At 72.3% G+C, this 230,686-nt stretch carries 200 protein-coding genes, 5 tRNA genes, 1 pseudogene and 2 riboswitches (2 of these 208 running past the window's edge); of the genes and pseudogenes, 125 read left to right on the forward strand and 81 right to left on the reverse strand.

The features are described from left to right. The 3 genes from atpD to D1J60_RS24280 all read left to right on the forward strand — a co-directional run. Positions 1-345: the 3' end of a F0F1 ATP synthase subunit beta gene (gene atpD, locus D1J60_RS24270; RefSeq protein ID WP_031148271.1), read on the forward strand. It extends 1,098 nt beyond the left edge of the window; the window shows 345 of its 1,443 coding nt (coding positions 1,099-1,443); its start codon lies beyond the left edge, outside the window; its stop codon occupies positions 343-345. Positions 346-486: 141 nt separating this feature from the next. Next, the gene (locus D1J60_RS24275) at positions 487-861 is read left to right on the forward strand and encodes a F0F1 ATP synthase subunit epsilon (protein ID WP_007266595.1); all 375 of its coding nucleotides are present in this window, start codon (positions 487-489) and stop codon (positions 859-861) included. Between the two features lie 127 nt (positions 862-988). Continuing rightward, positions 989-1,435 (forward strand): DUF2550 domain-containing protein, encoded by a 447-nt coding sequence (locus tag D1J60_RS24280; protein ID WP_125600436.1) that lies wholly within the window; start codon positions 989-991, stop codon positions 1,433-1,435. 93 nt (positions 1,436-1,528) lie between these two features. Here D1J60_RS24280 and D1J60_RS24285 read toward each other — a convergent pair whose 3' ends face one another. The 3 genes from D1J60_RS24285 to D1J60_RS24295 all read right to left on the reverse strand — a co-directional run bounded on the left by D1J60_RS24285 (position 1,529) and on the right by D1J60_RS24295 (position 5,392). After that, positions 1,529-3,421 carry a glycoside hydrolase family 18 chitinase gene (locus D1J60_RS24285; protein WP_241253383.1) on the reverse strand — a complete coding sequence of 631 codons (1,893 nt, stop codon included), beginning with the start codon at positions 3,419-3,421 and terminating at the stop codon, positions 1,529-1,531. A gap of 136 nt (positions 3,422-3,557) precedes the next feature. Beyond that, a complete protein-coding gene (locus D1J60_RS24290; protein WP_125603345.1) occupies positions 3,558-4,211 on the reverse strand; it encodes a response regulator transcription factor in 654 nt (217 codons plus the stop codon). Next, on the reverse strand, positions 4,208-5,392 hold the full coding sequence (locus tag D1J60_RS24295; protein ID WP_241253384.1) for a histidine kinase: 1,185 nt from the start codon (positions 5,390-5,392) through the stop codon (positions 4,208-4,210). The genes D1J60_RS24290 and D1J60_RS24295 overlap by 4 nt, the downstream gene beginning before the upstream one ends. A gap of 169 nt (positions 5,393-5,561) precedes the next feature. Here D1J60_RS24295 and D1J60_RS24300 point away from each other — a divergent pair, with 169 nt between their 5' ends. After that, entirely contained in the window at positions 5,562-6,137 is a 576-nt protein-coding gene (locus D1J60_RS24300; protein ID WP_125822520.1) for a hypothetical protein, read from the forward strand. A 115-nt stretch (positions 6,138-6,252) separates the two neighbouring features. Here D1J60_RS24300 and D1J60_RS24305 read toward each other — a convergent pair whose 3' ends face one another. Continuing rightward, complete coding sequence (locus D1J60_RS24305; RefSeq protein WP_125822521.1) at positions 6,253-6,825, reverse strand: cob(I)yrinic acid a,c-diamide adenosyltransferase; 573 nt, start codon at positions 6,823-6,825, stop codon at positions 6,253-6,255. A gap of 240 nt (positions 6,826-7,065) precedes the next feature. On the opposite strand from D1J60_RS24305, the gene D1J60_RS24310 reads away from it, so the two are divergent. The 4 genes from D1J60_RS24310 to D1J60_RS37395 all read left to right on the forward strand — a co-directional run bounded on the left by D1J60_RS24310 (position 7,066) and on the right by D1J60_RS37395 (position 11,848). Then, a complete protein-coding gene (locus D1J60_RS24310) occupies positions 7,066-7,914 on the forward strand; it encodes a 3-hydroxyacyl-CoA dehydrogenase family protein (RefSeq protein ID WP_125603341.1) in 849 nt (282 codons plus the stop codon). Between the two features lie 159 nt (positions 7,915-8,073). Further along, positions 8,074-8,397, forward strand: a complete 324-nt coding sequence (locus tag D1J60_RS24315; RefSeq protein ID WP_125603340.1) for an STAS domain-containing protein — start codon at positions 8,074-8,076, stop codon at positions 8,395-8,397. Positions 8,398-8,449: 52 nt separating this feature from the next. Beyond that, entirely contained in the window at positions 8,450-9,091 is a 642-nt protein-coding gene (locus D1J60_RS24320) for a LysE family translocator (RefSeq protein WP_125822522.1), read from the forward strand. A gap of 207 nt (positions 9,092-9,298) precedes the next feature. After that, positions 9,299-11,848 carry an ATP-binding protein gene (locus D1J60_RS37395; protein WP_164720961.1) on the forward strand — a complete coding sequence of 850 codons (2,550 nt, stop codon included), beginning with the start codon at positions 9,299-9,301 and terminating at the stop codon, positions 11,846-11,848. A gap of 426 nt (positions 11,849-12,274) precedes the next feature. Here the strand turns inward: D1J60_RS37395 and nucS are convergent, their stop codons facing one another. Next, entirely contained in the window at positions 12,275-12,946 is a 672-nt protein-coding gene (gene nucS, locus D1J60_RS24330) for an endonuclease NucS (RefSeq protein WP_206436563.1), read from the reverse strand. A gap of 220 nt (positions 12,947-13,166) precedes the next feature. Here nucS and D1J60_RS24335 point away from each other — a divergent pair, with 220 nt between their 5' ends. After that, a complete protein-coding gene (locus D1J60_RS24335; protein ID WP_125594540.1) occupies positions 13,167-13,559 on the forward strand; it encodes an SCO5389 family protein in 393 nt (130 codons plus the stop codon). Positions 13,560-13,640: 81 nt separating this feature from the next. Here the strand turns inward: D1J60_RS24335 and D1J60_RS24340 are convergent, their stop codons facing one another. Then, positions 13,641-14,672 (reverse strand): LLM class flavin-dependent oxidoreductase, encoded by a 1,032-nt coding sequence (locus D1J60_RS24340; protein WP_125594556.1) that lies wholly within the window; start codon positions 14,670-14,672, stop codon positions 13,641-13,643. Between the two features lie 248 nt (positions 14,673-14,920). Between D1J60_RS24340 and D1J60_RS24345 the strand changes: the two genes are divergently transcribed. Beyond that, the gene (locus D1J60_RS24345; RefSeq protein ID WP_125822525.1) at positions 14,921-15,247 is read left to right on the forward strand and encodes an ATP/GTP-binding protein; all 327 of its coding nucleotides are present in this window, start codon (positions 14,921-14,923) and stop codon (positions 15,245-15,247) included. 10 nt (positions 15,248-15,257) lie between these two features. On the opposite strand, the gene D1J60_RS24350 is transcribed toward D1J60_RS24345, so the two are convergent. The 7 genes from D1J60_RS24350 to mce form a co-directional block, all read right to left on the reverse strand. Then, positions 15,258-16,112, reverse strand: coding sequence for an ABC transporter permease (locus D1J60_RS24350; RefSeq protein ID WP_125594542.1), 855 nt, complete (start codon positions 16,110-16,112; stop codon positions 15,258-15,260). Then, positions 16,109-17,233, reverse strand: coding sequence for an ABC transporter ATP-binding protein (locus D1J60_RS24355; RefSeq protein ID WP_125822526.1), 1,125 nt, complete (start codon positions 17,231-17,233; stop codon positions 16,109-16,111). Before D1J60_RS24355 ends, D1J60_RS24350 begins: the two co-directional genes overlap by 4 nt. A 181-nt stretch (positions 17,234-17,414) precedes the next feature. Beyond that, positions 17,415-18,194, reverse strand: a complete 780-nt coding sequence (locus tag D1J60_RS24360) for an ABC transporter permease subunit (RefSeq protein WP_185899211.1) — start codon at positions 18,192-18,194, stop codon at positions 17,415-17,417. Then, entirely contained in the window at positions 18,187-19,170 is a 984-nt protein-coding gene (locus tag D1J60_RS24365; protein ID WP_125822527.1) for an ABC transporter ATP-binding protein, read from the reverse strand. Before D1J60_RS24365 ends, D1J60_RS24360 begins: the two co-directional genes overlap by 8 nt. A gap of 113 nt (positions 19,171-19,283) precedes the next feature. Then, positions 19,284-20,222, reverse strand: coding sequence for a hypothetical protein (locus D1J60_RS24370; RefSeq protein ID WP_007266614.1), 939 nt, complete (start codon positions 20,220-20,222; stop codon positions 19,284-19,286). Positions 20,223-20,416: 194 nt separating this feature from the next. Then, entirely contained in the window at positions 20,417-25,006 is a 4,590-nt protein-coding gene (scy, locus tag D1J60_RS24375; RefSeq protein WP_206436564.1) for a polarized growth protein Scy, read from the reverse strand. 180 nt (positions 25,007-25,186) lie between these two features. Beyond that, positions 25,187-25,615: a methylmalonyl-CoA epimerase gene (gene mce / locus D1J60_RS24380; RefSeq protein WP_125594545.1), complete on the reverse strand. Its 429-nt coding sequence runs from the start codon at positions 25,613-25,615 to the stop codon at positions 25,187-25,189. A 137-nt stretch (positions 25,616-25,752) separates the two neighbouring features. Here mce and D1J60_RS24385 point away from each other — a divergent pair, with 137 nt between their 5' ends. Both D1J60_RS24385 and meaB read left to right on the forward strand, forming a co-directional pair. After that, positions 25,753-26,955, forward strand: a complete 1,203-nt coding sequence (locus D1J60_RS24385; protein ID WP_125594546.1) for an acetyl-CoA C-acetyltransferase — start codon at positions 25,753-25,755, stop codon at positions 26,953-26,955. Positions 26,956-26,965: 10 nt separating this feature from the next. Beyond that, on the forward strand, positions 26,966-27,928 hold the full coding sequence (meaB, locus tag D1J60_RS24390) for a methylmalonyl Co-A mutase-associated GTPase MeaB (RefSeq protein WP_125594547.1): 963 nt from the start codon (positions 26,966-26,968) through the stop codon (positions 27,926-27,928). A 69-nt stretch (positions 27,929-27,997) separates the two neighbouring features. On the opposite strand, the gene D1J60_RS24395 is transcribed toward meaB, so the two are convergent. The 4 genes from D1J60_RS24395 to D1J60_RS24410 all read right to left on the reverse strand — a co-directional run bounded on the left by D1J60_RS24395 (position 27,998) and on the right by D1J60_RS24410 (position 30,663). Then, entirely contained in the window at positions 27,998-28,474 is a 477-nt protein-coding gene (locus D1J60_RS24395) for a MarR family transcriptional regulator (RefSeq protein WP_125594559.1), read from the reverse strand. Between the two features lie 85 nt (positions 28,475-28,559). Next, a complete protein-coding gene (locus D1J60_RS24400) occupies positions 28,560-29,378 on the reverse strand; it encodes an AIM24 family protein (RefSeq protein ID WP_241253385.1) in 819 nt (272 codons plus the stop codon). Beyond that, the gene (locus D1J60_RS24405) at positions 29,375-30,025 is read right to left on the reverse strand and encodes an AIM24 family protein (protein WP_125594548.1); all 651 of its coding nucleotides are present in this window, start codon (positions 30,023-30,025) and stop codon (positions 29,375-29,377) included. The genes D1J60_RS24400 and D1J60_RS24405 overlap by 4 nt, the downstream gene beginning before the upstream one ends. Next, complete coding sequence (locus D1J60_RS24410) at positions 30,025-30,663, reverse strand: AIM24 family protein (RefSeq protein WP_125594549.1); 639 nt, start codon at positions 30,661-30,663, stop codon at positions 30,025-30,027. The genes D1J60_RS24405 and D1J60_RS24410 overlap by 1 nt, the downstream gene beginning before the upstream one ends. 161 nt (positions 30,664-30,824) lie before the next feature. Between D1J60_RS24410 and D1J60_RS24415 the strand changes: the two genes are divergently transcribed. From D1J60_RS24415 to D1J60_RS24435, 5 genes are all read left to right on the forward strand, one after another. After that, positions 30,825-31,169 (forward strand): DUF3817 domain-containing protein, encoded by a 345-nt coding sequence (locus D1J60_RS24415; RefSeq protein WP_125594550.1) that lies wholly within the window; start codon positions 30,825-30,827, stop codon positions 31,167-31,169. Further along, complete coding sequence (locus D1J60_RS24420; protein ID WP_125822528.1) at positions 31,166-31,462, forward strand: MTH1187 family thiamine-binding protein; 297 nt, start codon at positions 31,166-31,168, stop codon at positions 31,460-31,462. Before D1J60_RS24415 ends, D1J60_RS24420 begins: the two co-directional genes overlap by 4 nt. 200 nt (positions 31,463-31,662) lie before the next feature. Further along, positions 31,663-32,361 (forward strand): hypothetical protein, encoded by a 699-nt coding sequence (locus tag D1J60_RS24425; RefSeq protein WP_125822529.1) that lies wholly within the window; start codon positions 31,663-31,665, stop codon positions 32,359-32,361. A 20-nt stretch (positions 32,362-32,381) separates the two neighbouring features. Then, positions 32,382-33,038, forward strand: a complete 657-nt coding sequence (locus D1J60_RS24430) for a DUF4166 domain-containing protein (RefSeq protein ID WP_125824170.1) — start codon at positions 32,382-32,384, stop codon at positions 33,036-33,038. Beyond that, a complete protein-coding gene (locus D1J60_RS24435; RefSeq protein ID WP_125594553.1) occupies positions 33,035-33,676 on the forward strand; it encodes a TetR/AcrR family transcriptional regulator in 642 nt (213 codons plus the stop codon). Before D1J60_RS24430 ends, D1J60_RS24435 begins: the two co-directional genes overlap by 4 nt. A gap of 1,449 nt (positions 33,677-35,125) precedes the next feature. On the opposite strand, the gene D1J60_RS24445 is transcribed toward D1J60_RS24435, so the two are convergent. Beyond that, on the reverse strand, positions 35,126-36,124 hold the full coding sequence (locus D1J60_RS24445) for a DUF5937 family protein (protein ID WP_125822531.1): 999 nt from the start codon (positions 36,122-36,124) through the stop codon (positions 35,126-35,128). A 209-nt stretch (positions 36,125-36,333) separates the two neighbouring features. On the opposite strand from D1J60_RS24445, the gene D1J60_RS24450 reads away from it, so the two are divergent. The 4 genes from D1J60_RS24450 to D1J60_RS24465 all read left to right on the forward strand — a co-directional run bounded on the left by D1J60_RS24450 (position 36,334) and on the right by D1J60_RS24465 (position 40,496). Next, complete coding sequence (locus tag D1J60_RS24450) at positions 36,334-37,704, forward strand: MFS transporter (protein WP_125822532.1); 1,371 nt, start codon at positions 36,334-36,336, stop codon at positions 37,702-37,704. Between the two features lie 21 nt (positions 37,705-37,725). Next, positions 37,726-38,235, forward strand: a complete 510-nt coding sequence (locus tag D1J60_RS24455) for a MarR family transcriptional regulator (RefSeq protein WP_125605988.1) — start codon at positions 37,726-37,728, stop codon at positions 38,233-38,235. 133 nt (positions 38,236-38,368) lie between these two features. Then, positions 38,369-38,698 (forward strand): DUF3817 domain-containing protein, encoded by a 330-nt coding sequence (locus D1J60_RS24460; RefSeq protein ID WP_125596436.1) that lies wholly within the window; start codon positions 38,369-38,371, stop codon positions 38,696-38,698. A 97-nt stretch (positions 38,699-38,795) separates the two neighbouring features. Beyond that, complete coding sequence (locus D1J60_RS24465) at positions 38,796-40,496, forward strand: methylmalonyl-CoA mutase family protein (RefSeq protein ID WP_125596439.1); 1,701 nt, start codon at positions 38,796-38,798, stop codon at positions 40,494-40,496. A 102-nt stretch (positions 40,497-40,598) separates the two neighbouring features. Here the strand turns inward: D1J60_RS24465 and D1J60_RS24470 are convergent, their stop codons facing one another. Then, positions 40,599-41,237 (reverse strand): TetR/AcrR family transcriptional regulator, encoded by a 639-nt coding sequence (locus tag D1J60_RS24470; protein ID WP_125822533.1) that lies wholly within the window; start codon positions 41,235-41,237, stop codon positions 40,599-40,601. Positions 41,238-41,475: 238 nt separating this feature from the next. Here D1J60_RS24470 and D1J60_RS24475 point away from each other — a divergent pair, with 238 nt between their 5' ends. The 4 genes from D1J60_RS24475 to D1J60_RS24495 all read left to right on the forward strand — a co-directional run bounded on the left by D1J60_RS24475 (position 41,476) and on the right by D1J60_RS24495 (position 45,643). Beyond that, positions 41,476-42,468 (forward strand): tetratricopeptide repeat protein, encoded by a 993-nt coding sequence (locus tag D1J60_RS24475; RefSeq protein WP_125822534.1) that lies wholly within the window; start codon positions 41,476-41,478, stop codon positions 42,466-42,468. A 586-nt stretch (positions 42,469-43,054) separates the two neighbouring features. Then, on the forward strand, positions 43,055-43,699 hold the full coding sequence (locus D1J60_RS24485) for a DUF6230 family protein (RefSeq protein ID WP_125822535.1): 645 nt from the start codon (positions 43,055-43,057) through the stop codon (positions 43,697-43,699). A 113-nt stretch (positions 43,700-43,812) separates the two neighbouring features. Continuing rightward, positions 43,813-44,364, forward strand: a complete 552-nt coding sequence (locus D1J60_RS24490) for a DUF6114 domain-containing protein (protein WP_125822536.1) — start codon at positions 43,813-43,815, stop codon at positions 44,362-44,364. Then, the gene (locus D1J60_RS24495) at positions 44,354-45,643 is read left to right on the forward strand and encodes a hypothetical protein (protein WP_125822537.1); all 1,290 of its coding nucleotides are present in this window, start codon (positions 44,354-44,356) and stop codon (positions 45,641-45,643) included. The genes D1J60_RS24490 and D1J60_RS24495 overlap by 11 nt, the downstream gene beginning before the upstream one ends. Positions 45,644-45,713: 70 nt before the next feature. On the opposite strand, the gene D1J60_RS38190 is transcribed toward D1J60_RS24495, so the two are convergent. The 5 genes from D1J60_RS38190 to pta all read right to left on the reverse strand — a co-directional run bounded on the left by D1J60_RS38190 (position 45,714) and on the right by pta (position 55,101). Beyond that, entirely contained in the window at positions 45,714-46,061 is a 348-nt protein-coding gene (locus D1J60_RS38190) for a hypothetical protein (RefSeq protein ID WP_125822538.1), read from the reverse strand. 71 nt (positions 46,062-46,132) lie between these two features. Then, the gene (locus D1J60_RS24505) at positions 46,133-49,897 is read right to left on the reverse strand and encodes a hypothetical protein (RefSeq protein ID WP_125822539.1); all 3,765 of its coding nucleotides are present in this window, start codon (positions 49,895-49,897) and stop codon (positions 46,133-46,135) included. Positions 49,898-50,255: 358 nt separating this feature from the next. Beyond that, the gene (pyk, locus tag D1J60_RS24510) at positions 50,256-51,683 is read right to left on the reverse strand and encodes a pyruvate kinase (RefSeq protein WP_125822540.1); all 1,428 of its coding nucleotides are present in this window, start codon (positions 51,681-51,683) and stop codon (positions 50,256-50,258) included. Between the two features lie 62 nt (positions 51,684-51,745). Continuing rightward, entirely contained in the window at positions 51,746-52,960 is a 1,215-nt protein-coding gene (locus tag D1J60_RS24515) for an acetate kinase (RefSeq protein WP_125822541.1), read from the reverse strand. Between the two features lie 35 nt (positions 52,961-52,995). Continuing rightward, complete coding sequence (gene pta / locus D1J60_RS24520; protein ID WP_125596466.1) at positions 52,996-55,101, reverse strand: phosphate acetyltransferase; 2,106 nt, start codon at positions 55,099-55,101, stop codon at positions 52,996-52,998. 224 nt (positions 55,102-55,325) lie between these two features. Here pta and D1J60_RS24525 point away from each other — a divergent pair, with 224 nt between their 5' ends. After that, positions 55,326-56,351, forward strand: a complete 1,026-nt coding sequence (locus D1J60_RS24525) for an ATP-dependent 6-phosphofructokinase (RefSeq protein ID WP_125596469.1) — start codon at positions 55,326-55,328, stop codon at positions 56,349-56,351. A gap of 125 nt (positions 56,352-56,476) precedes the next feature. Here the strand turns inward: D1J60_RS24525 and D1J60_RS24530 are convergent, their stop codons facing one another. Continuing rightward, positions 56,477-57,166, reverse strand: coding sequence for a helix-turn-helix domain-containing protein (locus D1J60_RS24530; protein ID WP_125822542.1), 690 nt, complete (start codon positions 57,164-57,166; stop codon positions 56,477-56,479). A 331-nt stretch (positions 57,167-57,497) separates the two neighbouring features. Here D1J60_RS24530 and D1J60_RS24535 point away from each other — a divergent pair, with 331 nt between their 5' ends. Together D1J60_RS24535 and D1J60_RS24540 are read left to right on the forward strand one after the other, a co-directional pair. Further along, complete coding sequence (locus D1J60_RS24535; protein ID WP_125822543.1) at positions 57,498-57,887, forward strand: MerR family transcriptional regulator; 390 nt, start codon at positions 57,498-57,500, stop codon at positions 57,885-57,887. Between the two features lie 43 nt (positions 57,888-57,930). Beyond that, positions 57,931-58,281 carry a thioredoxin family protein gene (locus D1J60_RS24540; RefSeq protein WP_125596478.1) on the forward strand — a complete coding sequence of 117 codons (351 nt, stop codon included), beginning with the start codon at positions 57,931-57,933 and terminating at the stop codon, positions 58,279-58,281. Here the strand turns inward: D1J60_RS24540 and glgB are convergent. From glgB to D1J60_RS24560, 4 genes are all read right to left on the reverse strand, one after another. Next, the gene (gene glgB / locus D1J60_RS24545) at positions 58,271-60,556 is read right to left on the reverse strand and encodes a 1,4-alpha-glucan branching enzyme (RefSeq protein ID WP_125822544.1); all 2,286 of its coding nucleotides are present in this window, start codon (positions 60,554-60,556) and stop codon (positions 58,271-58,273) included. The genes D1J60_RS24540 and glgB overlap by 11 nt on opposite strands. Further along, a complete protein-coding gene (locus D1J60_RS24550) occupies positions 60,553-61,920 on the reverse strand; it encodes a phosphotransferase (protein ID WP_241253599.1) in 1,368 nt (455 codons plus the stop codon). Before D1J60_RS24550 ends, glgB begins: the two co-directional genes overlap by 4 nt. 262 nt (positions 61,921-62,182) lie before the next feature. Then, the gene (treS, locus tag D1J60_RS24555) at positions 62,183-63,889 is read right to left on the reverse strand and encodes a maltose alpha-D-glucosyltransferase (RefSeq protein ID WP_125603012.1); all 1,707 of its coding nucleotides are present in this window, start codon (positions 63,887-63,889) and stop codon (positions 62,183-62,185) included. Continuing rightward, a complete protein-coding gene (locus D1J60_RS24560; RefSeq protein WP_125822546.1) occupies positions 63,883-65,880 on the reverse strand; it encodes an alpha-1,4-glucan--maltose-1-phosphate maltosyltransferase in 1,998 nt (665 codons plus the stop codon). Before D1J60_RS24560 ends, treS begins: the two co-directional genes overlap by 7 nt. A gap of 341 nt (positions 65,881-66,221) precedes the next feature. Between D1J60_RS24560 and D1J60_RS24565 the strand changes: the two genes are divergently transcribed. Then, positions 66,222-66,821: a GNAT family N-acetyltransferase gene (locus D1J60_RS24565; RefSeq protein WP_125822547.1), complete on the forward strand. Its 600-nt coding sequence runs from the start codon at positions 66,222-66,224 to the stop codon at positions 66,819-66,821. Positions 66,822-67,050: 229 nt separating this feature from the next. Beyond that, positions 67,051-69,687 (forward strand): alpha-glucan family phosphorylase, encoded by a 2,637-nt coding sequence (glgP, locus tag D1J60_RS24570; protein WP_125822548.1) that lies wholly within the window; start codon positions 67,051-67,053, stop codon positions 69,685-69,687. Between the two features lie 28 nt (positions 69,688-69,715). Here the strand turns inward: glgP and D1J60_RS24575 are convergent, their stop codons facing one another. Continuing rightward, a complete protein-coding gene (locus tag D1J60_RS24575) occupies positions 69,716-70,717 on the reverse strand; it encodes an Lrp/AsnC family transcriptional regulator (protein ID WP_164720962.1) in 1,002 nt (333 codons plus the stop codon). A 142-nt stretch (positions 70,718-70,859) separates the two neighbouring features. On the opposite strand from D1J60_RS24575, the gene D1J60_RS24580 reads away from it, so the two are divergent. Continuing rightward, positions 70,860-72,389 (forward strand): MFS transporter, encoded by a 1,530-nt coding sequence (locus D1J60_RS24580; protein WP_125822549.1) that lies wholly within the window; start codon positions 70,860-70,862, stop codon positions 72,387-72,389. A gap of 202 nt (positions 72,390-72,591) precedes the next feature. Continuing rightward, on the forward strand, positions 72,592-73,077 hold the full coding sequence (locus tag D1J60_RS24585) for a hypothetical protein (protein ID WP_125822550.1): 486 nt from the start codon (positions 72,592-72,594) through the stop codon (positions 73,075-73,077). Between the two features lie 105 nt (positions 73,078-73,182). Here the strand turns inward: D1J60_RS24585 and D1J60_RS24590 are convergent, their stop codons facing one another. Further along, the gene (locus tag D1J60_RS24590) at positions 73,183-75,456 is read right to left on the reverse strand and encodes a M4 family metallopeptidase (protein WP_125602902.1); all 2,274 of its coding nucleotides are present in this window, start codon (positions 75,454-75,456) and stop codon (positions 73,183-73,185) included. A 382-nt stretch (positions 75,457-75,838) separates the two neighbouring features. Here D1J60_RS24590 and D1J60_RS24595 point away from each other — a divergent pair, with 382 nt between their 5' ends. Next, on the forward strand, positions 75,839-77,326 hold the full coding sequence (locus tag D1J60_RS24595) for a sugar transferase (protein WP_206436565.1): 1,488 nt from the start codon (positions 75,839-75,841) through the stop codon (positions 77,324-77,326). Between the two features lie 17 nt (positions 77,327-77,343). On the opposite strand, the gene D1J60_RS24600 is transcribed toward D1J60_RS24595, so the two are convergent. Continuing rightward, positions 77,344-78,288, reverse strand: a complete 945-nt coding sequence (locus D1J60_RS24600) for a GDP-L-fucose synthase (RefSeq protein ID WP_125822552.1) — start codon at positions 78,286-78,288, stop codon at positions 77,344-77,346. Positions 78,289-78,727: 439 nt separating this feature from the next. On the opposite strand from D1J60_RS24600, the gene gmd reads away from it, so the two are divergent. From gmd to D1J60_RS24625, 5 genes are all read left to right on the forward strand, one after another. After that, positions 78,728-79,741, forward strand: coding sequence for a GDP-mannose 4,6-dehydratase (gmd, locus tag D1J60_RS24605; RefSeq protein WP_125822553.1), 1,014 nt, complete (start codon positions 78,728-78,730; stop codon positions 79,739-79,741). Positions 79,742-80,030: 289 nt separating this feature from the next. Next, the gene (locus D1J60_RS24610) at positions 80,031-82,805 is read left to right on the forward strand and encodes a LamG-like jellyroll fold domain-containing protein (protein ID WP_241253386.1); all 2,775 of its coding nucleotides are present in this window, start codon (positions 80,031-80,033) and stop codon (positions 82,803-82,805) included. Positions 82,806-82,880: 75 nt separating this feature from the next. Beyond that, the gene (locus D1J60_RS24615) at positions 82,881-83,573 is read left to right on the forward strand and encodes a hypothetical protein (protein WP_241253387.1); all 693 of its coding nucleotides are present in this window, start codon (positions 82,881-82,883) and stop codon (positions 83,571-83,573) included. 70 nt (positions 83,574-83,643) lie between these two features. Beyond that, positions 83,644-83,862: a DUF6458 family protein gene (locus D1J60_RS24620; protein ID WP_125603385.1), complete on the forward strand. Its 219-nt coding sequence runs from the start codon at positions 83,644-83,646 to the stop codon at positions 83,860-83,862. 184 nt (positions 83,863-84,046) lie between these two features. Continuing rightward, on the forward strand, positions 84,047-84,781 hold the full coding sequence (locus D1J60_RS24625; protein WP_125822554.1) for a hypothetical protein: 735 nt from the start codon (positions 84,047-84,049) through the stop codon (positions 84,779-84,781). Between the two features lie 2 nt (positions 84,782-84,783). Here the strand turns inward: D1J60_RS24625 and D1J60_RS24630 are convergent, their stop codons facing one another. Then, on the reverse strand, positions 84,784-85,902 hold the full coding sequence (locus tag D1J60_RS24630; RefSeq protein ID WP_125822555.1) for a glycosyltransferase: 1,119 nt from the start codon (positions 85,900-85,902) through the stop codon (positions 84,784-84,786). Then, positions 85,899-86,438 carry a WcaF family extracellular polysaccharide biosynthesis acetyltransferase gene (locus tag D1J60_RS24635; protein WP_125822556.1) on the reverse strand — a complete coding sequence of 180 codons (540 nt, stop codon included), beginning with the start codon at positions 86,436-86,438 and terminating at the stop codon, positions 85,899-85,901. The genes D1J60_RS24630 and D1J60_RS24635 overlap by 4 nt, the downstream gene beginning before the upstream one ends. 132 nt (positions 86,439-86,570) lie before the next feature. On the opposite strand from D1J60_RS24635, the gene D1J60_RS24640 reads away from it, so the two are divergent. The 3 genes from D1J60_RS24640 (at position 86,571) to D1J60_RS24650 (ending at position 91,092) form a co-directional block, all read left to right on the forward strand. Continuing rightward, on the forward strand, positions 86,571-88,046 hold the full coding sequence (locus D1J60_RS24640) for a hypothetical protein (protein ID WP_125824173.1): 1,476 nt from the start codon (positions 86,571-86,573) through the stop codon (positions 88,044-88,046). A 236-nt stretch (positions 88,047-88,282) separates the two neighbouring features. Continuing rightward, positions 88,283-89,578, forward strand: a complete 1,296-nt coding sequence (locus tag D1J60_RS38700) for a transglycosylase family protein (protein WP_277607511.1) — start codon at positions 88,283-88,285, stop codon at positions 89,576-89,578. Between the two features lie 50 nt (positions 89,579-89,628). Beyond that, positions 89,629-91,092 (forward strand): M23 family metallopeptidase, encoded by a 1,464-nt coding sequence (locus tag D1J60_RS24650; RefSeq protein ID WP_125822557.1) that lies wholly within the window; start codon positions 89,629-89,631, stop codon positions 91,090-91,092. A 57-nt stretch (positions 91,093-91,149) separates the two neighbouring features. Here the strand turns inward: D1J60_RS24650 and D1J60_RS24655 are convergent, their stop codons facing one another. From D1J60_RS24655 to D1J60_RS24665, 3 genes are read right to left on the reverse strand one after another with little or no spacing between them, the layout of a single operon-like run. Beyond that, a complete protein-coding gene (locus D1J60_RS24655) occupies positions 91,150-92,361 on the reverse strand; it encodes a hypothetical protein (RefSeq protein ID WP_125822558.1) in 1,212 nt (403 codons plus the stop codon). After that, the gene (locus D1J60_RS24660; RefSeq protein WP_125822559.1) at positions 92,358-94,052 is read right to left on the reverse strand and encodes a lipopolysaccharide biosynthesis protein; all 1,695 of its coding nucleotides are present in this window, start codon (positions 94,050-94,052) and stop codon (positions 92,358-92,360) included. The genes D1J60_RS24655 and D1J60_RS24660 overlap by 4 nt, the downstream gene beginning before the upstream one ends. Next, positions 94,049-95,254, reverse strand: a complete 1,206-nt coding sequence (locus D1J60_RS24665) for a glycosyltransferase (protein ID WP_125595209.1) — start codon at positions 95,252-95,254, stop codon at positions 94,049-94,051. Before D1J60_RS24665 ends, D1J60_RS24660 begins: the two co-directional genes overlap by 4 nt. Positions 95,255-95,431: 177 nt before the next feature. Between D1J60_RS24665 and D1J60_RS24670 the strand changes: the two genes are divergently transcribed. Then, positions 95,432-95,926: an adenylyltransferase/cytidyltransferase family protein gene (locus D1J60_RS24670; protein WP_125822560.1), complete on the forward strand. Its 495-nt coding sequence runs from the start codon at positions 95,432-95,434 to the stop codon at positions 95,924-95,926. Here D1J60_RS24670 and D1J60_RS24675 read toward each other — a convergent pair. Both D1J60_RS24675 and glgX read right to left on the reverse strand, forming a co-directional pair. Further along, a complete protein-coding gene (locus D1J60_RS24675; RefSeq protein ID WP_125822561.1) occupies positions 95,907-96,629 on the reverse strand; it encodes a CDP-alcohol phosphatidyltransferase family protein in 723 nt (240 codons plus the stop codon). The two genes, D1J60_RS24670 and D1J60_RS24675, sit on opposite strands and share 20 nt — an antisense overlap. Before the next feature lie 142 nt (positions 96,630-96,771). Further along, the gene (gene glgX / locus D1J60_RS24680) at positions 96,772-98,976 is read right to left on the reverse strand and encodes a glycogen debranching protein GlgX (RefSeq protein WP_241253601.1); all 2,205 of its coding nucleotides are present in this window, start codon (positions 98,974-98,976) and stop codon (positions 96,772-96,774) included. Positions 98,977-99,243: 267 nt separating this feature from the next. On the opposite strand from glgX, the gene D1J60_RS24685 reads away from it, so the two are divergent. From D1J60_RS24685 to D1J60_RS24720, 8 genes are all read left to right on the forward strand, one after another. After that, positions 99,244-100,455, forward strand: coding sequence for an Ig-like domain-containing protein (locus D1J60_RS24685; protein WP_347147195.1), 1,212 nt, complete (start codon positions 99,244-99,246; stop codon positions 100,453-100,455). A gap of 165 nt (positions 100,456-100,620) precedes the next feature. Beyond that, positions 100,621-102,921: a choice-of-anchor A family protein gene (locus D1J60_RS37400; protein WP_164720963.1), complete on the forward strand. Its 2,301-nt coding sequence runs from the start codon at positions 100,621-100,623 to the stop codon at positions 102,919-102,921. 133 nt (positions 102,922-103,054) lie between these two features. Next, entirely contained in the window at positions 103,055-104,278 is a 1,224-nt protein-coding gene (locus tag D1J60_RS24695; protein WP_125824174.1) for an Ig-like domain-containing protein, read from the forward strand. An 86-nt stretch (positions 104,279-104,364) separates the two neighbouring features. Then, entirely contained in the window at positions 104,365-105,132 is a 768-nt protein-coding gene (locus tag D1J60_RS24700; RefSeq protein ID WP_125822563.1) for an enoyl-CoA hydratase-related protein, read from the forward strand. A gap of 147 nt (positions 105,133-105,279) precedes the next feature. Beyond that, the gene (locus tag D1J60_RS24705; protein ID WP_125822564.1) at positions 105,280-105,888 is read left to right on the forward strand and encodes an ATP-binding protein; all 609 of its coding nucleotides are present in this window, start codon (positions 105,280-105,282) and stop codon (positions 105,886-105,888) included. A gap of 358 nt (positions 105,889-106,246) precedes the next feature. Continuing rightward, on the forward strand, positions 106,247-107,059 hold the full coding sequence (locus tag D1J60_RS24710) for a polysaccharide deacetylase family protein (protein ID WP_125822565.1): 813 nt from the start codon (positions 106,247-106,249) through the stop codon (positions 107,057-107,059). Further along, positions 107,056-108,246: a YncE family protein gene (locus D1J60_RS24715; protein WP_125822566.1), complete on the forward strand. Its 1,191-nt coding sequence runs from the start codon at positions 107,056-107,058 to the stop codon at positions 108,244-108,246. The genes D1J60_RS24710 and D1J60_RS24715 overlap by 4 nt, the downstream gene beginning before the upstream one ends. A gap of 101 nt (positions 108,247-108,347) precedes the next feature. Beyond that, entirely contained in the window at positions 108,348-108,560 is a 213-nt protein-coding gene (locus tag D1J60_RS24720; RefSeq protein ID WP_125595196.1) for an EF-hand domain-containing protein, read from the forward strand. Positions 108,561-108,605: 45 nt separating this feature from the next. On the opposite strand, the gene D1J60_RS24725 is transcribed toward D1J60_RS24720, so the two are convergent. The 5 genes from D1J60_RS24725 to D1J60_RS24745 are packed head-to-tail and all read right to left on the reverse strand — an operon-like array spanning position 108,606 to position 111,846. Beyond that, positions 108,606-109,181, reverse strand: coding sequence for a PadR family transcriptional regulator (locus tag D1J60_RS24725; RefSeq protein WP_125595197.1), 576 nt, complete (start codon positions 109,179-109,181; stop codon positions 108,606-108,608). Positions 109,182-109,190: 9 nt separating this feature from the next. Then, positions 109,191-110,021 (reverse strand): ATP-binding cassette domain-containing protein, encoded by an 831-nt coding sequence (locus tag D1J60_RS24730; protein ID WP_125822567.1) that lies wholly within the window; start codon positions 110,019-110,021, stop codon positions 109,191-109,193. After that, a complete protein-coding gene (cbiQ, locus tag D1J60_RS24735) occupies positions 110,012-110,761 on the reverse strand; it encodes a cobalt ECF transporter T component CbiQ (protein WP_125595199.1) in 750 nt (249 codons plus the stop codon). Before cbiQ ends, D1J60_RS24730 begins: the two co-directional genes overlap by 10 nt. Positions 110,762-110,764: 3 nt before the next feature. Then, complete coding sequence (locus tag D1J60_RS24740; protein WP_125822568.1) at positions 110,765-111,148, reverse strand: energy-coupling factor ABC transporter substrate-binding protein; 384 nt, start codon at positions 111,146-111,148, stop codon at positions 110,765-110,767. Continuing rightward, on the reverse strand, positions 111,148-111,846 hold the full coding sequence (locus D1J60_RS24745; RefSeq protein ID WP_125595201.1) for an energy-coupling factor ABC transporter permease: 699 nt from the start codon (positions 111,844-111,846) through the stop codon (positions 111,148-111,150). The genes D1J60_RS24740 and D1J60_RS24745 overlap by 1 nt, the downstream gene beginning before the upstream one ends. A 28-nt stretch (positions 111,847-111,874) precedes the next feature. Further along, a riboswitch (cobalamin riboswitch) is annotated at positions 111,875-112,072 on the reverse strand. 118 nt (positions 112,073-112,190) lie between these two features. Between D1J60_RS24745 and D1J60_RS24750 the strand changes: the two genes are divergently transcribed. Next, positions 112,191-112,910, forward strand: a complete 720-nt coding sequence (locus D1J60_RS24750) for a flavodoxin family protein (protein WP_125595202.1) — start codon at positions 112,191-112,193, stop codon at positions 112,908-112,910. Positions 112,911-112,937: 27 nt separating this feature from the next. Here the strand turns inward: D1J60_RS24750 and D1J60_RS24755 are convergent, their stop codons facing one another. The 6 genes from D1J60_RS24755 to gcvT all read right to left on the reverse strand — a co-directional run bounded on the left by D1J60_RS24755 (position 112,938) and on the right by gcvT (position 118,631). Beyond that, on the reverse strand, positions 112,938-113,450 hold the full coding sequence (locus tag D1J60_RS24755; protein ID WP_125822569.1) for a hypothetical protein: 513 nt from the start codon (positions 113,448-113,450) through the stop codon (positions 112,938-112,940). Between the two features lie 95 nt (positions 113,451-113,545). Beyond that, on the reverse strand, positions 113,546-113,956 hold the full coding sequence (locus D1J60_RS24760) for an SsgA family sporulation/cell division regulator (protein ID WP_125822570.1): 411 nt from the start codon (positions 113,954-113,956) through the stop codon (positions 113,546-113,548). Positions 113,957-114,166: 210 nt separating this feature from the next. Further along, the gene (locus D1J60_RS24765; RefSeq protein WP_125595205.1) at positions 114,167-115,549 is read right to left on the reverse strand and encodes an L-serine ammonia-lyase; all 1,383 of its coding nucleotides are present in this window, start codon (positions 115,547-115,549) and stop codon (positions 114,167-114,169) included. 229 nt (positions 115,550-115,778) lie between these two features. Further along, a complete protein-coding gene (glyA, locus tag D1J60_RS24770; RefSeq protein ID WP_125822571.1) occupies positions 115,779-117,035 on the reverse strand; it encodes a serine hydroxymethyltransferase in 1,257 nt (418 codons plus the stop codon). Between the two features lie 17 nt (positions 117,036-117,052). Next, positions 117,053-117,436 carry a glycine cleavage system protein GcvH gene (gene gcvH / locus D1J60_RS24775; RefSeq protein ID WP_007266695.1) on the reverse strand — a complete coding sequence of 128 codons (384 nt, stop codon included), beginning with the start codon at positions 117,434-117,436 and terminating at the stop codon, positions 117,053-117,055. A gap of 79 nt (positions 117,437-117,515) precedes the next feature. Continuing rightward, a complete protein-coding gene (gene gcvT, locus D1J60_RS24780) occupies positions 117,516-118,631 on the reverse strand; it encodes a glycine cleavage system aminomethyltransferase GcvT (protein WP_125595208.1) in 1,116 nt (371 codons plus the stop codon). Between the two features lie 181 nt (positions 118,632-118,812). Beyond that, a riboswitch (glycine riboswitch) is annotated at positions 118,813-118,916 on the reverse strand. Positions 118,917-119,145: 229 nt separating this feature from the next. On the opposite strand from gcvT, the gene D1J60_RS24785 reads away from it, so the two are divergent. From D1J60_RS24785 to D1J60_RS24835, 11 genes are all read left to right on the forward strand, one after another. Continuing rightward, positions 119,146-119,787: an AAA family ATPase gene (locus tag D1J60_RS24785; RefSeq protein WP_206436566.1), complete on the forward strand. Its 642-nt coding sequence runs from the start codon at positions 119,146-119,148 to the stop codon at positions 119,785-119,787. Between the two features lie 127 nt (positions 119,788-119,914). Then, positions 119,915-120,655, forward strand: coding sequence for an enhanced serine sensitivity protein SseB (locus D1J60_RS24790; protein WP_125822573.1), 741 nt, complete (start codon positions 119,915-119,917; stop codon positions 120,653-120,655). A gap of 62 nt (positions 120,656-120,717) precedes the next feature. Further along, positions 120,718-121,458, forward strand: coding sequence for an enhanced serine sensitivity protein SseB C-terminal domain-containing protein (locus D1J60_RS24795; RefSeq protein ID WP_125822574.1), 741 nt, complete (start codon positions 120,718-120,720; stop codon positions 121,456-121,458). A gap of 613 nt (positions 121,459-122,071) precedes the next feature. Continuing rightward, positions 122,072-123,064, forward strand: a complete 993-nt coding sequence (locus D1J60_RS24800; RefSeq protein ID WP_125602144.1) for an ABC transporter permease — start codon at positions 122,072-122,074, stop codon at positions 123,062-123,064. A gap of 93 nt (positions 123,065-123,157) precedes the next feature. After that, a complete protein-coding gene (locus tag D1J60_RS24805; RefSeq protein ID WP_241253602.1) occupies positions 123,158-124,867 on the forward strand; it encodes an ABC transporter substrate-binding protein in 1,710 nt (569 codons plus the stop codon). Positions 124,868-125,031: 164 nt separating this feature from the next. Continuing rightward, positions 125,032-126,033, forward strand: coding sequence for an ABC transporter permease (locus D1J60_RS24810; protein ID WP_125602150.1), 1,002 nt, complete (start codon positions 125,032-125,034; stop codon positions 126,031-126,033). Positions 126,034-126,062: 29 nt separating this feature from the next. After that, the gene (locus D1J60_RS24815; RefSeq protein WP_050779917.1) at positions 126,063-127,124 is read left to right on the forward strand and encodes an ABC transporter ATP-binding protein; all 1,062 of its coding nucleotides are present in this window, start codon (positions 126,063-126,065) and stop codon (positions 127,122-127,124) included. Continuing rightward, a complete protein-coding gene (locus tag D1J60_RS24820; RefSeq protein ID WP_277607512.1) occupies positions 127,121-128,170 on the forward strand; it encodes a dipeptide ABC transporter ATP-binding protein in 1,050 nt (349 codons plus the stop codon). The genes D1J60_RS24815 and D1J60_RS24820 overlap by 4 nt, the downstream gene beginning before the upstream one ends. 249 nt (positions 128,171-128,419) lie before the next feature. Further along, positions 128,420-129,076, forward strand: coding sequence for a trimeric intracellular cation channel family protein (locus tag D1J60_RS24825; protein ID WP_125602156.1), 657 nt, complete (start codon positions 128,420-128,422; stop codon positions 129,074-129,076). A gap of 48 nt (positions 129,077-129,124) precedes the next feature. Continuing rightward, complete coding sequence (locus tag D1J60_RS24830) at positions 129,125-129,976, forward strand: thioesterase family protein (RefSeq protein ID WP_125822576.1); 852 nt, start codon at positions 129,125-129,127, stop codon at positions 129,974-129,976. A gap of 289 nt (positions 129,977-130,265) precedes the next feature. After that, positions 130,266-131,429: a cysteine desulfurase family protein gene (locus D1J60_RS24835; protein ID WP_125822577.1), complete on the forward strand. Its 1,164-nt coding sequence runs from the start codon at positions 130,266-130,268 to the stop codon at positions 131,427-131,429. Here D1J60_RS24835 and D1J60_RS24840 read toward each other — a convergent pair. Beyond that, positions 131,422-132,093 (reverse strand): N-acetylmuramoyl-L-alanine amidase, encoded by a 672-nt coding sequence (locus tag D1J60_RS24840; protein WP_164720965.1) that lies wholly within the window; start codon positions 132,091-132,093, stop codon positions 131,422-131,424. The genes D1J60_RS24835 and D1J60_RS24840 overlap by 8 nt on opposite strands. Positions 132,094-132,161: 68 nt before the next feature. On the opposite strand from D1J60_RS24840, the gene mnmA reads away from it, so the two are divergent. Further along, entirely contained in the window at positions 132,162-133,301 is a 1,140-nt protein-coding gene (mnmA, locus tag D1J60_RS24845; RefSeq protein WP_125822579.1) for a tRNA 2-thiouridine(34) synthase MnmA, read from the forward strand. Here mnmA and D1J60_RS24850 read toward each other — a convergent pair. Continuing rightward, on the reverse strand, positions 133,298-134,221 hold the full coding sequence (locus D1J60_RS24850) for an NADP-dependent oxidoreductase (RefSeq protein WP_125822580.1): 924 nt from the start codon (positions 134,219-134,221) through the stop codon (positions 133,298-133,300). The two genes, mnmA and D1J60_RS24850, sit on opposite strands and share 4 nt — an antisense overlap. Positions 134,222-134,346: 125 nt before the next feature. On the opposite strand from D1J60_RS24850, the gene D1J60_RS24855 reads away from it, so the two are divergent. The 13 genes from D1J60_RS24855 to D1J60_RS24915 all read left to right on the forward strand — a co-directional run bounded on the left by D1J60_RS24855 (position 134,347) and on the right by D1J60_RS24915 (position 148,821). Continuing rightward, on the forward strand, positions 134,347-135,351 hold the full coding sequence (locus tag D1J60_RS24855) for a helix-turn-helix domain-containing protein (RefSeq protein ID WP_125822581.1): 1,005 nt from the start codon (positions 134,347-134,349) through the stop codon (positions 135,349-135,351). Between the two features lie 88 nt (positions 135,352-135,439). Then, positions 135,440-135,784: a DUF1330 domain-containing protein gene (locus tag D1J60_RS24860; protein WP_125822582.1), complete on the forward strand. Its 345-nt coding sequence runs from the start codon at positions 135,440-135,442 to the stop codon at positions 135,782-135,784. A gap of 64 nt (positions 135,785-135,848) precedes the next feature. Then, positions 135,849-136,538, forward strand: a complete 690-nt coding sequence (locus D1J60_RS24865; RefSeq protein ID WP_125598435.1) for an SDR family oxidoreductase — start codon at positions 135,849-135,851, stop codon at positions 136,536-136,538. Continuing rightward, complete coding sequence (locus D1J60_RS24870) at positions 136,535-137,518, forward strand: methionine synthase (protein ID WP_125822583.1); 984 nt, start codon at positions 136,535-136,537, stop codon at positions 137,516-137,518. The genes D1J60_RS24865 and D1J60_RS24870 overlap by 4 nt, the downstream gene beginning before the upstream one ends. Positions 137,519-137,549: 31 nt before the next feature. Beyond that, positions 137,550-139,760: an NAD-dependent DNA ligase LigA gene (gene ligA, locus D1J60_RS24875; RefSeq protein ID WP_125822584.1), complete on the forward strand. Its 2,211-nt coding sequence runs from the start codon at positions 137,550-137,552 to the stop codon at positions 139,758-139,760. 381 nt (positions 139,761-140,141) lie between these two features. After that, positions 140,142-142,334, forward strand: coding sequence for a bifunctional diguanylate cyclase/phosphodiesterase (locus tag D1J60_RS24880; RefSeq protein ID WP_125598444.1), 2,193 nt, complete (start codon positions 140,142-140,144; stop codon positions 142,332-142,334). 160 nt (positions 142,335-142,494) lie between these two features. After that, positions 142,495-142,791 (forward strand): Asp-tRNA(Asn)/Glu-tRNA(Gln) amidotransferase subunit GatC, encoded by a 297-nt coding sequence (gatC, locus tag D1J60_RS24885; RefSeq protein ID WP_007266718.1) that lies wholly within the window; start codon positions 142,495-142,497, stop codon positions 142,789-142,791. Further along, positions 142,791-144,296, forward strand: coding sequence for an Asp-tRNA(Asn)/Glu-tRNA(Gln) amidotransferase subunit GatA (gatA, locus tag D1J60_RS24890; RefSeq protein WP_206436670.1), 1,506 nt, complete (start codon positions 142,791-142,793; stop codon positions 144,294-144,296). Before gatC ends, gatA begins: the two co-directional genes overlap by 1 nt. After that, positions 144,293-144,538: a hypothetical protein gene (locus D1J60_RS24895; protein ID WP_125598451.1), complete on the forward strand. Its 246-nt coding sequence runs from the start codon at positions 144,293-144,295 to the stop codon at positions 144,536-144,538. Before gatA ends, D1J60_RS24895 begins: the two co-directional genes overlap by 4 nt. A gap of 16 nt (positions 144,539-144,554) precedes the next feature. Continuing rightward, complete coding sequence (gatB, locus tag D1J60_RS24900) at positions 144,555-146,066, forward strand: Asp-tRNA(Asn)/Glu-tRNA(Gln) amidotransferase subunit GatB (RefSeq protein WP_125598454.1); 1,512 nt, start codon at positions 144,555-144,557, stop codon at positions 146,064-146,066. A gap of 142 nt (positions 146,067-146,208) precedes the next feature. Beyond that, positions 146,209-147,201: a DJ-1/PfpI family protein gene (locus tag D1J60_RS24905; RefSeq protein ID WP_125822586.1), complete on the forward strand. Its 993-nt coding sequence runs from the start codon at positions 146,209-146,211 to the stop codon at positions 147,199-147,201. 79 nt (positions 147,202-147,280) lie between these two features. Then, positions 147,281-147,943 (forward strand): isochorismatase family protein, encoded by a 663-nt coding sequence (locus D1J60_RS24910; protein ID WP_125822587.1) that lies wholly within the window; start codon positions 147,281-147,283, stop codon positions 147,941-147,943. Between the two features lie 68 nt (positions 147,944-148,011). After that, positions 148,012-148,821: an alpha/beta fold hydrolase gene (locus tag D1J60_RS24915; protein ID WP_125822588.1), complete on the forward strand. Its 810-nt coding sequence runs from the start codon at positions 148,012-148,014 to the stop codon at positions 148,819-148,821. Here the strand turns inward: D1J60_RS24915 and D1J60_RS24920 are convergent. Further along, positions 148,799-149,413 carry a GNAT family N-acetyltransferase gene (locus tag D1J60_RS24920; RefSeq protein ID WP_125822589.1) on the reverse strand — a complete coding sequence of 205 codons (615 nt, stop codon included), beginning with the start codon at positions 149,411-149,413 and terminating at the stop codon, positions 148,799-148,801. The genes D1J60_RS24915 and D1J60_RS24920 overlap by 23 nt on opposite strands. Continuing rightward, entirely contained in the window at positions 149,410-151,482 is a 2,073-nt protein-coding gene (locus D1J60_RS24925; RefSeq protein WP_125822590.1) for a penicillin acylase family protein, read from the reverse strand. The genes D1J60_RS24920 and D1J60_RS24925 overlap by 4 nt, the downstream gene beginning before the upstream one ends. A gap of 73 nt (positions 151,483-151,555) precedes the next feature. Between D1J60_RS24925 and D1J60_RS24930 the strand changes: the two genes are divergently transcribed. Next, positions 151,556-152,290 carry a siderophore-interacting protein gene (locus D1J60_RS24930; RefSeq protein WP_125822591.1) on the forward strand — a complete coding sequence of 245 codons (735 nt, stop codon included), beginning with the start codon at positions 151,556-151,558 and terminating at the stop codon, positions 152,288-152,290. A gap of 20 nt (positions 152,291-152,310) precedes the next feature. On the opposite strand, the gene D1J60_RS24935 is transcribed toward D1J60_RS24930, so the two are convergent. Further along, positions 152,311-152,820, reverse strand: coding sequence for a DinB family protein (locus D1J60_RS24935; RefSeq protein WP_125822592.1), 510 nt, complete (start codon positions 152,818-152,820; stop codon positions 152,311-152,313). Between the two features lie 17 nt (positions 152,821-152,837). Continuing rightward, complete coding sequence (locus D1J60_RS24940) at positions 152,838-153,650, reverse strand: GNAT family N-acetyltransferase (RefSeq protein ID WP_125824175.1); 813 nt, start codon at positions 153,648-153,650, stop codon at positions 152,838-152,840. Between the two features lie 61 nt (positions 153,651-153,711). On the opposite strand from D1J60_RS24940, the gene D1J60_RS24945 reads away from it, so the two are divergent. The 6 genes from D1J60_RS24945 (at position 153,712) to D1J60_RS24970 (ending at position 161,278) form a co-directional block, all read left to right on the forward strand. Further along, a complete protein-coding gene (locus D1J60_RS24945; RefSeq protein ID WP_125822593.1) occupies positions 153,712-154,104 on the forward strand; it encodes a signal peptidase I in 393 nt (130 codons plus the stop codon). A gap of 149 nt (positions 154,105-154,253) precedes the next feature. Further along, positions 154,254-156,488, forward strand: coding sequence for an MMPL family transporter (locus D1J60_RS24950; RefSeq protein WP_125822594.1), 2,235 nt, complete (start codon positions 154,254-154,256; stop codon positions 156,486-156,488). Between the two features lie 27 nt (positions 156,489-156,515). Then, complete coding sequence (locus D1J60_RS24955) at positions 156,516-157,070, forward strand: GNAT family protein (protein WP_125822595.1); 555 nt, start codon at positions 156,516-156,518, stop codon at positions 157,068-157,070. A 100-nt stretch (positions 157,071-157,170) separates the two neighbouring features. Beyond that, on the forward strand, positions 157,171-157,773 hold the full coding sequence (locus D1J60_RS24960) for a hypothetical protein (protein WP_125822596.1): 603 nt from the start codon (positions 157,171-157,173) through the stop codon (positions 157,771-157,773). A 158-nt stretch (positions 157,774-157,931) separates the two neighbouring features. Then, positions 157,932-158,126, forward strand: coding sequence for a hypothetical protein (locus D1J60_RS24965; RefSeq protein ID WP_125601272.1), 195 nt, complete (start codon positions 157,932-157,934; stop codon positions 158,124-158,126). 80 nt (positions 158,127-158,206) lie between these two features. After that, positions 158,207-161,278, forward strand: a complete 3,072-nt coding sequence (locus D1J60_RS24970; protein ID WP_125824176.1) for a helix-turn-helix transcriptional regulator — start codon at positions 158,207-158,209, stop codon at positions 161,276-161,278. Here the strand turns inward: D1J60_RS24970 and D1J60_RS24975 are convergent. The 3 genes from D1J60_RS24975 to D1J60_RS24985 all read right to left on the reverse strand — a co-directional run bounded on the left by D1J60_RS24975 (position 161,275) and on the right by D1J60_RS24985 (position 164,003). Further along, complete coding sequence (locus D1J60_RS24975; RefSeq protein ID WP_125822597.1) at positions 161,275-161,511, reverse strand: DUF6191 domain-containing protein; 237 nt, start codon at positions 161,509-161,511, stop codon at positions 161,275-161,277. The two genes, D1J60_RS24970 and D1J60_RS24975, sit on opposite strands and share 4 nt — an antisense overlap. A 41-nt stretch (positions 161,512-161,552) precedes the next feature. Beyond that, complete coding sequence (locus D1J60_RS24980; RefSeq protein WP_125822598.1) at positions 161,553-162,800, reverse strand: PQQ-dependent sugar dehydrogenase; 1,248 nt, start codon at positions 162,798-162,800, stop codon at positions 161,553-161,555. Positions 162,801-162,995: 195 nt separating this feature from the next. Next, the gene (locus D1J60_RS24985; RefSeq protein WP_125822599.1) at positions 162,996-164,003 is read right to left on the reverse strand and encodes an aldo/keto reductase; all 1,008 of its coding nucleotides are present in this window, start codon (positions 164,001-164,003) and stop codon (positions 162,996-162,998) included. 84 nt (positions 164,004-164,087) lie between these two features. Here D1J60_RS24985 and D1J60_RS24990 point away from each other — a divergent pair, with 84 nt between their 5' ends. From D1J60_RS24990 to serA, 6 genes are all read left to right on the forward strand, one after another. Then, positions 164,088-165,035 carry a 2-hydroxyacid dehydrogenase gene (locus D1J60_RS24990; RefSeq protein WP_125822600.1) on the forward strand — a complete coding sequence of 316 codons (948 nt, stop codon included), beginning with the start codon at positions 164,088-164,090 and terminating at the stop codon, positions 165,033-165,035. Positions 165,036-165,343: 308 nt separating this feature from the next. Continuing rightward, positions 165,344-168,220, forward strand: a complete 2,877-nt coding sequence (locus D1J60_RS24995) for an EAL domain-containing protein (protein ID WP_241253390.1) — start codon at positions 165,344-165,346, stop codon at positions 168,218-168,220. Between the two features lie 228 nt (positions 168,221-168,448). Continuing rightward, a complete protein-coding gene (locus D1J60_RS25000) occupies positions 168,449-170,338 on the forward strand; it encodes an acetolactate synthase large subunit (protein ID WP_125596690.1) in 1,890 nt (629 codons plus the stop codon). 32 nt (positions 170,339-170,370) lie between these two features. Then, positions 170,371-170,895 carry an acetolactate synthase small subunit gene (gene ilvN, locus D1J60_RS25005; RefSeq protein ID WP_007266740.1) on the forward strand — a complete coding sequence of 175 codons (525 nt, stop codon included), beginning with the start codon at positions 170,371-170,373 and terminating at the stop codon, positions 170,893-170,895. Positions 170,896-171,034: 139 nt separating this feature from the next. After that, entirely contained in the window at positions 171,035-172,036 is a 1,002-nt protein-coding gene (ilvC, locus tag D1J60_RS25010; RefSeq protein ID WP_125596693.1) for a ketol-acid reductoisomerase, read from the forward strand. A 294-nt stretch (positions 172,037-172,330) separates the two neighbouring features. Beyond that, the gene (gene serA / locus D1J60_RS25015) at positions 172,331-173,920 is read left to right on the forward strand and encodes a phosphoglycerate dehydrogenase (RefSeq protein ID WP_125596696.1); all 1,590 of its coding nucleotides are present in this window, start codon (positions 172,331-172,333) and stop codon (positions 173,918-173,920) included. A gap of 80 nt (positions 173,921-174,000) precedes the next feature. Here serA and D1J60_RS25020 read toward each other — a convergent pair whose 3' ends face one another. After that, a complete protein-coding gene (locus D1J60_RS25020; RefSeq protein ID WP_125822601.1) occupies positions 174,001-175,542 on the reverse strand; it encodes an MFS transporter in 1,542 nt (513 codons plus the stop codon). A gap of 102 nt (positions 175,543-175,644) precedes the next feature. Between D1J60_RS25020 and D1J60_RS25025 the strand changes: the two genes are divergently transcribed. Next, on the forward strand, positions 175,645-176,253 hold the full coding sequence (locus D1J60_RS25025) for a TetR/AcrR family transcriptional regulator (RefSeq protein ID WP_125822602.1): 609 nt from the start codon (positions 175,645-175,647) through the stop codon (positions 176,251-176,253). 45 nt (positions 176,254-176,298) lie between these two features. Here D1J60_RS25025 and D1J60_RS25030 read toward each other — a convergent pair whose 3' ends face one another. Next, positions 176,299-177,483, reverse strand: a complete 1,185-nt coding sequence (locus D1J60_RS25030) for a helix-turn-helix domain-containing protein (RefSeq protein ID WP_125596705.1) — start codon at positions 177,481-177,483, stop codon at positions 176,299-176,301. Positions 177,484-177,683: 200 nt separating this feature from the next. On the opposite strand from D1J60_RS25030, the gene D1J60_RS25035 reads away from it, so the two are divergent. Together D1J60_RS25035 and pruA are read left to right on the forward strand one after the other, a co-directional pair. Then, positions 177,684-178,610: a proline dehydrogenase family protein gene (locus D1J60_RS25035; RefSeq protein ID WP_125596708.1), complete on the forward strand. Its 927-nt coding sequence runs from the start codon at positions 177,684-177,686 to the stop codon at positions 178,608-178,610. Between the two features lie 30 nt (positions 178,611-178,640). Beyond that, positions 178,641-180,272, forward strand: a complete 1,632-nt coding sequence (pruA, locus tag D1J60_RS25040) for an L-glutamate gamma-semialdehyde dehydrogenase (protein ID WP_125596711.1) — start codon at positions 178,641-178,643, stop codon at positions 180,270-180,272. Positions 180,273-180,364: 92 nt separating this feature from the next. Here pruA and D1J60_RS25045 read toward each other — a convergent pair whose 3' ends face one another. After that, entirely contained in the window at positions 180,365-181,066 is a 702-nt protein-coding gene (locus D1J60_RS25045; RefSeq protein WP_125822603.1) for a nitroreductase family protein, read from the reverse strand. Between the two features lie 81 nt (positions 181,067-181,147). Between D1J60_RS25045 and D1J60_RS25050 the strand changes: the two genes are divergently transcribed. Next, entirely contained in the window at positions 181,148-181,861 is a 714-nt protein-coding gene (locus tag D1J60_RS25050) for a tyrosine-protein phosphatase (protein ID WP_241253391.1), read from the forward strand. Next, positions 181,858-182,406 (forward strand): GNAT family N-acetyltransferase, encoded by a 549-nt coding sequence (locus D1J60_RS25055; protein WP_125822605.1) that lies wholly within the window; start codon positions 181,858-181,860, stop codon positions 182,404-182,406. Before D1J60_RS25050 ends, D1J60_RS25055 begins: the two co-directional genes overlap by 4 nt. Here D1J60_RS25055 and D1J60_RS25060 read toward each other — a convergent pair whose 3' ends face one another. Both D1J60_RS25060 and D1J60_RS25065 read right to left on the reverse strand, forming a co-directional pair. Then, positions 182,407-184,434 (reverse strand): phospholipase C, phosphocholine-specific, encoded by a 2,028-nt coding sequence (locus tag D1J60_RS25060; protein WP_125822606.1) that lies wholly within the window; start codon positions 184,432-184,434, stop codon positions 182,407-182,409. A gap of 119 nt (positions 184,435-184,553) precedes the next feature. Beyond that, a complete protein-coding gene (locus D1J60_RS25065; RefSeq protein WP_125822607.1) occupies positions 184,554-185,567 on the reverse strand; it encodes an NADP-dependent oxidoreductase in 1,014 nt (337 codons plus the stop codon). Between the two features lie 99 nt (positions 185,568-185,666). Between D1J60_RS25065 and D1J60_RS25070 the strand changes: the two genes are divergently transcribed. The 4 genes from D1J60_RS25070 (at position 185,667) to D1J60_RS25080 (ending at position 189,358) form a co-directional block, all read left to right on the forward strand. Further along, on the forward strand, positions 185,667-186,551 hold the full coding sequence (locus D1J60_RS25070; RefSeq protein ID WP_125822608.1) for a LysR family transcriptional regulator: 885 nt from the start codon (positions 185,667-185,669) through the stop codon (positions 186,549-186,551). 263 nt (positions 186,552-186,814) lie between these two features. After that, positions 186,815-186,946, forward strand: a complete 132-nt coding sequence (locus tag D1J60_RS38705; protein ID WP_260614121.1) for a hypothetical protein — start codon at positions 186,815-186,817, stop codon at positions 186,944-186,946. Between the two features lie 61 nt (positions 186,947-187,007). Beyond that, complete coding sequence (locus tag D1J60_RS25075; protein ID WP_125603691.1) at positions 187,008-188,048, forward strand: 3-isopropylmalate dehydrogenase; 1,041 nt, start codon at positions 187,008-187,010, stop codon at positions 188,046-188,048. A 224-nt stretch (positions 188,049-188,272) separates the two neighbouring features. Continuing rightward, positions 188,273-189,358, forward strand: a complete 1,086-nt coding sequence (locus D1J60_RS25080) for a branched-chain amino acid aminotransferase (protein WP_125603690.1) — start codon at positions 188,273-188,275, stop codon at positions 189,356-189,358. A gap of 79 nt (positions 189,359-189,437) precedes the next feature. On the opposite strand, the gene D1J60_RS37405 is transcribed toward D1J60_RS25080, so the two are convergent. Together D1J60_RS37405 and D1J60_RS25085 are read right to left on the reverse strand one after the other, a co-directional pair. Continuing rightward, entirely contained in the window at positions 189,438-189,590 is a 153-nt protein-coding gene (locus tag D1J60_RS37405) for a hypothetical protein (RefSeq protein WP_164720966.1), read from the reverse strand. A 35-nt stretch (positions 189,591-189,625) separates the two neighbouring features. Further along, on the reverse strand, positions 189,626-191,056 hold the full coding sequence (locus tag D1J60_RS25085) for a cytosine permease (protein ID WP_125822609.1): 1,431 nt from the start codon (positions 191,054-191,056) through the stop codon (positions 189,626-189,628). Between the two features lie 157 nt (positions 191,057-191,213). Here D1J60_RS25085 and ureA point away from each other — a divergent pair, with 157 nt between their 5' ends. From ureA to cimA, 5 genes are all read left to right on the forward strand, one after another. Next, positions 191,214-191,930 carry an urease subunit gamma gene (gene ureA / locus D1J60_RS25090; protein WP_125822610.1) on the forward strand — a complete coding sequence of 239 codons (717 nt, stop codon included), beginning with the start codon at positions 191,214-191,216 and terminating at the stop codon, positions 191,928-191,930. Positions 191,931-191,986: 56 nt separating this feature from the next. Continuing rightward, the gene (locus D1J60_RS25095; protein WP_125824178.1) at positions 191,987-193,669 is read left to right on the forward strand and encodes an urease subunit alpha; all 1,683 of its coding nucleotides are present in this window, start codon (positions 191,987-191,989) and stop codon (positions 193,667-193,669) included. Positions 193,670-193,703: 34 nt separating this feature from the next. Next, positions 193,704-194,750: an agmatine deiminase family protein gene (locus D1J60_RS25100; RefSeq protein ID WP_125822611.1), complete on the forward strand. Its 1,047-nt coding sequence runs from the start codon at positions 193,704-193,706 to the stop codon at positions 194,748-194,750. A gap of 29 nt (positions 194,751-194,779) precedes the next feature. After that, on the forward strand, positions 194,780-195,394 hold the full coding sequence (locus D1J60_RS25105) for a TetR/AcrR family transcriptional regulator (protein ID WP_125603915.1): 615 nt from the start codon (positions 194,780-194,782) through the stop codon (positions 195,392-195,394). Between the two features lie 347 nt (positions 195,395-195,741). Further along, on the forward strand, positions 195,742-197,364 hold the full coding sequence (cimA, locus tag D1J60_RS25115; protein WP_125603916.1) for a citramalate synthase: 1,623 nt from the start codon (positions 195,742-195,744) through the stop codon (positions 197,362-197,364). Between the two features lie 12 nt (positions 197,365-197,376). Here cimA and D1J60_RS25120 read toward each other — a convergent pair whose 3' ends face one another. Then, positions 197,377-197,898, reverse strand: coding sequence for a hypothetical protein (locus D1J60_RS25120; protein ID WP_125822613.1), 522 nt, complete (start codon positions 197,896-197,898; stop codon positions 197,377-197,379). A gap of 107 nt (positions 197,899-198,005) precedes the next feature. Between D1J60_RS25120 and D1J60_RS25125 the strand changes: the two genes are divergently transcribed. After that, entirely contained in the window at positions 198,006-199,382 is a 1,377-nt protein-coding gene (locus D1J60_RS25125; protein WP_125822614.1) for a hypothetical protein, read from the forward strand. A gap of 39 nt (positions 199,383-199,421) precedes the next feature. Here D1J60_RS25125 and D1J60_RS25130 read toward each other — a convergent pair whose 3' ends face one another. Next, positions 199,422-200,042, reverse strand: a complete 621-nt coding sequence (locus D1J60_RS25130) for a YceI family protein (protein WP_125822615.1) — start codon at positions 200,040-200,042, stop codon at positions 199,422-199,424. 251 nt (positions 200,043-200,293) lie between these two features. On the opposite strand from D1J60_RS25130, the gene D1J60_RS25135 reads away from it, so the two are divergent. Further along, complete coding sequence (locus D1J60_RS25135) at positions 200,294-201,877, forward strand: acyl-CoA carboxylase subunit beta (protein ID WP_125594563.1); 1,584 nt, start codon at positions 200,294-200,296, stop codon at positions 201,875-201,877. Between the two features lie 23 nt (positions 201,878-201,900). Next, entirely contained in the window at positions 201,901-202,101 is a 201-nt protein-coding gene (locus tag D1J60_RS25140) for an acyl-CoA carboxylase subunit epsilon (RefSeq protein ID WP_125594564.1), read from the forward strand. A 152-nt stretch (positions 202,102-202,253) separates the two neighbouring features. On the opposite strand, the gene D1J60_RS25145 is transcribed toward D1J60_RS25140, so the two are convergent. From D1J60_RS25145 to D1J60_RS25180, 8 genes are all read right to left on the reverse strand, one after another. Continuing rightward, positions 202,254-202,838 (reverse strand): ATP/GTP-binding protein, encoded by a 585-nt coding sequence (locus tag D1J60_RS25145; protein WP_007266770.1) that lies wholly within the window; start codon positions 202,836-202,838, stop codon positions 202,254-202,256. Further along, on the reverse strand, positions 202,819-203,373 hold the full coding sequence (locus D1J60_RS25150) for a DUF742 domain-containing protein (protein WP_125594565.1): 555 nt from the start codon (positions 203,371-203,373) through the stop codon (positions 202,819-202,821). Before D1J60_RS25150 ends, D1J60_RS25145 begins: the two co-directional genes overlap by 20 nt. A gap of 93 nt (positions 203,374-203,466) precedes the next feature. Next, positions 203,467-203,880, reverse strand: coding sequence for a roadblock/LC7 domain-containing protein (locus tag D1J60_RS25155; RefSeq protein ID WP_007266772.1), 414 nt, complete (start codon positions 203,878-203,880; stop codon positions 203,467-203,469). A 10-nt stretch (positions 203,881-203,890) separates the two neighbouring features. Then, positions 203,891-207,094, reverse strand: coding sequence for a nitrate- and nitrite sensing domain-containing protein (locus D1J60_RS25160; RefSeq protein ID WP_125822616.1), 3,204 nt, complete (start codon positions 207,092-207,094; stop codon positions 203,891-203,893). A gap of 293 nt (positions 207,095-207,387) precedes the next feature. Beyond that, positions 207,388-207,972, reverse strand: coding sequence for an ATP/GTP-binding protein (locus tag D1J60_RS25165; RefSeq protein ID WP_007266774.1), 585 nt, complete (start codon positions 207,970-207,972; stop codon positions 207,388-207,390). Beyond that, complete coding sequence (locus D1J60_RS25170) at positions 207,953-208,345, reverse strand: DUF742 domain-containing protein (RefSeq protein WP_007266775.1); 393 nt, start codon at positions 208,343-208,345, stop codon at positions 207,953-207,955. Before D1J60_RS25170 ends, D1J60_RS25165 begins: the two co-directional genes overlap by 20 nt. Positions 208,346-208,493: 148 nt before the next feature. Then, positions 208,494-208,907 (reverse strand): roadblock/LC7 domain-containing protein, encoded by a 414-nt coding sequence (locus D1J60_RS25175; protein WP_007266776.1) that lies wholly within the window; start codon positions 208,905-208,907, stop codon positions 208,494-208,496. Between the two features lie 9 nt (positions 208,908-208,916). Next, positions 208,917-212,609 (reverse strand): nitrate- and nitrite sensing domain-containing protein, encoded by a 3,693-nt coding sequence (locus tag D1J60_RS25180; protein WP_125822617.1) that lies wholly within the window; start codon positions 212,607-212,609, stop codon positions 208,917-208,919. A 581-nt stretch (positions 212,610-213,190) separates the two neighbouring features. On the opposite strand from D1J60_RS25180, the gene D1J60_RS25185 reads away from it, so the two are divergent. The 9 genes from D1J60_RS25185 (at position 213,191) to D1J60_RS25225 (ending at position 217,200) form a co-directional block, all read left to right on the forward strand. Continuing rightward, positions 213,191-213,376: a hypothetical protein gene (locus D1J60_RS25185; RefSeq protein ID WP_125594569.1), complete on the forward strand. Its 186-nt coding sequence runs from the start codon at positions 213,191-213,193 to the stop codon at positions 213,374-213,376. Positions 213,377-213,487: 111 nt separating this feature from the next. After that, on the forward strand, positions 213,488-214,276 hold the full coding sequence (locus D1J60_RS25190) for a fumarylacetoacetate hydrolase family protein (protein ID WP_125594570.1): 789 nt from the start codon (positions 213,488-213,490) through the stop codon (positions 214,274-214,276). Further along, complete coding sequence (gltX, locus tag D1J60_RS25195) at positions 214,269-215,744, forward strand: glutamate--tRNA ligase (RefSeq protein ID WP_125822618.1); 1,476 nt, start codon at positions 214,269-214,271, stop codon at positions 215,742-215,744. Before D1J60_RS25190 ends, gltX begins: the two co-directional genes overlap by 8 nt. Before the next feature lie 142 nt (positions 215,745-215,886). Further along, entirely contained in the window at positions 215,887-216,615 is a 729-nt protein-coding gene (locus D1J60_RS25200) for an HAD family hydrolase (protein ID WP_125822619.1), read from the forward strand. A gap of 88 nt (positions 216,616-216,703) precedes the next feature. Continuing rightward, positions 216,704-216,775 (forward strand) — tRNA-Gln (locus D1J60_RS25205). Positions 216,776-216,802: 27 nt separating this feature from the next. After that, positions 216,803-216,875 (forward strand) — tRNA-Glu (locus tag D1J60_RS25210). Positions 216,876-216,936: 61 nt separating this feature from the next. Next, positions 216,937-217,012, forward strand: a tRNA-Glu gene (locus D1J60_RS25215). 22 nt (positions 217,013-217,034) lie between these two features. Further along, positions 217,035-217,106: transfer RNA gene (locus D1J60_RS25220), tRNA-Gln, on the forward strand. A gap of 21 nt (positions 217,107-217,127) precedes the next feature. Further along, positions 217,128-217,200, forward strand: a tRNA-Glu gene (locus tag D1J60_RS25225). Between the two features lie 169 nt (positions 217,201-217,369). On the opposite strand, the gene ndgR is transcribed toward D1J60_RS25225, so the two are convergent. Next, positions 217,370-218,086, reverse strand: a complete 717-nt coding sequence (gene ndgR, locus D1J60_RS25230; RefSeq protein WP_007266782.1) for an IclR family transcriptional regulator NdgR — start codon at positions 218,084-218,086, stop codon at positions 217,370-217,372. A 186-nt stretch (positions 218,087-218,272) separates the two neighbouring features. Between ndgR and leuC the strand changes: the two genes are divergently transcribed. The 4 genes from leuC to D1J60_RS25250 all read left to right on the forward strand — a co-directional run bounded on the left by leuC (position 218,273) and on the right by D1J60_RS25250 (position 221,496). Continuing rightward, entirely contained in the window at positions 218,273-219,697 is a 1,425-nt protein-coding gene (gene leuC, locus D1J60_RS25235) for a 3-isopropylmalate dehydratase large subunit (RefSeq protein WP_125822620.1), read from the forward strand. Between the two features lie 3 nt (positions 219,698-219,700). Beyond that, positions 219,701-220,294: a 3-isopropylmalate dehydratase small subunit gene (leuD, locus tag D1J60_RS25240; protein ID WP_125822621.1), complete on the forward strand. Its 594-nt coding sequence runs from the start codon at positions 219,701-219,703 to the stop codon at positions 220,292-220,294. A 137-nt stretch (positions 220,295-220,431) separates the two neighbouring features. Next, a complete protein-coding gene (locus D1J60_RS25245) occupies positions 220,432-220,659 on the forward strand; it encodes a hypothetical protein (RefSeq protein ID WP_007266785.1) in 228 nt (75 codons plus the stop codon). A 144-nt stretch (positions 220,660-220,803) separates the two neighbouring features. Beyond that, on the forward strand, positions 220,804-221,496 hold the full coding sequence (locus tag D1J60_RS25250; protein WP_125822622.1) for an HU family DNA-binding protein: 693 nt from the start codon (positions 220,804-220,806) through the stop codon (positions 221,494-221,496). A 310-nt stretch (positions 221,497-221,806) separates the two neighbouring features. Here D1J60_RS25250 and cofC read toward each other — a convergent pair. Continuing rightward, a pseudogene (cofC, locus tag D1J60_RS25255) lies at positions 221,807-222,457 on the reverse strand (2-phospho-L-lactate guanylyltransferase); the annotation flags it as partial. Positions 222,458-222,646: 189 nt separating this feature from the next. Here cofC and D1J60_RS25260 point away from each other — a divergent pair. From D1J60_RS25260 to D1J60_RS25270, 3 genes are read left to right on the forward strand one after another with little or no spacing between them, the layout of a single operon-like run. Next, complete coding sequence (locus tag D1J60_RS25260) at positions 222,647-223,399, forward strand: lysophospholipid acyltransferase family protein (RefSeq protein WP_125594576.1); 753 nt, start codon at positions 222,647-222,649, stop codon at positions 223,397-223,399. Then, positions 223,396-224,406 carry an NAD(P)H-dependent glycerol-3-phosphate dehydrogenase gene (locus D1J60_RS25265; RefSeq protein WP_125594577.1) on the forward strand — a complete coding sequence of 337 codons (1,011 nt, stop codon included), beginning with the start codon at positions 223,396-223,398 and terminating at the stop codon, positions 224,404-224,406. The genes D1J60_RS25260 and D1J60_RS25265 overlap by 4 nt, the downstream gene beginning before the upstream one ends. A gap of 39 nt (positions 224,407-224,445) precedes the next feature. Continuing rightward, complete coding sequence (locus D1J60_RS25270) at positions 224,446-225,603, forward strand: D-alanine--D-alanine ligase family protein (RefSeq protein ID WP_125594578.1); 1,158 nt, start codon at positions 224,446-224,448, stop codon at positions 225,601-225,603. A gap of 97 nt (positions 225,604-225,700) precedes the next feature. Here the strand turns inward: D1J60_RS25270 and D1J60_RS25275 are convergent, their stop codons facing one another. Then, positions 225,701-226,192 (reverse strand): DUF3515 family protein, encoded by a 492-nt coding sequence (locus tag D1J60_RS25275; protein WP_125594579.1) that lies wholly within the window; start codon positions 226,190-226,192, stop codon positions 225,701-225,703. Positions 226,193-226,215: 23 nt separating this feature from the next. Further along, on the reverse strand, positions 226,216-226,449 hold the full coding sequence (locus tag D1J60_RS25280) for an Lrp/AsnC ligand binding domain-containing protein (RefSeq protein ID WP_007266792.1): 234 nt from the start codon (positions 226,447-226,449) through the stop codon (positions 226,216-226,218). Between the two features lie 245 nt (positions 226,450-226,694). On the opposite strand from D1J60_RS25280, the gene D1J60_RS25285 reads away from it, so the two are divergent. Both D1J60_RS25285 and thiD read left to right on the forward strand, forming a co-directional pair. After that, a complete protein-coding gene (locus tag D1J60_RS25285) occupies positions 226,695-227,675 on the forward strand; it encodes a thiamine-phosphate kinase (RefSeq protein ID WP_042801879.1) in 981 nt (326 codons plus the stop codon). Then, a complete protein-coding gene (gene thiD, locus D1J60_RS25290; protein ID WP_125822623.1) occupies positions 227,672-228,481 on the forward strand; it encodes a bifunctional hydroxymethylpyrimidine kinase/phosphomethylpyrimidine kinase in 810 nt (269 codons plus the stop codon). The genes D1J60_RS25285 and thiD overlap by 4 nt, the downstream gene beginning before the upstream one ends. Before the next feature lie 119 nt (positions 228,482-228,600). Here thiD and rpmB read toward each other — a convergent pair whose 3' ends face one another. After that, positions 228,601-228,786: a 50S ribosomal protein L28 gene (gene rpmB, locus D1J60_RS25295; RefSeq protein WP_007266795.1), complete on the reverse strand. Its 186-nt coding sequence runs from the start codon at positions 228,784-228,786 to the stop codon at positions 228,601-228,603. Between the two features lie 241 nt (positions 228,787-229,027). Between rpmB and D1J60_RS25300 the strand changes: the two genes are divergently transcribed. Beyond that, a protein-coding gene (locus D1J60_RS25300; protein ID WP_125822624.1) for a DAK2 domain-containing protein crosses the window boundary here: on the forward strand, positions 229,028-230,686 show its 5' portion. 21 nt of this gene lie beyond the right edge of the window; only the first 1,659 of its 1,680 coding nucleotides appear in the window; the start codon lies at positions 229,028-229,030; the stop codon falls past the right edge of the window.

A 230,686-nucleotide genomic window follows, 5' to 3' on the forward strand; every position in this document is an offset into this window, starting at 1 on the left:
ATCGCGGCGGACCACTACGCGGCCGCCATGCGTGTCAAGGGGATCCTGCAGAAGTACAAGGACCTCCAGGACATCATCGCGATCCTCGGTATCGACGAGCTGGGCGAGGAGGACAAGCTCGTTGTCCACCGTGCCCGTCGCGTCGAGCGCTTCCTGTCGCAGAACACCCACGTCGCCAAGCAGTTCACCGGCGTGGACGGTTCGGACGTTCCGCTCGACGAGTCGATCACTGCGTTCAACGCGATCTGCGACGGTGAGTACGACCACTTCCCCGAGCAGGCGTTCTTCATGTGCGGTGGCATCGAGGACCTGAAGGCCAACGCCAAGGAGCTGGGCGTCTCCTGATCCGGCGCGCTCCGCGAGGAGCGCATCCGGCTCACAAGCTGCACCGGAGAGGGGCGGGTGTGTCCCGTCCCTCTCCACACGCCCATTAGAATTTGACCCAACACCCGGCTGACCCGCCGGGTGGTGACCCGAGGAGCCACCTTGGCTGCTGAGCTGCACGTCGAGCTGGTCGCGGCGGACCGCAATGTCTGGTCCGGCGAGGCCACCCTGGTCGTCGCCCGCACCACGTCCGGCGACATCGGCGTCATGCCCGGTCACCAGCCGCTTCTCGGTGTGCTGGAATCGGGCCCGGTGACCATCCGTACCAGCGAGGGCGGCACTGTCGTCGCCGCGGTGCACGGCGGATTCATCTCGTTCGCGGACAACAAGCTGTCCCTGCTGGCCGAGATCGCCGAGCTCGCGGACGAGATCGACGTCCAGCGGGCGGAGCGGGCACTGGAGCGCGCGAAGTCGGAGGCCGACGCGGCCGCCGAACGTCGCGCCGATGTCCGGCTGCGCGCGGTCGCGGGGCACTGAGCCCCGTACCGAACAGTTTGATACCTCAGCCGCGGTCAGGTCCGGAATTTTCCGGACCGGGTCGCGGCTGAGGCGATGTACGTACTTTTGTTTGTGCGGTTTTCGATGAGCGAGGAGGTCGGTGAAGATGCTCCTCGCTCTGCTTGTGAGCGGCCTGGTCGTAGCCCTGGTGGTGATCGGGCTGTTCGTGTTCGGGCTGCGCCGCAGACTCATCCAGCGGTCCGGCGGGACCTTCGACTGCAGCATGCGCTGGGGCGTGGCCGAGGAGCCCGACGCCTCCGGCAAGGGCTGGGTCTACGGGGTCGCCCGCTACAGCGGTGACCGGATCGAGTGGTTCCGCGTCTTCTCGTACTCGCCCCGCCCGCGCCGGCTGCTGGAGCGTTCCTCCATCGAGGTGCTCGCGCGGCGTGCGCCCGAGGGCGAGGAGGAGCTGGCCCTGCTGTCCGACGCCGTCGTGCTCGGCTGTTCCCACCAGGGGACGCGCCTGGAGCTGGCGATGAGCGAGGACGCGCTGACCGGCTTCCTGGCGTGGCTGGAGGCGGCGCCGCCCGGCCAGAGGGTGAACGTGGCCTGACGCGGGCGACCGGTACGTGAGGAAGCCGGGGAGGCGGGGGACGGTCCCGCCTCCCCGGCTTCGTCGTACACCGGGCCGTGCAGGGCGTGGGGGTCAGCTCAGCCCGGTGTGGATCGCGTTCGCCAGTTCGCCGTTGGCGGTGTCCCCGCTGAACTCCCAGAAGAAGGCGCCCTTGAGGCCCTGGTTCTTCAGCCAGGTCATCTTCGAGGCGATGGTGGCGGGGGTGTCGTAGCTCCACCAGTTGCTGCCGCACTTGGCGTAGGCGGTGCCGGCGACGGTTCCGGTGGTGGGGCAGCTGGTCTTGAGGATCTTGTAGTCCTCGATGCCCTGCTCGTAGGTGCCCGGGGCGGGACCGGTGGCGGTGCCGCCGGGGGCGTCCTGGGTGACTCCGGTCCAGCCGCGGCCGTAGAAGCCGATGCCGAGGTTGAGCTTGGAGCCGGGGATGCCCTTGCCCTTGAGCTTGGTGATGGCGGCCTCGGAGTTGAAGCCGGCGATCGGGATGCCGGCGTAGGAGGTCAGCGGGGAGTGCGGGGCGGTGGGGCCCTTGGCGTCCCAGGCGCCGAAGAAGTCGTACGTCATGACGTTGTAGAAGTCGACGTACTGGGCGGCGCCGCCGTAGTCGGCGAGGTCGAGCTTGCCGCCGTTGGAGCCGTCGGCGGAGATCGCGGCGGTGACCAGGCTGGAGCCGCCGAACTTGGCGCGCAGGGCCGACATCAGGTTCTTGAAGGAGGCCGCCCCGCTGGTGTCGCAGGACAGGCCGCAGGCGTTGGGGTACTCCCAGTCGATGTCGATGCCGTCGAAGACGTCCGCCCAGCGGGGGTCCTCGACCAGGGCGTGGCAGGAGTCGGCGAAGGCGGCCGGGTTCTGGGCGGCCTGGCCGAAGCCGCCGGACCAGGTCCAGCCGCCGAAGGAGTAGAGGACCTTGATGTTCGGGTACTTGGCCTTGAGCTTGCGCAGCTGGTTGAAGTTGCCGCGCAGGGGCTGGTCCCAGGTGTCGGCGACGCCGTCGACGCTCTGGTCGGCGGTGTAGGCCTTGTCGTAGTCGGCGTAGGCGTCGCCGATGGTGCACTTGCCGTTCTGGACGTTGCCGAAGGCGTAGTTGATGTGGGTGATCTTCGCGGCGCTGCCCGAGGTGACGAGGTTCTTCACGTGGTAGTTGCGCTGGTAGACGCCCCAGTCGGTGAAGTAGCCGAGCTTGACCTTGGCGCCGGGGTCCGGATCGGTGCCGCCGCCGCCCGGGGTGGTGACCGTGAGCTCGCCCGAGGAGGGGCCGGTCTGGTCGGCGGTGTCACGGGCGGTGACCGCGTAGGTGTACGTGGTGCCCTTGGTCAGGCCGCCGTCGTTGAAGGTGGTGCCGGTGACGGTGGTGAGCTTGCCGCCGTTGCGGTAGACGTCGTAGTTCTTGACGCCCTTGTCGTCGGTGGCCGCCGTCCAGGACAGGGTCAGCGCGTTCTCGGTGACGCCGGTCGCGGTGGGGGTGCCGGGGGCGGAGGGCGGGTTGTCGGTGGGGTTGGTGCCGCCGTCGCAGGAGCCGCCGTTGATCTTGCAGCCGGAGGGGGCGCCGGCGCCGGTGCCGTTGAAGCCGAAGCTGACGGTGGCGCCGGGGGCCAGGGTGCCGTTCCAGCCGACGTTCTTGGCGGTCCAGTGGTTGCCCGAGCTGGTGACGGTGGCGTCCCAGGCGGAGGTGACCCGGGTGCCGGCCGGGTAGTCCCACTCCACGGTCCAGCTGCTGAGGGTGGTGGTGCCGGTGTTCTTCACCGTCCACTTGCCCTCGAAGCCGGAGCCCCAGTCGGAGACCTTGGTGTAGGTCGCGGTCGCGGAGGGAGCCGCCTGCGCCGGGCCGGCCAGGCCGACGAGGCCGGCGACGGGCAGGGCGAGGGCGGCCACGGTCGCGGCCAGCCTCCTGAACAGACGGTTGCGTGGGGGTGCTGTGCTCAAGGGTGCTCCTCCGTAGGTCCGTACCGATCGTGGGGCCGACCGGTACATGGGGGTGGGACCTGCGCCGCCCGTGAGCACGCCTCGTGTCGCTCTTTGTCATGGCACGCTCACCACAGTGATGCGGTGAGACTAGAAAGGTCTGGACCAAGCGTCAAGAGGTCCAGACCTTAGCTCCAGAGGCCGTCTAGATCCCCAACTCCTGCGCCAGTACGGCCGCTTGGACCCGGCTGCGCAGCTCCAGCTTCCCCAGCAACCTGCTGACGTGGGTCTTCACCGTGGCCTCCGCCATGTCCAGCCGCACGGCGATCTCCGCGTTCGACAGCCCCTCGCCCAGCGCCCCGAGCACCTCCCGCTCGCGCCGCGTCAGCGACTCCACCGCCGCGGCCGCCGCCGGCCGCACGGGAGCGCGTACCGCCTTCGGCGCCGCGAACTCGGCGATCAGCCGCCGGGTCACCGCCGGGGCGATCAGCCCCTCCCCGCGCGCCACCGTCCGCACCGCCGCGATCAGCTCCGCCGCGTCCGCGTCCTTCAGCAGGAAACCCGCGGCTCCCGCCCGCAGCGCGCCGAAGACGTACTCGTCCAGGTCGAAGGTGGTCAGGACCAGCACGTCCGCCAGCCCCCGCTCCACCACCTGCCGGGTGGCCGACACCCCGTCGAGCCTCGGCATCTGCACGTCCATGAGGACCAGGTCCGGCCGCAGCTCGTCCGCCAGCCGCACCGCCTCCTCACCGTCGGCGGCCTCTCCCACCACCTCGACGTCGCCCGCACTGCGCAGGATCAGCACCAGACCGGCCCGTACGGCCCGCTGGTCCTCGGCCACGAGCACCCTGATGGTCATGACTGCACCGCCCTCTCCTCGGCGGGCAGCACGGCCCGCACCTGCCACACCCTGTCCGCCGCGCCCGCCGTGAACGTCCCGCCCAGCAGCTCCGTACGCTCCCGCATGCCGATCAGCCCGGCCCCGGAACCCGGGGCGCGCGGGTCCGGCCGGTCCCCGTACGGGGAGTCCACCGCCACCGTCAGCAGCCCCGCGCCGTGCGCCACGCGGACCCGGACGGTACCGGGGGCGGCGTGCTTGAGGGCGTTGGTCAGCGACTCCTGCACGATCCGGTACGCCGCCAGCTCCACCGGCGCCGGCAGCGCCGCCCCGGTGGGCCGCTCGTCCGCCAGGACGAAGTCCAGCCCGCTCGCGGACCCGTTCGTACGGGCCTGCCCCAGCAGCGCCTCCAAGCCGTCCAGGGAGGGCACGGCGACGGCTTCCTGCTCCGCCCCCGCGTCCCGCAGCAGCCCGATCAGCCGCCGCATCTCCGCCAGCCCCTGCACGCTGTTCTCCCGGATCACCCCGAGCGCTTCGCGGCTGGTGGCGGGGGAGTCGATGGAGAGGGCGGCGGTGGAGTGGATGGCGATCGCCGAGAGGTGGTTGGCCACCATGTCGTGCAGCTCCCGCGCCATCCGGGCGCGCTCGGCCACCACGGCCTGGCTGCGGTCCATCTCGGCCAGCAGCGCCGTCTGCTCCGCGCGCAGCCGGGCGGCCTCGGCGGCCTCGCGGTGGTTGCGCAGGGTCGCGCCGGTCAGGGCCGGGGCGAAGCTGACGATGCCGGTGATCACGCCGATGAGCAGGGCCTGGGGGGTGCGCAGCCAGACCAGGGAGCCGATGGTGACGGCCACGGTGATCAGGCCGGTGCTGACCGGGAGCCGGCGGGCCATGGACGGCTTGCCGTAGACCACCGCGGCGTACATCAGGTCGGTGAAGATGATGACGCTGGCGATGTTGCCGAGGGTGAACTGGTCCGCGACGACGGCGAGGGTGCCGACGGACAGGGTGACGCGGGGCATGGTGCGGCGCAGCAGCTCCAGGGCGCCGAGCACCAGCAGCGGGACCAGCACCGCCCAGTCGGGCAGGGAGTGCCGGCTGGGCGTACTGTGCACGCCCAGCACCCACAGCAGCAGGCCGGCGAGCACGCTGACGGCGGCGAGCAGTACGTCGTCGCGGTGCGGGCGGGGGATCTTCGGGGGCACGCCCCCATCCAACACGGTCCGCCGCGGCGGGGCCTCGGTACCCGGGCTGAGAAGGCGCTACATCGAAGGATGCAGTGGGCTTTCGTCACTGGCGACGACGCGGCGGGGCGCGGCGGCCGGAACCCTTGGAGGAGAAGCGGAGGAACCGGGGAACGAAAGGAGGGCCGTCATGCTCGTCGGGCTGATCATCGCCTGTGAGGTCGGCTTCTGGGTGCTGCTGGCGGGCGGCCTGGCGCTGCGCTACCTGGCCGGAATGCCGCGGCTCGGGGCCGCGCTGCTGCTGGTGGAGCCGCTGCTGGAGCTGGTGCTGCTGGTGGCGTCCTTCGTCGACCTGAAGAACGGCGGCGAACCGAGCTGGCGGCACGGCGTCGCGGCGCTCTACATCGGCTACACCGTCGGCTACGGGCACTACACCGTGAAGTGGCTCGACGGGCACGCCGCCCACCGCTTCGCCGGGGGCCCGAAGCCGCCCGGAAGCCCGTACGGCAAGGCCCGCGCGGTCCACGAGTGGAAGCTGTGGGTGCGGACCATGGCCGCGGCCGCGGTCGCGTACGGACTGCTCCAGGCCGGGATCTGGTACATCGGCGCCGGCGCCGACACCGCCCAGCTGGAGGCCTGTCAGGGCATCGCCCTGAAGGTCGTCGCCATCCAGGCCCTGATCGCCGCGACCTACACGATCTGGCCCCGCAAGGCCCCGGCGGGCACGGCGGACCAGGACGCCCCCCTGGCCGAAACCAAGCGCTAGCGCTCCCCGCCGGGGACCCAGAGCACGTCGCCGGCTTCCTTGTTGGCCGTCCGCGCCAGGATGCTGTGCCGGCCCGGGGGGCGACCCCCGGACCCCCGGTGGGGCCGGGGTGCGGTCAGCGTTCCCCGCCGGGGACCCAGAGCACGTCGCCGGCTTCCTTGTTGGCCGTCCGCGCCAGGATGAAGAGGAGGTCGGAGAGGCGGTTGAGGTAGGTGGCCGTCAGGGGGTTCATCACCTCGCCGTGCTCCTCCAGCGCCGCCCACGTGGAGCGCTCCGCCCGGCGGACCACCGTGCAGGCCTGGTGCAGCAGGGCCGCGCCCGGGGTGCCGCCGGGGAGGATGAAGCTGCGCAGCTTCTCCAGCCGCCCGTTGAAGACGTCGCAGTCGGCCTCCAGCCGGTCCACGTAGAACTGCTCCACCCGCAGCGGCGGGTACTCCGGGTCCTCCACGACCGGCGTGCACAGGTCGGCGCCGACGTCGAACAGGTCGTTCTGCACGCGGACCAGGACCTTCACCACCTCCTGCGGCAGCGCACCCAGCGCGATCGCCGTCCCGATGGCGGCGTTGGCCTCGTTGGCGTCGGCGTACGCGGAGATCCGCAGGTCCGTCTTCCGGGTCCGGCTCATGTCCCCCAGGGCGGTCGTGCCCTTGTCGCCGGTACGGGTGTAGATGCGCGTCAGGTTCACCATGGCGCCAGCGTAGACGCGCCCGCCGCGGGCGTACCGCCCGGCGGGAGCCGGCGGCCCGGCACGACGGTGGCGGGATCCGAACTGTGGGGCCCCGTACGCCTCCTGGCCCGTACCAGTGTGATGTCCGTCATCTGAGACGTGACGCGTGTTACTTCGCGGTCACTGCGCCCCTCACGGGCGCTAGTCTCCGCCGGAGAGGCTACGAGGCCGGGTCGTACTGAGAACAACGAGGGGTGTGCAGTGGCTGGGAAGCTCGCCGTCATCGGCGCGGGACTGATGGGTTCCGGGATCGCTCAGGTCTCCGCTCAGGCGGGTTGGGACGTCGTCCTGCGGGACGTCACCGATGCCGCTCTGACCCGGGGCACGGACGGCATCAAGGCCTCGTACGACAAGTTCGTCTCCAAGGGCAAGCTGACCGCCGAGGACGCCGAGGCGGCCCTCGCGCGGATCACCACGACCACCGACCTCGACGCGGTCGCCGACGTGGACATCGTCGTCGAGGCCGTCTTCGAGAAGCTCGAGGTCAAGCACGACATCTTCCGCACCCTCGACAAGATCGTGCGCGAGGACGCCGTCCTGGCCTCCAACACCTCCGCCATCCCGATCACCAAGATCGCGGCCGTGACGGAGCGCCCGGAGCGGGTCGTCGGCGCGCACTTCTTCTCGCCCGTCCCGATGATGCAGCTCTGCGAGCTGGTGCGCGGCTACAAGACCAGCGACGAGACCCTCGCCACGACCCGCGCGTTCGCCGAGTCGGTCGGCAAGACCTGCATCGTCGTCAACCGCGACGTCGCCGGCTTCGTGACCACCCGCCTGATCTCCGCGCTGGTCGTGGAGGCCGCCAAGCTCTACGAATCGGGCGTGGCCACCGCCGAGGACATCGACATCGCCTGCAAGCTGGGCTTCGGGCACGCCATGGGCCCGCTGGCCACCGCCGACCTCACGGGCGTCGACATCCTGCTGCACGCCACCAGCAACATCTACACCGAGTGCCAGGACGAGAAGTTCGCGCCGCCGGAGCTGATGCGCCGCATGGTCGACGCGGGCGACATCGGCCGCAAGAGCGGCCAGGGCTTCTACAAGCACTGAGCACGAGCGTTCGAATCCCGGCACCCCCCAGGGGGTGAATTAGGTATCGGTTCGCTCACGGTCGGCAACTTCACCGCCCGCACGGCAGTCAGTTGCAGTGAGAGTTGCCGACCACGGACCCGTCGGACCACACGTACGCAGTAAAGCCGGGGAGCACACATGCACATCAGGGGCGACCACGCCGAACTCGCTGTCGGGGGCCGCCTCGACGTGCGCAGCGCGGCTGACGCCCGTACGGTCCTCCACACCGCCCTCGACGACGGCCACGGCGACCTCGTGCTCGACCTCACCGGCCTGGACTCCTGGGACGCGACCGGACTCGGCGTGATCATGGGGGCGCACCGGCGGGCCGGCCGGACCGGGCGGCGCCTGGTCCTGCGCGGGGTGCCCGACCGGATGCAGCGGCTGCTCGTCGCGACCCGGCTGCACCGCATCCTCGCGATCGAGGGCGGGCTGGAAGCGGAGTCCCTGCCCCGGGTGTGACCCGGGGAAAAAGGGGCTGCGCCCCCGGGGCGGGCTCGGTTTACATGGGTCCATGGTGTCCACCGACAGACTGCTGGCCTTCGCGGCCATGTCCCTCGTGCTGATCGTGATCCCCGGCCCCAGCGTGCTCTTCGTCGTCGGACGGGCGCTCGCCCAGGGCCGGCGGGCCGCGCTGACCACGGTGGCCGGGAACACGCTCGGAGCGTACGTGCTCGTCGTGGCCGTGGCGCTCGGCGTCGGAGCCGTCGTCGAACGCTCCGTCCTCGTCTTCACCGTCCTGAAGCTGGCCGGCGCCGCCTACCTCGTCCACCTGGGCGTCAAGGCCTTCCGCGGCCGCGGATCGCTGCGGGCCGCGGTCGCCGAGGCGGCCCCCGAGGCCCGCGGCACCCTGCGCACCCTCGGCGAGGGCTTCGCGGTCGGCGTCGCCAACCCCAAGACCATCGTCTTCTTCGCCGCCGTGCTGCCCCAGTTCGTCGACCGCGAGCAGGGCCACGTGATGCTCCAGATGCTGCTGCTCGGCCTGGTCTTCAACCTGATCGCGATCGTCTTCGACAGCCTCTGGGGCCTGGCCGCCGCCACCACCCGCGACTGGTTCGCCGGATCCCCGCGCCGCCTCTCCCTGATCGGCGGCACCGGCGGGCTCGCCATGATCGGCCTCGGCGTCACCGTCGCCGTGACCGGCCGCAAGGACTGACCGCAAGGACTGACCGCGAGGACCGGCCGCGAGGACCGCAGGCGGGAAGCGTGGCGGTCCGGTGGTGAAGGCACCCCGGCGGTGACGGCGGCCCCGTCCACGGTCTAGGGTCGGGCGAAACCGGACCGGTGGCGACGACGACGTGAGCGGGCGCCGGGCACGACGAAGACGGCGGCGGGCGCGCGGCGCGATCGGGGGGACAGGGGCATGGAGCGTACTCAGGGGCAGCCGGGCCAGGACGAACGGGCCGCGGCGGGCCGCCCGGCCGGGACACCGGCGGCGGCTCCGGCGGCGGCTCCGGCGACCGCGCCGGCCAAGACCGCGCCGGCCAGGACCGCGCCGGCCAAGTCCGCGCCGGCCAGGACCCCGGCGTCGGGATCCGCCGCGCAGGCGCCGGCCCCCGCCCGCGTCGTGACCCTGACCAGCGGGGAGTTCACCCTCACCGTCAACCCCGTCGACGGCAGCGAGATCGAGCCCCTGCGGCCCGAGGCCCGCCCGGCGGCCGGCCGCCGCCCCGCCAAGCGCTCCGCCGCCTCCCGCGCCGACCGGGACGCCGCCGCGCGCCCGCCCGTACTGCCCGGACCGCCCGTGCCCGCCCTGCCGCTCCTGGCGCGCGCGGACGAGCGGGAGCGGCTCGTACGCCTCCTCGGGCGCGGCCGCTCCGTACGGCTGACCGGGCCCGCCGGATCCGGCCGCACCGTCCTCCTCGACGCGGTCGCCGCCGACTGCGCGGACCTCGCGCCCGACGGGGTCGTCCGCCTCAGCGGCCACGGCAGGCAGCAGCCCGCCGAACTGCTCCACACCCTGTACGCCACCGTGTACGACACCCGGGACGAGCGCCCCGACCGTACGCAACTCCTCGCGGGCGTCGCCGAGATCGGCGCGATCGTGCTCCTCGACGACCTCGAGCTCGGCGGCGCCGCCCTCGACGAGCTGCTGCGCGCCACACCCGAATGCGCCTACCTGCTCGCCGCCGCCCCCGACGCCAAGGCCCCCTCCGACGACGCGCACCTGGAGGAGGTCTTCCTCGGCGGGCTCGGCCGGGCCGACTGCGCACGGCTGCTGGAGGCCGCCACCGGCAGGCCGCTCACCGACGAGGAGACGGCCTGGGCGGAGGACCTGCGGTTCGCCTCCGAGGGGCTGCCGCTGCGCTTCGTGCAGGCCGCCGCACTGCTGCGGCAGCGCGACGAGCTCAACGGGGGCTCCGCCGACGACGAGGACGACGAGCCCGGGGTCTTCGAGGAACGCCCCCGCGACCCCTCCCACGTGCCGCTGCCCACCCTGGCCCAGGCCGCCGCGCCCGCCGAGCTGCTGGCGTCCCGGGTGAGCGAGTCGGCCCGGGCCGCCCTGCGGAGCGCCTGCGCCCTGGGCGGGGAACTCCCGCACCACGCCCACCTGCCCGCGCTGGTCGGCGACACGCACGCCGACGCCGCCGTCGCGGAACTCCTCGGCTGCGGCCTGATCACCCCCGTCGGGCCCCGCTACCGGCTCGCGGAGGGGGTCGCACGGCAGCTGGAGGAGGCCGGGTACGGGGAGAGCGCCACCGAGGAGGCGCGTACCGCCGCCCGGCACTACGCCTGGTGGACCGGGCACGCCTCGGTGACCCCGGAGCGGGTCGCGGCGGAGGCCGACGCGGTGCTCGCCGCGCTGGGCGGGGCCGATGTGGTGGCCGCCGTGCTGCTGGCCCGCACGGCCGCCCCTGCGCTGGCGGCGGCGCCGTCCTGGGAGGCCTGGGGGCGGGTGCTGCGCTCGGGCGCGGAGGCCGCGCGGAAGGCGGGGGAGGTCGCGGAGCAGGCGTACTTCCACCACGAGCTCGGCGTCCTCGCGCTGTGCGAGGGGCGTCTGGACCGGGCGCGGGCGGAGCTGGAGGCCTCGATCGGGCTGCGCGGGGCGCTGGCCGACAAGCGCGGCACGGTCGCCGGGCGGCGGGCGCTGGCGCTGGTCACCGACCGGGACCGGGAGGCGAGGGGGGCCCAGGCCTCGCCGCCGCTGCGGCTGGAGGCCCCGCCGGTCCTGGCCGCGCTGCCGCCGGGCACGGGCGCGGGTACGGGTACGGGCGCGGGCACGGGCGCGGGCGCCGTGGCGAAGCAGGCCGGCTCCGAGGCGGTCACCCAGGTGACCCCGGTGATCGGGAAGCCGGCCGGGTCGCCCGCGACCCTGTCCCAGGTCTACGCGGACGCGTTCACGGCGGCGCCGCAGCCGGGCCCGGCCCCGGCGCCGGCGCCGTTCGTGCGGCGCCCCGAGCCCGGACCCGGCCGGCCGCGCAAGACGGTGCTGCTGGCCGCCGCCGGGGCGCTGACGGTGGTGGCGCTCGGCACGGTCGTCGGCCTGTCGCTGACGGCGGGGGAGGACCCGGAGCAGCCGGTGGAGCCGACCGTGTCCTCGACCCCGGACGCGCCTGCGGTGACCCCGCCGCGGGTTCCGGGGAACAGCGGGAACGATTCGCCGGCGGAGCCGGTGGTTCCGCCGGGGGCGGGGAGCGACCCGACCCGGGGCGGGGGCTCCGCGCCCACGACCCCGCCGCCGGCCGGGACGCCGGGTCCGCAGCAGCCGGGACCGGACCCGACCCCGCCGGCCACGACGCCGCCGCCGGCGACGACGCCGCCCCCGGCGACCACTCCGCCGCCCACGACGCCCTCACCGACACCGCCGACGACGCCCCCGGTCACGCCGACGGGGCCGGCCACCCCGACGACGTCGACTAGCTCGACGGAGGCCCAGTCCCCGCCGGCGTCGGGGTCCCCGAAGACCATCTGACCGCCCGGGGGCCGATGCCGCTGCGCGGGGCCGTCCCCTACCCGCCCCTCCACCGTTCCCTGGGGCTCCGCCCCAGACCCCGTGCCTCAAACGCCGGCGGGGCTGAATTCTCCAGGCCGCCGGGCGGCCTGGAGCGCACGCGGCGCGCTTCCAGCCCCGCCGGCGTTTGAGGCGCGGGCGCGGTAGCGCCGTGCAGTGACCCGCACCGGCGCGCGCAGCGCCAGCCCCCCAGCCGCGCCGGCGCCTGAGGCGACAACGGCCCCCCGAGCCGCAGGGGCTCGGAGGGCCGAGGGGAACGACGGGCCGCAGACGGCGGCGAAGAGAGGCCGGACCCCGCCCGACGGCCGCCGAACGGAGTCTGGCGCAGCGGCGCGAAGCCGGTGAGGCGCCCAGGCGCCCAGCCGCGCGAGCGGCGCGTCAAAAGGATCAGAACAGGCGGAGCTTGTCGTCCTCGATGCCGCGGAGGGCGTTGTAGTCGAGCACCACGCAGTCCATCCCGCGGTCGTTGGCCAGGACCCGGGCCTGCGGCTTGATCTCCTGCGCCGCGAAGACGCCGCGCACCGGCGCGAGGTGCGGGTCGCGGTTCAGCAGCTCCAGGTAGCGGGTCAGCTGCTCGACGCCGTCGATCTCGCCGCGCCGCTTGATCTCCACCGCCACCGTCGCGCCGGCGGCGTCCCGGCACAGGATGTCGACCGGGCCGATCGCCGTCATGTACTCGCGCCGGATCAGGGTGTAGCCCTCACCCAGCGTGTCGATGCGGTCGGCCAGCAGCTCCTGGAGGTGCGCCTCGACGCCGTCCTTGATGAGGCCGGGGTCCGTGCCCAGCTCGTGGGAGGAGTCGTGGAGGACTTCCTCCATGGTGATGATGAGCTTCTCGCCCGCCTTGTTGACCACGGTCCAGACGCTCGCGTCGTCCCCGGTCCCCTCCTTGAGGGTGCACGGAGGCGACATCCAGTTGAGCGGTTTGTACGCCCGGTCGTCCGCGTGGATCGAGACACTGCCGTCGGCCTTCACGAGGATCAGACGGGGTGCCGAGGGCAGATGGGCGGTGAGCCGGCCCGCGTAGTCGACGGAGCAGCGGGCAATGACGAGACGCATGGTCGGCAACGCTACTCGACCGACGGGCCTCCACGCGATTCGCCCCTGAAAGCCCCGTTCGCCGATGGCGCGTTGTATGCGCATTCTCCTGGTGCGTCACCCTGTGGGCGCCTACCGTGGTGAGCGGGAGGTTGTCGAGCGTGCACACTGCGTCGCGGCCTCCCTCCCTGCCCGTAGGACCCAGGCAGCCCAAACTGCCTGGGTCACGAGAGGAGAACCCATGTCGCTCGACGTCTCACCGGCCCTACTCGAACAGGCCGAGCGAGGCGAGGTCGACGAAGCCGCCTTCGTCGACTGCGTCCGGACCTCCCTGCCTTACGCATGGGAGATGATCAGCTCGTTGGTGGCCCAGCTGGAGGTTGAGGGCGGAGAGTTCGCCGACAACCAGACGCCGCCGCCGGACGAGCAGGCGCGCGGGCAGCTGCTGCGCGCGCTCGCGAGTGACGCGATACGGGGTGCGCTGCAGCGGCACTTCGGGGTGCGCCTGGCGTTCCAGAACTGCCACCGTGTGGCCGTGTTCCCGCTGGATCCCTCGGTGGACGACCGGCTGGCCAAGTTCACCTCGATCCGCGGCCAGCTGCTCAACCAGTCCCCGGAACTTCGGGACTGCTAGCGGTACCGGTACTCCGCTGCCGCTCCGTGTCGCGGGAGGTGCGACTGGCACAGGAGCGGCAGCCCCAGGCCCCGTACGGGGTCACACCAGCAGGGGGAGGACCTCCGAGCCGAGGCGGCGGACGTTGTCCTCCGTGGCGGCGAGGTCACCCGACCCCTCCGTCAGCAGGGCGAAGCGGGTGATGCCCGTCCGTTCCGACGTCTGCGCCAGCCGGTCCGCCGCCAGGGCGGGGCTGCCGACGGGGTGCAGTGAGCACAGCAGTTCCGTGTACGCGTGCGGGTCCCGCATCGCGCGCTGCCGGCCGTCCACCGTCACGTGGGCGCCCAGGCCCTGGCGCAACCAGCCCGGCATCGACTTCAGCAGGGTCTCGCGCGCGTCGGCCGAGTGGTCCGCCAGCTGGCAGACCCCGGCCGACACGTGCCCGGCGGCCCGCACGGACTCCGGCGGGTGCCCGTGCGCCAGCGCGGTCCGTCGCCACAGCGCGACCTGCTCGGCCTTCTCCTCGTCCCCGCTGTGCATGCCCAGCAGCATCGGCAGCCCGCGCTCCGCGGCCAGCCGTACCGACGCCGGGGAGGTGCACGCGACGATCACTTCCGGCCCCGTCCCGTCACCGTCCAGCGCCTCGGACGGGCGCGGTACGACGGCCACCTCGCGGAAGGAGTGCCGCGGCCCGGCCGCCCCCACCCTGGGCTCCGCCAGCCAGCGCCGCAGCAGGTCGAGGTCCTCCGGGAAACCGCTCTCGTACGCCTCCAGGCCCGCTCCGAGCACCTCCAGGTCCACCCACGGCCCGCCGCGCCCCACCCCCAGGGTGAACCGGCCCCCCGAGGTGACGTGCAGCAGGGCCGCCTGCTCGCCCAGGGCCACCGGATGCGTGTTCGGCAACACGCTCACCGCCGTGCCCACCCGCAGCCGCCGGGTCCGGCCCAGCAGCAGGGCCGCCAGGGTCACCGCCGACGGGCAGACCCCGTACGGCACGAAGTGGTGCTCGGCGACCCAGACCGAGTCCAGCCCGGACTCCTCCGCCACCTCGGCGGTCCGCACCGCCCGGTGCAGTGCCTCGCCCTGTCCCTGACCAGGGAACTGGGCCGCCAGTACAAACGCTCCTACGCGCATCATCGCCCTTAGCCTCCTCGCGGCTGACGCGGCCTCCCCCAGGCGGACCGACTCGTCGACGGCATCGACGTCTGCTGGCAACAACGTCTGACACGTGCCAAAGGCACGGCCTGACAGGAAAGTTATTGAGATTGTCGGGCCAGCTCCCCGCGGAGGGCCTGCGTCCACCAGCCACCCTGCGGGTACCCCGGCTCGCTGCGCGTAGTCTGGGAGAAAGTCACTGTCGCCCGCCCCTTCGTGAGGTATACGTGTCACCGCGCCACAACCGCCCCAGGGGCGGCGAGACTCCGGACGAACGACCCGGCACCGGCCTCGACCGGTTCGGCCTGGAGCGCACCGAGGAGTACCTGGGCGAGGACTGGAAGGTCCGGCACGTGGCGGGGGCCGGTGCGGCGGGCAAGCGCTACCGCTGCCCCGGCTGCGACCAGGAGATCCCCGCGGGCACCCCGCACCTGGTGGCGTGGCCCGAGTACGGCGGCGTCGACGACCGCCGGCACTGGCACAAGGCCTGCTGGAACGCGAAGGACCGCCGCACCTCCAAGGTGCAGCGGTCCCGCAACGCTCCCCGGTACTAGAGGAAGCCCGTCACACGTCCCGGCGGCGCACCACCACGTAGGACGCGACGACCGCGCCGGCCGTCACCACCAGCAGCAGGACGAGCTGGACCACGTTGCTGGGGGCCGACCGGCCCTCCATGTCGACGCCCTGCAACCCGAAGAGCTGCACCAGTCCCACCGGGGCGTTGTAGCGGAGCACCAGCCCCCCGAGCGACGAGGTGACCGGCCAGGAGGTCAGTATCGCCCCGAGCACCGGCGGCATCGTGACCACGCCGAGCATGACCGCGATCCCGCCCGCGGAGTGCCGTACCAGCGCCCCGACCGCGAGCGCGAGGACGCCCAGCAGGGTCACGTAGAAGGAGCCGGCGACCGCGCCCGTCCAGTCGCTCAGGCCGTGCACCCCGGCGGCGGGTCCGTTGTGCAGGACCGCGGCCCACAGGCCGACGAACAGCACCGAGCCCAGGGTGACGAGGAACGCGCAGGTGCCGAAGACCAGGTACTTGGCGGTGAGCACCCGCAGCCGCTCGGGGGCGGCGGTGAAGGTGGTGCGGATGAGGCCGGTGCCGAACTCGGAGGAGATCGTCAGCACGCCCAGCACGATCACCGACACCTGGCCGGCCATCAGCCCGAACAGGGCGGGACCGGTGAAGGGGAGGTACTGGTAGTCGGCGGCCCCGGTCTGGAGCACGGCGATCATGCCGACGCCGACGACCAGCGCCACGAGGGAGCCGAGCGTCCACAGGGTGGAGCGCACGGAGGTCAGCTTCGTCCACTCCGAGGCGATGGCGTGCCCCAGGTGCGGCCGGGGCGTGGGCAGGGGCGAGCTGTACGCCCGCGGCTGCTCCGCGCTCGCCGCGGGCGGGCCGGCGGGGGTGGGGGTCATCGGTGTTCCTCGGGGGTGTTCTCGGAATCGCGGGCCAGATCGGCGGCGCTGCCCGGCATCAGGAAGGGGCGCCCGGATCCGGGGGGCGGGGGAGCGAAGAAGCTCGCCGCGGTCTCCACGGGGACGGCCGCCTCCTCCTCCCATTCCGGGACGGTCAGCGGCTCGGGCTCCCAGAGCTCGGCGCGGGGGTCCTCGGTGGAGGTGTACTCGACGGAGGACTGCGTCATCCGCATGTAGGCCTCCTCCAGCGAGGCCCGGTGCGGGGAGAGCTCCCACAGCCGTACGCCGGCCTCGTGCGCGAGGTCGCTGACGCGCGGCAGCTCCAGCCCGGTGACGCGCAGCGCCCCGTCGGGCTCCTGGAGGACCCGGCCGCCCGCCCGGGTCAGGGCGGAGGCGAGGGAGGTCCGGCCGTCGGAGCCGTCGGAGGCGGGGCCGGCGGCGGCACGCACCCGCGCGAATCCGGCCGAATTGTGCGTGATGAAGTCCTGGGTGCTCATGTCGGCCAGCAGCCGGCCCCGGCCGATCACGATCAGGTGGTCGGCGGTGAGGGCCATCTCGCTCATCAGGTGCGAGGAGACGAAGACGGTCCGGCCCTCGGAGGCCAGCTTACGCATGAGGTTGCGGACCCAGAGGATGCCCTCGGGGTCGAGGCCGTTGACCGGCTCGTCGAAGAGCAGCACCTGCGGGTCGCCGAGCAGGGCGGCCGCGATGCCCAGGCGCTGGCCCATGCCGAGGGAGAAGCCCTTGGTGCGTTGGCGGGCGGCGTCCTGGAGGCCGACCACGCCGAGGACCTCGTCCACGCGCTTCTCGGGGATCCCGGAGAGCTGGGCGATGGACAGCAGGTGCGTGCGGGCCCGGCGGCCGCCGTGCACGGCCTTGGCGTCGAGCAGGGCGCCGACGTGCCGCTGGGCGTTCGGCAGCTCCCGGAAGGGGAGGCCGTTGATCGTGACGCGGCCGGAGGTGGGCCGGTCCAGCCCGAGGACCATGCGCATGGTGGTGGACTTGCCGGAGCCGTTGGGTCCGAGGAAGCCCGTCACGTGGCCCGGCTTGACCTGGAAGGACAGCTGGTCGACGGCGGTCTTGGCGCCGAAGCGCTTGGTCAGGCCGACTGCCTCGATCATCCTCGTGCCCCTTGCCAGCCGGGACGGCTCTCGCCCGCGTACGCCTTAAGAGGATATCGGGGCCCGTGCGGTTCCCTTCCGGGCCGGATCCCTGAGGTGCCCCTGAGATCCGACCCGGGGATGTCCCGTAGTACTCGGGGTGTCCGTCGTGGGACGGACACCCCGTGTCACGGCGTGGCGGTCAGGCGTCCCGCTTCGCGAGGGTGAGGTAGCCGGCGGCGATGGCGGCGAGCGACCACAGCGCCATGATCCCGAGCCCGCCCCAGGGTCCGTAGGGCGCGTCGGAGTCCGGCGAGGCGACGGTCTGCATGATCGCGGAGCCCGCCATGTTGGGCAGGTACGCGGCGATCTTGCGGGTGGCGTCGACCAGGCTGAGCACGATCGGCAGGATCAGGACGAAGGTGATCAGGAGCGAGATCGCGGCGGCCGAGTTCCGCAGGACCATCGAGATCCCGATGGCGAACGCGGCGAGCAGGGCCAGGTACAGGCCGACGCCGATCACGGCGCGCAGGACGTTCTCCTCGCCGAGCGCGGTCTTGTGGTCGCCGAGGAGGGCCTGGCCCAGGAAGAAGGACAGGAAGCCGGTGGCCAGGCCCACGACCAGGGCGAGGCCGGTGGCCACGGTGACCTTGCCCAGCAGCAGGGTGCCGCGCCGGGGCACGGCCGCGAGCGAGGTGCGGACCATGCCCGTCCCGTACTCGCTGCCGACGACCATCGCACCGAAGACCAGCATGGCCAGCTGGCCCAGCATCATCCCGGAGAAGCTCATCTGCGTGGCGTCGAAGGTGATCTGCGAGGCCTTCGGCATGTCCTCGAAGGTCGCGTTGACCACGGCGCACAGCCCGGCGCCCATGGCGACGGTGACCAGCAGCGTGGTGGCCAGGGTCCAGCTGGTCGAGGCGACGGTGCGGATCTTGGTCCACTCGGACCGGAGGACGGCGGAGTAGGCCACCTCACTCACCGCCCTTGCGGGTCGCCTCGAAGCCGGCGCCCCACGCGGGGCCCGCGGGCGGGGGTACGGCCGCGCCGGGCGCGTGGGCGTGGTATTCGACGGAATCCGCCGTCATGCGCATGAACGCTTCCTCGAGTGAAGCCCGTTGCGGGCTGAGTTCGTGCAGCACGATCTGGTGCTGGGCCGCGAGTTCGCCGAGCCGCTCGGCTTCGACGCCGTCGATCTCCAGGGTGCCGGTGGCGGGCACGCTCACCGCGTTGATGCCGGCCTCGTGCAGCACGTCCTTGAGGCGTTCCTGCTGCGGCGAGCGCAACCGTACGTAACTGCGGGAGTTCTGGCGGATGAAATCAGACATGGACATGTCGGCAAGGAGCTTTCCCTGTCCGATGACGATCAAATGGTCTGCGGTCAACGCCATTTCGCTCATCAAGTGGGAGGAGACGAAGATCGTTCTCCCTTCCGAGGCCAGCCCCTTCATAAGATTGCGGATCCAGAGAATTCCCTCGGGGTCCAGACCATTGACCGGTTCGTCGAACATGAGGATCTCCGGATCTCCCAGCAGGGCAGCGGCGATTCCCAGCCGCTGGCCCATTCCGAGCGAAAATCCTTTCGACTTCTTCTTGGCCACGGCCGTCAGGCCGACCAGGTCCAGCACCTCGGCCACCCGTCGCTCCGGGATCCGGTTCGACTGGGCCAGGCAGAGCAGGTTGTTGTACGCGCTGCGACCGCCGTGCATGGCTTTCGCGTCCAGCAGCGCACCGATGTGCTTCAGCGGTTCCGGCAGGTCCCGGTAGTGCTTCCCGTCGATCCGGACCGTGCCGCTCGTCGGGCGGTCGAGGTCGAGCATCATGCGCATGGTCGTGGACTTCCCCGCCCCGTTGGGGCCGAGGAAGCCGGTCACCACCCCCGGTCTGACCTGGAAGCTGAGGTTGTCCACGGCGGTCTTCGCGCCGAATCGTTTCGTAAGGCCCTCGAGCTCGATCATGCGGCCACGCTAGAACGCCCAGGGGCCGTACGCCACCTCAAAAAGGTGACATACGGCCCCTGATGTGCCGATTTCGCTACCAGCGGGTAGACGGCGGCGTACGCACGGGCGTACTAACGGCTCTGCTGCGCCGGGACGCCCCGGGTGACCGGCTCGTCGTCGATCGGGGAGCCGGCGGCGGCCACGGCCGCGCCCGTCAGCGTCGCCAGCATCTCGCGGACGTTGGTCAGCTGGGCGTTGATGGAGTCGCGGCGGTTGGTCAGCGCCGCCAGCTCGCGCTCGGACTCGCTGCGGATGCGGTCGGCCTTGGCGTTGGCGTCGGCCACGATGTCCTCGGCCTGGCGCTGCGCGGTCTCCACCGTCTGGCGGGCCCGGCGCTCGGCGTCCGTACGCAGCTTCTCGGCCTCCAGCCGCAGCTGCTCGGCCCGGTGCTCGATCTCCGCCAGCCGCTTCTCGGCCTTCTGCTGACGCGAGGCCAGGTCGCGCTCCGACTGCTCGCGGCGCTTGGCCAGGTTGGTCTCGAAGTCCGCGGCGGCCTGGGCGGCCTTGGCGCGGGTCTCCTCGAACAGGGCGTCGGCCTCCTCGCGCTTGGAGGCCGCGTCCTTCTGGGCCTCGGCGCGCAGGGCGGCCGCGTCGCCCTTGGCCTTCTCGACGATGCGGACGCCCTCGTCCTCCGCGTTCGACTTCCGGTCCGCCGCGAACGACTCGGCGTCGTTGCGCACCTGCTGGGCCGCCGACTCGGCCAGCTCACGGTGCTGCTCGGCCGCACGACGGGCCTCCTCGCGCAGGTCCTTCGCCTCCTCCTCGGCCAGCCGCAGGATCTTCTCGACCCGGGCGCCGAGACCGGCGTACGACGGCTCGGCGTCGCTCACCTGGGCCTGGGCGTTCTGCGTTTCGAGGTGCAGCTCCTCGATCCGCTTTTCCAGAGAGTTGATACGTCCTAGGGCGCTGTCGCGGTCGGAGACCAGCTTGGTAATGCGGTCGTCCACCTGACCGCGGTCGTAACCACGCCGCACGAGCTCGAAGCCGAAGGGGGAGGAAGTGTCGCTCATGGGGTTCCTGTCGAATGAGACCGATGAGGTGCTACGTGAGGTGTTAAGGGGAATCCTAGGCGCCAGGGCGGCGTGTCATCGAGTCAATCCGGGTTTGCCCTGGACAATGACACCCCTTTTGAGTGGCAAGGCGACGGAATGATTGTCACTCCTTCGACTGAACCTCCCTCAGAAGCACACATCCTGTCTTCTGACTACCCCTCTGACACCTTGCCACCCGAACGAGTGGACCCCGCTGATGCGCCGGCCTTCACGCCCCCCGCGCCCTGGCCGCCCAATGCGGGCTTTCCGCCACCCGAAGGTGCCTCGAATGATTCCAACGCCTCAAGAACGTCCTGGACACGGGAGATCTCCGCCTGAATGTCCTCGCGCCTGCGCACCAGGACCTCCAGCTCGCGACGGCCCTCGTCGACCAGCCGCTCCGCCTCCGCCGTCGCCTCCGCGAGCACCTTCTCGGCCTGCCGCGACAGCTCCGCCTTCTTCGTCTCGGCCTCCTTCAGCAGCGCCTCGGCCTTGCGCACGGCCGCGATGCGGACCTTGCTCGCCTCGCTGCTCGCGTCCGACACCAGCTCCTTGGCCTTCGCCTCCGCCTCGGCACTCTGCTCCGTCGCCGCGCGGACCAGCTTGTCCACGCGCTCGCCGGCCGACTTCATCTGCTCCGCCGACTCCCGGCGGGCACGCTCGTGCAGCTCCTCCACCTCGGACTCGACGCGCGAACGCAGCTCCTCCGCCCGCTCCCTTATGGCGGCCGCGTCCGTACGCGCGCCGACCAGCAGCTCGTCCGCGTCCGTGCGGGCCTTCTCCACCGTGGAGTTGCCCTCCACGGTCGCCTCCGACGTGATGCGCGCGGCCTCCTTGCGGGCGGCGTCGACCATCGCGTCGGCCTGCTCCTCGGCCGCCGTCGTGGCGGCGAGGGCCTGCCGGGCCGCCTCCGAGGTCAGCTTGTCCGCCTCCGCGGCTGCCTCCGTGATGAGCCGGTCGACCTGCTCCGCGGCCTCCGTACGCCGCTTGTTGGCCTCCTCGCGGGCCTCGTCCAGCAGCCGCTCGGACTCCTCGCGCGTCGTGGTACGGGTGCGCTCAGCGTCGGCCGCCGCCTCCGCCTTCACCCGCTCCGCCTCGGACCGGGTACGGGTCGCGTGCTCCTGCGCCGAGGCCAGCGCCTCCGCCGCCTCCGCGCGCAGCCGCTCCGCCTCGGCGGCAGCCTCGCCGACCGTGCGCTCGTTGTCCTTGCGGGTCTGCTCGGTGAGCTTGTCCGCCTCGGACGCCGCCTCGGTGATGAGCCGGTCCGCCTGCTCCGCGGCCTCGGTACGCAGCCGGTTGCCCTCGGCACGCGCCTCGTCCAGGGTCTGCTCGGCGTCCCGCTCGGCGGCCTCCAGCGTCTCGTTGGCCGCGGCCGTGACCCGCTCCGCCTCCGCCGTGGCCTCGCCGATGATCCGGCCGCCCTCGGTACGGGCCTCCTCCAGCGTCCGCGCCGCCTCCGCGACGAGCCGCTCGGCCTCCGCGGCGGCCTCGGCGACCGTGCGCTCGTTGGCCGCGCGGGTCTCCTCGACGAGCCGGTCGCCCTCGGCGCGCGACTCCACCAGGATCCGCGCCGAATCGCGCTCGGCGGCGGCCAGGGTGTCGGCCGCCTGCGTCTTGAGGGCGGCGGCCCGCGCCTCGCCCTCCTCCAGGACGCGTGCCGCCTGCGCGCGCAGCCGCTCGGCCTCCGCGGCCGCCTCGGCGATCGTGCGCTCGCTGTCCTCGCGGGTCTGCTCGGTGAGCCTGTCCGCCTCGGACGCCGCCTCGGTGATGAGCCGGTCCGCCTGCTCGGCGGCCTCGGTCCGCAGCCGGTTCGCCTCGGCGCGGGCCTCGTCCAGGGTGCCCGCGGCCTCGGCGCGGGTGGCGTCCGCCGCCTCGACGGCCTCCGCGGTGAGCCGCTCGGCCTCCGCCCGGGCGTCGGCGACCGTGAGCTCGTTCGCCGCGAGGGTCTCCCCGGTGAGGCGCTCCGCCTCCGCCTCGGCCTCGGCCACGATCCGGGCGCCCTCGGCGCGCGAGGCCTCCAGGGACTCCGCAGCCTCGCCCCGGATCCGGTTCGCGTCGTCCCGGGCGTCCGCCCGGGTCCGCGCCGCGTCCCGCTCGGACGCCGCCAGGGCGTCCGTCGCCTCGGTGCGCACCCGCTGCGCGTACTCGGCCGTGTCGGCCCGCAGCTGCTCGGCCTCGGCGATCGCGTCGCCGACGGTCCGCGCCGCCAGCTCCTTCGCCGCGTCCGTCTCCACCCGGGCCTCGCTGCGCACCCGCGCGGCGTCCTCGGCCGCGCGCTCGCGCTCCGCGTGGGCGTCGGCGCGGACCCGGTCCGCCTCCTCCTCCGCCTCGGTGCGGGTACGGGCCGCCGCGTGCTCGGCCGCGCTGCGCAGCCCGCTGATCTCCTCCTCGGCCTGCTCGTGCAGCCCGGCCACGGAGTCGCGCACCTGCTGCGCGGTGGCCTCGGCCGCCGCGACCAGCTCCGCCGCGCGGCGCTCCGCCTCCTCGGTCAGGCGCGCCGCCTCGGCCTGCGCCTCCTCCGAGCGCTTGCGGGCCTGCGCCAGCAGCTCCTCGTTCTGCTCACGGGCCTGCGCCCGCTCGTTGCCCGCGTCCGTCCGGGCCGCCGACAGGGTCTCCTCGGCCTCCCGGCGGCGCCGCGCGGCCTCCTCCTGGGCGGCCGCGAGGGCCTCCGCGGCCTCCTCGGCGACCCGCTCGGCCGCCGCCTTCGCCTCGGCGCGCAGCCGGTCCGCGGTCTCCTGCGCCTCGGTGCGCACCCGCTCGGACTCGGCCTCCGCCTCGGCGCGCAGCCGTACGGAGACCAGCTCGGCCTCCGCGCGGACCCGGCCGGCGTCCTGCGCGGCCTCGGCGCGCAGCTGCTCGGACTCCGCCTCCGCCTGCGCCTGGAAGGTGCGGATCCGCTCTGCCGACTCGGCGCGCAGCCGGTCGTTCTCCTCCGTGGTCTCCTTGCGGATGTTCTCCGCCGCCAGGCGGGACTCGCGCAGCGTCTGCTCCGCCGACGCCAGCCGGGCCTCGGCGTCCGACTGCAGCCGGGCCAGCTCCGCGTCCGCCTCGGCGCGCTTGGCCGCCAGGGCCTGCTCGGTCTCCTCGCGGCGCGCCCGTACGGCGGCGTCCGTCTCGGCGGTCAGGGCCTCGGCCCGCTCCTCGGCCTCCGCGCGCAGCCGCTCGGCCTCCGCGCGGGTCCGCTCCAGGGTCTCCTCGGCCTGCCGGCGCAGGGTGGTGGCCCGCTCCACGGCCTCGGCACGGACCCGCTCGCTCTCGGCGGCCGCGCCGGAGCGCAGCTCGTCGGCGTCCGCCTTGGCCTTGCCCAGCAGCTCCTCGGCGGTCTTGGCCGCCTCCTCGATCTGCCCGACGGCCTCGCGGCGGGCCTCGCCCCGGATCCGCTCGCCCTCGGCGACGGCCTCGGCGCGCAGCTGCTCGGCCTCGCCGCGCAGCCGCCTCGCCTCCGCCTGGAGTTCGACCGTGCGGGCCCGGTACTCCTCCGTGTCGTCCTTCGCGGCGCCCTTGAGCTCGTCGGCCGTGGCCGCCGCCTGGGCGCGCAGCCGGTCCGCCTCGGCCTCCGCCTCGCGGCGGATCCGCTCGGCCTCCTCGGACGCGGCGCGGGTCGTCGCCCGGGCGTCCTCCGAGGCCTTGTTCAGTACGTCCTCGGCGGTGCGGGCCGCCTTCGCCAGCTGAGCCGCCGTGTCCTCGGCGGCGGCCGTACGGGCCTGCTCGCCGGCCTCGGTGCGCAGCCGCTCCGCCTCCGCGCGGGCGTCGGCCAGCGCGTGCTCGGCCTCGGCCTTGAGCGCCTCGGCCTCCTTCGTGGCCTCGCCGACCAGCCGGGCGACCTGCTCCTTGGCGGTGCGGGTGCGCTGGTCGTTGACGGACTCCGCCGAGGCGAGCTGCCGGGCGGCGCTCTCCTTGGCCTCCGCGAGGAGCTTCTCGGCCTCGGCCCGGGCGGCGCGCAGCGCCGTGTCGGCCTCCTGGACGCGGGCCTCGGCGACCCGGCCGAGGTCCATGGTCTGCTGCCGGGTCTGCTCGGCCTCGGCGGTGGTGGTGGAGCGCAGCCGCTCCGCGTGCTCGGTGGCCTCCTGGGCCTGCGCGGAGGCGGCGGCCAGCAGCCGCTCGGCCTCCTTGCGGGCGCGCAGCAGTGCCGACTCGGCCTCGGCGCGCGCGGCCTCGGCGTCGGCGGCGAGCCGGCGGCGGGCCTCCTCGGCGGTCCGGGCGGCCTCGGCGCGGGCGGCGTTCAGCGCCTGCTCGGCCTCGGCGCGGGACTCCTCCATGAGCCGGCGGGCCTGGGCCTCGGTCCGGGCGCGCAGCTGCTCGGCCCAGGCGACGTTCTCGTTGACGTGCGCCTCGACGGTCTGGCGGCGCTCGTTGAGCTCCTGGTCCAGACGCTGGCGCCGGTTGACGGCCTCGGCGTGCAGCTCGGCCTGCAGGCGCGCCTGGTGCTCGGCGTGCTCCTGGAGGATCCGCTGGGTCTGCGCCCGGGCGTCGCGCAGCTCGCGCTCGGCGTCGGAGCGCATCTGGTCGGCCTGAACCTGGGCGTTGCGCAGCAGCTGCTCCGCCTGGTAGCCCATGTCCGCGCCGTCGTAGGCAGGACGGGACGCGAGCGCGCGCCGCACCTCATGCAGCTTGGCGCGCAGCACCTCGACCTGGTACCCGAGGTCCTCGGCGTGCTGGACGGCCTTCCCGCGCTCCTTCTTCAGCCGCTCCATCTCGGCTTCGAAGCGCGTGAGATGGTCGGCTTCGGCCTGATGGCTCTCCTGGCTTTCGTAGCCCCGCACAGCGCGGTCCCATCCGTCCCCTGGTCGCAAGCTCACTCCCAAATGAGCATCGCTCGCCCGCTGAACGACGCCCCCGGGGGAATGGTGTCAGATGTCGGGGCAGGGCTCTCGGCCCCGACCCCGTTCCGCACCGAACCCCGGCCGAGCCATGGCCACTCTACCGGCCGGGGAATGGGGACATCAGTGCTCAGGGTTGGAGGTGACCAGTTCGGTGAGGACTCCGTGGCAGTCCTTGGGGTGGAGGAAGGTGATCCGGGAGCCCATGGAGCCGGTGCGGGGCTCGTCGTACAGGACGCGGACGCCCTTGCCGCGGATGGCCTGCGCCTCGCCGTCGACGTCGGCGGTGCCGAAGGCGATGTGGTGCACGCCCTCGCCGTTCTTGGCCAGCCACTTGGCCACCGTGGAGTCCTCGCGGGTGGGCTCCAGGAGCTGGAGGTAGGAGGCCCCGCCGTCGGAGGTCTCGTTGATCTTGAGCATGGCCTCGCGGACGCCCTGCTCCTCGTTGACCTCGGTGTGGAACACCTCGAACCCGTACGTGGCACGGTAGAACTCGACGGTCTTGTCCAGGTCGAAGCAGGCGATCCCGATGTGGTCGATTCTTGTCAGCATGGGACCAGTGCACCGCCGAAGAGGGGCGTCACGCAACGTGCCAGCGATCACACCGACTGCCCGGTGACTGCGCGGGTACCGCTCAGTACATTCGGGTAAACCCTCGTTCACTCCTCATCCTCAAGGGGCTGTGCCTCATGTCCGGAACGAACAACACCACCTCAGTGATCGTCGCCGGGGCCCGCACGCCCATGGGGCGGCTGCTCGGCTCGCTGAAGTCCTTCTCGGGCGCCGACCTCGGCGGCTTCGCCATCAAGTCCGCGGTGGAGCGGGCCGGGATCTCCGGCGACCAGGTCCAGTACGTGATCATGGGCCAGGTGCTCCAGGCCGGCGCGGGCCAGATCCCCGCCCGCCAGGCGGCCGTGAAGGCGGGCATCCCCATGAACGTGCCCGCGCTCACCGTCAACAAGGTGTGCCTGTCGGGTCTGGACGCCATCGCGCTGGCCGACCAGCTCATCCGCGCCGGGGAGTTCGACATCGTGGTCGCGGGCGGCCAGGAGTCGATGACCAATGCCCCGCACCTGCTGCCCAAGTCCCGCGAGGGCTACAAGTACGGCGCCATCGAGATGCTCGACGCGATGGCCTACGACGGCCTGACCGACGCCTTCGAGGGCATCGCGATGGGCGAGTCCACCGAGAAGCACAACACCCGCCTGGGCATCGAGCGCGCCCCGCAGGACGAGTTCGCCGCCGCCTCCCACCAGCGGGCCGCGGCCGCGCAGAAGAACGGGGTGTTCGAGGCCGAGATCACCCCGGTCGAGATCCCGCAGCGCAAGGGCGACCCGGTCATCTTCGCCGCCGACGAGGGCATCCGCCCCGAGACCACGGTGGAGTCGCTGGGCAAGCTGCGCCCGGCGTTCGCCAAGGACGGCACCATCACCGCCGGCACCTCCTCGCAGATCTCCGACGGCGCCGCCGCGGTGGTCGTGATGAGCAAGGCGAAGGCCGAGGAGCTGGGCCTGGAGTGGCTGGCCGAGATCGGTGCCCACGGGAACGTGGCCGGCCCCGACAACTCCCTCCAGTCGCAGCCGTCGAACGCGATCCTGCACGCCCTGAAGAAGCAGGGCAAGGAGGTCTCCGACCTGGACCTCATCGAGATCAACGAGGCCTTCGCGGCGGTGGCCGTGCAGTCAATGAAGGACCTCGGCGTGACCCCGGAAAAGGTGAACGTCAACGGCGGCGCCATTGCCCTGGGCCACCCGATCGGCATGTCCGGTGCCCGCGTGGTGCTGCACCTGGCGCTGGAGCTCAAGCGCCGCGGCGGCGGCCTGGGCGCGGCGGCCCTGTGCGGCGGCGGCGGCCAGGGCGACGCCCTCCTGCTCAGCGTCCCGAAGGCGTAGGGGCGAGCGCATGGCGACGGTGGACGTCCCCACGCTGGTGGCGCAGGCCCGGGAGGGCCGGCCGCGGGCCGTGGCCCGGCTGATCTCACTGGTCGAGGGGGCGTCCCCGCAACTGCGCGAGGTGATGGCCGCCCTGGCACCGCTGACGGGCGGCGCGTACGTGGTCGGGCTGACCGGCTCCCCGGGGGTCGGCAAGTCGACCTCTACGTCGGCGCTGGTCTCGGCGTACCGCGCGGCGGGCAAGCGGGTCGGCGTGCTCGCGGTCGACCCGTCCTCGCCCTTCTCGGGCGGGGCCCTGCTCGGCGACCGGGTCCGGATGTCGGACCACGCGTCCGACCCCGGGGTCTACATCCGCTCCATGGCCACCCGCGGGCACCTGGGCGGGCTCGCCTGGGCGGCTCCGCAGGCGATCCGGGTGCTGGACGCGGCCGGCTGCGACGTGATCCTCGTCGAGACGGTCGGCGTCGGGCAGTCCGAGGTGGAGATCGCCTCGCAGGCCGACACCTCGGTGGTGCTGCTCGCTCCGGGCATGGGCGACGGGATCCAGGCCGCGAAGGCGGGGATCCTGGAGATCGGCGACGTGTACGTGGTGAACAAGGCCGACCGGGACGGCGCGGACGCGACCGCCCGGGAGCTGAACCACATGCTGGGCCTGGGCGAGACCCGGGGGCCCGGCGACTGGCGGCCGCCGATCGTCAAGACGGTGGCGGCCAAGGGCCAGGGCATCGACGAGCTGGTCGAGGCGCTGGAGAAGCACCGGGCGTGGATGGACGAGCGCGGGGTGCTGGCCGAGCGCCGGGCCGCGCGGGCGGCCCGTGAGGTGGAGACCATCGCGATCACCGCGCTGCGGGGGCGCCTGGCCGACCTGCGCGGGGACGCGCACCTGGACGCGCTGGCGGCCCGGGTGGCGGCCGGCGAGCTGGACCCGTACGCGGCCGCGGACGCGCTGCTGGACAGCCTGACCGAGGCCTGAGGGGTGCGGAACGCGTGAGAGGGCGGGGAGCCTCGGCTCCCCGCCCTCTCACGCGCGTGCGGCGCGCGCTCAGATCTTGCCGCGGGTGCCGCGCAGGTGCTCCGCGACCGGGCGCAGCGACTCGCGCAGCGCCTGGAGGGCCTCCGGGGGCAGCAGGTCGATGAAGTGCTCGCGGACGGACGCCACGTGGTGCGGGGCGACCTTGCGCATGGTCTCCATGCCCTCGTCCGTGAGGACCGCGTACAGGCCGCGGCGGTCGGACTCGCAGTTCACCCGGCGGACCAGGCCCGCGGTCTCCATGCGGGTGATCTGGTGGGAGAGCCGGCTCTTGGACTGGAGCGTGGCGGTGGCCAGGTCGCTCATGCGCATCCGCAGGCCTTCCGACTCCGAGAGGTTCACCAGGATCTCGTAGTCGTTGTTGGTGAGTCCGAAGGGCTGGAGATCCTTTTCCAGCTGGTGCATCAGCAGTCTGCTGACGTCCAGGTGGGTGCGCCAGGCGCACTGTTCCGCATCGGTGAGCCAGCGGGTGGCCGTGTCGGTCTCCATCGTCTCCATGAAAGAACTCTACCTAAGAAGTTGAATTACGTACAAAAATAGGAAGATCGGATTCGGGCAGTGCGGCCCGCGGACCTCACAGCCCGAGACGCCGCTGGAGATCGCCCAGCTGCCCCGGCATCCGGGGCACGCCCAGCTGCCCCAGCGGCCCCTGGCCGGCCCCCGGAACGCCCTGGGTGTTGCCCGTGGCGGCCCCGGCACCCACCGCACCCACCGACTGCTCGGCCATCAGCAGCTCGGTCGACTGCAACAGGACCGTACCCGCGCCGACGAACTCGAACTGGTGCTCCTCGCCGGAGGTGCCGCCGATGCCGGTCAGCGAGCGCAGGCCGCCCATCACGCCCGACATGTATCCGTGGTCGTAGTGGTGGCAGGGGGAGGGGCAGTCCGCCCAGCCCACCAGCGCCTGCGGGTCGACACGCAGCGGCGGCTCCATGAAGACCACCGGTCCGTTGGACGCCGCGACGAACTTCCCGGTTCCGATCAGCGTCAGGAAACCCGGGACGATCGACTGCTTCAGCGCCAGCGAGGGCTGGTACGCCAGCAGGTTCCCCGACCGGATGGTCAGGTTGCCGTCGTCCAGGTCGTACGAGTTCACGTCGAAGGCCCGGTCGGCCAGCAGCATCTTGCCCTGCCCCTCGGCCACCACCCAGTCGCTCGCGTGCAGCGGAGAGTGGAAGCTGGTGCGCAGCAGCCGGTCGAAGCGGCCGTTGCCGATGCCGTTGAACTCGATCCGCCCGTAGTAGGCGATCATCTTGCCCTTCTGCAGGAACCACTGGCTCCCCTTGAGCTCCACGCAGAAGGTGTACGCGTTCACATTGTCGTCGGAGGGCAGGCTGTGCGGGTCGAACACGGTCGGACCGCCGGGTCCCGGGTTCACGGGGCCAAAGTTCACAGCTTCTCCTCCGAGGCCTGTACGTAGACCGCGCCCTGGCCGGACAGCTCCAGCTGGAACGCCTCTCCCGAGCCGCGCCCCACCATGTCCCGCCAGCCGAGCGCGGTGGAGAGCTTGTTGCGGACGTCCCCGTGGTGGGCCACGTACGCCTGCGGGTCGACGTGGACCGGCCGGTTCGGGGTGATGGGGAGCTCGATCACTCCGCCGTGGGCCATCACGGCGACCGCGCCGTGGCCCTTGAGGGTGGTGGTGAACAGGCCCTGGCCGGTCACCTGGCCGCGCACCATGCCCATGACGCCGCCCTGCGAGCCCATGAACATCGTGCCCTGCTGGAGGGTGCCGTCGAAGGCGAGCAGCCGGTCGGCCTCGACGTACAGGGTCTCGCCCTGGAGGTTGACCACCTGGATGTGGTGGCCGCCGTGGCCGAACATCACCGTGCCGCTGCCCTCGACCGTCATCAGCGGGGTCTGCTCGTTCGCCACCCGGCGCCCGATCATGCCCATGACGCCGCCCTGGCCGCCGGTGACGCTCGGGGTGAAGGAGACCTCGCCCCGGTAGGCGAGCATCGCCCCGCGCTGGCTGTACATCCTCTGCCCGGGGATCACCTGGGCCTCGACCATCTTCGAGTTGACCTCGCGGAACGGCATCAGACGTCCCCCCCGATCGTGTTGCGCTCGCTCGGCTGGACGTACACCAGGCCCTCGCCCTCGAAGCGGATCTGGAACGCCTCGCCCGAGCCCTCGCCGATCAGGGTGCGGAAGGTGACCCCCGACTGGAAGGACTGCTGGAGGTTGCCGGTGTGCGCGATGTACGCGCCCGGGTCGACCGACAGCGGGTACTGGGCGCTGACGCGCAGCACCACCGCCGGCCCGTCGGACATGATCGCCGCCTGGCCGGAGCCCTCCACGGTCGTGGTGAAGAGCCCGTTGCCCGTGGTCGCGCCGCGCAGACCGGTGAAGGTCGTACCCGTACGCAGGCCCGCGTCGGTGCACAGCAGGTTGCTCGACTCGACGTAGAGCTTCTCGCCGCGCAGGTTCACGAGGTTGATCTCGCTCGCCCGGTCGGCGAAGTAGCAGGTGCCGTGCCCCTGGACCTCCATCACGGTCATCTGTTCGCCGGTCAGCCGGCGGGTCACCATTCCGCGGAGGCCTTCGCCGCCGCCGGTCATCTTCTTGAAGGCCATCTGGCCGTCGTACGCGACCATGGCGCCGTTCTTCGCTTTCACGGCGTCACCGGTCAGGTCGACGGCGAGCACCTTGCTGCCTTGGAGTCTGAACTGAGCCACGGGGACGAAGGTATCGGCAGGGAGGCGCACCGAACAGGGGCCGGTGGGCCGATATCCGCCACAATCGCCGGGCTTCGGGGCATCCGGGGCCCCGCGGGAAGATCGCGGAGGGCGGCTGAGACACTGGGACGGACCCCAGGTACCCGGCCCGAAGGCTCCACGTGGACATCAAGACCGCTTCCGCCCTGCACCGGCTGCGCCTCATCTCCGTTCCGGAGGCGCTGTCGTTCCCGGCCCTGCTGATCTTCGGCTCGGTGCTGAGCCGGGTATCGGACATCGACTACCTCATGATGCCGCTGGGGATCCTGCACGGGATCCTGTTCGTCATCTACGCGGTCTTCCTGCTGGACGTGTGGAACAAGGCGAAGTGGCCGGTCAAGAAGGTCGCCCTGTTCTTCGTCCTCGCGCTGCTGCCCTTCGGCGGCCTGTACGGCGACAAGCTGCTCAAGCGCGACGAGGCCGACAGCGTCATCGCCGCCCGCGCGCGCCAGGTGGCGGACGCGTGATCGTCGCGTTCTCGGTGACCCCGCTGGGGGTCGGCGAAGAGGTCGGCGAGTACGTGGCCGACGCGGTCCGCGTCGTGCGCGAGTCCGGGCTGCCGAACCGCACCGACGCCATGTTCACCACCGTCGAGGGCGAGTGGGACCAGGTCATGGACGTGGTGCGGCGCGCCGTGGCCGCCGTCGAGGAGCGGGCGCCCCGGGTCTCCTTCGTCCTCAAGGCCGACATCCGGCCCGGCGTCACCGACGGCATCACCTCGAAGGTCGAGACGGTGGAACGGCACCTCGCCGAAGGCTGAGCCGCGGGCCCGCCCGCACCGACCGTTTCCCCAAAGCGCCCCCCGCCCGCCCGGCGGGGGGCGCTTTCGCATGCCCGGACCCCTACCGGATGTGGCGGGCCTCACACTCGAGGGCTCGCCCAAGCAGTTGAGCGACCGCTCAAAACCCCCTACCTTCCCTTTTGAGCGACCGCTCAAACAGCAGGTTGGGGGAGACCGGCATGGCCCTGTACGTCGAGACGGTGATCCGCACCGGGATGGACGAGCTCTGGGAGCGCAGCCAGGACCCGGCGCAACACCAGCGGTGGGACCTCAGGTTCACCTCCATCGACTACCTCCCGCGCGCCGAGGGCGAGCCCCGGCGCTTCCGCTACGCGACCCGCGTCCTGCCCTGCCTCTCCGTCTCCGGCACCGGGATCTCCGCCGGCGAACGCCACCGCCCCGACGGCACCCGTGTCTCGGCCCTGCGCTTCGCCTCGGAGCATCCGCTCTCCCTGCTCGCCGTGGGCAGCGGCTACTGGCGCTACGTCCCCGGCCCCGACGGGATCCGCTTCCTCACCGGCTACGACTACCGGCCGCGCTGGGGCCGCTTCGGCGCCCTCGCCGACCGGCTGGTCTTCCGCCCCCTCATGGGCTGGGGCACCGCCTGGTCCTTCGACCGCCTGCGGCTGTGGTGCGAACGCGGCACCCCGCCCGGCCGCGCGCTCGCCCGGGCCCTCGCCGAGACCGCCCTGCGGGCCATGCTCTGCGCGGCCGTCCTCGCCTACGCCCCGCTCGCCGCCGCCCTGCCCGTCCTCGCCGCCGCACTGCTGCTGCCGCCGCTGCCCGGCACCCCGGCCGCCCGCCGCTGCCTGCGCACGCCGCCCGGCCGCACCACCGCAACCGCCCCCCGCCTGCTGACCACCCTGGAGCCGTCGTGACCTCCATCTTCCGGGCCCACATGGGTGCCGGCTTCGACCGTCTGCACCCGCAGATCCAACGCCGCTTCTCCGTCGGCCTGGACAGCGGCGAGGGCTGCGTCGGGCGGGGCACCATGGAGCGGATCTGGCACGGCCGCAGCTTCGTGAAGCCCTTCCTCCGGCTCGGCGGGACCCGCAACATCCTGGTCCCGCGCGAAGGACGCAACGTCCCCTTCGTCATCGAGAACCTCCCCTACACCGACTCCTTCGGACGGGAGACCGTCACCTTCGTCCGCACCTTCCACCTCCCGGACGGGCCGCGCCGCTTCGACGCCACGATGGTCCACAGCCCGGAACGCGACTGCGTCCTCGACTACCTGGGCACCCACCAGCACCTCGCCAGCGACCTCCACATGAGCGCCGAACCCGACGGCTCGCTGCTCATCCGCTCCGGCGAGCACCGCTTCCGCGAGGGCCCCGTCGACGTCCGCGTGCCCGAGCTGATCGGCGGCGACGCAGAGGTGCGCGAGTCCTTCGACGACGCCACCGGCCGGTTCCGGATCCGGGTACGGGTCGTCAACCGCCGCTTCGGCCCGCTCTTCGGGTACGAGGGCTCCTTCACCGCCGAGTACGTCGACGCCCGCGCGTACGGGGTCCGCGGCGACCTGCGGCCCGTCCGCGAGGAGGTCCGGGCGTGAGCGCGAGCAGTGCGGCCACCAAGGAGAAGCTCCTCGAAGGCGCCCTGCGCACCCTCGTCGAACAGGGCATCGCCAAGGCCTCGGCCCGGACCATCGCGGCCACCGCCGGCGTGGGACAGGGCCTGATCTTCTACCACTTCGGCTCCGTGGACGAGCTGCTCGCCGCCGCCTGCCGGTACGGGGCCGCACAGCGGGTCGACCGCCACCGCGACCGGCTCGCCGCACTGGGCAGCCTGCCCGAGCTGCTGGAGTTCGCCCGCGAGATGCACGCCGAGGAGCGGGCCGCCGGGTACGTCGCCATGCTCGGGCAGCTCCTCGCCGCCGGACAGAACTCGCCCTCCCTGGCGGCGGCGACCGCGGCCGGGCTGGGGCTGTGGATCGAGGAGCTCGAGGCGGTGCTGGGCCGCCTGCTGGCGGCGACCCCGCTGGCGGACTTCGCCGACCCGGCGGGGCTGGCCCGGGCCACGGCCGCGTCGTTCGTCGGCATCGAGCTGTACGAGGGGGTGGACCCGGAGGGCGCCGGCCGGGCGCTGGACGCCCTGGAGCAACTGGCTGCGCTGGCCGCCGTCCTGGAGGGCCTCGGCCCACTCACGCAGCGTGCCGTCCGCCACGGCCTCCGGCGGGGGACCCGGGGCTGACCGCCGGGCGGGGGCCGGGCGGGGTGCCAGGGGCGGGATCCCCTCGGGCGGTCTCAGAGAAGCGTGGGGGCTTCCCGTCAGTCCCATCGTCCTTCCGGCTCGTGCCGGCCTGTCAAGGGCGCTCCTTCGTCGCGTCGCTACGCGATGTCGCTTCGCTCCACCCTTGACAGACCGACCCGAACCGGAAAGCCGAAAGACTGCCGGGAAACCCCCAAAGAAACGGCACGGTCCAGAGGAGCAGGGACGGGTCCCCTCAGCGACGAGACGAGGGGCCTGGGGCCGGCCCTCCGAGCATCCGGGCCCCCAGATCCATGATTCCGGGCCAGGGGCGCGACTACCCGCACGGGAGCTTGATCAGAGCGACCTCCGGAGCCTCCAGGCGCGACAGATCGCTACGCGCTCCTCGAATCTCAGCGTCCGACGGCCGTCCTGGGCTGATACCCGCACGAGAAGACGATCAGAGCAGCCCAGGAGGCGCGCAGGCGCGGTAGATCGCCACGCGCTTCTCCCGGCTTGGCGTCGGACGGCCGTCTGGGGCCGGGATGGGGTCAAGAGAGGGGCGGATCAAGGCCTTCGAGGGGCGAATCGGCCCTCCCGCAGCGCCGTTGGCGGCTTGTCGGAGTCTGCGGGTGACTTCTTCACCCGCAGACTCCGACAGGCAACCATTCGATCCCACCCCAGCCCTCTATACAGGGGCAAAAGGGGCGCTTGAGTCTTCCGTGTGGCCTACGACCGGCCCAAGACGGCGGCTGGCCGCCGAGCCGGGAGAAGCGCGTAGCGATCTACCGCGCCTGGGGGCCTCCTGGGCCGCCCTGTTCGCCTTTGGGTGCGGGTATCAGCCCCGGACGACCGCCGGCCGCCAAGCCGGGGGGAGCGCGTAGCGATCTACCGCGCCTGGACACCTCCCGGGCCGCCCCATTCGCCTCTTTGGTGCGGGTATCAGCCACGGACGGCCGCCGGCCGCCAAGCCGGGAGGAGCGCGTAGCGATCTGACGCGCTTGTCGGCTTCCCCCGGGGGCTCTGATCAACCTCTCGTGCGGGTAGTCGCGCCCCTGGCCCGGAACCATGGATCTGGGGGCCCGGATGCCCGGCGGGCCGACGCCCGGCCCCTCGACTGATCCCTGAGGGACCCGTCCCTTGCCCTTGGACCGTGCCGTTTCTTTGGGGGTTTCCCGGCAGTCTTTCGGCTTTCCGGGGCGGGTCGGCCTGTCAAGGGTGGCCGAAGGCCATCGCGTAGCGACGCGACGAAGGAGCGCCCTTGACAGGCCGGCACGACACGGAAGGACGATGGGACTGACGGGAAGCCCCCAGACTTCTCTGAGACGGGGCGAGGGGATACCGCTCCCTGGCGCACCGCCCCGCAGACAGGGAGGCGGGTGGGCAACCACCGCCCGACCCCACGGGGTCGAGGGGGAGATAGAGGGCTCGGACCGCGAGGCAACGGAGGGCTCAGTCGGCGCCCCCCGAGGCCAGGGCGATGCCCAGCGGGGTGCGTTCGTAGAGGACCTGGTGGCCCTGGCGGAAGGGGAGGAGGAGTCCCGCCGCCCGCAGGGCCTTCAGGTGCGCCGACACCGTCGAGGGCGCCAGGCCCAGCCGGTGCGCGAGCGCCGTGGTCGAGGCGGGCTCGTGCAGTGCGCACAGCACCTCCGCCCGGCCCCGCCCCAGCAGCCCCGCCAGGGCACTCGGGGCCGGGCCGGCCGCGGCGGTCCACAGCGCGCCGATGCCCCGCGCCGGGTACACCAGCGTCGGCTGCCACGGCGGGTCGTAGCCGCCGACCACCTCCGGCCAGACGAACGCGCTCGGCATCAGGAGCAGCCCCTGCCCGCCGAGTTCGCGGTGGTGGTGCGCGGGGCGCTCGACGCTCAGGGTCTGGCCCGGCCCGTGCCACCGCAGGTCCGGGTGGAGCCCGTCGAACAGCGCCTCCAGCCCGCCCGCCGCCAGCCGGCGCGAGTGGAACAGCACATCGGCCTCCAGCAGGGCACGCAGCCGGGGCCAGTGCGGGGCGATCAGCGCCTCCCAGGCCCGCTCGTACAGATCGGCCAGCTCCTCGACCGCCCGCGCGGGATCCGCCAGCATCCGCCGCCCGATCTCGCTGTCCACCGCCCCCGGCGTGCACACCAGCGCCCGCCGCAGGTCCTCGCGCGCGGCCTCCGGATCACCGGCCGCCGCCCGCACCCGGGCCAGCTCCTCCGCGAAGGTGACGGACGGTCCGGCGGGCGGCGGGCTCAGCAGGTCCGGGTTGTGCCCCTTCCTCGGCATCAGCAGCCACAGCGGACGCAGGTCCAGGCCGGCCGCGGCGGAGCGGATCCGGCTCAGCCAGGGCAGGTGGTACGCCTGCCGGTACGGCCGCGCCAGGACCCGTACGGCCTCCTGCGTCTCCCAGCGGGGCGAGATCGCGAACCGGCACCGCAGCAGGTCGGCCGCCCCGAAGCGGAACTGGTACGCCATGCGCTGTCACCTCCCGGCGGACTACCGACCCGGCCGCGGCCCGGCCGCGCCCGGCCGCAGGCAGGCTGCGAGCCAGCCGCGGGCCGACTGCGGATCCGACTGCGGATCCGACCGCGGATCCCACCGCGGGGTCCAGCCGCGCCCGCCCGCGGATTCGTCCAGGGACGAATCCCTCGGCCCGTCAGGCTAGCCCCGGAAACCTACGCAGCATGCCAACCGACACCCCGCCCGACGCCCAGGCCGACACCCCACCCCCCACCCCCACCCCCACCCACGCCCCGCCCGACACCCCGCCCGACGCCCCACCTCCCACCCCCACCCACGACCCGACCGGCTACCGCCCCCTGTTCCGCGTCCGCGAGTTCCGCGCCGTCTTCGCCGCGCACCTGCTGTCCCTGCTCGGTGTCGTGGTCGCCGAGATCTCCCTCACCGTCCTCGTCTACCGCGCCACCGGCTCGCCCCTGATGAGCGCGCTCACCTTCGCCCTCGGCTTCCTGCCGTACGCCCTCGGCGGCATCCTGCTCGCCCCGCTCGCCGACCGGTACCCCGCCCGGCGGGTGCTCGTCGGGTGCGACCTGCTGTGCGCCACCTGCGCGGCCGGCATGGTCTGGCCGGGGACGCCGGTCGCGGGGATCCTCGTACTGCGCTGCGCCATGGCCTTCGTGGCCCCCCTCTTCCAGGGCGCCCGCAGCGCCTCCCTCGCCGACCTCCTCGGGACCGGGGAGGCCTTCGTGCTCGGCCGCTCGCTGCTGCGGATGGTCGCGCAGAGCGCCCAGCTCGCCGGGTTCGGCCTCGGCGGCCTGCTGCTGGCGGCCGTCTCCCCGCGCGCGGCCATCGGGCTGACCACCGCCGGGTTCCTGGCCTCCGCCCTGCTGCTGCGCCTGGGGACCCGGGCCCGCCCCGCCCGCGCCACCACCGGCCCCACCCCCACCACCGGCCCCACCCCCATCACCCCCATCACCCCCACCCCCGCGCCCGCGTCCCCGCTCGGCGGGCTGCGGGCCGTCCTCGGCGGGCGCCGGCTGCGGGCGCTCACCCTGCTGTGCTGGCTGCCGCCCGCCTTCGCCGTCGTGCCCGAGGCGCTGCTCGCCCCGTACACCGAGGACGTGGGCGCCGGGACCGTCACCCTGGGGGTGCTGATGTGCGCGCTGCCGGTCGGCACCGTCGCGGGTGAACTCTGGGCGGGGTCGGCGCTCACCGCCCGAACGCGTACGCGGATCACGGCGCCGCTGGCCGCCGCCTCCCCGCTCCCGCTCCTGCTGTTCGCCGCCCGCCCCGGCCCGGCCGTGGTCCTGGCGGCGCTGCTGCTCGCCGGGCTGGCGCACGCCTACACCCTCGGGCTGGACCGGATGTACGTGGACGCCGTCCCCGACGAGCTGCGCGGACGGGCGATGACCTTGCTGAGCACCGGCCTGATGACCCTCCAGGGCGTCGGGATGGCCCTCGCCGGTGCCGCCGCCGAGTTCCTCCCGGCACACGTCGTGGTCGCCGGTTCGGGTGCGCTCGGCAGCGGGGTGGTCGTACTGCTCCTGGCCGAGGTGCGGCGGTCGAGGAATGAGACGGGGCTCGCGGTGAAATGACCGCCCGGTAGGGTCTGGTGGATGCCCAAGCCGCTCAGCCTCCCCTTCGACCCCATCGCCCGAGCCGACGAGCTCTGGCGTCAGCGCTGGGGTCCCGTGCCGTCCATGGCGGCGATCACCTCCATCATGCGCGCGCACCAGATCCTGCTGGCCGAGGTCGACGCGGTGGTGAAGCCGTACGGGCTGACCTTCGCCCGGTACGAGGCGCTCGTGCTGCTCACCTTCTCCCAGGCGGGCGAGCTGCCGATGTCGAAGATCGGCGAGCGCCTGATGGTCCACCCGACCTCGGTGACGAACACCGTGGACCGGCTCGTGAGGTCCGGCCTGGTCGACAAGCGGCCCAACCCGCAGGACGGCCGCGGCACGCTCGCGTCGATCACGGCGAAGGGCCGCGAGGTGGTCGAGGCGGCGACGAAGGACCTGATGGCGATCGACTTCGGCCTCGGGGTGTACGACTCGGAGGAGTGCGCGGAGATCTTCGCGCTGCTGCGCCCGCTGCGGGTGGCCGCCGCGGACTTCGAGGAGAAGTAGCTCACACACCCGCCCCCACACCCGCCCCCACGGCCCCCCACCGCCGCCCCCGCGCCCGCCCCGACGCCCACCCCCCCACCCACAGGCGGGGCCGCGTCAAGATCCCGCAAAACGGACGGTTAGGCTCGACGGCATGAAACGAAGCGTGCTGACCCGCTACCGCGTCATGGCCTACGTGACCGCGGTCATGCTCCTGATCCTCTGCGCCTGCATGGTGGCGAAGTACGGCTTCGACACCGGCGCCGGCCTGACCCTCGCGGTCTCGCAGGTCCACGGCGTGCTCTTCATGATCTACCTGGTCTTCGCCTTCGACCTGGGCTCCAAGGCCAAGTGGCCGTTCGGCAAGCTGCTGTGGGTGCTGGTCTCGGGGACCATCCCGCTGGCCGCCTTCTTCGTCGAGCGCGGCATCCGTGCCGAGATCGAGCCGCTGGTCACCGACGGCATGGCGACCGCCGAGGCCTGAGCGGGCCTCGGGTCCGACCGGATCCGGACACCCCCGGGGAGACTCTCCGGGGGTTTGCCATCGACATTTACTAGGACGTCCTAGTAAATTCGTGGGTATGGACGCTGACGCCATCGAGGAGGGCCGCCGCCGCTGGCAGGCCCGTTACGACAAGGCCCGCAAGCGCGAGGCCGATTTCACGACGCTCTCCGGAGATGACGTCGACCCCGTCTACGGGCCCCGCCCCGGCGACTCCTACGAGGGGTTCGAGCGCATCGGCTGGCCGGGGGAGTACCCCTTCACCCGGGGTCTGCACGCCACCGGCTACCGCGGCCGGACCTGGACCATCCGGCAGTTCGCCGGCTTCGGCAACGCCGAGCAGACCAACGAGCGCTACAAGATGATCCTGGCCGCCGGCGGCGGCGGCCTCTCCGTCGCCTTCGACATGCCGACCCTGATGGGGCGCGACTCCGACGACCCGCGCTCGCTCGGGGAGGTCGGCCACTGCGGCGTCGCCATAGACTCCGCCGCCGACATGGAGGTCCTCTTCAAGGACATCCCGCTCGGCGACGTCACCACCTCCATGACCATCAGCGGCCCCGCCGTGCCCGCCTTCTGCATGTACCTGGTCGCCGCCGAGCGCCAGGGCGTCGACCCGGCCGTGCTCAACGGCACGCTCCAGACCGACATCTTCAAGGAGTACATCGCCCAGAAGGAGTGGCTCTTCGAACCCGAGCCGCACCTGCGCCTCATCGGCGACCTCATGGAGTACTGCGCGAACGGCATCCCCGCCTACAAGCCGCTCTCCGTCTCCGGCTACCACATCCGCGAGGCCGGGGCGACGGCCGCGCAGGAGCTCGCCTACACCCTGGCCGACGGCTTCGGCTACGTGGAACTCGGCCTCTCCCGCGGCCTGGACGTCGACCACTTCGCCTCCGGCCTCTCCTTCTTCTTCGACGCCCACCTCGACTTCTTCGAGGAGATCGCCAAGTTCCGCGCCGCCCGCCGCATCTGGGCCCGCTGGATGAAGGAGGTCTACGGGGCGAAGTCGGACAAGGCCATGTGGCTGCGCTTCCACACCCAGACCGCCGGCGTCTCCCTCACCGCGCAGCAGCCGTACAACAACGTCGTGCGCACCGCGGTCGAGGCCCTCGCGGCCGTCCTCGGCGGCACCAACTCCCTGCACACCAACGCCCTCGACGAGACCCTCGCCCTCCCCAGCGAGCAGGCGGCCGAGATCGCGCTGCGCACGCAGCAGGTGCTGATGGAGGAGACCGGCGTCGCCAACGTCGCCGACCCGCTGGGCGGTTCCTGGTACGTCGAGCAGCTCACCGACCGCATCGAGGCCGACGCCGAGAAGATCTTCGAGCAGATCAAGGAGCGCGGCCTGCGCGCCCACCCGGACGGCCGGCACCCGATCGGGCCGATCACCTCCGGCATCCTGCGCGGCATCGAGGACGGCTGGTTCACCGGCGAGATCGCCGAGTCGGCCTTCCAGTACCAGCGCTCCCTGGAGAAGGGCGACAAGCGGGTCGTCGGCGTCAACGTCCACCACGGCTCCGTCACCGGCGACCTGGAGATCCTGCGCGTCAGCCACGAGGTGGAGCGCGAGCAGGTCCGCGTCCTGGCCGCCCGCAAGGAGCGCCGCGACGACGCCAAGGTGACGGCCTCGCTGAAGGCGATGCTGGACGCCGCCCGGGACGGGTCGAACATGATCCCGGCCATGCTCGACGCGGTGCGCGCCGAGGCCACGCTCGGCGAGATCTGCAACGTCCTGCGCGACGAGTGGGGCGTCTACACCGAGCCGCCCGGCTTCTAGCCCCCGCTCCCGCGGTCCGGCGGAAGGCCGGTCGTGCCCGCCCCCGAGGCGGCGGGCACGACCGGCCTTCCCGTTTCCCGTCCGCCGCCTCCCGTTTCCCGCTCAGGTCCGGGCCGCGCCCTGGAGGCCGTGCATCAGGAGGGCGGTGAAGGCCCCCGCCCACATCTCGTCCACCGGCTCGCAGCTGACCAGGGCCCGGTGCACCACCGTGCCCGCGATCACGTCGAAGATCAGGTCCGTGGTGTGGCGGGCCAGCGCCTCGTCCTCCTCGGGCGGGAGTTCGCCCCGGGCCTGCGCCCGTTCGCGGCCCAGTACGACGAGACGTTTCTGCCGGTCCACGATCGCCGACCGGATCCGGTCCCGCAGCGCCTCGTCCCGGGTGGACTCCGCGACCACGGCCATCAGGGCCGTACGGGCCTCCGGGCGCCGCAGCAGCCGCGCGAACTGGAGCACCACGTCCTCGATGTCGGCTTCGAGCGAGCCCCGGTCCGGCAGCTCCAGCTCGTCGAACAGCTCCGCGACGGCGTCCACGACCAGCTCGTTCTTGCCCGACCAGCGCCGGTAGAGGGTGGTCTTGGCGACCCCGGCGCGGGCCGAGACGTCCCCCATCGTCAGCTTCGACCAGCCCAGCTCCACCAGCGCGTCCCGGGTCGCCGCGAGGATCGCGGTGTCGGCGGCCGCGCTGCGGGGGCGGCCGGTACGGCCGTGCGGGGAGCTGACGCCCGGGCTGGGGTTGCGCATGGCCGAGACCATACCCGCCGGTAGCGGAACCGGCGGGGGGCTGTTCGCTGTGGTTCAGATCACGGGGCGCGCGGGTCCCGGGGGAGTTACGCTACGGCTCGTAGCGTAAGAGCGACAACCACGCGAAGCTACTGGCGCCAGGTGGGGACCCGGCGCCGACCAACGGAATATCGCACAACGCAGGACGATCTTTCGGGATCCTTTTCGTCGGCGCGCGCACAAGGGGGAGGATGTACGCATGCAGCCCAGAAACATGTCCATGAGCGGCGTGGTCGACCTCGCCGCTGTGAAGGCGGCCGGCGAAGCCAAGGCCAAGGCCGAGCAGGCGCGCAACGAGGCGTCCCGGCATGGCGGTGGCGGCGCGGGCAGCGCGCCCGGCGGCGCCGTACCGCCGTCCGCCCTCGTCTTCGACGTATCCGAGGCGGGCTTCGAGCGCGACGTGCTCCAGCTCTCCAACGAGGTCCCGGTCGTCCTCGACTTCTGGGCCGAGTGGTGCGAGCCGTGCAAGCAGCTCGGCCCGCTGCTGGAGCGCCTCGCCGTCGAGGCCGGCGGCCGTTTCGTCCTGGCGAAGATCGACGTCGACGCCAACCAGATGCTGATGCAGCAGTTCGGCATCCAGGGCATCCCGGCCGTGTTCGCCGTGGTCGCCGGCCAGGTGCTGCCGCTGTTCCAGGGCGTGGCGCCCGAGCAGCAGATCCGCGAGACCCTGGCCCAGCTGGTGCAGGTCGCCGAGGAGCGCTTCGGGCTCGTCGGCCTCCAGGTCGACCCGGGTGCCGAGGGTGCCCCGGCGGCCCCTGCCGCGGTCCCGGCCGGCCCGTACGACGCGCTGCTGGAGGCGGCCGTCGTCGCGCTGGACGCCGGTGACCTGGCCGGTGCGGTGCAGGCGTACAAGAACGTCCTGTCCGACGACCCGGCGAACACCGAAGCGAAGCTGGGCCTGGCCCAGGCCGAGCTGCTGTCCCGGGTGCAGCACATGGACCCGCAGACGGTGCGCGCCGAGGCGGCCGCGAACCCGAAGGACCCGGCCGCGCAGATGGCCGCGGCCGACCTGGACCTGGCGGGCGGTCACGTGGCGGACGCCTTCGGGCGTCTGGTGGACACCGTCCGGGTCACGTTCGGTGACGACCGGGACGCGGTACGGGTCCGGCTGCTGGAGCTGTTCGAGGTGATCGGCGCGGACGACCCGCGGGTCACGCAGGCCCGTACGGCGCTGGCGCGGGTGCTGTTCTAGCCGTACTCCGGTGGCGTGTGCCGTCACCGGCGATTTGTTGACACGGAGATAAACAGCGGCCGCACTTTGCCAAAACTTGGTAATCGCGGCCGCTGTTACTCGCAGTAAATCGAACCCCGTGAACTGTCCGGTTGGTTCGTTCTTCACCCCTTCTGTCGTGGCCCAGGGTGACACCCTGTGTGGCCGTGCGACGCCACGGGGCAAGACTCCGGTTATCCAGCCGTTACCCGCCAGTAACGAACCCCCTTGTGCCCCGGCCTGGAATGGACCACGATCGGCGACGCTCGGTCCTTCCCGCAGAACCGCTCACCCGGAACCGCGGCGGAGGGTCCCCACCGGGCCGGCCGGTGACAGTGGCACCGGCCGTGGACAGGGGGGTCCCTGCCACACCGGCAGGGCCTGTCCTCCAGGTTGCGCGAACGCGTGGCCCAGTGGTTGTCGCTCGGGGGTGAACGCCGGTGTATCGGACGCGGCTGCGCCGCGGCTCGGCCGCCTGCGCTCCTTCCCGAGGACGTAGCACTTCTCCCATCCCAGGACGGGCCTCCCGGCCCGGACCGGAGATGTACGTCCGAGAAGGAGGAACAAGATGATTTCCCAGGTTCGTGGCGGGACCAGATGGAAGCGCTTCGCGCTCGTCATGGTGCCGAGCATCGCGGCCACCGCCGCGGTCGGTGTGGGTCTGGCGCAGGGTGCCCTCGCGGCGTCCTTCAGCGTGTCGGGCCAGGACTTCAAGGTGTCGGCCGACGAGCTCGTCGGTCAGGACCTGATCCAGTACGGCAGCGTCGCCGAGGGCAAGACGATCGGCAGTGACAAGACCACCAAGCACCCGGTCACGATCTCCGGCTTCAGCTCCGCCAAGATCACCAACATGTGCCAGTCGCTGGTCACCCCGGTGCCCGGCCTCGGCGCCATCACCCTGCAGCTGCGCACGGGCAACAAGGGCAGGCCGGCCGTCGCGGAGAACCTCTACCTCGACGTGGCCGAGCTGGACGCGGACGCCAAGTTCGAGAAGCTCGACATCGGTGTCGCGGTGGGCGACGAGAGCCACACCACCAAGCCCGTCCCCAACACGGTGGCGGACGGCGCGCTCTTCTCGCAGCGCGCCAAGACGGCGACGCTGACCAAGGTGCGCCAGAAGGCGTGGGCGACGACGGCGGGTACCTTCACCCTGCCCGACCTCAAGCTGCGCCTCATCAGCGGCAACGAGCCGTGCTACCAGGACGAGAAGTAAGCCGGTCCCGTCCTGTGAAGTGACCGGACGGGCGGGCGACGGCAGCCGTCGAAGCACGCCCGTCCGGGCTCCACAGAGTTCTCCGTACCACCGTTTCCAGGGAGCTGTTGTCCATGAACCCCGAGGCCCCGGTTCACGCCGCAGACGAACACTGGCTCACTGTCATGCGCCTCCGCTTCCGTGCCTGGCGTGGTAACCGTCCCTTCTGGGCGGGCCTGTTCACGCTCCTCGGCGGAGTACCGATCATCTACTTCCCGTTCGCGGACATCCGACTGGCCAACGTCTCCCTCGCGATGGCGACGACGTCCGGCTCCGTCTCGCTGATCCTCGGCGGCCTGCTGATCACGCTGGGCATAGGCCTCTGGTTCCAGCAGGGCATCCGGGTCTTCGCGGGCGTCGCGGCGATCCTCCTCGCCCTGGTGTCGATCCCGAAGTCCAACCTCGGCGGCTTCTTCATCGGCTTCCTCACCGCCATGATCGGCGGATGCCTCGCGCTGGCCTGGGCGCCGGGCGTGCCGGCGGAGGACGAGCCGGAGCCGGCCAAGGCGACCGAGGTGCCGCCCGCGGACCCGTTCTACGGCGTCCCCGGCCCCCGGGACACGGAAACGGCGTACGCGACCGAGACGACTGCCCACGCCGATGGCGGGAGGAACAGTGCGGGGTGACGAGACGCAGCGGGGGGTCACCCCCGGAGCGGAGTCCCGTGAGAGAAGGGGCCCGCGCCACGCGGCGCCCAGGAAGTCGCTGCTGAACAAGATCCAGATACCCGTCGGCAAGACGATGGCGCTCGCCGCGATGCCGACCGCCGTCCTCGTCGGGATGGGCCTCGCCCCGAAGCTGGCGCTGGCCGACGACAAGGACATCCCCTTCGCGCCCGGCCCGTGTGTGACCCGCTCCGACGAGCCCGCGAAGTCGCCCTCTCCGACACCGTCGACGTCCGCCTCCCCGTCGCCCTCGGCCTCCGCCTCACCCGGCGCGAGCCCGTCCCCGGGCGCGAGCAAGGCCCCGAAGCCGGCGGCGCCCCCGTCGGCCTCGGCCTCCACGTCCGCCAAGCCGCCCCAGACCCCGAAGACGGGCACCTCCCCGTCCCCGTCGGCGTCGGCCCCGTCCGCCAAGCCGGCGAACCCGCTGGACCCGCTGGGCGTCGGCGACGCCCTCAAGGACCTCGTGGACGGCCTCGGCAAGCCCCTCCAGGACGCGAAGAAGCCGGCCACCCCGGCACCCGCGCCCACCACGACCACCCCGACGAAGGACCCCTCCGCCGACGCGATCCGCGACGCCGCGAAGAAGGCCGGGGTCAAGGTCGAGGAGCTCCCGCAGAGCGTCAAGGACACGGCCACCAAGCCGAAGGACGAGACCGGCAAGACGGCCAAGGACGCGGAGAAGGACGCCGACGGGGCGTCCCCCAGCCCGTCCCCGTCCACGTCGGCGACGACGGGCCCGGACGGGAAGCAGCCCTTCCCCTGCCCGACCTTCGACGCCGAGGCCTTCGCCAACGCCAAGCTGGAGCCCGGCATCCCGCTCCTGCCGGACGAGCCCTGGTACCTGGACAGCTCGCTGCTGACCCTCTACGGCCTCGACTACGAGGGCATCGTGGAGGTGAAGACGGCGGGCGGCAAGGTCAAGAAGGTCCTGAAGTTCACGGCGGACTCGCTGGACATCAAGGACCTGTACCAGACGGTCGGAAAGGGCCCGAACATCGCCCACCTCAAGTCGCGCCCGGGCTCCACGTCCACGATCCGCGGCGGCAAGGTCACGATGTACACGGAGAGCCTCAAGGGCAACCTCTTCGGCCTCATCCCGATCGAGTTCACCCCGAACACCCCGCCGCCCCTGAACGTCCCCTTCGCGTTCTTCACGAAGGTCAAGGTCGTCCAGGCCGGCCAGTTCGGCGGCAACCTCACCGTCCCGGGCCTGAAGAACTACATCGGCCCGGCGGAGTAGTACTCCCGGCACGGGAAGCGGCCCGCACCCCTCTCGGGGTGCGGGCCGCTTCGCCGTGGTGGGACACCGGTTACGAGGACGCTCTTGGCGGGTCCAGGCGGTCGGCGCGGGCCACCAGCTCCTCCGCGATCTCGTCCCAGTCCGCGAAGGCGAACAGGTCCTCGGCCGCCTCACGCAACACGGCCGCGTCGTCCGGCCGCTGGAGGCAGACGATCCGGTAGGCCAGGTTGCGGGCCCAGGAGGGAAGGCCGATGAAGTTCTCGGCCTTCAGCGTACGGAGCATCGCGAGGATCTCGTCCGGGTCCGCGTAGATGATCGTCTCGACGTAGGCGAACTCGGCCTCCCCGAACCGTTCCGGGGGTGTGTCCACCCTGTTCTCGGGGACGACGGCACGCCCCAGCGTGATCAGATCCTTCATCGGGGTTCCTTGCTCGTTCCTGTGGGCTTGAGGGGGTGCTGTGCGCACGGGGCGCGGCAGCGCCCGGCCGGCTAGCCGACCCGGACGTACGTCGAGATCGAGATGAGGTTCTCACCCACCTTCATGATGTGGCCCTTGATCTTGATCCCGTCGATGGTGACGTACAGCTTCTGCAAGCCTTCCATGCTCCCGCCCGCGCCCATGTGCTCCAGCGTCTTGAGGATCAGGGCCTTCTCGATCTGGTCGGCCGTCAGGTGCGTGGTGCTCAGCGCCTCGAAGGCCTGCTCGCCCTTGCGGTAGGAGTGGGCCCGGTGGAAACCGTGACCGGTGTTGATCGTCCACTGCCAGCCGCCGGCCGACATCGCCCGCTTCATGTTGACGACGGCTTCGGTGGCCGCCGTGGTGGTGGTGTACGCGCCGAACTCCACGTGCGCGCTCACCTGGGCGATCGGCTTGAGCCGGGCCAGCGTCTGGACGGCAGCGGCCGTCGCGCGGAAGTAGCCGCCGAGGCCGATCGCCACCTTGGTCACTGCCACCGCGACCTGGGGGATCTTCAGTACGAGGGCGCCGACGAGGACCACGTTCAGCGCCGTCCACAGGCAGCTCTCCACGTCCCCGGAGGAGAAGCACTTCTTCGCGGCCGTGACTCCCAGGACGTCGAGGAGGATCTGGCCGCCGTTCTCGATCACCCAGTCGATGACGTCCTTGTTGGCCGCCTCCAGAGCGGCCTTGTACTCGTCCACGCAGGCCTGGCCACAGGCCTTGCGCAGCGCCTCCTCCTGGGTGAGGTTCAGGTCCGCACCGCCGTATCCCGGACCGCCGTTGGACTTTGCGGCGGCGAGCTGGGCCGCGCGCTGCTCCTCCTGCCACTTGCGGAGGGCCTCTTCGGCCCGGTCCGCCGACGCGTCCGCGTCCTTGGCGGACTGCTGGGCGTTAGCCGCGGCACCTTCCGCGGCCTTCGCGTCCGACTCGGCCTTGGTGGCCGCGCCGTTCGCGGCGTCGGAGTCCTTCTTGGCCGCGTTCGCGGCGGTACGCGCGTTGGCGGCGCTCTTCTCCGCCTCGGTGGCCTCGCTGTTGGCGGCGGCGGCCTCGCTCGCCGCGTCCCGCGAGGCGTTGCCGGCGAGGACGACCTCGGCACCGGCCTGGGAGTTGTACTCCGTGGCCTTGGTCTCCGCGGCCTTGGCGGCCGCCGCTGCCTTGGCCGCCGTGGCGGCGGAGGCACGGGCGGCGGCGACCGATTTCAGAGCCGCGGCGGTGTCGGCCGCCGCTGCGGCGGAAGCCTGGGCGGCGAGCTTGGCGTCACCGGTGGCCTTGTCGGCCAGCGCCTTGGCGGCGGCCGCTGCCTTGGTGGCCTCGTCGGACTTCGCGGTGGCCGCCGCCGCCTGCTGCTCGGCGAGCGACTTGGCGGACTGCCCCACCAGGACGGCGAAGGCGGCGGCGGAGTCGGACTCCCGGTACGGGGTGCCGGTCGCGATGGCGGTATTGGCCGGCTTCACGGCTTCCGCCGCCGAGTCGCGGGCGGCCGCGGCCGCCTGGGCGGTCGCGTAGGCGTGTCCGGCGGTGACGGCCGACCAGGCCGAGGTCTTCTCGGCCTCGTCCTGGGCCGCGGCCGCCTCCTTCTTGGCCTGGGCCGAGGCGGCCTGGGCCTTCTTGGCCTCCGCCTCCGCCTTCACGGCGTTCGCGGAGGCGGCGTCCGAGGCGTCGATCGCCTCGGCGGCCGCGGCGTGAGCCGTCTGGGCGGCGGCGTAGCTGGTCCACCACTGCGCGTTCGCGTTCTCGTACGCGGCCTGCGAGCGGGCGGCGGCGCCCTCCGCCCGGGTGGCGGCGGCACGGGCCTCGACGGCGGCGGATCCCGCCTCGTCGGCGGCCGTGCGGGCCCGGTCCGCCGCGCCCTTGGCGGTGTTGGCCGCGGTGCGGGCCTCCGTCGCGGCCTTGCGGCTGTCCCCGGCGGCGGCGGTGCCCTCGGCGGCGGCAGCCGCCGACTCCAGGGCCGCGGCGCGGGCGTCCTTGGCCCGCAGGTCGCGCTCCGCCTGCGCGGCCGCGTCACGGGCGAGGGCCGCCCGTTGCTCGGCGGCTTCGGCGGCGTCCAGCTTGTCCGCGGCGGTCGAGCCGGCGGTCTCCGCAGCGGTACGGGCCTTGGCCGCCGCCTCGCGCTCGGTGGTGGCGCGCTTCTCGGCCGCCAGCGCCTTGTTCCGCTCCGCCGTGGCCTTGGCGTGCTCGGCCTTGGCGACGTCACGTTCCTGCTCGGCCTTGATCCGCTGGGCCTTCGCGTTGTCCGCGGCCGTCTTCGCCGCGTCCCGGGCGGTTTCGGCCTTGGTCTGCGCCGCCTTCGCCTTGGTGGCGTTGTCCGCGGCTTCCTTGGCCTGGGCGGCGGCGGACTCGGCGGCGGCCTTCGCCTGGGCGGCGGCCTCCTGCGCCGCGACGCGGCGGAACTCGGTGTTCATGGCGTGCGACTGGGTCTGCGCCAGGGCGTAGAGGGTCTTGCTGTCCGCTACGGTCGCCTTGGCGGCGTTCGACGCGGTCTCGGCGGCCTTCGCGGCGGCTTCGGCAGCCGCGGCCGAGGCCTTGGTGACCTGGACGGACTGCTGCGCGAACAGCAGTCCGCGGCCCCGCGGAGCCTTTGCCGCGTCTGCGAGGGCCCACGCCGTGGTCTGTGCCGTGCCGGCCTTGGCCGACGCCGCCTTGGCGGCCGCCGAGGCGGTCGCGGCGACCTTCGCCTGGTCGGCTGCCCTGGTACGGGCAGCGGCCAGGTCCTTGTTCGCCTGGGTGAAGACGGACGCGGCGGGACGGCCGGAGGCGTTGGCCGGCTGGCCGGCCCAGTACTTCTGCCAGGTCAGGATCTGGTCGGCGAGCCATGCCTGCCCGAGCGACTCGATCATGGCCTCGGTGGCCTTGCGGGCTTCGCCGGCGGCGGTGACCTCGGCGTTGACGATCTCGTTTCGCGGAGCGGCCTGAGTGGCGTACTCCTGCTCCCACTCCATGTGCGCGGTGACGACGATCGGCGACATGACGCGATAGAAGTCCACCGGGTTGCGGCTGTCGCAGGCGCCCCATGAGGCCTTCAGCGCTTCGACCTCGAGGCGGAACTCGACGGAGCCCTCGGGGGGCGCCTGCTTCATGTAGCCGCCGAGCCGCAGGTAGCGGGCCACGTCGCTGCCCGTGGTGATGCCGAGCGTGTCACCGAGCAGGTCCTTGGTGACGAAGTCGTTGTTGAGGTCCTGGCCCTTCAGCTCTTCGGCGAGGGCCTTGGCCTTGTCGAGGGCGGCCTTGGAAGGCGTCGAGTGGCCGTCTCCGCCGAGCTGGTAGTACAGGGCGCGCTGGGGGCCCAGGGTGAAGGCGACGATGTCCTCGTCGAACTTCGGGGCGTACTGCGGGATCCCCGCCTTGGTGCCGGACTCCCAGTACGGGTAGTTCGCCTTCTCCCAGCGCTCCCGCCGTTCGGCGGACTCGACGGGTGAGCCCTCGCGGGAGTCCCGGTCCTTGAGCATCGCTTCGTACAGCGGGTACTGGCCCGTCTGCGGGTCCATGGCGGTGGCGGCGTTGAGTTCCGCCGTCGTACCCGCGAGGGCCTTGGAGGCGACCTTCTTCATTTCCGGGCCGCCGATGTGCAGGGCGAAGCCCGCCGCGCACCGGTCCCTGCGCGGGTCCGAGCCGAGACTGATGGGCCGGTACTGCGGTTCGTCGTCCGGCGGAATCTCAACGGCCGACGCGGGAGCGGCACTGATGAGGCCGGCCAGCAGGGCTGCGCTGGTGGCGAGAGCGGTACCGGCCAGCCCTCGCCGGACCGCTGCTCGGACGCCGGCACTCCTGCGCCGCAGGAGGGTGGTTCGTTGCACGTGCTTGTTGCCTGTCTTCAGGGGTTCTGGTCAGCCCGAAGGAAGGCGCGCGTACGTAAGGCCGTGCCGACGCGGCATGCGGCGGCGGCACGGTGGAGCAGAAATGGTCGATTCCCCCCTGTGCACGGGTCAGGTGCACAACCCCGTTCGCCTTCCCCCCAAGGCGGTTCGAGCGTTTCACGATCGGGTTACCGTCGGTAGTGCGTTTTAGGCCACACCCCCTGGGTTTCGGCCGAAACTACCGGCCGGTAGTCACGGGCGACGGAAAACACCGAGGGCGGCACCCCGCGTCTGCGGGGTGCCGCCCTCGGTCTCTGTGCGGCAGAGTCGGGCCGTCGGGCCGTCAGGCCGTCCGGGTTCAGGCGGGGGTGCCGCCCAGGTGGTGGACGCGGACCATGTTGGTCGTGCCCGGGACGCCGGGGGGCGAGCCGGCCGTGATGATCATGGTGTCGCCCGGGTTGAAGCGCTGGAGCTTCAGGACCTCGCCGTCCACCAGGTCGACCATCGCGTCGGTGCTGTCGGCGTGCGGGACGACGGCCGACTCCACGCCCCAGCTCAGGGTGAGCTGGTTGCGGGTGTTCACGTCCGTCGTGAACGCCAGGATCGGCTGCTGGGCGCGGTAGCGAGACAGGCGGCGGGCGGTGTCGCCGGACTGGGTGAAGGCGACCAGGGCCTTGCCGTCCAGGAAGTCCGCGATCTCGCAGGCCGCGCGGGCGACGGAGCCGCCCTGGGTGCGCGGCTTCTTGCCCGGGACCAGCGGCTGGAGGCCCTTGGCGAGGAGCTCCTCCTCGGCCGCCGTGACGATCTTCGACATCGTCTTGACGGTCTCGATCGGGTAGGCGCCCACCGAGGACTCGGCGGACAGCATGACCGCGTCGGCGCCGTCGAGGATGGCGTTGGCGACGTCGGACGCCTCCGCGCGGGTCGGGCGGGAGTTGGTGATCATCGACTCCATCATCTGGGTCGCGACGATCACCGGCTTGGCGTTGCGGCGGCACATCTCGATGAGCCGCTTCTGGACCATCGGGACCTTTTCGAGCGGGTACTCGACGGCCAGGTCGCCGCGGGCCACCATGACCGCGTCGAAGGCCGCGACGACGGCCTCCATGTTCTCGACGGCCTGGGGCTTCTCCACCTTGGCGATGACGGGGACCCGGCGGCCCTCCTCGTCCATGACGCGGTGGACGTCCTTGACGTCGTTGGCGTCGCGGACGAAGGACAGCGCGACCATGTCGCAGCCCATGCGGAGGGCGAAGCGCAGGTCGTCGATGTCCTTCTCCGACAGGGCGGGGACGTTCACGGCGGCACCCGGCAGGTTGATGCCCTTGTGGTCCGAGATGACACCGCCCTCGATGACGATGGTCCTGACCCGCGGGCCGTCGACCTCGGTCACCCGGAGCTCGACGTTGCCGTCGTTGATCAGGACCTGGTCACCCTTGGCGACGTCGCCCGGGAGGCCCTTGTAGGTGGTGCCGCAGATGGACTTGTCGCCCGGGACGTCCTCGGTGGTGATGGTGAACTCGTCACCGCGCACCAGCTCGACGGGACCCTCGGCGAAGGTCTCCAGACGGATCTTGGGGCCCTGGAGGTCGGCGAGGACGCCGACCGCGCGCCCGGTGTCCTCGGAGACCTTCCGGACGCGGTCGTACCGCTCCTGGTGTTCTGCCTGGGACCCGTGGCTGAAGTTGAATCGGGCCACGTTCATACCTGCCTCGATGAGTGCTTTCAGCTGCTCATACGAGTCGACGGCGGGGCCCAGCGTGCAGACGATTTTGGAACGGCGCATGAAGCGGATCCTATCCGTTTGTTTCGTAGCGGAATATTCCGTCTGGCGGAAAGTCCAAGTGACTACTGGGTAACCAGCGCGTACGCCTGGGAGGCGATCTCCAGCTCCTCATCGGTCGGGACCACCGCCACCGCCACCCGCGCGTAGTCCGGGGAGATCAGCCGGGGCTCCGGGGAGCGCGCGGCGTTCGCCTCCAGGTCCAGCGCGAGGCCCAGCTCCTCCAGGCCGGCGACCGCCGCCTCCCGCACGGCGGAGGCGTTCTCGCCGACGCCCGCCGTGAACACCACCGCGTCCACCCGGCCCAGGACCGCCGTGTACGCGCCGATGTACTTCTTCAGGCGGTGGACGTACGCCGCCAGCGCGAGCCGGGCCGACTCGTCGCCCTCGCCCGCTCGCCGCGTCACCTCGCGCATGTCGTTGTCGCCGCACAGACCCAGCAGACCGCTCTTCTTGTTGAGCAGCGAGTCGATCTCGTCGACGGAGAGACCGCCCACCCGCGCCAGGTGGAAGATCACCGCCGGGTCCAGGTCGCCGGAGCGGGTCCCCATGACCAGGCCCTCCAGCGGGGTCAGGCCCATGGAGGTCTCCACGCAGACCCCGCCCCGCACGGCCGAGGCGGAGGCGCCGTTGCCCAGGTGCAGGACGATGACGTTCACGTCCTCCACCGGCCTGCCGAGCAGCGCCGCCGCCGTCCGCGAGACGTAGGCGTGGGAGGTGCCGTGGAAGCCGTACCGCCGGATGGCGTACTTCTCGGCGGTCGCCGCGTCGATCGCGTACCGGGCCACGTGCTCCGGCATCGTCGAGTGGAAGGCGGTGTCGAAGACGGCCACCTGCGGCAGGTCCCCGCGCAGCTCGCGCGCCACCTCGATGCCGGTCACGTTCGCCGGGTTGTGCAGCGGGGCCAGCGGGATCAGGCTGCGGATCTCCGCGAGCACCTCGTCGTCGATGACCGTCGGCTGCGTGAAGCGGGTCCCGCCGTGCACCACCCGGTGGCCCACGGCCACGAGTTCGGGGGAGTCCAGGCCCAGCCCGTCGGCCGCCAGCTCCGCCGCGACCGCCCGCAGGGCCGCGCCGTGGTCGGCGATCGGGCCGAGCCGCTCGCGCTTGCCGCCCTCGGCGCCCGGCCCGGTGAGCGGCTCGTGCACGAGGCGGGAGGTCTCCTCGCCGATGCGCTCCACCAGGCCGGCGGCGAGGCGGGAGCGGTCGGCCATGTCGAGCAGCTGGTACTTCACGGACGAGGAACCGGAGTTGAGGACGAGTACGCGCGTTGCGGTCACGGTGGGGGGTCTTTCCTTCGGGTGTCGTGGGGGGATCACTGGGACTGTGACTGTGACTGTGACTGGGGCCGGGACTGCGACTGCGCCTGGATCGCGGTGATCGCCACCGTGGTGACGATGTCCTGGACCAGCGCGCCGCGCGAGAGGTCGTTGACCGGCTTGCGCAGGCCCTGGAGCACCGGGCCGACCGCGACGGCTCCGGCCGAACGCTGCACCGCCTTGTACGTGTTGTTGCCCGTGTTCAGGTCCGGGAAGATCAGCACGCTCGCGCGGCCGGCCACCTCGGAGCCGGGCAGCTTGGTCGCGGCGACCGAGGGCTCCACGGCGGCGTCGTACTGGATCGGGCCCTCGATGAGCAGGTCCGGGCGCTGCGCGCGGACGGCCTCGGTGGCCTTGCGGACCTTCTCCACGTCCGCGCCGGAGCCGGAGGTGCCGGTGGAGTACGAGAGCATCGCGATGCGGGGGTCGACGCCGAAGGCGGCGGCGGTGGCCGCCGACTGCACGGCGATGTCGGCCAGCTGGGCGGCGTCGGGGTCCGGGTTGACGGCGCAGTCGCCGTAGACGAGGACCTGGTCGGCCAGGCACATGAAGAAGACGGAGGAGACGATCGAGGCCTCGGGCTTGGTCTTGATGATCTCGAAGGCGGGTCGGATGGTGGCGGCGGTGGAGTGCACCGAGCCGGAGACCATGCCGTCGGCCAGGCCCTCCTGGACCATCAGGGTGCCGAAGTAGTTGACGTCGGTGACCACGTCGTGGGCCAGCTCGACGGTCATGCCCTTGTGCGCGCGGGCCTTGGCGTAGTACTCGGCGAACCGTTCCCGCAGGGGGGAGGTCGCCGGGTCGATCAGCTGCGCGGCCGAGATGTCGACGCCCAGGTCGCCGGCCTTCTTCAGGATGGCCTGCTCCTCGCCCAGCAGGGTCAGGTCGCACACCCCCCGGCGCAGCACCACGTCCGCGGCGCGCAGCACGCGCTCCTCGGTGCCCTCGGGGAGCACCACGCGGCGCCGCTCGGAGCGGGCCCGCTCCAGCAGCTCGTGCTCGAACATCATCGGGGTGACGCGCTCCGAGCGGGCCACCGAGAGCAGTCCGCGCAGTTCGGCGGTGTCCACGTGCCGCTCGAAGAGGCCGAGCGCGGTCTCCAGCTTGCGCGGGGTCGCGGAGTTCAACCGGCTCTGCAGCGAGAAGAGTTCGGCGGCGGTCGGGAAGCTGTTGCCGGCCACCGAGACCACCGGGGTGCCGGGGGCGAGCTTCGAGGCGAGGGTGAGGACCTCCTGGGACGGGCGCTCGTTCAGGGTCAGCAGCACGCCCGCGATCGGCGGGGTGCCCGAGGCGTGCGCGGCGAGCGCCCCCACCACGAGGTCGGCCCGGTCCCCGGGGGTGACGACGAGGCAGCCGGGGGTCAGGGCGTTCAGGAAGTTGGGCAGCATGGCGCCGCCGAAGACGAAGTCCACGGCGTCGCGGGCGAGCCCGGCGTCGTCGCCGAGGAGCACCTCGCCGCCGAGCGCCCGGGTGATCTGGGCGACGGTGGGGGCGGACAGGTTCTTGTCGTCGGGCAGGACGTAGCAGGGCACGGGGAGGCGGGCGGCCAGCCGCTCGGCTATCGCGTCGCGGTCCTCGGGGGCCACCCGGTTGACGACCATCGCCACGACGTGGCAGCCCAGGCTCGCGTAGGCCCGGTGGGCGTTGCGCGCCTCGGCGCGCACGGCATCGGCGGGCTGCTTGGTGCCGCCGACGACGGGGACGACGACCGCGCCCAGCTCGTTGGCGAGGCGGGCGTTCAGCGCGAGCTCGTCGGGCAGGTTGGTCTCGGCGTAGTCGGTGCCGAGCACCAGCATGACCTCGTAGTCCCGGGCCACCCGGTGGTAGCGGTCGACGAGCCGGGAGACCAGCTCGTCGGTGCCCTTCTCGGCGAGGATCGCGGAGGCCTCGTGGTACTCCATGCCGTATGCCGTCGCGGCGTCCTGGTCGAGGCGGTAGCGGGCCCTGAGCAGGTCGAAGAGCCGGTCCGGCGCGTCGTGCAGAAGGGGGCGGTACACGCCGACCCGGCCCGTCTGGCGGGTCAGGAGCTCCATGATGCCCAGCTCGACGACCTGCCGGCCGTCTCCCCGCTCGATACCGGTCACGTACACGCTGCGCGTCACGCGTGCTCTCCGTCCCATGCAGTGGATCTCTTATTGGTGTGCCTCGACCCCTTGACAATACCTCCGCCAGTGGATAGGGCGCCCCCGGGAAAAAGTCCAGGTCGGAGGGACGAAAGGCCTGGTGGGTGGAGCGGTGCCGAGCGCGCACGCCTCCCGGAACATGGAACAATCGGACAGGCGTCATCAAATACGCCCTTCATATGTACGGCAGGAGACACAGCACGATGCGTATCGGAGTTCTCACCGCAGGCGGCGACTGCCCGGGCCTGAACGCTGTCATCCGGTCGGTCGTACACCGTGCCCTGGTCGGACACGGGGACGAGGTCATCGGCTTCGAGGACGGCTTCAAGGGCCTCCTCGACGGCCACTACCGTCCCCTCGACATCAACGCCGTCAGCGGCATCCTGGCCCGCGGCGGCACCATCCTCGGCTCGGCGCGCATGGAGCGCGCGCGGCTGCACGAAGCCGCCGAGAACGCCCACGAGCTGGCCCGGCGTTACGGCGTCGACGCGCTGATCCCGATCGGCGGCGAGGGCACGCTGACGGCCGCCCGGATGCTCTCGGACGCGGGGATGCCGGTGGTCGGCGTACCGAAGACCATCGACAACGACATCTCCTGCACCGACCGGACCTTCGGCTTCGACACCGCCGTCACGGTCGCCACCGAGGCCATCGACCGCCTCAAGACCACCGCCGAGTCCCACCAGCGCGTGATGGTGGTCGAGGTCATGGGCCGTCACGCGGGCTGGATCGCCCTGGAGTCCGGCATGGCCGGCGGCGCCCACGGCATCTGCCTGCCCGAGCGCCCCTTCGAGGTGGACGCCCTGGTGAAGATGGTGGAGGAGCGGTTCGCCCGCGGGAAGAAGTTCGCCGTGGTCTGTGTCGCGGAGGGCGCGCACCCGGCCGCCGGCTCCATGCCCTACGAGAAGGGCGCCATCGACCAGTACGGCCACGAGCGCTTCGCCGGCATCGGCAACCGGCTGGCCATCGAGCTGGAGCACCGCCTCGGCAAGGAGGCCCGCCCGGTCATCCTGGGCCACGTCCAGCGCGGCGGCGTCCCCACCGCGTACGACCGCGTCCTCGCCACCCGCTTCGGCTGGCACGCCGTCGAGGCCGTGCACCGCGGGGAGTTCGGAAAGATGACCGCCCTGCGCGGCACCGACATCGTGATGGCCCCGCTGGCCGAGGCCGTCACCGAGCTCAAGACCGTCCCCGAGCACCGGATGTACGAGGCCGAGTCCGTCTTCTGACCGGCCGGACGGCCCGCCCGGGCGGGCCGGACGTCCCCGGTTTCCCGCCGAACGGCCCGGGGCGCGCATCCCCCGGGCGGCGCGCCCGGGGCCGTCGTGCGTCCGGCGCGGTGCGGTGCGGCGTTTCAGGCGCCGCCGGCCAGGGACCAGAACCGGTCCGTGATCTCCGCGAGGAACTCCCGCCCGGCGTCGCCGGTGCCGGCCGCGCCCTCGGCGCCGCCCCAGCCGAGGGTGGCCACCATCCGCGACTGGTAGTCGTTGTAGAGGTGCTCCAGGACCCGCTCCAGGTGGGCCTTGGGCACCGGCAGCAGCTTGCCCAGCGGTTTCACGTAGGCCTGCCAGCGGGTGGTCGCCGCGCTGCGCAGCAGGTCGGCGAGCTCCTCGTGCTTGCCGGTGGCCGTCACGAACTGCGCGAGGCTGAGGCCGAGCACGGAGGCGAGGGCGGCGGACTGGCGTTCGTTGCCCTTCCAGCGCCCGCTCTCCTCCATCTTCCGGTACGCGTTCCCCTCGACCCCGATCCGGCGGGCCAGGTCCTCGGGGTCCAGGCCCCGGGCGATGCGGTGCTCCCGCAGGGTGACGGGCTCGGCCAGCAGCTCCCCGGGGGAGCACCAGAGCACGCCGGCCAGGGCCGTGAGCTCGGCGGAGGTGGGCGACTGCTCGCCCCGCTCCCAGGCCATCACGGTCTCTGGTGCGACGAGCAGTCCGTACTGGGCCCGCAGGCCGTAGGCGACGTGACCGGGCGCCATGCCCAGGGCCGCGCGCAGGCGACGCGCGGCGGGGGCATTGAAAGGTGGGCTGGAGTGCACAGGGCACACCGTAGAAGTGGCCGACCTGCGACGACTACAGACTATTCAAACAAGCCCATAACTCGTAGGAAAGTCCTATGGAGTTCATGACTTTGGGCGGTTTTCCCGGCGACCGTCCGGTAATCGGGCCATAGGAAGATCCATTTATGGGCGTAGGGCCAGCGTACGGATCAGGCCACTCCATTTCAGGTGACCGGCGAAGCCCGGAGGGTGATCCCGGTCACATGACGTGAACCGGTCCGGCCCGCCGTCCGTGATCCATGTCGGGGGCCCTCGCATACGGGGGTGGCGAGGGCCCCGCCCTTCCCTTGACGTCGGCGTCAAGGAATACGGTCGGGCCATGCGCATCGGCGAACTGGCGAGGCGGGCCGGGACCAGCACCCGGACGCTCAGGTACTACGAGTCACGCGGCCTGCTCACGGCCCGGCGGACCGGCAACGGCTACCGCGACTACGACGAGGACGACCTGCGCCTGCTGCGCCAGATCCGGACCCTCCAGGACTTCGGCTTCGAACTGGAGGAGACCCGGCCGTTCGTCGAGTGCCTGCGCGCCGGCCACCCGGCCGGGGACGCCTGCCCGGCCTCGCTCGCGGTCTACCGCCGCAAGCTCGCCGAGCTGGACGGCCTGATCGGCCAGCTGGCCGACGTCCGCGACCAGGTGGCCCGCCAGCTCGCGGCGGCCGAGGAGGCCGCCGGGCAGGTCGCGCCGCGCTGCGAGATGACCGGCTGACGAGAACCGGCTGACGAGAACCGGCTGACGAGAGGGGAACGAGATGATCCACGCCAAGGGTGTGGCCGAAGTGACCGACGCCGACTTCGAGGCGCGGGTGCTGGCCGAACGGGGCCGGCCCGTCCTGGTGGAGTTCACCGCGGACTGGTGCGGCCCCTGCCGCCAGCTCGCCCCGGTGCTCTCCGCCGTGGCCGCCGAGCGGGCGGACCGCCTCACGGTGGTCCAGATCGACGCGGACAGCAACCCCGCGACCGTCACGCGCTACGGGGTGCTGTCCATGCCGACCATGCTCCTCTTCCGCGACGGGGAACCCGTACGGCAGATCACCGGCGCCCGGCCCAGGCGCCGGCTGCTTCAGGAGCTCGACGAGGCGCTCGCCCCCGTCACGGCCTGAGCCAGACCGTCGCCATCGGCGGGAGCGTCATCCGCAGGCTCGCCGCACGCCCCTGGGCCGGAACCGGCTCCGGGCGCAGCGGCCGGGCGTGGTGGACGCCGCTCCCGCCGTACTCCTCCAGGTCGGTGTTGAGGACCTCCCGCCACAGCGGCACCTCCTCCGGCACCCCGATCCTGTAGCCGTGCCGGACCACGGGGGAGAAGTTCGACACGCACAGCAGCTGCGATCCGTCCTGCGCGTACCGCAGGAACGCGAACACGTTGTCCTCGGCGGCGTCCGCCTCCACCCACGCGAACCCCTCCGGCACCGCGTCCCGCTCCCACAGCGCGGGAGCCGCCGTGTACGCGCGGTTCAGGTCGCGCACCAGGTTCCGCACCCCCCGGTGGTCGCCGGCCGCCGGATAGGAGGAGTCCAGCAGCCACCAGTCCGGCCCGTACGCCTCCGACCACTCCGAACCCTGCGCGAACTCCTGCCCCATGAACAGCAGCTGCTTGCCCGGGTGGGCCCACATGAAGCCCAGGTAGGCGCGGTGCGTGGCCCGCTGCTGCCACCAGTCGCCCGGCATCTTCGACACCAGCGAGCGCTTCCCGTGCACCACCTCGTCGTGCGAGATCGGCAGCACGTAGTTCTCGCTGAACGCGTACACCATCCCGAAGGTCATGTCGTGGTGGTGGTACTTGCGGTGCACCGGCTCCTTCGACACGTAGCGCAGCGTGTCGTGCATCCATCCCATGTTCCACTTCAGGCCGAAGCCCAGCCCGCCGGAGTCCGTCGGCCGCGTGACCCCGTCCCAGGCCGTCGACTCCTCCGCGATCGTCACCACCCCCGGGCAGCGCCGGTAGACCACCGCGTTCATCTCCTGGAGCAGCGCCACGGCGTCCAGGTCCTCGCGGCCGCCGTGCTCGTTCGGCGACCAGTCGCCCTCGTCGCGCGAGTAGTCCAGGTACAGCATCGAGGCCACCGCGTCCACGCGCAGCCCGTCGACGTGGAACTCCTGGCACCAGTAGACGGCGTTGGCCACCAGGAAGTTGCGGACCTCCTTGCGCCCGTAGTCGAACTCCAGCGTCCCCCAGTCCGGGTGCGCGGCCCGGCGCGGGTCCTGGTGCTCGTACAGCGGACGCCCGTCGAACTCGGCGAGCGCCCAGTCGTCGCGCGGGAAGTGCGCCGGCACCCAGTCGACGATCACCCCGATCCCGGCCCGGTGCAGCGAGTCCACCAGCAGCCGGAAGTCGTCCGGGGTGCCCATCCGCGAGGTGGGCGCGTAGAAGCCGGTGACCTGGTAGCCCCAGGAGCCGCCGAAGGGGTGCTCGGCGACCGGCATGAACTCCACGTGCGTGAAGCCGAGTTCCTTCACGTACGCCGGCAGCTGGTCGGCCAGCTGGCGGTACGTGAGCCCCGGCCGCCAGGACGCCAGGTGCAGCTCGTACACCGACAGCGGCGCCTGGTGCGGGGCGCGGGCGCCGCGCGTGGCCATCCACTCGGCGTCCTGCCACACGAACCGCGAGGCCGTGACCACCGAGGCGTTCGCCGGCGGGACCTCCGCGTACTGCGCCATCGGGTCGGCGCGCAGGGTGTGGCTGCCGTCCGGACGGGTGATGTCGTACTTGTACAGGGTGCCCTCGCCCACGCCGGGCAGGAACAGCTCCCACACCCCGCTCGCCCCGAGCGAGCGCATCGGGTAGGCCACCGAGTCCCAGTAGGAGAAGTCCCCGGTGACCCGCACCCCCCGGGCGTTCGGCGCCCACACCGTGAATCGGGTGCCGGCGACGCCCTGGTGCTCCATCGGCCGGGCGCCCAGCGCCGTCCACAGCTCCTCGTGCCGGCCCTCGCCGATCAGGTGCAGGTCCAGGTCCCCGAGGGCGGGCAGGAACCGGTACGGGTCGTGGACCTCGATCTCGTCGCTGTCGTACGTCACCAGCAGCCGGTAGTCCGGCACCCCGGTCAGCGGCAGCAGCCCGGAGAACAGCCCGTCCCCGTCGTCGAACAGCTCGGCCCGCAGCCCCTTCGCCACGATGGTGACGGCCTTCGCGTACGGGCGCAGCACCCGGAAGGCCACGCCGCCCCGCTGCGCGCGGGCGCCCAGCAGCGCGTGCGGGTCGTGGTGGCGGCCCTCCAGCAGCCGGGCCCGTTCCCCCGCGTCCAGCGCGGGCGCCGGCCGGACGCCGTGCGGCGGGGCGGCGCGGCGGGCGCGTGGCGCGCGGGTCCGCTTCGCGGGTTCGGGTACGGCTGCGGCTTCCTCGCGGACGGTCGGTGACGGCTGTCGTGCGGCGCTCACGCGAGCGGCCTCCTCGGGGGCTTCGGGTGGGGGGTCGGGGTGGTGCCGGGAGCCGGCGGGGGCATGCGGTGTGCCGGCCGCTGGGGTTCCGACAGCCGGCGGATCGCGGCCATCGGGACGTGCAGCCAGTCGGGGCGGTGCCGGGACTCGTACCGGGCCTCGTACACCGCCTTGTCGGTCTCGTACGCGCGCAGCAGCACCGGGTCCTCGCGCGGGTCACGGCCGGTGGTGCGGGCGTAGCCCTCGCAGAACGCGGCCCGGCAGGCGTCCGCCCAGGCGGGGGCGAAGGGCCGGTGCGAGCGGGCGGCGTAGTCGAAGGAGCGCAGTATCCCGGCGATGTCCCGGACCGCCGGCTCGGGGCGGCGGCGGTCGGCGAGCGGCCGGGCGGGCTCCCCCTCGAAGTCGATCAGCGCCCAGCTGCCGTCGGCGGTGCGCAGGGTCTGGCCCAGGTGCAGGTCCCCGTGGATGCGCTGGGCGGGGACCCCGGCGCCCCGGGAGGCGGCCAGCGCGTCGAAGGCGCCGCGCAGCCCGGCCTCGTACGGCTGGAGCGCGGGCACCTCGCGGCAGGTGGCGGCGAGCCGGGCGGTCATCCCGGCGGCGAGCCGGGCGGTCTGCTCGGGACCGAGGGCCAGGGTGGGCAGTGCGGTCGCGAGGGCGCTGTGCACCTCGGCGGTGGCCCGGCCCAGCGCGTGCGCCTCGGCGGTGAAGTCGGCCCCGGCACCGAGTCTGCGCAGGGCCAGCTGCCAGCCGTCGTCGGAGCCGCGCAGGTAGGGCTGGAGCACGCCCAGGGTCAACGGTTCTCCACCGGGCAGCTCGGCCTCGTACCAGGCGACCGGGGCGGGCACGCGGGCGCAGCCGGCGGCGGCCAGGGCCCTGGGCAGCTCCAGGTCCGGGTTGATCCCGGGGCCGACCCGGCGGAACACCTTGAGGATGTACGAATCCCCGTAGATCAGGGAGGAGTTGGTCTGCTCCCCGGACAGCGGCCGGGGCAGCAGCCCGGCCTGGACCGGGGTGTCCGGGTCCCGGTCAAAGTGGAGCGGGCCCAGCGTCCCGGGGGAGCGCAGCCGTTCCAGCAGCAGGGAGGCGAGCCGGGGGTCGCCCAGCGCCTCGTACACGGCCCGGCCCGCGTAGGGACCGTTCTCGGCGTGCCCGATCAGGGCGGGCGCGAGGGCGGGCGGGAGCGGGGAGGGGCGGATGCCCAGCAGGAGCTGGTAGCAGTCCCCGTCCACGTCGAGCAGCAGGTGCAGCAGGCCGGGGGCGGAGCCCGGCGGCAGCAGTTCGGCCGCCGAGACGGCCTCGATGCGGGCGATGCGGCGCCCCTTGCCGGCGAACCAGCGCTGGGCGGGCAGCCAGTCCCTCAGCATCGGTTCCAGCGCGGCGGTCCCGGCGGTCCCGGCGGGCCCCGGGGCTCCGGCGGTCCCGCCGGCCCGGGCGGGCGTCAGCCGCCTCCGGGCGGATGCAGCCTCCGACATGGCGTCGCGTCCTTTCCCCGGGCCGTCACAGAATGCGCAGAGTGTCCCGGATGCGCGGCAGTTGCTTCTCCGGTATGTGCGTGTGTCGGGTCAGGATGATCCGTACAGGGGCGGGCCGTTGACCCAAAGGAGTGCCCGCCCCGTAGCGGGTCCGTCAGTCGGCGCGCTGGTCGCTGCGGAGCCGGAACCAGTAGAAGCCGTGGCCCGCCAGGGTCAGCAGGTACGGCCACTCGCCGATCGGCGGGAAGCGCACGTCTCCCGTGAGCTCCACCGGGACCCGCCCGTTGAACGACCTCAGGTCCAGTTCGGTGGGCTGCGCGAAGCGGGAGAAGTTGTGCACGCACAGCACCAGGTCGTCCCCGAACTCGCGCAGGAACGCGAGCACCGCCGGGTTGGACGAGGGCAGTTCGGTGTACGAGCCGAGGCCGAAGGCCGGGTTGGCCTTGCGGATCTCGATCAGCCTGCGGGTCCAGTGCAGCAGTGACGAGGGCGACGCCATGGCCGCCTCGACATTGGTGACCTGGTACCCGTGGACCGGGTCCATGATGACCGGCAGGTTCAGCCTGCCCGGATCGCAGGAGGAGAAACCGGCGTTGCGGTCCGGGGTCCACTGCATGGGGGTGCGTACGCCGTCGCGGTCGCCGAGCCAGATGTTGTCGCCCATGCCGATCTCGTCGCCGTAATAGAGCACCGGCGAGCCGGGCAGCGACAGCAGCAGGGCGGTGAACAGCTCCATCTGGTTGCGGTCGTTGTCCAGGAGCGGGGCGAGCCGGCGCCGGATGCCGATGTTGGCCCGCATCCGCGGGTCCTTGGCGTACTCGGCGTACATGTAGTCGCGTTCTTCGTCCGTGACCATTTCGAGGGTGAGCTCGTCGTGGTTGCGCAGGAAGATGCCCCACTGGCAGCCGTCCGGGATCGCCGGGGTCTTGGCCAGGATCTCGGAGACGGGGTAGCGCGACTCTCTTCGCACGGCCATGAAGATGCGCGGCATGACGGGGAAGTGGAACGCCATGTGGCACTCGTCCCCGCCCTTGGCGAAGTCGCCGAAGTAGTCGACGACGTCCTCGGGCCACTGGTTGGCCTCGGCGAGCAGCACGGTGTCCGGGTAGTGCGCGTCGATCTCGGCGCGGACCCGCTTGAGGAGCTCGTGGGTGCGCGGCAGGTTCTCGCAGTTGGTGCCCTCCTCGGCGTAGAGGTAGGGCACGGCGTCGAGGCGGAACCCGTCGATGCCGAGGTCGAGCCAGAACCGCAGCGCCGAGATGATCTCCTCCTGCACGGCCGGGTTCTCGAAGTTGAGGTCCGGCTGGTGCGAGAAGAAGCGGTGCCAGTAGTACTGCTTGCGGACGGGGTCGTAGGTCCAGTTGGAGGTCTCGGTGTCGATGAAGATGATGCGGGCGTCCTGGTACTGCTTGTCGTTGTCGGCCCACATGTAGTAGTCGCCGTAGGGCCCGTCGGGGTCCTTGCGCGACTGCTGGAACCACTCGTGCTGGTCGCTGGTGTGGTTCATGACGAAGTCGATGATCACCCGCATGCCGCGGCTGTGCGCGGCGTCCACGAACTCCACGAAGTCGGCGAGGTCGCCGAACTCGGGCAGCACGGAGGTGTAGTCGGAGACGTCGTAGCCGCCGTCGCGCAGCGGTGAGGCGAAGAACGGCGGAAGCCACAGGCAGTCGACGCCGAGCCACTGGAGGTAGTCCAGCTTGGCGGTGAGCCCCTTGAGGTCACCGACGCCGTCGCCGTTGCTGTCGTGGAAGGAGCGGACCAGGACCTCGTAGAAGACCGCCCGCTTGAACCAGTCGGGGTCGCGGTCCTTGGCGGGGGTGTCCTCGAAGGTGTCGTGGACGGGATCGTTGATCAGCATGTGGTGGGTGACCCTCCGGTGGGCGGGGACGGTCGCAGGGCGGCCAGGACGTGCGCGGGAGTACGGCCCGGTTCCAGGCGCACGTAGTTCGCCCTGCCCCAGTGATAGGTATCGCCGGTGAGCTCGTCGCGCACCGCGAGGGACCCGTGCCAGTCGAGGCCGAGTACCGGCATGTCCAACGAGACCGTCGCCTCCTGGGTGTGGTGCGGATCGAGGTTGACGACCACCAGTACGCAATTGCCGCCGGAGTGCTTCGAATAGGCGATCACCTGTTCGTTGTCGGTCGGGTGGAAGTGGATGTCGCGCAGCTGCTGGAGGGCGGGGTTGCGCCGGCGCAGCCGGTTCAGGGCCGTGATCAGGGGGGCGATCGTACGGCCCTCGCGGTCGGCGGCGGCCCAGTCGCGCGGACGCAGCTCGTACTTCTCGGAGTTCAGGTACTCCTCGCTGCCCTCCCGGACCGGGGTGTTCTCGCAGAGCTCGTAGCCCGCGTAGACGCCCCAGGTGGGGGAGAGGGTGGCGGCGAGGACCGCCCGGACCTCGAAGGCGGGCCGGCCGCCCTTCTGGAGGTACTCGTGGAGGATGTCGGGCGTGTTCACGAAGAAGTTCGGCCGCATCACGGACGCCGAGCGGTCGCCGGACAGCTCGGTCAGGTACTCGGTCAGCTCCGCCTTGGTGTTGCGCCAGGTGAAGTACGTGTACGACTGCTGGAAGCCGACGGAGGCGAGCGCGCGCATCATCGCGGGCCGGGTGAAGGCTTCCGCCAGGAAGATCACGTCGGGGTCGGACTTGTTGATCTCCGCGATCACCTTCTGCCAGAACACGACCGGCTTGGTGTGCGGGTTGTCGACCCGGAAGATGCGGACCCCGTGCTCCATCCAGTGCCGCAGGATCCGGACCGTCTCCTCGACGATGCCGGCCATGTCCGCGTCGAAGTGGACCGGGTAGATGTCCTGGTACTTCTTCGGCGGGTTCTCGGCGTACGCGATCGTCCCGTCGGCGCGGTGGCGGAACCACTCCGGGTGCTTCTCCACCCACGGGTGGTCGGGGGAGCACTGGAGGGCGAAGTCGAGGGCGATCTCCATCCGGAGGTCGCGGGCGCGCGCCACGAAGGCGTCGAAGTCCTCCAGGGTGCCGAGCTCGGGGTGGACCGCGTCGTGCCCGCCCTCCGGGGAGCCGATGGCCCATGGCACACCCGGATCCCAACTCCCCGCGGAAAGCGTGTTGTTGGGGCCCTTGCGGTAGGTGGAGCCGATGGGGTGGATCGGCGGCAGGTAGACGACGTCGAAGCCCATCGCGGCAATGGCCGGCAGCCGTTCGGCGGCGGTGCGGAAGGTGCCGTGGACCGGGGCCCTGCCCGGCTCGACCACCGCTCCCTCCGAGCGGGGGAACATCTCGTACCAGGATCCGAAGAGGGCCCGCTTGCGTTCGACGAGCAGCGGCAGCGGCTTGGCGGCCGTGACCAGCTCCCGGTACGGGCGGCGGGCCAGCGCCGCGTCGACCGCGGGTGCGAGCGCCGCCTCGTACCGCAGCGCGGCCGGCCGGTCCTCGTCGCGCATCGCGTCCGCCGCGGCCAGTACGGCCTCGCGGCCGTCCCGCTTGGGGATCTTCGCCGCGGCCCGCTCGTAGAGCTCCGCTCCTTCGAGGAGCGTCAGCCCGGTGTCGAGGCCGGCCGGGATCTTGATGGCGGCGTGGGCCCGCCAGGTGGCGACCGGGTCGCTCCACGCCTCGACGGTGTACGTCCACCTCCCCTCGACCTCGGCGGAGACCCGCGCCCCCCACCGGTCGGTGCCGGGGGCCAGTTCCCGCAACGGCACCGGCGGGCGCAGCCGCCCGCTCGGGTCGCGCAGTACGACATGGGCGGCGACGGCGTCGTGGCCCTCTCGGAACACGGTGGCGGAGATCTCGAAGACCTCGTCCACGACCGCCTTGGCGGGTCTGGCGCCGCAGTCGACGGCGGGGCGGACGTCCAGCACGGGAATGCGACCGATCATGATGGGATCACCTGGGGGCAGTTCGCAGGGCTCGGTGACGGTCCAGCCGGAATCGCGGCTGGTAGTGCACGCTCTGTTCGCTCTGTTTCTAGCCGCTCGGAAGACGGCTGGGCTGCGGGCATGGCCGCTCCTGTCCGCGTTCACTCGGGTGGCGGGGAAAGGTTGTGGGCGGGTGCGCCGTGCGTGTACCGCGTGTACCCGCTCAGCCCTTCCCACTCTCACCCCGCCCAATCCGCACCGTCGGTTAACTACTCGTACGTAGTGGGACGCGGGCGGAGGGGGAACGGCTCGGCCCGGCCCCGCATCCGCCGAGGCTCCGTCAAGTCGGTGAGGATGGACCGATGGACAGCGAAAACACCCTCGTCACGCAGGCCCCCACAGCCCCTCCCGCCCCATGGGGCGGGGCCCCTCAGCCGGTGTTCGGCCTCCCCTGCGGGATGGTGCTGCGGCCCTGGCGCGAAGCCGACGCCCCCGTGCTCGTCACCGCGTACGAGGACCCCGACATCCGGCACTGGAACCGGCCCGCGCCCGAGACCCGGGAGTCGGCGGCGGCCCGCATAGCCCGCTGGAACCGGCGGTGGGAAGAGCGGGCGGCGGCGGTCTGGGCCGTGTCGGCGGAGCCGGCCGCCCCGGCCGTCGGCCTGATCGGGCTCGCCGACTTCGACCCGGAGGGCGCGGCCGCGGAGTTCCTGTACTGGCTGCTGCCGGCCGGGCGCGGGCGGGGCGTCATGCCGCAGGGGGTGGCCGCGGTGGCCGGCTGGGGCTTTCGCGAAGCGGGCCTGCACCGGCAGCGGATCTGCCACTCGGTGGCCAACCCGGCGTCCTGCGCCGTCGCGCTGAAGGCTGGCTTCCCGCTGGAGGGCACCATGCGCGGCGCCCTGCGGCACGCCGACGGCTGGCACGACGAGCACCTGCACGCCCGCCTCGCGACGGACGCCTGACGGACCGGGCGCGGCGGGACCGGGCGCGGCGCGGCGGGGCGGGACCGGGCGCGGCGGGACCGGGCGCCACGGTGCGGGACGGGACGCGACACGAAGGCGCGGGACGGCGCGGTGCGGGAGGCGCCATGGTCGCCGCGCGGTTCCGCGGCTAGCCTTCCGGGATGCGACGCGCGGGTGCACAGCGTGGTGCGGTCGCTCCGATCCGTCATCCCCTGCGAAGGTGGAACGTGTGAAGGCTATCCGTCGATTCACCGTGCGCCCCGTCCTCCCCGAACCCCTCATGCCGCTCGCCGACCTCGCGCGCAACCTGCGCTGGTCTTGGCATACGGAAACCCGCGAACTCTTCCAATCCGTCGACCCCGAGGGCTGGCAGGCCGCCGGCGGCGACCCCGTCCGGCTGCTCGGCGCCGTACCGGCCTCCCGGCTGGAGGAACTCGCCGCCGACCGGCGGTTCCTGCGCCGGCTGGCCGTGACCGCCGCCGACCTCGACGACTACCTCCACGGCGGCAGGTGGTACCAGACCACCGAGAACGCCGCCGATTTCCCCGCCGCCATCGCCTACTTCTCCCCCGAGTTCGGCATCACCGCCGCCCTGCCCCAGTACTCCGGCGGCCTCGGGATCCTCGCCGGGGACCACCTCAAGGCCGCCAGCGACCTCGGCGTCCCCGTCATCGGCGTCGGCCTGCTCTACCGGCACGGCTACTTCCGCCAGTCCCTCTCCCGCGACGGCTGGCAGCAGGAGCACTACCCGGTGCTCGACCCCCACGAGCTGCCCCTGTCCCTCCTGCGCCACGAGGACGGCGTCCCCGCCCGGGTGGCGCTCACCCTGCCCGGCGGGAGGTCGTTGCACGCGCACATCTGGCAGGCCCGCGTCGGCCGGGTGCCGCTGCTCCTGCTCGACTCCGACGTCGAGGACAACGACGCCGGCGCCCGCGAGGTGACCGACCGGCTCTACGGCGGCGGCAGCGACCACCGCCTCCTCCAGGAGATGCTGCTCGGCATCGGCGGCGTCCGCGCCGTGCGGACGTACTGCCGGATCACCGGCCACGCCGAACCCGAGGTGTTTCACACCAACGAGGGACACGCCGGCTTCCTCGGACTGGAACGCATAAGGGAACTGGACGTCGAGCAGGGCCTCGGCTTCGACGCCGCCGTCGAAGCCGTGCGCGCCGGGACCGTGTTCACCACCCACACCCCCGTGCCCGCCGGCATCGACCGCTTCGAGCGCTCGCTCGTCGCCCGCCACTTCGGCGACGGCGGCGAACTGCCCGGCGTACCCGTCGAACGGATCCTGGAACTGGGCGCCGAGTCCTACCCCGGCGGCGACCCCGGGGTCTTCAACATGGCCGTGATGGGCCTGCGGCTCGCCCAGCGCGCCAACGGGGTCTCCACCCTCCACGGCGCGGTCAGCCGGGGCATGTTCGCCGGGCTCTGGCCGGGCTTCGACCCCGCCGACGTGCCCATCACCTCCGTGACCAACGGCGTCCACGCCCCGACCTGGGTCGCCCCCGAGGTCATGCGGCTCGGCGCCCGCCAGATCGGGGCCGGACGCACCGAGGACGCCCTCGCCGTGGGCGCCTCCGCCCGCTGGGACGCCGTCGCGCAGATCGCCGACCAGGACGTGTGGGACGTACGCCGGACCCTGCGCGAGCAGCTCGTCCAGGAGGTCCGCGACCGGCTGCGCGCCTCCTGGAAGCAGCGCGGGGCCGCCGACGCCGAACTCGGCTGGGTCGACGGCGTCCTCGACCCGGACGTGCTGACCATCGGCTTCGCCCGCCGCGTGCCCTCGTACAAGCGGCTCACGCTGATGCTGCGCGACCCGGAGCGGCTGCGCCGGCTGCTGCTGCACCCGGACCGCCCGGTGCAGATCGTGGTCGCCGGCAAGGCGCACCCGGCCGACGACGGCGGCAAGCGGCTCGTGCAGGAACTGGTCCGCTTCTCCGACGACCCGCGGGTGCGCCACCGCATCGTGTTCCTGCCCGACTACGGCATGGCCATGGCACAGAAGCTCTACCCGGGCTGCGACGTCTGGCTGAACAACCCGCTGCGCCCGCTGGAGGCCTGCGGCACCAGCGGGATGAAGGCCGCCCTCAACGGCTGCCTCAACCTGTCGGTGCTGGACGGCTGGTGGGACGAGTGGTTCGAGCCCGACTTCGGCTGGGCCATCCCCACCGCCGACGGGCTCGGCACGGACGAGGAACGCCGCGACGACCTGGAGGCCGGAGCCCTCTACGAACTGATCGAGGAGCGGGTCGCTCCCCGCTTCTACGACCGGGACGGGCGGGCCGGGCTGCCGGTGCGGTGGATCGAGATGGTCCGGCGCACCCTGGTGTCCCTGGGCCCGAAGGTGCTCGCGGGGCGGATGGTGCGGGAATACGTGGAACGCCTCTACGCCCCGGCCACGCTCTCCCACCGGGCCCTGACCCCCGACGCCGCGCAGGAGCTGGCCTGGTGGAAGGGGAGGATCCGGGCCTCGTGGCCGCGGGTGGCCGTCGAGCACGTGGAGGCCGTCGCCGCCGCGCCCGTCGGGGGCACCGCCGAACTGGGCGCCACCCTCACGCTGCGGGTGCGGGTCGCGCTGGACGCCCTCGCGCCGGAGGACGTGGAGGTGCAGGCCGTCGCCGGGCGGGTCGACGCCCAGGACGTGATCCGGGACGGGCGGGCCTTCCCGCTCAAGCCCGCCGCCGGGCCCGACATGGAGGGGCGCTGGGTGTACGAGGGCCCGCTCGCGCTCGACCGGACCGGGCCCTTCGGCTACACCGTGCGGATCCTGCCGACGCATCCGCTGCTGGCGACCCCGGCCGAACTGGGTCTGGTCGCGGCCCCGGTGGACACCGACGCGCCGGGCGGCGTACTGCTGCGCTGACCGCGGCGGCGGGCGGGGCCGGGCGGCCTCAGGGGGCGGGCGGCGGATCCACCAGCCGCCCGTCCTCGACCAGCATCCCGGCCCGCTTCACGCTGCGCAGGGCCGGGATCACCTCCACCTGGCCCACCCCGTCCACCGCGCCGATCTTCTCGGTCAGGTAGGTGTAGAGGGCGTCGGTGTCCCGGCACACCACCACCGCCATCAGGGAGGCCGCCCCGGTCACGGCCGCCGCGAAGGGCACCTCGCGGTGGTCGGCCAGCGCGTTCCCCACCTCCGCCAGCCGGGCCGGCGGCACGGTCAGCACCAGCGTCGCCTCCGCCTCGTAGCCGAACAGTTCGGGCACGAACTCCACGTCGAAGAAGAGCGCCCCGAGGTCCCGCAGCCGCTCCAGCCGCCGCCGGGCGGTGGACTCCGACAGCCCGGTGGCCCGCGCCAGCTCCGGATACCCCGCGCGGCCGTCCCGGCCCAGGACCGCCAGCAGCGCCGACTCCGCCGCGTCGAGGACGTACCGCTGCGGGCCGGGCTCGGCCCGGGGGCGGTGGAGGGCCGCGATCTGGTCGGGGCGCAGCTCGTCGACGCCCGCCCACGCGTCGGGTCCGCCGAAGAACTTGCGCAGGATGGTGTGGGCGCTGATCCCGGTGACCCGGCGGGTGCGCGGCAGCTTGTCCAGCAGCAGGGCGTCGCGGTCCCTGCGGGTACGGGCCCGGGTCATGCAGTGGATCTCCGTGCCGCCGGAGTTCAGGGTCACCCAGGCGATGTCCGGGCGCCGGGCGAGCGCCTCGGCCACCGGCAGCGCCGCGTCGGGGGCGCACTGGATCCGCAGCCAGGACTCGAACAGCCCGACGCGGCTGCCCACCGGCAGCCCGACGACGCGGACCAGCCCGGCGCTCCGCAGCCGCCGGTAGCGGCGTACGACGGTCTGGTCGGAGACGTCCAGCACCTCGGCGATCCGGCTGAAGGGGGCCCGGCCGTCGATCACCAGGGCCTGGATCAGGGAACGGTCGATACCGTCCAGCTGCTCGTCATTCATGGTTTCCATCATGACGGCTCCGCCCATGAGGGAAATCCGGCACGAAGAGGTCTGTGGGTGGGGTTCCGGGGCGGCCGCTGCGAGCGTGATGTCAGGCGGGGGCGCTCCCCGCCCCACCCCCCCCGACACGAGGAGACCCCCCATGCGTAAGTGGCTGCCGCTGACGGCGGTGTGCCTCGGGGCCTTCATGCTCCTGGTCGACGTCACCATCGTGACCGTCGCCCTCCCGGACATGGCCGCCGACATGCGCACCGACTTCGCCGGCCTCCAGTGGGTGATGGACGTCTACGCCCTCGCCCTGGCCGCCCTGCTGCTCGGCGCGGGCTCGCTCGCCGACCGGATCGGCCGCCGCCGCGTCTACCTCGGCGGACTGGTGCTGTTCGCCGCCTCCTCCCTCGCCTGCGGGATCGCGGACGGTCCGGCCGCCCTGATCACCTTCCGCGCCGTGCAGGGCGTCGGCGGCGCGGCCATGTTCGCCACCACCATGGCCCTGCTCAGTGCCGCCTACCAGGGCCGCGACCGGGGCGTCGCCTTCGGAGTGTGGGGTGCGGTCAACGGTGCCGCGGCCGCCGCCGGCCCGGTCATCGGCGGGCTGCTGACCGAGCACTTCGGCTGGCGCTGGATCTTCTTCATCAACCTCCCCGTCTGCGCGCTGGCCGTCTGGGTGACCCTGAAGGCGGTGGCCGAGTCCCGCGACCCGCGTGCACGGGGGCTCGACCTGCCCGGCATGGCCACCTTCACCGTCGGGGCCGCGGCCCTGACGTACGCCCTGATCCGGGTCGGGGAGAACGGCTGGACCTCGGCCGCCACCCTCGGGCTGTTCGGCCTCGCGGCGGCCGCCTTCGCCGCCTTCGTCCTCGTCGAACTGCGCGGCGCGCGCCCGATGCTGGACCTGTCGCTCTTCCGCAGCCCGGTCTTCGTGGCGGTGATGGCCGCCGGACTGCTGCTGTCCGGCGCGGCGTTCTCGTACCTGATGTACGTCTCCCTCTGGCTGCAGTCCGCCGAGGGGATGAGCCCGGTGGGCGGCGGCCTGGTGCTGCTGCCGATGAGCCTCGCCGGCTTCGTCGTCGCGGCGCTGGCCGGGCGGCTGCTGCACGGGGCGTCGCCCCGGCTGACCATCGGCGGCGGGCTGCTGCTGATCGGGGCCGGCGCGCTGCTCCAGGCGTGGATGCTGGACGCGGGCGACGGCTGGACCGCGCTGGCTCCCGGGCTGCTGGTCAGCGGTGTCGGGGTGGGCATGGCGACCCCGGCGCTGGCGGCCACCGCGATGGGGGCGGTGGCCCCGGCCCGGGCGGGCATGGCCGGCGGCGTGCTGAACACCGCGCGGCAGCTGGGCACCGCGCTGGGGATCGCGGTGCTGGGCGCGGTGTTCCACGCCGGGCTGGCGGACGGGCTCGGCGGGCGGCCCCGGGAGCTCGCCGACGCCCTGGCCTCCGGCGGGGCGGGGCGGCTGCTGGCGGCGCCGGGGGCGCGGGAGTGGGTCGACGCGGCCTTCGCGAGCGGGCTGCGGGACACCTTCCTGGTCTCGGGGGCGATGGGCCTGGCGGGCGCGCTGGCGGTGGCGCTGCTGGTCCGGCGCCCGGCCGCGGCCGGGACCCCGGTCCCGGCGCAGGGTGGTGCTCCGGCGGGTGCTCCGGCCGCCGCTCCCGCGTCCGGGCGGACCTCCGCCTGAGCCGCCCCGGCGCCCGTACGGCCTTACCGCCGTACGGGCGCCGGGCTGTTCCGGGGGGCTCCCCGGGAGGGTGAACCTTCGAACGCACTGTGCATGGCGGGGCCGTCGGCGGGCGGTCCGCTCCTAGGCTGCCCGCGGACGTCCACCGGACCCGGTCCCCACGCCCCCCGAGCCCCCCATGCCCCCAGGAATGGACCCTCACATGCGTCTTCGCTCCACCGCCGCGGCCGCGCTCCTCGCCTCCTTCGCGCTGGTCCTCCCGGCCGCCGGCCAGTCCCTGGCCCATGACCGCCACGACCTCGGCGAGATCCACTACCGCTTCACGGACGACGACGGGGACGTGCGCCGCAGGACGATCGAGCCGGCCGACCTCGACACCTGCTACCGGCTGACGGGCACCAGCCGCAACCATCCCGCCTTCGCGGTGCAGAACGACACGGACGCGCTGGTCCTCGTCTTCCGGGGTGACAGCTGCGGCGGCGAGGCCCAGGAGGTGCTGCGCCCGGGCGAGCACGCGCGCGACCTGAACGCCCGCTCGGTCTTCCTCAAGCCGGACGAGCACCACCACGGCCGCCACGACGGCGACGACGACTGGGACGACGACGACCGCAGCATGGTCCGCCCCGGCCAGGGCCGCTCGATGACCCCCGGCGACTTCATGAACGACGTCTTCCGTTCGATCGGCTGACCAACCGTCCCGCCGCATGGGACAGGGCCGCCCGGGGAGGTTTCCTCCCGGGCGGCCCCGTGGTTTCAGCGCTTCAGCGGTGGTTCACTTCCTGCCCCGAGGGGGTCAGAAGGTGAGCTTCCAGCTGTCGATCTTGCCGGTGTCCAGGCTCGCGTTGTCGTTGACCCGGAGCTTCCAGACGCCCTGGGCGACCTCGGAGGAGGCGTTCACCGTGTAGCTCTTGACGATGTTGTCCGCACTGCCGCCGGAACGGTTGTGCAGGTTGTAGACGGAGCCGTCGGGCGCGACCAGGTCGACCTTCAGGTCACCGATGTAGGTGTGGACGATGTTGACGTCCACCTTGAGGGTGCTCGGCGCGTTGCCGGTGCGGGTCACCGTGATCGGGGACTCGACGGTCGCGTTGTCGGCGATCGCGTAGTCGTTCGTGTTCTCGAACACGTTCTGCTGCGCGGTGCCGACGGTCCAGGTGAAGGACGCCGTGCCCGTCTTGGACGCGGAGTCGGTCACCGTGACGGTCACGTTGGACGTGCCCGCGGTGGTCGCCGTACCGGAGATCAGACCGGTCGAGGAGTTGATCGACAGGCCGGCCGGCAGGCCGGTGGCCGAGTAGGTCAGGGCGCCCGGGTTGGTGCTGGTCGCCTGGACCTGGAGGCTCACCGCGGTGTTGATCTGGGTGGTCTGGTTGGCGATCGCGGTGACCGTCACGCCGTCGTTGATGCGCGGGCCGACGTTGATGGCGGCCCAGGCGTTGGCGACGTTGTTGTACGTGGCCGAACCCTGGCCGTACAGGTCGGCGGCGGCCTTCAGCGTCTGGACGCGGGCGTCGGCGTAGTTGGTGTTGGACTTGAAGTAGCCCACCGTCAGCGCGCGGAACCAGATCTTCGCGGCGGCGTCACGGCCGATCGCGGTGACGGGCAGGCCGTCGGAGGTCGGCGAGTCGTAGCTCACGCCGTTGATGACCTTCGCGCCGGAGCCCTCGGAGGCCAGGTAGAACCAGTGGTTCGCCGGACCCGAGGAGTAGTGGACGTCGATGCCGCCGATGCCCGAGTACCACGCGTCCTTGGAGCCGCCGTCCTTGCTCGGCTTGTCCATGTAGCGCAGCGGGGTGCCGTTGCCGTTGATGTCGATCTTCTCGCCGACCAGGTAGTCGCCGACGTCCTGGGGGTTGTTGGCGTAGAACTCGACCGCCGCCGCCATGATGTCGGAGGTGGCCTCGTTCAGACCGCCGGACTCACCGCTGTAGGTCATGTTGCCGGTGACCGAGGTGAGGCCGTGGGTCATCTCGTGCGCGGCCACGTCGGTCGAGGTGAGCGGCTTGTTGTTGCCCTCGCCGTCGCCGTAGGTCATGCAGAAGCAGGAGTCGTCCCAGAAGGCGTTGACGTACGCGTTGCCGTAGTGGACCCGGGTGTAGGGGGCCACGCCGTCGTTGCGCAGGCCGTTGCGGCCGTGGACGTTCTTGTAGTAGTCCCACGTGACCTGGGCGCCGTAGTGGGCGTCCGCGCCGGCGGTCTCCGCGTTGGAGGCGAGACCGTTGCCCCAGATGTCGTCCGGGCCGGAGAACAGGGTGCCGGTGCCGGAGGTGCCCCGGTTCAGGTTGTAGGTCTTGTGGCTGCCGCGGCCGGCGTCGGTGAGCGTCCAGTTGCTGCCCGACTGCGAGGTGCCGAGGGTGACCTGACCGCTGTACTGCGTGTTGCCGGTGCCGGTCTGGACGCCCTGCCACTGGGTGATCTTCGCGCCGGTCTTGGCGTTGGTGATCACGTGCAGCTGGCTCGGGGTGCCGTCGTCCTGGAGGCCGCCGACGACGGTCTCGAAGGCGAGGACCGGGACGCCTTCGGCCGCCCAGATCACCTTGCGGGCGCCCTTGTCGGCCTTGGTCTGCTTGGAGCCCTCGGCGTTCGCAGCCGAAACGGCCTGGCCCTCGGCGGCGGACGGGGTGACGGTGGCGTTCGTGTCCGAGACCTTGATCTCGTGCTGGGTCGCCTTGGTCACGCTCTTGGTGACGCCGTCCTTGGCGTGGACGGTGAGGTCACCGCCGAGCACGGGCAGACCGTCGTAGGTCCGCTCGTACGTGGTGTGCGTGGTGCCGTCCGCGTCCTTGACCACATCGCGGACGACCAGCTTCTCGCCGCCACCGAGGCCGAGCGCCTTGGCGGCCTGGGCGGTGGTCGAGTTGGCCTCGGCCAGGAGCGTCGCACGCTCCGAAGCGCTGAGTTTGGCGGCCGCCGCGCCCGGGTTGGGCTGGGCAGCGGTGCGGGCCTGCGACGCGTTGGCGTCGGCGGCGGCGGTGGCGGTACCGGCCTGCATGCCTACGGCGATCAGGGCGGCCGCGGCTATGAGGGCGCCGGCCGCAGTGGCACGCCGCTGGGGGGTGGGACTCAACGCAGACTCCTTCTGCAAGGGGGGTTCCGGATGGCTGGGTGGGCCTCCGGGCAGATCAGGGCTGGTGCGATGAACGGATCGAAGAGTGCCAGCTGTTTGCCCCGATGTCAGGGCCACATCAAAAGGTTGGCCGGAAACAGTTCGTTGTCCGAAGATACGTATCCGGTATCCGAACCATTCACCTTTGTGTGGGAGGGGAACCGCCGACGGCCGGAACGGTTGCTACCGGCTGTTAACACTTGGGCAACAAGGGGTCCCGTTAACCCGAACGGCATTTACCGTACGGGTGTTTGTCGTACTGTTTCCCGGTGCTCCACGTGTTCGCTGTCAGGGGAAGCAGTGGACAGGAGGCACCGAAACAGACCACGTGCCAGGGGGGACCATGAGGCATGTCCGTTTTCCTGAGCAAAGAGAGGCCTCCGGGGCGGCCGGGCCCCAGGGGCCGGCGGCGGCCCCGCCGCGGCGGCTCGGGGACAAGGCACGGTGGTACCTGCCCGTGGCCGTCACGGCCGACCTCGTCGGCGCCGCCGTGCCCGTCGGCCTGGTCTTCGACGCCGCCGGGCAGGCCAGACCCCTGCACTGCGCCCTCGGCGCGGCCCTCGCCTGGACCGGAGTGCAGGCGCTGCGCCGGCGGTACGCGGACCGGGTGCTCGGAGAGTCCCGCGGAGTGCTCCCCGTACTGCACGACTGGCTGATTCTGATCGGCGTCCTGGCCGTGGTCCGCGTGGTGACCGCGGAGGAGACCCCCCGCCTCGCAGCCCTCGGCGCCCTGCTGCCCGCACTCCTCGTCACCGTCGCCTGCCGCAAACTGACGTACCGCCACCTGTCCGCGGCCCGCCGTGAGGCGCAGGCCGTCAGCCGGGTGCTGGTGGTCGGCGAGCCCGCCGCCGCCGAGCACGTCATCGCGCACCTCGCCACGCGCACCGACCACCCGTACGTCGCCGTCGGCCTCGTCCCGGTCGGCGGGGGCCCCCTCTCCGGCGGCATCCCCGTCGCGGCCAGGCTGGACGCCTCGATGCCCAAGGCGCCGAACCGGGACGCGTCCGCCGTGCTGCGCGCCGTCCGGCGCCACCACGCCGAGCTGGTGCTGGTGGCGCCCGGGGCGCGGTTCGCGGGGGAGCGGCTGCGGCGGGTGGCCTGGGCCCTGCACGACGAGGGCCTCGAACTGGCCGTCTTCCCGGGCCTGGTGGAGGTGTCCGTCAAGCGGCTGGAGACCCTGTCGGCGGGCGGGCTCGCCGTCCTGCGGGTCGCGCCGCCCGTACGGCGGGGGGTGCAGCCCCTGCTCAAGGCCGTGCTCGACCGGGTGGGGGCGGCCGTCGGGCTGCTGCTGCTGTCGCCGCTGTTCCTCGCGCTCGTCCTGGCCATCCGCCTCGGCTCGAAGGGGCCCGCCTTCTACAGCCAGCGCCGCGTCGGCCGGGACGGGGTGCCCTTCGTCATGTGGAAGTTCCGCACGATGGTGACGGACGCCGACCGGCTCAAGGCCGGGCTGGCCGGGGCCAACGAGAACGACGGCCCGATGTTCAAGATGCGCCGCGACCCCCGGGTGACCCGGGTGGGCCGGCTGCTGCGCCGCACCTCCCTCGACGAACTGCCCCAGCTGGTCAACGTGCTGACGGGCAGCATGTCGCTGGTCGGCCCCCGCCCGCCGCTGCCCGAGGAGGTGGCGGAGTACGACGAGGTCGAGCTGCGCCGGCTCACCGTGCGGCCCGGGATGACCGGCCTGTGGCAGATCAGCGGGCGGTCGGACCTGTCCTGGGACGAAACGATTCAGCTCGACCTGCAGTACGTGGACAACTGGTCCTTCACCAGCGATGTCGACGTGATGGGCCGTACGCTCCGCGCCGTGGTCGACGGCCGCGGAGCGTACTGAGGGGACGTGCGGTGACGTCAGTCCTGGTCGAGCCACCAGCGGTAGGTGGCGTCGATCCCGTCCCGCAGCGCGATGCCCGGCTTCCAGCCCAGCGAGGCCAGACGGGACACGTCGAGCAGCTTGCGCGGGGTCCCGTCCGGCTTGGAGGTGTCCCAGGCCAGCCGGCCCCGGAAGCCGGTGACCTCGGCGACCGTCTCGGCCAGCTCCCTGATGGTGAGGTCCTCGCCGCAGCCGATGTTGACGGGCTCGTCGCCGTCGTAGCGTTCCAGCAGCACCGCGCAGGCGGCCGCCAGGTCGTCCACGTGCAGGAACTCCCGGCGCGGGGTGCCGCTGCCCCAGAGGACGACCTCCTCGCGCCCCTCAGCGGCCGCCTCGTGGAAGCGGCGGATCAGCGCCGGCAGCACGTGCGAGGACTGGAGGTCGAAGTTGTCGCCCGGGCCGTAGAGGTTCGTGGGCATGGCCGAGACGAACGAGGCCCCGTACTGCTTGCGGTACGACTGGACCTGCACGATCCCGGCGATCTTCGCGAGGGCGTAGGCCTCGTTGGTGGGCTCCAGGGGGCCCGTCAGCAGGGCGTCCTCGGTGATCGGCTGCGGGGCCAGCTTCGGGTAGATGCAGGAGGAGCCGAGGAACAGCAGGCGGCCCACGCCGGCCGCGTGCGCGCCCGCGATGACGCTGAGCTGGATCCTGAGGTTGTCCTCCAGGAACTGCACGGGGTACGTGCTGTTCGCCATGATCCCGCCGACCTTCGCGGCGGCCAGCACCACCGCGTCCGGGCGGACGTCGCGCAGGTACGCCTCCGTCGCCGCGGCGTCGCGCAGGTCGAGGTCGGCGCGGCCGCGCGTGAGCACCTCGTGGCCGTCGGCGGTGAGGCGGCGCGCGACCGCGGACCCCACGAGGCCGCGGTGTCCGGCGACGAAGACGCGGGCGTGCGGGGGGAGGAGGGGCGGGGTGCTTGTCATACCGCCGATGATGCCAGTCCGCTGGCCGCGGATTTCGTGGGGCCGGGCTGCGCGTCCGGGGCCTCGGGTTGCCGCCCTGGGGCCGTCGTTCGGCCGCCGCGCCGTTGCCGGGGGCTCCGCCCCCGGACCCCCGCGCCTCAAACGCCGGCGGGGCCGGGTTGGGCCTGCGGGAGGGGTTGGGCGGCGGTCCGGGTTGGGCCTGCGGGAGGGGTTGGGCGGCGGTCCGGGTTGGGCCGCGGGGCTGGTTCATGTGGAGTGGGCGTGTACGGTACGCATCCAGTCCCGGACCAGGGACGTGCGGGCTCGGCCCGCTGCCTGCCGGAATGCCGCAGGGCCGTCGGGGGGCCTTGCGGGCGGGGCCGGGGGCGCAAACGAAGAGGCCGGCCGGACCAGAGGCCGGAGCACCTCAGCACAGCAACGGACCCCAGGGGGACACCACATGGGAAAGACCGCACTGATCACCGGCGTCACCGGACAGGACGGCTCGTACCTCGCAGAGCTCCTGCTCTCCAAGGGCTACACGGTGCACGGCCTCGTGCGGCGGTCCTCCAGCTTCAACACGGAGCGGATCGACCACATTTACCAGGACCCGCAGACGGCGAATCGTTCCTTCGTCCTGCACCACGCCGACCTCTCCGACGGCGTCGCCCTGGTGAACCTGCTGCGCGACATACGTCCCGACGAGGTCTACAACCTCGGCGCCCAGTCCCACGTCCGCGTCTCCTTCGACGCCCCCCTCTACACGGGCGACGTGACCGGACTCGGCGCGCTGCGGCTGCTGGAGGCCATCCGGGCCAGTGGCGTCGACACCCGGATCTACCAGGCGTCGTCCTCCGAGATGTACGGCTCCACCCCGCCGCCGCAGAACGAGGACACCCCCTTCCACCCGCGCAGCCCGTACGGCGGGGCCAAGGTCTTCGCGTACTGGACAACGGTCAACTACCGCGAGGCGTACGGCATGTTCGCCGTCAACGGGATCCTCTTCAACCACGAGTCGCCCCGCCGCGGCGAGACCTTCGTGACCCGGAAGATCACCCGCGCCGTCGCCCGCATCAAGGCCGGCCTCCAGGACCACCTCTACCTCGGCAACCTCGACGCCGTCCGCGACTGGGGCTACGCCCCCGAGTACGTCGACGCGATGTGGCGCATGCTCCAGCAGGACGAGCCGTCGGACTACGTGGTCGCCACCGGAGTCGCCGCCACCGTAAGGGACTTCGTGGAGTCCTCCTTCACCCGCGCGGGCCTCGACTGGACCGACCACGTCCGCTACGACCCCAAGTACGAGCGTCCCAGCGAGGTCGACGCCCTCATCGGTGACGCCTCCAAGGCGCGGGAGATCCTTGGCTGGAAGCCGACGGTCCTGGCGCCGGAGCTGGCGCAGATCATGGTGGACGCCGATGTCCGCCAGGTCGAGGACCAACTGGCAGGAGCCACCGTCCGGATCGACCGCTAGGCCGTGTCTTGCGGATCTTGCTCCCCCAGCTACCGCTGGGAGGTACCCCCAGACCCGCGTCGTCCGGCACCTGGGGCCCCTCCCAGCGGTAGCTGGGGGAGACGCGGGCTTGACCGGCAAGATCAGAAAGACACGGCCCAGGCTCCGGCTTCGCCTACGATTTGCCGTGTCCCGGTCAACTTTGTGGCCGGGGTGCGCACCCGCCGCACGGGGTTCTGGTCTGCCCCAGTCCCTGCGGCTTTTCGGATACTTCCAGCCATCAAGCCGGGCCAACGGCCCTGGGGGGCTCATGCGTAGATCCAGAGGGCTCAGTGCTGCCCTCGCACTGTCACTGGCCGGTGCCGGCACGGGCCTCGCCCTGGTGCTGACGCCCGAGGCGGCCGCCATCACACCGCCGGTGGCGTTCACCGCCGACGAGCTGCCCACCTGGCAGCCGAACGGCGTCGTCTTCGCCATGGAACAGGCGAACGGCACCGTCTTCGCCGGCGGCACCTTCTCGGCGGTCCGCCCGCCCGACGCGGTCGGCGGCGCCGAGCAGGAAGCGGTCAACTTCGTGGCGCTGGACGCCTCGACGGGCAACCCCACCTCCTGCAAGCTGGCCTTCACCGTCGGCGACGGCACCGCGACCGTACGGGCGCTGGCCGTCTCCAAGGACAAGAAGACCCTGTACGCGGGCGGCTACTTCGGCGCCGTCAACGGAACCCCGGTCTCCAGCCTGGCCGCGATCGACATCGAGACCTGCGCCCCCAAGGCCGCCTTCCACCCCGGCGTGCCCGCCACCGTGCGCGCGCTCGACGTCAGCGACGACACCCTGTACGTCGCGGGCGACTTCGGCACCGTCGAGGGCCAGATCCGCGAGCGGTTCGCCGCGGTCGACGCCGCCTCCGGCGCCCTCAAGCCCTGGACCGCCAACGCGGACGAGCCCGGCCGGGCCGTCAAGGTCAGCAACGACGGCAAGAACGTCCTGCTCGGCGGGGACTTCTTCACCGTGAACGGCACCAACACGCACGCCCTCGCGGTCGTCAGCGCCACCACGGGCGCGGTCGCCAAGACGTACTCGACCATCCCCTCCAACTCGGTCGTCAAGCACATCTCGGCCGACGCCACGGGCTACTACACCGCCAACGAGGGGTCCGGCGGCGGCGTCTTCGACGGCCGCATGGGCCTGAGCACGGACTTCAGCGAGAAGTGGCGCGACCGCTGCCTCGGCGCGACCCAGTACGTGCTGCCTTACGACGGCGTGCTCTACAGCTCCTCGCACGCGCACGACTGCTCCACCGAGCTGGAGTTCCCCGACGGCAAGAGGAACTTCTTCCTCGCCCAGCCCACCGACCACACCGGCGCCGCCCCCGCGCCCGTGGACGGCTTCGTGCGCGGCCCGCGCAAGCTCGGCTGGCACCCCACCGCCAACGACGGCATCGGCGAGGGCATCGGCCCGCGCGTCATGTCCGTCGCCGAGAAGAACGGCGTCAAGTACCTGTGGGCGGGCGGCGAGTTCACCGTCATCAACGGCCAGCCCCAGCAGGGCCTGACCCGCTTCGCCAACACCGGTGACGTCGGCGCTCCGACCACCCCCCTCGCCAGCGCCGCCAGCGTCAGGCCGGGCGAGGCGCAGGTGCGCTGGCGCACCAGCTACGACCAGGACGACAGCAGGCTGACGTACCGGATCTACCGCAACGGCTCGGCGACCCCGATCGCCACCGTGACCGCGGACTCCCTGGAGTTCGAGCGGCCGCAGGCCTCGTGGAACGACACCACCGTCAAGGCCGGCCAGTCCTACTCCTACCGGGTGACCGCCACCGACGGGGCGGGCAACACCAGCGCCCTGTCGGCGAACGCCTCCGTCACCGTCCCGGCCACCACGGCGGCCTACCCGGACCGGGTCCGCGCCGACGGCGCCAACCTGTACTGGCGCTACGACGACACCGTCAGCCCGTACGTCGCGGACTCCTCCGACGGCGGCAACACCGGCGGCGTCCAGGTGGGCGCCCCGGCCCTGCGCCAGAGCCCCGGCGCCGTCACCGGCAGCAGCACGGCGATGGGCTTCAACGGCAGCAGCCAGCAGGTGTACAGCGACCACCGGCAGAGCGTCGGCGCCTCCTTCACCGTCGAGACGTGGTTCAAGACCAACACCACCCGCGGCGGCAAGCTCATCGGCTTCGGCAACAACACGGCCAACAGCAGCAGCACGTTCGACAAGCAGCTGTACATGACCAACACCGGCCGCCTCGCCTTCGGTGTCTACAACGGCACCGCCCGCACCATCACCACCGGCCTCTTCGAGACGTACAACGACAACAAGTGGCACCACGTCGTCGGCACGCAGGGCCCCGGCGGCATGACCCTGTACGTGGACGGCCAGAACAAGGGCACCAACAGCGCCACCAACTCCACCCCCTACGCCGGCTTCTGGCACGTCGGCGGCGACAGCCTCACCAGCTGGCCGAACCGTCCGACGAGCAACTTCTTCGCCGGGCAGATCGACGAGACCGCCGTCTACCCGACGGCGCTCACCCAGGCCCAGGTCAAGGCCCACTTCGACCTGGCCAAGGCGCCGGCCGACACGGTCTCCAAGGTCGTCGCGTCCGAGGACACCTACGTCAACCAGGGCGCCCCGGGCACCGTCTACGGCGCCTCGTCCTCGCTCGCGGTGCGCGGCACCTCGGCGTACGAGTCGTACCTGCGCTTCACCCTCCCGGCCGCCCCGGCCGGACAGGTCCTGAAGGCCGCCTCCCTCCAGTTCAAGACCTCCACGCAGACCGGCGCCGGCACCGCCGACACGGTCTCCGTGGTCCCGGTCACCGGCACCTGGAGCGGTGACGCCACGACGTACACCACCAAGCCCGCCCTCGGCACCACCCCGCTCGGCAGCATCGCGGGCGTGCCGGACGGCTCGGCCGTCCAGAACGTCGAACTGGACACGGCCGCGGTCTCCGCCCTGCTGGGCGGCAGCCACAGCCTCGGCCTGACCAGCGCGGGCACCGACCCGCTGTGGATCTGGTCCTCGGAGTCGACCGCCGCGGACGCCGCTCCGCAGCTGGTCCTCACCTTCGGCCAGAAGTAACCGCCCGACGGAATGCGGGGCCCGGCACGCCGAGTGCCGGGCCCCGCACTCCTCCCCACGTACGGGAGCCACCTGATGTACCGACGCCCCGCGGCGGCCGCCGTCCTGCTCGCCGCCGCCCTGACGCTGACCGGCTGCGGTTCCCCGGACGGCGCCGAGGCCGGCACCGCCCGGGCCGCCACCACGCCGAAGCCCCCGGCCGCGTCCCCGGCGCCCGACCCGGCGGACGCCGTGGCGGCGCCCACCCCCGCCGCGTCACCGGACGCGAAGCCGACGGGGCCGGTGCTGCCGGACGCGAGGCTCACCCCGAAGACGGGCAGCTTCAAGGAGAACGAGAAGAAGTACCTGAGCGGCCGCGTCCCCGAGAAGACGGACCCGGCCGCCGTCCTGCAGACCGGGCAGGAGACCTGCCAGCGGGTGGAGCGCACGGCCAAGCGGGACAAGGACGCGGCGGCCGCGTCCATCGTCGCCGGCGAGGTCACCGGCGCCGCGGACGCGATCACCTTCCTGTGCCCGGAGCAGAAGCCGGTCCTGGACGCGGCACGCAAGGGCTTCCCCGACGGCCCCCGCTCCACCCCGGCCCCGGGCACCTACCGGGCCGCCACCCAGAGCGGCGCGTGCACCTGGGAGGCCAGGTCCAAGGACGGCTCCGTCATCGCCTCCGGCCCCGAGACCCCGCCCAAGGCGGGCGACAGGATCACGGCCACCGTCCCCGACGGCACCGACCGGTTCACGTCGACGGGCTGCTACGCCTGGCTGCCGGCGTAGACCCGGCCGCGTTTGTGCCGCCCCCTTCCGGGTATCCGCGCGGTCACACGACACAGCGGAGGGGATTCCCGTGCGAGGCATCGGTGGTTGCATCACCCTGATCGTGGTGGGGGCCGTCCTCACCTTCGCGAGCGACTGGGAGATGGAGAGCGTTGACCTCGACCTCGTCGGTCTGATCATGATGGTGGCGGGTGGCATAGGCCTCGCCGTCTACGCGAGCGTCCTCAAGCGCCGCCGCATGGCCGCCCTCCCGGTGGTGGAGGAGCACCACCACCGGGACGGGATCTGAGGGCCTAGCAGGTTCCAGGTGCGGACGGGAGCATTCCGGTAAACGTTTGCCATTCTCTGGCAAAGCCTGTGCTGGGCCCTTGCCGTGCCGGGGGAGACCCGATGGGATGCGCGAGTCCCATTCCGGCGCACCGGGCGATCCGGTGCGCCGTCTTGCATGCGAAACATCGAGGTCGAGTCACACCGTGCGTCAGATATCCACCGCCGCGAGGCTGCTCACCGTCGCGGCACTCCCGCTGGCGCTGACCGCCTGTTCCTTCCCCGGCACGAAGGCCCCCGCGGCCGCGCCGAAGGCCGCGCCGGCCGCCGCCCCCAAGGCCGCGGCACCCTCCGCCGACCCCAACAAGGGCCTGCTGACCGGCACCCAGCTCAAGGCGGCGCTCGCACCCGCGTCCTTCTTCAGGAGCGGCTTCGCCGTCGACCCCGAACTCTCCCGCGACACCGGCAACACCTACCAGGAGCCGGCCACCGCCGACGTACCCACGCCCGACTGCACCAAGCTCGGCGCGACCTCCTGGACGGAGATCACGGGCATCACCGGGGTCTCCTTCGCGCAGAACGCGTACGTGGACAAGAACTCCTCCGAGGAGTTCGCCCAGGAGATCGACGTCTACCGCGGTACGACCGCCACGACCGTGCTCGACGCGCTGGGCAAGATCGCCATGGCCTGCCCCAGCTACACGGACGGCGACACCCACGCCAAGGTGACGGTCACCGAGAAGCCCCTGCCGGGGGTGGGCGACGGCGCCTGGGCCATCACCCAGACCAGCACCGCCTGGCAGGGCGGCACCACCCTGGTGGCCGCCCGCGTCGGCACCTCGGTGGTGACCGTCCTGGCCAGCAGCGCGAAGGACAGCGGCCTCGCGGGCGGCACGAAGCTGGCGAAGCAGCTGACGGCGTCCCTCCAGGGCAAGGCCTGACCTCAGCGCCGGACGGCCCCCTCGTACACGCCCAGCAGGGTGTCCAGTACGGAGTCCATCGCGAAGGAGCTCGCCGCCAGTTCGCGGGCTGCCGTGGAGGCGGCGGCGTTGGCGGCGGGGTCCAGGAGGTCCAGGACCGCCTCCGCCACGCCCTGCGGGCCCGGCTCCACCGCCCGGCCCGCGCCGGCCGCCGCAATGTCGCGGGCGAGGCCGTTGGAGTGGGTGACCACCGGTGGGACGCCCACCGCGAGGGCCTCCAGGACCGACATGGGGAACGGCTCGTCCACCGAGGGCAGTACGTAGACGTGCGCGCGGCGGAGCTCGGTGAGGACCTCGGCGGCGGACAGGGCGCCGGTGACCGTGAAGCGGCCGGTGAGGCCCAGCTCCGCGATCCGGGCCCGGACCGCCGCCAGCTCGCCCTCGTCCGGGCCGGCCACCACGAACTCCGTGTCCGGGTGAGCCGCCAGCACCGCCGGGGCGGCGTCCACGAAGTCCACCGGGCGCTTGCGGGCCTGGAGACGGGCCGAGTAGAGGATGCGGGGCGGGCCGGAAAGGGGCGGCCGCTCCTCCTGGGACGGGGTGCCGTTGACCAGGCGGACCGCCTGCGCGAGCGGCGGGGAGCCCACCACCGCGTCCAGGCCCGCCCGCTCGTGCGGGGTCAGGTACAGCACCGCGTCCGCGCCGCGCAGCAGCCGGCGTACGGCCACCGCGTCCAGGAGCTTCGCGAGGAGCCTCCCGCTCGGGTCGACCATGCCGTGGGTCTGGAGGACGAGCGGCTTGCCCGCCCGCAGGGCCGCCAGGGCGACGGGCAGGGTGACCAGGTCCCGGGCCAGGTGGACGTGGACCACGTCCGCCTCCCGCACCAGGCGGGACGCCGAGGCCAGCAGGGCCGGCGAGGTCATCCCGCTGAAGCCGAGCGGGAGCAGGCGCCGGGCCGGGAACAGCTTCGCCGGGACCCCCTCCACCGACGTCGGCCACGGGTCGAAGCCCTCGCCGAGGGCCAGGAGCCGCGCCTCGTGGCCGCGCGCCCGCAGGCCCTTCGCCAGGTTCAGCGCCACCCGCACCGGTCCGCCGAAGGCGTGCGAGGGGGAGTGCAGGGTGACGGCGTGCAGGACCTTCACTTCGGCTCCTCCACCGGGCGGCGGCGGCCGTCCTGGGTCTGCAGGGTCAGTTCGGGCAGGTCCCGGTGGACCACCGAGCCCGCGCCGGCCACCGCGCAGCGGCCCACGGTCACGCCCGCCAGCACGGTCGCCCGTACGGCCACCCACGCGCCGTCCTCGACGGTGATCGGGGCGTTGCGGTAGCGGAAGTCGGCGGCCCGGTGGTCGTGCGAGCCCGTGCACAGCATCGACTCCTGCGACAGGCACACGTGCGAACCGATCGTCACCGGCTCCAGGTTGAGCAGCCACGCGCCCTCGCCGATCCACGTGTGGTCGCCGACCTCCAGCTTCCACGGCCACAGCACGCGCACCCTGTGCCGGATCAGCACCCCCTCGCCGATCTTCGCGCCGAAGGCCCGCAGCAGTGCCACCCGCAACCGGGCCGGGCAGAACCACGCCCCGAACAGGGTGTTCATCACGGTGAACCACAGAGCCTGCGTCAGGAACCCGCGCCCCTTGTCGTATCCGGCCAGCGTGAAGGCAGGAAGATCGCGCAACAGAAGCCCCTCGTCGTCCGCCCCGGGCGCGCCTCCCCGCGCGCCGAACGCCCAGACTAGACTGCGCGCTGATCACGTACGGGGGTGGGGGCAACAGTGGCCACGGACATACGCGAGCCCGCCGTGGAGCCGGTGCCGAGACCCGTCGAGGACGAGTCCCAGTGGGGGAGGGTCACCACCCCCCGCACCCTCCTCTCGCGGGCCCTGTCCGTTCCGCTCGCCCTCGGCTTCACCGTCTTCTTCCCCCTCTTCGTCGCCGCCCAGCCCGGCGACGGCCAGCACGACGCCGCCTACTGGCTCCAGCTGCTGCTCACCATGTACGCGGGCGCCCGGCTCTCCGCGATGGTCCTGACGAGCCGCCGCAAACTGCTCCAGGGCTCCTTCTGGCTCTTCGTCTACATGGCGATGGGCGTGGCCCCGCTCGCCCAGGCCGTCCTCGGCCGGGTCCCCACCCCCGTCGTCGGCCCCCGCTCCGACCTCACCCTCGCCATCGGGCTGGTGCTGCTGGGCTGCACCGCCTTCGACGTCGGCGTGCTGCTCGCCCGCCACCGGCCCGCCGGCCGCGCGGGCGGCTCCCCGAAGGAACCCCGGCCGGTCATGGCCCACCGGCGCAGGCTCCAGCTGCTGGCCGCCCTCGCCTTCCTCGGCAGCGCGGCCTTCGTCGTCAAACTCGGCGGCCCGGCGGTCTTCTTCTCCAGCCGCCAGGAGATCATCGCCGGCATCCAGGAGGCCGGCGTCTCCAACGGCGACGGCCAGGCCGGGCAGGCCCTGCTGCGCGGCTTCGGCACGGTGCCCGCGCTGCTCGCGCTGCTCCTGTACACCCGGTGGCTGATCACTTCGAGGTTCGCCCGCCGCAAGGTGTCGGTCATCGCCACCTGGGCGGCGCTGGCGGTGCTGAACCTGATCGTCAACAACCCCGTCTCGAACCCGCGCTACTGGTTCCTGACCGTCCTGTTCGCGCTGCTGTTCACCGTCTTCCCGGTGAGCGCCGCCATGTACCGGGTGGCACTGTCGATGGCCGTCGTCGTCGCCCTCCTCGTCTTCCCCTTCGCGGACCGCTTCCGCTACGACGAGAAGAACTACAAGCCCGTCGAGACGACCTCGTTCCTGGAGCCGATGGCGCTCAAGGACTACGACCAGATCGGCATGTTCGCCAACACCATCACCTTCTCCGGCTCCGGCCCCGGCCACTTCTACGGACGCCAGCTCGCCGGCTCCGTCTTCTTCGCGGTGCCCCGCTCGGTGTGGCCGGGCAAGCCGCGCGACACGGGCGTGATGGTCGGCCAGTGGATGGGCACGGTCAACACCAACCTCTCCTCCCCGGTCTGGGCCGAACTCTGGCTGGACTTCGGCCCGCTGGGCATGGGCGCCGGAATGCTGGGCATCGGGTACGCGGCCGCGCGCGTCGACCGCCGCTACGCGCAGCGGGCCACGCGCCGCTCCGCCCCGGGCAGCCTGATCTCCGTGGTGGTCCCGCTGGTCGCCGGGTACTCCTTCATCCTGCTGCGCGGCCCGCTGCTCCAGGCCTCCGGCCGGGTCGCCATCGCCGGGCTGTGCCTCGCGCTCGTGGCCACGTACCGCCGGGACAAGGCCGCCACCCTGCGCTGACGCGCCGTACGTCCGCGGCCGGCCTGGCCGCATGGGGCCAGGCACCTCCGTGCCACCCCGAACCCCTGGAACACCCCCGGGCCCGGAAGACATGATCCTCTCAACGGCGCGGCAGTGAGGCGCCGGGGGGAAACCGGGCCGGCGCCGAGGGGCGCACACCTGGAACGCCACGTCACCACAGGTTCGCGCGATTGCGCACACCTGGCCCATCCGCGTCCGAAATATGGGGGATTGTCATGTCTGCTCGCCGTCGACTCGCCACGCTCGCTTCGGTCACCGCCACCGCTGCCGTCAGCTCGTCCCTCCTCCTGGCCCTGGGCGCGGTCCCGGCCTCGGCCGCCAGCGTGGCCACCTGGGACAAGGTCGCCGAGTGCGAGAGCTCCGGCAACTGGAGCATCAACACCGGCAACGGCTACTACGGCGGCCTGCAGTTCTCGGCGTCGACCTGGCGGGCCTACGGGGGCACGGCGTACGCGGCCTACGCCCACCAGGCCACCAAGAAGCAGCAGATCCTGATAGGCGAGAAGGTCCTCGCCGGCCAGGGCCCGGGCGCGTGGCCGACCTGCGGCCGCCTCGCCGGACTCGGCAGCGACCACGCCGACCCGTACCCGGACGCCCCGACCCCGCCGGCCCCCGCACAGTCCTGGAAGGCGCAGGTGCTGATCGGCTCCGGCAACGGGATCTACCACGCCACCCGCTTCGACAACGGCACATGGACCCGCTTCGGGAACGTCGACAGCCAGGCGACCGGCGTCCCGGGCGGGGTGCGCACCACGGCCGAGGCGGGCATCAACGGCGACACGCACGTCCTGGCCGTGAGCAACGAGGGCAGGCTCTACCACACCATCCGCAACGCCGACCGCACCTGGGGAACCTTCGGGGACGTCCACGCGGTCGCGGGCGCCCTGACCAACATCACGCAGGTGGCGGCGGTTTCCTCGGGGACCGAGGTGCAGGTCGTGGTGGTGGCGGACGGGAAGGTCTACCACACGGTCCGCCGGGCCAACGGGACGTGGGCGCCGTTTGGCGCGGTCGGCAACCCGGGCGGGGCGCCGGTGACGAAGGTGGCGCTGTCCCAGACCGGCACCGACACGCAGGTGGTGGCCGTTTCCGGCGGCAGCCTCTTCCACACGGTGCGGCACGCCGACGGCACGTGGACGAGCTGGGGCAACGCCTCCGCAGAGACCGGGGTGAGCGGCATCGACGAGGTGGCGGTGGCCGGTACGGGCGGCGACCTCCAGCTGGTGGTGACGACCGAGGGCGGCGCGAAGCGCTACCACGGCGCCCGCCTCGCGAGCGGCCAGTGGGTCCTGAACGACCTCTCCGCCGTCGTCCCGGCCGGCGTCACCGTCACGGACGTCGCGGCCGCCGCCGTCGACAACGAACTCCAGGCCGCCTTCGTCACCACCGACGGCCGCGTCCTGCACACGATCCGCCACACCACGGGGACCTGGACGGGCGTCGCACCCGTGGACCTGACCGGCGTCGGCGGCACCCACACCGGCGTGTCCATCACCGCCACCTTCAACTGACCGGCGCACGACACCCCCGACACCCCCCGACAGAACCCAGGAGCCCCGTCATGTCCACCTTCACCCGTCGTGCGCTGACCTCCGCCACCGGCATCGCCCTCGCCGCCTCCGGCCTGGTCGCCTTCGCCGCCTCCCCCTCGTACGCCGCGGGGCCCGACTACCAGATGCCCTTCAGCTGCAACCAGGCCTGGCTGGGCAAGACGTACAGCGGCCACAGCCCGTCGATGCAGTCCATCGACTGGACGCACGGCAGCACCACCGCCAACCAGCCCGTGCTCGCCAGCGCCGACGGCGTCGTCAGCACCGCCACCACCCTCACCAACCCCGACGGCTCGTACCGCAGTTACGGCAAGTACGTGGTCATCGACCACGGCAACGGCTCGACCACCCTGTACGCCCACCTCAACGGCTACGACGTCAGCGCGGGAACCCGCGTCGTACGCGGCCAGAAGATCGGCATCGTCGGCAACACCGGCAACTCCTCCGGCGCCCACCTGCACTACGAGCAGCGCTACAACGGCACCGTCAAGCAGTCCGTCTTCGACGGCGACCCCTTCCAGATGGGCTCGACGCTGACCAGCCGCAACTGCGCTGACACGACGACCCCGCCGGCCCCGACCGGCCAGTGGCGGGCGCAGGTCGCGGTCGAGTCCGGCGGCGGCATCTACCACGCCGTCCGCAACGCCGACCGGACCTGGACCGGCTTCGGCGACGTCCAGGGCGTCACGGGCGAGGTTCCCGGCGGGGTACGCACCACCGCCGAGGCGGGCATCAACGGCGACACGCACGTCCTCGCCGTGACCAACGAGGGCAAGCTCTACCACTCCATCCGCTTCGCCGACCGCTCCTGGTCCGACTTCGGCGACGTGGCCGGCCAGGCCGGCCAGCTGACCAACATCACGCACGTGGCGGCGGTCTCCTCGGGGACCGAGGTGCAGGTCGTGGTGGTGGCGGACGGGAAGGTCTACCACACGGTCCGCCGGGCCAACGGGACGTGGGCGCCGTTCGGCGCGGTCGGCAACCCGGGCGGGGCGCCGGTGACCAAGGTCGCCGTCTCCCAGACCGGCACCGACACCCAGGTGGTGGCCGTTTCCGGCGGCAGCCTCTTCCACACGGTCCGGCACGCCGACGGCACGTGGACGAACTGGGGCAACGCCTCCGCAGAGACCGGGGTGAGCGGCATCGACGAGGTGGCGGTGGCCGGTACCGGGGGTGACCTCCAGTTGGTGGTGACGACCGAGGGCGGCGCGAAGCGCTACCACGGGGCGCGCCTCGCGAGCGGCCAGTGGGTCCTGAACGACCTGTCGGCGGTGGTCCCTTCGGGCGTCACGGTCACGGACGTGGCGGCGGCGCAGGTGAACAACGAGCTCCAGGCGGCCTTCGTGACCACCGACGGGCGGGTCCTGCACACGATCCGCGCCGTCAACGGCACCTGGTCCCCGGCCGCCCCGGTCGACCTGACGGGCGTCCCCGGCACCCGCACCGGCGTCTCGATCACCGGCACCTACAACTGACGCACGGCACACCGCGGGCCCGGGACGACCACCGTCCCGGGCCCGCTCCCGTGCGGCTCAGGCGGCGGCCGCGACCTCCGCCGGAACCTCCAGCCGGGCCACCCGCAGCCACCCGGCGGCGGCCTTCGCGGCCGAACCGAGGGCCAGCCCCCAGGCGGCGCCCGCGACGCCCCACCCGGCGTACCCGCCCAGCAGCAGTGCCACCGACAGCAGCGAGAACACCACCTGGAGCGAGAGGGTGGCCTTCGGCGCGAGCACGCGCAGCGTGAGCAGGGCGCAGGTGCCCAGGCCCATGACCGCGTACTGCGCGCCCGTGGCGGGCAGCAGCGCGGCGGCCGCAGGCCAGGTGTCGCCGAGCAGCTCCCGCCCCAGCCGGTCCGGCAGCGTGTACAGCACCGCCGCCCAGCCCCCGCCCAGTACCGCGAGGACGGCTCCCATCAGCAGGGTCAGCCGGACCACGCCCCGCTTGCCGCGGGCCCGGCCGACCACCGGCGGCCCGAAGGCGTTCGCCGAGTTGAACAGCACGTTCAGCGGGCCGAAGAGGGTGGTGGCGCCGCGCAGCGCACCGACGGCGAGCGGGGTCGCGAACGCCCCGAGCCCGAGGACCGCGAGCTGGCTGGATCCGTTGCCCACGGCGAACTCGACCACGAAGCGCCGCCCCAGGTGCCCGCGCCGCAGATAGGGCCGCAGTTCGGCGCGCACCCCGCGGACGAACGGCCGCAGCAGCCACAGCCCCACCGCCAGCGCCGGCAGCGCGGACAGCCCCCACACCAGGACCAGCCGGCCCGCCGAGACCCCCCGCGGCTGTACGGCCAGCGCCGCGACCACGCACACCAGCCGCAGCGCGTCCGCGGCCAGCGCCCGCTCGGGCACCCGCAGGGCGGAGAAGCAGTAGCGCAGCCCGTCCTGTACGAGGACCGGCGGCAGTACGAGGCCCAGCGCGAGCAGCGCCCACCCCGTGTCCCCGGGCACCGCGAGGCCCGCCGCGGCCACGACGAGCCCGGCCGCGGCGGACCCGGCGGCCGTGAACAGCACGGAGGAGCGGCACACCCGCCCCAGCCCCTCGCCCTTCTCCAGCACCACGGTCTGGCCGACGTAGGCCATGTTGAGCCCGAGCAGCACGCTGAAGGCCACGTAGACCATCGAGAAGGCGGCGAACCCGGACGCCGACGACAGCCGGGCGGCCAGCACCAGCACCAGGATGTTCGTGGCACTGGAGGCGGCCTGGTCCAGGACCGAGGAGACCGCGGCGAGGCCCCGCCGGCTCACCTCTGGCCCGTGCGGACGGTGCGCAGCGCCACGGTGTCGCCGCCGTCGCCCGGGGCTGCCTCCCCGTCCCCGGAGGCGGCGCCCCCGGCCCCGCCCTCGGCCACGTCCTTGGCCCCCCGCTCGGCCCCGCGCTTCCCGGAGGGCAGGGGGGCGTGCAGCACCGCGCCCAGCACGGTCCCGCCGGCGCCGCTGATCAGCTCGCGGATCCGGGACAGGTCGCTGCGGTGCACGGCCCGCGGGTCGCAGACCACGAGGACGCCGTCGACGCGGTCGACCAGGGCGAGCGCGTCGGCGTACGAGAGCACGGGCGGCGCGAGCACCACGACGGTGGAGTTGGGGGTGTCGGCCTCGGCGATCAGCTGGCCGGTGCGCCGGGAGGTCAGGGCCCTCGCCACGTTGCGCACGCGGTCGCCGGGGATCAGGTCGAAGTCGCCGGACTCGGCGGCGTCCACGACGACCCGGCGCCCGTCGGGCCACTCGGTCTCGGCGCTCGCGGAGCCGCCCGCAAGGCTGCTCCAGCGCGGCCGGTCGCCGGTGTCGGTGGGCAGCTGGCTGGCCAGGACCGGGGTGCGCAGGTCGGCCTCGATGAGCAGGACGTCCTTGCCGGTCTCGGCGAAGGAGGCGGCCAGGTTCACGGCCACGGCGGCGGCCGTCTCGCTGCTGCCGCGCGGGGCGACCACCAGCAGCCGGCGCCGGTCGGCGAACCGGGCGTCGTAGGCGAGGCGGAACGCCACCGAGCGGTACTCCTCGGCGAGCCGCGGATCGGCCTCCCCGGCCGCGAGGAGCGGGCCGCCGCCGGTCCGGTCGCGGGGCAGGTAGCCGAGTACGGGTGCGCGCAGGGACCGGGCCACGTCGCCCTCGGAGCGCGGCGCCGGGTCGAAGACCAGCCGGACCCAGGCGGCGAGCAGGCCGAGCGCCAGGCCGACGGCCGCGCCGAGCGCGAGGGACATGGGCAGGCCGGGCCCGTCGGGGGCGGCGGGCGGGGCGGCGGCGGTGGTGACCCGGCCGGGGGTCATGTCCAGGGCCTGGAGCTTGGCGATGTTGCCGTTGAGGGTGTTGACCTTGTTCTGGAGGTCGGTCCGCGAGGAGAGGGAGGCGTCCCGGGCGGTGCCCGCCGGCATGCTGTTGATCTGCCGGGCCACCTCGTCGAGCTGCCTGGCGACCGGGTCGCGCTGGGCCTCGTACCCCTTGACCATCGTGTTGCGGGTGGCGTCGAGGGCCTCCTGCCGCTTGAGCAGGTAGGCGGCCGCCATGCCGTTGGCCCGCTTGGCGGCCTCCTTGGGGGAGGCGGCGGTGTAGGTGAAGCGCAGCACCATCGTCTGCGGCGGGTTGGTCACCTGGAGGCCGCCGCGGAACGCCGGGACGTCCTCGGCCGCCACACCGAGGGTCTTCGCGGCCTGCTCCGCTATGGAGCGGGAGAGCGCGACCTGCCGCTCCGAGCCGATGTTGATGGCCTTGTCGGGGGCCAGGCTCGGGTTGAACGGGTCGTCGGCGGGCGCGCGCAGCACCACGTCCGCGACGGACACGTAGGTGTCCGCCGTGGAGATTCCGAGGTAGACGCCGCCCAGCAGGCCGACGGCCAGGCCCGCGCCGAGGAGCCGGCGGTAGCGCAGGAGCTGCTTGAACTGGTCCCGTAGGAGATCGGGTTCGTCCTCGGCGGGGGTCGTCGCCGGGCGGTTCGTCTCGGTCACGGCCGCTTCCCCCCGAGTGCTTCGTCGATCAGTGCGTCGATGCGGGCCAGGCCCGCCTCACGGCTCAGGTGGGCCGCCACGTGGACGGGTCCGGCCGCCCCGAGGGCGTCCGCGCCCTCGGGGTCCTCGGCCAGGGAGCGGACGGCCTTCAGCAGCGCCTCGGGGTCCTCCGGGGGGACGAGCACCCCGGCGCCGGAACGGCGTACCTCCTGCGCGGTCCCGCCCTGCGCCGCGACGGAGGCGACGACGGGCCGGCCGGCCTGGAAGTAGGAGGTCAGCTTGGACGGCACGCTCATGTCCAGCACCGCGGCGTGCTGCGTGACCGCGAGGACGTCCGCCGCGGCGAGGACGTCCGGGAACCCGTTGTCGGCGGCGGGCGGGATGATGTCCAGGTTCGGGACGTCGGCGGCCATGCTCGCGAGGGCCGCGCGCTGGCTCCCGTCGCCCATGAGGACGAAGCGGACCTCCGGGTCCAGCCGGGCGGCGCCGACGAGGACTTCGAGGCCCTGCTTGAGGCCCATGTTCCCGGAGTGCAGGACGACGGTCTGGCCGGGCGCCCATCCCAGGTGGTGGCGGGTCTCCCCGCGCGGCTTGGTGGGCTTGGCCACGTGCGACCAGTTCGGGACGAGGCGGATCTTCCGGGGGTCCACGCCCATCGCCACGACCCGGTCCACGAAGGTCTCGTGGATGACGCCGACCAGCGTGGCCCGCTTGAGGGCGTACGCCTCCGCGCGCGCGGCGAACGCGGCCGCCCTGTCCCCGCCGCTGATGCCGCTCTGCGCGGCGGCGGCGCCCATCAGGTCCTGGACGACGGGTACGAACGGCACCTTCCAGCGGGCCGCCAGCCGTGCGGCCGTCACGCCGCCGGCGAGGCTCGGCATCTGCGCCATGACCAGGTCGGGCTTCGGCATCCGGGGCGGGGCCACGGCACCGTGCAGCAGAATCGATCCTTCGAACAGGGCGCGCCGAACGGCGGTCTGACGGGGCGGCACGGTGTGGGCGCGCCGGTGCACGGTGACCCCCGCGCGCTCCTCGGTGCGCCGCAGCACCCCCTTGTACTCCGGTTCGACCGACCAGGCCGGGTAGTGCGGCATGCCCGCCAGAACGTGCGCGTCGTGGCCGGTACTCGCCCAGTGCTCCGCGATCTGGGTGGCGTACGGGCCGATGCCCGCATGCTCCGGGGCGTAGTTGGTGGAAACCAGCAGCAGGCGCCGGTGACCGGATGTGGACACTGAACGTCCCCTTCTCCCCTGGATGATGCGGACGTCACCCTATTCGTTCACCCGACGGGGTGTGGAACGCGCGCGCTATTGTCGGCTGATCCGCCGCACCGGGGGGTGCGGCCGCTGGGGGGAACCGATCCGATGACGGAGCGCGACATGACCGACCCTGTGCCGTCCGAGCGCAGGCCGTACCGCGTGGGCTACGCGCCCGGTGCCTACGACCTGTTCCACATAGGCCACCTCAACATCCTGCGCCACGCCCGCAGCCGGTGCGACTACCTGGTGGCCGGCGTGGTCTCGGACGAGATGGCCGAACTGGCCAAGGGGCGGCGCCCGATGATCCCGCTCGTCGAGCGGCTGGAGATCGTCCGCAGCGTCAAGTACGTCGACGCCGCCTTCGTGGAGACGGTCCCGGACAAGGTGGAGACCTGGAAGCAGGTCCGCTTCGACGTCATCTTCAAGGGCGACGACTGGCGCGGCACCCCCAAGGGGGACAGGCTGGAACGGGACTTCGCCGCCCACGGGGTCGACGTCGTCTACTTCCCGTACACCGTCCACACCTCCAGCACCCAGCTGCGCCGCGCCCTGGACGCCCTGGCCGAGCCGGCGCACCCGCCGCTGCCGGAGCAGTTCACCGCCGAACGGCGCTGAGCTCGCGGTACCACTTCGCCAGGAAGGCCACCAGGAACAGGGCGGCGACCGCGCCCAGGCCCGCGTACGCCCAGCGGAACAACGTCCCGCCGCCCAGCAGCAGGAAGACGAGGCAGAACACCCCGTAGTCCACGGGGAGCAGGGCCACCGCGCGCAGCGTCGAGGGGGCCGCGGCCGGACTGCCCGGGGCGGCCTTCGGCTTGAGCTTCTCGGTCAGCAGGCCCCCGAAGAAGGTGACGACGGCGGCGAACTGGAAGCCCAGCGGCACCAGGAGCCACCCCTGCGAACCGGTCCCGAACGCCTCGGGGAAGCGGTGGAAGGCGATGAGCACGCAGGCGTGCAGCGCGGTGAGCTTCGCGGCGTCCACCACGTGGTCGAGCCACTCGCCCGCCGCGCTCCCGCCGCCGCGCAGCCGGGCCAGCTGGCCGTCGGCCGAGTCGAAGGCGAAGCCGACCGCGAGCGCCGCCCAGACGGCGATCCCCAGCCCCCACGAGGGCGCGGCCAGCGCCACCGCCGCCACCGCCGCGAAGCTGAACGCGGCACTGAGCAAGGTGACCTGGTTGGGCGTCAGGCCCAGCGCGTAGGACCCGGCGGCCAGGTACCGGCCGACCGGCCGGTTGACGAACCGGGAGTAGAGCGACACCCCCTTGGCCGACTTCTGCGCCCCCCGCAGTTCCCGGAGCGCGGTCCCGAATCTCGCCATGCCTGCCCCTGCCCTGTCCATGTGGTCATGTGATCGTGTGTTCACAGGAAGGGCACATCATCGCAGGGGGAACGAAAGGCTCCGCTCGGGATCGGTCAGCTCCCCCCGAGCAGCGAGCAGCGAGCACCCACCCCCGGCCGCCTCAGGACACCACCCGCAGCAGCAGCACCGACCGGGCGGGCACCGTCAGCGGCTCCCCGCCCCGGTGCCGCGTCCCCGGCGGAGCCTCCTGGGACTCCCGCGCCGTGTCCAGCACCAGCTCGTACTCCACCGCCCACGGCGCGCCCGGCAGCACCCACTCCACCGGCCGGTCCCCGGCGTGCAGCAGCGCGAGGAAGCTGTCGTCCGTCACCTGGCGGCCCCGCTCGTCCCGGCCCGGGATGTCCCGCCCCGACAGGTACAGGCCCACCGCGGCGGCCGGCGCGTACCAGTCCCGCTCCGTCATCTCCGCCCCCGCCGGGGTGAACCAGGCCAGGTCCCGCAGCCCGTCCGCGCCCTGCGCCCGGCCCGAGAAGAACGCCCGCCGGCGCAGCACCGGATGCGCCCGGCGCAGCGAGAGCAGCCGCCGGGTCAGCGCGAACAGGCCGCTCCACTGCGGGTCGGACAGCAGCGACCAGTCCACCCACCCCGTCTCGTTGTCCTGGCAGTACGCGTTGTTGTTGCCGCCCTGCGTGCGCCCGAACTCGTCGCCCGCCACCAGCATCGGCACGCCCGTCGACAGCAGCAGCGTCGTCAGCAGGTTGCGCAGCTGCCGCCGCCGCAGCGCCCCGATCCGCGGGTCCCCGCTCTCGCCCTCGGCCCCGCAGTTCCAGGACCGGTTGTCGTTGGTGCCGTCCCGGTTGGCCTCCCCGTTCGCCTCGTTGTGCTTGCGCTCGTACGACACCAGGTCGCGCAGGGTGAACCCGTCGTGCGCGGTCACGAAGTTCACCGAGGCGTACGGCCGCCGCCCGCCCCACGCGTACAGGTCGCTGGAGCCCGACAGCCGGTACCCCAGGTCCCGTACGTCGGGCAGCGCGCCCCGCCAGAAGTCCCGCACGGCGTCCCGGTATCGGTCGTTCCACTCCGTCCACAGCGGCGGGAACGCCCCCACCTGGTAGCCGCCCGAGCCCACGTCCCACGGCTCCGCGATCAGCTTGACCCGCCGCAGCACCGGGTCCTGGGCGATCACCGCGAGGAACGGCGACAGCATGTCCACGTCGTGCATGGAGCGGGCCAGCGCCGCGGCCAGGTCGAAGCGGAAGCCGTCCACCCCCATCTCGGTCACCCAGTACCGCAGCGAGTCCGTGATCAGCCGCAGCACGTGCGGGCGCCCGGCGTGCAGGGTGTTCCCGCAGCCCGTGTAGTCGGCGTAGCGACGCTGGTCGGACTGGAGCCGGTAGTAGCCCCGGTTGTCGATCCCGCGCAGCGACAGGGTCGGTCCCAGCTCCCCGGCCTCCGCCGTGTGGTTGTAGACCACGTCGAGGATGACCTCGATGCCCGCCGCGTGCAGGGCCTTCACCATCCGCTTGAACTCGCCGACCTGCTGCCCCGCCGTCCCGCTGGCGGAGTAGCCGGCGTGCGGGGCGAAGTACCCCACCGAGTTGTACCCCCAGTAGTTGCGCAGGCCCCGCCGCAGCAGGTGGTCCTCGTGCGCGAACTGGTGCACCGGCAGCAGCTCCACCGCCGTCACGCCCAGCGCCTTCAGGTGCTCCACCGCCGCCGGATGGGCCAGGCCCGCGTACGTGCCGCGCAGCTCCTCGGGAACACCCGGATGGCGCATCGTGAACCCGCGCACGTGCAGTTCGTAGATCACCGTGTCGGCCCAGGGGGTCTTCGGCCGGACGTCGTCCGACCAGTCGTCGTCGTCATGGACGACCACCCCCTTCGGGACGTACGGGGCCGAGTCCCGGTCGTCGCGCACCGTGTCGGCGATGTACTGCTGCGGCCAGTCCCGGACGTGCCCGTACACCTCCGGAGGCAGCGAGAAGTCCCCGTCCACCGCACGCGCGTACGGGTCCAGCAGCAGCTTCGCCGGGTTGTACCGGGCACCCGTCCAGGGGTCCCAGCGCCCGTGCACCCGGAAGCCGTACCGCTGCCCGGGCCGCACGCCCGGTACGAAGCCGTGCCAGATCCCGTGCGTCAGCTCGCTCAGGGTGCAGCGCGTCTCCGCCCCGAGGGCGTCGAACAGGCACAGCTCCACCGCCTCCGCGCCCTGCGCCCAGAGCGCGAAGTTGGTGCCCTCCACCCCGGCCGGCCCCGTGTGGTACCGGGCCCCCAGCGGGTGCGAGGAGCCCGGCCACACGGGTGGCGCCGGGTGCGCGGCGGCCCGTAACACCTTCGCCTGGACCCGTTCCCGTACGAAGTCCATCTCCTCGACGGTCCGGCCGGCATCACTGCCGGCGGCATCCACCGCCTCTTGCTCGGCTGCGCTCGACACTGCCCGCCTCCACGGCTCCTGGGTACCGGCGGGGGGAGTGCGCCCCGGCGTCCCGGCCAGGGCCCGCCCCGTCTGGTCCTTCCCACTGTTCTGCCCGGACTGTTCTGCCCGGAACGTGCCCGGCCCTCACGTTTCCCCCGGAGGGCCCCGGTCGTTGGACGGGACGTGACTCTTCTGACGAGGCGGGCAGGGGCGGGGTTGGCCGCCGTGGCGGCGTGGGCGGGCCTGCTGGGCGGTCTGGCCGGCTGCACCGAGGACGGCGGATCCCCCGTCGAGATCCAGCTGCCCGGAAAACCCCGCTCCCCGGACGAGGCCATCCGGGTCACCCCCGACGACAACGCCAAGGGCGTACCGGCCGAGGGCCCGCTGCGGGTGAACGTCCCCGAGGGCCGCCTCGAACGGGTCAGGGTCACCAAGGTCGAGGACGCCCAGGAGGAGGAGGTCCCGGGCGAGATCGCCGCCGACGGCCTCAGCTGGAGCCCGGACCCCGACGCCGGACGGCTCGCGCTCGCCGCCAAGTACACCGTCGACGCGGTCGCCCTCGACGGGCACAACCGCCGCCAGGCCCGGCACACCACCTTCACCACCTACGTCCCCGAGGAGCGGTTCATCGGCTACTTCAAGCCCGAGAACCGCTCCACCGTCGGCACCGGCATGATCGTCTCCTTCAACTTCAACCGGTCGATCAAGCAGCGCGCCGACGTGGAGCGGGCCATCACCGTCACCGCCGACCCGGCCGTGGAGGTCGTCGGCCACTGGTTCGGCTCCGACCGCCTCGACTTCCGGCCCAAGACCTACTGGAAGGCCGGCACCGAGGTCACCGTGAAGATGAAGCTCCGCGACATCGAGGGCGCACCCGGCTCGTACGGCATCCAGGACAAGACCATCCGCTTCACCGTCGGCCGCTCGCAGGTCTCCACCGTCGACGCGGAGGCGCACACCATGGAGGTCCGCCGGGACGGGCAGCTGCTGTCCACCATCCCCATCAGCGCCGGAGCGCCGAAGAACACCACCTACAACGGCAAGATGGTGGTGATGGAGATGTTCGACGTGACCCGGATGAACGGCGCCACCGTCGGCTTCACCAGCGACGACGGCAAGGGCGAGTACGACATCCCGGACGTCCCGCACGCCATGCGGCTCACCGCCTCCGGCACCTTCCTGCACGGAAACTACTGGGCCAGCCCCGACACCTTCGGCTCCACCAACACCAGCCACGGCTGCGTGGGCCTGCGCGACGACAAGGGCGGCGGCTCGGACACCCCGGCGGGCTGGTTCTTCGACCGGACGCTGGTCGGGGACGTGGTGGAGGTCGTGAACTCGCAGGACAAGACCGTCGCCCCCAACAACGGACTGGGCGGCTGGAACATGTCCTGGGCCGACTGGGTGGCGGGCTCCGCCATCGGCTGACACACCCGGGCCCTCCCCGCACCCCGGGGAAGCGGTGCAATCGAGTGATTGTCAGACCGGAATGCCGTACGCGCCGAGTGTCTTCCGTACGCCGCGCCGAAGCCCGCCCGCAGCCTGTCAGGGCCACCGGCGCGGGCAGGTGGCCGAGACAGCGGACGGAGTGTCATGTCAGCAAGGAACTGGACCCTCGGGCTGGCCGTGGGCGTCGTACTCGCCACCGGGACCCCCACGGCCCTCGCGGCGGGCCCCGGTGGCGAGCCGCCGGCCACGGCACGCACGCTGAGGGCCCCGCTGCCGGGCGGCCTGGGGCCGTGCATCCCGGGCAAGGAGCCGGGCGAGGCCTGTCCGTCCTCCTGGCCGGACCCCAACAACCGCGACTTCACCGGCCGGGACCAGAACATCAACGTGTTCGTCGGCGGGGACATGCTGGTGCGGCGGGGCGCGGCCGAGGCCGAGGGCAAGGTCGTCGTCCTCGGCGACTTCGACATGAACAAGACGGCCGGCGTCTACAACGTGGGCATCGCCGGCGTCGGCTCCCGCGTTCCCCCGCCGAACGGATCGGACTTCCTGACCACCGGCGGCGACGTCACCGTGGCCACCGGCCAGACCCTCCTCGCCGACGGCGGCGTCGTCCGCTACGCGGGCACCCTCACCGGCAACGTGACCGGCACCCGCACCCACGACGCCGACGCCGCCGACCCCTACACCCGCCTGCGCGGCGCCCTCACCACCGCCAGCACCTGCTACGCCTTCCCCGCCGGAGTCCCGCGCACGGCCACCGGCCGGGCCGTGTACAGCGACCAGGAAACCGTGTTCACCGGCGACGGCCGCTCACCCCTCCAGGTCTTCAACGTGGACTTCGACCTCTCCGGCCCCTCCGGCCGGCAGCAGACGCTGCGCTTCGCCGGGATCCCGGAGAACGCCACCGTCCTGGTCAACGTCACCGGGGAGAGCCCCGCACTGCGCGTCAACAACGCCCTGCTGCCCGCCGGGCTGCGCGAGCGGCTGCTGTGGAACTTCCCCAACGCGGAGACCGCCACCATCGCCGGCTCGGCGCAGCTCGGCGGCAGCGTCCTGATCGGCCCGCAGGCGTCGGTCACCGACGTCTCCGTGATCGGCATGAACGGCCGCTTCTTCACCGCCGGCAGCGTCACCCACACCAGCCCCACGGCGACCACCGGCCTGGGCGCGGAGTTCCACGCGTACCCCTTCAACGGCGACCTGCCCGACTGCGCGCCCGTACCGCCGGCCCGGGGGTCGGTGTCCGTCCTCAAGCACGACGAGAACGGCCGGGCCCTGTCCGGGGCGAAGTTCGAGCTGTGGAAGGAGACCAACGGCGTCGACGGACTCCAGGCCACCGGCTCGAACCCCGACACCAAGGTCGCCGACTGCACCACGGGCACGGACGGGATCTGCGCGCGCGAGGAGGAACTCGGCACCTACCACTGGCGCGAGACCACCCCGCCCACCGGCTACGACCTCCCCGCGCAGCCCGTCCACACGCTGGTCCTGACGGCCGAGAACGCCACCCAGGGGGTGCGCTGGACGGCCGTGAACACCAGGACCCCCGTGCCGCCGGACGAGAGCGCCCGGGTCGTGCTGCGCAAGATCGACAAGGACACCGGCGACCCGCTGCCGGGCGCCCGCTTCGAGCTGTGGCGCGAGAGCAACGGCACCGCCGGCCTCCAGACCGGGACGAACCCCGACACCCTCCTCGGCGACGGCGCCTGCGTGACCGACGAGCGGGGCACCTGCACGGTCGAGCTGCCGGTCGGCGAGCGCTACTACTGGCGGGAGGTCGGCCTGCCGACGGGCTACGAACGGCCCCGCGACCCCGTCACCGCCTTCGACCTGGACCCGGGCGAGACCGAGGAGTACGTCATCGTCACCGTCCCGAACAGGAAGGCGGACGAGGACCCGGGCGGCGTCATCAAGGTGCTGAAGAAGGACGCCAAGACGAAGCGGCCGCTGCGCGGCGCGGAGTTCGAGCTCTGGCGGGAGACCGGCAGGGCCGTGGGCCTTCAGCGCACCGGGGACGACGCGGACGAGCGGGTCGGGGACGAGTGCACCACCGGCCGGGACGGAGTCTGCGCCTTCGACGGGCTGCCGGACGGCTCGTACTACGTGGTCGAGGTGGACGTCCCCGACGGCTACGTGGTGCCGCGCGACCCGGTGACGGGCCCGCTGACCCTGGACGGGCGCACACCCGGCCACCGGATCGCCGTCACCCTCCTCAACAAGCGCGTGCACGACGGCCAGACCTGCCACTGCAAGGACGAGCCCGACCACGGCAAGCCGGACCACGGCAAGCCCGACCACGGCAAGCCCGAGCAGGGGAAGCCGGAGCACGGCCGTCCCGACCACGAGGGCCCCGGCCACGACGGACCCGGCCACGGGCGTCCCGACCACGAGGGCCCCGGCTGGAACCCGGGCCAGTGGCCGCTGGGCGGTGACCGCAAGGCCTGACACCCCGCCCGCCCCGGCACTTGGGACGGAACGGTGACACGACTGTGCCTATTCGTAATCTCCCCATGTGATTTCCTGTCGACAAGCGCGCGACTGTCCGTGCGCGGGGGACATGGGGAGAACACGAGTGAACCTGCAGCCGATACGCGGCCGCGTCCGCACCGGTCTGCCGGCCGTTCTGCTGGGGGCGGTCCTGCTGCTGACCAGCGCCTGTAGCGGCGGTGGCGACGGCGGGGGCAGCGGCGGGGACAACGGCAAGGCCGGTGGCGGTACGGCGAAGACCGGCACCGAGGCGTCCAAGGCCGTGGTCAACGTCAAGCCGGACGACGGGTCGAAGGAAGTCGCCACCAGCGGCGTCCTGAAGATCACCAGCAGCGGGGGCAAGCTGACCACCGTGACGGTGGCCGACACCAAGGGCAACGCGGTCGAGGGCAAGCTGGCCGCCGACGGCGCGACCTGGGAGCCCGCCCGCAACCTGGCCGCCGCCACCGAGTACAAGGTGCACGCGGTGGCCAAGGACGAGGCCGGCCGCGAGTCCGCCAAGGACACCACCTTCAGCACCCTGACCCCGCAGAACACCTTCGTGGGCCACTACACGCCCGAGGACGGCTCGACCGTCGGCGTGGGCATGCCCGTCTCCATCAACTTCACCCGCGGCATCACCAACACCGAGGCCGTCGAGAAGGCCATCACCGTCACGGCCGAGCCGTCCGTGCCGATCGAGGGCCACTGGTTCGGCAACGACCGGCTCGACTTCCGTCCCGAGAAGTACTGGGCGGCGGGCACCAAGGTCACCGTGAAGATGGCGCTCGACGGCGTCGAGGGCCGCCCCGGCGTCTACGGCAAGCAGACCCGCACGGTCACCTTCACCGTCGGCCGCTCCCAGGTCACCACCGTCGACGCCACCTCCAAGAAGATGGAGGTCGTCCGCGACGGCCAGGTCCTCAAGACCATCCCGATCACCGCGGGCGCCCCGTCGACGACCACCTACAACGGCCAGATGGTCATCAGCGAGAAGTACAAGGTCACCCGGATGAACGGCGCCACCGTCGGCTTCGGCGGCGAGTACGACATCTCGGACGTCCCGCACGCGATGCGCCTGTCGACCTCGGGCACCTTCGTCCACGGCAACTACTGGGCCCCCTCCAGCACGTTCGGCTCGGAGAACGTCAGCCACGGCTGCGTCGGCCTGGAGGACGAGCGCGGCGCCGGCGACCCCAACACCCCCGCGGCGTGGTTCTTCAACGAGTCGCTGATCGGCGACGTGGTCGTCGTGAAGAACTCCAAGGACAAGCAGATCGCCCCGGACAACGGCCTCAACGGCTGGAACATGGACTGGGCGGAGTGGATCAAGTAACCGATCCGCGTACGTGAGCCGGTGGCCCGGTGCTGTGACCCACAGCACCGGGCCACCGCGCGTTAACCGCGGCTAACCTTCCCCGTATGACCATCTCTCTCGAAGTCTCCGAAGGCGTCGGCACCATCCTGCTGGACCGCCCGCCCATGAACGCCCTGGACATCGCCACCCAGGACCGGCTGCGCGAGCTCGCCGTGGAGGCCACCGACCGCGCCGACGTGCGCACGGTCGTCCTCTACGGCGGGGAGAAGGTGTTCGCGGCCGGCGCGGACATCAAGGAGATGCAGAACATGGACCACGCGGCCATGATCGCCCGGTCCCGCGCACTCCAGGACGCCTTCACCGCCGTGGCCCGGATCCCCAAGCCCGTCGTCGCCGCCGTCACCGGCTACGCCCTCGGCGGCGGCTGTGAGCTCGCCCTGTGCGCCGACTACCGGATCGCCGCCGACAACGCCAAGCTCGGCCAGCCCGAGATCCTGCTCGGCCTGATCCCGGGCGCGGGCGGCACCCAGCGGCTCTCCCGGCTGATCGGCCCGTCCAAGGCCAAGGACCTGATCTTCACCGGCCGCATGGTCAGGGCCGAAGAGGCCCTCGCCCTCGGCCTGGTGGACCGTGTCGTGCCCGCCGCCGAGGTGTACGAGCAGGCTCACGCCTGGGCCGCCAAGCTGGCCCAGGGCCCGGCCATCGCGCTGCGCGCCGCGAAGGAGTGCGTGGACGCCGGCCTGGAGGCGGACATCGACACCGGCCTGACCATCGAACGCAACTGGTTCGCGGGCCTGTTCGCCACCGAGGACCGCGAGCGCGGCATGCGCAGCTTCGTCGAAGAGGGCCCGGGCAAGGCCAAGTTCGTCTGAGGGGCGCTCGAAGACGGCCGCACGGAACCCCTGCGGGTGGATTAGCCCAGCCTTAAAGCAGCCTTAAGGGGACCTGGTGATCCACTGACGGTGATCGCCGCGCAGCGGAACGTCACCCCAGGTCAGGGTGGTTCATGCAGCCTTCGGTTGCCTTTCGCATATGCCGGGAGACCCCCTCGGAATCCATGGTTCCGGGGGGTGTATTCCTGCGGAACGGCCCGGACGGGCGCGCGGGCCGTCCATGATGGGTGCATGGCGGGCCTGGAGGGTGTGGAACAGCCGCGGCAGCGCAGCAGCGCTTCGGCCGTACGGCTCACGGCGGCGGTCGAGGACGAACAGGGGCTCAAAGCGCTGGAGTTGTACGGCAACCCGGCAGAGGCGGAAGTGACCCTGCCGTCCATGCCGGAGTCCGCGAGCACGGCCCGCCGGCTCACCCAGAGCGTGGTCATCCGCTTCTGGGGGCTGTCGCCGCAGATCTCCGAGCACGCCGTGCTCCTGGTCTCGGAGCTCGTCGGCAACGCCGTGCGCCACACCGGCGCCCGCTCTTTCGGCTTACGGATGCTGCGGCGGCGCGGCTGGATCCGGGTGGAGGTGCGCGACCCCTCGCGTGGGCTGCCCTGTCTGATGCCGGTCCACGAGCTGGACACGACGGGCCGGGGGCTGTTCCTCGTCGACAAGCTCTCCGACCGCTGGGGCGCCGACCTGCTGCCGCGCGGCAAGATCACCTGGTTCGAGATGCGGGTCGCCGACCGCTGACCGGCCCCGGAAAGCCAGAAACCCCCTGTCGCCGAGGTGGGGCGCTACGGGGGTTTCATGGGTGCGCCGAGGACCGGTGGGGTGTGTGATCCTCGGCGGGTGACTTCGCTCGGGTCAAAGGGAAGCCGTGGTTCCGACTATGGCAGACGAGGGCCCAAATGCCAAAAGTCCCGACTCGGACATAAGTGTGCATATCCCAAGAGTTTCCACCTAAATCCTAGGTGAGATGGGCCACTCGCCTCACAATCAACGAATAAATATCGACCGCTCTGTGTAAATCGTTGATCACATAGCGGACACCCGGCTCTGGGCCCCCGTTCGACGGAAGTCCCAAATTGGGTCAATCATTACCTTGAGGATGATCCGGCTCTTAAATGGGCGGGTGCTCTGTTATCCAGACCGCCGTACCGCCCTGCGCGCCGCCGCGGCCGCCGCCGGCGCCCTCACCACGGCCTGCGGCGCGGGCGGCGGCCGGGCGGCGCCGGGACCCGTCCGGGCCACCGCGGCCCAGCCCGCCCGCCCGGCCGGGCGGGCGCCCGCGGCCCCGGCGCCCCGCCGCATCCCGGGACAGCCCGTGGAGATCGCGCACGGCCCCCGCGACCGGCCCCGGGTCGCCCTCACCTTCCACGGCAACGGCGACCCCGCCGCCGCCCGCGCCGTACTCGCCGCGGCGGAGGAGGCCCGCGCGCGGGTCACCGTACTGGCCATCGGCAGCTGGCTCGACGAACACCCCGACATGGCCCGGCGGATCCTGGACGGCGGCCACGAACTCGGCAACCACACCCAGCGCCACCTCGCCATCAACGGCATGTCCGAGGCCGAGGCCTACGCCGAGATCACCGGCTGCGCCCAGCGCCTCAAGCGGCTCACCGGCTCCATCGGCAGCTGGTTCCGCCCCTCGCAGACCCAGTACGCCACGCCCCTCGTCCGGACCCTCGCCCAGCGGGCGGGCTACCCGCACGTCCTCTCGTACGACGTGGACTCCCTCGACTTCACCTCGCCCGGCGCGGCGGCCGTCATCCGCAACGTCACCGGGACGATCCGGCCCGGATCGGTGGTGAGCCTGCACTTCGGCTACGCGGACACGGTCGACGCGATGCCGCCCCTCCTCGAAGAACTCGCGCGCCGCGAACTGCGCGCGGTGACCACCACGGAGCTGCTGACCTCATGAAGACCACCCGCCTTCCCCGGAAGGCCACCGTCCTGCTGGCCGGTCTGGTCCTCGCCGCCCTGGCCGGCTGCGGATCGGCAGACAAGGCCCCCGCCGAGGCGCTCGGCACCAAGGGCCCCGCCAGGCAGCCCGCCAAGGCCGTCCCGGCCGTGCCGCCGGGCCTGGCCGGGATGCCCCCGCTGCTCGACCCCCACGACGTGTACGCCGCCGACCGGCCGAACAGGCTCTCCCCGGCGGTCAAGGACTTCCCGTCCCGGGTCTACGTCCCGAACACCAACTCCAACACGGTGTCCGTCATCGACCCGGCCACGTACAAGGTCATCGACACCATCCCCGTCGGCGTGCAGCCGCAGCACGTGGTGCCCTCCTGGGACATGAAGACCCTCTGGGTCAACAACAACCGCGGCCACACCCTCACCCCGATCAACCCGGCCACCGGCGAGGCCGGCAAGCCCGTCGAGGTGCACGACCCGTACAACCTGTACTTCACGCCCAACGGCAAGTACGCCGTCGTGATGGCCTCCATGGACCGCGAGCTGGCCTTCCGCGATCCGCACACCATGGACCGGGTGAAGACCGTCCCCGTCACCTGCGCCGGCGTCAACCACGCCGACTTCTCCGCGGACGGCCGCTACTTCATCGTCAGCTGCGAGTTCTCCGGCGAACTGCTCAAGGTCGACACCGAGAAGATGGAGGTGATCGGCCAGCAGAAGCTTCCCTTCGAGGGCGCCATGCCGCAGGACGTCAAGATCTCCCCCGACGGGAAGACCTTCTACGTCGCGGACATGATGGCGCACGGCATGTGGGTGCTCAGCGGGGAGAAGTTCGACGTCCCCAAGCTGCTGCCCACCGGCAAGGGCTGCCACGGCCTCTACGTCAGCCGCGACTCCAGGGAGATGTACGTCTCCAACCGCGGCGAGGGCAGCGTCTCCGTCTTCGACTTCAAGGAGAACCGCCTCACCAAGAAGTGGCAGCTGCCCGACGGCGGCAGCCCCGACATGGGCGGGGTCTCGGCCGATGGCAAGGTGCTGTGGCTCTCAGGCCGCTACAACTCCGAGGTCTACGCGATCGACACCGTCACCGGCAAGCAGCTGGCCCGCATCCCGGTCGGCGGCGGCCCCCACGGCCTCGCCGTGTACCCGCAGCCCGGCCGCTACTCCCTCGGCCACACCGGCATCTTCCGGTAGCCGGCGCGACGGTGCCCCGGGGAACGGGACCCGCAGGAGCCCCCCGCGCCCCGGGCCGCTACCCTGAGCCGGTCAACAAGCACCAAGAAGGGGTGGACCCAGTGGCTGACATCGAGAGCGCACGGGCGACGTTCGACAAGTTCGACGTGAACGGTGACGGCTTCGTCACGGCCGACGAGTACAGCGCGGCCATGAAGGCGATGGGTGACCACTACGTCACCGCCGCGGTCGCGGACTCCGTGATCGCCGCCAAGGACACCGACGGCGACAAGCTGATGAGCTTCGACGAGTTCTGGGCGTCCCTGAACAAGTAGGCGCGGCGCGTCCGCCTCCGCCCCGCCCGCCGGGGCGGGGGCGCGTCAGGCACCGCCCGCCGGCGCCGCCGCCGGTCCCTCCGGCCCGGACAGGGCCTCCACCTCCGCCAGGGCCTCTTCCAGCCAGCTCAGCCAGAAACCCTCCAGGGCGATGCCCCCGCGCAGCACGAGCCGGCGCAGCCGGTCCGCGTCCGCGTCCCGCCCCGCCGGGAAGTCCTTCGCCTCGATGGCCTCGTACGTGGCCAACTGCGCCCGGTGCAGCTCCAGATGGCGCCGCAGCTCCGGCCCCAGCCCCTGCGGCCCGACCACCGCCGCCGCGCGGATCCGCAGCAGCAGCGCGTCCCTGACCGGCTTCGGGTCCTGGCTCTCGTCCACCCACCGCGTCAGCTCCGCGCGGCCGTCGGGCAGCACCTCGTACTCCTTCTTCTGCCCGCGCACGGGCACCTCGCTGGGCAGCGCCCGGATCAGCCCCGCCTCCTCCAGCCGCCCCAGCTCCCGGTAGATCTGCTGGTGCGTCGAGGACCAGAAGTAGCCGATCGACTTGTCGAACCGCCGGGTCAGCTCCAGCCCCGACGAGGGCTTCTCCATCAGCGCGGTGAGAATGGCATGCGGCAGCGACATGCGGCCATCCTAGGAGCCCAGCACCGCGAGCTCCTGCGGGGTCCGCGGCCCGGGCGCCCCGTCCGCCAGCATCCCCTTCGCCCGCAGGAACGCGGCGACCACCGGCGCCCAGGCCGACCGCAGCCCCGCCGACGCGAGCAGCTCCGGGTCCGAGAGCAGCTCGGCCGCCGGGCCCGTGCGGATCCCCGACGGGGTCAGCACGGCCGCGTCGTCCGCCCAGCGCACCGCGAGGTCCACGTCGTGGGTGGCCATGACCACCGTGGTGCCGGCCGCGCGCAGCCCCGCGAGGACGTCCAGGAGGCGCTCCTGCCCGTCCGGGTCGAGCCCGGCCGTGGGCTCGTCCAGGATCAGCACCCGCGGGGCCATGGCCACCGCGCCCGCGATGGCCGCGCGCTTGCGCTGCCCGTACGACAGCAGGTGCGTCGGGCGGTCCCGCAGCGCGGTGATGTCCAGCGCGGCCAGCGCGCCGTCCACCCGCTCGCGGACCTCCGCCGCCGGCAGCCCCAGGTTCATCGGGCCGAAGGACACGTCCTGCTCCACGGAGGCCGCGAAGAGCTGGTCGTCCGGGTCCTGCACCACCAGCTGCACCGAGGCGCGCAGCCGGACCAGGCCCTTGCGGTCGTACGCCACCTCGGCGCCGCCGAGCCGCAGCGTCCCCGAGCCGGGCCGCAGGCCTCCGCTCAGCAGCCGCATCAGCGTGGTCTTGCCGCTGCCGTTGCGGCCGAGCAGCACCAGCGCACGGCCCTCGGCGATGGCGAAGTCCACCCCCGACAGCACGGCCGGGCCGTCCTCGTACGCGTATCCCGCGCCGACCAGCTCCACCAACGGGGTCACAGCCACAGCTCCTTCAGTACGAGGGTCCCCGCGACCAGGGCGGTCAGCAGGGCGGCGGACCCCGTCAGGAACCGCCACGACAGCGCCGCTTCGGGCACCAGCACCCGCAGCGCGCCGTCGTAACCGCGTCCCGCCAGCCCCTCCTGGAGCCGGGCCGCGCGGTCGAAGGCCCGGACGAACGAGGTCGCCGCGAGCCCGGCCAGCGAGCGCCACACCGCCGCCCGGCCTGCCTGCCCCAGCCGGGCCGCCTGGGCGCGCCGGACCCGGGCCGTCGAGTCCAGCAGCAGGAAACCGATCCGGTACATCACCAGGGCCACGTCCACCACGGGCGCCGGCACCCCGGCCCGCACCAGCCGCGGCAGCACGTCCGAGACCGGCGTCGTGAAGGCGAACAGCAGCACCCCGAGGGAGGCCGCCGAGGTGCGCAGCAGCAGTTCCGCCGCGTGCCGGGGCCCGTCCGGGGCCGGGGCGAGGAACCCGTCCGGGCCGCCCACCGACACCAGCAGCGGCAGCGCCCCGGTCACGCAGAAGCCCAGCGGGACCCGGAAGGCCCGCCACAGCTGCCGCCCGGCCACGCCGGCCGGCCCGAGCAGCACGGCCAGGGTCGCGGCGGCCACCAGCGGGCCGCCCGGCCAGGGCGGCAGGCACACCGCGGTGACCGTGAGCCCGAGCCCCAGCAGGGCCTTCTCCAGGGGGTGGCGGCCCCGCCAGCGGCTGGAGTGCGCCGCCACGTCGATCGGCAGCACCGCCTACGACTCCCGGGCCGGGCCGGTCCGCCCGGCCTCCGGTGCCCCGGCGGCTTCCGGTGCCCCGGCCGCGGCCCGCGCGAGGGCCTGCGCCGCGCCCTGGCGGCGGCCCTTGCGTACGCCGAAGTAGTAGGCGAGCACGCCCGCCCCGAGCGCCGCCTGGAGGGCGAAGAGCGCCGACTCGACCTCGCCCGACGGGGGCTCGTACAGCGGGGCGAACCAGGGCTCGTAGTCCGGCTTCAGCTCGGTGATGGCCGCCTCCGCCTGTGCGTCGGCGCCGGTGAACGGCTCCTCCTTGCCGTCGCCGAGCCCCAGCGCGAGCGGGATCACGGCCAGCGCCGCGACCAGGAGCAGCAGCAGGGTGTTGATCTTCGCGTTCCTGCTCATCAGAGGGCCGCCTCCGGCTTCGCCTGCTTGCCGCCGGTCAGCTTCGCGACCCCGAGCCGGACCAGGTCCGACGTGCTGGACTGCATCAGCAGCCGCATCACGAGGACCGTCAGCAGTCCCTCGCTGACGGCGAGCGGGATCTGGGTGAGGGCGAAGATGCCCGCGAACTTCTCCAGTGAGCCCAGGAAGCCGCTCGCCGGGTCGGGGAAGGCCAGCGCCAGCTGGACGGAGGTGACGCAGTAGGTGACCAGGTCGGCGAAGAACGCGCCGAAGAAGACGGTCACCATCAGCGGCGCGCCGGCCTTCCGCAGCAGCCGGTAGACCCCGTAGCCGGCCCAGGGCCCGGCGATGGCCATCGAGAAGACGTTGGCGCCCAGCGTGGTGAGTCCGCCGTGGGCCAGCAGCAGCGCCTGGAAGAGCAGCGTGATGGTGCCGAGCACCGCCATGATCGGCGGCCGGAAGAGGATGGCCCCGAGCCCCGTCCCCGTCGGGTGCGAACAACTGCCCGTCACGGAGGGGATCTTCAGGGCGGACAGGACGAACGTGAACGCACCGGACGCCCCGAGCAGCAGCGTGCTCTCCGGGTTCGCCTTCACCTCGCGGGTCAGCGCGCGGACCCCGTGGACGACGAAGGGGGCGGACGCGGCGCCCCAGGCGGCCGCGTGCAAAGGGGGCAGGAACCCCTCGGCTATATGCATGGGTTGGGAGACCTCTCCAGCACCTCGTGGATGGACGACGCGCCCCGGCCGGTCTCCTGGCTCACGGGTACTGATGCCCTGGCTCCGCCTTCCCGGGGCCGTGCGGTGTCCCGCGCGGGCCCAGTGGCTTCCCGCAGGGGAGTGGAGCCGGACTTCCCGATCACAGTGGCGAGGGCCGCACCGGTCTTGCACCGGTTTCCCGAACACCAAGGCCAGATGACCCTAGTCGCCCGCACGGACCGTCACAACCCGGACCGATCCGGCGGCCGGCCGCCCGCTCCCGGCACACCCGTACGGGCCAGGCCCGCTGGCCGGCCCACCGGACGCCCGGCACGGTGGAGGGCATGGCCGCCGACGACAGCCCCCGGTACGAGGACCTCTCCGCCGTCTACGTCAACTGCACCCTCAAACGCTCTCCCGAGACCAGCAACACCGAGGGCCTGATCGCGCGGAGCCGGGCCGTCATGGAATCGGCGGGCGCCCGTACCTCGCTGATCCGCGCCGTCGACCACGACATCGCCACCGGCGTCTGGCCGGACATGACCGACCACGGCTGGGAGAGCGACCAGTGGCCGGTCCTGTACAGCCAGATCATGGACGCCGACATCCTGGTGCTGTGCGGCCCCATCTGGCTCGGCGACAACAGCTCCGTCATGAAGCAGGTCATCGAGCGTCTCTACGCCTGCTCCTCCCTGCTGAACGGGGCGGGGCAGTACGCCTACTACGGGCGGGTCGGCGGAGCGCTGATCACGGGGAACGAGGACGGCGTCAAGCACTGCGCCATGAACATCCTCTACAGCCTCCAGCACCTCGGCTACGCGATCCCGCCCCAGGCCGACGCGGGCTGGATCGGCGAGGCCGGCCCCGGCCCCTCCTACCTGGACCCGGGCTCGGGCGGCCCGGAGAACGACTTCACCAACCGGAACACCACGTTCATGTCGTGGAACCTGATGCACCTGGCGGCGCTCCTCAAGCGCGCCGGGGGCATGCCGGCCCACGGCAACCAGCGGTCCCTGTGGGACGCCGGCTGCCGTTTCGACTTCCCCAACCCCGAACACCGCTAGCCGGGCGGCTCCGGGGCCCCGAGCGGGTCAGCAGGTGTTGGGGTGCGGGAAGTCCAGCACGAGCCGCTCGGGCGAGTGCAGGACGGAGGTGTTCCAGGTCGGCTTGGTGTCGAAGGCGGCGCCGAAGGTCACGTACCCCTCGTAGTCGCCGGTCATGGCCATGCCCTTGAGCTTGCTGAGGTAGATCTTCTGGAGCCTGGGCCCCTGGTAGACGTTCTGCCCCGCGTCGTCGTGCCCGGCGGCCGGGTGCAGGCGGATCTCCAGGAAGTACTTCCCGGCCAGCGGGACGGGCTTGCCCGAGCCGTCGTAGACGAGCTCGGACACGGGAGTGACGGTGACCGGGGGCACGTAGCCCTGGAGGTCGATCACGAACCGGTCGTACGTGCAGTGCCCGCCCCAGCGGGCATTGACGACGAGCGGCGTCTGGGTGCGGGTGGTCGTGGTGGCTGCGGAGGCCGGCGACGCGGAGAGCGCGAGCCCGGCGGTGAGCAGGGCACCCGTGGCGAGGGCCACGATCCGGCGGCGGTGCGGGTGACGCATGATGTCTCCCCGGTTCCGTGAGACGGGGACTTGCCTGTCATCTCATAAGACAGCGCCGGGCCGCGACCGGTTCCCGCGGGCGTGCGCCCGCCGCGTCAGAACGTCAGCAGCGCGCTCAGCTGGGCGTCCAGGTCGTAGTGGCGCCGCTCCTGCCCGCGCGGCACCAGCTCCGTCATCCGCCGGCACAGCTCGCGCACGTCCTTGGCGCGGGCGGAGACCACGCAGCTCTGCTCGCCGTTGCTGAAGCCGAGCAGGACGCGCGGCTCCGAGCCGCTCCAGCGGGGCCACACCTGTATGTCGCCCTCGCCGGTGGCGGTGTTCTGCCCGTCGAGCAGCAGCTCCCGCGAGAACACCCAGCGGGCGAGGTGCGTCCCGGCGCCCCGGAAGTCCACGGCCACCTCGTACGGGCGGTCCGTGCGGTAGGTGAACCGGCCGGTCAGGGGCACGGACAGGGGGGCGGCTTCCAGCCGCAGCGGCAGGAGTCTGTGTTCGGTGGTGGTGGCCATCGGCGGCTGCCTCTCGTCGCGCGTGGGTCCTTCCCGCGCCCCTCCCGGCACGCTATCCCCGGCCCGGGGGAGCGGCGCGGGGCCGAAGGTCCCGAGCCACCGGGCCGCAGGGCCTCTTTTCGGCCACCGCGCCCGCGGAGCACGGGCGTGCGAAGGGCCCGCCCTCCCGGAGGGAGGACGGGCCCGGTGATCATGCGCGCACGTCGCTGATCAGCACTCGATGACGTTGACCGCGAGGCCGCCGCGCGCCGTCTCCTTGTACTTGATCTTCATGTCGGCGCCGGTCTCCTTCATGGTCTTGATGACCTTGTCGAGGGAGACCTTGTGGCTGCCGTCCCCGCGCATCGCCATCTTCGCGGCGGTGACGGCCTTGACGGCGGCCATGCCGTTGCGCTCGATGCAGGGGATCTGGACCAGGCCGCCCACCGGGTCGCAGGTCAGGCCGAGGTTGTGCTCCATGCCGATCTCGGCGGCGTTCTCGACCTGCTCGGGGGTGCCGCCCAGCACCTCGGCGAGGGCACCGGCCGCCATCGAGCAGGCCGAGCCGACCTCGCCCTGGCAGCCGACCTCGGCGCCGGAGATCGAGGCGTTCTCCTTGAAGAGCATGCCGATCGCCCCGGCGGCCAGCAGGAAGCGGACCACGCCGTCCTCGTCCGCGCCGGGCACGAAGTTCACGTAGTAGTGCAGGACGGCCGGCAGGACGCCCGCGGCGCCGTTCGTGGGCGCGGTGACGACGCGGCCGCCCGCGGCGTTCTCCTCGTTGACGGCCATCGCGTAGATCGTCGTCCACTCGCTGCGGTGCATCATCGGGTCGCCCTCGGTGCGCAGCTGGCGCGCCGTGGACGCGGCGCGGCGCTTGACGCGCAGGCCGCCCGGGAGGATGCCCTCGCGGGACATGCCGCGCGAGACGCAGGACTGCATGACGCGCCAGATCTCCAGCAGGCCCTCGCGGATCTCCTCCTCGGTGCGCCAGGCCTTCTCGTTCTCCAGCATCAGGGAGGAGATCGACAGGCCCGTCTCGTTCGCCAGGCGCAGCATCTCGTCACCGGAGCGGAAGGGGTACTTCAGCACGGTGTCGTCGAGCTTGATCCGGTCCTCGCCGACCGCGTCCTCGTCCACGACGAAGCCGCCGCCCACGGAGTAGTACGTCTTCTCCAGCAGCGGCGCGCCGGAGGCGTCGTACGCGAAGAGGGTCATGCCGTTCGCGTGGTAGGGCAGCGAGCGGCGGCGGTGCAGGATCAGCTGGCTCGGCTCGTCGAAGTCGATCTCGTGGGCACCGCCTATCTCCGCGCCCAGCAGCCGCAGCTTGCCGCTCTTGCGGATGCGCTCCACCTCGTCGTCGGCGGACTCGACGTCCACGGTGCGGGGGGAGTGGCCCTCCAGGCCCAGCAGGACCGCCTTGGGCGTGCCGTGGCCGTGGCCGGTCGCGCCGAGGGAGCCGAAGAGCTCCGCCCGCACGGCGGCGGTCTGGGCGAGGACGCCGTCCTTCTTCAGCCGCGTCACGAACATGCGCGCCGCGCGCATCGGGCCGACCGTGTGGGAGGAGGACGGGCCGATGCCGATGGAGAAGAGGTCGAAGACGGAGATGGCCACTGGCGGACTCCCTTGTCTGCTCGTGGGGTGGGGAGGGGGCAGGGGTGTGGTGATCAAGAAGGGGGATCTGCGGATTTTGTCCGGCAGACGAGCGTAACGCGTGGAGATGAACGGTTCGCCTCCCGGACGGGGCCGTCAGGCGTGAGCCGGATCGCGTTCCGGTGCCGGGTTGCGGTCATGGAAAGGGCCCGGCCTTGTGGAGAACAAGGCCGGGCCCCGGAAACCGCGCCTAGAGCGACGGGTACAGCGGGAACTTCGCGGCCAGGGCCGAGACGCGCGCCTTGAGGTCGGCGGCGTCGTACTCCGGCTTCAGCGCCTGCGCGATGATCTCGGCGACCTCGGTGAAGGCCTCGGCGTCGAAACCGCGGGTCGCGAGGGCCGGCGTACCGATCCGCAGGCCCGAGGTGACCATCGGCGGCCGCGGGTCGTTCGGGATGGCGTTCCGGTTGACCGTGATGCCGACCTCGTGGAGGCGGTCCTCGGCCTGCTGGCCGTCCAGCTCCGAGTCGCGCAGGTCGACCAGGACCAGGTGCACGTCGGTGCCGCCGGTGAGGACGTCCACGCCCACGGCCTTGACGTCGTCCTGGACCAGGCGGGCGGCGAGGATCTTCGCGCCCTCCAGGGTGCGCTCCTGGCGCTCCTTGAACTCCGGCGAGGCCGCGACCTTGAAGGAGACGGCCTTGGCCGCGATCACGTGCTCCAGCGGACCGCCCTGCTGGCCCGGGAAGACCGCGGAGTTGATCTTCTTGGCCAGCTCCTGCGTCGACAGGATGACACCGCCGCGCGGACCGCCGAGGGTCTTGTGCGTGGTGGTGGTGACGACGTGGGCGTGCGGCACCGGGTTCGGGTGCAGACCCGCGGCGACCAGGCCGGCGAAGTGCGCCATGTCGACCATCAGGTACGCGCCGACCTCGTCCGCGATCCGGCGGAACGCGGCGAAGTCCAGCTGGCGCGGGTACGCGGACCAGCCGGCGACGATCAGCTGCGGCTTGGACTCCTTGGCCAGGCGCTCGACCTCGGCCATGTCGACCTGGCCGTCCTCGCCGACGTGGTACGGGACCACGTTGTAGAGCTTGCCGGAGAAGTTGATCTTCATGCCGTGGGTCAGGTGACCGCCGTGGGCCAGGTTCAGGCCCATGATCGTGTCGCCCGGCTTCAGCAGCGCGAACATCGCGGCGGCGTTGGCCTGCGCACCCGAGTGCGGCTGGACGTTCGCGGCCTCGGCGCCGAACAGCGCCTTGATGCGGTCGATCGCGATCTGCTCGACCACGTCGACGTGCTCGCAGCCGCCGTAGTAGCGGCGGCCCGGGTAGCCCTCGGCGTACTTGTTGGTCAGGACCGAGCCCTGGGCCTCCATGACGGCGACCGGAGCGAAGTTCTCCGACGCGATCATTTCCAGGGTCGACTGCTGGCGCGCGAGCTCCGCGTCGACGGCGGCGGCGACGTCGGGGTCGAGCTCGTGGAGGGGGGTGTTCAGAACGGACATTCAGGGCCCCTGGGGTGTCAGTTGTCGGAGTGGGTGAGCGCGGCGTACTCGTCGGCGGAGAGCGCGTCCTTCGGCTCCTCCGACAGGCGCACCTTGAACAGCCAGCCACCCTCGAACGGGGCGGAGTTCACCAGCGACGGGTCGTCCACGACGTCCTGGTTGAATTCCGTGATCTCACCGGAGACGGGGGAGTACAGGTCGCTGACCGACTTGGTCGACTCCAGCTCGCCACAGGTCTCGCCCTCGGTGACGGTCTCGCCGACCTCGGGGAGCTGGGCGTAGACGACGTCACCGAGCGCGTTGGCCGCGAACTCCGTGATGCCGACCGTCGCGACGCCGTCCTCGACGGCCGACAGCCACTCGTGCTCCTTGGTGTAACGCAGCTGCTGGGGGTTGCTCATGACCTGATTCTCCTGGATGCGGGGAGGTGGATACGAACGGTGGTCTTGCGTGCTGAGACGGGGGGACCCGGTACGAGGGCTACTTCTGCCGCTTGTAGAAGGGCAGGGCCACGACCTCGTACGGCTCATGCGTACCGCGAATGTCGACGCCGACGCCGGAGGTGCCGGGCGCGGCGTGCTCCGCGTCGACGTACGCCATCGCGATCGGCTTGCCCAGGGTGGGGGAGGGGGCGCCCGAGGTCACCTCGCCGATGACCTCGCCGCCCGCGACCACGGGGAAGCCGGCGCGCGGGACGCGGCGGCCCTCGGCGACCAGGCCGACCAGCTTGCGCGGCGGCTTGGTGGCGGCGACCTCGGCGGCGGCCTCCAGGGCGGCGCGGCCGACGAAGTCGCCCTCCTTCTCGAACTTCACGACCCGGCCCAGCCCGGCGTCGAAGGGGGTCAGCGCGGTCGTCAGCTCGTGCCCGTACAGCGGCATGCCCGCCTCCAGGCGCAGCGTGTCGCGGCAGGACAGGCCGGCCGGCACCAGACCGGCGTCCTTGCCCGCCTCGGTCAGCGCCTGCCACAGCTCCACGGCGTGAGCGGGGGAGACGAACAGCTCGAAGCCGTCCTCGCCGGTGTAGCCGGTACGGGCGATCAGCGCGGGTACGCCCGCGACGGTGCCCGGCAGGCCGGCGTAGTACTTCAGGCCGTCCAGGTCGGCGTCCGTGAGGGACTTCAGGATGCCGGGGGACTCCGGGCCCTGGACGGCGATCAGCGCGTACGCGTCACGGTCGTCGCGGACCTCGGTGTCGAAGCCGGCCGCGCGCTCGGTGAGCGCGTCCAGCACGACCTGGGCGTTGGAGGCGTTGGCGACGACCATGTACTCGGTCTCGCCCAGGCGGTAGACGATCAGGTCGTCGAGGATCCCGCCGTCCTCCTGGCAGATGTGCGTGTAGCGGGCGCGGCCGACACCGACGGTGGAGATGTTCCCGACCAGCGCGTAGTCCAGCGCCTTCACGGCCTCCGGGCCGGTCAGGGTGATCTCGCCCATGTGCGACAGGTCGAAGAGGCCGGCCTTGGTGCGTACGGCGTTGTGCTCGTCGCGCTCACTGGCGTAGCGCAGCGGCATGTCCCAGCCCGCGAAGTCGGTCATGGTGGCACCGAGCGAGCGGTGCAGCGCGTCGAGCGCGGTCAGGCGGGGGGCAGTGCTCATGGGTGTGGCTCCCGGGTCCCAGGGCATGACATGACGAGGAGGTTCCTCCCCATCTGTCATCGGAACCTGAGAGGTTCGCCGAGAGTTCCCGCCAGGGGGAACGCCGACTTGCACCTTGGGTGGAGCACGCGCCGGGCGGCCGTCGGGGACGGACGCGGCGGGGCTCGCTTTTCAGATCTGCCTCATCCACGCGGTACGGGGCCTGAGAGATTCAAGGGAGGTACTTGCTCCTTCGGCGCCCGGGCACGGCCTCGCGGCCTGCCGGGACTCTCCCGCGCGGATTCAAGCGGCCGGTATGCAGTTTGGTGTCCAGATGGCGCACATCATTGCACGGGACGGCCCGGGGAGGGCAGTGGGGCCCGGAAGAACGTGCGGTCCGGACGGGGCCGGCCGTCCGCGCCGTGGAATGCCCGGCCGCAACCGTGGCCGTCGGATTACCGTCTCTTTACACGGGGCGGGCATGGGGCCCCCGCGGCCCGATTCGGGGGAGACGATCACTGTGCGGAGACTCGGAGTGGCGACGACTACAGGCGCGGTCGGGGCGGCCCCGCAGCGGCGGAGCACCGCCCGGTCCGCGCCGGCCGCCGGCGGCCCCGTCCGCGACCTGCGCGGACGGTCCGCGCGGCCGCACCGGCTGAGCTACGCCGCCGGGGACATCGTCGTGGTGTCCGGGCTGCCCGGCGGCGGCAAGAGCACCCTGATCAAGCGGGCCGCCGAAGCCGCCATCGACTCGCAGGACACCCGCGAGCGGTGGGAGCGCCGGATGCCGTCCCGCCTGCCGTACGCGGTGTACCGGCCGCTGGTCCGCGCCGCCCACTACGGGGGGCTGTGGCGCGAGCTGCGCTCCGGCGCCTCTGTGGTGGTCCACGACTGCGGCACCCAGCCGTGGGTGCGGGGCCTGCTGGCCGCCTTCGCCCGGCGGCGGGGGCGGGGGCTGCACCTGCTGCTGCTGGACACCACCGCCGAGGAGGCGCTGTCCGGGCAGGCGGTCCGGGGGCGGCGGGTGTCGGCGTACGCCTTCGCGCGGCACCGGGGGGCGGTCTCGCGCCTCCTGCGCTCCGCGGAAGCGGGCCGCACCCCGCGGGGCTGCGCCTCGGTCACCCTCCTGGACCGCCCCTCGGCCGCCGCCGTCACCCGGATCACCTTCGGCCCCTGACCCGGCCGGCGGGACTGACGGCCGCCCGCGCGGCGGGAGCCCGCACACCGGACCGGCGCTCCACCGCGCGCCCGGCCCCGATAGCCTCGGGGGCACACAGGGCGCGACCACACGGAGGCACAGGCAGATGCAGGCGCAAGGCAACGGCTGGCCGGCGAACGAGTTGGAGCAGGTGCTCGGGGCGGCGCTCGGCCAGGCGGACGCCGGCCCGCGGATCATCGACGCGCTCGGCCGCGGCCAGGTCTGGGTGCCGCTGCCGAACGGCGGCGGCCCCGACAGCGCCTCCCTCGACCTCCCCACGATGCTGATCGACGGCGCCGCGTACGTCCCCGTCTACAGCTCGGAGGCCCAGTTCCGCATCGCCGCCGGCCCCGCCATGGACTTCGCGGTCGCCCCCGCCGTCGAGTTCGCCCGCGGCCTGCCCCCGCAGCTCGGCATCGCCGTGAACCCCGAGGGCGCCGTCGGGGTCCCGCTCCCCCCGGCCGCCGTCGCGGAGCTCTGCCGCGCCGGCCGCACCGAGCTCGACGGTCCGGCGGGTGGCGCCCGCGTCCGGCTCTTCGAGCCCGACTGGCAGGACGACCCGGTCGACTTCCTCGCGGCCGCGGCCGAGGAGTTCCGGGCCACCGGCGCCGTGGCGTCCGCCCACCGCTGCCTTGCCAGCGTCGAGGGCGGCGAGCCCCAGCTCTACATCGGTGTCCGCCTGCTGGGATGGGATCCCGCACTGCGCGACGCCCCGCTGGAGGCGCTCGGCCGCGCCCTGGGCCGCGTACCGGCGCCCTGGCCCGTGCAGTTGATCCTGCTGGACGCCGCCGAGGACCCGGTCACGGAGTGGATTCGTGAGCGCGTACGCCCCTTCTACCTGCCGTAGCGCCGCTTAAGCTGGTCGGGACGTGTGGACGACGGGCGGACGAAGACGAAGAGGGGTACCGGGTGAGTGCGTCAGGCACGGCCGCGGCCGGGCAGGTCGAGCACATGCTGCGCCAGGTGACTCCCGGGCGCTATGAGAGCTATGAGTCATTCCTGCACGCCCTCGCCGAGGGCAGGCTGTGGATGCTCCTGTGGCAGGGGCAGCCGGGCTCACCGGACGCCCAGTACGGCGGCATGGAGGTCGAGGGGCTGGGCTACGCCCCCTGCGTGACCTCCCCGCAGGAGCTGGCCGCGAGCGGCTGGAACCGGGGCTACGAGGTGGTCACGGGCCGGGACATCGCCCGCGCCCTCTACCCGGACCGCTGGGGGCTGTGGGTCAACCCGCACGCCCAGGGCGGCGGCCTCGGCATCCCCTGGGCCGACCTGCGCCGGGTCGCCACCGGCCTGGACCGGATGCCGGCGGGGCCGCTGCGGCTGTCCGAGCCGTCCCTGGAGCTCCCGCAGTTCTACGGGCTGCTGACCCAGCACGCGCACCGCACGCCGGCCGTGAGGTCGCTGCGTCGCGCCTGGGTGCAGCCCTCGCTGGGGTCCGCGTACCTGGCGGTGGGGCTCGACCTGTACGACGCCTCGCCGCACGCGCTGGAATCCGTACGCGAGATGATGCGCCAGTCGGTCGGCGCCGTGCCCGAGGGGGTCCCGGTGTGCACGGTCGCGCTCGCGGACGAGCACGACCCGGTGGCGATGTGGCTGCGCGCGCAGACCCGGCCCTTCTACGACCGCGAGGGGCAGGCGGCCGCCTACTGAGCTCCCGCGGGCGCCCCGGGGACGCTTTCCCCGAGCTTCCTACAGGGATTTCCGGGGTGCGCCCGCAGTCTGGGACAGCCCCCTCCGACGGACCACGGGCCGCCGGGAACCACGGTTCCCGGCGGCCTTCGTCTTGTCCGGATATCGCCGCAAGTGGGCGCCCAATTGGCGTACTCGTCCCCAGAGTTGGCCGTGATGTCCGTTTGCGTACCGAACGGACGGTCTTGCTCCGCTGAGCCGTGAGCGGAGTCCGGATAACGGGAATCAGGGCGTCAGATCACGGTTGCGCATCCATTCATCTGCGGGTCTGGCGGCTGGTCGAGCGCCCGATGAAGACTCCCCACCCAAGAGCCGGTCAGTCCTCCAGGACGCGGTTCGGCACGTGGACCTCGCCGCTCGTCCCGACGCGGCGCTTCCGCACTTCCCGCACCTCAGCCGCACCGCACCGCACGCACCGCACCCTGCTCCACCCACAGCACGGCCGCACTGCCAGCACCTCGCACCTCGTACGCGTTCACGTGCCCCGAGCACTGGAGCGCCACTCCGCACCAACGCCGCCACAGCGGCGGGCATGGGCCGACCCACCCGTCGGCCGAGAGGGGTCCCCACCACGATGACGGCACCACTGCACGACACGAGCGCGGAAACACCCGCACCCGTGTCCGTAGCCGAAGTCCCTGCCAAGGCCATCGAAGGCCGCTCGCCCGGCCGCATCGCCTGGATGCGGCTCAAGCGCGACAAGGTCGCGCTCACCGGCGGCGTGATCGTGATCCTCCTGATCCTGGTGGCGGTCTTCGCGCCGCTGATCGTGAACCTGCTGGGCCACGACCCCAACGAGTTCCACGAGGACATGATCGACCCGGACCTGGGCACGCCGCTCGGCTCCTTCGGCGGCATCAGTTCCGACTTCCTGCTGGGCGTCGAACCGACCAACGGGCGCGACGTGTTCAGCCGGATCGTCTACGGCGCCCGCATCTCGCTGGTCGTCGCCTTCCTGGCGGCCTTCGTCTCGGTCGTCCTGGGAAGCCTCCTGGGCGCCCTCGCCGGCTTCCTCGGCGGCTGGGTGGACGGCATCATCAGCCGCCTGATGGACCTGCTGCTGGCCTTCCCCCAGCTGCTGTTCACCATCGCCCTGGTCTCCGTGGTCCCCAACTCCTTGTGGGGGTTCGAGGGTTCCGGCGTGCGGATGGGCGTGCTCATCCTCGTCATCGGCTTCTTCGGCTGGCCGTACATCGGCCGCATCGTCCGGGGCCAGACGATCTCCCTGCGGGAACGCGAGTACGTCGAGGCCGCACGCAGCCTCGGAGCCGGGCGCGGCTACATCCTCCTCAAGGAGCTGCTGCCCAACCTGGTCGCACCGATCCTCGTGTACGCCACGCTGATCATCCCGACCAACATCCTGACCGAAGCGGCCCTCAGCTTCCTCGGTGCCGGCGTCAAGCCGCCCACCGCTTCCTGGGGAAAGATGCTCTCCGACGCCGTCCCCATCTACCAGGACGACCCCATGTACATGGTGGTTCCCGGTATGACGATCTTCATCACCGTCCTGGCGTTCAACCTCTTCGGGGACGGGCTGCGTGACGCACTCGACCCCAAGGGCAGCTGAACCGCTTCTTCGATTCACCACCTATGGAGGTTGGACAACGTGACCCGCAGAAAGCAGGCCCTTGCGATCACCGCCGTGATCGCCGCGCTCTCGATGACCGCCGCGTGCGGTGACAACGGGGCGAAGAAGGACGACAAGGCCGACGGCGACAGCGGCAAGGGCTACAGCGGCGCCGCCACCGCCGTGATCAACCCCTCCGACGCCAAGGGCGGCGAGCTCAAGCTCTGGTCCCCGCAGGACGTCGACTACCTCGACCCGGCGCGCGCCTACTACGGCTTCGTCTGGAACATGCAGCGCCTCTACGTCCGCAGCCTGCTGGCCTACGACGCCAAGCCGGGCAAGGACGGCACGAAGGTCGTCCCCGACCTCGCCGAGGCCCTGCCGGTCATCAGCAACGACGGCAAGACCTACACCCTGAAGCTCAAGGACGGGGTGAAGTTCGAGGACGGCACGCCGATCACCTCGAAGGACATCAAGTACGGCGTCGAGCGCGTCTTCGCGCAGGACGTGCTGTCCGGCGGCCCGACCTACCTCATCGACCTCCTGGACCAGGGCCAGAAGTACCCCGGCCCCTACAAGGACACCGACCCGAACAAGATGGGTCTGAAGACGGTCGAGACGCCGGACGACAAGACGATCGTCTTCAACCTGGCGAGCGCCAACTCCGACTTCAGCTACCTGCTGGCCATGCCGTCCTCCTCGCCGGTCCCGGTGGGCAAGGACACGGGTGCCACGTACACCAACAAGCCGGTGTCCACGGGCCCCTACAAGGTCGAGAGCTTCACCGCCGGCAAGGGCGCGACCTTCGTCCGCAACGAGAACTGGGACCCGAAGACGGACCCGATCCGCAAGGGTCTGCCGGACAAGGTCTCCTTCACGGTCACCACCAACCCGGACGACATGGACCAGCGCCTGCTCTCGGGCGACATCGACATGGCCGTCGACGGCACCGGTGTCCAGCAGGCCGCGAAGAACAAGATCCTCAAGGACGCGAAGCTCAAGGCCAACTCGGACAACCCGTTCACGGGCTACATCCGCTACTTCGCCTTCCCGCAGACGGTCGCGCCGTTCGACAACATCGAGTGCCGCAAGGCCGTCATCTACGCGGCCGACCCGAAGTCCCTCCAGACCGCCCGCGGCGGCCCGACCAGCGGTGACCTCGGCGCGAACATGCTGCCGGCCGGCGTCCCCGGCTCGGACAAGAGCTACGACCCCTTCGGCCTGACCAAGGGCAAGCCGCAGGAGTCCAAGGCCAAGGAGGCCCTCAAGGCCTGTGGCAAGCCCGACGGCTTCGAGACCGTCATCGCCGTGCGCAACAACCGCGCCCCCGAGGTGAAGACGGCCGAGTCCCTCCAGGCCTCGCTCGCCAAGGTCGGCATCAAGGCGACGATCGACCAGTTCGACGGCAAGCTCTCCTCCTCCACGATCGGTTCGCCCGAGAACGTGAAGAAGAAGGGCTACGGCATCATCGTCATGGGCTGGGGCGCCGACTACAACTCCGGCGCGGGCTTCCTGCAGCCGCTGGTCGACGGATCGTTCATCCTGCCGAACGGCAACAACAACTACACCGAGGTCAACGACTCCGAGATCAACGGCCTGTTCGACAAGGCCGCTGCCGCCGCCACCCCGGAGGCCGCCGCTCCGATCTACACGGAGATCAACAAGAAGGTCATGGACAAGGCGCTCTACCTGCCGATCAACTTCGACAAGGCGCTCGTCTACCACAACCCGCGCCTGACGAACGTCTTCTTCAACGAGTCCTTCGGCAAGATCGACCTCGCCACCGTGGGCATCAAGCAGTAGCAGCAGGCGGCCCGGCCGACCGCCGGGCACGCAACCCGCAACTCAGCACGTAAGTAAGTGCCTTCACCGCACATGCGCTAGTCCGAAGGGCAGGTGAAGGCCGCAGGCGCTGGCCGCCGCCCCCACGAGGGGCGGCGGCCACCAGCCCCGGGCGGCCGACTGCAGTGCTCGTCTACCTCATACGGCGGCTGTTCAACGTCGCCGCCACGCTGCTGGTGGTCTCCGTGGTCACCTTCGGCATCTTCTTCGCGGTCCCGAAGCTGACCGGCAGCGATCCCGCGCTCATGTACGCAGGCCGGGAGACCAACGAGACCGCCCTGGCGGGCATCCGCGTGAAGATGGGCTTCGACAAGCCCATCTCCGAGCAGTACCTGCTCTTCGTCAAGGGCATCTTCGCCGGCCGTGACTACGACGGCGGCACCGAGATCACCCACTGTGCGGCACCCTGCTTCGGTTACTCCTTCAAGACCGAGGCGCCCGTCTGGGAAACCATGATGGACCGCATCCCCGTCACCCTCTCGCTCGCCCTCGGCGCGGCCGTGATCTGGGTGATCGCCGGTGTGGCCACGGGCGTGATCTCCGCACTCAAACGCCGCACCGCCATCGACCGCACCGTCATGGTCGGCGCGCTCGCCGGCGTCTCCCTGCCGATCTTCTTCACCGGCATGGTGGCCCCCGCGATCTTCGTCTACAGCCTCGGCTGGCTTGACGTCTCCAACTACCAGCCCCTGACCGAGGATCCGGTGGCCTGGCTCAACAGCATGATCCTGCCCTGGGTCACCCTGGCCTTCCTCTTCGCCGCCACCTACGCCCGCATCACCCGGGCGACCATGCTCGAGGTCCTCGGCGAGGACTACATCCGCACCGCCCGCGCCAAGGGCCTCAAGGAGGGCGTGGTCATCCGCAAGCACGCCCTGCGCTCCACGCTCACCCCGGTCGTCACCATGTTCGGCCTGGACCTCGGCGGCCTCCTCGGCGGCGCGGTGCTCACCGAGACCACCTTCAACTTCCAGGGCCTGGGCACGGCCGCGGTGGCCGCCATCAGCGCCGGCGACCTTCCCGTGATCATGGGCGTCACCCTGCTCGCCGCCCTGTTCGTGGTCCTCGCCAACCTGATCGTGGACCTGCTGTACGTCGTCATCGACCCGCGCGTGAGGCTGACGTGACCAAGAACGATTCCGACCAGCCGGCCTTCGTGCCCGAGCAGGGCGGCGCGCCCGACGCGGCCCCCTTCCTCTCCGTGCGCGACCTGAAGGTCCACTTCCCGACCGACGACGGCCTGGTCAAGTCCGTGGACGGCCTCAGCTTCGACCTGGAGCGCGGCAAGACCCTCGGCATCGTGGGCGAGTCCGGCTCCGGCAAGTCGGTGACCTCGCTGGCCATCATGGGCCTGCACCGCACCGGCAACGCCCGCAGCCGCCCGGACATCTCGGGCGAGGTCGTGCTCGACGGCGAGGACCTGGTCAGCGCCGACGCCGACCGCGTGCGCCGGCTCCGCGGCCGCAAGATGGCCATGGTCTTCCAGGACCCGCTGTCCGCGATGCACCCGTACTACTCCGTGGGCAAGCAGATCGTCGAGGCGTACCGGACCCACCACGACGTCGACAAGAAGAAGGCCCGCGCCCGCGCCGTCGAGATGCTCGACCGCGTCGGCATCCCGGAGCCCCACCGGCGCGTGGACGCGTACCCCCACGAGTTCTCCGGCGGCATGCGCCAGCGCGCGATGATCGCCATGGCGCTCGTCAACAACCCCGAACTGCTCATCGCGGACGAGCCGACCACCGCCCTCGACGTCACCGTCCAGGCGCAGATCCTCGACCTGATCCGCGACCTGCAGAAGGAGTTCGGCTCCGCGGTCATCATGATCACGCACGACCTCGGCGTGGTCGCCGAGATGGCCGACGAGATCCTCGTGATGTACGGCGGCCGGTGCGTCGAGCGCGGCACCGCCGAGAAGGTGTTCTACGAGCCCCGCCACCCCTACACCTGGGGACTGCTCGGCTCCATGCCGCGCATCGACCGCGACCAGACCGAGCGTCTGATCCCGGTCAAGGGCTCGCCGCCCAGCCTGATCAACATCCCGAGCGGCTGCGCGTTCAACCCCCGGTGCCCCTACGCCGACGTGCCCAAGGGGGGCATCACCCGCACCCAGCGGCCCGAGCTGACCCAGGACGACAGCCGGCACTGGTCCGCCTGCCACATGTCGCAGGAGGAGCGGACCCGGATCTGGACCGAAGAGATTGCGCCGAAGCTGTGACGGACATGAAGAAGGACACCGCCGCCCAGGACTCGGCGGCGGCGACGGCCGTCGCCGAGGCGGAGCCGCTGCTGAAGGTCACCGGCCTGGTCAAGCACTTCCCCATCAACAAGGGGCTGCTGCGCCGCCAGAGCGCCGCCGTCAAGGCCGTCGACGGGATCGACTTCGACGTCCGGCGGGGTGAGACCCTCGGCGTCGTCGGCGAGTCCGGCTGCGGCAAGTCGACGATGGGCCGCCTCATCACGCGTCTGCTGGAGCCGACGGGCGGCCGCATCGAGTTCGAGGGCAAGGACATCACCCACCTCGGCGTGGCCGGCATGCGCCCGCTGCGCCGCGACGTGCAGATGATCTTCCAGGACCCGTACGGCTCCCTGAACCCGCGCCACACGGTCGGTGCGATCGTCTCGGCCCCCTTCAAGCTCCAGGGCGTCACCCCCGAGGGCGGCGTCAAGAAGGAGGTCCAGCGCCTCCTCTCGCTCGTCGGCCTGAACCCGGAGCACTACAACCGCTACCCGCACGAGTTCTCCGGCGGCCAGCGCCAGCGCATCGGCATCGCCCGCGCCCTGGCGCTGAAGCCGAAGCTCGTCGTCGCGGACGAGCCGGTGTCGGCGCTGGACGTGTCGATCCAGGCGCAGGTGGTGAACCTGCTGGACGACCTCCAGCAGGAGCTCGGCCTGACGTACGTGATCATCGCGCACGACCTGTCGGTCATCCGGCACGTCTCGGACCGCATCGCGGTGATGTACCTCGGCAAGATCGTGGAGCTGGCGGACCGCAAGTCGCTGTACGAGTCCCCGATGCACCCCTACACGAACGCCCTGCTGTCCGCGGTCCCCGTCCCGGACCCGAGGCGGCGCGGGGCGAAGAGCGGCCGCATCCTGCTCAAGGGCGACGTCCCCTCGCCGATCTCCCCGCCGGCCGGCTGCCGCTTCCACACGCGGTGCTGGAAGGCGACGGAGGTCTGCGCGAAGCAGGACCCGCCGCTGCTGACGATCAAGCCGGGCCACCAGACGGCCTGCCACCACCCGGAGAACCAGCCTTCCTGACGCGCCGCCGCACGCCCGCCGCCTCACACGCCGGCGGGGCTACAGACAGCCCCGCCGGCGTGTGAGGCGCGGGGGTCCGGGGCGCGGCCCCGGGGAACGGGCGAAGGGTGGGGAGGGGGCTCTGCCCCGCGCAGCGGTCCGCCCGCGCCCGCACTCCTCGCGCGCCCGGCGCAGCGGGCACCCGGACCCCCGCGCGGCAGCGCAGCGGCGGGGGACGTCCCCGCCCCGCCGTCAGGCGACAATGGCGGGGTGCTCCACGATCTCTTCCCGCCCGGCATCCAGCACGCCCTGGACCTCGCGGGCATCTTCGTCTTCGCCACCGCCGGCGCCCTCCTCGCGGTCCGCAAGAACTTCGACGTCTTCGGCATCTGCGTCCTCGCCCTCGTCACCGCCCTCGGCGGCGGCCTCCTGCGGGACCTGTGCATCGGTGCCGTCCCGCCCGCGGCCTTCGGCGAACTCAGCTTCTTCGTGACCCCCCTGATCGCCGCCGCGCTCGTCTTCTTCCTCCACCCCGAGGTGCAGCGCATCAACCGCGCCATCAACGTCTTCGACGCGGCCGGCCTCGGGCTGTTCTGCGTCACCGGCACCACCAAGGCCTACGAGTACGGCCTCGGCCTGACCGCCTCCGCGGCGCTGGGCCTGGCCACCGCAGTCGGCGGCGGCGTGCTGCGCGACGTCCTCGCCAACGAGGTGCCCTCGCTGCTGCGCGACCGCGAGATGTACGCCGTGCCCGCCGTCGTCGGCGCCGCGATGGTGGCCGTGTTCATCGGCTTCGAGGTCCTCAACCCGGTGACCACCGGCATCGCCATCGTCACCACCTTCGTGCTGCGCCTGCTCGCGATGCGCTACCACTGGCGGGCCCCGCTGGCCTGGAACCGCCGTTCCTCGGTGGCCGAAGAGGTATAGGCAAGAGAAAGCTACCGCTTAGTAGCTTGCCGGTGTACCGTCGTCGGCATGTCTTACGCAGCGGCCCAGGCCTCCATCGGCGACAGCGAATTCGACCGCGACACCACCGTCACCGCCCGCGCGGGCGAGCCCGGGGTGTACGACGCGGAGCTGTCCGCAGGCTGGACGATCATCACCGCCGTCAACGGCGGCTATCTGCTGGCCCTGGTCGGCCGGGCCCTCGCGTCGGCCCTGCCGCACCCGGACCCCTTCACCGTCTCCGCCCATTACCTGACCTCCTCCGTGCCCGGCCCCGCCGTGATCCGCACCGAGGTGGTCCGCGTCGGGCGCACCCTCTCCACCGGCCAGGCCTCGCTGTTCCAGTACGACGAGAACGGCGCCGAGGTCGAGCGCATCCGCGTCCTCGCCTCGTACGGGGACCTCGCCGCGCTCCCCGACGCCGTGCACACGGTGGCGCGCCCGCCGCTCATCCCGGCGTACGAGGACTGCCTCGGCCCCGAGGCCGGCCCGGCCCCGATCCCCGGCAGCAACGCGATCGTCGACCGGCTCCGGCTCCGCCTGGACCCGGCGACCGCGGGCTGGGCGGTCGGCGCGCCCTCCGGCAAGGGAGAGATGCGGGCCTGGTTCGAGCTGGCCGACGGCCGCGACGCCGATCCGCTGTCGCTGCTGCTCGCGGTGGACGCGCTGCCGCCGACCGCCTTCGACCTCGGCCTGCTCGGCTGGGCCCCGACCGTCGAACTCACCACCCACATCCGCTGCCGCCCGGCCCCGGGCCCGCTGCGGGTGGGCATCGTCACCCGCAACCTGGCCGGGGGCTTCCTGGAGGAGGACGCCGAGGTCTGGGACTCCGCCGACCGCCTGGTCGCCCAGTCCCGCCAGCTGGCCCGCGCCCCGCGCTAGGCCGTGTCTTCCGGATCTTGCTCCCCCAGCTACCGCTGGGAGGTGCCCCCAGACCCGCGCCGCCCGGTGCCGCACCTCGCCGCGTTGGCGGAGCACCCGAGTACGTCCAGTACAAGGGCGCCCCTCCCAGCGGTAGCTGGGGGAGACGCGGGCTTAACCGGCAAGATCCGAAAGACACGGCCTAGGGGACGAGAGCCGCACCGGGCCGCGGAGGGGGCGGCCCGGTGGTCGGACCAAGGGCACCCGGGCGGGACCCGGCGGGGCGGGGGACTCGTAGAATCAAAAAATCATGGCCTACCTCGACCACGCCGCGACCACGCCGATGCTCCCGGAAGCCGCTGCGGCGATGACCGCGCAGTTCGCCGCCACCGGCAACGCGTCCTCCCTGCACGCCGCCGGCCGCCGGGCCCGCCGTACCGTCGAGGAGGCCCGCGAGTCCCTCGCCGAGGCGCTCGGCGCGCGCCCGAGCGAGGTGGTCTTCACCGCCGGCGGCACCGAGGCCGACAACCTCGCCGTCAAGGGCCTCTACTGGGCCCGGCGCGACGCCGACCCGGCCCGCAGGCGGGTCCTCGCCAGCCCCGTCGAGCACCACGCCGTCCTCGACGCCGTGCACTGGCTCGCCGAGCACGAGGGGGCCGAGGTCGAGTACCTGCCCGTCGACCGCTACGGCCGCGTGCACCCCGAGGACTTCCGGGCGGCCCTGGAGCGCAACCCCGGCGACGTCGCCCTCGCCACCGTGATGTGGGCCAACAACGAGATCGGCACCGTCATGCCGGTCGCGGAACTGGCCGCCGTAGCGCGGGAGTTCGCCGTACCCCTGCACTCCGACGCCGTCCAGGCCTTCGGCCAGCTCGACGTCCGCTTCGGCGACAGCGGCCTCGCCGCCATGACCGTCAGCGGCCACAAGGTCGGCGGCCCCTACGGCATCGGCGCGCTGCTGCTCGGCCGCGACCAGAGCCCCGTCCCGGTCCTGCACGGCGGCGGCCAGGAGCGGCACGTCCGCTCCGGCACCCTCGACGTGCCCGCCATCGCCGCCTTCGCGGTGGCGGCCGTACTCGCCGCCGAGCGGCGCGAGCGGTTCGCCGCCGAGGTCGGCGCCCTGCGCGACGAGCTGATCACGGCCGTGCTGGCCGCCGTCCCCGACGCCGTCCTCGGCGGCGACCCGGTGGACCGGCTGCCGGCCAACGCCCACTTCAGCTTCCCCGGCTGCGAGGGCGACTCGCTCCTGCTGCTGCTGGACGCGCAGGGCATCGAGTGCTCCACCGGCTCCGCCTGCACCGCGGGGGTGGCCCAGCCCAGCCACGTCCTGCTCGCGGCCGGGACGGACCCGCGGCTGGCCCGCGGCACCCTGCGGTTCTCACTGGGGCACACCTCCACCAAGGAGGACGTCGCCGCCGTCGCCGCCGCGATCGGCCCCGCCGTGGAGCGCGCCCGCAGCGCCGGCCTCAGCTAGCGGCCGCCGCCGCGAGCTCCTGGCGGACCAGGCGCAGGTAGCGGTCCCAGTCCCAGTGCGGGCCGGGATCCGTGTGGTCGGCGCCCGGCACCTCGTCGTGGCCCAGGACGTGCCTGCGGTCCGCCGGTATGCCGTACCTCCGGCAGACGTCGGCGGCCAGTCTCGCCGAGGCCGCGTACAGGGCGTCGGTGAAGTCCTGGGGCCGGTCGACGAAGCCCACGTGCTCGATGCCGATGCTGCGCTCGTTCATGTCCCGGTTCGCCGCGTGGAAGGCCACGTCGAGCTCGCGCACCATCTGCTCCACATGGCCGTCCTGGCGCACTATGTAGTGCGCCGACGCCCTGTGGAACGGGTTCTTGAAGGCGTCGACCGAGGACTCGAAGCCGCCCTGTGTGACATGGACGACGATCCGGTCCACCCGGTAGTCGTCGGGCCGGTCCGCGAGCCGCCAGTTCGCCGGCGAGGCCGCCGTCCAGCTCGCGGCCGCGTAGTCGAGCTCGCCCTCCTTGCGCGGCTTGGACACCCCGGGCAGCAGCCACCAGGCCCGCCCGATCTCGTCCCGGGCCGCGAACCCCGCCGCCGTGAGGACCCCCAGCCCGCCCAGCAGCACCGCCCGCCGGGTCCGGCGCGGTCCCCTCGGCCCCTTCTCCACCTGCTCGGTCATGTGATCCACCCCCCACAGCCGACAACGCGCCGTGACCCCGCCCGGTTCCCCGTACCCTGGACGGTGCTATGACTGAGAACCTGCCGCGCACCGCCCGCCCCCTCCGCGTCCTGGCCGCCATGTCCGGCGGTGTGGACTCCGCCGTCGCCGCCGCCCGCGCCGTCGAAGCCGGGCACGACGTCACCGGGGTCCACCTGGCGCTCTCCGCGAACCCCCAGTCCTTCCGGACCGGCGCCCGCGGCTGCTGCACCATCGAGGACTCCCGCGACGCCCGCCGCGCGGCCGACGTCATCGGCATCCCCTTCTACTGCTGGGACCTCGCCGAGCGCTTCCGCGAGGACGTCGTCGAGGACTTCGTCGCCGAGTACGAGGCCGGGCGCACCCCGAATCCCTGCCTCCGCTGCAACGAGAAGATCAAGTTCGCGGCGCTGCTCGACAAGGCCCTCGCCCTCGGCTTCGACGCCGTCTGCACCGGCCACTACGCCACCGTCGTCGAGAACGCCGACGGCTCCCGCGAGCTGCACCGCGCCTCCGACATGGCCAAGGACCAGTCCTACGTCCTCGGCGTCCTCGACGAGAAGCAGCTGGCCCACGCCCTCTTCCCGCTCGGCGACACGATCACCACCAAGGACGAGATCCGCGCCGAGGCCGAGCGCCGGGGGCTGGCCGTCGCGAAGAAGCCCGACAGCCACGACATCTGCTTCATCGCCGACGGCGACACCCAGGGCTTCCTCGCCAAGCGCCTGGGCAAGGCCGAGGGCGACATCGTCGACGGCGCCACCGGCGAGAAGGTCGGCACCCACGACGGCGCCTACGGCTTCACCATCGGCCAGCGCAAGGGCCTGCGCATCGGCCACCCGGCCCCCGACGGCAAGCCCCGCTACGTCCTCGACATCTCCCCGGTGAACAACACCGTCACCGTCGGCCCCGTCGAGGCCCTCGACGTCACCGCCCTCACCGCGATCCGCCCCCGCTGGTGCGGCTCCACCCCCGCCGCCCCGGGCACCTACACCGCGCAGCTGCGCGCCCACGGCGGCGAGACCGAGGTCTTCGCCGAGGTCGTGGACGGCGAGCTGCGCGTCACCTTCACCGAGCCGGTCCGCGGCGTGGCCCCCGGCCAGGCGATCGTCCTTTACGACGACACCCGCGTGGTCGGCTCCGCCACCATCGCGACCACGACCCGGGCCGCGGCCGCCGCCACCGCCTAGGCGACCGTCAGGACGATCTTGCCGGTGGTGCGGCCGAGCTCGCCGATCCCGTGGGCCTTCGCGGCCTGCTCCAGCGGCAGGACCGTGTCCACGAGGGGCTTCAGGGCGCCGCGGTCGGCCAGTGCGGCGATCTCGCGCAGCCCCAGCCGGTCCGGCTCGACCAGCACCCAGTCGGCGCGGAAGCCGCGGGTGTCGTCCGGGACGTCGTCCGGGCCCGGGAGGGTGACCAGCCGGCCGCCCTCGCGGAGCACCGAGAGGGAGCGTTCGGCGACCTCGCCGCCGAGGCCGTCCAGGACCACGTCCACGTCCGCCACCACGTCCTCGAACGACACGGCGCGGTAGTCGACGACCTCGTCCGCGCCCAGCGAGCGCAGCAGCTCGTGCTTGCCCGCGCTGGCCGTGCCGATCACGTACGCCCCGCGCGCCTTGGCGATCTGCACCGCCAGGTGCCCGACCCCGCCGGCGGCGGCGTGCACGAGGACCCGCTCGCCGGGACGCACGTCCGCGGTGTCCACCAGCGCCTGCCAGGCCGTCAGCGCGGCCAGCGGCAGCGCGGCGGCCTCCACGTGGCTCAGCGAGGCGGGCTTGGCCGCCAGCTGCCGGGCCGGGGCGACCACGTACTCGGCGTACCCGCCGGCCTGCCGCGGGAAGAGCGGCATGCCGTACACCTCGTCACCCGGCCGGAAGACGGTCGTGCCGGGGCCGACGGCTTCGACGGTGCCCGAGACGTCCCAGCCGACGACCGGGGTCTCGCCCCACTCGATCAGGTGGCCGGACGCCCGCGTCTTCCAGTCGACCGGGTTGACGCCCGCCGCGTGGACGCGGACGAGGACCTCGCCCAGCCCGGGCTCCGGCCGCTCGATCTCCCGCTCGACGAGGTTCTCGGGGCCGCCCCACTCGTTCACGACGATCGCACGCATTTCTACTGCCTCTTTCCGACTGATTCCGTATTTTTCCGGGCCCTGCCCGGCGACATCACCCAGATTCGGGCCTCGCGCACCCTCGTGGTATTGGCCGTCCGGCCACCATGTGACAGGATCTGGCCATGAGTACGTACCCGGACGGAAGCGGCCCCCACGGCAGGCACCTCATCGCCGTCCTCGCCCTGCCCGGCTTCCCGCCCTTCGAGCTGGGCATCCCCTCGCGCGTCTTCGGCCAGGCCGTGGACGAGGCAGGCGAACCCCTGTACGAGGTCGTCGTCTGCACCGTCGACGGCGAGCCCGTCCCCAGCGACTCCGGCTTCAGCCTCCAGCCCGCCGCCGGCCCCGAGGCCCTCGCCGCCGCCGACACGGTGATCGTCCCGCCCACCCACGCCATGCCCGAGCTGGCGCTCGGCGGCCCGCTGCCGCCCGCGGTGGCCGCCGCCATCGCCGGCATCCGGCCCGGCACCCGCCTGGTCTCCATCTGCTCCGGCTCGTACGTGCTCGCCGCCGCCGGACTCCTCGACGGCCGGCCCGCCACCACCCACTGGAACCTCGCCCCCGAGTTCCGCCGGGCCTACCCCCGGGTCCGGGTCGACGAGGAGGTCCTCTTCGTCGACGACGGCGACGTCCTGACCTCCGCCGGCGTCTCCGCCGGCGTCGACCTGTGCCTCCACCTGATCCGCCGCGACCACGGCGCCGCCGTCACCAACCGGGCCGCCCGCATGTGCGTCGTACCGCCCTGGCGCGACGGCGGGCAGGCACAGTTCATCGACCGGCCGGTGCCCGAGCCCACCGTCGCCACCACCACCGCCACCCGCGCCTGGGCCCTGGAACGGCTCGGCGAGCCGATCTCCCTCGCCGAACTCGCCGAGCACGCCCGGATGAGCCTGCGCACCTTCACCCGGCGCTTCCGCGACGAGGTCGGCATGACCCCCGTCCAGTGGCTCACCGCCCAGCGCCTGGAGATCGCCCGGCACCTGCTGGAGTCCAGCGACCTCCCCGTCGACCTGGTCGCGCACCGCTCCGGCTTCGGCACCGCCAACTCCCTGCGCCAGCACATGCGCGCCTCCATCGGCGTCTCCCCGATCGCCTACCGCCGCACCTTCCAGCCCGCCGCCCGGGCATGACCTCCGGGGTAATCGCCCCCGCGGACTCCCGCTGACAGCATCGGAGCAACGGCCGGGACCGCCCGGCGCACCGACAGGGGAGGCCCACATGACCGCGTACGCCATCGCGCACCTGCACCGGCCGACGCTCAACGAGGACGTCCTGCGCTACATCGAGGCGATCCAGGCGACCATGGACCCCTTCGGCGGCCGCTTCCTCGTCCACGGCAAGGAGGTCGAGGTCCTCGAAGGCCCCTTCCCCGGCACCGTCGTCGTCATCGGCTTCCCCGACATCGAGAGCGCCCGCGCCTGGTACGCCTCCGACGCCTACCAGGCCATCCTCCCGCTGCGCACCGACCACATCCCCGGCACGGCCTTCCTGGTCGAGGGCGTACCCGGCGACTACGACGCCACCGCGCGGGCGGGCGCCCTGCGCGAGGCCGCCGGATCCTGACCCCCGGCGCCTGGCCGCGGACCGAGGCGGCGGCGGGGCCCGGGCGGATGCGAGCATGGGCCGTATGGCTACTCACCTGATCACCGGTGCCGGCTCCGGCATCGGCGCCGCCGTCGCCGCCCGCCTGCACGCCCGCGGCGACGACCTCGTCCTGCTCGCCCGCGACGCCGCCCGCGCCCGGCAGCTCGTCGAGCGCTACCCCGGCGCGCGGACCCTCGTGGGCGACCTCGCGGATCCCGACCGGCTGTCATGGGCGTTCTCCAAGCAGCCGGTCCCCGAGCGCATCGACTCCCTCCTGCACATCGCCGGGATCGTCGACCTCGGACCGGTCGGGGAGCTCCGCCCCAAGACCTGGCACCAGCAGCTCAACGTCAACCTGATCGCCCCCGCCGAGGTCACCCGGCTGCTGCTGCCCACCCTGCGCGCCTCCAAGGCCACCGTCGTCTTCGTGAACTCCGGCGCCGGCCTCACCGCCCACGCCGACTGGAGCGCCTACGCCGCCTCCAAGCACGGCCTCAAGGCCCTCGCCGACTCCCTGCGCGCCGAGGAGAAGGCCAACGGCATCCGCGTCACCTCCGTCTACCCCGGCCGCACCGCCAGCCCCATGCAGGCCAAGGTGCACTCCCAGGAGGGCAAGGAGTACGACGCCGAGCGCTGGATCGACCCCGAGTCGGTGGCGACCACCATCGTCATGGCCGTCGACCTGCCGCGCGACGCCGAGGTCAACGACCTGTCCGTCAGGCCCGGCCGATGACCGCGAGCGCCACCGGCGTCGGCTCCCTGCCCGGCGGCGACGCCCGCGAGGCCGCCAAGACCGCGACGGGCTCCTTCGAGGAGTTCCCGTACCTGCCCGAGCTGCCCGCCCGCGGACCCGGCGCCGACATGATCGGCCGCTCCCTGGGACTGCTCGTCGACATGTACGCGCACGTGGAACCCAGCGGCTGGCGGATCAGCGACCGCCCCGGCCGCGACACCCGCCGCGCCCGCTCCTGGCTGGGCGAGGACCTCGACGCCCTGGAGGAGTTCACCCAGGGCTACATCGGCAAGCTCAAGGTCCAGGCCGTCGGCCCGTGGACCCTGGCCACCGCGCTCGAACTGCACGGCGGCGAGGCCGTCCTCCAGGACGCCGGAGCCTGCCGCGACCTGGCCGCGTCCCTCGCCGAGGGCCTGCGCGACCACCTCGCCGACGTGCGCAAGCGCGTCCCCGGCGCCGAGATCGTGCTCCAGTACGACGAGCCCTCGCTCACCGCCGTCCTGCGCGGCCGGGTGCGCTCCGCCAGCGGCTACCGCACCTACCGGGCCGTCGACCGCCAGGTGGTCGAGAGCACCCTGCGCGACCTCTTCGCCGTCCACGACGGGGAGGTCGTCGTGCACTCCTGCGCGCCCGAGGTCCCCTTCGCGCTGCTGCACAGGGCCGGCGCCACGGGCGTCTCGTTCGATTTCTCACTGCTCACCGAGCGCGAGGACGACGCCATCGGCGAGGCCGTCGAAGGCGGGCTGAAACTCTTCACCGGAGTGGTGCCGGGCACCGATGCCCCGTTGTCGGACCCGGGCGGTAGCGTCATGGGTGTCAGGAAGCTCTGGCGCAGGCTGGGACTGGCCCCGGGGACTCTCGCCGAGTCCGTCGTGGTCACCCCGTCGTGCGGTCTGGCGGGCGCCTCGCCCGCGTACGCCCGCGCGGCGCAGGCCCATTGCGTCAGGGCGGCGAGGTCGCTCGCCGACAACCCTGAGTGACGGTCGAGGACGGGCCACGGGAGGACACGGCATGGCAGCCGAACAGCAGGACACGGCAGTACCGACGGCGGTGCGCGAGCAGCACCAGCTGCTCGCCGAGCAGGTCGAGGAGCACCGCTTCCGGTACTACGTGAACGACCAGCCGGTCGTCAGCGACGCCGAGTTCGACCAGCTGCTGCGCTCCCTGGAGGCCCTGGAGGAGCAGTACCCCGAGCTGCGCACGCCCGACTCGCCCACCCAGAAGGTGGCCGGGGCGTACGAGACGGACTTCGCCTCCGTGGAGCACCGCGAGCGGATGCTCTCCCTCGACAACGCCTTCGACGACGAGGAGCTGTCCGCCTGGGCCGACCGGGTGGCCCGGGACGTGAACACCCCGGACTACCACTACCTGTGCGAGCTCAAGGTGGACGGCCTCGCCGTCAACCTCACCTACGAGAACGGCCGCCTCACCCGCGCCGCCACCCGCGGCGACGGCCGCACCGGCGAGGACATCACGCCCAACGTCCGCACCATCGCCGAGATCCCGGACCGCCTCAAGGGGGACCGGGTCCCGGCCCTCGTCGAGATCCGCGGCGAGGTGTACTTCCCGATGGAGAAGTTCGAGGAGCTCAACGCCCGGCTCGTCGAGGCCTCGGGCAAGCCCTTCGCCAACCCGCGCAACGCGGCGGCCGGTTCGCTGCGCCAGAAGGACCCCAAGGTCACCGCGTCCCGCCCGCTGCACATGGTGGTCCACGGCATCGGCGCCCGCGAGGGCTTCGAGATCGAGCGCCAGTCGCAGGCGTACGAGCTGCTGCGCGAGTGGGGCCTGCCCACCGCCCGGCACAACAAGGTCGTCTCCTCCCTGGCCGAGGTCCGCGAGTTCATCGCCCTCTTCGGGGAGAACCGGCACTCGGTGGAGCACGAGATCGACGGCGTCGTCGTCAAGCTCGACGAGATCGCCCTCCAGGGCCGCCTCGGCTCCACCGCCCGCGCCCCCCGCTGGGCCATCGCCTGGAAGTACGCCCCCGAAGAGGTCAACACCAAGCTCGTCGACATCAAGGTCGGCGTCGGGCGCACCGGGCGCGTCACCCCGTACGCCCAGGTGGAGCCGGTGACGGTGGCCGGCTCCGAGGTCGAGTTCGCGACCCTGCACAACCAGGAGGTCGTCAAGGCCAAGGGCGTCCTCATCGGGGACACCGTCGTCCTGCGCAAGGCCGGCGACGTCATCCCGGAGATCCTCGGCCCGGTCGTGGACCTGCGGGACGGCACCGAGCGCGAGTTCGTCATGCCGGCCCTGTGCCCCGAGTGCGGGACGGAGCTGCGCCCGATGAAGGAGGGCGACATCGACGTGCGGTGCCCCAACGGGCAGACCTGCCCCGCGCAGCTGCGGGAGCGGATCTACTACCTCGCCGGCCGGCAGAGCCTGGACATCGAGAACTTCGGCATCGTCGCGGCCGCCGCCCTGACCGGCCCGCTGGAGCCGGCGCGGCCGCCGCTGCTGGACGAGGGCGACCTCTTCGACCTCACGATCGAGCAGCTGCTGCCCATCAAGGCGTACGTCCGGGACCCGGACAGCGGACTGCCCAAGCGGGACCCGAAGACCGGCGAGGAGAAGATCGTCACGGTCTTCGCCAACCAGAAGGGCGAGCCGAAGAAGAACGCCCTGGCCATGCTGGAGAACATCGCGGCCGCCAAGCAGCGCCCGCTCGCCCGGATCATCAACGGCCTGTCGATCCGGCACGTCGGTCCGGTCGCAGCGGAGGCGCTCGCCCGCGAGTTCCGCTCGATCGAGCGCATCGAGCAGGCCACCGAGGAGGAGCTGACGGCCACCGAGGGCGTCGGGGCGATCATCGCCGCCTCCCTCAAGGAGTGGTTCGCCGTCGACTGGCACCAGGAGATCCTGCGCAAGTGGCGGGCGGCCGGCGTACGGATGGAGGAGGAAGGTTCCGCCGAGGAGGAGGGGCCGCGCCCGCTGGAGGGCCTGACCGTCGTCGTCACCGGCACCCTGCAGAACCACACCCGCGACGGGGCCAAGGAGGCCCTGCAGAGCCGCGGGGCCAAGGTCACCGGCTCGGTGTCGAAGAAGACCTCCTTCGTCGTCGTCGGCGACAACCCCGGCTCGAAGTACGACAAGGCCGTCCAGCTGGGCCTCGCGATCCTCGACGACGCCGGCTTCGAGGTGCTCCTCGAACAGGGTCCCGACGCCGCGCGCGAGGCCGCGCTCCCGCTGGAGGGCGCCGCCGGAGCCGAGGGCGGTCACTAACCGCGCGGGAGTCGTCCAGGGGCGGCGGAGGCGAACGGATGCATGGCGCCCGGCCGTACGGGCGGGCGCACGCCCGGCGCGGTTCCCGGTGGAAAACGGCCGGTGGACGGCTGGTCGAGGGGCCGCGAGCTGTCGGATCATCGGACGGGTGACAGGGGGGTCCTGGTCCAAACTCACCCGTTCGGCGGATACCGTACTGATGAGGATGGCTGGGCCGCATTCGGGCAACCACCGCCGACCGCTGCCCCTGGAAGCCTCTCGCGGCCTACTGTTGTGGGGTGCGCCTGTCGTGCGCGGCTGCCTGATGCGCTTTCAGCCGTGATGGCATGACATCGGGGCCATCGCGTGGCATCGGCATCGCCGGCTGTGAGAGGGACGGGCATGAAACCCACCGAAAGCGCCGACCCGTCACCTGAATCCGGCGGGGAGACACCGCCCGTGCGGGCGGGCCGGCTCGGTGTCCTGGGTGCCAGGACACCGGAGACCCGCGCCCTGGACACCACGGCGGGCACACCGGGACACGAGCGGCGGCGCACCGCGCTGCCCCTCGCCCTCGTCGGCCTCGCCGCCGTGGTGCTCGCCGCCGGCATCGCCTCCGCACTGACCAACCGTCAGGCGCTGTTCCCCGGCGGTTCCGTGGGGTGGGGACTCGCCCTGCTCACCGGCATCATCGTCGGCCACCTCGTCGCCCTGGGCCGCGACCGCTGGTGGGGAGGCACCGGATCCGGTGCGGCGCTCACCCTCGGCGTCCTGATCCTCTACGGCTGGATCCCCGCCGGACTCGTCTCCCTGGCCGTGGTCTCCCTCGTCGGGGCCGCCCGCCGGCAGCGCTGGCGCCAGGGCCTGCTGCACGGCTCCGTCGACATCCTCGGGATCGGCGCGGGGGCCCTCGTCCTCGCGGCCTTCGGCGACGCGCCGAGCGTCGAGGGGCCGTGGCTGCCCCTGGACTGGGACCTCGCCGCCGCCCCCGAGGTGGTCCTCGTCGCCCTCTCCTACCTGCTGGTCACCCGGATCCTGCTGTGGTTCGCGCTCACCCCGCGCGGCGGCGGGCTGCCCACCGTGGCCCGCGCGACCATCCTGCGCCAGGCCCTGGTCGCCGCGGCCCTGCTCGGCATCGCCCCGCTGATCTGCGTGGTCGCCAGCACCCAGCCGGTCCTGCTGCCGCTGTTCGCCGTACCCCTCATCGCCCTCGACTCCACCCTGTGGATCGCCCGGGCCCGCGCCGAGGAACAGCTGCGCGACCCGCTGACCGGGCTGCCGAACCGGCAGTGGCTGCTGGAGCGCGCCTGGTCCGCGCTGGACGACGCCGAACGCCAGGGCACCCGGTCGGCCCTCGTGCTGATCGACCTGGACCGCTTCCGCGCCGTCAACGACACCCTCGGCCACCTCGCGGGCGACCGGCTGCTGCTCCAGATCGCCGAGCGGCTGCGGCAGGCGCTGCCGGCCGACGCCGAGGCCGCCCGGCTCGGCGGCGACGAGTTCGCCGTCCTCCTGCCCACCACCGACTCCACCACCAGCGCCCAGCGCGTCGCCCGCAACCTGGTCGCCGAGCTCAGCTCCCCGCTGGACCTCGACGGCCTCACCCTGGTGCTGGAGGCCAGCGCCGGCCTCGCCGTCTTCCCCGACCACGCGCTGGACGCGGAAGGCCTGCTGCGCCGCGCGGACGTGGCCATGTACCAGGCCAAGCGGGACCGCACGGGCGTCGAGGTCTACGAGTCCAAGCGCGACAGCAACACGCCCGACCGGCTCGGCCTCCTCGGCGACCTGCGCCGGGCCCTCGACGCCGGCGAGGTGGAACTCCACTACCAGCCCAAGGTCCGCTTCGACGGCCAGGTGGCCGGCCTGGAGGCGCTGGTCCGCTGGGTGCACCCCGAACGCGGGCGGGTCCCGCCCGACGAGTTCATCGCCATCGCCGAGACCTCCGGGCTGATGCCGCACCTGACGGAGTACGTCCTGGAGACGGCCCTCGCCCAGGTCGCCCGCTGGCGGGCGCAGGGCCTGAAGGTCCCCGTCGCCGTCAACGTCTCGCCGCGCGACGTCCACACCCCCGGCTTCGCGGGAGCCGTCGCCGCCCGGCTGGCCCGGCACGGGGTCCCGGCCAGCGGCCTCCAGCTGGAGATAACGGAACACGTCCTGCTGGAGGACCCGCAGCGGGCCGCCGACACCATGGCGGGCCTCACGGGCCACGGGGTGAAGATGTCCCTGGACGACTTCGGCACGGGCTACTCCTCGCTGGTGCACCTGCGCCGGCTGCCGGTGAGCGAGCTGAAGATCGACCGCTCCTTCGTCGCCCGCCTCGCGGTGGACGCGCAGGACGCGGAGATCGTGCGCTGCACGGTCGACCTGGCCCACTCCCTGGGCCTGCTCGTGGTCGCCGAGGGCGTCGAGGACGACGAGACCTGGGAGCGGCTGCGCGACCTGGGCTGCGACGCCGTCCAGGGGTGGCTGGTCGCCGCCGCCATGCCGCCGCAGGAGGCCACCGCCTGGCTGCTGGCCCGGGGCGAGCGCGGCTGGCGCCGCCCGGCCGACATCACCGCCGAGCTCGCCGCCGCCGCGGAGACCCCGGCCCCGTAGCGGTCCCCGGCGGGGCCGCCGCCGCGCGGGGAGACGGCCCCGCGCGGCGGCGCGCCCGCACCGCGGCCGAAGGCCGGCCGCAAACCGTTTAGCAGGTCCAGGGGCGGGCCCCATAGGATTGGGGCCGAAACCTACACACTCACCCCCAGAGGATCGCTGCATGCCTGGCATCACGCGCGAGGAGGTCGCCCACCTCGCTCGGCTGGCACGTCTGGAACTGAAGAGCGAAGAGCTCGACCACTTCGCCGGACAGCTCGACGACATCATCGGCGCGGTCGCCCGCGTTTCCGAGGTCGCCGACCAAGACGTCCCGCCGACCTCCCACCCGCTGCCGCTGACGAACGTCATGCGCGCGGACGAGGTCCGTCCCTCGCTCACCCCCGAGCAGGCGCTTTCCGGCGCTCCCGCCCAGGAGCAGCAGCGTTTCAAGGTGCCGCAGATCCTGGGGGAGGACTAATCACCATGGCTGACACCCACATCATCAAGCTCACGGCCGCCCAGACCGCCGAGAAGATCGCCTCCGGCGAGCTCACGGCCGTCGAGGTCACCGAGGCCCACCTCGCCCGCATCGAGGCGACGGACGAGAAGGTCAACGCCTTCCTGCACGTCGACCGCGAGGGCGCGCTCGCCCAGGCGGCGGCCGTCGACGCCAAGCGCGCGGCCGGCGAGGAGCTGGGCCCGCTGGCCGGCGTCCCGCTCGCCCTCAAGGACATCTTCACCACCGTCGGGGTCCCGACCACCGTCGGTTCGAAGATCCTCGAAGGCTGGATCCCGCCGTACGACGCCACCCTGACGCGCAAGCTCAAGGAAGCCGGCGTCGTCATCCTCGGCAAGACCAACATGGACGAGTTCGCCATGGGGTCCTCCACCGAGAACAGCGCCTACGGCCCCACCGGCAACCCCTGGGACCTCACCCGGATCCCCGGCGGCTCCGGCGGCGGTTCCGCGGCCGCGCTCGCCGCCTTCCAGGCCCCGCTCGCCATCGGCACGGACACCGGCGGCTCCATCCGCCAGCCCGCCGCCGTCACCGGCACCGTCGGCGTGAAGCCCACCTACGGCGGCGTCTCCCGCTACGGCATGGTGGCCTTCTCCTCCTCCCTCGACCAGGGCGGCCCGTGCGCCCGTACGGTCCTGGACGCGGCCCTCCTGCACGAGGTCATCGCCGGCCACGACCCGCTGGACTCCACCTCCATCGACGCCCCGGTCCCGCCGGTCGTCGAGGCGGCCCGCAACGGCTCCGTCGCCGGCATGCGCGTCGGTGTGGTCAAGCAGTTCGCCGGCGAGGGCTACCAGGCCGGCGTCGTCCAGCGCTTCAACGAGTCGGTGGAGCTCCTCAAGGAGCTCGGCGCCGAGATCGTCGAGCTGGACTGCCCGTCCTTCGACCTCGCCATGGCCGCGTACTACCTGATCGCGCCGTCCGAGGCCTCCTCCAACCTGGCCCGCTTCGACGCCATGCGCTACGGCCTGCGCGTCGGCGACGACGGCACGAGGTCCGCCGAGGACGTCACCGCCCTGACCCGTGAGGCCGGCTTCGGCGACGAGGTCAAGCGCCGCATCATCCTCGGTACGTACGCGCTCAGCTCCGGCTACTACGACGCGTACTACGGCTCGGCCCAGAAGGTCCGCACGCTCATCACCAAGGACTTCGAGAAGTCCTTCGAGCAGGTCGACGTGATCGTCTCCCCGACGACCCCGACCACCGCCTTCGCGATCGGTGAGCGCACCGACGACCCGCTGGCGATGTACCTCGCCGACCTGTGCACCATCCCGACCAACCTGGCCGGCAACTCCGCCATGTCGCTGCCCTGCGGCCTGGCACCGGAGGACGGTCTCCCGGTCGGACTGCAGATCATCGCCCCGGCGATGAAGGACGACCGCCTGTACAAGGTCGGTGCCGCCGTCGAGGCCGCCTTCGTCGAACGCTGGGGCCACCCGCTGCTCGAGGAGGCTCCGTCGCTGTGAGTTCCAGTGCACTGTCCAAGGCCAAGGGCTTCAAGAAGTCCAAGTCCGGCACCTACCTGTCGATCGGCACCACCGCTTTCGGTGCCATCAGCGTGATCAAGCAGGCCCGCAAGGCCCGCACCGAGCACGACACGCTGAAGCTCATCGACGCCGTTGTGTCCGCCGCCGCCATCGCCACCGGCCTCGCGATCCTGTACCGCGAGCTGAAGCGCCTCGGCGACGACGACGTCCTGCTGGGCTGAGAGGGAAAGTTTCACCGTGACCACCTTCACCGAACTGCTGTCGTACGAGGACGCCCTCGCGTCGTACGACCCCGTCATGGGCCTCGAGGTCCATGTCGAGCTCGGCACCAAGACCAAGATGTTCTGCGGCTGTTCCACCGAGCTGGGCGCCGAGCCCAACTCGCAGACCTGCCCGACCTGCCTCGGTCTGCCCGGCTCGCTCCCGGTCGTCAACGCGATCGGCGTCGAGTCCGCCGTCAAGATCGGCCTCGCGCTGAACTGCGAGATCGCCGAATGGTGCCGCTTCGCCCGGAAGAACTACTTCTATCCGGACATGCCGAAGAACTTCCAGACCTCCCAGTACGACGAGCCGATCGCCTTCAACGGCTACCTGGACGTCCAGCTGGAGGACGGCGAGATCTTCCGCGTGGAGATCGAGCGCGCCCACATGGAGGAGGACACCGGCAAGTCGCTGCACGTCGGCGGCGCCACCGGCCGTATCCACGGCGCGTCCCACTCCCTGCTGGACTACAACCGCGCCGGCATCCCGCTCATCGAGATCGTCACCAAGCCCATCGAGGGCGCGGGCGAGCGGGCCCCCGAGGTCGCCAAGGCGTACGTGGCCGAGCTGCGCGAGGTCATCAAGGCCCTCGGCGTCTCCGAGGCCCGCATGGACAAGGGCCAGATGCGCTGCGACGTGAACCTGTCGCTGCGCCCGAACGGGACGAAGGAATTCGGCACCCGCTCGGAGACGAAGAACGTCAACTCGCTGCGCTCCGTCGAGCGCGCGGCCCGCTTCGAGATCCAGCGCCACGCGGCGGTGCTCTCGTCGGGCGGCTCGATCGTCCAGGAGACCCGGCACTTCCACGAGGAGGACGGCTCCACCACGGCCGGCCGCATCAAGGACAACGCCGAGGACTACCGCTACTTCCCCGAGCCGGACCTGGTCCCCGTCGCCCCGGCCCGCGCCTGGGTCGAGGAGCTGCGCGCCGGGCTGCCGGAGATGCCGCGCGTGCGCCGCAACCGCCTCCGTGAGGAGTGGGGCGTCAGCGAGCACGACATGCAGTCGATCCTCAACGCGGGTGCGGTGGACTCCATCGTCGCCACCATCGAGGAGGGCGCCGACTCCACCGCCGCCCGCAAGTGGTGGATGGGCGAGCTGGCGCGCAACGCCAACGAGCAGGGCGTCTCGGTCGACGAACTGCCGATCACCCCGGCCCAGGTGGCCCGGATCGCGGCCCTGGTCGCGGCCGGCGACCTGAACGACAAGCTGGCGCGCCAGGTCATCGAGGGCGTCCTCGGCGGCGAGGGCACCCCGGACGAGGTCGTCGACAAGCGCGGCCTGAAGGTCGTCTCGGACGAGGGCGCGCTCGGCGCGGCCGTGGACGAGGCCATCGCGGGCAACGCGGCCATCGCCGACAAGATCCGCGGCGGCAAGGTCGCCGCCGTCGGCGCGCTGGTCGGCGCGGTCATGAAGACCACCCGCGGCCAGGCCGACGCGGCCCGCGTCAAGGAGCTCATCCTGGAGCGCCTCGGCGTCGAGGGCTGACCCCGGGCAGTCGCTGACGAAGGCCCCGCACCGGACCCCGGTGCGGGGCCTTCGCCGTGCCCGGGCGCGGCCCCCGCGCCGTGTCCGGATGTGACGGGGAATCGTCATTGCCGCCATGCCGGGGCCGCGTGAGGATGGGGTCATGCCCACTCCCCACCGGGTCGTCATCGCGGTCTTCCCCGACGTCGACCTCCTCGACGTCACCGGCCCGGCCGAGGTCTTCGCCCTGGCCAACCGGGAGACCGGCGGGCGGGCCGGTTACGAGGTCACCCTCGCGGGGCCCGCGGCCGGACCGGTGCGGACCTCGGCCGGGGTGCGGCTGCTCGCGGACACCGCCTTCGGCGAGGTCGGCGGACGGGTGGACACCCTGCTGGTGCCGGGCGCGGTCGACATGACCGAGGACGGTCCGGTCGCCCGGACCGACGACGCCGTCGTGGCCTGGGTGCGGGAGACCGCCCCGCACGCCCGGCGGGTGGCGTCGGTGTGCGTGGGGGCGCACCTGCTGGCGGCGGCCGGGCTGCTGGACGGGCGTACGGCGACCACCCACTGGTCGACCGCCGTCCAACTGGCGGCCGAGTACCCGCGGGTCACGGTCGACCCCGATCCGATCTTCGTCCGCGCCGACCGGGGCCGGCTGTGGACCGGGGCCGGGATCAGCGCCTGTCTGGACCTGGCGCTGGCCCTCGTCGCCGAGGACCTGGGCGAGCAGGCCGCGCTGGCGGTGGCCCGGCAGCTGGTGATGTACCTCAAGCGGCAGGGCGGCCAGAGCCAGTTCTCGGTGCCGCTCAGCCGGCCGGCCGCCGGCCGCCGGGACATCGACGACCTGCGGCTCTACATCGCCGACCACCTCGACGCGGACCTGTCCGCACCGGCCCTCGCGGCCCGGATGTGCCTGAGCGAGCGGCACTTCGCCCGCGTCTTCACCCAGGAGACCGGCACCAGTCCCGCCGCCTACGTCGAAGCGGCCCGCATCGAGGTGGCCCGGCGCGTGCTGGAGACCACCGACAGCCCGCTCGACCAGGTCGCGGCCGCGGCCGGTCTCGGCTCGGCGGAGACCCTGCACCGGGCCTTCCGCCGGCAGCTCGCCACGACCCCGGCGGCCTACCGCCGGCGGTTCCGTACGCAGGCCGGCTGAGGCCACCACCCGTGGGAGGAGCGGGGGCGGCTCCGCCATGCCTTCTTCCGTGTTATTCATCCCCTTTGGAGGGTTTTCCATGAGCGCGAACACGAACACGAACACGAACACGAACTCCGGCTCGAGCGCGGGCGCGGCCTCCGCGACCCTGCGCGAGGTGGTCGGGCTGGACGGGCGTCCGGCCCGGCTGGCGGACTCCGTCCTGGTGATGATCGACTTCCAGAACACCTACCGCACCGGCGTGATGGCCCTGGATGGCGCCGAGGAGGCGCTCGCGGCGGGCGCCCGGCTGCTGGAGCGCGCCCGCGCCGCCGGAGCGCCGGTGGTGCACGTCGTCAACGACGGCGGCGAGGGCGGCCCGTACGACGTCCGCGCCCGGATCGGCGCCATCAGCGACGAGGTCGCCCCGGCCGAGGGGGAGCCGGTGGTGGTCAAGCAGGCTCCGAACGCCTTCCACGCCACCGAGCTGGAGAAGGTCCTCACCGGCCTCGGCTTCGGCACGGGCAGCGGGAAGGATCTGGTGCTGGCCGGGTTTATGACGCACATGTGCGTCAGCTTCACCGCGGAGGGCGCCTTCTACCGCGGCTACCGGCCCACCGTGGTCGCCGAGGCCACCGCCACCCGCGCCCTGGCCGCCCCGGACGGTACGGTCCTGCCCGCCGCGGCCCTCCAGGCCGCCGCCCTCACCACCGTCGCCGACCTCTTCGGCGTGGTGGTCCCCGAGGTGGACGGGCTTCTGTAGTGATCGCTAGCCAAATGGGGTAGGTTTCTTTCTGTAGCGACCGCTACGGAAAGAACTGGGGGATCAGCATGTCCGCGACCACGTCCACGGCCCACCCGGCCCACTACGCCCGCACCGTCCGTACGGAGAGCGGCGGCCCCGGCCTGCTGCTGGCCCACGGGGCGGGCGGGTCGGTGGAGGCCAACTTCGGGCCGCTGCTGGACGCGCTCGCCGCCCGGCACAGCGTCGTCGGCGTCGACTACCCCGGCGCCGGGGGCACCCCGAAGTCCGGGGAGCCGCTGAGTCTCGACGAGCTGGCCGACCGGCTGGTGGACGCCGCGGACGCCGAGGGGCTGGAGCGGTTCGCGGTGCTCGGCTACTCGCTCGGCGGGAACGTGGCCGTCCGGGTCGCCACCCGGTACCCCGAGCGGGTCACCGCGCTCGTGCTCACCGCCAGCTTCGCGCGGGCCGGGCACGGCATCGGGCTGGTGGGGGAGCTGTGGTCCGAGCTGGCCAGGCGCGGGGAGAACGAGCTGCTCGCGCGGCTCCTCGTACCGCTCGTGCTCAGTGAGGAGCAGCTGGAGGTGCTGAGCCCCGGGCAGCTGGAGGACGCGGTGCGGGGGACCGCGTCCACGGTGCCGCCCGGGAGCGGGGACCACGCCGCCCTGATCAAGGGCACGGACCTGCGCGCGGAACTCGCGGGGATCGGCGTACCGGTCCTGGTCGTCGAGACGACCCGGGACCGGCTCGTGCCGCGGGCCGCCCAGCAGGAGCTGGCGCGGGCCCTGCCGGACGCCCGGCGCGCGGAACTGCCCACCGGGCACCTTCCGTTCGCCGAGCGCCCCGCGGAATGGGCCGCCCTGGTCACGGAGTTCCTCAGCGGGCGTCCGGCGCGCTGAGGAAGGCCAGGCGGGCCGGCTTCGCCGGGAGGTAGACCTCCGGCAGGTCGATCTCCGGCAGCTCGACCTCGGGGCCGAGCTCGAAGCCCGTCCGCTCCAGCAGGGCGATGGCCTTGGCGTTGCGGGCGTCCGGCTCGCCGACGACGCGGCGGGTGGCGGGGTCGGAGAACACGTACGTGATGAAGGCGCTCATCAGGGCCCCGGTGAAGCCGTGCTCGACGCCGCCCTTGCCAGGACCGATCAGCAGGTGCACGCCGACGTCCCCGGGCAGGACGTCGTAGCACTCGCTGACCCGGTCCTCGGCGCACTCGTACGTCTGGAAGAGCGCGACCGGCTCGCCGTCGCGGTGGACCATGAACGCGTGGTGGGTCGTGCGGCGGTCGACGTCCTCGTAGATCTCCTGGACCAGTTCGCGGCTGGCCCCGGCCATGCCCCAGAAGCGGGCCCGCTCCTCGGTGACCCAGGAGTGGATCAGCGCGGAGTCGGCGGCGGGGTCGACGGGGGTGATGGTGACCGTCCCGAAGCCCTCGACGTGCTGGGTGTGGACGGGCGTACGGGTGGACGCGGGGGCGGCAGCGGAGCCGGTGCTCATACGGATTCCTTGGTGAGGCGGGCCCAGTCGGTGACGACGGGGACGAGTTCGCAGCGTGCCCAGAGGGGGAGCTGGTCGCGGTGGTGGGGGGAGCCGCTGACGCCGTCCGCGCCCAGCGGGACCGCCCAGAGGCTGTCCTCGCGGCGGGCCAGGTCCCAGACGTAGCGGGCCGCGGAGGCGCGGGCGGCGCGGTCGGTGAACCCGGGGACGGAGGAGGTGGCGTTGACGCAGTCGTGGTCGCCGCCCAGGCCCGGCCACTCGGCGTCCGGGTCGGGCAGTGCCGACCAGGGGGCGAGGAGGTGGAGGCCGGACCAGGGGGTGTCGTGGGCGCCGGCCCCGGCCGTCTCCTCCAGGGCGGCGCGCACGTGCGCGGCGCGGTCGAGGCCGGGGAGGAGGCCGGTGGTGAGCAGGCCCTCCAGGGCGTAGCCGACGCGGGGCAGGAGGTACAGCCAGGGGTGGAAGACCTCCGGGCCGGCGGGGGCCGGGGCCAGGCCGGCGAAGACGGGGTCGGCGGCGAGGCGGCGTACGGTCGCGCTGCGGAAGGCGGCGAAGGCGGCGGCGTCGGTGCTGTCGGCCGCCATGTGCCGGTCCCAGGCGAGGAGCCGCTCGCGCAGCCGGGCGGCGGCGGGGGAGAGGCCGTCGGGGGCGGGCAGCAGGGCGAGCAGCGGCCCGGCGGAGGCCAGGTAGGTGTCGGCGTGCACGTCGGCCATGGCCTTCGGGGACCAGTCGGACGAGCCGCCGAGCAGCTCCCGGATCCGGTCGGCGCGGTGCGGGGGCGCGAACTCCACGCCGAGCGGGGACGCGATCCCGCGCGCGTTGGCCATGACGGCGAAGCCCTGGACCGGCTCGGCGGGGGTGGCCGCCCAGCCCCGCCAGGCGTGCCGGGCGTCCCAGGCGGGCACCGGCCGGAGCCGGTTCGCGCCGTCGCGCAGCGGGACGGCCCCGGCGACGCGGTGCAGCAGGCCGCCCTCGGAGTCGGCGGCGTGGACGACGTTGACCGGCTCGGCCCAGCCGTCGAGGGCGCGGTCGACGTCGGCGACGGTACGGGCGCGGAGCAGCGCGGGCAGGGCGGCGAAGCCCAGGTCGCGGCGGACGCGCGGCGGGTAGCGCAGGGCGAGGGCGTCGGCGCCGTCGGGGACGAGGCCGTCGGCGTCGCCCTGGACGACGAGCGGGCCGCGCGGGGTCTCCAGGACCTCCACCTCCACGTTGGCGGCGCCGGCCACGGCGATGGTCTCGGTGTGCCGGGTGACGGGCTCCCAGGCGCCGTCGGGCCCGAGCGCCTCCAGGCCGTCGCCCGCGGGGCGCAGCCGCTCGGCGTAGAGGTCCTGGTAGTCGGCCATGGCGTTGGTGATGGCCCAGGCGGTGCTGCCGGTGTGGCCGAAGTGGGCGAGGCCGGGGACGCCGGGGACGGCCAGGCCGAGGACGTCGTACTCGGGGCAGGAGAGGCGTATCTGCTGGTAGACGCCCGGGTCTTCGATGAACCGGTGCGGGTCGCCCGCGATGATCGCGGCGCCGGTGGCGGTCCGTTCGCCCGGGACCAGCCAGCCGTTGCTGCCGGCGGTGCCGGGGCCGTCGGTGGCGAAGAGGGTGGCGGCGCCGTCACCGAGGACGCGGGCGACACGCTCGCGCCAGAGCTTGGTGGCGAAGCCGGCGAAGAGGACGTGGGTGGCGATCCAGACCGACAGCGGGACCCAGGGCTCCCAGGGGGTGGGGGTGTGGCCGGTGCGGGCGAAGCGCTCGTCACGGGCGGCCCCCTCGGCGAGGCCGGAGTTGACGCCGTCGACGTAGGCGCGCAACCAGGCGGCGGTGTCCTGGTCGAGGGCCTCGTGGCAGCGGCGGGCGGTGTCGTCGAGGCGGGCCTGGCGGGCGAAGCGGTCCCAGGGGACGCAGTCGGCGCCGAGGAAGGCGGCGCTGGAGCCCTGGGCGCGGTGCCGTTCCACTTCGATCTGCCAGGCCCGGTCGAGGGCGGTGACCCGGCCCTGGGCGTAGGAGAGGTGGGCGGGGTCGGCTGCGCGCAGGTGCGGGATGCCCCAGCTGTCGCGGTAGACCTCGTAGGGCTCTGTAGTCACAACTGCTCACGTCTCCCCGGGCGTCTTAGGTTAGGCTCGCCTTACTATAAGGGTGTCAGGGGGAGGGGCGGACATGGCGGTCGGCAAGGGCTGGGAGGGCGTGGTCCTCAAGCTGCTGCGCGGCAAGGACTTCACGTTCACGGTCACCGCGGTGGAGGAGGTCACCGAGCACTTCCGCCGGGTCCGCTTCAGCGACGGCGGGCTGCTGGCCGCCGCCGGCGCCTCCCTGCATCCGACCATGTGGGTCCGGGTCTGGTTCCCGGGCGGCAGCCGTCCGCACCAGCGGGCCTACACCCTCGTCGACCCCGACCCGGCGGCCGGGACCTTCGCCTTCGAGTTCGCCCTGCACGACGGGCTCGCCAGCCGGTGGGCGCGCACGGCCGCGCCGGGGGACACCCTGGAAGCCACCGTCCAGGGCACCGGCTTCACGGCGCCGGACCCGGAGCCGGAGCGGCTGCTGGTGATCGGCGACCCGGCCTCCCTGCCGGCCGTCAACTCCCTGCTGGACGCCTATCCGCGCACCCCGGCCGTCATCTGGTTCGAGACCCAGCACGACTCCGACGCGGACCTGCCCGTACGCGCCGACCCGGACCGGCACGACGTCCGGCGGGTGGCGCGCGGCGGGTCGGCGCTGGCCCGGCGGGTGCGGGCCGAACTGCCGGAGCTGCTGGGCCCGGACCCGGCCGACGCGTACGTCTGGCTGGCCTGCGACACGGCGACCACCCGGGACCTGGCGGGATACCTCAGGAAGGAACTCGGCCTGCCGAAGCAGCGCGTGAACAGCCTGGGCTACTGGCGCGCCGCTTAGGGGGCACCCACGCCGCCCGGCTACGCACCGACCGTGCCGTCGACGGCCTCGCGGAGGAAGTCCGCGTGGCCGTTGTGGCGGGCGTACTCGTGGATCATGTGGAGCATCACCAGGCGCAGCGAGGCCTCCTGCTCCCACTTGGCGACGTACGCCGTCACCTCCAGGGACTCGGCGGCCGCCTCGACGGCGCGGGAGTGCTCCACCTCCGCCTCCCACGCGGCGAACGCCTCGGCGCGGGTCGCGGTCGTGGCGTCGTACGCGGCCTGGAAGTCGTGGTCGTCGGACCACAGGTGCGGTACGTCCGCGCCGCCGAGCGTGCGCCGGAACCAGTGCCGCTCCACCTCGGCCATGTGCCGCACCAGCCCCAGCAGGGACAGGGTCGAGGGCGACGACGCCTGCCGCCGCAGCTCCTCGTCGCCGAGCCCCTCGCACTTCCAGGCGAGGGTGGCCCGGTGGAAGTCGAGGTAGGCCCGGAGCGTCTCGCGTTCCCCGCCGGTCAGGGGCGGGCCGACGCGTTCCGTGTTCTGCATGCCGAGATCCTCCCGGGTCAGGGGCGGGTGCCCCGCCAGATGTAGGGGGTCGTCACCCCGAGCACGCCGAAGCCCAGGCGCTCGAGGATCGGGCGGCTGTCGGCCGAGGCGTCGACCTGGAGGTACGGGATGTTCCGGGCCGCCGCCACGCGGGCGCGGTGGGCCACCAGCAGGCGGTAGATGCCGCGGCCGCGCCACTGCGGGGCGGTGCCGCCGCCCCACAGGCCGGCGAAGGCGCTGCCCGGCCGCATCTCCATCCGGGCCGCGCTGACCGGGACGTCCCCGGCCATCGCCAGCACGGCCTCGATGGTGTCCGGCTCGTCCCGCAGCAGCGTGAGCATCTGCTCCCGGATGCGGGGGCGCTCGGTGCCGAAGGCGCGGTGGTGCACCTCCATCATCAGGTCCACCCCCGCCTCGTCCGTCACCACCCGCAGCGTGATCCCCTCCGGCGGCTCCACCGGCAGCGCGGCCAGGTCGGCCGTGCGCGCCACCACCAGGGTCTCCGGCGCCTCCGGCACGAACCCCGCCGCGCGCAGCCGGTCCCCGAGGTCCGCCGGGCGGTCGTGGGAGTACAGCTTCCACTCGAACTCCGGCCCGCCGTCCTCCTCTCCGCGCGCCCCGAAGTGCGCGACCTGCGCCGCGATCTCCGCGTCCGCGGTGTCCTCGTCGAGGTCCGACCAGAGCACGCCGTTCCAGCCGAGCCCCGGCACGGTCTGGCGCACGACCCGGCCCGTCCGCTCCACCCGCGCGTGCGCGCCGTCGGGCTGCGCGTCGCGTCTCATCTCGGCGTCGTAGCGGTCGCGCACCTTCAGCAGTTCATCTTGATCCATCGTCATGCCGGCCAGCTGACCAGGTGCGGGCCCGTACGGACAACTGCATTAGCCTCACACCGTGACTGACGACTCCGCCATCTACACGGGCAAGGCCACTCCCGACGCCGCCGCCGACCGGGGCTGGCTCCTCGGCCACTTCAAGAGCCCCGGCGATCCCCGCCACAGCGAGGACGTCGAGATCAAGTGGGGGGTCCACCCCAAGGGCGAGGAGCGCGACCGGTGGGTGACCGGCGAGCGCCGCACCGCCCTCCAGGTGCTCGTCAGCGGCCGGTTCCGGCTGGAATTCCCCGGCCGCACCGTGGTCCTCGCCGAGCAGGGGGACTACGTGGTCTGGGGACGCGGGGTCGACCACTCCTGGTACGCGGAGGAGGACTCGGTGGTCCTCACCGTGCGCTGGCCCTCGCTCCCCGGCTACCGGGCCGACGAGCCGTCCGCCCCCGAGCACCAGTGACCAAGGTCCCGCATCCCGCCACATGCCTGTGATGATGCACACGAATCCAGCCAACGATCACGAAAGGCTGGAATCGTGTCAATCGTTCATGAGTTCTTTGCGTCGGGCCACCTCTCGGTGAAGATCCGAACCACCAGGGAGCACGTCCGTTGGCAGCAATCGCACGGTGGTGCCTGCGGCACCGCCTGGTGACCGTCCTGATCTGGCTGCTGGCCCTCGGCGGGACCGCCGCGGCTGCCGGAGCGGCCGGCGACGCGTTCTCCAACGACTACGAGGTCCCCGGCACCGAGTCCGCCAAGGCCCACGCCCTGCTGCGCGAAGGCTTCCCGGGCCAGGGCGGCGACACCGACACCATCGTGTGGCGGGCCCCGGACCACCGGACGGTACGCACCCCCGAGATCCAACAGCGCATGACCCGCGCCCTGGACGCCGTCGCGGCCCTGCCCGGCGTGGCATCCGTCGCCGGTCCCTACGCACCCGGCCCCGCCGGCGCCGCGCAGATCAGCCCCGACGGCCGCACCGCCTACGCGGTGGTCACCTTCGGCCGGCCGGCCGACTCCGTCCCCAAGGCCCAGGCCAAGGCCGTCCTCGACACCGCGAAGAACCCCGCCACCCAGGCCGACGGCCTCCAGGTCGAACTCGGCGGCCGCGCCATCGGCCTGACCGAGGCGCCCAGCGCCCACCTCGCCGAGGTCATCGGCGTCGGCATCGCCGCCGTGGTCCTCTTCCTCGCCTTCGGCTCCCTCGCCGCGAGCCTGCTGCCCATCGCGACCGCCCTCGTCAGCGTCGGCAGCGCCTACTTCGGCATCACCCTCCTCGGCCACGCCATGCCCGTCGCCGACTTCGCCCCGATGCTCGGCACCCTCGTCGGCCTCGGCGTCGGCATCGACTACGCCCTGTTCATCGTCACCCGGCACCGCAAGGGCCTGGGCCGCGGCCTCACCGTCGAGGAAGCCGCCGCGAACGCCGTCGCCACCACCGGCCGGGCCGTCGTGTTCGCCGGGGCAACCGTCTGCATAGCCCTGCTCGGCATGCTGGTGCTCCGGCTGGACTTCCTCGACGGCGTCGCGATAGCCGCCTCCCTCACCGTGGTGCTCACCGTGGCGGCCTCCGTCACCCTGCTGCCCGCCCTCCTCTCGTACATCGGCATACGGGCCCTTACGCGCCGCGAACGGCGCAAGCTCGCCGCCGAGGGCCCCCGGCCCCAGCCGCCCACCGGATTCGCCGCCCGCTGGTCGGCCTTCGTCGAGCGCCACCCCAAGCCGCTCGGCCTGGTCGCGGCGCTGCTGATGGCCGTGCTCGCACTGCCGACCCTCTCGCTCCACCTCGGCACCTCCGACCAGGGCAACAACCCGGCCGCCTCCACCACCCGCAAGGCCTACGACCTGCTGGCCGACAGCTTCGGGCCCGGCACGAACGGCCCGCTCAGCGTCGTCGCCCGGCTCGACGGCGCGGGCGACCGCCTCGCCTTCGAGCGGCTGACGGACGCCCTGCGCACCACCGAGGGCGTCGCCTCCGCCGGCCCGGCCGTCTTCAACCGCAGCGGGGACACCGCCGTCCTCACCGTCGTCCCCGACTCCGCCCCCCAGTCCAGGGCCACCAGCGAACTGGTCGACACCCTGCGCCGGGACGTCATCCCCCGCGCCGCGCACGGCAGCACCGCGGACGTCCACGTCGGCGGGGTGACGGCCGGCTACGACGACTTCGCCGAGGTGATCGTCGGCAAGCTGCCGCTCTTCGTCGGGGTGGTCATCGCACTCGGCTGCGTCCTGCTGCTGCTCGCCTTCCGGTCCATCGGCATACCGCTCAAGGCCGCCGCCATGAACGTCGCCGCCGTCGCCTCCTCCTTCGGCGTCGTCGTCGCGATCTTCCAGTGGGGCTGGGGGAGCGAACCGCTGGGCCTGGGCAGCGCCGGACCGATCGAGCCCTTCCTGCCGGTGATCATGGTGTCGGTGCTCTTCGGGCTCTCCATGGACTACCAGGTCTTCCTGGTCAGCCGGATGTACGAGGAATGGCTGGAGACCGGCGACAACCGGCGGGCCGTCCGCGTCGGTCTCGCCGAGACCAGCCGGGTGATCAACTCGGCGGCCGTCATCATGATCTCCGTCTTCCTGGCCTTCGTCCTCAGCGGCGACCGGCTCATCGCGATGTTCGGCATCGCGCTCGCCGCCGCCGTCGCGCTCGACGCCTTCGTCCTGCGCACCCTGCTCGTCCCCGCCCTCATGCACCTGCTCGGCGGCGCCAACTGGTGGATCCCCGCCTGGCTCGACCGCCGGCTGCCCCGCATCAGCATCGAGCCGCCGGAACGGTCCGTTCCCCGTGCGACACTTCCGACGCAGCGGCCGGAGGCGGACCACGCCGAGCCGGCCCGCACGCCCCGCTGACCGGTCACGAGCCGTAAGGAAGCACAGATGTTCGCGATAGACCTGGCCGACGACGCCCAGCTGTTCCCGCTGGAGGTGTGGCACGCCGAGGAGTTCCTGGCGCACATGGACCGGGGCCGCGAGTTCATCGGCCGCTTCATCGGCCTGCCGGACCGCGTCACCGACCTCGCGTCGGCGCGGCACCTGCTCGGCTCCAAGGCGGAAGAGGCCGCCAGGGACGGCGCCCGGCTCTACGGCATCCGCGTCGAGGGCACCCTCGTCGGCGGGGTCCTCTTCCGGACCTTCGACGCCGCGGCGGGCAACTGCGAGGTCGGCTGCTGGCTGGAGCCCGCCGCGGCCGGCCGGGGCCTGGTCACCAAGGCCTGCCGGATCCTGATCGACTGGGCCTTCGACGTACGCGGCATGCACCGCGTGGAGTGGCACGTGGCCGCCGGCAACGAGAAGAGCATCGCCGCCGCCGAGCGCCTCGGACTGACCCGCGACGGCGTCATGCGGCAGAACCACCTCCACCGCGGCGTCCGCCAGGACACCGAGATCTGGGCCGTCCTCGCCCACGAACGGGCCGCCGCCCGCCAGGCGTAGCCACCACCGCGGGCCCCGCCGGGGGCCCGCGGCCCACCGGCGCGGGGGACCGCACACACCTCTCAGGAACCTCTCAGAAACGCCGCCTACGGTGCCCCGCATGGACACCACGAAGACCGCCGTCCCCACCGCCCCCGACACGGACGCGGACGCCCCCGAGGACAAGCCGGCCGCTCCCGGGACGGCAGCCGCCGACCCCGCCGCCCGCCTCGACGCCGAGCAGACCGGCACCACCGAGGACGCCGCCGAAGCGGCCGCCGACGCCGACGAGAGCGACGCGGACGCCCAGGACCTCCCCGAGCGGAGCACCGGCGTCGGAGCCGCCGCGTCCGCCGTCGTCGCCGCGGGCCTCGGCCTCGTCGCCCTCAGCGGAAGCTGGGTCTCGCGCGTCGCCGCCGAACGCCAGACGCTCATAGGCCAGATCGAATCGGTCAGCGCGACCACCGCCAAGGAGAAGATCGCCGCCCTGTACGGCGACGCCTGGCACATGACCGCCCTCGTCAACGGTGTCCTGTCCACCCTCGCCCTCCTCCTCGCCGTCCTCGTCCTCGCCGGCCCCGCCTTCGGCGCCCCCGGCCGGATCCACCCCGCCTGGGTCCGCTCCGTCTCCTGGGCCGCCGTGGCCCTCGGCCTCCTCGGCGTCCTGCTCTTCGGCCTCATGTACTTCGACCTGCTCTTCCCGCTCCCCACGGCCGCCCAGTAGGCACCGCCTTACGCGATCTCCCGCCCCGCCTTAGGCCGCCCCAGGCCGTCTCAGGCCCCCCGGACCCCGGCCTAAGGACCCCGGCACCGCGGAGATGCGGCATGAGCCCCATGTGCCGCACCCCTCTGGGACGCGAATCTTGGATCACACCGAACGAGGTGCCCGAGAGAGCAACCAGGGAGAACGAGATGTTCGAGTACGAGATCGCCACCGCCCGCCGCGCCGACCTCATCCGCGAGGCCGACCGGTACCGGGCCGTCCGGGAGGCCAAGAAGGCCGCCCGCACCTCTCGGAGCCAGGAATCCGAGAGGACGGTGAGTCGCCACCGCGGCCTCTTCACCCGCGCCGCGTAACCCGCGTCGCGGACCACGGGAGCCGAGGCGAGATGACGAGCGCAGCGATAACGACTGCCGCCGGACCGGACCTGTGTGCGATGCTCGGCGGCGTGGAGACCAGATCTGTCAGCCCGGTGTTCGTCGGCCGAGCCGACGAACTGGCCGCCCTCGTCGACGCCTTGGGGCGCGCCGCCGCCCAGGAGCCGCAGGCCCTGCTCATCGGCGGAGAAGCCGGAGTCGGCAAGACCCGCCTGACCGAGGAGTTCCTCACGGAGGCCGCCCGCCGCGGCGCCGTGGTGGCCGTCGGAGGCTGCGTGGAGATCGGGGCGGAGGGACTTCCCTTCGCCCCCTTCTCCACTGCCCTGCGCACCCTGCTGCGCCTGCTCCCCGGCGAACTGGCCGAAGCCGCCGCCGGCCAGGAGGACGAACTCGCCCGCATCCTCCCCGAACTCGGCGAGACCCCCCGCGGCCCCCACGACGAGGAGAGCACGGCCCGGCTCTTCGAACTGACCGCCAGGATGCTGGAACGCCTCGCCGCCGACCGCACCGTCGTGCTCGTGCTGGAGGACCTCCACTGGGCGGACACCTCCACCCGCCACCTGCTCGCCTACCTCTTCCGCACCCTCGCCCGCGGCCGGCTCGTCCTCGTCGCGACCTACCGCGCCGACGACATCCACCGCCGCCACCCGCTGCGCCCGCTGCTCGCCGAACTCGACCGGCTCCGCACCGTCCACCGCATCGAACTGTCCCGCTTCAACCGGGCCGAGGTGCGCCGCCAGCTCGCCGGGATCCTCGCCTCGCAGCCGGAGGAGAGCTTCGTCGACTCCGTCTTCGACCGCTCCGACGGCAACGCCTTCTTCGTCGAGGAACTCGTCGCCTGCCGGGAGAGCGGCTGCCGCACCGGCCTCACCGAATCCCTGCGCGACCTCCTGCTCGTCCGCGTCGAGGTACTGCCCGACGCCGCCCAGCGCGTGGTGCGCATCGTCGCCGAAGGCGGCTCCACCGTCGAGTACGGCCTGCTGCGCGCCGTCGTCAGGCTCGGCGAGGACGAACTCATCGAAGCCCTGCGTGCCGCGGTCGGCGCCAACATCCTCCTCGCCACCACCGACGGCGACGGCTACCGCTTCCGCCACTCGCTGGTCCGCGAGGCCGTCAGCGACGACCTGCTGCCCGGCGAGCGCGCCCGCGTCAACCGCCGCTACGCCGAGGCCGTGGAGGACGACGAATCCCTGGTCCGCGCCGAGGAACGGCTCATCCGGCTGGCCAACTACTGGTACGCGGCCAACGACCCCGCCAAGGCCCTGCCCGCCGTCCTCGCCGCCTCCGTCACCGCCCGCCGCCGGCACGCCTACTCCGAGCAGCTCAGCCTGCTGGAACGGGCCATGGACCTGTGGGACAGCACCCCCGACGAGGTCCGCTCCGCCCTGCGCCCCGCCGACTACACCGAGGTCTACCCGCCCTGCGGCTGCGACCCCGCCACCACCCCGCTCCAGCGCCTCGACCTGCTCGCCGAGGCCACCGTCGCCGCCCGCTTCGGCGGCGAACGCGAACGCGCCCTGAAACTCACCAAACTCGCCCTGCGCACCCTCGACGAAGACGGCGAAGACCCGCTGCGCGCCGCCTGGTTCTGGACCGAGCGCTCCCGGCTCGTCGCCAACCTCGGCCGGGGCGACGGCTGGCACGAGATAGCCACCGCCCAGGAACTGGTCAAGGGGCTGCCCCCGTCCCAGGTACACGCCGACGTCCTCGTCCGGGCCGCGGGCTGGGGCATGCTCCACAACCCCGGCCCCGGCAACCTCGCCGCCGCCGAACGGGCCGTGGAGTACGCCCGCATGATCGGAGCCGAGGAGACCGAGCTCAACGCCCGGATCACCTACGGCTGTCTGCTCACCGATGCCGGCGACGGCACCACCGGCCTCGCCGAACTGCACGCGGTCAAGGACCGCGCCACCGAACTCGGACTCACCGTGGTCGCGGGTCGCGCTCACGTCAACATCACCTCTCAACTCGAAGCCATGGGCCGGTCCCGCGAAGCCGTGGAACTGGCCGAACAAGGGGTCGAACTCGTCAGCAGGTCCCGGCTCCTGGACACCGAGGCCTGGGTCTGCGGGAACATGGCGGAGAGCCTGTACAGCCTCGGCCGCTGGGACGAGGCCGCCGAGGCCGCCCGCCGCACCCTGCGCGTCGGCCAGAGCGCGGCCCCGCGCGGCTCCGCCTCCGCCCGCCTGGCCTACCTCGCCCTGGCCCGCGGCGAACTCACCGAGGCCGCCCAGCAGCTTGCCGCCGCCCACGCCCACTTCGGCACCCACGACCGCCAGCCCCAGCACCGGCTCCCGCTCTACCGGCTGGCCATCGGCCTGGCCGACGGCGAGGGCCGCATCGCCGACGTCCGCGCCGAGACCGCCGACGCCGTGGCCCACGGCTTCCCGCTCGGCCAGCACCGCTACGCCTGGCCACTGCTGCTGGCCTCCGCCTCCGCCGAAGCGGACGCCCGGGGCCTGCCCGTGGCCGACGCCGGACGGGACGCCGCCCTGGAGGTGCTGCGCACCGCCGCCCGGACCCTGGCCACCCCGGTCCCCGTCTGGGTCGCGCACGCCGAGTACCTGCGGGCCGAACTGCTCCGCGCCGAGGCCCGGGACACCGTCGCCGACTGGACAGCGGTCGAGGCAGCCGTACGCCCCCTCCAGCGCCCGTACCTGCTCGCCCGCGCCCGCCACCGGCTCGCCGAGGCGCTGCTCGTCTCGGGAGGGGACCGCGAGACCGCCGCCGACCTGCTCCGCGACGCCCACGCCGCCGCCGACCGGCTCGGCTCCCGGCGGCTCCGGGAGGACCTGGCCCTGCTCGCCCAGCGCGCCCGGCTCCCGCTCACCGCCGAGGAGGCCCACCCGGCCGCGCCGGTCCCGGACACCGACCCCATCGAGGCCCTGGGCCTGACCAGCCGCGAACGGGACGTCCTGCGGCTCGTCGCGGCCGGCAGCACCAACCGCCGGATCGCGGAGGAGCTCTTCATCTCCCCGAAGACGGCCAGCGTGCACGTCTCCAACATCCTGGCCAAGCTGGGAGTCGCGAGCCGGGGCGAGGCCGCGGCCCTCGCCCACCGGCTGCACCTCTTCCGCGCGCCGCTCGCCCCGGCGGCGGCGTCCCCCGCGGCCCCGGGAGGCCGTTCCTAGGGTTCCTCGCCCCCGTCGGCTCCGCCCGGCTCAGACGCCCCGCCAAGCTCCGGGGCCCCGCCCGGCTCGGGGGTGTCGGCCGGGCGTATGAGCACCTTGCCGGAGTCCAGGTCTATGGGACCCCGTCCCGGGTCGGCGTCAGCGACGTCGGTCCGGGACAGCTCCAGCCGCTTCTTCTCGTCGTGCGCGTGCTTGCGTCCCGGGTTGAAGAGTTCTTCGATCATGTTGAACACCGCGCTCGCCCTGCCTTCCGCCCCCTCCGGAGCCGCTCAGGTCACCGCACCGTCAGTCTCAGGATCCTGTCGTCGCCGGGCTCCGGCGACCCGCGCCCGTCCGTCTCGCTCGTGACCAGCAGCAACTGGTCCCCGTCGAGGGGCACCACCGTGCGCAGCCGGCCGTACTTCCCCTGGAGGAACGCCTCCGGCTCCGCCGCGGCGGCGGCACCCTTCAGCGGGATCCGCCACAGCCGCTCGCCCTTCAGCCCGGCCATCCAGATCGAGCCCTCCGCCCAGGCGATCCCGCTCGGCGAGGCCTCGTCCGTCTTCCACACCGCCACCGGATCACGCAGTCCCGCCTTCCCGGCCTTCCCCTCCGCCTCCGGCCAGCCGTAGTTGCCCCCCGGCTCGACGAGGTTCAGCTCGTCCCAGGTGCGCTGGCCGAACTCGGAAGCCCAGAGCCGTTTGTCCTCGTCCCAGGCGAGCCCCTGCACATTGCGGTGCCCGAAGGAGTAGACGACCGAACCGGCCTCCGGATTGCCCGGTGCCGGCCGCCCGTCCGGCGTCATCCGCAGGATCTTCCCGCCCAGCGACTTCCTGTCCTGTGCCAGCCCCGTGTTCCCGGTCTCTCCCGTCCCGGCGTAGAGCATCCGGTCGGGGCCGAAGGCGATCCGGCCGCCGTTGTGGATGAGCCCCTTGGGGATCCCCCGCAACACCGTGTCGGGCGCGCCCAGTTGCTGACCCGCCGGTCTCTGCTCGTCGTACCGCATCCGGGCGATCCGGTTGTCGGACTCGGTCGTGAAGTACGCGTAGACCATCCGGTCCGAGGCGAAGTCCGGGGACAGCGCGAGCCCCAGCAGGCCGCCCTCCCCGCCCGGGGCCACCCCGGGCACCTTGCCGATCTCGGTCACCGCGCCCGTGTCCGTCCGCACCCGGCTGACCTTGCCCTGGTCGCGGGAGGCGACCAGCAGGTCCCCGCCGGGCAGCGGGGCCACACCCCAGGGAGACTCCAGGCCCTTGGCGACCTCGCCCGACACCGTCACCGACCCCTTCGCGGGCGGCCCCGACGCGTCCGCCGGCCCCGACGCCCCCGGGGACGCCGCTGTGGCCGGCGGCGAACCCGGTGGGGAACCGCCCGGCCCGGCCCGCTCACCCCCCGGCGCGGAACAGCCCGCCGCCAGCAGGGCTCCGCATCCGGCCAGCGCGAGCCAGGCCGGCACGCCCCGGCGCCGCGCGCGGCCTTCCCCGTACCCTGGCGCCCCGGCTCCCCGCAGCGCCCCGCCCCTGTGGAACTGCCCGTACCGCATCGTCCCGCTCCCCTCCGGTCGTCCGTCCCCTGCCCGGTGTCCTCCAGTCCTGCCCTTCACTCCACTCAACAGACCCGACCGGTCCCGAAGTTCCACCCCTCGTACACCCGATCGAGTGGACCTGGGAAACCGGAACGGAAGGGGAAAGGTCCATGGGGGGCAAGGGCAAGGGCAAGGGCAAGGGCAAGCCGGGACCTAGTCCCAGGCTCCCACCGCCGCCGGCAGCGCCGCTATCTCGGCCAGCTCCGCCCCCGTGAGCCGCACCTCCGCCGCCCCGGCGTTCTCCGCCGCCCACCGCGCCCGCTCCGCGCCCGGCACCGGCACCACGTGCGGCCCCTGCGCCAGCACCCAGGCCAGCGCCACCTGCGCCGCCGTGACCTCCGGCCCGTGCCGCCGGGCCACCCGCCGCAGCCCCGCCACCAGCACCTGGTTGGAAGCCATCGCGTGCGCCGTGAACCGGGGGTGCCGCGCCCGTACGTCCGCCTCCTCGAAACCCTGCCCCGGCGTCAGCGTCCCGGTCAGGAACCCGCTGCCCAGCGGCATCGCCGCCAGCATCCCCACCCCCCGCGCCGCACACCACGGCAGCAGCTGCCACGCCGCCTCCGGCGACCACACCGACAGCTCCGCCTGCACCGCCGTCACCGGGAACACCTGCTGGACGCGCTCCAGCTGCCGCAGCGTCGTCCGGTAGCCCCGGTCCCCGCGCCGCCCCGCCCCCGGCCCGGCGCCCGCGCCCAGCGCGCAGAACCCCAGCGCCCGCACCTTCCCCGCCTGCACCAGCTCCGCCATGGCGCCCCAGGTCTCCTCCACCGGCACCTCCGGATCCACCCGGTGCAGCTGGTACAGGTCTATGACGTCGGTCCGCAGCCGCCGCAGCGACGCGTCGCACGCCCGCCGCACGTACCCCGGCCGCCCGTCGGCCACCACGTGCCCCTCGCCCGCCCGCAGCCCCACCTTGGCGGAGACGAAGGCCTCGGCCCGCCGCTCCCGCAGCACCCGGCCCAGCACCAGCTCGTTGGTGTAGGGCCCGTACAGATCGGCCGTGTCCAGCAGGTTCGCCCCGCGGTCCAGCGCCGTGTGCAGGGTCCGCAGCGATTCCTCGCCCCGCCGCCGCGAAGGCGCGTAGGCCCAGCTCATCGGCATGCATCCGAGTCCTATGGCGCCCACCGTCAGCGGTCCCGACCCGATCGACCTGCGCTCCACCCCTGCGTCCCCCTTCCGGCCCGCTCCCGGTCCGGCCCTCAAACTAACGGCTTGATCCAATTCCCTTCGCATAGCCTCGGGATCATGACTGCGACGACCGGGGACGTCTGGCTCCCCTTCCCGCCCGGAGAGATCGACGGCCTCCCCGGCTCCTTCCGCTACCGCCAGTGGGACGGCGAGGACACCTTTCCCGCCGACCCGGCCGACTGCGTCTTCTACGTCACCCCCTACATGAAGTCCCAGGAGGTGACCCTGCGCCCGCTCGCCCGGATGCCCGCCCTGCGGGTGGTGCAGACCCTCACCGCCGGCATCGACCACGTCCTGCCCGGCCTCGGCGACCTCCGCCCGGGCGTACGGCTGTGCAACGCCCGCGGCGTCCACGAGGCCAGCACCGCCGAGCTCGCCCTCACCCTCGTCCTCGCCTCCCTGCGCGGCATCCCCGGCATGGTGCGCGGCCAGGACCGCGAGGAGTGGCGCGGCGGCTTCTACGACGCCCTCGCCGACCGGTCCGTCCTGATCGTCGGCTACGGGGCGATCGGCGCGGCCGTCGAGGACCGGCTCGTCCCCTTCGAGTGCGGGCCGGTCACCCGCGTCGCGCGCTCGGCCCGCACCGCCCCGCACGGGCCCGTCCACGCCCTCGCCGACCTCCCGGGCCTCCTCCCGGACGCGGACGTCGTCGTCCTCACCACCCCGCTGACCGAGGACACCCAAGGGCTCGTCGACGGGGCCTTCCTCGGGCGCATGAAGGACGGGGCCCTCCTCGTGAACGTCTCGCGCGGGCCCGTCGTGGACACCGAGGCCCTGCTGGCGGAACTGGAGTCCGGCCGGCTGCGCGCCGCCCTCGACGTCACCGACCCCGAGCCGCTGCCCGCCGGACACCCCCTCTGGCACGCCCCGAACCTCCTGATCACCCCTCACGTCGGCGGCAGCAGCTCGGCGTTCGAGCCCAGGGCGAAGCGGCTCCTGGCCCGCCAGCTCACCCGGTTCGCCGCGGGCGAGGAGGTCCGCAACACCGTCCTGATCAAGGACTGAGACCGGCGCGTCGCGGCACTTCCGGCCCAGGCGTCACTACGCTGGGCGACGAAGCGTGCGCGACCGGTGGCCAGGACCCCCCTCTTGGTGACGGAGCGTAGAGCAGCTATGTCGCTGAGTGACGAAAGTGGTGTATCGTCCGGAACAAGGGGCTGCGCCACGTACGTCTGGCGCTGGGGAGTGATCGGACACTTTGGGGGGCGACGGGCGATGCACGGCCAATGGACGAAGGATCCGCTGCGGCAGGGCCGCCGGAGGCGACGCAGCCGGGACTGGAGCGCGTCCGAACCGGCCGGCGAGGGGCACCGGTGAGCGCCCCGGGGGCGGCGCTGCTGACCCGGCCGCCGGTCACCGGCGGAGGCGGCCGGGGCCTCGCGGCGCAACTCCTCCTCGCACTGGTCAGCGGCGGCTACGCGGTCGGAGCCGCCCTCGGCTGGGGATCGGACGAACTCGCCAAGATCATGGGCGACTTCGGCCTCAGCGCCGCCGGATTACTGGCCGCCGTCTCCTGTTACCACTACGCCCGCGCGATCGACCGGCGCGAACGTCCCGCCTGGCTGATGTTCGCCTTCTCCTCGCTCATGGGCGGCCTGGGGAACGCGGTCTGGGGCTGGTACGAGGTGGTCCTCGGCCAGAACGTCCCCGAGCCCTCGCTCGCCGACTTCGCCTTCCTCTGCTTCGCGCCGCCCGCCATCGTGGGCCTGCTCGTCCTGGCCAAACGCCCGGTCACCCGGGCCGGCTGGGTCTGCCTCGGCCTCGACTCCTGGCTCATCGGCGGCTCGCTGCTGACCCTCTCCTGGAGCCTGGCCCTCGCCAACGCCGCCCGCACCGCCCAGTCGGGCGCCCCCGGCAGCGTGCCGCGCGCCGCGCTCTCGCTCGCGTACCCGCTCCTGGACATCGCGCTCGTCTCCATGGTCCTGGTGCTGCACTTCCGGCGCTCGGCCAACAACCGCTCGGCGGTGAACACGGCGATCGCCGCCCTCGCCCTGACCGTCCTGAGCGACGCCCTGTTCACCTCGCCGCTGCTCAACACCACCTACAGCTCCGGGGAGATCCTCGACGCCGGCTGGTTCGCGGGCTCGCTGCTGCTCGCCTACGCCCCCTGGGGCGCCCGCCGGCCCGAGCCCGCGCCCCGGCCGGCCCCGCCGGGCCCGGACCGCCCGCACAGCCGCCCCATCACCGGCTCGCTGCCCGCGCTCACCCCGTACCTCGCGGCCGCGGTGTGCACCCTCGGCATCCTCTACAACGTCGTGGACGGCCGGAAGGTGGACCGGATGGTGGTCTTCACCGGCTGCACCGTCGTCCTCGCCCTCGTCATCCGGCAGGGCATCATGCTCCTCGACAACATCGCGCTCACCCAGGAACTGGCCCAGAAGGAGAACCACTTCCGCTCCCTGGTCCAGGGCTCCAGCGACGTCATCATGATCGCCGCGCCCACCGGGACCCTGCGCTACGTCAGCCCCGCCGCCGCCGGGGTCTACGGCCGCGACGCGGAGGAACTGGTCGGCACCGAGCTCGCCGCCCTGATCCACCCCGACGACCTCGGCCGGGTGGTCCACGAGGTACGCCGCTTCCTGGCCGCACCGCCCGCCGAGGAGCCCACCACCCGCATCGAGTGCCGCTTCGAGTCGGGCGGCGGCGAGTGGCTCAACGTGGAGTCCACCGTCAACCGCCACCAGGGCGGGCTCATCCTCAACAGCCGCGACGTCACCGAGCGGGTCCGCCTCCAGGCGCAGCTCCAGCACAGTGCCGAACACGACCCGCTGACCGACCTGCCCAACCGGGCCCTGTTCACCCGCCGCGTCCGCCAGGCCCTCACCGGCCGCCGGGCCGGCGACCACAGCACCGCCGTCCTCTTCATCGACCTCGACGGCTTCAAGGCCGTCAACGACACCATCGGCCACCAGGCCGGCGACGAGCTCCTCGTCGAGGCCGCCCGCCGCCTCCAGGACGCCGTCCGGGCCGGGGACACCGCCGCCCGCCTCGGCGGCGACGAGTTCGCCGCGCTGATCCTCGGCGACGGCAGCCGCGACCGCAGCGCCCGCGAGTGCCAGGTCCACGACATCGCCGACCGGCTGCGCGCCACCCTCTCCCAGCCGTACCGCATCGCCGGGAGCGAGGTCCGGGTGGCCGCCAGCATCGGCGTCGCCTTCGCCGACCCCGGCCTCACCCCTTCGGACCTGATGCGCAACGCGGACCTCGCGATGTACCGCGCGAAGGCGGGCGGCAAGGACCGGGTCGAGCTGTACGCGCCCCAGATGCAGGCCGAGGTCGTCCGCAAGGCGGAGCTGGCCGGCCGGCTGCGCACCGCGCTGCACGAGGGCGAGTTCGCCCTGCTGCACCAGCCCGTGGTCTGCCTGGCCACCGGCGAGGTCACCGCCGTCGCCGCGCAGGCCCGCTGGCGCTCCGCCCAGGGGATCCTCTTCACGCCGTCCGAGTTCCTCCGGGTGGCCGAGCACAGCGAGGGCGGGCCGGCCGCCGGGCCGGACGGCTCACGCACCGCCGAACTGGGCCGTTGGCTGCTGGAGGAGGCCGTCGAGGAGGCCGCCGAGCGGCACCGGGCCGGGCACGACGTACCAGTGGCCGTCCGGATGACCGCCCAGCGGCTGCTGGACCGCTCCGCGCCCGGCAGCAGCGTCGAGGCCCTGCTGACCCGCCACGGGCTGCCCTCCGGGTCCCTCGTGCTCGAACTGGCCGCCTCCGACCCCAGGGTGCCCTTCGACGAGCTGGAGCGCCGTCTGACGGCCCTGCACCGGCTCGGGGTCCGGATCGCCCTGGACGGCTTCGGCAGCGGCTACGCGGCCATCAGCGCCCTGCGCAAGCTCCCGGTGGACCTGTTGAAGCTGGACCGGGGCCTGGTCGAAGGGGTGGTCGAATCGGCCAGACTGCACAAGATCACGGCCGGATTGTTGCGGATCGCAAACGACCTGGGCATGCAGTCCCTGGCCGACGGCGTGGACCTCCCCGAGCAGGTGCTGGCGCTGCGGGCGATGGGGTGCACCCACGGCCAGGGAGCGGCGTTCTCCGGACCGCTTGACGAATACAGGCTGCGGCGCGCGCTCGTGCGAGGTACGTTCCCAGTACCGGGCGGTACGGCCCAGCCGGCCTTGGCCGGCGGCTCGTCCGGTGGCTCGATGGTCATCCGTAGAGGCTCAAATAATGAGACGCCCGTCCCACCCGCTTGACATCGACCTCCCGCCGGAGGGAGGGTCAGTGCCATGCGCACCCGAATTCTCGTACTTGGAAAGCGCGTCGGCTGAAGCTGGGGCCTGCATGTCCCCGCTCGACACCACCGACGCGCTCCCCTCGCTTGCCACCCGGCACGAGGGGTTTTTTGTTGCACTGGCACACGCGTCCGGCCCAGGTCCGGACCACCCCCCGCTCCTCGTAAAACCCTCAGCTTCGAGAAGAGAATGCCGATGACCGAGCAGGCCTCCGGGGCCCACCATCCGCAGCCGCGGCCCCGTACGGGTGGGCACCACCAGCCCACCGCAGTTGAGCACGTCACGGGCGCGCAGTCCCTCATCCGCTCTCTCGAAGAGGTGGGGTGCGACACCGTCTTCGGTATCCCGGGCGGCTGCATCCTCCCGGCCTACGACCCGATGATGGACAGCAAGAAGGTCCGTCACATCCTGGTCCGCCACGAGCAGGGGGCCGGCCACGCCGCCACCGGCTACGCCCAGGCCACCGGCAAGGTCGGCGTGTGCATGGCCACTTCCGGCCCGGGCGCCACCAACCTGGTCACCCCGATCGCCGACGCGCACATGGACTCGGTCCCGCTCGTCGCGATCACCGGCCAGGTCTCCTCCAAGGCGATCGGCACCGACGCCTTCCAGGAGGCGGACATCGTCGGCATCACGATGCCGATCACCAAGCACAACTTCCTGGTCACCAGGGCCCAGGACATCGCGAAGACCATCGCCGAGGCCTTCCACATCGCCTCCACCGGCCGCCCCGGCCCGGTCCTCGTCGACATCGCCAAGGACGCCCTCCAGGCGAAGACCACCTTCTCGTGGCCGCCCAGCCAGGACCTGCCCGGTTACCGTCCGGTCACCAAGCCGCACGCCAAGCAGATCCGCGAGGCCGCCAAGATGATCGCCGCCGCCAAGCGGCCGGTCCTCTACGTCGGCGGCGGCGTCATGAAGGCCGGCGCCACCGCCGAGCTGAAGGTCCTCGCCGAGCTCACCGGCGTCCCGGTCGTCACCACCCTGATGGCCCTGGGCTCCATCCCGGACACCCACCCGCAGAACGTCGGCATGCCGGGCATGCACGGTGCCGTCACCGCCGTGACCGCGCTCCAGAAGTCGGACCTGCTGATCGCGCTCGGCACCCGCTTCGACGACCGCGTCACCGGGAAGCTGGACAGCTTCGCCCCCTTCGCCAAGGTCATCCACGCGGACATCGACCCCGCCGAGATCGGCAAGAACCGCGCCGTCGACGTCCCGATCGTCGGTGACGCCCGCGAGGTCATCGCCGACCTGATCCAGGCCGTCCAGGCGGAGAGCAACGAGGGCAACACCGGCGACTACACCGCCTGGTGGAAGGACCTCAACCGCTGGCGCGAGACCTACCCGCTGGGCTACGACCTGCCCGAGGACGGCAGCCTCTCGCCGCAGCAGGTCATCGAGCGGATCGGCCAGCTGGCACCCCAGGGCACCATCTACGCGGCCGGCGTCGGCCAGCACCAGATGTGGGCCTCGCACTTCGTCAACTACGAGGAGCCCCGCACCTGGCTGAACTCCGGCGGCGCCGGAACCATGGGCTACGCGGTCCCCGCCGCGATGGGCGCCAAGGTCGGCATGCCGGACCGCACCGTCTGGGCGATCGACGGCGACGGCTGTTTCCAGATGACCAACCAGGAACTGGCCACCTGCGCGCTGAACAACATCCCGATCAAGGTCGCGATCATCAACAACGGCGCGCTGGGCATGGTCCGCCAGTGGCAGACCCTGTTCTACAACCAGCGGTACTCGAACACGGTCCTGCACGCGGACGACACCGGCCACGACACCGTGGGCTCCCAGCTCGGCGAGTCCGCCTCCCCCCGCATGGGCACCCGCGTCCCGGACTTCGTCAAGCTGTCCGAGGCCATGGGCTGCGTCGCGCTGCGCTGCGAGGACCCGGCGGACCTGGACAAGGTCATCGCCGAGGCGAACGCGATCAACGACCGTCCGGTCGTGATCGACTTCATCGTCCACGAGGACGCCATGGTGTGGCCGATGGTCGCCGCGGGCACCTCCAACGACGAGGTCATGGCAGCCCGGGGCGTCCGCCCCGACTTCGGCGACAACGAAGACGACTGAGCCGAGAGAGCCTGAGAGAGAGAACGCCTCACATGTCCAAGCACACGCTCTCCGTCCTGGTCGAGAACACGCCCGGCATCCTCGCCCGGATCGCCGCCCTGTTCTCCCGCCGCGGGTTCAACATCGACTCCCTCGCGGTCGGCGTCACCGAGCACCCCGACATCTCCCGCATCACCATCGTCGTGAACGTCGAGGACCTCCCGCTGGAGCAGGTGACCAAGCAGCTCAACAAGCTGGTCAACGTGCTCAAGATCGTCGAGCTGGAGCCGTCCAACGCCATCGAGCGCGAACTCGTCCTGGTGAAGGTCCGCGCCGACAACGAGACCCGCTCGCAGATCGTCGAGATCGTCCAGCTGTTCCGCGCCAAGACCGTCGACGTCTCCCCGGAGGCCGTCACCATCGAGGCCACCGGCGGGGCCGACAAGCTCGGCGCCATGCTCAAGATGCTGGAGCCCTTCGGCATCAAGGAACTCGTGCAGTCCGGCACCATCGCCATAGGGCGTGGCGGCCGGTCCATCACGGACCGCAGCCTGCGCTCGCTCGAACGCAGCGCCTGAGCCCCACGGCGTCCGGGCCGGCCGCGCCGGTCCCGGACCCGGCGGCTGACACGCGGCCCGCATAGCGAGACCGAGAAACTCTTATTCCGTTCCCCGCCGTACGGTGGGAGCAACACCAGCGCACCAAGGAGATATCCCAGTGGCCGAGCTGTTCTACGAGAACGACGCCGACCTGTCCATCATCCAGGGCCGCAAGGTCGCGGTCATCGGTTACGGCAGCCAGGGCCACGCCCACGCGCTGTCGCTCCGTGACTCCGGCGTCGACGTCGTCGTCGGCCTCAAGGAGGGCTCCAGCTCCAAGGCCAAGGCCGAGGAGCAGGGCCTGAAGGTCCTCCCGGTCGCCGAGGCCGCCGAGTGGGCGAACGTCATCATGATCCTGACCCCGGACCCGCTCCAGGCCGAGATCTACGAGGCGTCCATCAAGGACCACCTGCAGGAGGGCGACGCGCTCTTCTTCGGCCACGGCTTCAACGTCCGCTACGGCTTCATCAAGCCCCCGGCCAACGTGGACGTCGCCCTGGTCGCCCCGAAGGGCCCGGGCCACCTGGTCCGCCGCCAGTACGAGGAGGGCCGCGGCGTTCCGTGCATCGCCGCCGTCGAGCAGGACTTCTCGGGCAGCGCCTTCGCCCTGGCCCTGTCGTACGCGGCCGGCATCGGCGGCACCCGCGCCGGCGTCATCAAGACCACCTTCACCGAGGAGACCGAGACCGACCTGTTCGGTGAGCAGGCCGTCCTCTGCGGTGGCGCCTCCGCCCTGGTCAAGGCCGGCTTCGAGACCCTGACCGAGGCCGGCTACCAGCCGGAGATCGCCTACTTCGAGTGCCTGCACGAGCTGAAGCTCATCGTCGACCTCATGTACGAGGGCGGCCTGGAGAAGATGCGCTGGTCGGTCTCCGAGACCGCCGAGTGGGGCGACTACATCACCGGCCCGCGCGTCATCACCGACGCCACCAAGGCCGAGATGAAGAAGGTCCTGGAGGAGATCCAGAGCGGCAAGTTCGCCGAGGAGTGGATGGCCGAGTACAAGGCCGGTCTGCCGAAGTACAACGAGTACAAGAAGGCCGACTCCGAGCACCTGCTGGAGACCACCGGCAAGAAGCTGCGCAAGCTGATGAGCTGGGTCGACAGCGACGAGAGCTGATCTCGTGAACGGCGGGGCCGGGACGGTGAGTCCCGGCCCCGCCGTTCACCCGCTCCCCTCCGGCGCCGGCCGGAGATCACCGGAATGTAGCCGCCTGATAGGACGGATTGTCCACCCCGGCCAATCCCGGACGGGTGATCCTTCCGTACAGGCGGAAACCCGCACCCGATCCGCCACTACACTGCTCAACACAACGCGTCAGGCCCACAGTGTCGTGCGTCTTCCACGCGGCTACCCCCTCCACCGCCTGCGGCCGTCGGGACGGCCGTCCGCACTGGACTTGTGAGGACCCACGTGAGCTCGAAACCTGTCGTACTCATCGCCGAAGAGCTGTCGCCCGCCACGGTGGACGCGCTCGGTCCGGACTTCGAGATCCGGCACGTCAACGGCGCCGACCGCGCCGAACTGCTCCCCGCGATCGTCGACGTGGACGCGATCCTCGTCCGCTCCGCCACCAAGGTGGACGCCGAGGCCATCGCCGCGGCCAAGAAGCTGAAGGTCGTCGCCCGCGCCGGTGTCGGCCTCGACAACGTCGACGTCTCCGCCGCCACCAAGGCCGGCGTGATGGTCGTGAACGCCCCGACCTCCAACATCGTCACCGCCGCCGAGCTCGCCTGCGGCCTGCTCGTCGCCACCGCGCGCAACATCCCGCAGGCCAACACCGCCCTGAAGAACGGCGAGTGGAAGCGGAACAAGTACACGGGCGTCGAGCTCAGCGAGAAGACCCTCGGCGTCGTCGGCCTCGGCCGCATCGGCGTCCTGGTCGCCCAGCGCATGTCGGCCTTCGGCATGAAGATCGTCGCGTACGACCCCTACGTGCAGCCGGCGCGCGCCGCCCAGATGGGCGTCAAGATGCTGACGCTGGACGAGCTGCTCGAGGTCGCCGACTTCATCACCGTGCACCTCCCCAAGACCCCCGAGACCCTCGGTCTCATCGGCGACGAGGCCCTGCGCAAGGTCAAGCCGTCCGTCCGCGTCGTCAACGCCGCGCGCGGCGGGATCGTGGACGAGGCCGCGCTGTACTCGGCCATCAAGGAGGGCCGCGTCGCCGGCGCCGGCCTCGACGTGTACGCGAAGGAGCCCTGCACGGACTCCCCGCTCTTCGAGCTCGACCAGGTCGTCTGCACCCCGCACCTCGGCGCGTCCACGGACGAGGCCCAGGAGAAGGCCGGCATCGCGGTCGCCAAGTCGGTGCGCCTCGCCCTCGCCGGCGAGCTCGTGCCGGACGCCGTCAACGTCCAGGGCGGCGTCATCGCCGAGGACGTGCGCCCCGGTCTGCCGCTCGCCGAGAAGCTCGGCCGCATCTTCACCGCCCTCGCGGGCGAGGTCGCGGTCCGCCTCGACGTCGAGGTCTGCGGCGAGATCACCCAGCACGACGTCAAGGTGCTGGAGCTCTCCGCCCTCAAGGGCGTCTTCGAGGACGTCGTCGACGAGACGGTCTCCTACGTCAACGCCCCGCTGTTCGCGCAGGAGCGCGGCGTCGAGGTCCGCCTGACCACCAGCTCGGAGTCCCCGGACCACCGCAACGTGGTGACCGTCCGCGGCACCCTGTCGGACGGTCAGGAGGTGTCGGTCTCCGGCACCCTGGCGGGTCCGAAGCACCTCCAGAAGATCGTGGGCGTGGGCGAGTACGACGTGGACCTGGCCCTGGCCGACCACATGATCGTGCTGCGCTACACCGACCGCCCGGGCGTGGTCGGCAAGGTCGGCCAGCTGCTCGGCGAAGCCGGCCTGAACATCGCGGGCATGCAGGTCGCCCGTGCCGAGGAGGGCGGCGAGGCGCTCGTCGTCCTCACGGTCGACGCGGAGGTCCCGGTGGACGTCCTGGCGGCCATCTCCGAGGAGATCGGCGCCGCCTCGGCCCGTACGGTCAACCTCGGCTGACCGGCGCGCACATGTGAAAGGGCCCGGGGTCGCCGACCCCGGGCCCTTTCACGTGAACCCGTCCCCATGCCGTACGCGGCTCAGCGCGCCGGTGCCGGTTCGGCCGGGGCCTGCTCCGCCCCGGCGGGAGCCGGGCTCGTCCCGCCCCGGGTCAGGGCGGTCGCGAGCCCCGCCGCCGCGAGGAGCAGCACCGCACCGCCCCAGGCGGCGTACTGCATCCCGTGTACGAAGGCCTCCCGGGCCAGGGCCAGCAGCTGCCCGCCGGCCTCGCCCCCGGCCTGCCCGGCGGCGGCGACGGCGCCGCCCAGGGTCTCCCGTACGGCGGAGGGCTCGCCCGCCAGGTCGGCGCGGTAGACGGCGGTGCCGAGGCTGCCCAGCAGCGCCATCCCGAGGGCCCCGCCGAACTCCTGGCCCGTCTCCAGCAACGAGGCGGCCGCACCGGCCTTCTCGGCCGGGGCCGTGGTGAGGGCCATGTCGGAGACCAGGGACATCACGCTGACGATGCCGGAGGCGAGCACCCCAGCGCCGGCCAGCAGCAGCCACAGCGAGTCGGTGCCCACGAGGGAGACCAGCCCGAACCCGGCGGCGGCGACGGCGAAGGAGCCGGCGATGACCTTGGAGCGGTCCGTCCGGGCGGCCAGGGCCGCGGAGACGGGGGCGGCGGCGCCGATGAGGAGCGAGGGCGCCAGGCTCCACAGGGCGGCCTCCAGGGTGCCCATGCCGAGCACGGACTGCAGGTACTGCGTGGTGAAGTAGGCGGAGCCCATCATCGCGAAGGCGGCGACGGAGTTGAGGCCGATGCCCGCCCCGAAGCGGCGGTCCCGGAAGAGCGCGCGGCCCACCATCGCGTCCTCGCGGCCGCGCTGGCGGCGGACGAAGGCGTACCCGAAGGCCAGGCCGACCAGCAGGCAGACGGCGTGGAGCGGTGCGAAGCCCTCGGCGGCGATCTCCTTCAGCCCGTAGACCACCGGCAGCACGGCGGCCATGGACAGCGGCACGCTCAGCAGGTCGAAGCGGCCGGGGGCCGGGTCCTTGAACTCCGGTACCAGGACCGGGACCAGGACCAGCAGGAGCAGCATCGCGGGCACGTTGACGAGGAAGACGGAGCCCCAGTGGAAGTGCTTCAGCATGACCCCGCTGAGCACGGACCCGAGGGCGATGCCGCCGGTCATGGCGCCGGACCAGATCCCGATGGCCTTGCCGCGCTGGCCGGCGTCCTGGAAGAGGTTGCGGACCAGGGCCAGCGTGGAGGGCATCAGGGTGGCGCCGCCGACGCCGAGCAGGGCCCGGGCGGCGATGAGCATCTCGGCGCTGGTGGCGAAGGCGGCGGCGACCGAGGCGAGGCCGAAGGCCGTGGCGCCGATCAGCAGCAGCCGGCGGCGGCCGATCCGGTCGCCGAGCGAGCCCATCGTGATCAGCAGGCCGGAGAGGGCGAAGGCGTAGCTGTCGAAGATCCACAGCTGCTGGGTGGCGCTCGGGTCGAGTTCCCGGGTGATGGCCGGGACGGCGAAGTAGAGGACGGAGACGTCCATCGAAACCAGGAGCAGGGGCAGCAGCAGGACCGTGAAGGCGGTCCATTCGCGGCGGCCGGCGAGGGGTGCCGAGGCGGTGGGGTTCGTCATGAGCAGGACTGTACAAGCGTATGGAACGCCTGTCTATGACGTCTGTATGGAAAGTTTGTGTGGGACCTTCGTCTAGGACGGTTGTCTTGGTACGGTGCGGTCATGGGACACAAAGAAGATCTGCTCGAAGGCGCCAAGAAGTGCCTGGTCGAGAAGGGGTTCGTGCGCACCACCGCGCGCGACATCGTCGGCGCCTCCGGCACGAACCTGGCGTCCATCGGCTACCACTACGGCTCCAAGGACGCCCTGCTCACCCAGGCGTTCATCGCCCTGACGCAGGAGTGGGGTGAGACGGCCTTCCCGGCCGGCCTGGAAGGTGAGGACGGCTCCCTGGGCCGCCTGCGCGCCATGTGGGACGGCGTCCTCGCGCAGCACGACGCCGCGGCCCCCGTCTGGGCGGCCAGCATGGAGGTCGCGCTGAGCGGCGAACGGCTGCCGCAGCTGCGCGGCATGCTCGCCGCCTCCCAGGCCGAGGGCCGCCGGGGCCTGATCTCGCTCCTCACCGGCACCCCGGAGGAGGAGCTCACCGAACGCGACGAGCGCACCCTCGGCTCCGTGGTCCAGGCGCTGCTCAACGGGCTGATGATCCAGTGGCTGCTCGACCCCGGTACCGCCTCCTCCGCCGAGGAGTTCACCGAGGGGCTGCGCCTCCTCGCGCAGGGCCTGACGGCGTCCCCGGAGGCCGGACCCGCCGGCCGGGCGACGCTCTAGTGACGCGGTGGTGGCCCGCACCCGGGTCCCGGCGCCCGGCCGGGTTCAGGTGCGCAGGCGGGCGGCCTTGAGGGCCATGTGCAGGAGCAGGCGGTCCTCGCCGAGGTCCAGGTCGAGCCCCGTCAGCTGCTCCACCCGGCCCAGCCGGTAGTACAGGGTCTGGCGGTGGATGCCCAGTTCCGCCGCCGCGCGCCCCGCCTGCCCCGCGCAGTCGAGGAACACCTCCGCCGTGCGGGCCAGTTCCCGGTGGGCCGGGCCCAGCAGGGCCCGCGTCGCCGGGTCGTCCGCCGGTCCGGCGCCCAGGGCGGCCAGCATCCGGTACGGGCCGATCCCCGACCACTGCGCCACCGGACCCAGCCCCGGCTGCCCGGCCGCCGCCCGGGCGGCGGCGGTGGCCTGAGCCCACGCGGCGGGCAGCTCCGCGAGCGCCCGCACCGGGTCGGACACCCCGGCGGTGACGGAGCCGCCCCCGGCGGGCGAGCCGGCCACCGCCGCGCGGGGCAGCAGCCGCCCGACCGCGGCCAGGGCCGGACCGAGCGCGTCCCCCGATCGCAGCCGCACCAGCACCGCCAGCACCCCCGTCCCCGGCCCGGGGCCGTCGCGGCCCTCGGAGCCCGCCGGGACCACGCACACCGCCGCCGCCCCCGGCACCGACCCCGGAGCCTCCCCGGACCACGGGGCCACGCACACGGCGGCGTGCGGCCCCTCGGCCCCGGGCCCCAGTGCCACCCGCAGCGCGGCCACCGCCATGTCCTGCTGCCAGCCCCGGCCGGCGGTGAGCACCGCCAGGAACTCCCGCGACAGGTCGGCGCCCGCCTTGGCCTCCTCGGCGAGCAGCACCCCGATCCGCTGGGCCACCTCCATGGCGGCCTCCAGGGCGGCCGGCTCCGGGCCGGGGTCCTGGTCCAGGAGCCACACGTAGCCCTGGACGATGCCCCGGTACCGCACCGGCAGGCAGATCCGCCCCCGGAAGACCCCCGCGTCCGGGGCCGCCGGGATCCGCACCGGGCCCGTGGCGCGGGCGATGCCGAAGCCCTCGAACCAGGAGCGGACGGCCGCCGTCGACTGCCGGGTCAGGATCGAGCGGGTGCGCACCGGGTCCATCACGAGGTCGTCCTCGCTGTCGTGCGCGCCGAAGGCGATGAGGCGGAAATCCCGGTTCTCCAGCGTCGCCGGGGCGCCGAGCAGCGCCGAGATCTCGTCCACCAGGTCCTGGTAATCGCCCTTCACGCGGACATTCTCCCACTCCGCGACGGGCCCTTCAGACAGATGTATGAGATCCGGGCCACGGATGCGTGACAGCTGTCGATGGCAGAGGATCGTGGAGATCCTTAGGTTTCACGGTGGTTTTACTTGCGTTTTCCTTACGGTCGCGGCCCCACCCCTGCGGCGTCCGTTCGTCCGCTTCTGCCACCCGTTGGAGGTGCCCCGTGCTGGGTCCCGCGATCCTCGCCGCTTCGCGCAGCGACAAGATGCGCCGAATCGTCTCTGCCGCCCCGGTGACCAAGCCGGTGGTCAACCGGTTCATCCCCGGTGAGACGGTCGGCCAGGTCATCCCGATCGTCGAGGAGCTCACCCGCAAGGGCCTGGAGGTCACCCTCGACGTCGTCGGCGAGGACATCACCGCGGTGGAGCAGTCCTACGCGGCCCGGGACGCCTACCTGGAGCTCATCGAGCGCCTCAAGGAGCTGGAGCTGGGCGAGACCGTGGAGATGTCGGTCAAGCTCTCCATGTTCGGCCAGGCCCTGGAGGGCGGCCACGAGCTGGCCCTCGCCAACGTCCGCCCGGTCGTCGAGGCGGCCGCCGCCATCGGCACCACCGTGACGCTGGACGCCGAGGACCACACCACCCTCGACTCGATGTTCGCCATCCACGAGGAGCTGCGCCGGGACTTCCCGCAGACGGGCTGCGTGATCCAGGCCTACCTCTTCCGCACCGAGGCCGACGCCCGCCGCCTGGCCGCCGCCGGCAGCCGCGTCCGGATCGTGAAGGGCGCCTACAAGGAGCCCGCGGAGGTCGCCTACCAGGACAAGGCGGAGATCGACAAGGCGTACGTCCGGATCATGAAGATCCTGATGGAGGGCGAGGGCTACCCGATGATCGGGTCCCACGACCCGCGCCTGATCGCCATCGCGCAGGAGCTCGGCCGCCAGGCCGGGCGCAAGCTGGACGAGTACGAGTTCCAGATGCTCTACGGCATCCGCAGCGAGGAGCACCTGCGGCTGGCCGCCGAGGGGCACCGCATGCGGGTCTACACGGCCTACGGCACCGACTGGTACGGCTACTTCATGCGCCGTCTCGCGGAGAAGCCGGCCAACCTGCTCTTCTTCCTCCGCTCGATGATCACCAAGAACTAGCCAAGAACCAGGTCAAGGAGTTATCGCCCCATGGATGCTGTGACCCAGGTCCCCGCGCCGGTCAACGAGCCGGTCCACTCGTACGCCCCCGGCAGTGCCGAGCGCGCGCGCCTCGAGATCCAGCTGAAGCAGCTGTCCGAGAACCCGATCGACCTCCCGATGACGATCAACGGCGTCAAGCGGATGGGTGGCGGCGAGCGCTTCGACGTCGTCCAGCCCCACGACCACAAGTCGGTCATCGGCACGTACGCCAACGCCACCCGGGACGACGCCCAGGAGGCCGTCGACGCCGCCCTGGCCGCCGCCCCGGCCTGGCGCGCGATGTCCTTCGACGACCGCGCCGCGATCATCCTGCGCGCCGCCGAGCTGCTGGCCGGCCCGTGGCGCGAGAAGCTGGCCGCCTCCACCATGCTGGGCCAGTCCAAGACCGTCCAGCAGGCCGAGATCGACACTCCCTGCGAGCTCGTCGACTTCTGGCGCTTCAACGTCCACTTCGCCCGCCAGATCCTGGCCGAGCAGCCCGCCGCGAACAGCGCCGGCGTGTGGAACCGCAGCGACCACCGCCCGCTGGAGGGCTTCGTCTACGCGATCACGCCGTTCAACTTCACGGCCATCGCCGGCAACCTGCCGACCGCCCCCGCGCTCATGGGCAACGTGGTCGTGTGGAAGCCGTCCCCGACGCAGACCCACTCCGCCGTCCTGCTGATGGAGCTCCTGGAGGCGGCCGGCCTGCCCAAGGGCGTCATCAACCTCGTCACCGGTGACGGCATCGCGGTCTCCGAGGTGGCCCTGAACCACCCCGAGCTGGCCGGCATCCACTTCACCGGCTCGACCAAGACCTTCCAGTACCTGTGGAAGACGGTCGGCAACAACATCGAGAACTACCGCTCGTACCCGCGCCTGGTCGGCGAGACGGGCGGCAAGGACTTCGTCGTCGCGCACCCGTCCGCGGACCGCGCGATCCTGAAGACCGCCCTGACCCGCGGCTCCTTCGAGTTCCAGGGCCAGAAGTGCTCGGCCTCCTCCCGCGCCTACGTCCCGGCCTCCATCTGGAACGACGGCTTCAAGGAGCAGTTCGCCGCCGAGGTCGACGGCATCACCATGGGTGACGTCCGCGACCTGTCGAACTTCATCGGCGCGGTCATCGACGAGCGCTCCTTCGCGAAGAACAAGGCCGCGATCGACCGTGCGAAGGCCGACCCGACCTGCACGATCGTCGCCGGCGGCACGTACGACGACTCGGAGGGCTACTTCGTCCGCCCGACCGTCATCGAGTGCACCGACCCGGAGAACGAGGTCTTCACGACCGAGTACTTCGGCCCGATCCTCGCGATCCACGTGTACGAGGACGACAAGTACGACGAGATGCTCGCGCAGATGGAGAACGTCTCGGCGTACGCCCTGACCGGCGCCGTCATCGCCCAGGACCGCTACGCGGCCGCGGACACGATGGAGAAGCTCCGCTTCGCCGCGGGCAACTTCTACATCAACGACAAGTCGACCGGCGCCGTCGTCGGCCAGCAGCCCTTCGGCGGCGGCCGCGCCTCGGGCACCAACGACAAGGCGGGCGCGGCGTCCAACCTGCTGCGCTGGACCTCGACCCGCTCCATCAAGGAGACCCTGGTCCCGCCGACCGAGTACGGCTACCCCCACATGGGCTGATCCGGCCCACGGCTGAACCCCGCCCCCGCTCCGGTACCCCCAAGTCCGGAGCGGGGGCGGTCCCCTTTCCGGGGCCGGAGGGCTCCGGGCGTTCAGACCTCCACGAGGACCTGGTCCAGGGACTTGCGGACCAGGTCCGGGACCTCGCAGTCGTCGGCGGGGTAGCCCACCGGGATGACCGCGAAGGCCTTTTCGTTCTCCGGGCGGTTCAGCACGTGCCCCAGGAAGCGCATCGGGCTCGGGGTGTGGATGAGCGCGGCCAGGCCGGACAGGTGGAGGGCCGACAGGAGCATGCCGACCGCTATGCCGACCGACTCGTCGACGTAGTAGTGCTTGCGCTTCGTGCCGTTCGGGCCGAGCCAGTAGCGCTGCTGGAAGACCACGATCAGCGCGGGCGCGTCGGTGAGGTGGGTCTTGACGGCGTCCGTGCCGATCGGGCGCAGCGCGGCGAGCCACTCGTCGCCGAGGCGGCCGTCGTAGGAGATCTGCTCCTCCTGCTCGGCGGCGGCGCGGATCTGCCGGCGGATGGCCGGGTCCTTGACCAGGACGAAGGTCCACGGCTGCTGGTGGGCGCCGGAGGGGGCGGTGGCGGCGCAGGCGATGGCGTCGCGGACGGCCTGCTCCGGGACGGGGTCGGGGGAGAAGTGGCGCACGGTCCGCCGTTCGTCCATGCGGGCCCGCAGCTCGGCCGCCCGCGCGAGGGACTCGGGGCCGGGCATGCGCGCGGGACGGTAGGCGACGGGCCGGTAGGGCTGGCCATGGGTGGGGGTCCACTGCTGGGTCTCAGGCGACATGCGCAGATCTTCCAGCGGGGGAACTCCCGGGGCCAGCGGTACGTCATGAACCAATGTCCGTTGTGTACTGACAGGGGGGCTATGGCCGTGTCGAACGTCGGTCGATTCGTGGACTGGGAGGGCTGCTTCAACGCCCGCGACCTCGGCGGTCTGGGAGCGCTGCGGCCCGGGGCGCTGATACGCGCGGACAGCCTCGACGGGCTCACCGCCCGGGGCTGGACCACTCTGTCCGGCCAGGGGGTGCGGACCGTCATCGACCTGCGCAACGACGGGGAGGCGGAGGTGGACCACTCCCCGCGGCCGGCCGGGCTGACCACCCTGTCGATCCCGCTCGACGGCATCGAGCACCGGGACTTCTGGGACGTGTGGTGGGGCACTCCCGGCTTCGGCACCCCCGCGTATTTCCGGCCTTTCCTGGAGCGTTTCCCCGACCGCGTGGCCGCCGTGGCCCGCGCCGTCGCCGCAGCCCCGCCGGGCGGCGTCGTCTTCCACTGCGGTCTGGGCCGCGACCGTACGGGGATCATCGCGCTCGTCCTGCTGCGGCTGGCCGGGGCGAGCCCGCAGGAGATCGCCGACGACCACGCGCTGAGCGAACCGCGGGTCCGGGCCCGGTACGCGGCCCGCGGAAGGTCCTATGACGACACCGAGATCGAGGAGTACACGGCCCGCCTCGGCACCACCGTGCACGCCCTCGCCCTGGAGACCGCGCGGTGGCTGGATGCGGGCGCCTACCTGCGCGGGGCCGGGCTGACGGCCGTCGAACTGGAGGGGCTGCGGGGCAGACTGGGGGCATGAGCGACGACACGCGGACCCGCCTCGCGCACACCTCCCAGCTCGACGCGGACACCCTCGCCGCCGTCCGGGACCTGCTCGACGCGGCCTTCGACGGCGACTTCGGCGACGAGGACTTCGAGCACGCCCTCGGCGGGATGCACGCCCTGGTGTACGAGGACGGCGCGCTCGTCGCGCACGGCAGCCTCGTCCAGCGGCGGGTGCTGCACCAGGGGCGGGCCCTGCGGACCGGGTACGTGGAGGCCGTCGCCGTCCGCGCCGACCGGCGCCGGCGCGGGCTCGGCGGGGTGGTGATGGCCGCGCTGGAGGGCGTGATCGCCGGGGCCTACGTACTGGGCGCCCTGTCCGCGTCCGAGGAGGGGGCGGCCCTGTACGAGGGCCGGGGGTGGAAGCCGTATCCCGGGCGGATCGGGGTGCTGGGCCCGGCCGGCCCCGAGCGGCTGCCCGAGGAGGAGGGCTCGACCTACGTGTGGACGCCGCCCGGAGGGGTCGTACCGGCCTCCGCCGGGCGGCTCGACTTCGACTGGCGGGACGGGGACGTGGTGTAGCTAGCCGGAGATGCTCGCGGTGCCCGTCTCGATGTGGCCGGTGTAGCGGCGCGACCAGGTGCCGTCGGCGTCGGCCAGGACCGTGAAGTCGTACCAGCCCTTGCTGTACGCCACCGCGTTGAAGAAGTCCTCGCGCGAGGAGCCCGCCGGCACGGTGTAGGTCCAGGGGCCGTCCGTGCGGTAGGCGTTGGAGCGGATGGTGAAGGTGACGGGGGAGCCGGAGGCGTTGGTCATCTTGAACCAGACGGCCGTCTTGCCGGTGCCGGACTCCACCGCGTAGCGGGCCGCGACCTCCAGGTCCTTGCCCGCTTTGGTCGCGTCGCCGATGAAGCGGCGCAGGAACCGGTTCGGGCCGTACATCGAGATGTCGTACTTGCCCGAGCCGGCGCCCAGGCCGATGGAGAACCAGTCCGTCGAGGTGCCGCCCGGGTCGACCGTGTACTGCCAGGCGGCCGTGTCCCGGTGCTGGTGCGGGTGGATCGAGAAGTGCGCGGCCCGCTTCGCCTGCGGGCCCTGGTTGGTCATCGAGAACCAGGCCAGGATCTTGCCCATCGGCCCGAACTCGAAGCGGTCCAGGTTGCCGTTCACCTGGTACGGGAGGGCCCGCGCCGGGCGCGTGCCGGGCTCCTGCGCCGGCTGGGCGTTGTTCTGGGGCACCGGGTTGGGCAGCGGGCCGCAGGTGGACTGGCCGATGACCTTCGCCGTCGACGGCAGGCCCGTCGGGACCCCGTACACCGGGTGCGTGAAGTCGAAGACGCCCGTCAGGTCGCCGGTCACCCTGCGGCGCCAGGCGCTGATGTTGGGGCAGAGGGCGGGGGTGCCGATCGCGGTCGTCCACGTCTCCATGAAGCGCAGCACCGAGGTGTGGTCGAAGACCTCGGAGCTGACCCAGCCGCCGCGCGTCCACGGGGACATCACCAGCATGGGGACGCGGAAGCCGAGTCCGATCGGGACGCCGTCGATGTACTCGTCCGGGGTGCCAGGAGGGGCGACCGGCGGCGGGACGTGGTCGAAGAAGCCGTCGTTCTCGTCGTAGTTGAGGAAGAGGACGGTGGAGTCGAAGACCTCCGGGTCCGCGGCGAGCGCGCGGTAGACCAGGTCGACGAAGTGCGCGCCGTCGCCGGGCGGGGCGTACGGGTGCTCGGAGAAGGCCTCGCTGGCCACCACCCAGGACACCTGGGGCAGGGTTCCGGCGACCACGTCCGCGCGGATCGCGGCCGCGATGTCGTCGGGGGTGGAGCCGGTGGTCTTGGGGACCGAGGCCATGCCCCGGTCCCACAGCGGGTCGCCGGGCCGCGCGTCGGTGAACTTCCTGAAGTAGGCCAGGCCGTTGTCCCCGTAGTTGTCCTGGGCGTTCTGGTAGACCTTCCAGGTCATCCCGGCCCGCTGGAGGGCCTCCGCGTACGACTCCCAGGTCAGCCCGGACTCCTCGCCGCCGTCCTTGCTGCTCGCGTCGACCTTGCCGCTCCACAGGAAGGTGCGGTTGGGGCCGGTGGCGCTGAGGGCGGAGCAGAAGTAGGCGTCGCAGACCGTGTAGTGGTCGGCGAGGCCGTAGTGGAAGGGGATGTCGCCCCGCTCCAGGTAGCCGAGGGTGTGGGTCTTGCCGACCCCGGCGACCCAGTTGTCCATCCGCCCGTTGTTCCAGGCCGCGTGCTGGGAGGTCCAGCTGTGCGGGAGGTCCCCGGTGCACTGGGCCAGGGTCTGGCCGTCGGCCCCGCCGGCCGACGGGGTGGCGGACAGCTTCCAGGGGTACTGGCGGCCGCCCCAGTTCGGCTGGTTGAAGGTGCCCCAGCCGCCGGGGATGTTGCCGGCGGCGCGGTCGCCGAAGCCGCGTACGCCCTTCAGCCGGCCGAAGTAGTGGTCGAAGCTGCGGTTCTCCTGCATCAGGACCACCACGTGCTTCACGTCGGTGATGGTGCCCGTCGCGGCGGCGGCCGCCGCCGTCCCCGGCAGGGCGGTGGGCAGGGCCGCCCCCGCCACGAGCCCGGCGCCGATCCCCACGAAACCCCTGCGGCTGATGGGTGTCACTGGCTGCTCGCCTCCAACTCAAGTGCCCCGGCGGCACATTGACGGCAAGGGTGGCGGCAGCCGCCGCAAAGGTCTACATCCGTGCGGTAAGAACTCGGTGAACATCCGGACGGCCTGAGTCAGCTCCCGGTCCGCACGAGCATCTTGCCCGTGTTCTCGCCGTGGAGCATGCCCAGGAAGGCCTCCACCGTGCGGTCGAATCCCTGGACAACGGTGGTGTCGGTGCCGATCCGGCCGCTGCGCAGGTGGGGGACCAGGAAGTCCTCCAGTTCGTCCTGGAGATTGGTGTGGTTCCGTACCAATACGCCTTCCAGGCGCAGCGACTTGTGGACCACCTCGAAGAGGTTGCGGGGCGCGGCGGGGGAGCGGTCCCCGTTGTACATCGAGATCGCGCCGACCCAGGCGATCCGGCCGTACTCGCGCAGGGACGCGATCGCGCCCTCCAGGTGGTCCCCGCCCACGTTGTCCACGTACACGTCGATGCCGTCCGGCGCGGCCTGCGCCAGCTGCTCGCCGACGGGCCCGTCGTGGTAGTCGAAGGCGGCGTCGAAGCCGAGGGTCCCGGTGAGGTGCGCGACCTTCGCCGCCGATCCGGCGCTGCCGATGATCCGGCGGGCGCCGAGCAGCCGGGCGATGTGCCCGGTGGCGGTGCCGACCCCGCCGGCGGCGGCGGAGACGAAGAGGTCCTCGCCCTCGCGCAGGGCCGCGGTCCGGGTGAGGGCGGCGTAGGCGGTGAGCCCGGTGCCGCCCAGGACGGACAGGTACGCCTCCAGCGGGACGCCCGCGTGCCCGCGCAGCGTGCGGGTGCCGTCCACGCCCAGGGTGACCAGGGAGTGGGTGCGCCAGCCGGCGCGGTGGAAGACCAGGTCGCCCTCCTTCAGGCCCGGGTCGCGGGATGCGGTCACCCGGCCGACCGTGCGCCCCTCCAGCGGGGCGTTCAGCTCGAAGCCGCCCTCGCCGCCGTCCATCAGCCCGCGGTGGTACGGGTCCACCGACAGCAGCAGGTTCTCCACCAGGGCGCTGCCGGGGGCGGGTTCGGGGACGGGGGAGGAGGTGTACGCGAAGTCGGAGGCGGCCGGGAAGCCGGTCGGGCGGGCGATCTGGTGGACGGCGTAGGCGGTGTCGGTGCTCATGGCCATGAACCTAGGAAGGAATCCCGCGGCCGGGCAGGGGGTTGCCCTCATGGAAGCCGCACATCCATGAACGCGGCTCATACACCGAGGTGGGAACCAGTGGCCGAGCTCGCCCCGCAGGAACTCCGGGTCCTGGTCGCCGTCGCCGACACGGGCGGTTTCTCCGCCGCGGCCGCCGTGCTGGGGGTGAGCCAGTCGGCCGTCTCGCACTCGGTGCGCGGCAGCGAGGGCAAGGTCGGCGCGGTGCTCTTCGAGCGCGGCCGCACCGGCGCCTCGCCCACCCCGGCCGGCGAGCGGGCCGTCGCGCTGGGCCGGCGCATCCTGCGGCTGTACGAGGTGCTGGGCGCGGAGGCGCGCGGCGCGTCCCGGGCCCCCGCCGGGCGGGAGGCGGTGGAGGGGGTGCTGCGCGTCGCGGCCTTCCGCAGCGCGGCCCTGCACCTGCTGCCGCCCGCGCTGGAGCGGCTCACCGCGCTGCACCCCGGCGTCCGCCCCGAGGTCCGGGTGGTGCGCGAGATCGGCGCCGGCGCGGCGGGGGAGGTGGCCGCGGGCCGGGCGGACCTGGGCATCGCGACGCTGGGCGCGCGGGGGGACGTGGCGCCGGGCCTGCTGACCGGGGTGCTCGCGCGGGAGGCGTACGCCCTGGTGCACCCGGCCGGGCACCCGGACCCCAAGGCGCTGCCGCTGCTGGACTGGGACGAGAACTGCGGCTCCTACACCCGGGCGTGGTGGCGGTCCCAGGACTGGATCCCCCGGGCCACCGTGAAGGCGGAGGACGACGCCATGGTGCTGACGATGGTCGGCCGGGGCCTGGGCATGGCGATCATGCCGGAGCTGTCGCTGCGGGAGGCCCCGGAGACCGTCGAGATCACCGCCCTGGGGCCCCGGAGGCCGGTGAGGCAGGTGGGATACGTCACCACGACGGAGTTGGCGTCCACCCTCGCCGTCAGGGCTCTGATCAGGGAACTCAGGGCTGAGACGGCCTGAATCGGAACCTGCGGAAGGCTCCCTCCGGGGGGTTTCCCATCTCAGATACTAGGAAGTCCGAGTAATTGCCGAGACATACAGCCGGACCTGCCCTAGCTTTGTAGGAGCCGAACGTCTCGCTGATCCTGCGAATGGCGGTCGAGGGCGCGCGCCCACTGGCAGGCAACCCCTGCGGCGCACGGCCCCCCGCCTCTTCCGGCGCCTTGAAGGAACACCCCTCATCCGTGGCCCCGCCACGCCGTGATCCCAAGGAGTCGATCACCATGACCCCCACCACCGCCGCATCCCGCCGCGTCCGCCACACCTCCCCGGCCGACGCCGACCGCAAGAACGCCGCCGCCGCCCTCCAGCGCGCCCTGGACCGCCGCGACAACGGCGGCTCGACCGGCCACTGAGATTGGTCCAAATGCTGGACGCCATATGTCTGAGGGCTGGGACACGGAGTACGGTTCCGACATGTCGACCAGCATCAATCTCGCAGTGATCCCCGGTGATGGCATCGGCCAGGAAGTCGTGGCTCAGGGCCTCAAGGTCCTTACCGCGGTCCTGCCCCAGGATGTGAAGCTGGAGACCAAGGAGTACGACCTCGGCGCCCAGCGCTGGCACCGCACCGGTGAGACCCTCCCGGACGCGGAGCTGGAGGCCCTCAAGCGCCACGACGCGATCCTGCTCGGCGCCATCGGCGACCCGTCGGTCCCGTCGGGCGTCCTGGAGCGCGGCCTGCTGCTGAAGCTCCGCTTCGCCTTCGACCACTTCATCAACCTGCGCCCCTCGAAGCTGTTCCCGAACACGGCCAGCCCGCTCGCCGGCCGTCCGGAGATCGACTTCGTCGTGGTCCGCGAGGGCACCGAGGGCCCGTACACCGGCAACGGTGGCAGCCTGCGCACCGGCACCCCCGCCGAGGTCGCCACCGAGGTCAGCGTCAACACGGCCTACGGTGTGGAGCGCGTCGTGCGCGACGCGTACGAGCGGGCCAACGCCCGCCCCCGCAAGAAGCTGACGCTCGTCCACAAGAACAACGTCCTCGTGTACGCGGGCCACATGTGGAAGAACATCTTCGACAAGGTCGGCCAGGAGTACCCCCAGGTCACCACCGACTACCTGCACGTCGACGCGGCGACGATCTTCTTCGTCACCCAGCCCGAGCGCTTCGACGTCATCGTCACGGACAACCTCTTCGGTGACATCCTCACCGACCTGGCCGCGGCCGTCACCGGCGGCATCGGCCTGGCCGCCTCCGGGAACATCAACCCGACCGGCGCCTTCCCGTCCATGTTCGAGCCCGTCCACGGCTCGGCCCCCGACATCGCGGGCACCGGCAAGGCCGACCCGACCGCGACGATCCTCTCGGTCGCCCTCCTCCTGCGCCACCTCGGCTACGAGGACCAGGCCGTCCGCATCGAGGACGCGGTCTCGGCCGACCTGGCCGAGCGCGACGGCACCTTCCGCTCCACCGACGCGATCGGCGACGCCCTCGCCGCGCGAGTAGCCGGCTGACCCGGCCGTTCCACCCAGGAAGCCGCCAGGTCACAAAGGGACCTGGCGGCTTCTCCTGCGCGGCCCCCGGTGCCACCATCTCCCTGGGCCGCTAAAGCCCCGTTTCTCCGAAGCCTGCCCGCGCGCGATAATCGAACGCGAGGCCGCGGAATACGGGGAAGCTCGGACGTCCTAGTACGCATGAGCGCGGTCCGCCATACCCAACCGGTGAAGGACAAGCACTCATGACGACGCCCACGATCGAGCTCAAGCCCTCCTCGAACCCGCTGTCCGACGCGGAGCGCGAGGCGATCCTGGCCAGCCCCGGCTTCGGCCGCCACTTCACCGATCACATGGTGACGATCAAGTGGACCGAGGGCCGCGGCTGGCACGACGCCGAGCTGGTCCCGTACGCCCCCCTGGCGATCGACCCCGCGAACATGACCCTGCACTACGCGCAGACGATCTTCGAGGGCCTCAAGGCCTACCGCCAGCCCGACGGCACCGTCGCCACCTTCCGCCCGCGCGCCAACGCCGAGCGCTTCCAGGCCTCCGCCCGCCGCATGGCGATGCCGGAGCTGCCGGCCGACCTCTTCATCGAGGCCTGCGACGCCCTGATCAAGCAGGACAGCGCCTGGGTGCCGGACTCCGGCGAGGCCTCCCTGTACCTGCGCCCGTTCATGTTCGCGTCCGAGGTCGGCCTGGGCGTCCGCCCGGCCAACGAGTTCCTCTTCATGGTCATCGCCTCGCCCGCCGGCGCCTACTTCCCCGGTGGCGTCAAGCCCGTCTCCGTCTGGCTCTCCGAGGAGTACGTCCGCGCCGTCAAGGGCGGCACCGGCGCCGCCAAGACCGGCGGCAACTACGCGGCCTCCCTCGTCGCCCAGGCCCAGGCCGCCTCGCACGGCTGCGACCAGGTCGTCTGGCTGGACGCCGTCGAGCACCGCTGGATCGAGGAGATGGGCGGCATGAACCTGTACTTCGTGTACGGCGACCGCATCGTCACCCCGGAGCTGACCGGCTCGCTCCTGCCCGGCATCACCCGCGACTCCCTCCTCACCATCGCCCGCGACCTCGGCTACACCGCCGAGGAGGGCCGCATCACCACCGAGGACTGGAAGCGCGACAACGAGAACGGCACCCTCACCGAGGTGTTCGCCTGCGGTACCGCCGCCGTCATCACCCCGGTCGGCTCGGTCAAGTCCGAGCGCGCGAACTGGACCCAGGGCGACGGGCAGCCCGGCGAGGTCACGATGAAGCTCCGCAAGGCGCTCCTGGACCTCCAGACCGGCCGCACCGCCGACACCCACGGCTGGATGCACCCGCTCGGCTGAGGCGCATCCCCCGAAACGCCCGAAGGCCCCCGCGCTGCTGCGCGGGGGCCTTCGGCCTTGCGGTGGGGGAGGAGCGGGGTCAGCGCTCCTCGTCCTTCCCGTCGTCCTTCTTCTCGCTGCGCTGGAACTGGCCCTCCGAGCCGGTGAGGGCCGAGAGGCCGTCCCCGATCAGGTAGGCCAGGCCGGCCATCCCCTTGACGATCTTCGTCGCCACGTACGCGAGCTCTTCCACGACGCCTCCCCGTGTCGTACGCGGCGGCCCCCGTCCTAGTCGGCCGCCGCCATCACTGCCTCCGCCGCCGGTGCGGCGGCCGGTGCCGCCTGCGGCCGGACGGTCAGCGCGGCGTACACCGCGCCTCCGACCAGCCCCGACAGGACGAAACTACAGTCCACCCCGCCGGTGAGCGCCAGCAGAGGGCCCTCGTACACCGGGGTCGACACGGCCGCCAGTCCCACGACCGCGCCCGCCGCCCACGAGGCGGTGGCGCGGAGGTTCCAGCCGCCGCTGTACCAGTAGACGCCGCCGCGGGCCCGACGGTTGAACACCTGGAGGGCGTCGGCGTCGTAGACCCCGCGGCAGCGCACGAAGCCGATCAGGGTGATCACGGCCCACGGGGTGCCGATCGCGGTGAGCAGCAGCACGAAGGAGGTCATCGCGGACTGCACGTCCCACTCGAAGGAGCCGAAGAAGACGAACGCGGTGGCCACGGCGGCGGCGATCACGGTGGCCTTGGTGCGGGTGGCCCTGGGGATGATGGCGTCCAGGTCCAGGCCCATGGAGTAGAGCATCAGCCCGGCGTTGCCCACCGAGCCGGCCGCCGCGGCCACCAGCAGCGGGACGAGGTACCAGAAGGGCGCGGCCGCCACGAGCGGCCCGGCGTAGTCGGCCCCGGCCCGGGCGGCGAGGGCGGTGTACGTGCCGAACAGCTGCGGCACCAGCAGGCCGAACAGCAGCCCGAGACAGGTGGCCCGGAACACCTTCCGGGAGCCGTGGCGGCGCGGGGAGACGTAGCGGGTGTAGTCGCCGAGCAGGGTGATGAACGCGACGGGCCCGCTGAGCCCGGCGGCGACGGCGGCCAGCAGCCAGGTCGGCCAGAAGGAGCCGAGCAGGTACTGCGTGTCCGGCGGGGCGGCGGCGGTGAAGTGGGGGGCGTAGGCGACGACGCCGACGGCCAGCAGGACCACCATGGCGATGGACAGCACCTTGCTCATGCGCAGCAGCAGCCGGTAGCCGAAGACGGCTCCGACGACGGTGCACGCGGCGAGCACGCCGTACATCAGGGCGCGGGTGAGGCCGGTGTCGGGCGACCCGGTGAGCCGGGAGAGGGTCCCCGCCATCACGTCGCCGCCGATCCACAGGGTGAGCGCGGTGTAGCCGAGGGAGAGCAGCAGGCCGACCACGGAGCCGACCAGCCGCCCCCGTACGCCGAACTGGGCGCCGCTGGAGGTGGACAGGTTCGTCGCGGTCCGCAGCGACACCAGGGCGAGCGGCGCGGTGAAGGCGATGCCGACCACGGTGCCGGTCACGATGGCGGTGACGGAGGGCACCAGCCCGAGCCCGAAGGACGGGGGCAGCCAGCCGAAGACGATCACGCCGAGGCAGAGGTTGGAGCCGAGGAGGATCGAGATCAGGTCACGGGGCCCGCTCGTCCGCTCCTCCTCCGGGATGGTGTCGACTCCGCGCTGTTCGATGGGCATGGGGGGACTCCCTTGGCAGGGCGGGGGGTGGTTGCGCATTCGTTTGAGCGTCATTCAATGTGACCTGAGCCCTGGTCCCCGGTCAATGCTTCATTGCGAGGAAATGAAGAGTTAGAGTGATGCTCTAACTCATCGAGTCAAAAGGTGGTGGATCGGCGTGCGGCTGACCCCTACGGAGCGCGACCGGCTGCTGCTGCGCAGCGCCGCGGAACTGGCCAGGGCCCGCCGGGCCCGGGGCCTCAGGCTCAACGTCCCCGAGGCCACCGCTCTGATCGCGGACACGGTCTGCGAGGCCGCGCGCGACGGCAAGCGGCTGGCCGAGGCCATCGAGGAGGCCCGAGGCGTCCTGGGCCCCGACGACGTCCTGCCCGGCGTCGCCGACGTGGTCACCGAGGTGCACGTGGAGGCCGTCTTCGACGACGGCTCCCGCCTGGCCGTGGTCTCCGCGCCCATCCAGGGCGCCGTCTCCCTCGGCGCCGACGCCCCGGGCGCGGTCGTCCCCGGCCCCGGCGCGCCGCAGCCCGAACCGCAGCTGCACCTGCGGGTGCGCAACACGGCGCCCGTCCCGGTCAGCGTCACCTCCCACTTCCACTTCTTCGAGGCGAACCCCCGGCTCGACTTCGACCGCGCCGCCGCCTACGGCATGCGGCTGTGCGTGCCGGCCGGCTCCTCAGTCCGCTTCGACCCGCACGGCGAGGGCGAGGTGGGGCTGGTCCCGATCGGCGGCGACCGGATCGCCATCGGCTTCGCCGGCCTCGTGGACGGGCCCCTGGACGCCCCCGGAGCCAAGAAGCAGGCCCTGGCCCGCGCCGCCGCCTGCGGCTACCTCGGCGCCGCCGCCACCGAAGACGACCCGACGGGAGACCAGGCGTGAGCCGTCAGACCCCCCACACCGACCACAGCGCGCACTGCGCCCCCGGCAGCCGCCACATCGACCCGCACGAGTACGCTTCCGTGTTCGGCCCCCGGGCCGGGGACCGGGTCCGGCTCGGCGACTCGGGCCTGACCGTCCGCGTCGAGTACGACGCCCAGAAGCCCGGCGACGAGTTCCTCGCCGGCTTCGGCAAGACCGCCCGCGACGGCCTGCACCTGAAGGGCGCCGCCGTCCGCGAGACCTGTGACGTGGTGATCAGCAACGTCCTCGTCATCGACGCCGTCCTCGGCATCCGGAAGGTGTCCATCGGCATCCGCGAGGGCCGCATCCACGCGATCGGCCGGGCCGGCAACCCGGACACCCTCGACGGCGTCGACGTGGTCGTCGGCACCGGCACGAGCATCGTCTCCGGCGAGGGCCTCATCGCCACCGCCGGGGCCGTGGACACCCACGTCCACCTGCTCTCCCCCCGCATCATGGAGGCCTCCCTCGCCGCCGGTGTCACCACCGTCATCGGCCAGGAGTTCGGCCCCGTCTGGGGCGTCGGGGTCAACTCCCCCTGGGCGCTGAAGCACGCCTTCAACGCGTTCGACGCCTGGCCGGTGAACATCGGCTTCCTGGCGCGCGGTTCCTCCTCGGACGCCGCTCCGCTGGTGGAGGCCCTGGCCGAGGGCGGTGCGTCGGGCTTCAAGGTGCACGAGGACATGGGCGCGCACACCCGGGCCCTGGACACGGCGCTGCGCGTGGCCGAGGAGCACGACGTGCAGGTCGCCCTGCACAGCGACGGCCTCAACGAGTGCCTGTCCGTCGAGGACACCCTGCGGGTGCTGGAAGGCCGCACCATCCACGCCTTCCACATCGAGGGCTGCGGCGGCGGGCACGTGCCCAACGTGCTGAAGATGGCGGGCGTGCCGAACGTGATCGGTTCCTCCACCAACCCGACGCTGCCCTTCGGCCGGGACGCGGTCGCCGAGCACTACGGCATGATCGTCTCCGTCCACGACCTGAAGCCGGACCTTCCCGGGGACGCGGCGATGGCCCGTGACCGGATCCGCGCGGGGACGATGGGGGCCGAGGACGTCCTGCACGACCTGGGCGCGATCGGCATCACCTCCTCCGACGCCCAGGGCATGGGCCGGGCCGGTGAGACGATCCGCCGCACCTTCGCCATGGCCGCCAAGATGAAGGGCGAGCTGGGCCCGCTGGACGGTGACGGCGAGGGCGACGACAACGCCCGTGTGCTGCGGTACATGGCGAAGCTGACGATCAACCCGGCCATCGCCCACGGCCTGGCGCACGAGATCGGCTCCATCGAGATCGGCAAGCTCGCCGACATCGTCCTGTGGCGTCCCCCCTTCTTCGGCGCCAAGCCGCAGCTGGTCCTCAAGTCCGGCTTCCCGGCCTACGGCGTCACCGGCGACCCCAACGCCGCCACCGACACCTGCGAACCCCTCGTCCTCGGCCCGCAGTTCGGCTCGTACGGCGCCACCGCCGCCGACATCTCCGTCGCCTTCGTCTCGGCGGCCGCCGCGGCCCTCGGCTCCGACGAGATGCCGACCCGCCGCCGCCGCGTCGCCGTGCGCGGCACCCGCGGCATCGGCCCCAAGGACATGCTCCTCAACTCCCGGGTGGGCGCGGTCGATGTGGACGCGCGCAGCGGACTGGTCTCCCTCGACGGAGAACCGCTGCACTCCGAAGCGGCCGACTCGGTCTCCCTCAACCGCCTCTACTTCCTTTAATCGGCACAGCCCGTAAGCCCGTTAGGACCCCGCCATGACTGCACAGCACGCCCAGCCCGTGAACGACGGCTTCCGGATGCCCGCCGAGTGGACCCCCCACGAGCGCACCTGGATGGCCTGGCCCAGCCCCAACCCCACCTTCACCAACGAGCAGGAGCTCGCCGAGGCCCGCCAGGCCTGGGGCGCCGTCGCCCGTGCCGTGCGCGCCTACGAGCCGGTGACCCTCGTCGTCTCCCCGGGCGACGCCGAGAGCGCCCGCGCGATCGTCGGCGACGACGTCCAGCTCGTGGAGCAGGAGCTGGACGACGCCTGGATGCGCGACATCGGCCCCACCTTCGTCACCAACGACGCCGGCGAGCTGGCCGCCGTCGACTGGACCTTCAACGGCTGGGGCGCCCAGGAGTGGGCCCGCTGGGACCACGACTCGAAGATCGCCCGGCACGTCTCCGACGTGGTCGGCACCCGCACCTACAGCACCCCGCTGGTGAACGAGGGCGGCGCCATCCACGTCGACGGCGAGGGCACCGTGCTCCTCACCGACACCGTGCAGCTCGGCGAGGGCCGCAACCCCGGCTGGACGCGCCAGCAGGTCGAGGAGGAGATCCACGCCCACCTCGGCACCACCAAGGCCATCTGGCTCCCCTACGGCCTGGCCGGCGACTACGGCACCTACGGAACCCAGGGCCACGTGGACATCGTCGCCGCCTTCGCCCGCCCCGGCGTGGTCATGGTCCACACCCAGCCCGACCCGGCCCACCCGGACCACGAGCGCTGCAAGACCATCGCCGCCATCCTGCGCGCCTCCACCGACGCCAAGGGCCGGCGGCTGGAGGTCGTCGAGGTCCCCGCGCCGACCGTGCTGGAGGAGGACGGCGAGTGGGTGGACTACTCGTACATCAACCACTACCTCTGCAACGGCGGCGTGGTGCTGTGCGCCTTCGACGACCCGCGCGACGAGGAGGCCGCCGAGATCTTCCGCGGACTGTTCCCCGAGCGGACGGTGACGCTCGTTGACGCACGTACGATTTTCGCCGGGGGTGGCGGTATCCACTGCATCACCCAGCAGCAGCCGAAGGTCTGACCCGAGGCGGACCTCGTGAAGGAGTGACCATGGTGGCGGGTGGAGCACCGGTACGGGCGGCGCGCAAGAACGCGCCCCCGCGCGAGGACGTACTCGCCGCGGCCATGGCCACGATCGCCGAGCGCGGCCTGGAGGGCCTGACCATGGCAGGCCTGGGCCGCCAGGTCGGCATGAGCAGCGGCCACCTCCTCTACTACTTCGGCAGCAAGGACGAGCTCCTGCTGCAGACCCTGGAGTGGAGCGAGGCGGCCCTGGGCAGTGAGCGGCGGGCCCTGCTGGCCCGCCGGGGCCCGGCGCGCGAGCGGGTACGGGCGTACGTGGACCTCTACGTGCCCGACGGCGCCCGGGACCCGCACTGGACCCTGTGGCTGGAGGTCTGGAACCGGTCCCAGAACGCGGGCCCCCAGGAACGCGAGCGGCAGGCCGCCATCGAGGGCGCCTGGCACCGCGACCTGGTCGCCCTGCTCGCCGAGGGCATCTCGCGCGGCGAGTTCCGCGCGGTGGACCCCGACCGCTTCGCGTCCAGGCTGCGGGCCCTGCTCGACGGGTTCAGCATCCAGGTCGCCGTGGGCCTGCCCGGCATAGGGCGCGAGGACATCCTGGAACACGTCGCGGAGTTCCTCGCCGAAACCCTCGCCCACTAGGCCGTGTCCTGGGGCTCCCGCCGGCGGCGGCCCGGCTGGCGGACGCCGGGTGCCCGCATGCTGAGACCGGCGTCCACCGGCGACGGGCCGTGTGACACACTGCGAGCGTGTCTGCTCAGCTCATGATTATGGACAGCAGCGCGCCGGTCCTCTGTGACCGCTGAAACCGTGGACGACCTCCGCGGCAGCGGCCACCGTGCCTCAGACCCGCGCGCAGACCTCTCGCACCCGCGAGGGGTCTTTTCGTTTCCAAGGGCAGAAACATGCCGGAAGCGGGCGGCGCGCGATGATGGGGGCAGTGGATCCCCGGTCTCCGGAACCACTCATCCGACAGGAGTCAGATCAGCATGACGACGACAGAGGCGACCCAGCCGACAGCGGCCCTCGACGACGCCTTCCACGTCTTCGACACCACCCTGCGCGACGGCGCCCAGCGTGAGGGCATCAACCTCACGGTCGCGGACAAGCTGACCATCGCGCGGCACCTGGACGAGTTCGGAGTCGGCTTCATCGAAGGCGGCTGGCCGGGGGCCAACCCCCGCGACACCGAGTTCTTCGCCCGCGCCCGGGCCGAGATCGACTTCAAGAACGCCCAGCTCGTCGCCTTCGGCGCCACCCGCCGGGCCGGCGGCCAAGCCGCCTCGGACCCGCAGGTGCGCGCCCTCCTGGAGTCCGGCGCGCCGGTCATCACCCTCGTCGCCAAGTCCCACGACCGGCACGTCGAACTCGCGCTGCGCACCACCTTGGACGAGAACCTGGAGATGGTCCGCGACACCGTCTCCCACCTCGTCGCCCAGGGCCGCCGCGTCTTCGTCGACTGCGAGCACTTCTTCGACGGCTACCGCGCCAACCCCGAGTACGCCAAGTCCGTCGTCCGCACCGCCCACGAGGCCGGCGCCGACGTCGTCATCCTCTGCGACACCAACGGCGGCATGCTCCCCGCCCAGATCACCGCCGTCGTCTCGACCGTGCTGGCCGACACCGGGGCCCGCCTCGGCATCCACGCCCAGGACGACACCGGCTGCGCCGTCGCCAACACCCTGGCCGCCGTCGACGCGGGTGCCACGCACGTCCAGTGCACCGCGAACGGCTACGGCGAGCGCGTCGGCAACGCCAACCTCTTCCCGGTCGTCGCCGCGCTGGAGATCAAGTACGGCCGCACGGTCCTCCCCGAGGGCGCGCTCGGCGAGATGACCCGCATCTCCCACGCCATCGCCGAGGTCGTCAACCTCACCCCCTCCACCCACCAGCCGTACGTCGGCGTCTCCGCCTTCGCGCACAAGGCGGGCCTGCACGCCTCGGCGATCAAGGTCGACCCGGACCTGTACCAGCACATCGACCCCGAGCGCGTCGGCAACACCATGCGCATGCTGGTCTCCGACATGGCCGGCCGGGCCTCCATCGAGCTCAAGGGCAAGGAACTCGGCGTCGACCTCGGCGGCGACCGCGCGCTGATCGCCCGCGTGGTCGAGCGGGTCAAGGAACGCGAGCTGGCGGGCTACACGTACGAGGCCGCCGACGCCTCCTTCGAGCTGCTGCTGCGCGCCGAGGCCGAGGGCCGGGCGCGCAAGTACTTCCGCGTGGAGTCCTGGCGGGCCATCGTCGAGGACCGCCCCGACGGCACCCACGCCAACGAGGCCACCGTCAAGCTGCGGGCCAAGGGCGAGCGGATCGTCGCCACGGCGGAGGGCAACGGCCCCGTCAACGCCCTCGACCGGGCCCTGCGGGTCGCGCTGGAACGCTTCTACCCCCAGCTGGCCAAGTTCGAGCTGGTGGACTACAAGGTCCGCATCCTGGAGGGCAAGCACGGCACGGAGTCCACGACCCGCGTCCTGATCGCCACGACGGACGGCACCCGCGAGTGGAACACGGTGGGCGTCGCCCCCAACGTCATCGCGGCCTCCTGGCAGGCCCTGGAGGACGCCTACACCTTCGGCCTCCTGCACGCGGGCGTGGAGCCGGCCGAGTAGTCCCGGCGGCGGTCAGCACGCGTCCGCGACGAGCTCGCGGAACTCCTTCGGCGACATGGCCCTGCCCCCTGCCCACACCTCGCCGGGCTCCAGCCCGGCGAGGTCGTCCGCGGTGAAGGAGACGCTTCCCGAGTAGTCGGCGGAGCCCGGCGGGTGGAAGCTCAGGCCGTACCTGCGGCCGGGCCTGAGGCTCCGCTCCGCGCCCCACTCGCGGACCGCCCAGGTGGCCGGCGGGGAGAAGAGGGGGAACGTGACCCGTCCCGCGGCCAGTGGGGAGCCGCCTGCCATCCAGCCGTCCTCGGAGGCCGCCGACGGAGCCGTCACGCCGGGCTGCGGCGTACCGGACGCCGGAGCGTCGTGGACAAAGAAGTCCGCGGCGGCGACGGCGTCGCCGCCGCACGGCACCATCGTCACCTGCGGCGTTCCGTCGGCACCGATGCCGACCGAGATCAGCGGCCGGTCGGCCGCCGAGCAGCCCGCCAGCAGCCCCGCTCCCGCAACCACCAGTGCCACCCCGCACCACACGCGCCGCATCGGCCCACCCCCTGGCGGCAGGCTACGCGGGCGGGCTCTGGCGGGAGCAGGGACGGTCTTATGTCCCGCTCACACGGGAAATGACCGGTTCGGGTAGCGTCGTCGGTATGAGGACCAGGCTGATATCCGTACGCATGGGATCGGCGCTGTCCGGTCTGCTGCTGGTGCTGGGCGTCGGAGCGCTCGGGGCCGCCCCGCAGGCGGCCGCCGCCGACGGGGGGACCGCCGCCGTGGCGGAGGCGCTCAAGAAGGGGCCCGTGTACGTGGACCCCGGGGCCGCGGCCCAGCTGTCGCCCGCCCAGGCCGACGCCCTCGCCGCCAAGATCAAGGCGGCCGGCAAGCCGCTGTTCGTCGCCGTGCTGCCCGCCACCCCCGCCTTCCCGGCCGACAGCGTGCTGCGCACGGTCCGCACCGGGACGGGGATCACCGGGGTCTACGCCATCCGGCTGGGCGACGGCTTCGACGCCGGGGCCGACCGGGTCGTCATGTCGAACAACGCCGTCCGCAACCTCACCGACGCGGTGAAGGCGGGCGGGGCGGTGGACGCCGCGACCCAGCTGAACAACTTCGTCGACCAGGCCCTCCCGCAGATGAAGGGCAAGGCCCCGGCCTCCTGGAGCGGGGCCTCCGAAGGCGGCGGCTCCTCGGCCGGGGCGATGATCGCGCTCGGCGCGGTGGCCCTGGCCGGCGGCGGCGGTGCGTACCTGCTGGTCAAGCGGAACCGGAAGAAGAAGGAAGAGGCCCGGCGGGAGGCCGTCGCCCGGCTGAGTGTGGTCGTGGACGAGGACATCACCGCCTTCGGCGAGGAACTCGAACGCCTCGACTTCCACCCCGGCGAGCCCGGCGCCGACGACGCCATGCGCGCGGACTACGAGAAGGGGCTGGACTCCTACGAGAAGGCCAAGCGGATCATGGCCTCGGTGCGGGAGCCGCACGAGGTGCAGGGGGTGACCCAGGCGCTGGAGGACGGCCGGTTCGCCCTGGCCAGTCTCGACGCCCGTCGTCAGGGCAGGCCGCTGCCCGAGCGCCGCGTGCCCTGCTTCTTCGACCCGCGCCACGGGCCGAGCACCGAGGACGCGGCCTGGGCCCCGCCCGCGGGGGCGGCCCGTACCGTGCCGGTCTGCGCGGCGGACGCCGTACGGCTGCGCGACGGGCTGGACCCGGCGGTGCGCACTGTGGACACGGAGCACGGCCGCCGGCCGTACTACGACGCCGGCCCGGCGTACGGCCCCTGGGCCGGCGGGTACTTCGGCGGCGGGATGCTGCCCGGCCTGCTGGTGGGCACGATGCTCGGTTCGATGATGGCCACCCCCGCGTACGCCTCGGACTTCGGCGGCGGGTACGGCGGCTACGACGGCGGCGGCTTCGAGGGCGGGGACGTCTCCGGCGCCGACTTCAACCCGTCCGACTTCGGGGGCGGGGACTTCGGCGGCGGTGGCGGCTTCGACGGGGGCGGCGGGTTCGACGGCGGGGGCGGCTGGTAGCCGCCCCCGGGGTTCCGCGCGGCCCGTGGTCGGTCCTGGTCAGGCCTGCTTGACCGCGGAGATGTCGAAGGTCAGCCTGACCTTGTCGCTGACCATCACGCCGCCGGCCTCCAGGGCCGCGTTCCAGGTCAGGCCCCAGTCGGAGCGCAGGATCTCGGCCGAGCCCTCGAAGCCCACGCGCTCGCTGCCGTAGACGTCCGTGGCGGTGCCGGCGAACTCCAGGTCGATGGCGAGCGGACGCGTCACGTCCTTGATCGTCAGGTCACCGGTGATGCGGTACTTGTCGCCGCCCAGCTGCTCCGCCGAGGTGGAGCGGAAGGTCATCAGGGGGTAGAGCTCGGCGTCGAAGAAGTCGCTGCCCAGCAGGTGGGCGTCGCGGTCGGCGATGCCGGTGCTGACCGAGGCGATCTGCACGTCGATGGAGGCGGTGGAGCGCGACGGGTCGCTGCCGTCCAGGTGGAGGGCGCCCTCGTGCTGCGCGAAGCTGCCGCGGACGTTGGTCACCATGGCGTGGCGGACGGTGAAGCCGATGCTGCTGTGCGCGGGGTCGATGGCGTAGTCGCCGGTGAGGGCGGCGAGGGCCGGGTCGACGGGGAGCGTGGCCACCGCGCCCTGCTGGGCGGGGGCGGCGGTCTGGCTGCGGCGGGAGAAGAGGCCCATGACTTCCTCCTGGGGAGTCCGTGGTTTGGTTCAACTTTCAACAAGAACGACGCTAGACCCATTCCGTTCAAATTTCAACTTCTTGGGTCGCGGTGACTCCGTTTTGTGGAACCCCCACAAAGGGGAGAGGGTCCTGCTGGGGGAGTCCATGCTTCCTTCGGAGGTTCTGTCCGGGCCGCACAGCGGACGGGGTCCGAGACTGTGTAGAACCAACGGAGGGTTTTGATGGCCACGCTCCGTAAGGTCGGTACATGACCGTTGTGGACCAGACCCCGAGCGAGCCGACGGACGCCCGCGGGCGCGTGGCCGAGCTGCACTCCCTCCGCGAGGAGGCCCGGCGCGGCCCCAGTGACCGCGCGACCGAGGCCCAGCACGCCAAGGGCAAGCTGACCGCGCGCGAGCGCATCGCGCTCCTGCTCGACGAAGGTTCCTTCAGGGAGGTCGAGCAGCTCCGCCGGCACCGGGCCACCGGCTTCGGCCTGGAGGCCAAGAAGCCCTACACCGACGGTGTCATCACCGGCTGGGGCACGGTCGAGGGCCGCACGGTCTTCGTCTACGCGCACGACTTCCGCATCTTCGGCGGCGCCCTGGGCGAGGCCCACGCCACGAAGATCCACAAGATCATGGACATGGCGATCGCCGCCGGTGCCCCGCTGGTCTCCCTCAACGACGGCGCCGGCGCCCGCATCCAGGAGGGCGTCTCCGCCCTCGCCGGCTACGGCGGCATCTTCCAGCGCAACACCAAGGCCTCGGGCGTCATCCCGCAGATCTCGGTGATGCTCGGCCCGTGCGCCGGCGGCGCCGCGTACTCCCCGGCCCTGACGGACTTCGTGTTCATGGTCCGGGACACCTCGCAGATGTTCATCACCGGCCCCGACGTCGTCCGCGCCGTCACCGGTGAGGAGATCACCCAGAACGGCCTCGGCGGCGCCGACGTGCACGCCGAGACCTCCGGCGTCGCGCACTTCGCGTACGACGACGAGGAGACCTGCATCGCCGAGGTCCGGTACCTCATCACGATGCTCCCCTCGAACAACCGCGAGAACCCGCCGGTCCACGAGAACACCGACCCCGCCGACCGGCGCTCGGACGTGCTCCTGGACCTGGTCCCCGCCGACGGCAACCGCCCGTACGACATGCTCAAGGTCATCGAGGAACTCGTCGACGACGGCGACGTCCTGGAAGTCCACGAGCGCTGGGCGCGCAACATCATCTGCGCCCTGGCCCGCCTGGACGGCCAGGTCGTCGGCATCGTCGCCAACCAGCCCGGCCACCTCGCCGGCGTCCTGGACATCCACGCGTCCGAGAAGGCCGCGCGCTTCGTCCAGATGTGCGACGCGTTCAACATCCCGATCGTCACCCTGCTGGACGTCCCGGGCTTCCTGCCCGGCGTCGACCAGGAGCACGGCGGCATCATCCGCCACGGCGCCAAGCTGCTGTACGCGTACTGCAACGCCACCGTGCCGCGGATCTCGCTGATCCTGCGCAAGGCCTACGGCGGCGCGTACATCGTCATGGACTCCCAGTCCATCGGCGCCGACCTCACCTACGCCTGGCCCACCAACGAGATCGCCGTCATGGGTGCCGAGGGCGCCGCCAACGTGATCTTCCGCAAGCAGATCGCGGACGCCGAGGACCCCGAGGCGATGCGCGCCCGGATGGTCAAGGAATACAAGGCCGAGCTGATGCACCCGTACTACGCGGCCGAGCGCGGCCTCGTGGACGACGTCATCGACCCCGCCGAGACCCGCGGGGTGCTCGTCAGCGCCCTCGCGATGCTCCGCACCAAGCACGCCGACCTGCCGTCTCGCAAGCACGGCAACCCGCCGCAGTAACGAGCGAAGGAGACCTGCCGACGATGAGCACCGCCACCGACACCCTGCTGAAGGTCGAGAAGGGCAACGCCGCCCCCGAGGAACTGGCCGCGATCACCGCGATCCTCCTCGCCCGCGCCGCCGCCACCCCGGAGGAGGCCGCCGCCACCCGCCGTTCCACGGCCGGCTGGCGCCGCCTGGAGCGCAGCCGGGGCTTCCAGGCCCCCCACAGCTGGCGCGGCTGAACAGCGCACGCACGAACGCCGGAAGGCCCCGCACCCCGAGGGTGCGGGGCCTTCCGCGTGCCCGTCCCCGGGGAGGCCGCGTCCCCGGGGACGGGCACGCGGAAGGCCCCCGTGTCCCGGACACGGGGGCCTTGCGCGGTGTTCCGCCCTGCTTACCGGAGCCGGGCCATGAGGGCGTGCTCGACGAGCGTGATGAGTGCGCTCTTGGCGTCCGCGCGGTGGCGGGCGTCGGTGGTGATGATGGGGGCGTCGGGGCCGATCTGGAGGGCCTCGCGCACTTCTTCGGGGGTGTAGGGCTGGTGTCCGTCGAAGCCGTTGAGGGCGATGACGAACGGCAGGCCGCTGTTCTCGAAGTAGTCGACGGCGGGGAAGCAGTCGGCGAGGCGGCGGGTGTCGACGAGGACGACGGCGCCGATGGCGCCGCGTACGAGGTCGTCCCACATGAACCAGAAGCGGTCCTGTCCGGGGGTACCGAAGAGGTACAGGATCAGGTCCTGGTCCAGGGTGATGCGGCCGAAGTCCATGGCGACCGTGGTGGTCGTCTTGTCACCGGTGTGGGTGAGGTCGTCGATACCCGCGGACGCGCTGGTCATGACGGCTTCGGTGCGCAGGGGGTTGATCTCGGAGACCGCGCCGACGAACGTGGTCTTGCCCACGCCGAAGCCGCCCGCCACCACGATCTTCGCGGAGGTGGTGGAGCGCGGAGCCGCTCCGCCGTTAGAGCTTGCGAAGTCCACTGAGCACCCTTTCGAGCAGTGTCACATCTGGCTGGCCGCCGGCAGACTCGTCGCCGCCGGGCTGGTGAATGGCGACAAGGCCCGCCTCCGCCAGGTCGGCGACGAGGATGCGGGCGACACCAAGAGGAATGGAGAGAAGTGCCGAGATCTCCGCGACGGATTTGATCTCCTGGCACAGGCGGCAGATGCGCTGGTGCTCGGGCAACTGCCCTTGCAGGCGCGCGGGGTCCGCCGTGGTACTGACCAGCGCCTCGATGGCGAGCTGGTAGCGCGGCCGGGTACGGCCGCCGGTCATCGCGTAGGGGCGCACCAGCGGGTTGTGCGCCTTCGGGGCCTGCGGCTGCGCGGCCCTGGGGGGCTGCTGCGGAAGCCGGTGGGGCGCCTGGGGCTGCTGGGGCTGGCCGTACGGCTGCTGGGCGTAGGGGTTGTGCTCCGGCACGGGCCGGCTGGGAGAGGAGGGGAAGTTGAAGCGGTTCTGGTCGTGCCCACCCTGCGGCTGCTGGCCGCCATAAGGATGTCCTCCGGGTGTTGTCACGTTTCCTCCTCCGACTCCAAGAACGCAGTACTCCCTGTGGAACCGCGCCACCGCACCCTACGGTGCGATGACGCGAAACGCACTGCCCGTTTGCTAGTTGAGAAGGCTTCCCTGCAGCTCCGCGCGGAGGTCCGGGGTGAGGACCGTGCCGGCGCGGTCGACGAGGAGGGCCATCTCGTAGCCCACGAGGCCGATGTCGCACTCGGGGTGCGCGAGCACCGCAAGCGAGGATCCGTCGGAGACGGACATCAGGAAGAGGAAACCGCGGTCCATCTCCACGACGGTCTGGTTGACGGCGCCGCCCTCGAAGATCCGGGAGGCACCGGCGGTCAGCGAGGTCAGGCCGGAGGCCACGGCCGCCAGCTGATCGGCGCGGTCGCGCGGGAATCCGTCGGACATCGCCAGCAGAAGGCCGTCGGCGGAGACCACCACCGTGTGGGACACCCCGGGGGTGTTGTCCACGAAGTTGGTGATCAACCAGTTCAGGTTCTGCGCCGCCTGGCTCATCGCGCTCACACTAACGCTCCTGGTCATAGCTGTTACTTGACTGCTCGGAACCCGCGCTGCGTCCCTGCTGGACACCGCGTCGCAGGTTGCTCAACCTGCCACGGACGTCCTCCGGGGCGCGGGAGACCTGGGGGCCTCCCTGCGGGGTCGTCTCCGCAGCGCCCTCGACCAGGTTGGCCTTGGGCACGCGCCGAGGGAGACCGGACGAGGTGACCCCGCCCGCCTTCGGCTCACGGAGCTTGCCGGCCTGCTGCCAGCGCTCGTCGTTCGTCGAGCGCCAGCCCGCGCCGGCTGCTGCCTCCTCCACATCCTGCTTCGGTTCGGCGGCCTGCTGCTGACGCTGCGGCCGCTGCTCGAAGAGGGATCCGGCGGACTCCGCTTCCTGCTGTGCCGGCTGCCACTGCTGCTGGCTGCCGCGTCGCGGCAGGCCCGCCCCGGTCAACTCGTGACCGGCGTCGGCAGCGGCGCCCGGACGGTCGAAGCCTACGCGGTCCAGGGCCGGTTCGGGAGCGGAGGGCGATTCCGAATCGGTCCCGTAATCCTGCTGGTAGGAGCCCGGGTAGGTGTTCTGCCCGGGCCACTCGGCCTGCTGGGACTGGTCCTCGTAGCCGCCGTCGTACGCCTGGGCGGGCTGCTGCCCGTCCTGGTAGCCGGCCTCCGGATACGAGTAGCCCTGCTCCGGGTACGCCTCGTAGGCACCCGGCTGCTGCTGGGCGTCGTACGGAGCCTCGTAGCCCTGCGCGGACTGCTGCTCGTAGCCCTGGTACTCCTGGTACCCGTGCTCCGGCTGCGGTTCCGGATAGTCCTGCGCCTCGGGACCGGGGTACTGCTCCTGGTCCTGAGCCTGCGGGAAGTTGAGCTGCGCCTCCAGCGCGGCCCGGCGCTCCTCGCGGCCCAGGGACCGCACGACCGGGTCCGCGGGCTTCGCGTCGCCGCCCTGGGCGCCCGGGGCGTCGTAGGCGGAGTCGTCGAAGCCGAGCTCGGCGGCCGTCCGCAGCGGGGCGGCCTGCTGGGCCTGCTGCTGCGGAATGATCGAGGAGACGGTGAAGTCGTCGTCCGGGATGCCCTCGCCACCGCCACCGTGGGTGATGGCGTCGGGGAGCATGACCAGCGAGGTCGTGCCGGCCGCCTCGCCCGAGGGGCGCAGCTGGACGCGGATGCTGTGGCGGTCCGCCAGCCGGCCGACCACGAACAGACCCATGCGCTGCGAGATCGCGGCGTCCACGGTCGGCGGGTTGGCCAGCTTGTGGTTGATGTCCGCGAAGTCCTCGGCGGTGAGGCCGATGCCCTTGTCGTGGATCTCGACCATCACGCGGCCGTCGGGCAGACGCGTGGCGGTGACGCGGACCTTGGTCTGCGGGGAGGAGAACGTGGTGGCGTTCTCCAGGAGCTCGGCGAGCAGGTGCACGAGGTCGGTCACGGCCTGGCCGTGGATCTCGGCCTCGGAGACGCCCGAGAGCTCGATGCGCTCGTACTGCTCCACCTCGGAGGAGGCGGCGCGCAGCACGTCGACGAGGGGCACCGGCTGGTCCCAGCGGCGGCCCGGGTTCTCACCCGCGAGGATGAGGAGGTTCTCGCCGTTGCGGCGCATACGGGTGGCCAGGTGGTCCAGGCGGAAGAGGTTCTCCAGCTGGTCCGGGTCGGCCTCGTTGTTCTCCAGGTCGGTGATGAGGGTCAGCTGGCCCTCGATCAGCGACTGGTTGCGCATGGAGAGGTTCGTGAAGATCGCGTTGACGTTGCCCCGCAGGAGCGCCTGCTCGGCGGCGAGCCGGACCGCTTCCCGGTGGACCTGGTCGAAGGCGCGGGCGACCTCGCCGATCTCGTCGCGGGAGGTGATCGGGATCGGCTCCACGCGGGTGTCGACCTTGCCCGGATCGGTCCGCGAGAGCTGGTCGACGAGCGCGGGCAGCCGCTGCTCGGCGATGTCGAAGGCGGAGCTGCGCAGACGGCGCATCGAGCGGCTCATCTGGCGGGCCATCATGGCGGCCAGGATGAAGGCGGCCAGCAGGGCCACGACCACGATGGCGCCGGTCAGGATGGCGTCGCCGCGCGACTCGTCGGAGACCGCGACGGCGTCCTTGACGGCCTTGTCGAGGAGTTCCTTCTCGATCTCGGCGTAGCCGTCGAACTTGGCGGTGGCGGCGGCCTGCCAGGCGGGGGCGGTGGTGCCGTTGAGGGCGAGCTTGGCGGGCTTCTCGCCGCCGGCTATCGCCTCGGTCATGCCGGTGAGGGCGGAGCCGTTCACCACGGGCGGAGCCTTGAAGACGGTGCCGGACTGCTCGGCGGCCTGCTTGGCCTGGGCGAGCTTGGCGGCACCCTCCTGGGACTTCTTGCCCATGACCTCCTTGAGCCGGTTGGTGTCCTCGTCGGTGCCGGCGGCGACGTACTCGCCGATGGCGATCTCTTCGAGGTAGGCGTAGGAGGAGAAGGCGACCAGCTGGGCCTTGCGGACTTCCTCGTTCTCGTTCGGGCGCACCAGCAGGTGCGTGCCGACGGAGCGCTGGAGCGAGTTCGCGGCCTTCGCCAGCTCGACCGCGTAGACCATGCGGCCGTAGCTGGTGACGTTTCCGGTGCCCAGGCCCAGTTCGTTGGAGAACTGCATGAGGTAGTGCTGGACCAGCACGTAGCCCTCTTCGGTCGGGATGGGGCCGGCCGAGGAGGGGAGGTTCTTCTTCTGGGTCTCCGGGACGGCGTAGGCCGTCTTGCGGACCTGCTCCAGCTTCGGCTCCTCCTGGCGGAAGAGTTCGAGGCGGCGCTCCAGGCCCTGCTTGGCCGGGAGGTCCTTCGCGGCCTGGGCGAACTTGGCCTTGGCCGCGTCCGTGGCCGCGTACGCCTTGGCCACCGCGGCGTTGTTGCGGTCGTTCTTGAGGAGGGGCTCGGCGGTGAGGTCGCGCTCGTTGAGGAGGGCCTGGCCGTATTCGGCCGCGGCCTGGACGATCCGCGCGGTCTTCTCGGCGTCCTTGGCCTCGTTCCAGCTGTCGACCGAGCCCTTCACCTGGAAGCCGCCCATGACCAGTCCGACGAGGACGGGAACCATGAGGATGGCGTTCAGCTTGGTGGCCACCCGCCAGTTGCGGGGGGCGAGCTTGCTGGTGCTTCCGCTGCTCGTGGATGGTTCCACGGGCACGTCGACGGGCGACATGGCCGCGCGCGGCGGCGGGGTGAAGTTGCCTCGCGCGGGTTCATCCGCGGGGCTCGACTTGCTTCGCCTCACTCGACCAACAACCTCTCGGCGGTGCTACTAGCTGGTTCGTTGAATTCCAGCACGGTTAAGCGCCGTGTTCCAAACAGTTGAATCCGGCCATTCCCAGAACCTTACGCCCCGCATAAAACGGATATAAAGAGCGAGCTGCGGCAAAAATGGGGCCCGTCGTGCGCGCAGCGGCACCGACCGAACGCACGCCGTGTCCGCCTGACGGCAATTCACTGTCGAAACGTTATGAACACGGGGGGCGGGCCGTGTTCGAGAACACAGCCCGCCCCCGGCGTATTGCCTTGTAATGCGTGCTACTTGAGCCGGGCCATGAGGGCGTGCTCGACGAGCGTGATGAGTGCGCTCTTGGCGTCCGCGCGGTGGCGGGCGTCGGTGGTGATGATGGGGGCGTCGGGGCCGATCTGGAGGGCCTCGCGCACTTCTTCGGGGGTGTAGGGCTGGTGTCCGTCGAAGCCGTTGAGGGCGATGACGAACGGGAGGCCCGAGTTCTCGAAGTAGTCGACGGCGGGGAAGCAGTCGGCGAGGCGGCGGGTGTCGACGAGGACGACGGCGCCGATGGCGCCGCGTACGAGGTCGTCCCACATGAACCAGAAGCGGTCCTGTCCGGGGGTACCGAAGAGGTACAGGATCAGGTCCTGGTCCAGGGTGATGCGGCCGAAGTCCATGGCGACCGTGGTGGTCTTCTTGTCGCCGGTGTGCGTGAGGTCGTCGATGCCCGCGCTCGCGGACGTCATCACGGCCTCGGTTCTCAGCGGGTTGATCTCGGAGACGGCGCCGACGAACGTGGTCTTGCCCACGCCGAAGCCGCCCGCCACCACGATCTTCGCGGAGGTGGTGGAGCGAGGAGCCGCCCCACCGTCAGAGCTTGCGAAGTCCACTGAGAACCCTCTCGAGCAGCGTTACATCCGGCGTTCCGCCGGCCTCTCCATTGCCCGGCTGGTGGATGGCCACCATGCCGGCTTCCGCCAGGTCGGCGACGAGGATGCGGGCGACGCCGAGAGGCATCGAAAGCAGTGCGGAGACCTCCGCGACCGACTTCACCTCGCGGCACAGGGTGCAGATGCGCTGGTGTTCCGGCAGCAGGCCGGACAGGTGCATCGGGTCGGCCGTCGTGCTGACCAGCGCCTCGATGGCGAGCTGGTAGCGCGGACGGGTCCGGCCGCCGGTCATCGCGTACGGGCGGACGAGCGGCTGATCGCCTTCCGAGTACGAATCTCCGTACGCGTCGGGGTAGGCGGGGGGCGGGGTCATTGATCCTCCGGGCTGGACAGCAGTGGTCAGCGTGCCGTCTGACAGGGCGGCCGGTGGGGGGACATGACGGCCTGTCGGGGGTACTGGATTCCGGGTGTGCGGACCCGGTTCCCCGGCCGGAAGTACCGTCCGGCCGGGGAGGGGGGTGTCAGATGAGCAGGCTTCCCTGGAGCTCCGCGCGCAGGTCCGGGGTGAGGACGTTGCCGGCGCGGTCAACGAGGAGGGCCATCTCGTAGCCGACGAGGCCGATGTCGCATTCGGGGTGCGCGAGCACGGCCAGCGAGGATCCGTCGGAGACGGACATCAGGAAGAGGAACCCACGGTCCATCTCCACGACGGTCTGGTTGACGGCGCCGCCCTCGAAGATCCGGGAAGCCCCGGCGGTCAGCGAGGTCAGGCCGGAGGCCACGGCCGCCAGCTGGTCGGCGCGGTCACGGGGGAATCCTTCGGACATCGCCAGAAGGAGTCCGTCGGCGGAGACCACCACGGTGTGGGACACCCCGGGGGTGTTGTCCACGAAGTTGGTGATCAACCAGTTCAGGTTCTGTGCCGCCTGGCTCATCGAACTCAACTATCGCTCCTGCTGGTAAGTGGGGTCGATGTGGTAACTGCCGGTCGCGGGGCCGGTGGTGCCGGCCTGGCGGCCCTGCTGGATACCGCGACGGAGGTTGGTGAGACGGCCGCGGACGTCGTCCGGGGCGCGCGAGACCTGCGGGCCGGCCTGGGTGTCCGACTGCTGCTGCGCGGTACCCGCCACGAGGTTCGCACGCGGCACCCGGCGCGGCAGACCCGAGGTGGTGATACCGCCGGCGGCGGGCTGGCGCACGCGCTCGGCCTGCCGCATCAGCTCGTCGTTCGGGGACGCCTTCCAGCTGACCGTCGGCGTGCTGCCGGTGACCGCCGGAGCGGGCTCGGCGGGGAGCTCCTGGCCGCGCTGCGGCAGCGGCTGGTGCGGAGCCGCGGCGACCGGGGCACCCTGCTGGGGCTGGTGCGGCTGCTGGGGGACGGCCAGTCCCTGCCCGGCGGACTGCTGCCCGCCCTGGTGGGACCAGTGCGAGTCCAGCGGCTGCGCCGGAGCCGGCGGCAGGGCCTCCGGCTGGTACGCCTGCGGGAGGCGCGGGGCCTCGGCGCGCGGGGCCGGAGCCGGAGCGTAACCACCGGGCTGCTGGGCCTGCTGCTGCTCCGCGTAGCCGCCGACACCGGGGCCGCCCGGGCGGGCGAACTGTCCGGTGGAGGACGGGTCCAGCGGGCCCGCCTGCTGCGGCCGCTCGAACTGGCCGGTGCTGCCGCCCTGCGGGTACGGGGCGTTGAAGTCGGGGCGGGCGAACTCGGCCGTGGAGCCGGGGCCCGACAGCTCGTCGTGGCCGCGCGGGACCTCGTGGCCGCCCTGGGCCGCGGCGCCCCAGCTGGTGCCCTGCGGGGCCGGGGCCGGAGTGGGAACCGGAGCCGCCGGACCGCCCGCGTGCGGGAGCTCCGGACGGGAGCCGCCGCCGTCGCGCGCCGGCAGCTGCGGCCGCCTGCGCTTGACCGGGGCACCCGGCTGCTGCTGGGGCCGGCCCTGCTGGGGCTGCTGCCCCTGGCCCGGGCCCTGCGGCGGCTGGGGACGCTCGAAGCCGTTGCCCTGCTGCGCGAACCCGCCCTGGGCACCGCCCTGCTGCGGGAAGCCGCCGGGACCGCCGGGACCGCCGGCCGGCCGCGCCTGCGGGCCGCCGGACTGACCGCGGGCCGGCAGCGGAGCACCGCCGCCGAAGGCACCCTGGCCCTGGGACTGGCCCGTCGGGGCGGAGGGACCGCCCTGCGGACGGGGACCCTGGCCCTGCGGGCGCTGCTGCTGGCCGGGGCCGCCGTCACGGCCCGGCAGGGCCGTGCGCTGGCCGCCGCCGGCGACCTGGCCGCGCTGCTGGCCGGCGCCCACGGGGGGACGCGCGCCCGCACCGGGCATGGAGGCCTGCTGGCCGCCGGGGGCACCCGGACCGCCGGGACCGCCGGGACCGCCGGGACCGCCCGGCGCGCCGCCGGGACCGCCCTGACCGCCCTGGCCCGGCATCGGACCCGGCTTCTTGCCGCCCTGGGCGACGTCCACCGGAAGCATGACGAGGGCCGTCGTACCGCCCGAGTCGGAGGGGCGCAGCTGGATGCGGATGCCGTGTCGCAGGGACAGGCGGCCGACCACGAACAGACCCATTCGACGGGACACCGAGACGTCCACGGTGGGCGGCGAGGCGAGCCGCTCGTTGATCGCGGCGAGGTCCTCGGGGGAGAGGCCGATGCCGGTGTCGTGGATCTCGACGAGCACGCGGCCGTCGGGCAGCGCGTGACCGGTGACCTTGACCTTGGTCTGCGGGGAGGAGAACGAGGTGGCGTTCTCCAGCAGCTCGGCGAGGAGGTGTACGAGGTCGTTGACGACGCGGCCGGCGACATCGGTGCCGGGCACCGCCGCCAGCTCGATGCGCTCGTACTGCTCCACCTCGGACGCGGCGGCACGGAGCACGTCGACGAGCGGGACGGGGCGGGTCCACCGGCGGCCCGGCTCCTCGCCCGCGAGGACGAGGAGGTTTTCGCCGTTACGGCGCATGCGGGTCGCGAGGTGGTCGAGCTTGAAGAGCGAGGAGAGCTGGTCCGGGTCGGCCTCGCGCGACTCCAGTTCGGAGATGAGCGACAGCTGGCGCTGGATGAGGCCCTGGGAGCGGCGCGAGAGGTTGGTGAACATCGCGTTGACGTTGCCCCGGAGGAGGGCCTGCTCGGCGGCGAGGCGGACGGCCTCGCGGTGCACGTCGTCGAAGGCCGCGGCCACCTGGCCGATCTCGTCGCGGGTGTGCAGGCCGACGGACTCCACGGAGGTGTCCACGTCCTGCGGGTCCGACTCGGAGAGCTGCTTGACGAGCTCGGGCAGGCGGTCCTGGGCGACGCGCGTCGCGGTGTCCTGCAGGCGGCGCAGCGAGCGGATCATGGACCGGGCCATGACGAAGGCGCCGATGAGCGAGACACCGAGGACGAGGAGGATCAGGGCACCGTTGATGATGGCGTCCTGCTGCGACTCGCTCTTGAGCTCGCGGGCCTTCTGCTCCATGTCCTCCAGCAGCGTGAGCTCGATCTGCTGCATCGCGCGGAGCTTGGTGTCGTCGGCGTCGTACCAGTCCATCCAGGAGCGGTTCTTCTCCTTGACGAACTGTCCCTGGGTGCTCAGCACGCGGCGGGCGTAGTGGTCGGCGGTGCCGATCTCGGAGTTGCCGTCGCCGAGGGAGCTGAGGAGCTCCTCGGGCTTGCCCTGGTAGACGAGCTCGAAGGTCTTCTTCGACTGGCTCTCGCCGCGGAGCGCGGAGAGGGCGTAGAGGCGGTCGTTCTCCTCCAGCTTGCCCTGCTTCTCGCTGCTCTCGGGGAGCGAGGCGGCGATGATCGCGCGCTGGATGGACGCGTACTCCTTGGCGGAGGAGAACGCCGCCAGGGCGCGGGTGCGCTTGATCATCTCGGGGTTCGAGGTGGCCTGGGCCATGTCCTGCGAGAGCGAGAGCAGCGAGACGATCAGCGCGTTGTACTCGGTGACGGTCTGCTGGGCGCCGTTCTGGTACGCCTTCTTGCGGATGTCCTCGATGCCGGTGAGCTGGCGGCCGATCTGGAGGATGTTGTTGCGGATCGACTTGAGGGTCTCGTCCTTGTCCTGCGCGTTGTCGACCTTGTCGGTCGCGGCGGCGAAGGCCTTGGCGGCGGCGTCGGTCTGGTCGCGGACACCCTCGACGAGGCTGTTGGCCTTGCCGTCCTTGGTGATCGACATCGGACCGGCCGACTTGTCCCGCTCCTCCTGGAGCATGGCGGCGAGGCTGGTCGCCTGGCGCGTCATCACCGTCAGCAGCTGCATGTGCTCCAGCTGCTGGATGTCCTCGAGCGAGTCGTTGATACGGAAGCCACCGAGGGAGGTGGCGGCGACGACGGGCAGGGTCAGCAGCGACACGAGTCGCGTGCTGATGCGCCAGTTCTGCATGGCGAGACGGGAGCCGGGCCCGGGCGGGGCCTTCGGTATCGCCTCGTCGGTCGCGGGTGACTCGGCCGTGCCCTTGGCCCTGCCCGGCTTGACGGCCTTGCCGGGCTTCCCGGCCTTGCCGGACCTGCCGCGGCCCTTCGCCTTCACCGAGGAGGTGTCGGGGCCGGCTCCTTCGGCAGCCGGCCCGCGGTTCTGGGCGTGCTGGGGTGAGGAGCCACGGTCGATCCCGCCGCGCGGCTCCTGCTCCGCCGCAGCGCTGCCATCCCTCTTGAATCGTCCCTGCACTAGCGTCGCAACCTCTGGACCAGGCGCCCCGCCGGGTGAACGGCGGAACGGTGTCGAGTCGTGGGGCACTGACGGCCCCATGGTGGTCGTCGGTGACCGGCGCGTCTCCCTCTCCATTGCCGCCGCGCGCGGCGCTCTCTTGCGCCACCTGCGCGCCGGCTGATACCCGCGGCGGTCCCGCGAATTCCAGCACAGTGGGGGATCTCCAACAAGGTGCGCGTGTCGCCCCGGCGGGGCGGTCACGGCTCGTGGCGGGAGGGCTACGCGCCGTGGAGGCACTATGGGGAGGAATCGGACTTACGTCAACCAAAGCTTCGGTTCGGCAAGGTGTCCCAGTCGAGATGATCAGGAGCGGAATGGCGCATTCAGTGGCGCAATGTCCGTTTCCGCAGGCCCAATTGACCGCCTGTTATGCCCGTATTGCCCGGTCGCTGGTGAGGAAACTCACACGACTGTGGCCATTACTTACCGGTTCAGACGGGGATTCGGATGTTTAGCCTTGCCTGTTAAAGGGTTGGCGCCACATCCGGCGCATCCGACAACCCTCATCCCACGAAGCGACCCGAGGGCCCGAAACTCCGATGAAGACGACGATGATGTTCCGCAACATAGCCAACCCCCGCCGCACCACCCTCGCGCACCTGAAGGACGCCGAGGAGCTGCAGGTGGCGCCGGCCACTCCGGAGCACTCCGTCGACCTGCCGGCGCAGACCGCGAACCCCCGCCGCACCGTCCTCATGAACGCCCCGGTCGCCGCGGCACAGTAGTCCCTCCGCAGTAGTGGCTCCGTAAAGGAGCGCGAGGCGCCGCCGCCCACCGCGTTAGCCTGGAGTACGCAGACTCCAGCCAGCGGAAATACAGAGGGGCAGACGCAACACGTGCGCATCGCCAGGTTCTCGATCGACGGCAATGTCGCGTTCGGCGCGGTCGAGGGCAGCACTGCCCCCGGCGCCGAAGGTGAGCTCGTCCTCGACATCATCAAGGGCATCCCGTTCGCGGACTTCGAGCTCTCCGGCACGAAGGTGCCGCTGAGCAAGGTCCGGCTGCTGCCGCCCGTGCTCCCGAACAAGGTCGTGGCCATCGGCCGCAACTACGCGGAGCACGCGGCGGAGCTCGGGAACCAGGTCCCGGACGCCCCGATCACCTTCTTCAAGCCCTCCACCTCCGTGGTCGGCCCGGGCGACCCGATCGTCTACCCCTCCTTCTCCCAGGAGGTGCACCACGAGGCGGAGCTCGCCGTGGTGATCGGACGCATGTGCCGCGAGGTCCCGAAGGAGCGCGTGAAGGACGTCATCCTCGGCTACACCTGCGCCAACGACGTCACCGCCCGTGACGTCCAGCAGCGCGAGAAGCAGTGGGCCCGGGCCAAGGGCTTCGACAGTTCCTGCCCGCTCGGCCCCTGGATCGAGACCGACCTGGACCCGGGCGACCTGACCGTCCAGTGCACCGTCAACGGCGAACAGCGCCAGCTCGGCCGCACCAGCGACATGGTCCGCTCCATCGAGGACCTGATCGTGCACATCAGCGAGGCCATGACACTGCTCCCGGGCGACGTCATCCTCACGGGGACCCCGGCCGGAGTCGGCCCCCTCAACGTCGGCGACGAGGTCGCCGTCACCATCGAAGGCATCGGCACTCTCACCAACAAGGTGATCAAGCGTGGCTAACGCGACCGTCCGCGTACGTTTCTGTCCCTCCCCGACCGGCAACCCCCACGTGGGCCTGGTCCGCACCGCCCTCTTCAACTGGGCGTTCGCCCGCCACCACGGCGGTACGTTCGTCTTCCGCATCGAGGACACCGACGCGGCGCGCGACTCCGAGGAGTCGTACGAGCAGCTCCTCGACTCGCTGAAGTGGCTCGGCTTCACATGGGACGAGGGCCCCGAGGTCGGCGGCCCGCACGCCCCGTACCGCCAGTCCCAGCGCATGGACATCTACAAGGACGTCGCGCAGAGGCTCCAGGACGGCGGCTACGCCTACCCCTGCTACTGCACCACCGAGGAGCTCGACGCCCGCCGCGACGCCGCCCGCGCGGCCGGCAAGCCCTCCGGCTACGACGGCCAGTGCCGCGACCTCACCGACGAGCAGAAGAGCGCGTACGAGGCCGAGGGCCGCACCTCGATCGTCCGCTTCCGGATGCCCGACGAGACCATCACCTTCACGGACCTGGTCCGCGGCGAGCTCTCCTTCACCCCGGAGAACGTGCCGGACTTCGGCATCGTCCGCGCGAACGGCGCCCCGCTGTACACGCTCGTCAATCCGGTCGACGACGCGCTGATGGAGATCACGCACGTCCTGCGCGGCGAGGACCTGCTGTCCTCCACCCCCCGCCAGATCGCCCTCTACAAGGCGCTGACCGACCTGGGCGTCGCGAAGGCCACCCCGCGGTTCGGCCACCTGCCGTACGTGATGGGCGAGGGCAACAAGAAGCTCTCCAAGCGCGACCCCGAGTCCTCGCTCAACCTCTACCGCGAGCGCGGCTTCCTGCCCGAGGGCCTGCTGAACTACCTCTCGCTCCTCGGCTGGTCCTTCTCCAAGGACCAGGACATCTTCTCGATCGAGGAGATGGTGGCGAAGTTCGACATCGACGGCGTCAACGCCAACCCGGCCCGCTTCGACCTCAAGAAGGCCGAGGCGATCAACGCCGACCACATCCGCCGGATGGACCCCAAGGCCTTCGCGGACGCCTGCGAGCCGTGGCTGCGCGCCCCGCACGCCAACTGGGCGCCCGAGGACTTCGACGCCGAGGCCTGGGCCCGGATCGCGCCGCACGCCCAGACCCGTGTGACCGTCCTCTCGGACATCACCGCGAACGTGGACTTCCTCTTCCTGAAGGAGCCCGTCGAGGACCAGGCGTCCTGGGACAAGGCCATGAAGGGCGAGCCCGCGGCCCTGCTGACCACGGCGCGGGAGAACCTCGCCGCCGCCGACTGGTCGGACCCGGAGTCCCTCAAGCAGGCCGTCCTGACGGCCGGCGAGGCCCACGGCCTCAAGCTCGGCAAGGCCCAGGCCCCGGTCCGCGTGGCCGTCACCGGCCGCACCGTCGGCCTGCCGCTCTTCGAGTCCCTGGAGATCCTGGGCAAGGAGCGCTCGCTGGCGCGCATCGACGCGGCCCTGGCGAAGCTCTCCGCCTGACCCGCACCACCCCGTGGGGGCGGCAGCCGACCCGGCTGCCGCCCCCACGGCGTTCCGGGCCCCCGGCCGTACCGTGAGCCGGCCCACGCGGACTTCGCCGAGGACCCCGCGCGGGACCCGCCGGCGGCGTAGGCTCGCCCGTATGCCGATCCGCGCAGTGCTGTGGGACATCGACGACACCCTGTTCGACTACACGGGGGCCGATGCGGCCGGCCTCGCCGCCCACCTGCGCGACGAGGGGCTCGGGGAGCGCTACGGATCCCCGCACGAGGCCCTGGCCCTCTGGCGCAGGATCACCGAGCTGAACTGGGCCCGCTTCGCCGCCGGCGAGGTCACCTTCCAGGGCCAGCGGCAGGACAGGGTGCGGGACTTCCTCGGCCGGCCGGCCATGGCGTCGTCCCAGGCCGACGCCTGGTTCGACCGCTACGTGGAGCACTACCAGGCCGCCTGGGCACTCTTCCCGGACGTCCTGCCCGCCCTGGACGCCCTCGCCGGCACCCACCGGCACGGGGTCCTCTCCAACTCCTCCGCCGCCAACCAGGACCCCAAGCTGCGCCACCTCGGCCTGCGCGACCGCTTCGAGGTGCTGGTCTGCGCCGCCGAGCTGGGGGTGAGCAAGCCCGACGCCGCCGCCTTCCTGGCCGCCTGCGAGGCGCTCGCGCTGCCACCGGCCCAGGTCGCGTACGTGGGGGACCAGCCGGAGATCGACGCGCGCGGCGCGCGGGACGCCGGGCTGACGGCCGTCTGGCTCGACCGGCAGGGCGGCAGGGGGCCCGGTCCCTCGGGCGTACACAGGATCGAGGGGCTCGAGCGGCTGCCCGAGGTGCTGGCCGTGGATACCCGTTTTGGAGCACGGTCAGGCATCCGGTAATGTTCTTTCTGCGCCGGGGAACGGGCCGAAAGGGCCGGAAACCACAGGCGCCAACCAAACGAAAGGCCCCCAGGGGCTTGAAGTTCGGTGGGCTATAGTGTAATTGGCAACACGAGGGTTTCTGGTTCCCTTATTCTAGGTTCGAGTCCTGGTAGCCCAGCGCAGTGCAGTAGTAACGCAGTGCTTTGCCCCCGTTGTGTAGCGGCCTAGCACGCCGCCCTCTCAAGGCGGTAGCGCCGGTTCGAATCCGGTCGGGGGTACAGATCCTTCCCGCGGGATCTCCAGGGTCGCTCCCGGAGATCTTGATGCAGGATCGCTAGGGCCCCCGTTGTGTAGCGGCCTAGCACGCCGCCCTCTCAAGGCGGTAGCGCCGGTTCGAATCCGGTCGGGGGTACCAAGGTCTGGCAGGTCTAGACCATTGGGCTATAGTGTAATTGGCAACACGAGGGTTTCTGGTTCCCTTATTCTAGGTTCGAGTCCTGGTAGCCCAGCGCAGTACCGCAGTAAAGCTAGCCCCCGTTGTGTAGCGGCCTAGCACGCCGCCCTCTCAAGGCGGTAGCGCCGGTTCGAATCCGGTCGGGGGTACGAGAGGAGAGGCCCTCCGCGATCATCGCGGAGGGCCTCTTCCGTATGTCCGGGGCCGGGTCCGGCCGGCTGGTGTCGGGGTGCAAGTGCGGGCCCGGAGGCGCGAGTTCGGACGTGTGCGGCGTCGTACGCGCCCCCGGGCCCGGGGGTGTGGTGGAGCAGGGCGGGATCAGCCGGAGCGGCGCAGGGCCTCCGTCAGACGGGCGGCCGCGTCTATGACGGCCTGGGCGTGCATGCGCCCCGGGTGGCGGGTCAGGCGCTCGATCGGCCCGGAGACCGACACGGAGGCCACCACGCGGTTCGAGGGGCCCCGTACGGGCGCCGAGACGGACGCCACGCCGGGCTCCCGCTCGCCGATCGACTGGGCCCAGCCGCGGCGGCGTACGCCGGACAGGGCCGTGGCCGTGAAGCGCGCGCCCTGCAGGCCGCGGTGGAGCCGCTCGGGCTCCTCCCAGGCCATCAGGATCTGCGCGGCCGAGCCCGCCTTCATCGGGAGCGTGGAGCCCACCGGGACGGTGTCCCGCAGGCCCGACAGCCGCTCGGCGGCCGCCACGCAGATGCGCATGTCTCCCTGACGGCGGTAGAGCTGCGCGCTCTCGCCCGTCACGTCACGGAGGTGCGTGAGCACCGGTCCGGCCGTCGCCAGCAGGCGGTCCTCGCCGGCCGCGGCGGCAAGCTCTGCCAGCCGCGGGCCGAGGATGAACCGGCCCTGCATGTCCCTGGCCACCATCCGGTGGTGTTCCAGTGCCACGGCCAGTCGGTGTGCCGTGGGTCGTGCGAGCCCTGTCGCCGCGACCAGCCCGGCGAGGGTGGCCGGACCGGACTCCAGTGCGCTCAATACCAGAGCTGCCTTGTCGAGAACGCCGACGCCGCTAGAGTTGTCCATGAAACGATATTCACGTCTCACACTGTGAAACGCAAGTTCAAATTTTCCAAGAACGAGCGAGTCTGTATGTGCGGGTCCACGAACCACTGGGTCCGAGCCGTCGTTCCGCGGGTGGGGTAGCGGGCGATCAGGCGCACCACATCTCTACATAAGCGCCGGCCCGACCGGCCGGCCGGAGGGAAAGCGATGGGTAGGACACTCGCGGAGAAGGTCTGGGACGACCACGTCGTCCGGCGCGCCGAGGGCGAGCCCGATCTCCTCTTCATTGATCTCCACCTGCTGCACGAGGTGACCAGCCCGCAGGCCTTCGAAGGTCTGCGTCAGGCCGGCCGCAAGGTCCGCCGCCTGGACCTCACCATCGCGACCGAGGACCACAACACCCCCACCCTCGACATCGACAAGCCGATCGCCGACCCCGTCTCCCGGGCCCAGCTGGAGACGCTGCGCAAGAACTGCGCCGAGTTCGGTGTCCGCCTGCACTCGCTGGGTGACGTCGAGCAGGGTGTCGTCCACGTCGTGGGTCCCCAGCTGGGCCTGACCCAGCCGGGCACCACCGTGGTCTGCGGCGACTCGCACACGTCCACGCACGGCGCCTTCGGCGCGCTGGCCTTCGGCATCGGCACCAGCCAGGTCGAGCACGTGCTGGCCACCCAGACGCTGCCGCTGGCCCGCCCGAAGACGATGGCCATCACCGTCACCGGCGAGCTGGCCGAGGGCGTCACCGCCAAGGACCTGATCCTGGCGATCATCGCCAGGATCGGCACCGGCGGCGGTCAGGGCTACGTCCTGGAGTACCGCGGCGAGGCCGTCGAGAAGCTCTCGATGGAAGCCCGCATGACCATCTGCAACATGTCGATCGAGGCCGGCGCCCGCGCGGGCATGATCGCCCCCGACCAGACCACCTTCGACTACCTGGAGGGCCGCGACCACGCCCCCAAGGGCGAGGACTGGGACGCGGCGGTCGCCTACTGGAAGACGCTGCGCACCGACGACGACGCCGTCTTCGACGCCGAGGTCGTCATCGACGGCGCCTCGCTGTCCCCGTTCGTCACCTGGGGCACCAACCCGGGCCAGGGCGCGCCGCTGTCGGCCAGCGTCCCCGACCCGGCTTCGTACGAGGACGCTTCGGAGCGCCTGGCCGCCGAAAAGGCCCTGGAGTACATGGGGTTGACGGCCGGACAGCCGCTGCGCGAGATCAAGGTCGACACCGTCTTCGTAGGTTCCTGCACCAACGGCCGCATCGAGGACCTGCGCGCCGTCGCCGGCATCATCGAGGGCCGCAAAGTCGCCGACGGCGTACGGATGCTGGTCGTTCCGGGCTCGGTCCGGGTCGCCCTGCAGGCCGTGGAGGAGGGTCTGGACAAGGTCTTCAAGGAGGCCGGCGCCGAATGGCGGCACGCGGGCTGCTCGATGTGCCTGGGCATGAACCCCGACCAACTGGCCCCCGGTGAGCGTTCCGCGTCCACCTCCAACCGCAACTTCGAGGGCCGGCAGGGCAAGGGCGGGCGCACCCACCTGGTCTCCCCGCAGGTGGCCGCCGCCACCGCGGTACTGGGCCATCTGGCCTCGCCCGCCGACCTGTCCGCCGCCGACGCGACCGCCGGAGTCTGAACCATGGAAGCCTTCACCACCCACACCGGCCGGGCCGTTCCGCTGCGCCGCAGCAACGTCGACACCGACCAGATCATCCCGGCCCACTGGCTGAAGAAGATCACCCGCGACGGGTTCGAGGACGGGCTCTTCGAGGCCTGGCGCAAGGACCCGCAGTTCGTCACCAACCGCCCCGAGCGGGCCGGCGCGACCGTCCTGGTCGCCGGTCCCGACTTCGGCACCGGCTCCTCGCGCGAACACGCCGTCTGGGCCCTGCAGAACTTCGGCTTCAAGACGGTCATCTCCTCCCGCTTCGCCGACATCTTCCGCGGCAACTCGCTGAAGAACGGTCTGCTGACCGTCGTCCTGCCGCAGGAGACCGTCGACCGGCTGTGGGAGCTGACCGAGGCCGACCCCACCGCCGAGGTCACCGTCGACCTGGTCGACCGCAAGGTCCGAGCCGAGGGGATCGAGGCGGAGTTCGAGCTCGACGACAACGCCCGCTGGCGTCTGCTGGAGGGCCTGGACGACATCTCCCTCACCCTTCAGAACGAAGCCGACATCGACGCGTACGAAAGCGGCCGCCCGGCCTTCAAGCCGAGCACCATTCAGCACTGATTCCTGCCTGATCAGCGCTTATTCACCCTCGGGTGATCACATCGACAACACCGTGCCCCCCGCCTTCCGGCGGGGGGCACAGCCGTATGTTGAGGCCCCGTGAGGCGACAACTCGCCCCAGATGGCACAATCTGTGCATGGAACGCGACAGTCAACTCGAGCTCTACGAGCTCGTCGCGGACCGGTTGAAAGAAGCACACGCAAGGGTGCGCGCACTGCAAGTCCCGGAGGGCGTAAGGATGACGCTGTCCCGGAAGCTGTTGGTCGTCACCGCCGCGGCGAAGCACGATCTCGCCGACGCGGCAAGGCGCCTGGACAGGTTGATGAAGGACCTCGACGAGGGTCGATTCCCTGAAGGCGACTGATGCGAAGGAACTCCGTAACGGCCTACATCGTTGCGGCACTAGGGTGATTAGCCCGTTTCGTGTTTGATTTGCGGTATATATCCGCCTAACGTGCGAAATAAGCTTGAACACATTCGTTCTGGCGATGTCTCCGAAGGGGAAGACGTGAACAAGGCGCAGCTCGTAGAAGCGATTGCCGACAAGCTGGGTGGCCGCCAGCAGGCCGCGGACGCCGTCGACGCGGTACTGGACGCCATGGTCCGCGCGGTCGTCGCGGGCGACCGGGTCTCGGTCACGGGCTTCGGCTCGTTCGAGAAGGTCGACCGTCCGGCCCGCTACGCCCGCAACCCGCAGACGGGTGAGCGCGTCCGGGTCAAGAAGACCTCCGTCCCCCGCTTCCGCGCGGGTCAGGGCTTCAAGGACCTGGTCAGCGGCACCAAGAAGCTCCCCAAGGGCGACGAGGTCGCCGTGAAGAAGGCCCCCAAGGGCAGCCTGACCGGCGGTGCGTCCGCCACGGTCAAGAAGGCCGCCGCGAAGAAGGCCACCACGGCGAAGAAGGCCGCCGCGAAGACCACGGCCGCCGCGAAGAAGGCCACCCCGGCGAAGAAGGCCGTCGCCAAGAAGACCGCGACGCCCGTCAAGAAGAGCGCGGCGAAGACCACGGTCGCCAAGAAGGCCGCGGCCACCGCCAAGAAGGCCACCCCGGCCAAGAAGACGGCGACGGCGGCCAAGAAGACCACCGCCACCGCGAAGAAGACCGCCCCGGCGGCCAAGAAGGCCACCGCGACGAAGGCGCCCGCCAAGAAGACGGCGACGCGCAAGGCCACCGCGAAGAAGACCACCGCCCGCAAGAAGTAGGGGCACGGGTTACACACGCCGGGCCGGCTTCCCCCTCGGGGAGGCCGGCCCGCGGTGCGTTCCCCGGCAGGTCACGGGCCCGTCGCCGGGCCCGGCGGCGGCGTCAGAAGGTCTGCAGGGTCACCAGCGTGATGCGCAGGGCAGGGCCCTCGCCGTCGGTCTCGATCCGGACCCGCTGCCCGGGCCGCAGCAGCCGCAGGCCGCCCGCGTCGAAGGCCGCGGCCTCGAAGGGCACCGGGGTGCCGTCGTCCAGCAGCACACTGCCGCTGCGGGTCTGGGAGTCGTACGTGTACGCGGTCGCCTGCATACGGGAACTGTATCGGGCGGTGTGCCGCCCCACCCCGAGGGCCAGGGCCGTGCGCAGGTCCGCCCCGGTGTCCACGTCGCGGCGCACGCTCTCCACGTCCGCGAGGGCTATTTCCACCGCGCCCGACGCCGAATGCCGGGACCGGGAGGGACCGCCGAACGAAGGTGCCAATTCCACGTCGGGTGCCGCGGAAAGCAAGGTGGTGCCGATTCCCGCCGCATCCGCCAGAAATGCCCGGGGAAAATTCCCCGCGATATCGAGCACACGTAGCAATTCCGCCGACCGCAGGGCCGGCAGGTCGGCGTTCATCGCGGCCACCGCCGTCCCGGGCCGCCCCGCCCGCACCACCCGCGCCCCGTGGTCCAGCGCGGCGTTGAGGCCCGCGCCCGGAGCGTCCGGCAGGATCCGCGCCCCCAGCCGCGCCAGCTCCGCACCCGCCACGGCGTCGTCCGTGACGACCACCACATCCGCGACGGACGCGCAGGCCAGAGCCCCCGCGACGGTGTCCTGGGCGAAGGCCAGCGCCAGCCCGGGCCTGGACCCCCCGACGGCCGCCGCGAGCCGGCTCTTGGCCAGCGCCAAGGGCTTCAGCGGGACCACCAGGCTCCATGCGGCGTTCGTGGCGGCCCCCTTCCCTCCGGTGCGCTGCGGCACCCGCCCGACCCATCGGCAGGTCATGGCCCGGTCATCACTCGGCCCATTGTCGCCCCCGAGCGACCGCAGGGGGGCCTCCCGGTGCGAGCGGGGCGTACGGTGTCCTCGACAGAGGCCGGACCCGCAGCGACACTTGTCCGGCCCACAAGGTGCCCACGCCACGCACCGGTCCTAGAGGAAGGTGTCCGAGTGTCCCGCCGCAGAATCGGCTTCTGGTACCGCCTGGCGGCGGTCATCGCAAAACCGCCGCTGGTGGTGCTCTTCAGGCGGGACTGGCGGGGAATGGACCACATTCCGGCCGACGGCGGGTTTATCACCGCTGTCAATCACAACTCGTATCTGGACCCGCTCTCCTACGCGCACTTCCAGTACAACACCGGCCGGGTGCCTCGTCTGCTCGCCAAGGCGGGCCTCTTCAAGGTGCCTTTCGTCGGCATGATCCTGCGCGGATCCGGACAGATCCCCGTCTACCGCGAGACCACCAACGCCCTGGACGCATTCCGGGCAGCCGTGGACGCGGTCGAGCGCGGTGAATGCGTCGCCTTTTACCCGGAGGGCACCCTCACCCGCGACCCGGAGATGTGGCCGATGGCCGGCAAGACCGGCGTCGCCCGCGTGGCGCTGATCACCAAGGCCCCCGTCATTCCCGTCGCCCAGTGGGGCGCCAATCTCGCGATGCCGCCGTACGCCAAGGAGAACAAGGTCCGGCTGTTCCCGCGCAAGACCCTCCAGGTCCTCGCCGGACCGCCCGTGGACCTCTCGGCCTTCTACGACCGCGAGCCCACGCCCGACGTCCTCAAGGGCGCCACCGAGGCCATCATGGCCGACATCACCAAGCTCCTGGAGGAGCTGCGGGGCCAGCAGGCGCCCGCCGAGCCGTACGACCACCGCAAGGCCAGGGCGGAGCAGCGGCGCAAGGCCGCGGGGGAGGGCAAGAAGTGACACGTCCCGTGAAGGCGGCCGTCTTCGGAACCGGCTCCTGGGGCACGGCCTTCGCCGTCGTCCTCGCCGACGCCGGCTGCGAGGTGACCCTGTGGGGCCGCCGCCAGGAGCTCGCCGACGCCATCAACACCGGCCGGACCAACCCGGACTACTTCCCGGGCGTCGAACTCCCCGCGAACATCCGCGCCACCACCGACGCGGCCGACGCGGCCCGGGACGCCGACTTCGCGGTCCTGGCCATCCCCTCCCAGACCCTGCGCGCCAACCTCGCCGAGTGGGCCCCGCTGCTGGCGCCCGACACCGTCCTCGTCTCCCTGATGAAGGGCATCGAACTCGGCACCGCCAAGCGGATGAGCGAGGTCATCGAGGAGGTGGCCAAGGTCCCCGCCGAGCGCGTCGCCGTCGTCACCGGCCCCAACCTGGCCCGCGAGATCGTCGCCCGGCAGCCCGCCGCCTCCGTCGTCGCCTGCGTGGACGAGGCCGTGGCCCAGCGCCTCCAGGCCGCCTGCCACACCCCCTACTTCCGGCCGTACACCAGCACCGACGTCATCGGCTGCGAACTCGGCGGCGCCGTCAAGAACGTCATCGGCCTGGCCGTCGGCATCGCGGACGGCATGGGCCTGGGCGACAACACCAAGGGCTCACTCATCACGCGCGGCCTCGCCGAAGCGACCCGCCTGGGCCTGGCGATGGGCGCCGACCCGCTCACCTTCTCCGGCCTCGCCGGCCTCGGCGACCTCGTCGCGACCTGCTCCTCGCCGCTCTCCCGCAACCACACCTTCGGCACCAACCTGGGCCGCGGGATGACCCTGGAGGAGACCATCGCGGTCACCCGCCAGACCGCGGAAGGGGTCAAGTCCTGCCAGTCCGTGGCGGATCTGGCACGCCGGTACGGAGTGGACATGCCGATCACCGACACGGTCGTCGAGATCGTGCACCACGGCAAGCCCCCGCTGGTCGCGCTGAAGGAACTGATGGGCCGCAGCGCCAAACCGGAACGTCACTGACACCTTTCCGGACGCTTGAGCGGGTACTCTCGTGGCGATATGAGCAGCGAGAACCTCCCCCAGACCCCTGAGCAGCAGGGCCGCAAGCCCCGCGTGGCCGTCGTCTTCGGCGGCCGCAGCTCGGAGCACGCCATCTCGGTCGTCACCGCGGGCGCCGTGCTGCGCTCCATCGACCGGTCCAAGTACGAGGTGCTGCCCATCGGCATCACCACGGACGGCCGATGGGCCCTCACGGCCGACGCCCCCGAGCGCATGGCCATCGCGGACCGGCAGCTCCCCAGCGTCGAGGCGCTGGCGGAGTCCCCGGACGGCACCGTCGTGCTCCCCGTCGACCCCGCCAGCCGCGAGGTCGTCTACACCGAGCCGGGCGCCGTCCCCAAGGCACTGGGCGAGGTCGACGTCGTCTTCCCCGTGCTGCACGGCCCCTACGGCGAGGACGGCACCCTCCAGGGCCTCCTGGAGCTCTCCGGCATCCCGTACGTCGGCTGCGGCGTCCTCTCCTCGGCCGTCGGCCAGGACAAGGACTACATGAAGCGGGTGTTCGCCTCCTACGGGCTGAACGTCGGCCCGTACGTGACCATCCGTCCCCGCGAGTGGGAGGCCGACCAGGCCGCCGCCACCGCCAAGGTCCTCGACTTCGCCGGCGAGCACGGCTGGCCGCTGTTCGTGAAGCCCGCCCGCGCCGGCTCCTCCATCGGCATCACCAAGGTCGACGACGCCTCCGGGCTCGACGAGGCCATCCGCGAGGCCCGCCGCCACGACCCGAAGGTCATCGTGGAGGCGCTGCTGCGCGGCCGCGAGATCGAGTGCGGCGTCCTGGAGTTCGAGGACGGGCCGCGCGCCAGCGCCCCCGCCGAGATCCCGCCGGTCTCCAGCCACGACTTCTACGACTTCGAGGCGAAGTACATCGACTCCGCCACCGGCCTCGTCCCCGCCCCGCTCACCCCGGAGCAGACCGCCGAGGTGCAGCGGCTCGCGATCGACGCCTTCGAGGCCGCGTCCTGCGAGGGCCTGGTGCGCGCCGACTTCTTCCTCACCGAAGACGGCACCTTCGTCATCAACGAGATCAACACCATGCCCGGTTTCACGCCGATCTCGATGTACCCGCGGATGTGGCAGGAGTCGGGCATCGAGTACCCGGAGCTCGTGGACCGGCTGATCCAGGCCGCCCTGCGCCGCTCCACCGGACTGCGCTAGCCGCACACCCGGCGCCCCGAACAGCCGACCGCCCGCTGGAACGATCCAGCGGGCGGCGGTGTGCGCGGGGCGGACGGAGGGCGGGCGGGCGGACGGATCAGTACGAGGAGATCCCGGCCGGGACCGACGCGGCCACGGCCGCGGACAGACCGACGAGCATGCTCGCGTCCGTGGCATGCTCCTTGTCGATCCACACCTCCGTGTAGGCCAGCCGGCCCGTGGTGGTGAACCGCAGACCGCCCTCCGGGGGCTGTTCCACCAGCCAGCCGACGCCGTTGACCTCGACGCCGTCCGCCTTGGGATCGGCCATCTTGGGGGGCTTGGGGATACCGCACCGCAGTACGATCGCCGAGCCGCCCCACGCGGCGGTCAGGTCCGTCTCCGGTGCGGTGACGGACCGGGCCAGCCCCGACACCGTCTCCGGGAGCTCCCTGTGCAGCGCCGCACAGAGCTGCGCGACACCGGCGGGCGGAGCCGGCGGGGGCGTCACCCGGGCCTCGGAGGCCCCGGGGGCGCAACCCGCCAGGGCCACGGCCGCCACCAGGGCGGGCAGGGCCAGTAGACGGAGGGGCCGGTGGTGCGAAGACATCACCGGCCAAGACTAGACGGGGGCTACAGATGGACCACCGGGCAGGTCAGGGTGCGGGTGATCCCCTCCACCTGCTGGACCTTGGCGACCACCATGCGGCCGAGATCGTCGACGGTGTCGGCCTGGGCGCGCACGATCACGTCGTACGGCCCCGTCACGTCCTCGGCCTGGATCACCCCCGCGATCTTGGAGATGGACTCGGCGACGACCGACGCCTTGCCCACCTCGGTCTGGATGAGGATGTACGCCTGTACCACGGAACCTCCAGGGCGGCCACGAGGATCATTTCCCCTAACCTTCGGATGGGCCCGGGGAGATCGGGCGGGCCCGGGGACGAAGGGACGCCACGGTACCGCGTCGCCGCGTGCCACGGGGAGACCCGGGGGCCCGGCGCCACGCACAGCGGGGCGTACGCAGAGCAGAAGTTGACGTATCTGTTGACGGTACCCAGAGCTGTGACGGCTCGCGACCGCAAGCGGACTTGCCAAGAAGGGGCACAGCGATGAAGGGCACTGTGGGCGAGCTGGGGGAGTTCGGGCTCATTCGGGAGCTCACCTCACGGCTCACCACCACCCCGGCGGTCCGGCTCGGACCCGGGGACGACGCCGCGGTGGTGTCGGCCCCCGACCGGCGGGTCGTGGCCAGTACGGACATCCTGCTCGAGGGCAGGCACTTCCGCCGCGACTGGTCCACCGCCTACGACGTCGGCCGCAAGGCCGCCGCACAGAACCTGGCCGACATCGCCGCCATGGGCGCCGTGCCCACCGCGCTGCTGCTCGGCCTCGTCGTCCCGGCCGAGCTGCCGGTCACCTGGCCCACCGAGCTGATGGACGGCATCCGCGACGAATGCCAGGTCGCGGGCGCCGCCGTGGTCGGCGGCGACGTCGTGCGCGGCGACACCATCACCGTCTCCATCACCGCCCTCGGCGACCTGCGCAACCACGAGCCCGTGCTGCGCTCCGGCGCCCAGCCCGGCGACGTCGTCGCCGTCACCGGCTGGCTCGGCTGGTCCGCGGCCGGTTTCGCGGTGCTCTCGCGCGGCTTCCGCTCCCCCCGGGCCTTCGTCGAGGCCCACCGGCGCCCCGAGCCGCCCTACCACGCGGGTCCCGCGGCCGCCGGGCTCGGCGCCACCGCCATGACCGACGTCAGCGACGGCCTGATCGCCGACCTCGGGCACATCGCCGAGGCCAGCAAGGTCCGCATCGACCTGCGCTCGGGCGCCGTGGACATCCCGACCCAGATGCACGACATCGGCCAGGCCGTCGGCGTCGACCCGCTCCAGTGGGTGCTCACCGGGGGAGAGGACCACGCCATCGTGGCCACCTTCCCGCCCGACGTGAAGCTCCCGGCCCGCTGGAAGGTCATCGGGTCGGTCCAGCACCGCTCCGCCCTGCCCCAGGTGACCGTGGACGGCGCCCCGTGGACCAGCACCGGCGGCTGGGACCACTTCGGCGCCGACCCGGCCGACGGGGAGACCGCGTGAGCCTCGCCGGGGCCGCCCCGCCGCTGTGCCTGACCGTCGCCGGATCCGACTCCGGCGGCGGCGCGGGCATCCAGGCCGACCTCAAGACCATGCTGGCCCTCGGCGTGCACGGCATGAGCGTGGTCACCGCCGTGACCGCCCAGAACTCCCTCGGCGTGAAGGGGGCCTGGGAACTGCCTGCCGAGGCCGTCACGGCCCAGTACCGGGCCGTGGCCGACGACATCGGCGTGCACGCCGTCAAGACCGGGATGCTGTCCTCGGCCGTCCTCGTGGAGACGGTGGCCGGACTGCTGGCCGGCACCCCCGCCCCGGCCGTCGTGGACCCCGTCGGCGTCTCCAAGCACGGGGACGCGCTACTCGCCGCCTCGGCGCTGGACGCCGTACGGCGGGAACTGCTGCCCAGGGCCACGGTCGCCACCCCGAACCTGGACGAGGTGGCCCAGCTCACGGGGCTGGCCGTGGAGACCGAGGACGACATGCGCCGGGCCGCCGACGCGGTCCTCGGCTACGGCCCCCGCTGGGCGCTGATCAAGGGCGGCCACCTCGCGGCCCACGGCGACGAGGCCGTGGACCTGCTCAGCGACGGCTCACGCGAGCTGTGGCTGCGGGCCCCCCGGCACGACAACCGGCACACCCACGGCACCGGCTGCACGCTCGCCAGCGCCATCGCCGCCGGCCTGGCCAAGGGCCTGGACGTGCCGGAGGCCGTCACGGCCGCCAAGGAGTACGTCACCGGCGCCATCGCGGCCGGCTTCGCCCTCGGCGGCGGCATCGGGCCGGTGGACCACGCCTGGCGGTGGCGCTGACCGGCACACCTCGACGCCGAGGCCGCTTCCCGCCCCGGACAAGGCAAAAGGCCGGTTCACCAGAGGTGAACCGGCCTTCTTGGCAACCGGAAAGGGCTGCGCTACGACGACGGGAGGCGTCAGCGCGAGACCTTGCCGGCCTTGATGCACGAGGTGCAGGCGTTGAGGCGCTTCGGCGTCCCATTGACCACGGCACGGACGCGCTGGATGTTCGGGTTCCAGCGACGCGAGGTGCGGCGGTGCGAGTGGGAGATGTTGTTGCCGAAGCTCGGCCCCTTGGCGCAAACGTCGCAGTTGGCAGCCACAGGTCACTCCAAGACTTCAGATGCAATTACGGTGGAATCCGGCGCACCGGAATCAGAGATCTGAAGTGGCTTGCCGGACGAATGACCCGACTCTCGACGGGCAACCTGAGCAGCATACAACGACTGCTTGGGTCCGAGAAAACTACCATGACGGGACCCCGCTCCGCCCCGGGGCCCCCGAGCGGAGGGCTCCCTTCGTTACCCTGCGGTGAACCCTGGCCCGCACAAGGAGGAACGCCCGGTGGCGCACGAGCCTGGCCCGCACACCCTCGACGCCGAAGCGGTGCGCACCTGGAGCTCGCTGGCCCTGGCCGCACTGGGCCGGGTCCGCGAGGACATCGACGCGATCAACGTCTACCCGGTCGCGGACGCCGACACCGGAACCAACCTCTACCTCACCGCCGAGGCCGCCGACCGCGCCCTCGACGAGTCCCTCGCGGGCGTGACGGACCCCACAGCCGCCCCCGCCTCCCTCGCCGACGCCGTACGGGCCTACGCGCACGGCGCGCTCATAGGCGCCCGGGGCAACTCCGGGACCATCCTCGCCCAGCTGCTGCGCGGGGTCGCCGACGTCCTCGGCGCCGAACAGGGCGACCCCTCGGACCCGGCCGCCCCCGCCGGCCGCGCCCCGGGCCCGCTGCTCGCACGGGCCCTGACCCGCGCCGCCGAGGAGGCCTACCAGGCCGTCGCGCACCCGGTCGAGGGCACCATGCTCACCGTCGCCGGAGCCGCGGCCCGGGCCGGTGCCGCCGCCGGGACCGCGGCCGCCACCGCCGCCGACGTCGCCCGCGCCGCCTACGACGGGGCCCGCGCCGCCCTCGCCGAGACCCCGGGCCAGCTGGCCGCCCTCGGGAAGGCCGGAGTGGTCGACGCCGGGGGCTGCGGCCTGGTCGCCGTACTCGGAGCCCTGTGGCAGGCGCTGTCCGGCCAGGAACCCGCCGCCGAACCGGTACGCGGCCCCGCCGTGCCCGTACCCGTGGCGCTCGACCCGGAGCCCTGCGGGCAGGAGCAGGGCGGCCCCGCGTACGAGGTGGTGTACCTGCTGGAGGCCTCCGACGAGGCCGTCGCGGGGCTCCGCGCCGGCCTCGACCTCCTCGGCGACTCCCTGGTCGTGGTCGGCGGCGACGGGCTGTGGAACGTCCACGTGCACGTCGACGACCCCGGCGCGGCCGTCGAAGCCGGCGTCGAAGCCGGCCGGCCGCACCGCATCCGCATCACCCACTTCGGCGACCAGCGCCGCCGCGCCGCCGCCCCCCGGGCCCAGCGCGCCGTCGTCGCCGTCGTCCAGGGCGAGGGCCTGGCCGCCCTGTGCGGGGAGGCCGGCGCCACCCCCGTCCTGGCCCGCCCCGGGGAACAGCCCGTCGCCGCCGAGCTGCTCGACGCCGTCCGCCGGGCCCACGCCCGCGAGGTCGTCCTGCTGCCCGGCGGCCCCGAGCTGCGCGCCGCCGCCGCGGCCGCCGCCGAACAGGCCCGCGCCGAAGGGGTACGGGTCGCCGTGATCCCCACCCGCTCCGCCGTCCAGAACCTGGCTGCCCTCGCCGTCCACGACCCGGACGCCAGCTTCGACGAGGACGTCGTCGCCATGACCGCCGCCGCCGGCACCACCCGCTACGGGGAACTGGCCGTCGCCGAACGGCAGTCCTTCACCTCCGCCGGGATCTGCCAGGCCGGCGACGTCCTCGGGCTCATCGACGGGGACGTCGCCGTCATCGGCGCGGGTCTGCCCGAGACCGCCGAGGCCGTCCTGAGGCGGATGCTCGGCTCCGGCGGCGAACTGGTCACCCTCGTCCTGGGCCCCGAGGTCCCGGACACCCTGGCCGCGCGCCTGGAGGCGTACGTCCAGCAGGCGCACCTGGCCGTCGACACCGTCACCTACCGCGGCGGCCGCTGGTCGGCGCCC

Source organism: Streptomyces sp. W1SF4 (assembly GCF_003950035.1).
GTDB classification, from domain to species: Bacteria; Actinomycetota; Actinomycetes; order Streptomycetales; family Streptomycetaceae; genus Streptomyces; species Streptomyces racemochromogenes.

Bases quoted from the DNA above. Each gene is read 5' to 3' on its own strand.
- D1J60_RS24280 (WP_125600436.1), top strand. From the start codon at position 989: ATGCTCCTCGCTCTGCTTGTGAGCGGCCTGGTCGTAGCCCTGGTGGTG.
- D1J60_RS24285 (WP_241253383.1), bottom strand. From the start codon at position 3,421: ATGTACCGGTCGGCCCCACGATCGGTACGGACCTACGGAGGAGCACCC.
- D1J60_RS24290 (WP_125603345.1), bottom strand. From the start codon at position 4,211: ATGACCATCAGGGTGCTCGTGGCCGAGGACCAGCGGGCCGTACGGGCC.
- D1J60_RS24300 (WP_125822520.1), top strand. From the start codon at position 5,562: ATGCTCGTCGGGCTGATCATCGCCTGTGAGGTCGGCTTCTGGGTGCTG.
- D1J60_RS24305 (WP_125822521.1), bottom strand. From the start codon at position 6,825: ATGGTGAACCTGACGCGCATCTACACCCGTACCGGCGACAAGGGCACG.
- D1J60_RS24315 (WP_125603340.1), top strand. From the start codon at position 8,074: ATGCACATCAGGGGCGACCACGCCGAACTCGCTGTCGGGGGCCGCCTC.
- D1J60_RS24320 (WP_125822522.1), top strand. From the start codon at position 8,450: ATGGTGTCCACCGACAGACTGCTGGCCTTCGCGGCCATGTCCCTCGTG.
- D1J60_RS37395 (WP_164720961.1), top strand. From the start codon at position 9,299: ATGGAGCGTACTCAGGGGCAGCCGGGCCAGGACGAACGGGCCGCGGCG.
- nucS (WP_206436563.1), bottom strand. From the start codon at position 12,946: ATGCGTCTCGTCATTGCCCGCTGCTCCGTCGACTACGCGGGCCGGCTC.
- D1J60_RS24335 (WP_125594540.1), top strand. From the start codon at position 13,167: ATGTCGCTCGACGTCTCACCGGCCCTACTCGAACAGGCCGAGCGAGGC.
- D1J60_RS24340 (WP_125594556.1), bottom strand. From the start codon at position 14,672: ATGCGCGTAGGAGCGTTTGTACTGGCGGCCCAGTTCCCTGGTCAGGGA.
- D1J60_RS24350 (WP_125594542.1), bottom strand. From the start codon at position 16,112: ATGACCCCCACCCCCGCCGGCCCGCCCGCGGCGAGCGCGGAGCAGCCG.
- D1J60_RS24355 (WP_125822526.1), bottom strand. From the start codon at position 17,233: ATGATCGAGGCAGTCGGCCTGACCAAGCGCTTCGGCGCCAAGACCGCC.
- D1J60_RS24365 (WP_125822527.1), bottom strand. From the start codon at position 19,170: ATGATCGAGCTCGAGGGCCTTACGAAACGATTCGGCGCGAAGACCGCC.
- D1J60_RS24370 (WP_007266614.1), bottom strand. From the start codon at position 20,222: ATGAGCGACACTTCCTCCCCCTTCGGCTTCGAGCTCGTGCGGCGTGGT.
- mce (WP_125594545.1), bottom strand. From the start codon at position 25,615: ATGCTGACAAGAATCGACCACATCGGGATCGCCTGCTTCGACCTGGAC.
- D1J60_RS24385 (WP_125594546.1), top strand. From the start codon at position 25,753: ATGTCCGGAACGAACAACACCACCTCAGTGATCGTCGCCGGGGCCCGC.
- meaB (WP_125594547.1), top strand. From the start codon at position 26,966: ATGGCGACGGTGGACGTCCCCACGCTGGTGGCGCAGGCCCGGGAGGGC.
- D1J60_RS24395 (WP_125594559.1), bottom strand. From the start codon at position 28,474: ATGGAGACCGACACGGCCACCCGCTGGCTCACCGATGCGGAACAGTGC.
- D1J60_RS24405 (WP_125594548.1), bottom strand. From the start codon at position 30,025: ATGCCGTTCCGCGAGGTCAACTCGAAGATGGTCGAGGCCCAGGTGATC.
- D1J60_RS24425 (WP_125822529.1), top strand. From the start codon at position 31,663: ATGGCCCTGTACGTCGAGACGGTGATCCGCACCGGGATGGACGAGCTC.
- D1J60_RS24430 (WP_125824170.1), top strand. From the start codon at position 32,382: ATGGGTGCCGGCTTCGACCGTCTGCACCCGCAGATCCAACGCCGCTTC.
- D1J60_RS24445 (WP_125822531.1), bottom strand. From the start codon at position 36,124: ATGGCGTACCAGTTCCGCTTCGGGGCGGCCGACCTGCTGCGGTGCCGG.
- D1J60_RS24450 (WP_125822532.1), top strand. From the start codon at position 36,334: ATGCCAACCGACACCCCGCCCGACGCCCAGGCCGACACCCCACCCCCC.
- D1J60_RS24455 (WP_125605988.1), top strand. From the start codon at position 37,726: ATGCCCAAGCCGCTCAGCCTCCCCTTCGACCCCATCGCCCGAGCCGAC.
- D1J60_RS24460 (WP_125596436.1), top strand. From the start codon at position 38,369: ATGAAACGAAGCGTGCTGACCCGCTACCGCGTCATGGCCTACGTGACC.
- D1J60_RS24465 (WP_125596439.1), top strand. From the start codon at position 38,796: ATGGACGCTGACGCCATCGAGGAGGGCCGCCGCCGCTGGCAGGCCCGT.
- D1J60_RS24470 (WP_125822533.1), bottom strand. From the start codon at position 41,237: ATGCGCAACCCCAGCCCGGGCGTCAGCTCCCCGCACGGCCGTACCGGC.
- D1J60_RS24475 (WP_125822534.1), top strand. From the start codon at position 41,476: ATGCAGCCCAGAAACATGTCCATGAGCGGCGTGGTCGACCTCGCCGCT.
- D1J60_RS24485 (WP_125822535.1), top strand. From the start codon at position 43,055: ATGATTTCCCAGGTTCGTGGCGGGACCAGATGGAAGCGCTTCGCGCTC.
- D1J60_RS24490 (WP_125822536.1), top strand. From the start codon at position 43,813: ATGAACCCCGAGGCCCCGGTTCACGCCGCAGACGAACACTGGCTCACT.
- D1J60_RS38190 (WP_125822538.1), bottom strand. From the start codon at position 46,061: ATGAAGGATCTGATCACGCTGGGGCGTGCCGTCGTCCCCGAGAACAGG.
- pyk (WP_125822540.1), bottom strand. From the start codon at position 51,683: ATGCGCCGTTCCAAAATCGTCTGCACGCTGGGCCCCGCCGTCGACTCG.
- D1J60_RS24525 (WP_125596469.1), top strand. From the start codon at position 55,326: ATGCGTATCGGAGTTCTCACCGCAGGCGGCGACTGCCCGGGCCTGAAC.
- D1J60_RS24535 (WP_125822543.1), top strand. From the start codon at position 57,498: ATGCGCATCGGCGAACTGGCGAGGCGGGCCGGGACCAGCACCCGGACG.
- D1J60_RS24540 (WP_125596478.1), top strand. From the start codon at position 57,931: ATGATCCACGCCAAGGGTGTGGCCGAAGTGACCGACGCCGACTTCGAG.
- D1J60_RS24550 (WP_241253599.1), bottom strand. From the start codon at position 61,920: ATGCTGAGGGACTGGCTGCCCGCCCAGCGCTGGTTCGCCGGCAAGGGG.
- treS (WP_125603012.1), bottom strand. From the start codon at position 63,889: ATGCTGATCAACGATCCCGTCCACGACACCTTCGAGGACACCCCCGCC.
- D1J60_RS24560 (WP_125822546.1), bottom strand. From the start codon at position 65,880: ATGATCGGTCGCATTCCCGTGCTGGACGTCCGCCCCGCCGTCGACTGC.
- D1J60_RS24565 (WP_125822547.1), top strand. From the start codon at position 66,222: ATGGACAGCGAAAACACCCTCGTCACGCAGGCCCCCACAGCCCCTCCC.
- D1J60_RS24575 (WP_164720962.1), bottom strand. From the start codon at position 70,717: ATGAATGACGAGCAGCTGGACGGTATCGACCGTTCCCTGATCCAGGCC.
- D1J60_RS24580 (WP_125822549.1), top strand. From the start codon at position 70,860: ATGCGTAAGTGGCTGCCGCTGACGGCGGTGTGCCTCGGGGCCTTCATG.
- D1J60_RS24585 (WP_125822550.1), top strand. From the start codon at position 72,592: ATGCGTCTTCGCTCCACCGCCGCGGCCGCGCTCCTCGCCTCCTTCGCG.
- D1J60_RS24595 (WP_206436565.1), top strand. From the start codon at position 75,839: ATGAGGCATGTCCGTTTTCCTGAGCAAAGAGAGGCCTCCGGGGCGGCC.
- D1J60_RS24600 (WP_125822552.1), bottom strand. From the start codon at position 78,288: ATGACAAGCACCCCGCCCCTCCTCCCCCCGCACGCCCGCGTCTTCGTC.
- gmd (WP_125822553.1), top strand. From the start codon at position 78,728: ATGGGAAAGACCGCACTGATCACCGGCGTCACCGGACAGGACGGCTCG.
- D1J60_RS24610 (WP_241253386.1), top strand. From the start codon at position 80,031: ATGCGTAGATCCAGAGGGCTCAGTGCTGCCCTCGCACTGTCACTGGCC.
- D1J60_RS24615 (WP_241253387.1), top strand. From the start codon at position 82,881: ATGTACCGACGCCCCGCGGCGGCCGCCGTCCTGCTCGCCGCCGCCCTG.
- D1J60_RS38700 (WP_277607511.1), top strand. From the start codon at position 88,283: ATGTCTGCTCGCCGTCGACTCGCCACGCTCGCTTCGGTCACCGCCACC.
- D1J60_RS24650 (WP_125822557.1), top strand. From the start codon at position 89,629: ATGTCCACCTTCACCCGTCGTGCGCTGACCTCCGCCACCGGCATCGCC.
- D1J60_RS24670 (WP_125822560.1), top strand. From the start codon at position 95,432: ATGACCGACCCTGTGCCGTCCGAGCGCAGGCCGTACCGCGTGGGCTAC.
- D1J60_RS24675 (WP_125822561.1), bottom strand. From the start codon at position 96,629: ATGGCGAGATTCGGGACCGCGCTCCGGGAACTGCGGGGGGCGCAGAAG.
- glgX (WP_241253601.1), bottom strand. From the start codon at position 98,976: ATGGACTTCGTACGGGAACGGGTCCAGGCGAAGGTGTTACGGGCCGCC.
- D1J60_RS37400 (WP_164720963.1), top strand. From the start codon at position 100,621: ATGTCAGCAAGGAACTGGACCCTCGGGCTGGCCGTGGGCGTCGTACTC.
- D1J60_RS24700 (WP_125822563.1), top strand. From the start codon at position 104,365: ATGACCATCTCTCTCGAAGTCTCCGAAGGCGTCGGCACCATCCTGCTG.
- D1J60_RS24710 (WP_125822565.1), top strand. From the start codon at position 106,247: ATGATCCGGCTCTTAAATGGGCGGGTGCTCTGTTATCCAGACCGCCGT.
- D1J60_RS24715 (WP_125822566.1), top strand. From the start codon at position 107,056: ATGAAGACCACCCGCCTTCCCCGGAAGGCCACCGTCCTGCTGGCCGGT.
- D1J60_RS24725 (WP_125595197.1), bottom strand. From the start codon at position 109,181: ATGTCGCTGCCGCATGCCATTCTCACCGCGCTGATGGAGAAGCCCTCG.
- D1J60_RS24740 (WP_125822568.1), bottom strand. From the start codon at position 111,148: ATGAGCAGGAACGCGAAGATCAACACCCTGCTGCTGCTCCTGGTCGCG.
- D1J60_RS24745 (WP_125595201.1), bottom strand. From the start codon at position 111,846: ATGCATATAGCCGAGGGGTTCCTGCCCCCTTTGCACGCGGCCGCCTGG.
- D1J60_RS24750 (WP_125595202.1), top strand. From the start codon at position 112,191: ATGGCCGCCGACGACAGCCCCCGGTACGAGGACCTCTCCGCCGTCTAC.
- D1J60_RS24755 (WP_125822569.1), bottom strand. From the start codon at position 113,450: ATGCGTCACCCGCACCGCCGCCGGATCGTGGCCCTCGCCACGGGTGCC.
- D1J60_RS24760 (WP_125822570.1), bottom strand. From the start codon at position 113,956: ATGGCCACCACCACCGAACACAGACTCCTGCCGCTGCGGCTGGAAGCC.
- glyA (WP_125822571.1), bottom strand. From the start codon at position 117,035: ATGTCCGTTCTGAACACCCCCCTCCACGAGCTCGACCCCGACGTCGCC.
- gcvH (WP_007266695.1), bottom strand. From the start codon at position 117,436: ATGAGCAACCCCCAGCAGCTGCGTTACACCAAGGAGCACGAGTGGCTG.
- gcvT (WP_125595208.1), bottom strand. From the start codon at position 118,631: ATGAGCACTGCCCCCCGCCTGACCGCGCTCGACGCGCTGCACCGCTCG.
- D1J60_RS24790 (WP_125822573.1), top strand. From the start codon at position 119,915: ATGCAGGCGCAAGGCAACGGCTGGCCGGCGAACGAGTTGGAGCAGGTG.
- D1J60_RS24800 (WP_125602144.1), top strand. From the start codon at position 122,072: ATGACGGCACCACTGCACGACACGAGCGCGGAAACACCCGCACCCGTG.
- D1J60_RS24805 (WP_241253602.1), top strand. From the start codon at position 123,158: ATGACCGCCGCGTGCGGTGACAACGGGGCGAAGAAGGACGACAAGGCC.
- D1J60_RS24830 (WP_125822576.1), top strand. From the start codon at position 129,125: ATGTCTTACGCAGCGGCCCAGGCCTCCATCGGCGACAGCGAATTCGAC.
- D1J60_RS24835 (WP_125822577.1), top strand. From the start codon at position 130,266: ATGGCCTACCTCGACCACGCCGCGACCACGCCGATGCTCCCGGAAGCC.
- D1J60_RS24840 (WP_164720965.1), bottom strand. From the start codon at position 132,093: ATGACCGAGCAGGTGGAGAAGGGGCCGAGGGGACCGCGCCGGACCCGG.
- mnmA (WP_125822579.1), top strand. From the start codon at position 132,162: ATGACTGAGAACCTGCCGCGCACCGCCCGCCCCCTCCGCGTCCTGGCC.
- D1J60_RS24850 (WP_125822580.1), bottom strand. From the start codon at position 134,221: ATGCGTGCGATCGTCGTGAACGAGTGGGGCGGCCCCGAGAACCTCGTC.
- D1J60_RS24855 (WP_125822581.1), top strand. From the start codon at position 134,347: ATGAGTACGTACCCGGACGGAAGCGGCCCCCACGGCAGGCACCTCATC.
- D1J60_RS24860 (WP_125822582.1), top strand. From the start codon at position 135,440: ATGACCGCGTACGCCATCGCGCACCTGCACCGGCCGACGCTCAACGAG.
- D1J60_RS24865 (WP_125598435.1), top strand. From the start codon at position 135,849: ATGGCTACTCACCTGATCACCGGTGCCGGCTCCGGCATCGGCGCCGCC.
- D1J60_RS24870 (WP_125822583.1), top strand. From the start codon at position 136,535: ATGACCGCGAGCGCCACCGGCGTCGGCTCCCTGCCCGGCGGCGACGCC.
- ligA (WP_125822584.1), top strand. From the start codon at position 137,550: ATGGCAGCCGAACAGCAGGACACGGCAGTACCGACGGCGGTGCGCGAG.
- D1J60_RS24880 (WP_125598444.1), top strand. From the start codon at position 140,142: ATGAAACCCACCGAAAGCGCCGACCCGTCACCTGAATCCGGCGGGGAG.
- gatC (WP_007266718.1), top strand. From the start codon at position 142,495: ATGCCTGGCATCACGCGCGAGGAGGTCGCCCACCTCGCTCGGCTGGCA.
- D1J60_RS24905 (WP_125822586.1), top strand. From the start codon at position 146,209: ATGCCCACTCCCCACCGGGTCGTCATCGCGGTCTTCCCCGACGTCGAC.
- D1J60_RS24910 (WP_125822587.1), top strand. From the start codon at position 147,281: ATGAGCGCGAACACGAACACGAACACGAACACGAACTCCGGCTCGAGC.
- D1J60_RS24915 (WP_125822588.1), top strand. From the start codon at position 148,012: ATGTCCGCGACCACGTCCACGGCCCACCCGGCCCACTACGCCCGCACC.
- D1J60_RS24920 (WP_125822589.1), bottom strand. From the start codon at position 149,413: ATGAGCACCGGCTCCGCTGCCGCCCCCGCGTCCACCCGTACGCCCGTC.
- D1J60_RS24930 (WP_125822591.1), top strand. From the start codon at position 151,556: ATGGCGGTCGGCAAGGGCTGGGAGGGCGTGGTCCTCAAGCTGCTGCGC.
- D1J60_RS24935 (WP_125822592.1), bottom strand. From the start codon at position 152,820: ATGCAGAACACGGAACGCGTCGGCCCGCCCCTGACCGGCGGGGAACGC.
- D1J60_RS24940 (WP_125824175.1), bottom strand. From the start codon at position 153,650: ATGGATCAAGATGAACTGCTGAAGGTGCGCGACCGCTACGACGCCGAG.
- D1J60_RS24955 (WP_125822595.1), top strand. From the start codon at position 156,516: ATGTTCGCGATAGACCTGGCCGACGACGCCCAGCTGTTCCCGCTGGAG.
- D1J60_RS24960 (WP_125822596.1), top strand. From the start codon at position 157,171: ATGGACACCACGAAGACCGCCGTCCCCACCGCCCCCGACACGGACGCG.
- D1J60_RS24970 (WP_125824176.1), top strand. From the start codon at position 158,207: ATGCTCGGCGGCGTGGAGACCAGATCTGTCAGCCCGGTGTTCGTCGGC.
- D1J60_RS24980 (WP_125822598.1), bottom strand. From the start codon at position 162,800: ATGCGGTACGGGCAGTTCCACAGGGGCGGGGCGCTGCGGGGAGCCGGG.
- D1J60_RS24990 (WP_125822600.1), top strand. From the start codon at position 164,088: ATGACTGCGACGACCGGGGACGTCTGGCTCCCCTTCCCGCCCGGAGAG.
- D1J60_RS25000 (WP_125596690.1), top strand. From the start codon at position 168,449: ATGCCGATGACCGAGCAGGCCTCCGGGGCCCACCATCCGCAGCCGCGG.
- ilvN (WP_007266740.1), top strand. From the start codon at position 170,371: ATGTCCAAGCACACGCTCTCCGTCCTGGTCGAGAACACGCCCGGCATC.
- D1J60_RS25020 (WP_125822601.1), bottom strand. From the start codon at position 175,542: ATGACGAACCCCACCGCCTCGGCACCCCTCGCCGGCCGCCGCGAATGG.
- D1J60_RS25025 (WP_125822602.1), top strand. From the start codon at position 175,645: ATGGGACACAAAGAAGATCTGCTCGAAGGCGCCAAGAAGTGCCTGGTC.
- pruA (WP_125596711.1), top strand. From the start codon at position 178,641: ATGGATGCTGTGACCCAGGTCCCCGCGCCGGTCAACGAGCCGGTCCAC.
- D1J60_RS25045 (WP_125822603.1), bottom strand. From the start codon at position 181,066: ATGTCGCCTGAGACCCAGCAGTGGACCCCCACCCATGGCCAGCCCTAC.
- D1J60_RS25050 (WP_241253391.1), top strand. From the start codon at position 181,148: ATGGCCGTGTCGAACGTCGGTCGATTCGTGGACTGGGAGGGCTGCTTC.
- D1J60_RS25055 (WP_125822605.1), top strand. From the start codon at position 181,858: ATGAGCGACGACACGCGGACCCGCCTCGCGCACACCTCCCAGCTCGAC.
- D1J60_RS25065 (WP_125822607.1), bottom strand. From the start codon at position 185,567: ATGAGCACCGACACCGCCTACGCCGTCCACCAGATCGCCCGCCCGACC.
- D1J60_RS38705 (WP_260614121.1), top strand. From the start codon at position 186,815: ATGACCCCCACCACCGCCGCATCCCGCCGCGTCCGCCACACCTCCCCG.
- D1J60_RS25075 (WP_125603691.1), top strand. From the start codon at position 187,008: ATGTCGACCAGCATCAATCTCGCAGTGATCCCCGGTGATGGCATCGGC.
- D1J60_RS25080 (WP_125603690.1), top strand. From the start codon at position 188,273: ATGACGACGCCCACGATCGAGCTCAAGCCCTCCTCGAACCCGCTGTCC.
- D1J60_RS25085 (WP_125822609.1), bottom strand. From the start codon at position 191,056: ATGCCCATCGAACAGCGCGGAGTCGACACCATCCCGGAGGAGGAGCGG.
- D1J60_RS25100 (WP_125822611.1), top strand. From the start codon at position 193,704: ATGACTGCACAGCACGCCCAGCCCGTGAACGACGGCTTCCGGATGCCC.
- D1J60_RS25105 (WP_125603915.1), top strand. From the start codon at position 194,780: ATGGTGGCGGGTGGAGCACCGGTACGGGCGGCGCGCAAGAACGCGCCC.
- cimA (WP_125603916.1), top strand. From the start codon at position 195,742: ATGACGACGACAGAGGCGACCCAGCCGACAGCGGCCCTCGACGACGCC.
- D1J60_RS25120 (WP_125822613.1), bottom strand. From the start codon at position 197,898: ATGCGGCGCGTGTGGTGCGGGGTGGCACTGGTGGTTGCGGGAGCGGGG.
- D1J60_RS25125 (WP_125822614.1), top strand. From the start codon at position 198,006: ATGAGGACCAGGCTGATATCCGTACGCATGGGATCGGCGCTGTCCGGT.
- D1J60_RS25130 (WP_125822615.1), bottom strand. From the start codon at position 200,042: ATGGGCCTCTTCTCCCGCCGCAGCCAGACCGCCGCCCCCGCCCAGCAG.
- D1J60_RS25135 (WP_125594563.1), top strand. From the start codon at position 200,294: ATGACCGTTGTGGACCAGACCCCGAGCGAGCCGACGGACGCCCGCGGG.
- D1J60_RS25140 (WP_125594564.1), top strand. From the start codon at position 201,901: ATGAGCACCGCCACCGACACCCTGCTGAAGGTCGAGAAGGGCAACGCC.
- D1J60_RS25155 (WP_007266772.1), bottom strand. From the start codon at position 203,880: ATGAGCCAGGCGGCGCAGAACCTGAACTGGTTGATCACCAACTTCGTG.
- D1J60_RS25170 (WP_007266775.1), bottom strand. From the start codon at position 208,345: ATGACCCCGCCCCCCGCCTACCCCGACGCGTACGGAGATTCGTACTCG.
- D1J60_RS25175 (WP_007266776.1), bottom strand. From the start codon at position 208,907: ATGAGCCAGGCGGCACAGAACCTGAACTGGTTGATCACCAACTTCGTG.
- D1J60_RS25185 (WP_125594569.1), top strand. From the start codon at position 213,191: ATGAAGACGACGATGATGTTCCGCAACATAGCCAACCCCCGCCGCACC.
- D1J60_RS25200 (WP_125822619.1), top strand. From the start codon at position 215,887: ATGCCGATCCGCGCAGTGCTGTGGGACATCGACGACACCCTGTTCGAC.
- ndgR (WP_007266782.1), bottom strand. From the start codon at position 218,086: ATGGACAACTCTAGCGGCGTCGGCGTTCTCGACAAGGCAGCTCTGGTA.
- leuC (WP_125822620.1), top strand. From the start codon at position 218,273: ATGGGTAGGACACTCGCGGAGAAGGTCTGGGACGACCACGTCGTCCGG.
- leuD (WP_125822621.1), top strand. From the start codon at position 219,701: ATGGAAGCCTTCACCACCCACACCGGCCGGGCCGTTCCGCTGCGCCGC.
- D1J60_RS25245 (WP_007266785.1), top strand. From the start codon at position 220,432: ATGGAACGCGACAGTCAACTCGAGCTCTACGAGCTCGTCGCGGACCGG.
- D1J60_RS25270 (WP_125594578.1), top strand. From the start codon at position 224,446: ATGAGCAGCGAGAACCTCCCCCAGACCCCTGAGCAGCAGGGCCGCAAG.
- D1J60_RS25275 (WP_125594579.1), bottom strand. From the start codon at position 226,192: ATGTCTTCGCACCACCGGCCCCTCCGTCTACTGGCCCTGCCCGCCCTG.
- D1J60_RS25285 (WP_042801879.1), top strand. From the start codon at position 226,695: ATGAAGGGCACTGTGGGCGAGCTGGGGGAGTTCGGGCTCATTCGGGAG.